Origin of the sequence: Shinella sp. 838 (assembly GCF_029623935.1) — a bacterium.
GTDB lineage: Bacteria > Pseudomonadota > Alphaproteobacteria > Rhizobiales > Rhizobiaceae > Shinella.
On sequence record NZ_JARSBQ010000011.1, the window covers coordinates 1 to 219,965 of the forward strand.

Genomic DNA, 219,965 nt, shown 5'->3' on the forward strand with positions numbered 1-219,965 from the left:
GTCCCATGTGGATCACTCCGTTGCCCCCGTCGCTCTCCGCGTTGGGGGAAGGTTCACATGGCTCAATTCTCAATGGAAATTATGCGCCTAACCGGCTCAGTTCTGCGTGGAAACCAACAGACATTTCCCCTCCTGGCGCGTGCACGCCTCGCGAAGCGGCGTTCAAGCGCTGATCGCCTCTCATCCCCATCAGCACTGAAGCACGAAGCCTACCCAGAGTCGAATCTGGTCGGGAGGTAACGCTATGAACGCCCCTGAATACCTGATCGAAATCGCGGCCTGGGTCGGCGATGCCGAGAAGGTGTTGCGTGTCGCCACCTGCGGCTACAACACCGGCCCTGGCGACAATCCGGCGAATGCGCACTATCTCGACGTGGTAGCGGATCCGGGCAGCTTCGTGCGCCACCTGTTCGGCCCGGCGCGCACGACCGGGCGATCCGAGGTCAGCTATGGCGAGATCCAGCTTTCGAACGCCAATGGCGAGCTTGATGGTTGGATCGACTATGGCTTCGACGGGCGCACCGTACTGGTCAAGCGGCTGTCGTCGCGCCGGGCGCCGTATTCCAGCGCGATCACGGTTCTTCGCGGCACGGTGGAGCGGTTGGACGCCGACAATGCCTGGCTTGGTTTTCGGCTGCGCTTCTATGATCGCCGCCGTTCGATCGACAAGCCGATACAGGAGACCGTCTACGCCGGCACGACGGTTTCGGCCGGGCCGACGGCCGAGGGCAATCTTGACCTGAAAGACAGCGTCAAGCCGCTGTGCTTCGGGCATTGCCTCAATGTGCCGCCGGCTCTCGCCAATGCCTTTGACCTGATCTACCAGGTGCACGACGGAGCGGTGTCGTCGATCGCGGTCTATGACGGCGGCGTGCCGCTCACGCTCGGCGTCAACCATGCCAACATCGCCGCGTTGCAGGCGGCAACGATCCGGTCGGGACGGTTTGATACCTGTCTTGCCCTCGGTCTCTTCCGGCTTGGCGGCTCGCCGGCCTTTGTCGTGACAGCGGATGTACGGGAGGGGGCGACCGCTGCGGCGCGCTATCCGGGCGCCGTCGTGCGGCGGATGTTGGCCAAGATGGGCCTGGCCGGCTCCGGCAATGTCAACGTCGCAAGCTTCACCACACTGGACGCCTCGGCGCAGATGGAGGTCGGGATCTGGCTCGACGCGCAGACGGCCGGGCTTTCCGCCATGGGTGATGTGCTGGCGTCGGTCGGCGGGTGGATCATTCCTGGCGCAGACGGTGCTTTCGAGGCTGGACGTTTGCTGACGCCCGGCGTGCCCGTTGGCGCCATCAGCGACGATGACATGCTGAAGGACAGCCTTGGCATCATCACGTCGACGGATACGGACGGCGGCCTGCCGGCGTGGCGCGTCGTGCTCGAATATGCCCGCAACTGGCAGGTTCAGGATGATGCCCAGCTCGGCGGCTGCGTCGAGATGGCACGGCGGGCGTTTCTCGCTGCCGAGATGCGCGAGGAAAAGATCGAGAACGACGCGGTCCGCGTCAAGCATCTGCTCGCGCCCGAAATGCGGGTCTCCACCTTCATCGTCGACCAGGAGGCGGCAGAGGCGGAGGCGGATCGCTGGCTTGATCTCTACAGCGTGCGGCGGGACATCCTGTCCTTCGCGATGAACCATGCCGATGCGGACGCCTTCCAGCTCGGGAAGACGGTGAAGATCGTCCTGCCGCGATGGGGATACGAGGCGGGCCGCAACATGGTGGTGATCGGCCGCGAGGAGACCTTGCGCGATTACACTGTCACCCTGACGGTCTGGGGCTGAGATGGCGGATAGCGGGATTACCGTTTCCGGGCTGACGGCCACCGGCGGCGTCGGGCAGATTGCTCTTGGCTGGTCGGTGACCGAAGCAAGCTGCTTGCCGTATCTGCGCCTCGATAAGGTGGAGATCTGGGAGGCGACGGCCAACAACCGGGATACGGCGGTTAAGGTTGCCGAGATCTTCGGGGCGCAATATGTGCGCGGCGGGCTCGGCAAGTCGGTCTCCCGGCGCTACTGGATCCGGGCGCGCGATGCCTCGGGCAATCTCGGGGAGTGGTTCCCGGAAAGCCCGACGGCCGGCATTCTCGGCACGACGACCAGCACGACACCGAGTGCGAACGTCCTTTCGGATGTCAGCGCCAACGCAGGCAGCATCACGGCGGGCAGTATCACCGGCGTGACCATCACCGGCTCATTCATCCGCACGGCTGCCTCTGGCGCTCGTGTCGAGATGAATAGCGACCAGAATGCGTTGCTGGTCTACCAAACCGGATCGGTCGCCACAGCGCAAATCCGCGCCATCGCAGACAATACGGTGGCATCGTTCTACGGCAACTATGGCCCCGCGCCGGTCATGAACGTTCAGAATGACGGCAACGGTCCTGCTGCCCGTCTAGCCGGGCGCGGCTTGAACCCGGCCGTCCTCGATGTCGACAACCTCGGCACAGGGTCCGGCCGGGATGGCGCGCGCATCCGCAACTCGGGCAATTCCAGCGGCGGCGTTGCCTTCATCGGCCGAGCCTCAGCGAATGGCGGTTACGCATTTTATGCTCAGAACGGGGGATATGGTCCCTTTACCGGGCAGCACGACGCCATGATCCGGCCGGATGTCGCATTGGTGGAGGGTGACATCGTTGTTGATCTTCGCGTGCTGCTACGCAGAGGCATCGACGACACGCTCACCGAAGTGGAGGTTGCCAATCAGCGCGCGCAGAAGGGCGCTCTTGGCGTTGTCTCCCGCCGTGTTGCGCAGGATCGAAAGTTCGGCGGGTATTTCGCCGTCCTTCCGCGAGACGACGATTTCGGCCTTCCGACGCTGATGGAGCGGCTCATCTGCCACAAGTACGACCGGCTGGTCGTGAACTCGGTAGGGGAGGGCCAGATCAACGTTTGCGGCCGGGGCGGCGACATCGCGGCCGGCGACCTGCTGATCACGTCGTCGATGCGCGGCAAGGCTGAGCGGCAAGACGACGAGATCGTCTATTCCTTCACCGTCGCCAAGGCGCGCGAGGACGTGACCTTTACCCATCCGGACGAGGTTCGCCTTGTCGCATGCACATATCATTGCGGGTGAGCGATGTCTGACGCTGTCTTTCTTTTTCGTCCATCCTCCGACAAGGCGCTTCTCAGCGGCGGGAGCTGGATCGCCGATGGCGATGTCGCCCTCCGCAACGTCCAGAACGACAGATATTCGAGCGTTGCCAGGTCGGCCACGCTGCTTGCGGCGGACGCCCTTATCCGCGTCGATATGCGGCGAGCCGTGGCTGTTCGCGGGTTTGCTCTCGCGCTGCCGAATGCGACGACGACCTGCCGCGTGCGCGTTTCCGCCTATGCGGATGGCGACTATAGCGCACCGCTGTTCCTAACCGAATGGCTCGATGGCGGCGAGGCCGGTGACACATGGCGAGACGACGAGCGGGCGCCGATCCTGTCGGCGGCGTTCGATCAGCCGGTGACGGCGCGCTATTGGCTGGTGGAGATTGACGATCCGCTCAATCCAGCCGGATCGATCGAGGTTTCCCGGCTGTTTCTGGCCGAGGGCCTGTCTCCTTCGTTCAACTATTCCTATGGCGCGACGCTTTCGTTTCGGAACAACACGCTCTCCTCCAGCACGCTATCCGGTAAATCGGTGCAATGGCGGCGCATCAGCCCGCGCCAGTGGCAGTGCGCGTTCGAGTACCTGCCGGACCCGGAAGCGTTCGGCTCGGTCTATGACTTCCTGCGCTACGTCGGCTTCGACCGCGAGGTCTTCATCATACCGGAGCCGGGTGACCGCACGAATGCACAGGCGCGGCGGTTCTTCGCGACCGTCACGCAACTGGACGCGTTTTCCCAGGCGGTGGTCGGGCGTTCCAATTTCGGTTTCGGTGTCGAAGAGCGGGTGGCGGCCGCGGCGGTGGTCGAAGATGCGGTCGTGGTGCCGACCGTCACCTTCCAGTTTGCGGCCTTCGCGCCAGCCGTCGTTGCGGGCTCGGCCATTGATGTTCCAGCCTGCATCTTCACCTTTGCGGCATTCGCGCCTGATGTGGTGACGGGAACCGCGATCGACGTGCCGGCGACCACGTTCCAGTTCGTCACCTATCTGCCGGTGCTGGGCAACCCGACCGAGATCGACGTTCCGGCCGTCGAGTTCACGTTCACGGATTTCGCGGCCGACATCGTCACCGGAGCGGCCATCGATGTTCCGTCCTGCGACTTCGCTCTCGCTCTCTATCCGCCGCAGCCGATGGGCGCGTTCGGCTCCGGCTTCAGTGCCGGTTTCTCCTGATCGGAAAGGATCATCCCATGGCAGTTACCACCCAGCCCTACAATCACACGGCGACGCTCATCAACGGCGGCAACATCAATCTCGCCACGCTCAAGGTGATGCTTCTGAGCGACGGCGCAAGCTTCACGGCCGCCAACACGGAATTGACGCAGGTCACCAATGCCGGGGCCTTCGAGGTCTCGGGCAATGGCTGGACGGCCGGCGGGAGAGCGATTGCCAATGCGACTGTTACGACCGTCGAGACCAGCGGCTCGATGCTCGATGCCGACGATATCGAGGTGACCGCCACCGGTGGCCCGATCGGGCCTGCTTATGGCGCGGTGGTCTACGATGACAGCGACCCCGATGACGCGCCGCTGTTCTTCATCAACTTCGATGGGCCGAAGTCCTCAGACGACGGCATTCCCTTCGTGATCCGCTGGTCGTCAAACGGCATCTGGCGCGTCCTGAAGGTTTGATGGAGGGATCGACATGACCGTACGTACGCGCGCGCAGCTCAAGGCAGACGCGGCGACCGCGCTGCCCGATAATGTTTCCGGCGAGATTTCGCCAGCGGATGTTCGCGGGCGCGTGGAGGATATCGCCGACAGTGCCTTCCTGTCCGAAGACACCGCATCCAACGCGAGCATTCGAGGCGGTGAGGCGGGGAAGGTTCTCACGTCCAGCAATGTGTGGGGTGCGGCTGTCGCCGTCGACCTTGGCAACGTCACCGGCACGGTATTGCTCGACTTCGCGACGTTCCTCGGTCTCGTTTCCGGCATCGCAACAGGCAACATTACGCTCGGCGCGACCAGCAACGTCAAGCCAGGCCAGACAGTCGTGCTCGACATCAAGCAGGATGCGACGGGCGGCCGGACGCTTGCCCTCAATACCACCTATTGGCTGACCCCAGAGGCGGCGGTCCCAGCCTGGGATACCTCGGCGAATGCCCGCAATGTCCTTGTTGGCACTGTGCTGGGCGATGGCAAAGTGTTGCTGGCGCTCGCGGGAAAGAAGGTGTCGTGATGCTTCCGGGATTGAGCGCTGCGGGTGTGATGATGGCTGGCGGCAAGAAGGATCCCGCGTTCAAGAACCTCGCTGCCCTGTTTGCTGGCGGCGCCGACGGCATCATGATCGATCTGACCGACAAGTCGACGCTGTTCAGCGACGCAAATGGCACGTTTCCCGTCGTCAACAACGCCGATTGGGTCGGCTTGGCACTCGACCAGCACAAGTGGGGCGGCAAGACGCTTGCGGAATATCGGGCATCGCAACCCGAGCTGGTCGCAAACGGGAGTTTTGACACCGATGTCAGCGGGTGGAACCTGGCCGGCGCGTCCGGAACCATCACTTGGCAGTCTGGGCGGATGCGCGTAACCGCGACCACGAACAGCACACCCGGCGCAAGCAGGGCGTTTACGTGCGTCGTTGGGCGTTGGTACGAACTGTCGATTGACATTCCAATCGCGCATTCGAACTACACAGGTTACAACATTGGCACTGGCCCTGCGTCGGGCAATACATACACTAGCGGAAACATCGGGAACGCGCCCGGTTCGTACAAGCGGTTTTTCAAAGCTACTTCGACAACGCAATATGTTATTGTGTATGGCCCCGGCGTGGGAGGGCAATATATCGAAGTCGACAATATCAGCATCAAGGAAATCGACGGCAATCATGCGACGCAGACATCAACTGCACGTCCGACGTGGGCGAGCGCGACTAACGACGTATTGTTTGATGGTTCGAATGACTGCCTGAGTCTTGTTGGATTTGACTTCCCCTCGGGAGATTGTTTCTTGTCGTCTTGGGCCAAGCCAACCACCTCCAATCGCCATATCGTGGGTGCCGACAGCCAGTTCCGTATAGGGCAAGATACCGCAAACAGGGTTTTTGCTGTCGCGGGTAGTTCGGTCCTGTACAGTACGTCCACGACGCTGAACGTCTACAAGACGGCGTTGCTCGACAAGCAGACTGCGAAAGCGGAGCTGGCCGTGGACGGGGTTATTGAAGCAACTGCCGCTTCACCTCCCAGCACCGCCACAACGAATGACCCCGCTATCGGTGCCGTAGGTGGGGCAACTCCGAGCGGCTTCTTGCCAGGTAACATAAAGCGCATCGTCGCTGGAAAATTCCGTGTGCAGGACACCATGACCGCCGCCGACTTCCACGCGAACCTGATCGCCGCGTAGCCGGCGCTCCAACTCTTTCGAGGACATCATGACGCTTTATCGCGAAGCGCCTGGGCCGTTTCCGGTCTGGGCTGGAGAACCTATCGATGGCGTGCTCTATCAGCGGGAGATCGAGCAGTTTTGGTCGGCTGCCGATCTGGAGGCTATCGGCCTCTGGCGCGACGACATGATCGCTGCGGCTGTCCCAGTTCCTGATGGAAAGCGGATCGCCTCGACGACCGTCCAGCGTGTTGAGGGCGTGGTCCGTTACGTCAACACGCTGGTTGATGTTCCGCGCCCGACCGAAGATCAGGTGGATGCCGAGCGTGATCGCCGCATCGCCGCGGGCTTCATTTTCGCTGGTGTGATCTATCAGTCCCGGCCGGAAGACCGCGAAAACATCATGGGTGCTGGAACGGCGGCGCTCGGCGCCATGATGCAGGGCGCGTTGCTGGGTGACTATCGGTGGCACGGTGGTGACAGCGATTTTGCATGGATCGCTGCCGACAACAGCCTCAACCCGATGGATGCTCAAACCGTCTACGCCTTCGGCCTCGCAGCCATGGCGCACAAGACGGCGCACATCTTTGCTGCACGCGCGATCAAGGATGCGGACCCGGTTCCGGCGGACTTCGCCGACAACGTATACTGGCCGTAGAGTTGCGAGACCCGGGAACGCCCCCGGGAGCTCAACCGGGTCTCATGCTGGCGGGAAGTGCAGCCAGCCCCTCAATCTTCTGCCCAATGTTGGCGGCTGAACAGCACCAAATTTGGTCGTCCCGATGATGTCCCGCGGTTGAGATCTGCGGTTGAGATCTGTCGCAGAAGCGATAGGCGCCGAGGCCTGGCATGCTCCAGACTACCAGGCCCCGGCTTGCTCTCGACGGGGGGTATCCGCATAAGCGGGCCGAGAGCGTCCAAAATACGCGCTACCGCTCAACTTTGTTCCACCGAACCTGCTGCAGCCCACCAAGACCATCCGCATTCTCGCGACGATGCTGTCCTTCGAGCGAATTGGCCGTCTGCAATCCTGACAACGAAGCCTCTTCATCGTCATGGTGGTGATGGCGAACGAGACGCCGAGGCGCAAACGACATCTATTATCTGACGAAACCGAGCGCGATGCCGATCGTTGCAGTTTCATGGCTCGGGATTTCGGGCAGAACTTCGAAGTGCTCCGGCTTCATGTTTGCGATATGGAGCTGCCAGGATTTGGCACCTTTGACTTCCGACTTATCTCGGAGGCCATCCTTCTTCTCGATCTCGTTCATCTTCTTGACCTTTTTCAAGGTCGCGATGGAATCTGGGTTCTCATTTCCGACAAGCCAGGGAGCATTGGAGAATTTTGGCATCGGATTAAACGTGCCCCAAAACGCTTTTGCGTCCACGCGGAGTCTGATCTGCTGAAAATTCGTCAGCTCGTTCCAATCTATGCAGACGGATGAAAGATGGCGGACAACTTGCGCCAGCGTTTGATTATCCGCTTTTGCTTTCTCATAGGCAGCTCTTATGCCCGATTTGTCATCCAAGAAGGGGTCGACAGGGCTCCACCATGGTGTTGTCCCCCACTTACTCGTTATCTCGTACTGACTTAACTTGAACAGCTTTGTGCCAGCGGGCACGAGAACTACACGCCAGGACCCCGGCGCGAAACCTGCTTGGTGGCTCTTGGGGAGGCTGTAGAAACTAGCATTCGTATAATGCATGTTGAGCATGTCGCACTCGTTTCGATATCGCCTGCGCTGGATGCGCATTGCCCTGATCGATCTAGGAAGCAACGTTTACAAGCAAAATGCAATATTCCTCCTTCAGCACACTCCATGCTGAGCATCCAGTCGCGGGGGGATAGACAGGCTGATCGCTGAGTTTCCGACCTTTGATGCCCGTCACAGCTGATGCCGCCCTTCCTGGGGCTAATTCAGGGCGTAGATTGAAACCCAAAAGGGCAACGTCATGAACCGCAGCGCATTCTATGCGTCGGCGCGCGCTCGCGCGTCCGGCATCTTCGGCAAGCCTATCTCTCAGGCCCAGGTGGAGGGCGTGGAGGCGATCCTGTCGGCGCTCTCGCCCTTGGCGCTCTAGGTAGCAAGCTGGGCAACATGCCGGCCGCAGAACGCCCGCGGGAAACTCTACTCCAGGCGCTATTCAACATGATAACGGGCAGGCCTCAAAGCAGGTACCCGGCCACGCCAGCTGGTGGATACGGCACGGGAAGGGGTGTCAGCTACAACGATCTCAACGAACGGGGCAGGGACACCTACAATGAAAGCGACGACTTCCGTGATGCCATCGATAGGGGCGGGGTCGGGCTCTATTGAGCGATCAGAGTAGGAAGTCGCCAGATTTCATGATCAGTGCTGTGTCGAGCGCTATAGAGAAGTCAGCGTTGCCGTCTCCATCGAGGTCGCCAAAGATAAGCGTGTCGCTGCCCTTCTTCTGGTAGCGCAGCTCGCCGCCTTTCATGTTGAAATCGTCGTCGCCGATGAACTTGAACTTCTGATTACCGGTCTTTGTGCTGTCGGCGTCGATCGCGCGAAGGTCGATCCGATCCGATTGGAACGGGCGGAAGTCCATAATCTTGTCGCGGCCAAAGGATTCAACCGTGGAGTCATCAACAGACTTGAATATGAAGGTGTCAGATCCGGCGCCGCCGTAGAGCTTGTCGGCTCCGATACCACCTGTGATCTTGTCATCGCCTTTATACCCGCGAATGACCTCATCCAGATCTCCACCTTTTATGGTGTCGTTCCCGCCGAACATTTTCTCGACAAGGCGGCGGTCATCCACGGGGCTGACGGTGAGCGCAGCCTTGAAGATTTCCTTCATCGTGAGGCGAATTCCATCCAGTGATAGAACCCGGTCACCATCAAAGGTGAGGGCATACGATCGCACATGCCCCTTTGTCGGCCAGCCGCTCGAATCCGTTCCGAATCCAAAGCCTTTGAAAATTTCGGTAGCTCCATCGGAGTACGACAAGGCAAGCCTGGATGGCGTAAGGAAGTACCCACCTCCCGTGAAAACCTTGGTGTACTGCAGCAACTGCATGTCAATGCGGTAGTCGCTGTGAACGGTAAGTTTGGCCATGTTCCTCTCCTGCGTTGAGTGGATGGAACATCGTTTTCACGCAAAAGTCGAGAGACTAGCAGTAACCCCTCCCACCGTCGTTTTCCATATTTGCGACGGCACCTAGCCGCTAGCCGGCGCTTTTATTCTCCACGAGGACAACACCATGAACCGCAGCGCATTCTATGCGTCGGCGCGCGCTCGCGCGTCCGGCATCTTCGGCACATCGCTTACTCAGGGTCAGGTTGACGGCTGCGAGGCTGTCTTGAACGAGGCGGAGCGGCGAGGGACACCCCTGAGGCACGCCGCCTACATCCTAGCCACCGACTACCACGAGACCGGCGGCCAGATGCAGCCGGTCAAGGAAACGGTCTATGCCAGCAGCAAGGACCGCAATCCATCGGATGATACGGTCATCAGGAGCCTTGATGAGGCATGGAAGGCCGGGAAGCTCGGCAGCGTCAGAACGCCATACTGGCGGAAGGATGCCGATGGCAAATCGTGGTTCGGCCGCGGCCTGGTCCAGATCACGCACAAGGCCAATTACGCCAAGCTCGGCTTGCTGATCGGCGTAGATCTCGTGAAGGACCCGTCGAAGGCGCTGGAGCTGTCCACTGCCGTCCAGATCCTCTTCGTCGGCATGGAACTCGGCAGCTTCACCGGCCGGTCTCTGTCCGACTACATCGCCGATGGTCGGGCTGACTACGTCGGCGCCCGCCGGATCATCAACGGCACGGACAAGGCCGAGAAGATCGCCGGATATGCCGTGGCCTTTGAGCGGGCGCTTGTCGCTGCAGGATACAAATCTGCCACCAAAACGGCTTTGCCCGGCGCTGAACGCACTCCAGCGCGGCATATCCCGGCCGCAGACGCGCCCGCCGCCGGAACGGAGCCGCCCGCCAAGATCGAGCAAGGCCCGGTCCCCTCTGGCAACTGGCTTTCGGCTCTCATCGCCGCCCTCGCCAAGCTCCTGAAAGGAAATTAGCCATGGCCGCCGTCATTGCTCGTATCGCGCTGCGCTATCTCGCTGCAGCTCTCGTCACGGCCGGATACCTCGATGCTGACCTCGGCAACCAGATCGGCGCTGACCCGGATTTGATCATGCTCGTCGGCCTGGCGCTCGGGGCCGGGGTCGAAATGGCCTATGCCGCGGCAAAGCGGCTCGGGTGGGCCACATGAGCCTGATCGCCAAGCTTTTCGGCTGGCTCACCGGCGGCACGCTCGACCGTATCCTCGACACAGTCGACCACAAACTCGACAACGAGACCGAGCGGGAGCGCATCAAGGCGGGCGCCGTCGAGACCTACATTACCGCCCAGGCTGCAGTCCTCGGCGGCCGGGGCTGGTGGTTCCCTCTCTTCTTCATCGCGCCACTCGGCATCTGGTTCGGCTCCGTCTGCGTCTATTCGGTCCTGTGGTGCGCGAAGTGCGCCTATCCGCAGGACTGGACAATTGCCGCATTGCCGGCCCCGCTGAACGACTGGGCCGGGGCAATCATCGGCTCACTCTTCCTTGCTAAGACCGGCGAGCAAATTCTTGCGAAGTGGAAATCGAAATGACGCCACCCGAAATCTTCGACGCGCTCGGCATCAAGATGAGCGTGGTACTCGCCGGCCTGTCTGGTGGCATCCTGCGGGCCCTGTCCCGCCGCTCGTACAAGGTCCGCGAGCTTGTGGCGTCTCCGATATGTGGCGCACTTGCAGCCGGATATCTCACCTCTCCGGTGGTGCACTATCTCGGCGTGGTCAACTGGCCGCTACCGCCCGATGAAATCGCTGCGCAACATGCAGCGGCATTCTTGATCGGGGTTTCGGCGATGTGGATTTCAGACGCTCTCTTCGAGATGGTGGTTCGCCGCATCAAGGGGGAGAATGGGTAGCCGATAAAAACGTTCGTTTCCGGTCGCTAAATTTGTCCCGTTTGGGTTAGCTCTTGTTAAAGCAGGCGGCTGTAGCCTCACGCAAGGTTTTGCGGTGGAGTCTACCATGGGTGTTGTCAATACGAAGCTCGTTCTCTTGAACGGCTTGAAAAAGGGCTTCGACAAATTTTCGAAGGTGAAGTCGGTCGAGGCCGACGCTGATCATCTGACTGTTTTTTCAAGCAAGAAAACCTACATCGAGTTCGGCGGTACGGGCTTGGAATACACGACCGATGAGAAGGGCGTGATAACTGGAGTGACCGCGGGTGAAATCACCTCTGTCAGGGTTGTTCTTCAGGGCAGGCAGGTGATTGAGCTCAGCGATTTTTCAGTATCTGCGACCGATGTTTACGGCGCAATTTTGTCCGGGAATGCTAAATCGGCGCTGGACCTGCTTCTTGCCGAAGGCGGTGCGACGACAGGTACCAAGTTCGCAGAGAAGATTTTCGGCGGAGACGGCGCTGACAAAATCTTTGGCCTGGGCGGCAATGATGTTGTTGACGGTGGCGGTGGGGACGACGTTATTGATGGTGGGAAGGGACGGGACAAACTAACCGGTGGTGATGGAGCCGACGTCTTCTTATTCCGCAAGAGCTCGGGTAGTGATGTCGTCGTTGATTTCGGGAACGGTGAAGATGTCTTGGATCTCACTCGGCTAAAGGGCCTTAAAGGGTTCGAGGACCTTATGAGCAAGCACGTCAAGCAGGTGGACGAAGATGTGCATATCACCCCGGGCAACGGCGTAAAGATTGTGCTTAAGGACTTCGACAAAGCGTCTCTTCTTGATTCCGACTTCCTGTTCTAATTCGAAGCTCGGGCAGGATCCGTGAAAATTCGGCTGCCGAAGCCTTCGCCCCTCTGTCCCTTCGGGGATGGAGGGGCTTTTCTCGTTTCAGGGCCTGACAAACACGTCAGCCTCCGCGGCAGCTTTCATAAATGCTTCTCGGGCAATCTCGGCATCTGCTTTCCCTTGGAGAACCAGCAGGCAAGCGGCTTTCGCCCTCTTCAAAGCCTTGCCCCGATCCAACGGCCAATGCTCGAGCAACACCCGCGCCGCCTCCGCCGTCGACGATATCGTCAGATAAGCTCCAAGCCTCTCGGTTTCGAAGGTGACTGGGAGGCTCCATTCCCCCCTGTCCATGTTTTCCTCCACGCAAAACAAAGGCCCCGCCGGAGCGGGGCAGGTGGAAAAGATAGAGTGAACGCGCTGGGAAACGCAAAGCCGGAGATGTTGTTCCCCTAAAGGGAATTTATAATCGGCGCCGGGCGTCCCGTAAACCTGGAGCTGTTGATGTCTCGGCTGACCCGGTGCATCTGCATTTGGCCGTCGAGGTGGTGCGCCAGGATGCCCTTCAGGTTTTCCTTCGGAGTGGCCGGGTTAAGCCACCCCTCGAAAACCTCCGGGTCAAGGATGACTGGCATCCTGTCGTGGATCTGACTGATGGGCGCTATCGACGGCGCGGTGATGATGGTGCAGCTCGTGACGTCGAGCTTGCTGTTGTGAGCCCACAGGCCGGCGAAGGCGATCGGCCTCTCGCCCGGCATCTGAATAAGCCACGGATCCTTGCCGCCGTCCTCGGCCTTGGTCCACTCATAGAAGCCATCTGCAGGAATGAGGCACCGCCGCGTCTTGAATGCGTCCCGAAATGCCGGCGAGGTATCAACGGTCTCGATCCTCGCGTTGAACATCGCGGCTTTGGGCATCTCCTTGGCCCAATGAGGCACGAGCCACCACCGGCCGTCATCGACAATCTGGTTGCCCTCATCGTCCATCCGGATAAACGGTACGGTTTGTGTGGGGGCGATATTGAACCGCGCCTCGGTGTTTCGGATCAGAAATTTGTCTGTGAGGCGGTAGAGAGCAACGAGCTCGCGCCACGACATCATTTGCGTAAAGCGTCCGCACATCAGCGCATCCTCAACTTGCGAAAAAATACCGGATGAGAGGGGAGAACAGGCCTGCGATGGCGCAGAGGAGGAGAATGCCCAGCCAGAGGTAGCCGAAGAAAAGCCGCATCAGCGTTGCGCCCGTAGGAAGATGCCGCTTGAATCGGCCGCGGATATCCGCCGGTCGGTTTCAGCGTTGGCCAGCAATCCAAGGACATGATGATCAGCAAGCGATGAGATTGCGCTGCAGGCCTCCATCTCGTCCCAGCCGGCATCCATCGCCCTTGCGATCAGGGCTTGCAACTCAGCCTCAATCGCTTGCTCACAGCCGACGAGGCGGTCCGGATAGTCACCGCTGCGCTTTGGACCAGAGATTGCCATAGGCTATCCTCCCAGTAGAGAGGATAGGGCGGTCGCGTTATGCGGGCAAGGCCTGGAACTTCGCGCGTATCTCGTCCGGCCAATACGGATAGTGAGCTGCGCACCACCACCGTGGAGCGGTGTTCGTGCCGGCTGAATAGCCGAGCCCGCCCCAAGCATTGCAGCCGGCGTGCTCGCAATAGTGTTCATCGGGCGTATGGGGTCGGGTGTCGGTACGGTCATCGGCCATGCCGTCGGTGTAGGCGAGTCTCGACATGCCGTCATCTCCTCGCCCGTTTTTTCGCTTCCCTGGCCGCCGCCCGGCCCTTGTACCAGAAGTGCCAGTAGTGCCCGGAACCCTTATCGCGGGGGTCGAACCACTCACCACCGAATCGCTCAAGGAAAGCCTCGGCGTCCTCTCGCTTGGCGAAGCAGTAGACGCGGTGCCATTCACCCTCCCAAACCACGGTATGGCCTCTCGGGCACAGCGAGAGATTGGCGCAAAATGCCGCTATAACGTCGGCTTGTTTCATGGTGCCCAGCGAGGAAAGCCGCGCAATTTGGTGTGGCCAACCCTCATTGATGCCCGCGGTCGTCAGCTCTCCCTTGCGATAGCTCATCGTTCTCTCCTCAAGCGTTTCGGTGGATTTTGGCCAGAACGAAGTCGTTCGCTTCTCGATTTCCGCATCGAGTGCAGCGAAGTTTCGGCTCGAGCGTGATAATCATGCGCTTCCGGCCAAAGCGGCGCGCCAGATCCCATCGATCAAGGTATCCGGCGTGCTTACACCGCGGGCAGCGAGCGCCGAGCTCGTACCATTCCGGAATATCCTGAAGGGCGACAGAGTGCTGGCGGCTGTTTACGTAGACGTTCACGCCGGTTAGCGTGGCGGGGTCCATTGGGTTACCGGCGGAGATATCAATGCCGCGGCGGTGGCGCATGGCTTAGCCGCCGTTACTCCCGCTCGGCGTGAGGGCGCCAACCGCGTGTGAACCCAGCGCCCATCGCTCGGTCGGCAAGCTCCAACTGCCAGCGCAGGTAGGCGCAGTCAGCCAGCAGGGTAGCTATTGCAGCGCGAGCATCACCGTCGTGCCAGGATAGAGCTTCATCGATTTCGTTGGAGGTTTCAGGTTGTTTTTCGAGCGGGCGCACGTCGTCGTTCTCCTGTGTCTTGTGCCACAGCAGGCATCAGATTTGGTTGTCAGATAGCGGCCGCATCGCCGGCTTGTTCTCAATATGTTCCTGCTAGGATTTGAGTCAAGCGGGCTGTGAAGATAATCCTAGAATCATCGGGGCGTGTGGTTTGTCTGGTCGTCGCCCAGCAATATCTTTTGTCCCATCCAACCGAACGCCTGGATGAAGAACTTTGGCGCTGAAGCGTGAAAGCGCTCGAGAGTGGAGAGGCCGGGAAAATTTCGAGAACCTGCTGCCACACCTGATTCTGGTGTGGCGGAACGGTTCAAGCCCATATTGCCACACCGAGAAAATACATTCGTATTTTCAATCCATTACGGTGATGGTTTGAAGGGGGTGGAGGCCTCGCCGAGAATCGAACTCGGGTGCAAGGATTTGCAGTCCTCTGCGTCACCACTCCGCCACGAGGCCATCCGTTTTGCTATAAAGCGTGTGGTGCCGGGCGTTTAGAACGAATTGAGAAAGGGCGCAAGGGGCTTATTCCGAACATGCCGTTTTTTTCATCCTGACGGATGTGTACGAAGCATTTGACGGCGTTTTTGTCGCAGCTTTGCCGGAGGCCGAACAGACGGTGGCCGATGACCGCAGGTCCGGGACGGCGCGCCCGAGGGCGCGCCCCATATTCTATTGCTGCTGCGCCGGGGCGCCGCCTTCAAGGCCGACAAGGGCGATCTTGCCGTATCCCGCCGCGCGCAGGAGGTTCATCACATCCATCACATTGCCATAGTCGACGGCCTTGTCGGCGCGCAGCAGGATGCGGGCATCCTTGTTGCCTTCCGTCACGGCGTCGAGTTCCGGGCCGAAACTGTCGCGGGCGATCTCGCCATTGCCGATCGAGACCGTCAGGTCCTTCTTCAGCGTCATGAAGACCGGCTTGTCCTCGCGCGGCGTCGGCTGTGCGACGGAGGAGGGCAGGTCGACATTGATATCGACGGTGGCGAGCGGCGCGGCCACCATGAAGATGATGAGCAGAACCAGCATGACGTCGATGAACGGCGTCACGTTGATTTCGCTGTTCTCCTCGAGGTCGTCGCCGCCGCCTTCCTTGATCTTGCTCGCCATGGCCTCACCCGATCTTCACGACGGAGCCGGGGCCCCGTTCACTGCGCTGCGCGCCTTGGCGCAGCGAGCGGCGCACGTCGAGGTCGCGGCTGGCCAGCCGCTCGATGGCGGCCGAGGCATCGGCGAGGTTCTGGCGGTAGCCGGTGATCGCGCGGGCGAGGAAATTGTAGATCACAACAGCGGGAATGGCGGCGACGAGGCCGATGGCGGTCGCCAGCAGCGCTTCGGCGATGCCGGGCGCGACGATGGCAAGGTTCGTGGTCTGGGCCTTCGAGATGCCGATGAAGGAGTTCATGATGCCCCAGACGGTGCCGAACAGGCCGACGAAGGGGGCCGTCGAGCCGATGGTGGCCAGGAGGCCCGTTCCCTTGGCGATGCGGCGGCCGGCATGGACTTCCATGCGGGTGAGGCGCGAGGAGATGCGCTCCTTCACGCCGCCATCGGAAACGTGGTCGAGCACGGCCTCCGAGGCTTCCATTTCCTCGCGAGCGGCGCGCGTCATGCGGGCGACGGTGCCGCGGTTGCGGCCGAGCGCCTGCTCGCCGTCCTCAAGGCCACGGGCGACCGTGAGCTGCCGGACGGCGCGGCTGGCCGAGCGCTGGGCCGCGGCCAGCTCGACGAGCTTGGCAAGAAGCACGGCCCAGGTGACGATGGAGGCGAAGGCAAGGCCGATCATCACGCCCTTGACAACGATATCGGCCGCCATGAACATGCCCCAGGGGGAAAGGTCGTGCGGCAGGCCGGCCTGCCGTTCGCCGCCGTCATCGACGATGTCGAGATCGGTCGCCTCTTCGCCGGCGGCTTCCTGGTCTGCATCGGCCGTCACGGCCGGCGTGTTCACGGTGTCGCCTGTCACGGGCCGCGATGTCGTGTCTGTGGTCGTCGTCGCGGCGGTGCCGCCCGTCGCCGCGCCGCCGGATTGTCCGGCTTCCGGCTGGCTGTCCGTCTGCGCAGAAGTACCCTGCGTCTGGCTCTGGGTTTCCTGGGTCTGGGCCAGGGCGGCCGGCGGGGTGGCGAGCGCCATCAGGATGATCGCGAATAGCAGTCGAGACCGTTTCAGCACGGCGTATTCCTCTTGCATGTCTCAATTTATACGGTGCCCGTCCGATAAACGGGCGCGGTGCGGACGCCAGGCGCCGCAAAAACCTGACTGCTCAATACGACATTATGGAGGGGGCAGGCAATAATATGTTGAGTAATTTATTCATGATAAACTGCGGAAAATCCTCGGTGTGGGCGGGACGGAACCGCAACGGCGCGGTTTTTGCGCGCAGACGATCGCCGCCTATGGACACCCGGCCCGAAACCGCTCTAAGAGAATTGCGACGCATCCGGCATCGCAACCGGGCCTTCGTGCCGCGGTCTGCCGCTTACTCACAGGGCTAGAGATGATTGACTACAAAGCAGCGCGCACGAAGATGGTGGACAACCAGATCCGTACGACGGACGTCACGGCGCATGAGGTGCTCGACGCCTTCCTGACCGTCGCGCGCGAAGAATTCGTGCCCGCGGCCGTCAAGCCGCTCGCCTATATCGACGACGATATCCAGATTGCCCCCGGCCGCTACCTGATGGAGCCGTCGCCGCTCGCCAAGCTGATCCAGCTGGCCGAGATCGCCAGCAGCGATGTCGTGCTGGAGGTCGGTTGCGGCACGGGCTACGCCTCGGCCGTGCTCTCGCTTCTCGGCAGCTCCGTCGTGGCGCTGGAAAGCGACGCGGCGCTGGCTGCGAGTGCGACGGAAACGCTCGCCCGCCTCGGTTATGACAATGTCGCCGTCGTCACCGGCGACCTTGAGACCGGTTACGCGCCGGAAGCGCCCTACGAGGTGATCTTCGTGCATGGCGCGGTCGAGTTCGTTCCGGAGGCGCTTTTCGCCCAGCTGCGCGATGGCGGACGCCTCGTCGTCGTCGAGGGTTACGGCAATGCCTCGCAGGCGCGTCTCTATATCAAGGAGGGCGGCCGCGTCTCCGAACGCAACGTCTTCAATACCGCCGTCAAGCCGCTTCCGGGCTTCCGCAAGGCGAAGGAATTCGTCTTCTGAGCCAGCGCGGATATGCGCCGTTTCGACAGGCCCGTTTGTTGCACTTTCGCAACGGGCCTGTCCTATTGTCGTTACCAAATCCTTCCTGAAGGACCTGACGACTGTTCCCGAATGAGCGAAGAGGCATTATCGCGGGCGAGGCGGAGCTGTCCGCGACCGGCCACCGATGCCGGATGAAATGCACCAGGCCTTCGTGTCGGTGAGAAGTGTGTAAAGGCGGCTCCCGCGACGGGCTGGCCAGGATCGGAGTTTCGTACTGTGTCCCTTCTTCGTCGAACTGCCCTTGCGCTCGCGCTCGCCACTGCCGTCAACGCCCTGCCGCAGGCAGCGCTTGCCGAAACACTGGCCGGCGCCATGGCCAAGGCCTACGAGAACAACCCCGACCTCAACGCCGCCCGCGCCGCCCTGCGCGCCATTGACGAGAACGTCACGATTGCCAAGGCCGGCATGCGGCCGCAAGTAAGGGGGGTGGCTGAAGTCGAAGGGACCCGCACGAACCTCGATGTCCGGCCGCCTCGCGGTCTCCTCGGGCAGGCCGGCCGCCAGACGGACTACGTCGCTTCCAGTTACGGTATCACGATCAGCCAGCAGGTTTTCGACGGCTTTCAGACGCTCAACCGTGTCCGGGCAGCGGAGGCGAACGTCCTGGCGAACCGCGAGTCGCTGCGCGCCCAGGAAATCTCCATCCTTCTCGCCGCGGTCGAAGCCTATTCGAACATTGCCCGCGACCAGCAGATCGTGTCGATCCGCAAGCAGAACATCGCCTTTCTCAAGGAGCAGGTCGCTGCCGCGAATGCGCGCCTGAACGTGGGCGAGGGCACGCGCACGGACGTCAGCCTGTCCGAGGCCGAGCTTGCCTCCGCCAAGGCGGAGCTTACCGCCGCCGTCTCCTCGCTCAAGCAGAGCGAAGCGGCCTATGTCCAGATCGTCGGCGAGACGCCAAAAGGCATCAAGCAGCCCTCAGCAGCCAAGAAGGCCATGCCGAACTCGCTGGACAATGCTGTGGCGACGGGCATGCGCGAAAACCCGAACATCATCGCGGCGATGCGCGGCGTCGATGCCGCCGGCTTCAATGTGAAGGAGGCCGAAGGCGCCATGTTGCCCGGCGTCTCCCTGCAGGGCAGCGTCTACAAGTCGGTCAATACGGTGGACGGCCCGGGCGACAGTCTTCAGGGCACTGTATCGGCCCGCCTTACCGTTCCGATCTATCAGGGCGGTGCCGAATACGGCCAGATCCGCCAGGCGAAGGAGCGGCTTGGGGAAAGCCAGCTGCAGGTCGATTCCGCGCGCATGGAGGTCCAGCGCACGATCGCCTCGGCGCATGCGCAATATGAGGCGGCAAATGCCTCCATCACGGCCATCCGGGTGCAGATCGACGCGGCCAACCAGGCATTGAACGGTGTCGTCGAGGAGCGCAATGTCGGCCAGCGCACGACGCTGGACGTGCTGAATGCCCAGCAGAACGTGCTTGAAGCTCAGGAAGACCTTGCCGCCGTGCAGCGCAATGCCGTCGTCGCGAGCTATTCGCTGCTGGCTGCCACGGGCAGCCTGACGGTGCGCAGCCAGGGGCTGGAGGTCGCCGAATACCGCGCCGAGGTGCACTACGAAGCCGTCAAGGACAAGTGGTTCGGCCTGAGAACGGTCGACGGCAAGTAAGTCCTCCCCTTTACGACGAAACGGGCTCTCCTGCGACTGCGCGGGATGCGGTCGCGCGTCTTGCCCTTGGCAGGGCAAACAAATCTGTGCATCACTTGGAACACATGATTCGCGGCGATTTAGTTCGCCATCGAACTCGCCTAGGGTTTTCGTGATGTCCGGCACGTCCCGTAGCGGCTGGCCAGGGACGCCGCAGAGAACGGGGATAGAAATGGCTCAGCCAAATGTCGCGCGTGAACCGTCCATGGATGAAATCCTGGCGTCCATTCGCAAGATCATCGAGAACAACGAAGCCATGCCGGACCTTGCGGCCGATGCCGAGGACGATGGCGGCTTCGACATTACGACCGGGAGCGAGGATCGCGCCTTGCTCGATCATCCTGTTGTGGTCGAGCAGTTCCATGCCGAAGAACGGCATGCCGCCGCTGTTCAGCCGTTGCCGCGTGCCGAGCTGATGCAGGGTGGCCAGCCGGCCCTGTCGCTTGCCGATGTCGCCGCCCGGGTTCGTGCGGCCTCCGAGCGTCATGTTGCCAGCCGTGAGATGCCGGAGCCCGTTTCCGTCGAGCCGGTAGCGGCGCCGGTGCGGGAGGAAAACCCGATCGTGACCACGCGCATGGCCGCCAATGCCGGGCGTGTCGCGCCGGCCTTCGAAGCCGTCGCAAAGGCCGAACCTGTCGCCGATGTGGTGGCGGCGCCTGCGGTCGATTTGGCCGTCGAGGAGCGCGCTGCCGAGCCGGCTGCTGCCGGCCGGGACGTTGCCGCGATCGTTTCGCCCGATGTCGGCGCGCGCGTGGCCCAGTCCTTTGGCGCGCTGGCGCAGGCGCTCGACGCCGGCCCGCGCCGCTCCTTCGACGAGATCGCCGAGGAGATGCTGCGCCCAATGCTGCAGGAATGGCTGGACGACAACCTGCCGACGCTCGTCGAGCGGCTGGTGCGCGAGGAGATCGAACGGGTGGCGCGCGGCCCGCGCCGCTGACCGACGCCACCAAATCTCCAAAAGATTGGTTTAAGCCGCGCCGGAGCCTCCGGGGCGGCTTTTCTTCTGATATTGTTGACTTCGCCCCGGCCATCCGGTTTAGAAAACGCAACCGACAAACAGCAGGCCACGCACGAAAATGCTTGAAAAAAACTATGATTCCGCAGCGGTCGAGCCGCGCATTGCCAAGGCATGGGAAGATGCGGACGCATTCCGCGCCGGCGAGGGCGCAAAGCCCGGCGCCGAGACCTTCACCATCGTGATCCCGCCGCCGAACGTGACGGGCTCGCTGCATATGGGCCACGCGCTCAACAACACCCTGCAGGACATCATGGTCCGCTTCGAGCGCATGCGCGGCAAGGACGTGCTGTGGCAGCCGGGCATGGACCATGCCGGCATCGCGACGCAGATGGTCGTCGAGCGCAAGCTCGCCGCCGAAAAGCTGCCGGGCCGGCGCGAGATGGGCCGCGAGGCCTTCGTCGAGAAGGTCTGGGAGTGGAAGGCGGAATCAGGCGGCCTGATCTTCAATCAGCTGAAGCGCCTCGGCGCCTCCTGCGACTGGTCGCGTGAGCGCTTCACCATGGACGAGGGCCTGTCCGACGCTGTCCTCGAGGTCTTCGTCTCGCTCTACAAGGAAGGCCTGATCTATCGCGGCAAGCGGCTGGTCAACTGGGACCCGAAATTCGAAACGGCGATTTCCGACCTCGAAGTCGAGAACAAGGAAGTCGACGGCCATATGTGGCACTTCAAGTACCCGCTCGCCGGCGGGGAAACCTACACCTATGTCGAGAAGGACGCCGACGGCAACGTCGTCTTCCAGGAAGAGCGCGACTACATTTCCATCGCGACCACGCGCCCGGAAACGATGCTGGGTGATGGCGCTGTCGCCGTGCATCCCTCCGACGAGCGTTATGCGCCGATCGTCGGCAAACTCTGCGAGATTCCGGTCGGCCCGAAGGCGCATCGCCGCCTCATCCCGATCATCACCGACGAATATCCGGAGCCCGATTTCGGTTCCGGCGCGGTCAAGATCACCGGGGCTCATGATTTCAACGACTACCAGGTCGCCCGTCGCAACAACATTCCGCTCTACCGCCTGATGGACACACGCGCCGCCCTGCGCGCCGACGGCGAGCCCTATGCGTTCTACGCCGCGCAGGCGCTCGACATCGCAAAGACCGGCCACGTGCCGAACGAGGCCGAGGTCGACGACATCAACCTCGTTCCCGACGAGTATCGCGGCCTCGATCGTTATGAGGCCCGCAAGCGTATCGTCGATGCGATCAATGCGGAGGGTCTGGCGGTCACCGTCAAGGATGCCGAAGGCAACGACGTGCCCTTCGTCGAGAACAAGAAGGTCATGCAGCCGTTCGGCGACCGCTCCGGCGTCGTCATCGAGCCGATGCTGACCGACCAGTGGTTCGCCGACGCCGCGACGCTGGCCAAACCCGCCATCGCCTCGGTTCGCGAGGGCCGCACCAATTTCGTGCCGAAGAACTGGGAAAAGACCTATTTCGACTGGATGGAAAACATCGAGCCGTGGTGCATCTCGCGCCAGCTCTGGTGGGGCCACCAGATCCCGGCCTGGTACGGTCCGGATGGTCAGGTCTTCGTCGAGAAGACCGAGGAAGAGGCGCTGCACGCCGCCATCCAGCACTACATCGCCCATGAAGGCCCCTGGAAGGCCTGGGTCGAGGAGAAGCTGGAGAATTTTGCGCCGGGCGATATCCTGACGCGCGACGAGGACGTGCTCGACACCTGGTTCTCGTCCGCCCTCTGGCCGTTCTCGACGCTCGGCTGGCCGGAACAGACGCCGGAACTGGCAAAATACTACCAGACCGACGTGCTCGTCACCGGCTTCGACATCATCTTCTTCTGGGTTGCCCGCATGATGATGATGGGCCTGCACCTGATGAAGGACGAATACGGCAACCCCATCGAGCCGTTCCACACCGTCTATGTCCACGCCCTGGTGCGCGACAAGAACGGGCAGAAGATGTCGAAGTCGAAAGGCAACGTCATCGATCCGCTCGAACTGATCGACGAATACGGCGCGGATGCGCTGCGCTTCACGCTGGCCATCATGGCTGCGCAGGGCCGCGACGTGAAGCTCGATCCGGCCCGCATCGCCGGCTACCGCAACTTCGGCACCAAGCTGTGGAACGCCACGCGCTTTGCCGAGATGAACGGCGTCGCGTCCGATCCGAAATTCGTGCCGGAAGCGGCCTCGCTGACGATCAATCGCTGGATCCTGACGGAACTCGCCCGTACGGCGCGGGACGTCACGGAGGCGATCGAGACCTATCGTTTCAATGACGCGGCGAGCACGCTCTACCGCTTCGTCTGGAACCAGTTCTGTGACTGGTATCTGGAGCTTCTGAAGCCGGTGTTCAGCGGCGAGGATGCGGCTGCCAAGGCGGAATCGCAGGCCTGCGCGGCCTATGTCCTGGAGGAGATCTACAAGCTCCTGCACCCGTTCATGCCTTTCATGACGGAAGAGCTCTGGGCGCATACGGCCGGCGAGGGCAAGACCCGCGACACGCTGGTCTGCCACGCCGAGTGGCCGTCGCCGGCCTATGGCGACGAGGCGGCGGCCGACGAGATCAACTGGCTGATCGACCTCGTTTCCGGCATCCGCTCGGTGCGCGCGGAAATGAACGTGCCGCCGAGTGCGACGGCCCCGCTCGTCATGGTCGATGCCAATGCGATGACGAAGAAGCGCCTCGAAACGCACGATTCGGCCATCCGCCGCCTTGCCCGCGTCGAACAGATTCGCCTGGAGGACACGGCGCCCAAGGGGGCCGCGCAGATTGTCGTCGGCGAGGCGACCGCCTGCCTGCCGCTCGGCACGCTGATCGACCTGGCAGCCGAAAAGGCACGACTCGAAAAGGCGATCGAGAAGGCGAAGGCGGAAGCCACGCGCATTCAGGCCAAGCTGTCGAACGAGAAGTTCGTCGCCAATGCCAAGCCTGACGTGGTGGAAGCCGAGCGCGAACGCTTCGCCGAGCTGGAACAACAGCTCGCCAGCCTGGCGGTGGCACTCGCCCGCGTCAGCGAAGCTGGCTGATTCCCCTCAAATTTATCTGGGAACGATGAAAACCGCGCCGGAATCTCCGGCGCGGTTTTCTATTCGCCGGTTATTCCGCAAAATTCCGACTGTCTCCCAAATGTAACAGGTCATTATCGCTATAGAAAAGATAACTCTTTATTAGCGGAAACGTCCCTACTGTTTGAAAAATCATTTCAGGCCGCTCAACTGCTGAGGGGCTTCATGAAAAGCTTACGTAATTTTTTGAATACCCACTGGAAGTTAGGGGCAAAAACTGGGGTTTGCCAATCTCGTGGTCCTCTTCGATAGTCGGGGTGGAGAGGCGGGACGCAGAGGCAGCTGCGATTTGCGCCGGCGTTGCGCAGGGGAGGATTGCATGAACCGGAAGAACATCAGCCTTGGAGGGATGACGGCGCTTGCCCTGCTGGCGGCGACATCCGCACAGGCGGGCGGCCTGGAGCGTGGCGGGTACAATATCGACCTGCTGTTCGATCCCTCGGACTACATCTTCGAATCGGCGGTGACCTTCGTCAATCCGCAGCGCGACATGAACAACGTCCGCGACAACATTCCCCTCGACGGCGACCTGAACGGCCTGCCGAACAACGGCATTCGCGATACGGAAAGCTACTGGGTGCCGCGCATCGGCTTCAAGGCGGCGATCACCGATTCCATCGACTGCATGGCCGATTATTCCCAGCCCTGGGGCGCGCATATCAATCCCGGCCGCAACTGGGCGGGGGCCAACGACAATGTCGAGACCAAGATCGAGAGCCATAACTACGCGGCGACCTGCTCCTACTCCTTCGACATGGGGCCGGGCCAGTTCCGTGTGATCGGCGGCGGCTTCTACCAGGAGGTCTCCGGCTTCAAGGATCGTCTCGTCTTCGCCATGCCCGAGGGCTCGCCGTTGAACGGCATGGGCCGTCTCAAGCTGGAGGGTGAGGGCTGGGGCTGGCGCGCCGGCATCGCCTACGAGATCGAGGAATATGCGCTGCGCACCAGCCTCGTCTACAACAGCGCGGTGAAGCTCGACGACATCACCGGCACCATGGACCTGCGCCAGGTTCCCGGCGCGGTTCTGCCGGGCTTTGCCGGCGTCAACACGCCGGTCTTCGGCTCCGCCGACATGCCCGATTCACTTGAGTTCAAGTTCCAGACAGGCATCGCGCCGGACTGGCTGGCCTTCGGCTCGATCAAGTGGACCGACTGGAGCCAGCTGCAGAGCCTGCCCTTCTGCCCGATCGCCACGCGCGGTGTCGACTGCCGCACGAGCGGCCCGACGGAAGTGACCTCGCTCGATCTGCTCTACCGCGACGGCTGGACCGTTTCGGGCGGCGTCGGCCACAAGTTCAACGACAAGCTCAGCGGCGCCCTGAGCCTGACCTGGGACCGCGGCACGGGCACCGGCATCGGTGCGCATACCGACACCTGGACCGTCGGCACGGGCCTTTCCTACGCGGCAAACGAGAATGTCGAGTTCCGTCTGAGCGGCGCGCTGGGCATCCTGACGAGCGGTTCCTCCGGTCAGGTCGTCAAGGACGGCCGTACCTTCGGCCGCCGCGTCTCCTATGACTTCGACAACGACCTGGTGACGGCGATCTCCACGTCGCTGAAGATCAAGTTCTGATCTGGCGGACCAAAACGATCAGAATCGGGCCCGGTGTCATCACCGGGCCCTTTTTCTTGGTTAACACTTCGTTGCTTCACGGCAGGCTTGATGGGAAGAACACAGCGACGCCTGAAAATATGTGATGGAATCGCAACACTTTTTTTCCCAGAGTTTGCTACACCTTCAGGGAAGCGACGAAATGTCCATTTCCCGCCACAAACGGGGCGCAGCGATACGGACATGTAGACGCGTGGAACCGCGCCCAAGGAAACGATGAGCCAGCCGATGTCATTGCCGCCGGAGTTGCCGGAAAACCGCACGAAAGTCGTGCATTCCCGGTTTGGCGGAAGGAACAAGGTTCGGCGCGGAATTGTAGAAGTGATGCCGAAGTCCGAGTTGATGCCGATGAAAGTAATGGTATTGGGTCTTTGTCTCTCGCTCTCCTTTGGAGCGGCGTCTCAGGCTCTCGCATTCGATCCCCAATCCGGCGTCAGCAAGGAAAGCGGGCCCTTCGATCTCTTCAAGTTCGGTTTCTTCTCCTACAAGGAGGGGCGCAAGAGCGATGCCGTCGAGGCGTACCGCTATGCGGCCGAAAAGGGCCATACCGGCTCGCGCTGGGCGCTCGCCAACATGTATGCCGATGGTGACGGCGTACCGGAAAACGACCTCGAAGCCTTCAAGATGTACAGCGAGATCGCCCAGGCCGGCGTCGAGCCGGGCTCGGAAGACACCGGCTATTTTGCCAATGCGCTGATTGCGCTTGCCAGCTACTATCGTCGTGGCATTCCCGACAGCCCCGTCAAGATCGACATGACGCAGGCCCGCCAGCTCTATTTCCAGGCGGCTTCCGCCTTCGGCATTCCCGAGGCCCAGTTCCAGCTCGGCCGCATGATGCTCTCGGGCGAGGGCGGCAGCGTCAGCGTGCATCAGGCCAAGAAGTGGCTGAACCGCGCCCGCAACAATGGCCATGCCGGCGCCATGGGCCTGTTCGGCAACATCCTTTTCCAGGAAGGCCAGACGGCCCGCGGGCTTGCCTTCATGACCGCCGCGCTCGATCATTGCCCGCCGAAGGACTGCGGCTGGCTGCAGGCCACGCAGGAAGAGGCCTTCTCCGTCGCCAGCGAGGCTGATCGCCGCAAGGGCGTCGCACTGGCGCAAAGCATCCGGTTCAATCCGGAAGAATAGTTTTCAGGAAAATTTGAGGCCGGTTTGCGCCCGCAGGTCTGCGGGCCGGGCGTATCAGGCCGCGTAATCCAGCACGGCCACCACGGGAACGTGGTCGGACGGCTTTTCCCAGTTGCGCACATGCTTCTCGACCGCGGTCGAGACGAGGCGATCGGAGGCTTCGGCCGACAGCATGAGGTGGTCGATGCGGATGCCGAAATTCTTCGGCCAGCAGCCACCCTGGTAATCCCAGAACGTATAATGCGGCACGGCGTCGGTCGAGGCGCGCACGGCATCCAGCAAACCGAGGTTTTCGAGACGCCGGAAGGCCTGGCGGGTGGGCGGCAGGTAGAGCGCGTCCCGCTGCCAGACCTTGACGTCCCAGCAGTCGTGCGGCTCGGGAATGACATTGTAGTCGCCGGCAAGGATCAGCGGTTCCTCCAGCGCCAGCCGGTCCTCGGCAAAGGCGATCAGCCGGTCCATCCAGGAAAGCTTATAGGGGAACTTGACGGGATCGTCCGCCGGGTTGCCGTTCGGCAGGTAGAGTGAGCAGAAACGGATGACGCCGCCTTCGACGGAGAAGACACCCTCGATGAAGCGGGACTGCTCGTCACCGTCACCGCCGGGAAGGCCGCGGTTCACCTCGTCGGGGCGGATCTTCGAGAGCAGGGCGACGCCGTTGAAGCCCTTCTGGCCATGCGTCTCGACGTGATAGCCGAGCGCTTCGATCTCACCGCGTGGAAATCCCTCGTCGACCGTCTTGATTTCCTGGAGCCCGACAATGTCAGGATTGGATTCCTTCAGCCATGCGACGAGATTGTCGATGCGCGCCCGCACGCCGTTGATGTTCCAGGTGGCAATCTTGATCGGCATGCGGGTTCCCGTCTTGGTTTTCTGAAAGGTCAGATCGAGAAGCTGGTGCCGCAGCCGCAGCTGGCGACGGCATTCGGATTCTTGATCTGGAAGGACTGGCCGAGCAGGTTATCGACGAAATCGATCTCGGACCCGTCCATGTAGACGAGGGAGAGCTGGTCGATCAGCACCTTCGCATTGTCGCGCTCGAGCACCATGTCATCGTCCTGCTGGTCCTCGACGAGGTCGAATTTGTAGGAGAAGCCGGAACAGCCGCCGCCTTCCACGGAGACGCGCAGCGCCTGCTTTTCGGGCGACGCTGTGAGGATCGACGCGATGCGCCGGACGGCGGCGTCGGAAATGGTAACGGACTTGTCGGTCATGTCTGCCTCCTGCCGGGGTCAAGATCCGGAGAGAATCGCTATCCTTCGAAGACGGCGCCTTTACCGTCCCTGGCGTCGCCCGCTGCGGGCCGTCTTATACAAATCCTTGAAAAGGCTTGTATTTCAAGCTCGGCTTGCAGCCGGACTTGCCGCTGTGCACACTATAGGTATGAAGGCATTGCGGCCGCGTCAATGGGCGGCGTGAATGCAGGTGAAGAATGACGTTCGACAGACATGCGCTGGGTTTTGGCGCGGGGCAACGCGCCATCTATGCCTCCGACCCCTGGGCGACCCGTGGGCGGCTCCATCCCGAAGCCGAGAGCCCCACACGGTCGGACTTCCAGCGCGACCGTGACCGCATCGTGCACACCACCGCCTTCCGGCGTCTCAAGCACAAGACGCAGGTCTTCATTGCCGCCGATGGCGATCATTATCGCACGCGCCTGACCCACACGATCGAGGTGGCGCAGATCGCCCGCGCGCTCGCCCGCGCCCTGAAGCTCGACGAGGATCTCGCCGAGGGCGTGGCGCTGGTGCATGATTTCGGCCACACGCCCTTCGGCCATACGGGCGAGGACGCCTTGCACGAGGTGCTGAAACCCTTCGGCGGTTTCGATCACAATGCCCAGTCGCTGCGCATCGTCACCAAGCTCGAGCGGCGCTATGCCGAGTTCGACGGGCTGAACCTGACCTGGGAAAGCCTCGAAGGCCTCGTCAAGCACAATGGTCCGCTGATCGGGCCGACCGGCGAGTGCACCCATGGCGAGGAGGTGCCGCGGCCGATCCTCGACTATTGCGCCATACACGACCTGGAGCTCGGCAGCTTCGCCAGCATGGAGGCGCAGGTCGCCGCAATCGCCGACGACATCGCCTACAACACCCACGACATCGACGACGGCCTGCGCTCGGGCTATCTCACGTTCGAGATGCTCGAGGACGTGCCGTTCCTCGCACGGCTGATGCGCGACGTGCGCGAGCGCTATCCGGATCTCGAGGCTTCGCGCTTCACCCACGAGATCATGCGCCGGCAGATCACCGCCATGGTCGAGGACGTGATCGGCTATGCGCAGCAGGCGATCCACGAGGAGCGGCCCGAGAGCGCAGAGGACGTGCGCAAGGCGCGCCGCTGCCTGGCGACCTTCTCCGCGGAGATGGCCGTCACGGACAAGCAGATCAAGAAGCTCCTGTTCTCGCGCATCTACCGGCATCCGGAGGTGATGCGGGTGCGGGCGAACGCCGCTTCCATCCTCACGGACCTCTATCACGCTTACATGGACGACCCGCAGCTGATGCAGGGGCACTATTGGGTGGACCGCATCGCGACCATGCCGGAGACGGCGCGCGCCCGCCATGTCGGCGACTATCTTGCCGGCATGACCGACAACTACGCGGTCAACACCCATCGCCGGCTGTTTGACCATACCCCCGAATTGCGATAGTCAGCCGCCACCTGAACTTCTTCGCAGAAATGGCTCGAAACGGGCCGCTGCGTGCGGATGGATGAGATGAACCTTTTTACAGATTTCGATAGCAGAATCAAAAACGTACTCGAAGGACTTGAGATCGTCCGCGAGAAGCGCGCCGATCTCGACTTCAGTCGTATCGGCGTCGAGCCGCCGCGCGATGCGAGCCACGGCGACGTTGCGACCAATGCTGCGATGGTGCTGGCAAAGCCCCTCGGCCTCAATCCGCGGGCGCTGGCCGACCTCATCGTCGCCGAACTCAAGAAGGACCCGGAAGTCGCCGATGTCAGCGTCGCCGGTCCCGGTTTCATCAATGTGCGCCTCTCCGTACCCTACTGGCAGAAGCTGCTGGCCGCGATCGTCAAGACCGGCACCGACTATGGTCGCGGCTCCCTCGGTGCGGGCCGCAAGGTGAACGTCGAATACGTCTCCGCCAACCCGACGGGACCGATGCATGTCGGTCACTGCCGCGGCGCCGTGGTCGGCGACGCGCTGGCCAATCTGCTCGCTTTTGCCGGCTATGGCGTGACCAAGGAATATTACATCAACGATGCGGGCTCGCAGATCGACGTGCTCGCGCGTTCGGCCTTCCTGCGCTACCGCGAGGCGCTCGGCGAGACGATCGGCGATATTCCGTCGGGCCTCTATCCCGGCGACTATCTGGTTCCGGTCGGCGAAGCGCTGGCCGAGGAATTCGGCACGACGCTGCGCGCCATGCCGGAGCAACAGTGGATGCCCATCGTCAAGGACAAGACGATCGACGCGATGATGGTGATGATCCGCGAAGATCTCGCGGCCCTCAATGTCCGGCACGACGTCTTCTTCTCCGAACGCTCGCTGCATGCCGGCAACGGCGCGCCGATCCGCACGGCGATCAATGACCTGACCTTCAAGGGCCATGTCTACAAGGGCGTGCTGCCGCCGCCGAAGGGCCAATTGCCGGAAGACTGGGAAGATCGCGAGCAGACGCTCTTCCGCTCGACGGAAGTTGGCGACGATATCGATCGCCCGCTGATCAAGTCGGACGGATCCTATACCTATTTCGCCGCCGACGTTGCCTACTTCAAGGACAAGTTCGACCGCGGCTTCGACGAGATGATCTATGTGCTCGGCGCCGACCACGGCGGTTACGTCAAGCGCCTGGAGGCGGTTGCGCGCGCGGTCTCCGAGGGTAAGTCCAAGCTGACCGTGCTGCTCTGCCAGCTGGTCAAGCTGTTCCGCAACGGGGAGCCGGTGAAGATGTCGAAGCGCTCCGGCGACTTCGTGACGCTCCGCGACGTTGTCGACGAGGTCGGTCGCGATCCGGTGCGCTTCATGATGCTCTATCGCAAGAACAGCGAGCCGCTCGACTTCGATTTCGCCAAGGTGACGGAGCAGTCCAAGGACAATCCGGTGTTCTACGTGCAGTATGCCCATGCGCGCTGCATGTCGGTGTTCCGCCAGGCGGCCGAGGCGTTCCCGGATCTCGATGTTGCCGCGCTCGATTTCGCTTCCGCGATCGCGGGCAACATCGCCGATCCGAGCGAGTTGCAGCTTCTGGCGAAGCTCGCAGAATATCCGCGTGTCGTCGAGGGTGCTGCACTCGCGCACGAGCCGCACCGCATCGCGTTTTATCTCTATGATCTTGCCAGTTCATTCCACGCTCACTGGAATAAAGGCAAAGAGCAGCCGGAATTACGGTTTGTTAACGATAAAAATAGAGAATTGAGTATCGCCAGACTTGGGCTGGTGCACGCTGTCGCCTCTGTTCTTAAGTCGGGCCTGTCCATTACAGGCACGGCTGCACCGAACGAAATGCGGTAACGTCACCATTTGCCCACAATAAGCTGGCAAATGCGTATTTGTAGCTTGTGAGTGGGAAGCAGTATGGCAGACAAGAACTTCGCGCGAAGCGGAACCGCTGACACGGATCTCCTGGCGGACGACGATCCGCTGGCTGAGCTTGCCCGTCTCGTCGGCTACGAACCGCGTCCGGTCCAGGACGTCAGCAAGTCTTCCTCCGAGCCCGCCCAGGCGGTCCCGCGGATGGACAATCCCGTGCTCGCCCTCGAGGACGAGCTGATGCGCGCCTTCGAGCAATATGACACGCCGCGCCGCGAGAGCGTCCAGCCGGTCGTTGCCGAGCGCGCTACGCCGCGCCATGTCGAGCCCGTCTTCGACAGGCCGGCACCGGTCGTGGAAGAGCGCGAAGCCATCCTCGACGCGGTGCCGACGCGTGACGTGGCACCGCGCGATGCCGTACATCACGAGCCCTCCTTCGAGGAACAGTTCTTCGGCGCCGAGCCGTCTTTCGACGAGCAGCGTCCGGCCGAGATTGAGCAGCCGGTTGTCGCTGAAAGCGATGCCGGTCATGCGCTTCCGGTTGAAGAGCACGTGGCGGAGCTGCCCCGTGAGGAAGAGATCGTCGCGGATGCGGCGCCCGTGGAGATTGAGCCCGAGCTTGATTTCGATCCGGCCTTGCTGCTCGCCGACGAGCTTGAAACGGCTGTGCATGACGTTCCTGCCGTCGATGTCGAGCCGGTAATGCATGCCGGCCGCCAGTTCGTCGACCGGCTGGAGCCGCGCTTCGAGCCGCCCGTGCGCAGCGAACCGATTGTCGATACCCCGGTCGTTGCCAGCGCCGACGAGCGCCAGCCCGTCGTCCTTGGTTTCCAGCCCCTCGCGCCGGAGGAGAATCCGATCGACGAGATCGGCCTCGATCTCGAGCGCGAACTGGAGCTGTCGATCGGCGATGGTTTTGCCGATGACCTGCTCTCCGACATCCGCGCCGCCGATGTTGCGCAAGCCGGCCATGAGCCGACCCTCCAGGACTGGATGTCCGACGCGGCGAGCCGCCCCGTTTCCGAGCCGTTCCATGCGGAACCGGCCTATGCCCGGGACGAGCCGCATTTTGTTGCCGAAATGCCGTTCGAGACGCGGGAAGACCGTGCCTGCGCCGTGGCCGAAGCAGAGACGCAGTGGCAGGACGCCGAGCCCGCCCGCGATGCGGAACCCGACTACCGGCTGGAAACGGTCGAGCCCGGCCGCAACCACGATGCGGATTCCCTGTTGGCCGAGGTCGAGCGTTACCCTGTGCCGGACAGCCGGCCTTCTCTGGAGGCAGCCACGCTTGCCGCCGCCTCGCTCGCGGCCGTGAGCACGACGCCGCGCAACAGCCTGGCAAACGTTTCCTCGATTTTCGGCCGCGCGACGCCGGTCGCGCAACGCCAGTCGAGTGTGGAGACGGCGCGCACCCCGATGGTCGAAACCGCGCGCGAGCCGGTGTTCGCGCCCGTTCAGAGCCCGGTGGCTGACGCCTATCGTGCGCCGGTTGTCGAAGCGCGCGCCGAGCCGGTTGCAAAGCCGACCCCGGTGGCCGTCGAGCCGGAGCTCGATATCGAGAACCTGGAATTCGATCTCTCCGACATCGACCTCGATCTTTCGGATTTTTCGCTCGACGAGGAGCCGGTGCGGCAGGAGGTCAAGGCGCCGGAGGCGCGGCTTGAAACCCGTCCGCAGGCCCGTGTCGAGGCCGTAAGGCCCGTCGAGATGCAGACGCCGGTGCGCCGCGAGCCTGTCGTGGCGGTCCCCGTCTCGACCTATACTGCGCCGCAGCCCGTCATCTCGGAAATGGCCGATGGTGCGCTGCCCTTCGATCCGACGATGATCACCGAGACGGACGAGGGGGTTTCCCCGGTTACCGAACTCGACGTGCCGCAGCTTCCCGTCATCGAGAAGGAAAAGCCGCCGGCCTATCAGCCGGACTATGATTTCGACATCGACGCGGAAATGGCGCAGCTCTTCACCGAGCCGGCTGCCAAGGCGCGCAGCGAAGACCGCACCGCCGGCATTGCCGCCAGTGCGGTTGCCGCGGCCGTCGCCCAGCCGGCGGCGCAGATCAACGACGTCGACGATTTCGAACGCGCCCTGGAAGAGGACTTCCGTCGCTCGCTGAGCCAGCCCGAGCGCATGGCGATCCCCGTCGATCCCGGCCAGGCCAACACGCACTATGCCGGCGATGGCTACGACGACGAACAGTCCCGCCCGCGTCGCGGTCTGCTGATCGCGGCTTCCGTCGCGGCCCTCCTCATGGTCGGCGGCGGTGGCGTCTATGCCTGGACGGCCTTTACCGGCGGCACGGCCGGTTCGGGCGAGCCGCGCGTGATCCTCGCCGACAAGGAGCCGGTCAAGGTCGTGCCGGAGGAAAAGGGCGGCAAGACCGTGCCGAACCAGGACAAGGCGGTCTATGACCGTGTTGCCGGCGATACGGCCGCGACCCCGCAGCAGGACCAACTCGTCACCTCCACGGAAGAGCCCGTCGATGTCGTGCAGCGCACGCTGACGCCGGAAACCCTGCCGTTCGATGGTCCGGAAGACGGCGTCGAGGCGGTCATTGCCGCGGAAAACGAAAACCGTGTCCTGCCGGGTGTCGATGAACCGGAAACGGCCGCGGCCGAAGGCGGCAACAAGCCGCTCGTCTCGCCGCGCAAGGTCAAGACGATGATCGTCAAGCCGGACGGCACGCTCGTCGCCCGCGAAGAAACGGTCGGCGAGCCCGCAACGGAGGTTGTTGGTCTCGACGCCAAGGCGACCGCGACCACCGGCAGCGCCTCGGGCGAGGCCGCTGCCACGGCCAATGCGACGGTCGACACCAATGCCTCGCTCAGCGCCGAGCAGGCGGCCAGCGAAGGCCAGCCGCGGTCCGTGCTGGCGGAAGTCGCCAATGCCGAAGTCGACGACACGGCGCCGGTGCGCACGGTGAAGACGACGACGATCGGCGCCACGAGCGGTTCGACGGACGGCAATGCGCCGGTTCCGGGCACGCGTCCGATCGACCAGCCGGTCAACGTGGTCGGCACCGTGACCGAAAACGGCAATGTCTCTGGCACCCAGACCGCCGAGGCGACGCAGACGCAGCAGACGGCCGAACAGACGCAGGTCGCAGCCGTCGCCCCCGGCAGCTACGTCATCCAGATCGCCTCGCTGCCCTCGGAAGCGGAAGCGCAGAAGAGCTACAACTCGCTCTCCTCGAAGTTCTCCTCCGTCATCGGTGGGCGCGGCGTGGACATCAAGAAGGCGGAAATCCCGAACAAGGGTACCTACTTCCGCGTCCGTATCCCGGCCGGCTCGCGCGAGGAGGCCAATTCGCTCTGCAGCCGCTATAAGAGCGCCGGCGGCAGCTGCCTCGTCACCCGCTGAGGAGACGCTGATTTTCTGGAGAGGCGCGGGCAGGGTCCGCGCCTCTTCGATTCCGACGGGCTGCTGCCGCAGGAGCCGGCAGGGCACTCCTTCGTTTTCTCCATCGAACCTTTAAGATTGCGGACATGAGCGAATCGAAATCCTTCCTTTCGGGCTGCAAGGGCCTGAGTCTGACCGCCGACGAGAAAGCCTTCTTCCGCAGCGAGCGGCCGTGGGGCTTCATCCTGTTCGGCCGCAACATCGGCGAGCCGGCGCAGGTGGCGGACCTGACCGCCGAGATGCGCGACTGCCTTGGCGGCGACGCGGATATCCCCGTGCTGATCGATCAGGAGGGCGGCCGCGTCCAGCGCATCAAGCCGCCACATGTGCAGCAGTATCCGAATGCCGCCGCGCTCGGTGCGATCTACCGCGCCGATGCGGAGAAGGGGCTGCGCGCCGCCTGGCTGATGTCGCGCCTGCATGCTTTCGATCTCCTCCGCCTCGGCATCAATGTCGATTGCCTGCCGGTGCTCGACGTCGCCGTGCCGGGCGTGCACGACGTCATCGGCAACCGTGCCTATGGACAGGAGCCCGAGATCGTCTCCGTGATGGGCAGGGCGGCTGCCGAAGGTCTCAAGGCCGGCGGCCTGCTGCCGATCATGAAACACATGCCGGGCCATGGCCGGACCATGGTCGATTCGCACCACGATCTGCCGGTCGTGCATGCCAGCCGCGCCGAGCTGGAGGCCTGCGATTTCGTGCCCTTCCGCCGCATGAACGACGAGCTGATGGCGATGTCCGCCCATATCGTCTTTACCGCCATCGATGCCGACAATCCGGCGACCACCTCGGCAAAGGTCGTCAGCGAGATCATCCGCGGCCATATGGGTTTCGACGGGCTTCTGATGTCCGACGACGTGTCGATGAACGCGCTGAAGGGCGATATTGCCGCAAGAAGCCGGGGAATCATTGCTGCCGGCCTCGACATGGTGTTGCATTGCCATGGCATCATGGAGGAAATGATCGCGGTGACCGAGAACGTTCCGCCACTGACCGGCGACAGCCTGCGGCGGGCGAATGCGGTGCGTGCAGGCTTCCCGACGCCGGACGGGGCGGACGAGGCGGCGCTGCGCGAAGAGTTCAACGCCATGATCGCGGTGGCCTGACAGCCGCCGCAAGCGGGCTCCCGCAGGCGCGGGCGCGCGGCACGATAAAGAGGGGCGACGTGCAGGGAACGGGGTCGAAGCCACCGAAGAAAGGGCGCGGCGCGCAAGCGCCGATGGCCGACCTGTGGCAGGACGCCGAGGCGCGGGGCCTTACCGAGGAGAGCCTCGTCGTCGATCTCGCCGGCTTCGAAGGCCCGCTCGACCTTCTGCTGCATCTCGCCCGCACGCAGAAGGTGGATCTTACCCGCATCTCCGTGCTGGCGCTTGCCGAACAATATCTCGTCTTCATCGAGCGGGCGCGCAAGATCCGCATCGAGCTGGCCGCGGACTATCTCGTCATGGCGGCCTGGCTTGCCTATCTCAAGTCGCGCCTGCTCATTCCCAAGCAGGCGAAGGACGATGGCCCCTCCGGCGAGGAGATGGCGGCAAGCCTCGCCTTCCGCCTGAAGCGGCTTGAGGCGATGCGCGATGCGGCGACGCGGCTCATCAACCGCAACCGCCTCGGCCGCGACGTCTTTGCCCGCGGCATGCCGGAGCATATTCCGACCGAGCGGCGCTCGTCCTTCGAGGCTTCGCTCTACGACCTGCTCAACGCCTATTCGTCGCTGCGCCAGCGCCACGCGGTCACGCAGGTCACCATCGAGAAACGCACCGTCTGGTCGCTCTCCGATGCGCGCGAAATTCTGTCGCTGCTCGTCGGCGGCTTTGAGGACGACTGGGCGGCGCTCGACAACTTCATCCTGCGCTACCTGCGCAACCCGACGGAGCGGACCACGGCGATCGCCAGCGCGTTTGCAGCGACGCTGGAGCTGGTGAGGGAAGGGCGCCTGGAATTGCGCCAGGACGGTGCCTTCCAGCCGATCTACCTGCGCCGCGGACCCAAGCCCGAGGGCGACGATGACGGGGGCGACGGACGTGGCTGAGCCGGGGGACGACGCACCGCGCGATGCGGACGCCGGCACGATCGTCGATCCACGTCGACTGCACGAGGCAGCGCGCATTGCCGAGGCGCTGGTTTTCGCCTCCGCCGGACCGGTCTCGCAGGCCTATATCGCCGACAGGCTGCCGCGCGGCGTCGATGTGCTGCATGTCATGCGCGAGCTGAAGGCACTCTATGCAGGCCGCGGCGTCAACCTCGTGCAGCTCGATGACAGCTGGGCCTTCCGCACGGCCCCGGACCTCTCCTTCGTCATCCGGACGGAGGAGACGGAGGTGCGCAAATTGTCGCGCGCCGCGCTCGAGGTTCTGTCGATCATCGCTTACCATCAGCCCGTCACCCGCGCGGAGATCGAGGATATCCGAGGCGTACAGACCTCGAAGGGCACGCTCGACGTGCTGATGGAGGCCGGCTGGGTGCGGTTTCGCGGCCGCCGCCGCTCACCGGGCCGCCCGGTGACGTTCGGCACCACGCGTGATTTCCTCGATCATTTCGGCCTGGAGGACCTGCGCGATCTGCCGGGCCTTGAGGAACTGAAGGGCGCCGGCCTGCTGTCCGGCCGCATTCCGTCCAATTTCCAGGTCCCCATGCCGCTGCGCGAGGACGAGTTTGCGGACGACGAGGATCCGATCACCCAGCTGGATCTCGAAGAACTCGGTCTCTTGACACCGGGCGGAAAAGAAGACGAATAAACGAAGCTTATGACAGGACTGTACCGTCGGCGCCTGTGCCGGCGGCAGGGAAAGACTTCGGCACATGGTTTTGGACCCGTCAGGCTCCAACGGCAACGAGACGAGACGGGCATCGGCGGTCACCTTCGCGGCGCGCCTGTCCTTCGAGGATATCCACCACAGCTACCACAACAAGGAAACGATCCGCGGCATCTCGCTGACGGCGGAGCCCGGCGAGGTCTTGTGCCTGCTCGGTCCGTCCGGTTCCGGCAAGACGACGCTTTTGCGCATTGCCGCAGGCATCGAGGCGCAGACGGCCGGCCGCGTGCTTCTGAACGACCGCGAGGTTGCCGGTCCGACCGTCTTCCTGCCACCCGAGCGGCGCGGCGTGGGGCTGATGTTTCAGGATTTCGCGCTCTTCCCGCATATGTCCGTGCTCGACAATGTGCGCTTCGGCCTGACGGCGCTGCCGCGCGCAGAGGCGGAGGCAGAGGCGCAGGTCGCTCTCGAACGCGTCGGCCTCGCGCACTATGCCCAGAAGTTTCCACATGTTCTTTCGGGCGGCGAGCAGCAGCGCGTGGCGCTCGCCCGGGCGCTTGCGCCGCGCCCTTCGGTGCTTCTGATGGACGAGCCGTTTTCCGGACTTGATTCGCGCCTCAAGGACTCGATCCGCGCCGATACGCTGGCGATCCTGCGCCAGTCGCGTGCCAGCGCCATCGTGGTGACCCATGATGCGGAGGAGGCGATGCGCATGGGCGACCGCATCGCGTTGTTGAAGGATGGTCGGCTCGTGCAGGTGGGCACGGCGGAAGAGCTCTATCTCAATCCGAAAAATATCTTCGCCGCCGCCTTTTTCTCCGAAATCAACGAGTTTCCCGGCCGCGTGCACGGGGGCGTGGTCGAAACGCCGCTCGGCACTGTCGACGGCAAGCGGTTTTCCGACGGCCAGAAGGTCCATGTCGCGGTGCGCCTTTCCGGGCTGCGGGTGATGGAAACGGGCGGTGAAATCCCCGCACGCATATTGTCGCGGCGTTTTCTCGGGGTGGTGGAGCTGCTCGATCTCGCCGTGCCGGGCACAGATCGGCCGATCCGGGCGCGCGTCAGGGCCGATCAGTTGGCTTCCGGATTGCGCGACGTCACGCTTTCGGCTAACCACCGCGACATTCTAGTGTTTGAAAAAGACGGCTGAACGTCTTACATCGGGGTACGAGTTCGAAAGGGAGTCAAGAATATGGGTTCATTCAGCATCTGGCATTGGCTGATCGTTCTGGTGGTGGTGCTGCTGCTGTTCGGCCGCGGCAAGATTCCGGAATTGATGGGCGATGTCGCCAAGGGCATCAAGAACTTCAAGAAGGGCATGTCCGACGAGGAAGCCGCCGCTGCCGACAAGGCCAAGACCGTCGATCACAAGGCTGACGAGGTCAAGTGAGCGGCGTTGAACCTGGATTTGCCGGGTCAATCCGTGCAGCGTGACCTGGCGGCTGCGAGCGGTGGTTCGCAGCCCATGAGGACAGTACCCTATGCTTGATGTCGGCTGGACCGAAATACTCGTCATCGCGATCGTCCTGATCATCGTGGTCGGTCCGAAGGACCTGCCGCAGATGCTGCGCACGTTCGGCCGCATGATGTCGAAGATGCGCGGCATGGCGGGCGATTTCCGCCAGCAGTTCGACGAGGCGCTGCGCGAAGCGGACCTCGAGGACGTCAAGAAGACGATCGGCGAGGCGCAGAAGCTCAATCCGCTGAACACCATCCGCGAGGCGGTCAACCCGCTGCGCCAGATGGGCGACGACATCAAGGCTGATCTTCAGAAGACGACCAGCTCCGTCTCCTCGACGGCCCCTGCCGCAACGCCCACGGAAGGCGTTGCCGGCAGCACGCCGGTCGCCGTGCCGGCCGAGGTGCCGAAGCCGGTTTCCGCCGAACCCGTCGCTGCCGTTCCGTTGAAAGCCGGACCGGTGAAGAAGACGGCGACAAGGAAACCCGCGGACGCGACGGACAAGGCGGCAAAGCCCCGCAAGGCGGCCGCGAAAGCCGAACCCGTCGCCAAGGCGGCTGAAAAGCCGGCCGCAAAGGCCTCCGCCGAAAAGAAGGCGGCGCCTGCCAAGGCCAAGACTGCAAAGACCAAGAAGGGCGACGCATGAGCGGCGATATGGAAGACAAGCCCCAGCCGCTCATGGAGCACCTGATCGAGCTTCGCCAGCGCCTTCTCTGGGCGGTCGGCGCGTTCTTCGTTGCCTTTCTCGTCTGTTTCTATTTTGCCAAGCAGCTGTTCAATCTGCTCGTCCTGCCCTTCAAATGGGCCGTGACATGGGCGGGGCTTTCGCACCGCAATGTCGAGCTGATCTACACGGCGCCGCAGGAATTCTTCTTCACGCAGATCAAGGTCGCCATGTTCGGCGCGCTGGTCATCGCGTTTCCAGTCATCGCCCAGCAGGTCTACAAGTTCGTCGCGCCCGGCCTCTACAAGAACGAGCGCGCCGCCTTCCTGCCGTTCCTGATCGCCTCGCCGATCCTTTTCCTCATCGGTGCGGCGCTCGTCTACTTCTTCTTCACGCCCATGGTCATGTGGTTCTTCCTGGCCATGGAGCAGGGCGGCGGCGAGGGAGAGGTGTCGATCCAGCTCCTGCCGAAGGTGTCGGAATATCTCAGCCTCATCATGTCGCTGATCTTCGCCTTTGGCCTCGTCTTCCAGCTTCCCGTGGTTTCCTCGCTGCTGGTGCGGGCCGGTTTCATCGATTCCCAGACGCTTGCCGACAAGCGCAAATACGCGATCGTCATCGCCTTCGTGGTCGCCGCCGTGCTGACGCCGCCCGATCCGGTTTCCCAGATCGGCCTTGCACTGCCGGCCATCCTTCTCTACGAGATTTCCATCTATACGGCCCGACTCATCGAACGGCAGCGGGCGAGCGCCTCGAACGCGCAGGATGCGGAGAACGAGGTCGTTGCGACGCCGGAAGAGGCCGACAAGGCCTGATCCCCGGCGTCGTCGCACTGTGCTGCCGGGCGCGGGTGGGCCTCAATCCACGGAACGCCTGGAACGACAATGCTTGATATCAAATGGATCCGCGACAACGCCGCCGCTCTCGACGCCGCCCTGGCAAAGCGCGGTGCGAGCCCCCTGGCAAAGGCCCTCATCGATCTCGACGAGAGGCGCCGCAGCGTCATCCAGAAGGCGCAGGACATGCAGTCGCGCCGCAACGCCGCCTCCAAGGAGATCGGCGCGGCCATGGCGGCGAAAAACAGCGAGCTCGCCGAGAAGCTGAAGACCGAAGTCTCGGCCATCAAGGATCAGCTTCCCGCCGCCGAGGAAGAGGAGCGCCAGGTCACTGCCGAGCTCAACGACGCCCTGTCGCGCATCCCGAACATTCCGCTCGACGATGTGCCTGTCGGCACCGACGAGGCCGGCAATGTGGAAAAGCTGAAATGGGGCGCCAAGCCCGGCTGGAACCACAAGGCGCTGGAACACTACGAGATCGGCGAAGCCCTCGGCTACATGGATTTTGAAGCCGCAGCCAAGATCGCCGGCTCGCGCTTCACCGTGCTGAAGGGCCAGCTCGCACGCCTTGAGCGCGCCCTCGGCCAGTTCATGATCGATGTGCACACCGGCGAGCACGGCTATACGGAAGTGCATGCGCCGCTCCTCGTGCGCGACGATGCCATGTTCGGCACCGGCCAGTTGCCGAAGTTCTCCGACGACCTGTTCCGCACCACGGACGGCCGCTGGCTGATCCCGACCGCGGAGGTCTCGCTCACCAACCTCGTGCGTGAGGAGATCGTCGATCAGGAAAAGCTGCCGCTGCGCTTCACCTCGCTGACGCCATGCTTCCGTTCGGAAGCGGGCTCGGCCGGCCGCGACACGCGCGGCATGCTGCGCCAGCATCAGTTCATGAAGTGCGAGCTCGTGTCGATCACCGATGCGGAAAGCTCGATCGACGAGCACGAGCGCATGACGGCCTGCGCAGAAGAAATCCTGAAGCGCCTCGGCCTGCACTACCGCGTCATGACGCTCTGCACCGGTGACATGGGTTTTGGCGCCCGCAAGACCTATGACCTGGAAGTCTGGCTGCCCGGCCAGGATACGTTCCGCGAAATCTCGTCCGTTTCGGTCTGCGGTGATTTCCAGGCGCGGCGCATGAATGCGCGCTATCGCGGCAAGGACGACAAGGCGACGAAGTTCGTGCACACGCTGAACGGCTCGGGTACGGCGGTCGGCCGCGCGCTGATCGCCGTCATGGAAAACTACCTCAACGAGGACGGCTCGGTCACCGTGCCGGACGTGCTGCTGCCCTATATGGGCGGCCTGAAGAAGATCGAGAAGGCCGCCTGAGGCGGAAGGCGGAGATGACATGCGTATTCTTCTGACGAACGACGACGGCATCCATGCCGAGGGCCTTGCTGCCCTCGAGCGGATTGCCCGCGAGCTGACGGATGACGTCTGGATCGTGGCGCCCGAGACGGACCAGAGCGGTCTTGCCCATTCGCTGACGCTTTCCGAGCCGCTGCGCCTGCGCAAGATCGACGAGAAGCGCTACGCGCTGCGCGGCACGCCGACCGACTGCGTGATCATGGGCGTGCGCGAAGTGCTCGACAGGAAGCCGGACCTCGTGCTGTCCGGCGTCAATGTCGGCGCCAACATGGCCGACGACGTCACCTATTCGGGCACGATCGCCGGTGCGATCGAGGGCACGCTGCAGGGCATCAAGTCCATGGCGCTGAGCCAGGCCTACAACCATGCCGGCGGCCGTGTCGTGCCGTGGGAAGTCGCCGAAAGCTTTGCGCCGAAGCTGATCCGCCAGCTGATGGACGTCGAGCTGCCGGACTGGACCTTCTTCAACGTCAATTTCCCGAACTGCGCGCCTGCGGACCTCAAGGGCGTCGAGGTCACCAGCCAGGGCAAGCTCGATTTCGGCCTGACGATCGACGAGCGCATGGACGGCCGCGGCTTCCCCTATTACTGGCTGCGCTTCGGTGAGCGGAAGGGCGATTTCCGCGCCGGAACGGACATTCACGCGGTGAAGAACCACAAGATCTCCGTAACACCGCTGAAGCTCGATCTCACGGACTACACGGTGCTGGATCGCGTGCAGCGCGCGCTCAACGGCGAGGATGCGGATTGAACACGGGACGGGTCATCGAGAAAGAGGGTTTTGCCGCGCTGGCGTTGCGCCTGCGCGGCCAGGGTATCAACAATCTCGACCTGTTGACCGCCGTCGAGCAGACGCCGCGCACGCTTTTCGTGCCGCCGCAGTTTGCCGGCGACGCCTATTCGCGGCGCATCCTGCCGCTCGACTGCGGGTCCTTCATGGAAGGGATCGACCTTTCCGTACGGCTCCTGCACCATCTGAACCTCAAGGCCGGCCAGCGCATCCTCGAGGTCGGCACCGGCTCCGGCTTCACCGCCGCCGTCATGGGGCGTCTGACGGAACGCGTGCTGACCGTCGATCGCTACCGGACGCTTGCCACCAATGCGCAGCAGTCGATCGAGAAGGCCGGCATCCGCAATGTCATCGTGCGCCAGGCCGACGGCAGCAACGGCATGCCGGGTGAGGGGACCTTCGACCGCATCCTCGTCACCGCCGCCTTTCCCGCCCTGCCGCGCTTCTTCGCCGAACAGCTGGTGTCGGGCGGCATGCTGATCGCCCCCGTCACGGTCAGCGAAACCGAGTGTCGCATGCTGAAGCTGGTCAAGACCGGCAGCCGCTTCGATCGCGAGGACCTCTTCGAGGTGCCGTATCTGCCGATCGTTCCCCAGATGGCGCAGGCCCTCTGATCCCTTCCCAAAACCCGCTTTCTTTCGCTCGGCAAGCCGGCGCCGGCTGAGTCTTTCCGCATTTTTGGCGGAAAACCAACGCGCGCGGCGCGCGCGCCTGCGCGTTTCGCGCGAATTCCGAGCGTAAATACAGCGCGTTAACCTTTTGTTAACCAGCGCAAGCTTCGCGCAAGCTTCGGGGCGTAGGCCGGTAGCGAAGCAGAAACTTCCACGCAGGACGCCGGTTTTCCAAGGGTGCGGCCGTTCCGATGGAGAGGGAAATGCACGTCTCGAACAGGATCGCCAGCAGCTCGACCAGCGACAGCCTCGCGTATCTCGCGACCAAGGCTGCAGGCAAGGTCGCCGAAGAAAGCGCCGAGGCCGGCTCGACCGCGCATCTGGCTGGCGGCAGCTATGATCCTTCCGCCCATGTCGGCCTTTCGGTCGATGCGCTTCTGGTCCTCAGCGTCGCCAGGGAAGAGACGGCTTACAGTCAGCCGGCGCTTACCGAGGCCGAGCGCGAGAACCTGGATACGGCGGCGCTGGAGCAGCGCGAACATGCGGCGTTCGGCCACTTCCTGGCGGAAGGCGACCGCAAGGCCTATTACCGTGCCTATATCGAATATTTCGACAGCATGCCCGTCGAGGACCAGCGCAGCGCCCGCTATGCCGGTACGCGCGAGCCTGCCGTCGCCGCGCTTCGCGCCATCGCCTACAATGAAAGCGCCCTCGACATGACGGCGCCCGATGCCGCCCTTGAAAACGTGGTGGCCACCGATGACAGGGCCGCCCGGCGCGCGACCCCCATCTCCGCGATCTTCCAGCCGAGCCAGGCGGATTTCGAGAACGCCGCCCGCGTCGTCACCAGCCGTATCTCCCGCGCCGACACCATGTACGCGACTGGCTTCTGATCCGTTACCGTGGCCCTCTTGCCACGGTGCGGGCGCGCCATGGTTATCAATTCATCAAAAAAACAATGCGGATAGGCCCGCTTTAACCGGGCAGTAACTCTAACGCGCTTTAATCGGTCCACATCAAGTAGCGTACCGATTGGGTAGTCACATGCGTAAGAGTGTATCGCCGAGTTTTGCCAGGACCGCGACCCGCCTCGTGGTTGCCGCCTTGCTGGCCAGCGTCGCGACCGGGTGCAGCTCGGACGTGTCTCGTTTTGGCGGCCTCTTCTCATCCTCCGGCCAGGATAACATGACGACGAGCTCGGTCCCGCGCCGCACGCTCCTCGGCGGCAATCCGGTTCCCCGCGGCAATGTCGGCAACGGCCAGCAGTTCGCGACGGCCGACCAGCTGGGGTCGCGCGAGGAAGCGCTCAATCAGCCGTTCCCCGATCAGGGCGCCGTCTCCTACGATCCGATCAACACCGCGACCACTGGCGGTTCCGGCACGCGGCTGGCGACGACGCCGATGAGCGTCCAGCGCGGCGAGCTTGGCGATCCGACCGCCGGCGCCCGTCAGGCCGCCGAGCGTGAAGTCGCCCTCGGTCAGCAGATTCCGGAGCGCAAGGCGAAGGCGATCGTCGGGGATGCAGACACTCTGACGACGGCAACCGTCAACAAGGGCAAGGCCGGCTGGTCGACGGCGAACGCGCCGGTCGTCATGCTGCGCCAGGGCGAAAGCGTGAAGACGCTCGCCAACCGCTACGGCGTGCCGGAAAAGGAAATCCTCGCGGCCAACAACCTGAAGCGTGCATCCGACGCCGAGCCGGGCCAGAAGATCGTCATCCCGACCTTCAGCACCACGGCAAGCGCCGCCAAGGCCTCGACCGACAGCACGCTCAAGGTCGACAACAAGCTGCCGACGCCGGAGCGCAAGGGCGAGCAGAACGTCGCCATCCTGCCCACCACCTCCAGCCGTGAAAAGCTGAAGTCGGAAAGCGGCCAGACGAATTCGAACGTCGCCGATGCCGGTGAAGGCAAGGGCAACGGGAGCTACGAAGTGAAGCCGGGCGATTCGCTCGCCAAGATCGCGCGCAGCAACGGCGTCTCCGTCGATGCGCTGAAGAAGGCGAACGGGCTCACCACCGCGTCGATCCGCATCGGCCAGAACCTGGCCATCCCGGCCGGCGGCAGCATGGCTGCGGCCGAGACGACGACCGACAAGACCGTGACCGCATCGGTTCCGGTCAAGAAGGAAAAGGCTGTCGAGACGGCGGAGAAGAAGCCGGAAGCCTACAAGGCGCCGGTGAAGACCGTTTCGGTCACCGAAGTGGCGGCGAAGTCCGACGTGACGGACGAAGCGCCTGAATCCACGGGCATCGGCAAGTATCGCTGGCCGGTGCGCGGCGCGGTCATCGCGGGTTACGGCGCGAATGTCGAAGGCAACCGCAACGACGGCATCGACATCTCGGTTCCCGAGGGTACGCCGATCAAGGCTGCCGAAAACGGTGTGGTCATCTATTCGGGTTCCAGCCTGAAGGAGCTCGGCAACGCAGTTCTCGTGCGCCACGACGACGGCACTGTCACGGTCTATGGCCATGCCGGCGAGCTGAACGTCCAGCGCGGCCAGAAGATCCAGCGCGGCCAGACCGTCGCGACCTCGGGCATGAGCGGCAATGCCACCCGCCCGAAGGTGCACTTCGAGGTGCGCAAGAACGCCACCCCGGTCAACCCGATGACCTTCCTCGAATAGGGTCGGGCGAAACGGCACGGCTGAAACATCGAACGGACGGCTCCTTCACGGGCCGTCCGTTTGTCGTTGCGCGGCGCGATTGCCGAAGGCCTCGCGATAGGCGGCGGGCGTCGTCGAAAGATGCAGGCGAAAATGGTGACGCAGCGTACCCGTTGTGCCGAAGCCGGCGAGCGCTGCGATCTCTTCGACCGAGGTGTTGGTTTCCTCCAGGAGGTCGCGCGCCTTGCCGAGGCGTTGGGCGAGCAGCCAGCGGGCTGGCGTCATACCGGTCGCAGCTTCGAAACGGCGGAGGAACGTGCGCTCGCTCATGCCGGTGCGGCGGGCGAGCGTCGCCGCGGAATGATCCGCGCCGAGATTTTCCCTGATGTGGTCGAGCAGCGGGCCAAGCCGGCTTTTCTCGTGGGCGCGCGGCACAGCCTGCCGGATGAATTGGGCCTGGCCGCCGTCGCGATGCGCCGGCACGACCAAGCGTCGCGCCACCAGGTTGGCCGCCTCCGTACCAAAATCCCGACGGATGAGATGGAGGCAGAGATCGAGCCCCGCCGCTGTTCCTGCCGAGGTGAGGACGTCGCCCGCGTCGATGTAGAGCACGTCGGGACTGACGCCGATTTCCGGATGCCGTTCGGTGAGGGCGTCGGTATAGCGCCAATGCGTCGTCGCCGCCTTGCCGTCGAGCAGCCTCGCCGCGGCGAGCACGAAGGCGCCGGAGCAGAAGGAGAGAATGCGCGCACCGCGCTCATGGGCCGCCCGCAGCGCCTCGATCAGCGCCTGCGGCACGGGCGAATCGATCCCGCGCCAGCCGGGTATGACGATCGTCCCGGCCTCCGCCAGCAGGGCCAGCCCGCCATCCACCTGAAAGCGCAGTCCGCCGGTGGCGCGCATCTCGCCTTCATCTACGCCCGCGACGGCAAAACGATACCAGTTCTCGCCCATTTCCGGCCGCGGTAGCGCAAAAATCTCGGTCGCGATGCCGAATTCGAAGGTGCAGAGCCGGTCGTAGGCAAGTGCGACGACAAGGGGATTGGCAATCGGGCGGAGGAAAAGCGTGTTTGGCATGATCTTGATCCTATATGGCGATCCTGCCATCTGCAAGGCGCGCGGAAAACCGGCTAAACATTTCCCATCGCCAGCAAGGAGAGAGACCATGAGCACGGTCACCGATTACGCCGCAGCCCCGTCCACCGTCGCGATCGAGCATTTTTTGAAGCGCCTTTCCGTCGAGACCGATTGTGCCGATGTCGCCGCGGCGCTGAAGTCGGCGGATCAGGATTTCGTGCTGCTGCATGTCGTCGGAACGCCGGAGGCCTATGCGCGGCGGCATGTGCCGGGTGCGCTGCATCTGCCGCACCGGGAGATTTCCGCCGAGCGCATGGCTGAATGGCCTGAGGACACGCTGTTCGTCGCCTATTGCGCCGGTCCTCATTGCAACGGCGCGGATCAGGCGGCGCTGAAACTCGCGCGGCTCGGCCGGCCGGTGAAGATCATGATCGGCGGCATTACCGGCTGGGTCGATGAGGGCCAACCCTTCGCCGCCGGCGCCGAGCCGGGAAGCCTGCTTTCGGTTGCCGCCGAATGAGCGGCGGAGAGATCGTCGTCCGGCCCTTCGAGCCGCAGGATGTCGACGCCGTCTGGCGGCTGATGCGCGACCTTGCGGTCTTCGAGGGCTATGTCGACGCCTTCGCGGTCACGCCTGGGGATCTGCTGGCGCATGGCTTCGGCCCTGCGCCGGCCTTCGGCGTGTTCGTCGCCCTGAAAGGCGAAACGATCGCCGGTATCGCCGTACACTATCGCATCCCCTGGACCTTCGACCTGCGGCCCGTCGTGGTGCTGAAGGAGCTTTACGTTGCGGAGGGTTTTCGCGGCGCGGGCGTCGGACGGGCGCTTTTCGCGCATCTGCGCGCCTATGCGGCCGGGATCGGCGCTTCCACCCTGCGCTGGACGGTGCTGCCGGACAACGAGCCGGCCCGGCGCTTCTATGCTGCCGAGGGCGCAGCGCCGGATGCGGCCTGGGAGCATTGGACCCTCCCGCTACCAGGCCGAATCTGAGAAAGTCCCCGCAAAACACAAAGACCGGAGGCCCTCTTGATCACCTGCTATCTCAGATATGTCATCGATCCGCACAAGTTGGCGGAGTTCGAAGAATATGCCCGTGCCTGGATCCCCATCGTCAACCGCATGGGCGGCACGCATCACGGCTATTTCCTGCCGAGCGAAGGGGCGAACAACATCGCGCTGGCGCTCTTCAGCTTTCCGAGCTTTGCCGCCTACGAGGACTACCGCACGCGTATGCTGACCGATCCCGAATGCGTCGCGGCCTTCGAGATGGACAAGCGCAACCGCAGCATCGTGAGCTACGAGCGAAGCTTCCTGCGCCCGGTGTTTTCCTGAGCAAGGAAAAAGCCGGCTCATTGCTGAGCCGGCTTTTCGTCATTTCGCCAGCGGTTTGCCCAGCCTGCCTGCAAGATCCTGGACATACTGCCAGGCGACGCGGCCGGAGCGCGAGCCGCGGGTGGTCGACCATTCCAGCGCCTCGGCATGCAACTGCTCTGACGGGATGTCGAGGTCGAAATGCCGGGCATAGCCGTCGATCATCTCGAGATATTCGGCCTGGCTGCACTTGTAGAAGCCGAGCCAGAGACCGAAACGGTCCGAGAGCGAAACCTTCTCCTCCACCGCCTCCGACGGATTGATCGCCGTCGACTGCTCGTTCTCCATCATGTCGCGCGGCAGGAGGTGCCGGCGGTTGGACGTGGCGTAGAGCAGCACATTGTCCGGACGCCCCTCGACGCCGCCGTCGAGTGCCGCCTTCAGCGACTTGTAGGACGTGTCGTCATGGTCGAAGGACAGGTCGTCACAGAAGATGATGATCGGGCAGGGCGCTTCCTTGAGAATATCCATCAGCGCTGGCAGCGTAGCGATGTCCTCGCGGTGCACTTCGACCAGCTTCAGCTTGCTGCCGGTTTCCTTTGCGGCAAGCGCATGGACGGATTTCACCAGCGAGGACTTGCCCATGCCGCGCGCGCCCCAGAGCAGCACGTTGTTGGCCGGCAGGCCGCGGGCGAAACGCACCGTGTTGTCGACGAGGATGTCACGCACATGGTCGACGCCGCGGATGAGATCGATCTCGATGCGGTTCGGCCGCTTGACCGGCTGAAGGTGCTGGCGGGCCGGCGACCAGACGAAAACCTCGGCGGCGTTCCAGTCGTTGACGGCGGGGGCGGGGCCGGCGAGGCGTTCCAGCGCGGCGTTGATGCGGCCGATTTCGGCGAGCAAGAGCTTGACGTGATCTTCCTGCAATTTCTCTCTCCTCATGCGTCCCTGCCGGGTAGCATGCGGCGGCGGGTCGCGAAAAGGGGGAAAGCGCTTGAAAACAGGCCACTTCGCAAGGTCGTGTGTTGCATTCAAGGCCCGCTTGCCTATATTCCGGCAACCGAAACGGCCCTGGAGGCCGCACGAATTCAAGATTTCAAGGAGTAGTTGATGTTCATTACCGAGGCCTTCGCGCAGACGGCGGCACCCGGCGGTGCAGGCGGCGCAGACATTCTGATGTCGGTCCTGCCGTTCCTGCTGATCTTCGTGGTGATGTATTTCCTCATCATCCGTCCGCAGCGCGCTGCCATGAAGCGTCGCGATGAGCTTCTGAAGAACATCCGCCGCGGCGACCAGGTCGTTACTGGCGGCGGCATCGTCGGCAAGGTCACCAAGGTCGTCGACGACAACGAACTCGAAGTCGAGATCGCCGAAGGCATCAAGATCCGCGTCGTACGCAGCGGCGTCAGCGAAGTCCGCGTCAAGGGCGAACCCGTCAAGGAATAACTTGGCCTGCCGCCTGGCCGAGCGAATGTGCCCGGCCGGACGGCCCGACTGGTTTTCAGCCGGCGGCGCGCCGGATTAGTCGAGATCGCGATGCAGCAATCCGCCCGCTGGAAGACCTTTTCCCTCTGGCTCGTCCTTGCGGCGAGCCTTCTTGTTCTTCTGCCGAGCCTTTTGCCGGCACGGATGTCGGCCGGCCTTCCCGGCTGGCTGAGCGAGCGTCGCCTCGCCCCCGGCCTCGATCTTACCGGTGGCTCCCGCCTGGTGCTGGAAGTCTCGCGCAGCGACATCGCCGCCGAACGGCTGCGTGCCGGCGTCGAGACGATCGGCAACGCGCTTCGCGCCGCCCGCATTCCCTATAGCGATCTCAATGGCGCCGACGACACGATCGAGGTGACGGTTTCGGCCGCCGATCGCCGTGACGCGGCCCGCGCGGCGCTCGCCGGTCTCGATCTCGGCACGCTCAGCGAGCCGGAGGCCGGCCAGTTCCGCATCGTGCTTTCTGGCGAAGCGGTGGACAGCGCCGTCAGCGCGGCCTCGCTCGGGGCGGTCGATGCCGTGCGCCGCCGCGTCGAAAGCCTTGGCATTCCCTCGCTGCTCGTCGCCCGCGGCGACCGCGACCGGATCACCGTCTCCATGCCGGGCCTCACGGATCCGCAGCGCGTGAAGGACATGCTGGCGCAGGTCGGCCGTCTCTCCGCCCGGCTGGTGGACGACAGTGTGCCGGTCGACCAGGCGATCGAGAACGGCCCTCCGGCCGGATCCGAAGTGCTCTACTCCACCGGCGAGCCGCCGGTCGGCTATCTCGTGCGCCAGGACGATCTTTTCACCGCCGTCGACGTTGCCTCCGCACAGCCGGCAGCCAATGGCGAACCCTTCATCGAATTCGTGCTGAAGGGCGAGGCCGCCGAACGGCTCGCCGCCTTCACCCGCAACAACAGCGGCCGCACCGTCGCCATCCTGCTCGACGGCCAGGTGATCTCCACCTCGCGCATCCAGGGCGCCATCACGGACGGCGTTGGCCGCCTCTCAGGTGATTTCGACGCCGAGGGCGCGGCGAACCTCGCACGCGTCATCGCCAGCGGCCCGCTGCCTGCGCCGCTCACCATCATCGAGGAACGCTCCATCGAGCCGGTGCTTGGCACGACCTCGGGCGACACGGTCGTTGTCGCGCTTCTCGTCGCCGTCGCGGCCGTCGTCGCCTTCATGACCTTCTTCTATGGCGTGCTTGGCGTCATCGCCTCGCTGGCATTGTCCTTCAACGTCATCCTTACCTTCGCCATGCTGGCGCTGATCGGCGCACCGCTGTCGCTTTCCATGATCGCCGGTATCGTGCTCACGGTCGGCATTGCCGTCGATGCCAGCGTGTTGATCTTCGAGCGTATCCGCGAGGAGGTGAAGGGTGGGCGCGAGCTCTCCCGGTCTGTTCTGGTCGGTTTCCGCCGTGCCCGTGCCACGGTGCTCGATGCCGCCGTCACCATGTTCATCGCCATCGCGGTCCTCTTCCTGCTTTCGGCCGCACCGGTGCGCGCCTTCGCGCTTGCCGTCGGTATCGGCCTTTTCGCGACGCTCATCACCACCTTCACGTTGACGCGCCGCCTTGTCACGGTCTGGCTCAACCGCAGCCACGCGACGCACCTGCCGAAGGGCGTGCGCTCAGGCTTCTTCGACAGCCTCAATCTGCGTTTCATGGCGGTGCGCAACGGCGTCTTCCTGCTGACGGCGGTGCTGTCGCTCGCCATCGCGGGCCTCTTGGTCGCCGGCAAGCTCAAGCTCGGCATCGATTTTACCGGCGGTGCGGCGCTGGAGGTGCAGGCGAAGGCCAGCAATGCGGATCTCGACGACATCACGGCCCGCCTGAACGATGCCGGCGTCGACGTGCTGAACGTCACGAAGCAACGCGATGCGCGGCACGCGCTGGTGCGGATGACATCGGCGGGCGAGGGCGAGAACGCCGAGCAGACCTCCGTGCTGATTGCCCGCGGCGAGCTGGAGGACGATTACGATTTTCGCCGTGTCGAGGTGGTCGGCCCGGCGATCTCAGGCGAATTGATCGATACTGCGACCCTCGGCTTCGTCGTCGGTTTGCTCGCGCTCGTCGCCTATATCTGGATCCGCTTCGAATGGCACTTCGCCATCGGTGCGATCATCTCGCTGGCGCATGACGTGTTCTTCACACTCGGTTTCCTCGCGCTCGCCAAGATCGAGTTCAACATCAGCGCCGTCGCGGCACTGTTGACGGTCGCCGGCTATTCGCTGAACGACACGATGGTCGTTTACGACCGTGTTCGCGAGAATCTCCGGCATTTCAAGCAGATGCCGCTGCCGATCCTCATCGACGACGCGATCAACCGCACGCTCTCGCGCACCGTGCTCACCTCGGCGACGACGCTGATCGCGCTCGCCGCGCTTGCGCTGTTCGGCGGTGAGGCAATCGGCACCTTCGCGCTGACGCTGCTCTTCGGGGTGGCGATCGGCACCATATCCTCTATCTATATCGCCGGACCGGTCCTTATCCTGTTCCGCCTCCAGCCGGAGCGCTACCGCCCGGGCAAGGGCGGCAAGGGCCCGGCTCCGGAAGCGACGGGAGCCAATGGCTAAAGGCATCGAAATCCGGGAGGCGCATTTCCCCGGCCGTGCGCCGATCGACGCATATGGCAATGGCGGCTTCCGCTTTGCCGACATGTCGCATCGCGGCTCCATCCTCTGCCTGCCGTCGGGTATCCATGGCTGGGACAAGGAGGAGGGCGCGCCGCTGACCCTGGCGGACCTTCAGCGCGTCCTGGACGAGGCGGGCGAGATCGAGGTGCTGCTCGTCGGCACGGGCAAGGAGATCCGTCCGCTCTCGGCCGAGATCAAGGCAGCGCTGACGGAGCGCAAGGTGCGTTCCGATCCGATGAGCACGGGCGCCGCCGTACGCACCTTCAATGTCATGCTGGCCGAAAGCCGGGCCGTCGCCGCAGCGCTGATCGCGGTGTGAATCTTGCCATGACTGATATGCGGCAAGACCCTTATGCGCACTGTCTGGCGATGCTTCGCGACACCGACCGCGACCGTTACCTCGCCTGCCTGCTGGCCCCGGCGGAAAAGCGCGGCGCGCTTGCCGCGCTCTATGCCTTCAATGCCGAGATCGCCCGCGTGCGCGACGTGGTGCGCGAGGCGTTGCCCGGCGAAATCCGCCTGCAATGGTGGCGTGACGTGCTCGAGGGTACGGCCGAGGGCGATGCCATGGCCAATCCGCTCGCTGCCGGCCTGATGGCCTGCGTGAAGGAACATCGGCTGCCGGTCGCCGTGCTGACGGACATGACAGAGGCGCGCATCTTCGACGTCTACAACGACCCGATGGAAAGCCGCGCGGCATTCGAAGGCTATGCCGGTGAAACCGCCTCGGCGCTGATCCAGCTTGCAAGCCTTATCCTCGATCCGGCAAGGGCGCCCGAATCGGCGGAGGCTGCCGGCCATGCCGGCGTGGCGCAGACCGTCGCCGGCACCCTGCTGATGCTGCCGATCCACCGGCGGCGCGGCCAGGTCTACCTGCCGGCCGATCTTCTTGCCGCCACGGGCCTGACACCGGAAGCCCTGCTTGCCGGCAACGATACGGCCGCGGCGGCGCGGGCGGTGGATGCCTTTGTCGGTCTCGGCCGGGAGCACCTTGCCAAGGCACGGGCCGCTGGCGGCGTTTCGCCGGCCAACCGCCCGGCCTTTCTGCCCGTCGCGCTCGTTCCGCCTGTGCTGGGCGCTGCGGAGAAGGCCGGCGAAGCGGTGCTTGAGCGCTCCCTCCAGCCCGCCCAATGGCGACGGCAATGGTGGATGTGGCGTGCGCTGCGCCGTGGCCCGTTCTAACTCGGCGGGGTTCCCGTTTCTTCGCGTGTCGCGTAAAATTGCGGTGTCCGGTCGGCGCTGCCTCTTGGGCGCCTGACAAGACGCAAAACTGGCGCAAGCCTTGTCCGCTACAGCGGCAGGACGTTTTTCGCGGAGGAATCGCGCCGATGCTCTGGACCATCACCATCGCCTGCCTGCTTTTGGCCGGCCTCGTCTTCCGTCAGGTGTTTCGCCGGGATGAGGAGCAGGAGATGGCCGGCGAGGATGCGGGGCTTGCGATCCTTGAATTCGGCCGCGCCTTTCCCGACGAGGCGATCCGCGAGGTCATCACCACCGCGGACAGCCGCACGGTGTTCCTGCGCCTGCATGACGGCAAGGCCGGATGCATGCATGCCCATGGTCACCACTATTCCTGCCACAGGATCGAGCCCGGCACCGTGCGCGTCGAAAGCGCCGGCCCGAAGCGCCTCGCCGTGAAATTTGCCAATGCCGCCTTCGAGGGCGGCGTCTTCGAATTCCGCGACGAACGGGAGGCCGCGGAGGTCTCGCTCTGGCTGCTCGGCAGCTTCATGCCGGCCGTGGCCGGGCGCGGGGCCGAGACCGCAGGCCAACAAAACTAAAAGGTCGGGGCCAACCGCCCGTGGCGCGACGTTGTGTCCTTTTCCTTCTCCTCAACGGGGAGAAGGGGCAGGAGGCGTGCTCCCGGCCTCCTGTGCTATCCTGCATTTTGACGATGCGGCCGAGGGGTAGCCGCCCGGAGAATCAGCGACCGAGCCAGCGGGCACAGTCTTCGAGCGCCCGTGCGGCCGTCGCCTGCTTCTTGGCGAGGGCCTTGTCTTTTCCACGGAACCGCTTGACGCCCTCCGGCTTCGTCACCGTGCCCGGCTCCAGCGGCGGGAACAGGCCGAAGTTGACGTTCATCGGCTGGAAGGAACGTTTGCCCGGCTCGTCGTCCGAGACGATATGGCCGCCGGTGATATGGCCGAGCAGCGAACCGAAGGCCGTGGTTTCCGGCGGCAGGGACGGCGTTTCGCCCCGCCGTTCGGCAACCGCGAACCGGCCGGCGAGCAGGCCGATGCTGGCGCTCTCCACATAACCCTCGCAGCCGGTGATCTGGCCGGCAAAGCGCAGGCCCGGGCGACCCTTCAGCGTCAGCGAGCGGTCGAGCAGCGTCGGCGAATTGATGTACGTGTTGCGGTGGAGGCCGCCGAGGCGAGCGAATTCCGCATTCTGGAGGCCGGGAATCAGGCGAAAGATCTCGGCCTGGGCGCCGTATTTCAGCTTCGTCTGGAAGCCGACCATGTTGTAGAGCGTGCCGAGCGCATTGTCCTGCCGCAGCTGCACGACGGCGTAGGGCTTGACCGTCGGGTTGTGCGCATTGGTGAGGCCCATCGGCTTCATCGGCCCGTGGCGCGGCGTTTCGCGGCCGCGCTCCGCCATCACCTCGATCGGCAGGCAGCCGTCGAAATAGGGCGTGCCCTCCCATTCCTTGAAGCCTGTCGTATCACCGGCAATCATCGCGTCGATGAAGGCGTTGTACTGCGCTTCGTCCATCGGGCAGTTGATATAGTCCTTGCCCGTGCCGCCGGGGCCGACCTTGTCGTAGCGCGACTGGAACCAGCAGATGTCCATGTCGATGCTGGCCGTGTGCACGATCGGCGCGATGGCGTCGAAGAAGGCGAGCGAATCGGCGCCGGTGCGGGCCTGGATCGCTTCGGCGAGCGACGGGGCGGTGAGCGGCCCGGTGGCGATGATCGCCTGGTCCCAAGCCTCCGGTGGCAGGCCGGTGACCTCCTCGCGTATGATGGAAATCAACGGGTGGCCTTCGAGTGCGGCGGTGACGGCGGCGGAAAAGCCGTCGCGATCGACGGCGAGGGCACCGCCGGCCGGCACCTGGCTGCCATCGGCCGCGCGCATGATCAGCGAGCCGGCGAGCCGCATTTCGGCGTGCAGCACGCCAACGGCATTGCTCGTCGCGTCGTCCGAGCGGAAGGAGTTGGAGCAGACGAGTTCGGCAAGGCCGTCCGTCTTGTGGGCATCCGTGCCGCGCACCCCGCGCATTTCATGCAGGATGACGGGTACGCCGCTGGTCGCGATCTGCCAGGCGGCTTCCGAGCCGGCAAGGCCGCCGCCGATGACGTGGATGGGAGCGAGGGAAGAGGTCTGTGTCATGGGCGGTTCGTTACCATGCCCGCGGGCTGCTTTCCATCACGGAGATTCAAAAGCCCGAATCAAAAACGGCACCAGATGGTGCCGTTTGAAGCGTTCCTCGCGCGTCGCCGTTTCCGGCCGCAGCGGTGGAAACCGGCTATGTCTTAGCGGAAGGAACGGGCTGCGATGTCGCGGATGTCGTAACGGGTCAGGCCGATGTCGGACAGCGTGTGGTTCGACAGGTTGCCGAGTTCGTTCATCGTGCGGCGGTAGGAAATCCAGTTCTTTGCAATGCGGATCGGGTTCATCGTCTTCTCCTCGAAGGGTTGGCCGGGAGGTCTGTCTCACCGGTGTGTGAGCTCTATATAGGCGATACCCTTATTAATGTGCAGTGCAAAGAAAATGCAGCTGCTATGCATTTGTGCAATAAGACGACCACCAATCGGGCAGGTGATTTTGCTGCGGGCATAGCACGCAGAAAATGCCGCTATTCCAGGCAGATAGAAAGCTTCATCGTACTGGGTGGCTTCTCTGCGGAATGTCGCATGGGGAAAATTGCGACATTGTGCGGCGCAAAAAGACAGGCAAACAAAAACGCCCCCAGGCGGGAAGCCTGAGGGCGTTCGAAACAGGACCGCTAACGGTCGTTCGGCTTAGTTGGCAGCCTTGCGAGCGATGTACGGAATATCGCTGCGGCCGATGCCGAGGTCGCGGAGTTCCCGGTCCGACATGCGGCCGAGTTCGTTGACGGTCTGACGGTACTTGCGCCAGTTGTTGAAAGAGCGTGCCAGGTTCATGTTCTTATCCCTTTCTTGGGCTTCCTACTGGGCGGCCGCTCGTCCTTGGCGCCGCCCCGATCTGATGAATTGGAATATACGCTGCGCCGCCGAAAAGAACAGCGCTGTTACAGCACGGCACCTATGCGTTTTGAGCATGTCAAGCGGAAATTTCGGCAAAATTCTGGCCAAATTTCCGGCTTTTGGCCACAAAGGTTAAGATCGCTATGCGTCAGAGGTTGGGTGCGGTGCAAAAAAAACAAAACCCGCCGGGGGAGGAGATCCGGCGGGCTTTGCTGATATCGATTGGCAGCCTGGGAGGAGGAGGGAGGGCCGCCAATCCTGTCGGGGACGTTGGGAGGAGGAGATCGCCGCCCGACCGATGGGAATGATATAGACCGTTCGAGCCCTACGTTGAAGCGCAGGATGGGAATGGCACCAATGCATGTGGTGCATGCCTGCGATCGTGCAGCAGGATTTTCTGCCCGAATTTTGAGCGGAGTGGTCGATCGTGTCGAGGTGTTTGGCCGCTTTGGCGCGGCTGCGCATGCGTCTGGCGCAAACAATAACGCCCGCTGGGGGAGGAGGTCCAGCGGGCGTCACTATGAGTGATTGGCAACTGGGAGGAGGAGTGTTGCCAATCGTATCGAAACGACACTGGGAGGAGGAGTGCGTCGTTCCGAATTCTATGTCGATCCCTGTTTCCAGGGCTCGGGTCGGTCGGCATCATGCCGGGCGTTCGACCAGTCCGCCTTTCCCGTTCCTCTGTCGCCCTACGTTACGCGGCGCCTTGATTTGCGGGCCGGATCGCTTCTGATCCGATGTCTGAACTATAGCCTCGACCGTTGATTTTGTGCAGTGCAATATGAGCATGGATGATATGCGCCAACTGCATGTCCGAAACCACCGGTCCAATCGACCTGTTGAGGCTAGTTTTATCAGGCCTTTCTTTATTTCCCGTTAATCTTGGTGGTGCCGAGCCCGTCTTCAAGGGCGGAAGTGTCGAATAAATGCTCTTTTTTCGGATTTTTGCTCCGATTGCGAATTTCCGGCGGCCCTGTATCGTTCCTGTTGACAGCGCCGGAATCGGCGCGAACCGCAGGCATTTTCGAACGGAGCAGGAACGGATGTACAGGGGCAGGTTGGAGCGCGACCTCAAACACTGGACGGCACAGGGCTTCCTCGATGCCCCGACGGCCGGGCGCCTGCTGCAGGAATACGATTCCCGCCCCAGTTCCTTCAGCCTCGGCCGGGTTTTGATGATCATCGCGACGCTGCTCGTTTCGGCCGCGGTGCTGCTGCTCGTCGCGGCCAACTGGGAGGCGATCCCGCGGCTCGTCCGGCTCGTCGGCATCGTCGGGCTGATCTGGGGTGCCTATATTGCCGGCGCGGTGCTGATCACCCGCGGCGCGGAGCGGCTGGCTTCCGCCTTCCTCGTCTTCGGCACGCTCGCCTTCGGCGGCGCGATCGCGCTCGTCGGCCAGATGTATCATCTTTCCGGCGATACGTTCCAGGCGATGCTCGTCTGGTTCTCAGGGGCGGTCGTGGCTGCCGCGCTCTTCCGCTCGGGCGCCGTCACGGCCATTGCCGGTGTCCTTGCCTTCGTCGTTTCCGGCGCCGACTGGACGTCGTCCTACAATGTCGACGAGACGGTGCTGCTCTGGCTGATGCCGTTGATGGCGGTCATCGTCATCCTCTTGGTGCGCTATACCGGCGCGGCGCGGGTGCGGCATCTCGCCTATCTGCTGCTCGTCGCCTGGCTTGCCTTCATCTATAGCGAATACGAGACGCCCGAGACCGCCATCGCGATCGCCGGCTTCGGCGCGATCGCCTATCTCCTCGCCGCCGTGCCGCAATCGCCGCTGCATGCGTTTGCCCGCAGCGCCGGTGCTGCACCCGCCTTCTATTCCTATCTGGTGCTGGTGGTCGGCCTTCTCGTGCTGCATGCCGAATTTGACAATATGGCGAACCGCCTGTTCCTCGGCATCATCACGCTCGCGGCCGCCATTGCCGGCATTGCGCTGTCCGGCAAGGAGAACGGCGCGGTGCGCTACCTCGGCTATGCGACCTTTGCCGCCGAGACGCTCTATCTGGCCTCCGAAACGATCGGCTCGATCATCGGCACATCCGGCTTCTTCCTGGTGTCCGGCCTCGTGGTGGCGCTGATCGCCTGGGCGGTGATCGCGCTGGAGCGGCGCTTTTCCAAGGCTGAAACGAAGGCGGAGGCCTGACCCATGACCCTTTCCCGTTTTTTCCGCGTGCCGCCGCTCGTCGCCGGTATCCTTGCCGCCGCGCTGCAGACGGCCGTGCTCGGCTACATGGTCGAAAGCCGCGCGTCGATCCTGCGCAGCGGCGCCGATATCAAGCTGAAGACGCTGCCGGTCGATCCGCGTGATCTCCTGCGCGGCGACTATGTCATCCTGTCCTACCCGATCTCGACCATCCCCAAGGCGATCGTCACCGGCGATGTGCCGAAGACGAGCGGCCGTGTACGCCTCGCCGTGCGCTTGAAACCCGGCGCGGACGGCCTGTGGACGGCGAGCGAGGCGCGCTTCGGTGATCTTGCGCCGGAAGAGGGCAGCGTCGTCCTGCGCACGCTGCCCTTCGATTACTATTCCGCCGGCGACGGCAGCCTGCCCGACACCCTCTTCGTGAGCTATGGCCTTGAGCGCTATTATGTGCCGGAGGGCGAGGGCAGGGTGCTGGAGGATGCCCGCAACCAGGAGGAGCTGGAGGTGGAGGCCCGCGTCTCCGCGGACGGCACGCCGCAGATCGCCCGGCTGATCCTTCGCGGTGAGCCAATCTATGACGAACCGCTCTATTGATGGGAGCGCCCGGAAGCTCCCGCATTTTTCCTTTGATCCTCCGGAAACGGGTGATATAGAGACGCCGCGCTCGGAAGGCGCCACGGTGCGCAGCTGCGCTGCCCGTGGCAAAGCGGTTTCTGAGACGCGGGTATGGTGAAATTGGTAGACACGCCAGATTTAGGTTCTGGTGCCGCAAGGCGTGGGAGTTCAAGTCTCTCTACCCGCACCAGAGCCACCAAACGCGGAGACAGGAGGTTTCCGCGTGACGTGGAGCACAGCGACACAATTCCTTAAATCGGCGGCGATTTAAGGAATTGTGTCGTAGATTCTAGAGTGCGACAGCGTCCTTTGCGCGCCGTAAATGGCGCGCGGCGCTGTCGAGAGCGCCATTTTGCTTGCCAAAAGGCCACCGAATTCAGTAAAGCCACTGCCGGCAAATGGACCGGCGGGGTGCTCGCCATAACCGGCAGGCCGGTTTGAGCATCGCCAACTCGAAATGAAGGTTTGAACATGCAGGTTATCGAAACGCTCGCTGAAGGGCTGAAGCGCGAAATCAAGGTCGTCATCCCGGCCAAGGACATGGAAGCTCAGATGAACGAGCGTCTTGAAGACGCCAAGGGCCGTGTCCGCATCAACGGCTTCCGTCCGGGCAAGGTGCCCTTCGCGCATCTCAAGAAGATGTACGGCAAGTCCATCATGGCCGAACTCGTCAACGAGATCGTCCGCGACCGTCCGTCGGCCATCCTTTCCGAGCGCGGCGAAAAGTCTGCGACGCAGCCGGAAATCGCGATGACCGAAGACCAGGCTGAAGCGGAGAAGATCCTCGCCGGTCAGGCCGATTTCGAATTCACGCTGTCCTATGAAGTGATCCCGGCCATCGCCCTGAAGGACAATTCCGGCATCGCCGTTACGCGCGAAGTCGTCGAGGTCGACGCGTCCGAGGTTGACGAGCAGATCCTCAAGATCGCCGAAAGCGCCCGCACCTACGAGACCAAGAAGGGCAAGGCCGCCAATGGCGACCGCGTCACGATCGACTATCTCGGCAAGGTCGACGGCGAAGCCTTCGACGGCGGCAAGGACGAGGACGCAGAACTCGTTCTCGGCTCCAACCGCTTCATCCCCGGCTTCGAAGAGCAGCTCGTCGGCCTGAAGGCTGGCGAAGAGAAGGTCATCACGGTTACCTTCCCGGCCGACTACCCGGCCGCAAACCTCGCCGGCAAGGAAGCCACCTTCGACATCAAGGTCAAGGATGTCGCCGCTCCCGCCGACGTCGAGATCAACGACGACCTCGCTAAGACGCTCGGCCTCGAATCGGCCGACAAGCTGCGCGAAATCGTTCGCGGCCAGATCGAAAGCCAATACGGCTCGGTCACCCGCCAGAAGGTCAAGCGTCAGATCCTCGACCAGCTCGACGAGATGTACAAGTTCGATACGCCGGAACGTCTGGTCGAAGCCGAATTTGAAAACATCTGGCGCCAGATCAACACGGACCTCCAGCAGTCCGGCAAGACCTTCGCTGACGAAGACACGACGGAAGAGGCTGCCCGCGAAGAATACCGCAAGCTTGCCGAACGCCGCGTCCGCCTCGGCCTCGTTCTCTCGGAAATCGGTGAAAAGGCCGGCGTCCAGGTCAGCGACGAGGAAATGCAGCAGTCGCTCTACCAGCAGCTCCGCCAGTTCCCGGGCCAGGAAAAGCAGATCCTCGAATACTTCCAGAAGACCCCGGGCGCCGCCGCTTCGCTGCGCGCGCCGATCTTCGAAGAGAAGGTCGTCGATCACCTGCTCGGCGAGATCAAGGTGACGGACAAGACCGTCTCCAAGGACGAGCTGATGGCAGACGACGAAGAGGGGTCCGAAAAGGAAACCAAGAAGGCTGCGCCGAAGAAGAAGGCTGCTGCGAAGGCCGACGCTGCGGAAGGCGAAGACGCCGCTCCGAAGAAGAAGGCCCCGGCCAAGAAGAAGGCCGCTGAAGGCGACGCCGAATAATTTGGGATAGGGCCACGACGGCCTGATCTGACACTGTTCGTCGCCCGCGGCTCTGGCCGCGGGCGATTTTTTATGCGTTCTCGATGGATGCGAGCAGCGGCCAGCCGGAAAGAACCGCAGAAGCGGGCATATCGATGAAGCCCGACCGCACCTGATCGGGATCTCGCTCATGGCAAAGCCGTGCCAGCCGGTAGCCGAGGGTGTAGCCGGCCCAGCGTGGCACCGCACCGGCCCCGAAGAACCATTCGGCATGGTCATAATAGGGATTTTCGAGTTCCGTGTTCGCCTGGGCGAGGGTGCCGGGAAGCTGCTCATGATCGAGCGCCGCGGTCCAGGGCGGTGGAGCAAGGCCGGTCAGCATCTCGGCAAAGGCATCCGCCAATCCTTCCGACGCGATCGCCTCGCCGAGTGTTTCCCCATAGCCGCAGGCGTTCCAGCGCATGGCGTGGTGCAGCTCATGCGCCAGCATCTGCTGGAAAACCCCGCCAGCGACATGCGCTTCGAAGGCTGGGTTGTCCGGTGCAAGACTGATCGTCACGAGGCCACGCCGGAAGCAGGACCCACCCATCGCCATTTCCGGGACCGTGCCCTCGGGAAAGTTCTGTACGAGAATATCCACCGGATGGCGGCAGAGATCGGCGGGCACGCGGGCGGCTATCCGTCTGCCGATGTCGATCGTCTTTAAGCGAAGCGTATCGCGCCAGGCGGAAAGAGAGCCCTCCGCCTCCAGCAAATGAAGTGTCAGGTTCATGCCGTCTCCCCACTCATGCCGTGCGGTGCAATGTTTGCAGAAGGAAGGGGACGCGGAAAGAGAAAACTGTCAGTGGCGCGGCGCTCGTTCCGCGTGCGTGGAGGACGCGCCCTGGCCGAGCGTCAGAAGCAGTGCCCGGTGATCCGACACTTCCGGTGATTCGACGACGGCAAATCCGTCGACTGGCACCGTCGCATTCACCAGCATGTAGTCGGCGTAGCGGCCGGGTTTCGTGTAGTGCGAGGTCCGCGTGTCCGTGAAGCCACGGGTCGTGACGAGATCGGTCAGACCGAGATGGGAGAGCGCCCCGAACGTCCTGCTCTCCGGCAGAAGGTTGAGGTCGCCGCAGAGGACGAGGCCTTCGTCCGGGCGGTGCAAACGCTGGACAAGGGCGGTCAGGGCGTCGGCCTGCGCGTCACGCTCCGGCGTGTCGCCCTTGCCGTCGACGGTCCGCAGGCCGTGGAGCTGCACAACGGTGAGCGCGCGGTCCGCGGCATAGTCGTAGAGGCGCAAGGCGTGGGCATTGCGGGGACGTGGATGCGGGCCGAAAGCGTGCGGGGAGAACGCGCCGTGCACGAAATCGAGCGCCTGGCCGATCACGGAGACATCTTGCCGGACGAAGGTGGCGAGGCCGAATTCCTGCCAGCAGGGATGGGCACCGTCCATCAGCTCGCCGCGCATGGCCGGCGCGAAGAAACCGTCATGGCCGGGCAGGGCGGCGGCGATGTCGCGGTAGAGATTGGCGCGCTGCTGGAGCTCCACCGCGCCGTCGCGATAGGTCAGAAAGGCCGAGCGCGCGGCGATGGCGCGCGGTACCTCCTGCAGGCAATAGACGTCGGCATCGACATCCGCGAGATAGGCAAGGAGCGGCGCATGCAGCATGCCGCCCCAGACGTTCAGCGACAGGATCTTCATGCGCGCTGCTCCTCCCGCGTGTTTTGCGATTCTGGGCGCAACAGGCCGGTCTGCTCGGTGGTCAGACCTGCCTTGTTAGCCGGCGAAAGATCAGCCAGCCTGCGACAGGTCGCCCATGCGGTTCCAGGCGTCGAGGCCGGCGATCTTGTAGGCTTCGGCGAGGGTCGGATAGTTGAAGGTGTTCTCAACGAAATATTCGACGGTGCCTTTCAGGTTGAGCACAGCCTGGCCGATATGGACGAGCTCCGTCGCGCCTTCGCCGACGATGTGAACGCCGAGCAGGCGGCGCGTCTTCAGCGAGAAGATCATCTTCAAGAGACCGGAATTGAGGCCCATGATATGGCCGCGCGAGGTCTCGCGGAAACGGGCCATGCCGCATTCATAGGGAATGCCGCGCTCCTTCACCTCTTCCTCGGTGAGGCCGCAGGTGGAGATTTCCGGCACGGCATAGATCCCGTAGGGGAAATATTTCGGCGGCTCCTTGGCGATGGCGCCGACGGCGACACGGGCGGCGATGCGGCCCTGTTCCATGGAGGTCGAGGCGAGCGATGGGAAGCCGACGACGTCGCCGGCGGCGTAGATATGCGGCACGTCGGTCTGGAAGGTTTCCGGGTTCACGCTGAGGCGGCCGCGCGAATCGGCCGTCAGGCCGGCAGCCGGCAGGTTGAGGCTGTCGGTCGCGCCGACGCGTCCGGCGGCATAGAGCACCATGTCGCAGGTGACGCGGCGGCCGTTGTCCAGCGTGATCTCGCACTTGCCGTTGTCGAGCTTTTCCACCTTGTCGGCCTTCTGGCCGAGGATGAGCTTCATGTTGCGGTCGCGCAGATCGTGGATGAACTCTTCGACGATTTCCCTGTCGATGAAATCGAGGATCGTCGGCTTCGGGTCGATGACGGTGACCTGCGTGTCGAGCGCGGAGAAGATCGTGGCATATTCGATGCCGATGACGCCCGCGCCGATGACGGCCATGGAGCGCGGCAGTTCCTTGATGTCGAGCAATTCGTCGCTGTCGAGAACGCTGACGCCGTCGAAGGGGATGCTCTCGGGGCGGTACGGCTTCGTGCCGACGGCCAGCATGATGCTCTTGGCCTGGACGTGGATGGTCTCGCCGTCGTCCTTGGCGATCTCCATCGTATCCGCCGTCACGAACTTCGCCTTGCCGCGGATGTGCTGCACGCGGTTGCGGGCAAACTGGTGTTCCAGAACCTCCACCTCATGATCAAGCGTGATCAGCAGGCGGCGGCGCAGGTCGTCCGCGCTGATCTCCTGCTTGACGCGGTAGGCGCGGCCGTAGAAGCCGCGCTCGCGCCAGCCGGAGAGGTTCAGCGCCGTCTCGCGCAGCGTCTTGGAGGGAATCGTGCCGGTGTGCACCGAAACGCCGCCGACACGTTTTCCCTGTTCGATGACAAGGACCTTGCGTCCGAGCTTGGCTGCCTGGATGGCGCCGCGGCGGCCTGCGGGGCCGCTGCCCACGACGACGAGATCATATTCCTGCATGTGAGATGGCCCCAGCCTTTTGCGGGAAGAATCATATTGCGACGCAGCAATTGTCTTCGCCGTGCAAGTTTTCGTCAATCGAATGTGGCAGCAAACCGTTTCAATCGGATGAAGGAACGCTCACCCGATTTCGTTGTTTTGTAACGCGATTCGGCGGTTCCCCGCAGGGTGCGCCCCTTGATTTCAGATCAGCCTCAGCCCCTTCAGGCTGGCATGCCCGTCCTTGCCGATGATGATGTGGTCATGCACCGTGATACCAAGCGGCCGGGCGGTCTCCACGATCGTCTTCGTCATATCGATGTCCGCCCGCGACGGCGTCGGGTCGCCGGACGGGTGGTTGTGCACGAGGATGATCGCCGTGGACGACAGTTCCAGTGCACGCCGCACCACCTCGCGCGGATAGACCGGCGTGTGGTCCACCGTGCCGTGGCCCTGCACCTCGTCGGCGATCAGCGTGTTGCGCTTGTCGAGGAAGAGGATGCGGAACTGCTCGCGCGGCTCGTGCGCCATGGCGGCGTGGCAATATTGGATGACCGAAGACCAGGAGGCGAGCACGGTCTTGTTGCGGATCTCGCTCTTCAGCGTGCGCTGGGCGACGGCGGAGACGAGTTTCAGATCCAGCGCCACCGCCTCGCCGATGCCCTTCACCTCCTGCAGCAGCGCCGGTGTGGCGCCGAAGACGCCGGCAAGCGTGCCGAACCGCTCGAGCAGGGCTTTTGCCACCGGTTTGGTGTCGCGCCGGGGGATGAGGCGAAAGAGGAGGAGTTCGAGGATCTCGTAATCGGCCAGCGCGCCGTCGCCGCTGTCGCGGAAGCGCAGGCGAAGCCGCTCGCGATGGCCGTGGTAGTGCTTGTCTTCGGCGGGGGGAATCGCCTTGGCGGGCGTCGTGCGGGCGGGGCGCTCGAAGAAGTGGCCCCGCTCGTCGAGGGTGTCGAAAAGATCGTCGTCGGTCGTCGGATCGTTGCCCGTCTCGGCGGGGGAGGTCTTGTCCGTTCGGCCGCGCGATCCTGTCATGGCGGCCTTAGGCGGAAAGGCCGGGGCGGTCGAGGCCGCCGGGCGAAAGCGTGAAGATCTCGCAGCCGTCGGCCGTGACGCCCACCGTGTGTTCGTACTGGGCGGAGAGCGAGCGGTCGCGTGTCACCGCCGTCCAGCCGTCGGACAGCACCTTCACATGCGGCCGGCCGAGATTGATCATCGGCTCGATGGTGAAGATCATGCCTTCCCGCATTTCCGGCCCCTCGTTGGCGCGGCCGTAATGCAGGATGTTCGGTGCATCGTGGAAGAGGCGGCCGACGCCGTGGCCGCAGAAATCGCGCACCACCGAGCAGCGCTCGGCCTCCGCATGGGCCTGGATCGCCTCGCCGATGGCGCCGGTGCGCGCCCCGGGCCTGACGGCGGCGATGCCGCGCATCAGGCATTCATGCGTCACTTCAAGCAGGCGCTCGGCGGCGCGCTTGATCTCGCCGACCGGATACATGCGGCTCGAATCGCCATGCCAGCCATCGAGGATGAAGGTGACGTCGATATTGACGACGTCACCCTCACGCAGCGGCTTGTCGTTCGGAATGCCGTGACAGACAACGTGGTTGATCGAGGTGCAGCTCGACTTGGTGTAGCCGCGGTAGTTCAGCGTCGCGGGCAGGGCGCCGTGGTCCATGCCGAATTCGAACACGAAGCGGTCGATGGCGTCGGTCGCGACGCCGGGCTTGACCAGCGGATAGAGTGCATCGAGGCAGCGCGCCGTCAGCTGGCAGGCCTTGCGCATGCCGGCAAAGGCTTCTGCATCGTAAAGGCGGATCACGCCCGTGTTCTTCAGCGGCGCGGAGGACGCGTCGATATAGGTCACCATGGTCGAACTTTCGCTAGTCTTTCCGCATGTTCATAAAACAGCCATACCGGGTTCGTCCATGGTGATCGATGTCACAGGCCGGATTTGCTGGGATGTAACGGCGCATTTGACCGCATAGGCCTCGACGCCGCGAGAAATCGCCCGGCGGAACCTGGCCGCATAGGCGGGGTCGAGATCGGCGCAGATGCGGAACCGCGAACAATCCTCCCGCTGGATGAGATAAAGCATGACCGCGCGGCAGCCGGCCTCGGCCATGTCGCCGAGTTCTTCGAGATGTTTTGCGCCGCGTTCGGTCACCGTGTCGGGGAATTCGGCAAGGCCGGCGGTGCGACGGAAATGCACGTTCTTCACCTCGACATAGGCAAGCGGCCGGTCCGGCCCGGAGAGCAGGATGTCGATGCGTGAGTTGCGGCCGTATTTCTTCTCCCGTTCAAGAACGGGATAGCTGCCGAGATCGGAAACGAGACCGGCGTGGATCGCTTCCTCCGCCAGCCGGTTCGGCAGGCCTGTATTGATGCCGACGACGGTGTCGTCGGCCTCCACCAGTTCCAGCCGGTGGCGGTGCTTGCGCGTCGGGCTGTCGCTCTCCGACATCCAGATGCGCGAACCGGGCGCCGTCAGGCCGCGCATCGAGCCGGTGTTGGGGCAGGAGCCTGTTATCGCCGATCCATCGTCGAGGATGGCGTCGAACAGGAAGCGCTTGTAGCGCTGCACGAGAGTGCCGGAAACGAGCGGCGGATCGAATTTCATGGCGGTTCGGCGATCAGGCGCGCACGCGCACATAGGAGCCGGGGGCTTCCTCGATCGAGTTCATGGTGCCGCCGGTCTTGCGTGCCGGCACCATGCGATCGTCCTCCGCCTTGATCCAGTCGTGCCAGTGCGGCCACCAGGAGCCCGGCGCCTCCTTCGCCTTTTCCACCCAGTCCTCGAACTCGCCCTTTACCGGCCCGCCTGTCCAGTACTGGTATTTCATCTTGTCCGGCGGGTTGACGACGCCGGCGATGTGGCCGGAGCCGGCCATCACATAGGTCACCTTGCCGCCGAAGAACTTGCTGCCGACGAAGACGGATTTCGCCGGCGCGATATGGTCCTCCTTGGTGGCGAGGTTGTAGATCGGGATCTTGACGTCCTTCAGCGACAGCTTTTTGCCGGCGAGCTGCATCTCGCCCTTGCTGAGGGTGTTGTTGAGATAACAATTCCTCAGATAAAACGAATGGTTGGCGGCGGGCATTCGCGTGGAATCTGAATTCCAGTATAGCAAGTCGAAGGGCATCGGATCCTGGCCCTTCAGGTAGTTGTTGACGAAGTACGGCCAGATCAGCTCGGAGGCACGCAGCATGTTGAAGGCGGTCGCCATCTTCGAGCCGTCGAGATAGCCGGTCGCCTTCATACCGCGCTCGATGAGGTCGATCTGCTCCTCGTCGGCGAAGACCTTCAGGTCGCCGGCATGGGTGAAGTCGACCTGCGTGGTGAAGAGCGTCGCCGTGCGGATGCGTTTGTCGCCTTCCTGGCCGTGCAGGGCGAGCGTCGCCGCGAGCAGCGTGCCGCCGACGCAATAGCCGATGGCGTTTACCTCGTCCTCGCCGGTCGCCTGCTTGATCGTGTCGAGCGCGAAGCCGACGCCCTCACGGGCGTAGGATTCCCAGTCCTTGGCCGCATGCCGTTCATCCGGGTTCACCCAGGAGATGACGAAGACCGTGTGACCCTGGTCCACGGCCCACTTGATGAAGGATTTTGCCGGGTTGAGGTCGAGGATGTAGAACTTGTTGATCCAGGGCGGGCAGATGAGAAGCGGGCGCTTCAGCACCCTGTCCGTCGTTGCGTCGTACTGGATGACCTGGCAGACGTCGCTCTGCGCCAGCACCTTGCCCGGCGTCAGCGCCATGTTCTGGCCGATAGCGAACTTGCTCGTGTCGGTCTGGCGCAGCTTCAGGTCGCCGCGGCCGGCGGCGATGTCTTCGGCCAGCATCTTCATGCCGCGCACAAGGTTCGCGCCGTTCGAGGCGACCGTCTCGCGGTAGAGTTGCGGATTGGTGGTGACGAAGTTCGTCGGCGAGATCGCGCTGGCGATCTGTCTCACATAGAAGCCCGCCTTGTGGCGCGTGTGCTCGTCGAGGCCTTCGGCATCGGCGACGAGCTTCTCCGCCCAGTCGGAGGTCACGAAATAGGCCTGGCGCAGAAAATCGAAAAACGGGTTCTTCACCCAGTCCTCATCGGCAAAGCGTTTGTCCTTGCCGTGCGGATCGGGTGCCGCATCCTGCTCTTCGCCGGAAAGGCGCCCCAGCGTGCGCGACCAGATGTTGAAATAGCTGCCGAGCAGCAGCGTCTGCGCCTCCAGCGTGCGGCGCGGGTCCGTCAGCCAGTATTCGGAGACTTTGGAGAGGGTTTTCACCATGTCGACCATCGGCTCGGAAACCGTGTCGACCTTCTCGCCGCTTTCGCGCGGGGCGAGCCAGGCGGAGGCGGCCTTGCCGAGCTGTTCGACGGTGCGCGCGAAGTTGACCGTCAGCGCCTCGGGATCCTTGACGATGTAGGGCTCGATCGTCGCGGGGTCGAAGGGCTGGAAACCGGGCTTGTTTCCGGCCGCATCGCGTTCATTCGCCTTGCGTTCATCGGCCATGGTTCCCTCCCGATTTTATTGTTACTTTTGTATTTTTACATTCTCTACGAAACAGATTACAAGGGCCTGACAGCCGCATACGGCATTATCGGGAACCGGTCGTTTCGACAGGAGCATACAGCCACATGGCGTTCGAAATCAGGCGCTTGCGCGCCGCTCTCCTCATGGCTGCCGCCACGGTGGCGCTCGCTTCCTGTGCCTCGAGCGAGACCGGATCGACCGCGACGGTAAATGCCGGCGCGAACCGGGCCGATGTCTACCCCGATATCACGGCGATCGTCAGCGCCGAGACGCAGCAGATGAGCGACGAGGAAGCCGCCAGCTACAGCGCACGCCTGACGGCACTCTCCAGCCGTCGCCGTTCGGGCGCGATTTCGGAAGCCGAATACCGCCGCAAGCTTGCCGAGTTGCAGGCGCTGCGCGACGGTCACGGCAAGGCGACGCTTTCCGAAATCGAGAAGACGAATTAGCGCTTGCGTTTCTTGCCGTTTGGCAGCAAAGCGGATGACGGCCAGTTGGTCGTCGGCCGGGCGGAGTGCCTTCATTTCGAACGCTTTCGTCCGTATCCGATTTCTTGATTCGCACGGAGTTTTACGCCGTCCGGCAAAGCCGCCGGAGGGGCTCCGTGCCTAACGGGGTTAAAGATGGAAGAGTTTCACAAGGTCCGGCGTCTGCCGCCGTATGTTTTCGAACAGGTCAACCGTTTGAAAGCAAGCGCGCGAGCGGGTGGCGCCGATATCATCGACCTTGGCATGGGAAACCCCGATCTGCCGACGCCCAAGGCGATCGTCGACAAGCTCTGCGAAGTGGTTCAGGACCCGCGCACCCATCGCTATTCTTCGTCCAAGGGCATTCCCGGCCTGCGCCGTGCCCAGGCCGCCTATTACGCCCGTCGCTTCGGCGTGAAGCTGAATCCGGAAACGCAGGTCGTCGCGACCCTCGGCTCCAAGGAAGGCTTTGCCAACATGGCGCAGGCGATCACCGCGCCCGGCGACGTCATCCTCTGCCCGAATCCGACCTATCCGATCCATGCCTTCGGCTTCCTGATGGCCGGCGGCGTGATCCGGTCCATGTCGGTCGAGCCGGACGAAAGTTTCTTCCCGCCGCTTGAGCGCGCCGTGCGCCACTCGATCCCCAAGCCGCTCGCTCTCATCATCAACTATCCGTCGAACCCGACGGCGCATGTCGCCACGCTCGATTTCTACAAGGACGTCATCGCATTCGCGAAGAAGCACGACATCATCGTGCTCTCCGACCTTGCCTATTCGGAAATCTACTTCGACGACAACGCGCCGCCGCCGTCCGTTCTGGAAGTGCCCGGCGCGATCGACGTGACGGTGGAGTTCACCTCCATGTCGAAGACCTTCTCCATGCCCGGCTGGCGCATGGGCTTTGCCGTCGGCAACGAGCGGCTGATCGCTGCGCTGACCCGCGTCAAGTCCTACCTAGACTACGGTGCCTTCACGCCGATCCAGGTCGCTGCGACCCATGCGCTGAACGGCGACGGCGCCGACATTGCGGAAGTGCGCAACGTCTACAAGCGCCGCCGCGACGTGATGGTCGATACCTTCGGCAAGGCCGGCTTCGACGTGCCGCCGCCGGCGGCCACCATGTTCGCCTGGGCGAAGATCCCGGAAAAGTTCCGCCACCTCGGCTCGCTGGAATTCTCCAAGCTGCTCGTCGAGAAGGCGGACGTCGCCGTCGCGCCGGGCATCGGCTTCGGCGAGCAGGGCGACGATTACGTCCGCCTCGCGCTGGTCGAGAACGAGCACCGCATCCGCCAGGCGGCGCGCAACATCAAGAAGTTCCTCTCCACGGCGGACGAGACGATGCACAACGTCATCTCGCTGAACGCCCATCGCTGAAAAATCCGCCCTCCGCGCATCTGCGGAGGGCCTTCTTCCAAAACGTTAGGACATGACCATGGCTGATGCCCTGAAGATCGGCATTGCGGGCTTGGGGACCGTTGGTGCCTCGCTCGCGAAGATTCTCGTCGAACGCAGGGACATGCTCACGACAACGTGCGGCCGGCCGATCGAGATCGTCGCCGTGACCGCCCGCTCGAAGGGCCGCGACCGCGGCGTCGATCTTTCGGCAGCCGAATGGTTCGACGATCCGGTCGCGCTCGCCCGCGAGGCCAGGATCGACGTCTTCGTGGAACTGATGGGCGGCTCCGGCGATCCGGCCCGTGCCGCCGTCAAGGCGGCGCTTTCGCGCGGCGTGCATGTCGTGACGGCCAACAAGGCGCTGCTCGCCGCCCATGGCGTGGAGCTCGCAGGCATCGCGGAAAAGAACGGTGCCATCCTCAACTACGAGGCGGCTGTCGCCGGCGGCATCCCTGTTATCAAGGCGCTGCGTGAATCCCTGACGGGCAACACGATCTCGCGCGTCTACGGCATCATGAACGGCACCTGCAACTACATCCTGACCAAGATGGAGAAGGAAGGCCTTTCCTTCGAGGCGTGCCTCAAGGAAGCCCAGCGTCTCGGCTATGCCGAAGCCGATCCCGCCTTCGACATCGAGGGCAACGACACGGCGCACAAGCTGTCGATCCTCACGACGCTCGCCTTCGGCACGAAGATTGCGGCCGACGACATCTATCTCGAAGGCATCACCAACATCTCCATCGACGACATCCGTGCCGCGGCCGACCTCGGCTACCGCATCAAGCTGCTCGGCGTCGCACAGAAGACGGATACGGGCGTCGAACAGCGCGTGCACCCGACCATGGTGCCGCTCGACAGCGTCATCGCGCAGGTGGACGGCGTGACGAATGCCGTTGCGATCGAATCGGACATTCTCGGCGAACTGCTGATGGTCGGCCCCGGCGCCGGCGGCAACGCGACGGCCTCGGCCGTGCTCGGCGATATCGCCGACATCGCCAAGAGCCGCCCGGGTGCGCAGACCGTGCCGGCGCTCGGCCGCCCGGCCGCCTCTCTCTCCCCCTACAAGCGTGCGCAGATCCGCAAGCACCACGGCGGCTATTTCATCCGCCTTTCGGTGGAAGACCGCACCGGCGTCTTCGCCAGCATCGCCAAGCACATGGCGGAGAACGGCATCTCGCTGGAATCCATTGTGCAGCGCGCCCAGGCGAGCGCCGAGACCACTGACCCGAAGACGATCATCCTCGTCACCCATGCGACGATGGAGGATTCCGTCCGCAAGGCGGTCGCCTCCATCAAGGGCGAGGGGTACCTTGTCGGCGAACCGCAGGTGATCCGCATCGAGCGGCCGAAGACGACCTGATCTTTTCGTTTCTTCGGCGTGGCGTGGTATCAAGGGATCGATGAACCTCGCCACACCCACCTTCGTCATCCTCGGCCCTGGGCCGAGGGTCTATGCGTCACCCGCGACGGCGAATCCTCGGGGTAAGCCCGAGGATGAAGAACGAGAGGCGTTCGAGGGAGAGGTCTTCGCGACTTTGTCTGCAGTGTAGAGCATTTCCAGCAAAAGTGCGAAGCGGTTTTGCGTCCGGAAATGCGGCAAAACAAGGAGATAGAGCGTTTTCGCGATTCGGGGAAAAGCGGAAAAGCTCTCGTTGCCGGAGCCGCCATGAGCATGCTGGAAAACGCCGATCCCGTCAGCCGGGCCTTCCTGAATGTCGAACGCTCGGTGACCGGCCAGCGCTGGGTGGCGCGGCTTGACCAGGCGGGCGAGAACCGGGCGCTGGCGATGAGCCAGAGCCACGGCCTGCCGGATCTCATCGCGCGCGTTCTGGCGGGGCGGGGCGTGTCCTTCGAAGGTGCCCTGGAATTCCTCGACCCGACGCTGCGCCGCCTGATGCCCGAACCCTACAGCCTGATGGACTGCGAGGCGGCCACCGAACGGCTGGCGCGCGCCATCGAAAAGCGTCAGCGCGTCGCGATCTTCGGCGACTACGACGTCGACGGCGCGTCATCCTCGGCGCTCCTCTATCGTTTCCTCGCGCATTTCGGCGTGCAGGCGGAAATCTACATTCCCGACCGCATCTTCGAAGGTTACGGCCCCAACCCCAATGCCATCGCCCAGCTTATCGAGCGTGGCGCAGAGCTTATCGTCACGGTCGACTGCGGCTCGACCAGCCACGAGTCGCTGGCTGTCGCGAAGGAGCGCGGCATCGACGTGGTCGTCATCGACCACCACCAGGTGGGCGAGGCGCTGCCGCCGGCCCATGCATTGGTCAATCCGAACCGCGAGGACGATTTGTCGGGGCAGGGGCATCTGTCGGCCGCCGGCGTGGTCTTTCTCGTCCTGGTCGCCCTGCAGCGCGTCCTGCGGGAAAGGGGCGACGGGCGGGCGAAAACCTTCGATCTGCTCGCCATGCTCGATCTCGTGGCGCTCTCCACCGTCTGTGACGTGGTGCCGCTGAAGGGGCTCAACCGCGCCTATGTGGTCAAGGGCCTCGTCGCGGCACGCCATCTCGGCAATGCCGGCCTGACGGCGCTCCTGAAGCAGGCGGGCATCGGCGGGCCGGTGACGCCGTACCATCTCGGCTTCCTCGTCGGCCCGCGCATCAATGCCGGCGGGCGTATCGGCGATGCAGCGCTCGGCAGCCGCCTCCTGACGATCGACGAACCGGGTGAGGCGGAGCGAATCGCCAAGCAGCTCGACGACCTCAACCGCGAGCGCCAGGCCATGGAGGCCGTCATGCTGGCCGAGGCGGAGGCCGAGGCACAGGCGGAATACGGCACCGGTGAAGGCGCCTCCGTCATCCTGACGGCCCGCGAGGGCTGGCATCCGGGCGTCGTCGGCCTGCTCGCCTCGCGCCTCAAGGATCGCTTCCGCCGACCCGCCTTCGCCATCGCCTTCGATCCCTCGGGTAAAGGCACCGGCTCCGGCCGCTCGATCAGCGGCTTCGATCTCGGCCGCATGGTGCGCGCCGCCGTCGACGAGGGCCTTCTCGTCAAGGGGGGCGGCCATGCCATGGCGGCGGGGCTGACGGTGGAGCGGTCGAATCTCGGCCGCCTGCGCGGCTTCTTCGAGGAGCGCGCCGAGCGCACCGTGCGCGATCTGGTGGCCGTGGAAACGCTGAAGATCGACGGTGCGTTGAGCGCAAGCGGTGCGACGCTGGCGCTTGCCGACCAGCTGGAGCAGGCCGGCCCGTTCGGTTCGGGGCATCCGCAGCCGATCTTCGCGCTGCCTGCGCACCGCGTACGCGACATCAGGCCCGTCGGCGTCAATCACCTGCGTCTCGAACTCGAAGGCCCCGATGGTGGCCGCCTCGGCGCCATGGCCTTCCGCGCGGCGGAAGCTGATCTCGGTCTTTTCCTGATGAAGCAGCGCGGCCAGGCGGTGCATCTCGCCGGCACGCTTTCCGCCGACAGCTGGCAGGGCAGCCGGCGCATGCAGTTCCGTGTTCTCGATGCCGCAAAGGCATTCTGAAACTACGTTATTCCGGAAAATGAAGGAGAGAGTGGCACGCCCTAGGGGAGTCGAACCCCTCTTTTCAGAATGAAAATCTGACGTCCTAACCGATAGACGAAGGGCGCGTGCGGTGGGCGTTATCTAGTCGGGACCGCTGATTTGCGCAAGCCCTAAATGCAGGAATTTTCAGTTTTTTCCGTTTGATGTTTCCGCTTTTCTGCAGGCTGCGAAAACGCCAAAGGCTTCCACCCCGCCGCAAACCGGGAACATTCCTCTTCAATTGTTCGCCGGGAATGGCGACCCCTGCAGGACTCGAACCTGCGACATTCTGCTTAGAAGGCAGATGCTCTATCCAGCTGAGCTAAGGGGCCGGGGCTGGCAGGGCCAGCGAAACCTCAATGGGTCCAGGGCTGCATGCGGTTGAAGCGGAAATTGTCCGGATAGGCGACGCGCTTGCGGGTCGATTCCTTCGGCTCGATCACGCGGTAGTCGATGCCCTTGCGTTCCGCATAGGCGACCGCCTCTTCGCTGGTTTCGAAGGTGAGCTTGACCTGCTGGTACATGTCGCCGGAGCTGGTATAGCCCATGATCGGGTCGATCGTCCGCGGCTTCTCGGCATCGAATTCCAGAACCCAGAGATTGGTCTTGGCCTTGCCGGATTGCATGGCGGTCTTGGTGGGACGATAGATCTTCGCGGTCATCGAAGCGGCTCCAGAATTCTCGCATAAAGGCGCACCGTTCCGCCGGCGCGCGTTCGAGAATGCATAACCCGGATTCCGTAAAGGGGGAATGACCGAACGCGCATTTGGCATCGAAACGCCCGCCGGACTGGTCGGAGTGGAGAGATTCGAACTCCCGACCCTCTGGTCCCAAACCAGATGCGCTACCAGACTGCGCTACACTCCGTCCGTCCCGGCGATGGGGAGATACACGCATCCGCCCCCCGCCGCAACAGCAAATGGGCGTTTTCAAGCGCTTGTCGCAGGAAATGCAGGCTTACTTCGCCTTGCGCAGCGAATCCATCAATTCGCTCTCGACGCGGTTGCCCGCGCGGATGCCGAGGCGCTTGGCCGTGCCGCCGTTGAGCTCCAGCACATAGTCGATCGGCCCTTGCGAATCGATGATCGATTCGGAGTGCGGCTCGGCGTTTTCCTTGATGGCGCGCACCTTGCCGTCCTTGGCGATGAACAGCATGTCGAGCGGCAGGTACGTGTTCTTCATCCACATGAAGACCTGCCGCGTCTCACCGAACGCGAAGAGCATGCCGCGGTCCTGCGCCATCTCGCGGCGGTGCATCAGCCCCTGTTCGCGCTGGCGCGGCGTAATGGCGAGCTCCACCGTGAAGGCATGGCTCTTGCCGTCCTTCGTGACGATCGTCAGCGGCTGTGTGTCGAATGTTTCCGCCGCGAAGGCCGAAAGGGAAAAACAGAAGAAAAGCGCCAGGGCGGCGCTAGCAAGGCGCGCGAAACCGGCCGCCCGCGCGAAAAGGCCCATCAGTGGGGCCTGTTGCCGGGAACCGGCATGTCCGGGTGGATTTCCGCTGCCATCAGGCCCTTCTCGCCGTCGCCGAAGCGGACCAGCACGACTTGACCGGGACGCAGTTCCGCCAGGCCGAAGCGGCGCAGCGTCTCCATGTGGATGAAGATGTCTTCCGTGCCTTCGCCGCGCGTCAGGAAGCCGAAGCCCTTCGTGCGGTTGAACCACTTGACCAGAACGCGCTCCAGTCCGCTCGACGGCGTGACCTGCACATGGGTCTTCACCGGAGGCATCTGCGAGGGATGAACGGCCGTGGTCTGGTCCATGGAAAGGATGCGGAAGGCCTGGTAGCCGCGGTCGCGTTTCTGGATCAGCGCGACGACGCGCGTGCCCTCCAGAACCGTCTGGTAGCCGTCTCGGCGAAGGCAGGTGACGTGCAGCAGCACATCCTGCATGCCGTTGTCGGGTACGATGAAGCCGAAACCCTTGGCGACGTCGAACCACTTGATGACCCCGGTGATCTCGACGAGATCGACGGCGTCGTTGCTCTGGTCATCACGATCAGTGATTTCCTTTGAAGACACCCTATCCGCCATGACCTGCCAGCCCCTCGTTTACGCGTCACATGAGTTACGGTTAACTGATTCTTGATGACCAGAATAACATTGTCCCGATGCGAATGCGCAAGCCCCTTTGAAAGTTTTGCCGGTCCCATTGGTAGGCTGCAAGGCTTGCCTGAGGCTGACAAAACCCTACTCTTCCGGACGATTCCACATTCAGAGGATATTCCAATGCGTTATCTCCACACGATGGTCCGCGTCAAAGACGTCGACCAGTCCCTGCATTTCTATTCGACGCTGTTCGGCCTCACGGAAGTCCGCCGCTACGAGAACGAAAAGGGCCGATTCACGCTGATCTTCCTCGCCGCGCCCGACGATGTCGAAGCTGCGCGGGCGAATGCCGCCCCTTGCCTCGAGCTCACCTACAACTGGGACACCGAGGATTATGCCGGCGGGCGCAATTTCGGCCATCTCGCCTACGAGGTCGACGACATCTACGCATTCTGCCAGAGGCTGATGGACAATGGCGTCACCATCAACCGCCCGCCGCGCGACGGCCACATGGCCTTCGTGCGTTCGCCGGACGGCATTTCCATCGAAATCCTGCAGAAGGGCGAGCGTCTGCCGGCGGCCGAACCCTGGGTTTCCATGGGCAACACCGGCGCCTGGTAGGCAAATGCCGGACGCAAGCTCCAGGCAAAGCTTGCATCCTATAGATCCGTGCAACAATCATCGTTCCGCCGTATTTGACCGGAAATCTCTTGCCCATCCGGTCGATCGCCAGCGAGAGGGTGCTTTGGCCGATTTGGGCCGGATAGCCTCCCGTTCTGCGTTTCACGGCTTCACGCGCTTCGGCCTTTACACCACCGGCCGAAACGCTAACATCGCGGCAACCGCAGCCTGGCCCTATGGCTTTTCTCGATTGCGGTTGCGACTGTTTGAAGAAATGGCCCTATCGGCGGCAAGACCGAGGGTGTGAACGTCGAAAGCGGGGGAAAGCCTTTGCAGGACATGCAGGGAAAGTGGCCAGGCCTGAAGGCGCTGCGGTATGGATTGCTGCTGGCCGTGTCGGTCGCCACGCTCTCGGGCTGCGTTTCCGCAGTCTCCACGGATATGCGCGCGGATAACAAGGCTGCGCAGGAAAGCGAAGACACGGTCGCCGAAGGCAGCACGGACGAGACCACCACGCCCGTGGTGAGCGCGGGTGCTGCGAACGCAGATTCTTCCGCCGCCCTCGATATCGCGGCCGCCGCCACGGCGGACCAGCAGGTCGCGGGCGAGGCAACCGGTGACCGGGCCGGTCTCGTGATGCAGCCGACGACGCTGAATGCCGGCAAAGCCAGCATATACGGCAACGGCAGCCAGGCCGTCGCGACCGGCAATGCCTATGCGACGCAGACCGTCGGCGCCAATGCCTCCGTCAACAGCCTCTATGCCAATACCGGTGCCGCGCAGACGACAGACCAGTCCGGCCGTCTGCCGGTCGAGGACATGCCGCCGGTCGGGGCAACCGGCCAGCAGCCCCTCGCCACGCTCGGCGACGAGCAGGCGGAAATCACGCTGCCGGAAAACGGGCCGATCCCCAAGACCGCGCGAACGGCTCTTGCGGCGGAGGCCGCAACCGGCAATGCGGCCGAACTTGCGCTTGCGACGCCGGCGGACGATGGCGCTGCGGCCGTGCTGCCCGGCACCACGGATCAGATGAGCGCGACCGGCATCAAGAAGGACGAGCCGAGAAAGACCGTGACGCTCGCCTCGCTCTTCGCGGGCAAGCGCGAGGCCAAGCAGCAGTTCGATGGCGACCGTTTTGCCGAGCAACCGCGCCGCGTGCTCAACCGGGAAAGCGCAAACACCACCCGCAAGGCCTCGCTCGGCACGCTGCCGGGCGTCTCGATGGCGAGCGCCATGTTCTCGACGGATCACTCCGAGGCCGACGAGGTCGAGGATGACGGCCCGCAGTTCAAGGAAGTCGCCTCGCTTGCCGGCCTTGCCCGCCTTGCACCGAACGGCCTGTGGCTGCAGACGGACAAGGTGCGCACCGGCTGTTTCAAGCCGGAGCTGCTGCAGGTGCTGAAGACGATCGAGACCCACTATGACAAGCCGATCATCGTCACCTCGGGCCTGCGCGACCTGAAGGTCAACCGGACGAAGCAGTCGCTGCACACGCGCTGCGAAGCGGCCGACATCCAGATTTCCGGCGTCAGCAAATGGGAGCTGGCGGAGTATCTGCGCACCATGCCGGGCCGCGGCGGCGTCGGCACCTATTGCCATACCGAATCCGTGCATATCGACGTCGGTCCTGAACGCGACTGGAACTGGCGCTGCCGCCGACGCAAGTAGGCGGTGTCTCTAACCCTCTGTGATCGATACCTTTTCGCGTGAAAAGCCGCCCTCGGGGCGGCTCTTCATTTTTTTGTCACAACAGCTTTTTCCGGCTTGCAGAAGGCAGGATGCCCTTCTATAAGACGCCCACCGCACGCGCCCTTCGTCTATCGGTTAGGACGTCAGATTTTCATTCTGAAAAGAGGGGTTCGACTCCCCTAGGGCGTGCCACTCTCTCCTGTACTTACTGTAAAAAAACAACCGATGCCGTGCTTTGGTGTGTCGTTTCCGCACGCCTTTCGGAACGAAGCATGGCTCAGAACGTTTAACCGTCACGGCTGCCATCTTACGCGGTCGGGCGAGAGGCCCCGTCGAGCTTGGCCCAGCGCTCCGGGGTCTCGAACCGCTTGGGTCGCGCCGCCCGCCCGGCCCAGCTTGCCGGACGAGCGGCTGCGTGTTGCCGACGGGGCAACGAAGCCGAGCCAACGGGCGACGCCGGGAGGGTCAACGGCGGCAACCTCAGGTCCTCAGCAGAAGAGATATGGGAAGGCCGATGCAGAATTGCCAGTGGTCAAATCTGGCTGGGCGGCAAGGCGTGGCTCGGGCGTCCGGCAGGCGGAGCGCCCTCGAAATGCGCTGGCTCCTATCCTTCACTCCCGCCTGTGAAAAACTTCGCGCCGACGCGATTTTTCGTCTTGCGAATCCATGCGGTCCCGACTAGATAACGCCCACCGCACGCGCCCTTCGTCTATCGGTTAGGACGTCAGATTTTCATTCTGAAAAGAGGGGTTCGACTCCCCTAGGGCGTGCCACTCTCTCCTTCCATTTCGTGTTTGAAATCCTGCAGGATTCACGGCTTGCAGTACGCCGTGCCGCTTTGCCGTACAACAAGCTTGTCGCCCGGTCGCGGCTGTCCCGCCGCTTGTCAGCCGGGAGAACGTCGACGATCTTGCGCTCACCGAAATAAGCAGGAAAATCAATGGCGTCGACAGTCCGCAACCTCGGCTTCTCGGCCATTGTCGCCTTAGCCGTCGGGGGGTGGCGAAATGCGGCGGATGTTGTCCGGCGACATCCGTATGTCAGATCGACGTCAGCCGCACCCGCTGCTCCAGCTTGGCGGCGTCCTCCTTCCGCTCGCTGTAGCGATCGGTGAGGTAGGAAGAGGCGTCACGGGTCAGAAGCGTGAATTTCACCAGCTCCTCGCAGACGTCGACGACGCGGTCGTAGTAGGATGAAGGCTTCATTCGCCCCTCCGCGTCGAATTCCTGATAGGCCTTGGCAACCGACGACTGGTTGGGAATGGTGATCATCCGCATCCAGCGGCCAAGGATACGAAGCTGGTTCACGGCATTGAAGGACTGGCTGCCGCCGGAAACCTGCATGACGGCAAGCGTCTTGCCCTGGGTCGGGCGGACCGAGCCGACGGACAGCGGTATCCAGTCGATTTGCGCCTTCATGATCCCGGTCATCGCGCCGTGGCGCTCCGGACTGATCCAGACCTGCCCTTCGGACCATGCCGACAGTTCACGCAGCTCCCGGACCTTCGGGTGAGCGGCCGGTGCCTCGTCCGGCAACGGCAGGCCTCTCGGATCAAACAACCGGACGTCACAACCATGATGCTCCAGCAAGCGCTGCGCTTCAAAGGCGAGGAGCCGGCTGTAGGATATGTCGCGCAGAGAGCCGTAGAGGATCAGGATGCGGGGGCGGTGCGTCGAAAACGGCGGCCGGAGAGCAGCCGGATCGGGCTTGCGCAGATGGTCCGGCGAGGCCGCTGGCAATGGCTCAGACAAGGCGCTGCCCCTTTTCATCGAGAACCTGTTCGCCGTCTTCCTTCGCGAAGGAGCCCCGGTGCGTGTCGGGAAGGATATCGAGAACGGTTTCGGACGGGCGGGCAAGGCGCGTCCCCATGGGTGAAACGACAAAGGGGCGGTTGATCAGGATGGGGTCTCGCAGCATGGCATCGAGCAGCTCGTCGTCCGTGAGCGCCGGATTGTCGAGCCCGAGCTCCGCATAGCGCGGTTCCTTCTCGCGGACAGCAGCTCGGACGGTGAGACCGGCGCCGGCGATCATCCCGGCAAGCTGCGCGCGTGTCGGAGGCGTCTTCAGGTACTCGACCACCCTGGGTTCGATCCCGGCATTGCGGATCATGGCCAAGGCGTTCCGGGATGTGCCGCATGCGGGATTGTGATAGATGGTAACGTCCATGGTCATGCGCTTTCCGTTGATATGTTTCGGGAGACGGCGGGTGAGGCCTCGTACCAGCCCTTCGACCTGTTCACGATCCAGACGACCGACAGCATCACCGGGACTTCGATGAGGACGCCGACGACGGTGGCCAGCGCGGCCCCGGATTGAAATCCGAACAGGCTGATGGCGGCGGCGACCGCCAGTTCGAAGAAATTGCTGGCGCCGATCAGGGCGGACGGCCCGGCGACACAGTGTTGCTCGCCGGATAGGCGATTCAGCACATAGGCAAGGCCGGAATTCAGGTAGACCTGAATGAGGATCGGCACGGCGAGCAGGCCGATGACCGCGGGTTGCGCGATGATCTGCTCCCCCTGGAGGCCGAACAGCAGGACGAGGGTCGCCAGCAGCGAGACGAGGGAGACCGGTTGCAGCGTCTCCAGCAGGCCGCTCAACCGCGACGAATTGCCATCCGCGGTCAGCCTGTTCCTCAGAAGCTGAGCGATGACGACCGGTATGGCGATGTACAGGACGACGGAGATCGCAAGCGTGTCCCAGGGAACGGAGATCGCCGACAGGCCCAACAGCAGGCCCACGACGGGCGCGAAGGCCACGATCATGATCGCGTCGTTGAGGGCGACCTGCGACAGGGTGAACAATGGCTCGCCGCGGGTGAGGTTGCTCCAGACGAAGACCATTGCGGTGCAGGGGGCCGCAGCGAGGATGATCAGGCCGGCGATGTAGGAATCGACCTGGTCCGCAGGCAGATACGGTCGAAACAGCCAGCCGATGAAGAGCCATGCCAGGATCGCCATCGAGAATGGTTTGATCGCCCAGTTGACGAGCAGCGTCACCCCGATGCCACGCCAGAATGCCCCGACTTTTGTCATGGATCGAAAATTGATCCTGATCAGCATCGGAATGATCATCAGCCAGATGAGGACCGCGACGGGAATGTTGACCTTCGCGATTTCGATGGAGGCGATGGCCTGAAACACGTCAGGCGCCCCATGCCCGAGAGCAACACCGACGATGATGCAGAGAAGGACCCAGACGGTCAGATATCGTTCAAAGGTAGACATCCGTTTTCCCTTGCAGGAGCAGCTTCCGTGCCATCCATTTTGCCGATTTCACGCGACACCGGCTCAAGCGCCGATTTATCGGTAAAGGTGAAGGGTGAGAAGGGCAGTGTGGGGTTGTCCGCGCGCATAAGGGCGCGGAGGAGATTCTGTCGGCCATGGCTGAATCCGTCGCCTAGATCTCAGACTCAGGTTTTGCCGAAAGGCGCTTGAGCGCCGGATTCCTTTCGGAGATCGGGTTCGTGGTCATGTGGGTCGCTCTTGCGGTTTGCAGCACGGCGTAAGTTCCGCGATCAACGGGGCGCAAAGCGCAGTGGAGCCGCCGCAGCAGTCTTTGAGAAGGAAGAGCATCAGTTCGCGAAGGCCATCCAGATTGGCTCTGTATATGATCGAGCGGCTTTGTCGCTCGCTTTTGACGAGGCCCGCTCTCGACAGGGTGGCAAGATGCGCGGACATCGTGTTCTGGGGAACGTCGAGCAATCGAGCGAGCTCGCCCGCCGGCACTCCTGCAGGTTCGTGCCGAACGAGAAGCCTGAAGGTTTCAAGGCGCGTTGTCTGGGCCAGCCCTGCAAGGGTGTTTACGACTGAAGAATTTTCCATATATCCAGAATAATGGATGTGTTTCCTTTGTCAATGCAGGCCGGATTGACCCTTCCGCTGCCGGCGCCTGTTCGCGGTCCATGCAAAAAGGGGCAGCCAGATGGCCGCCCCTTGTTTTGCCTGTTGTGCGTTCGTTACGAGTAAGGCGAGACGCACTGCTGGCGCGGGCCGTTGTAAGGCTGGAACGTGTTGTCATAGGCGCGGTATGACCGATAGCGGTTGGCGCACCAGCTCTGGTGCGATCCGCCACCCGCCTGCGGCTGATTGGCGATGGCACCGCCGATTGCAGCACCGAGGCCGAAAGCGGCGAGGGGATACCACCAGCCGTCCGAATGGCGGCGATAGCCCGGGCGATAGTCCCGATAGCCGCGGTGGCCGTGCCAGCGCCTGTCTGCGCGCCGCTCATACCGGTCCCGGCGATCGCGGCGCTCGTAGCGATATTGCACCTTCTCCACGGCAGAAGCTTCCGGCACGGGCACCCTTGCGAAGGTCACGGCCTGGGCGGGGATGACGGAGGTCAGCGCGAGCGCGAGGGAAAGCGCCCCTGCGGCAAGACCAGTCTTCAAATTCAACATGGCAAAAACCTTTCCTGCTTCTTCGGAAGAAGAACGCGGCAAGGGCGGTGTGGTTCCGAAAGCCTGGCAAAAGCCATGATTCCGTAAGGAAAAACGTCAAAAAAAACGGGTTGGTCCGCCTTGTCGGCTCGCCAACCCGTTCCGGTAAAATGCGGATCAGGGTGTTCGGGGTACAGGGGTTCTCACCACAATCCGGCTGCATCTCCAGATCTCCTGTGTGAGCGATCATGCCCGAATGCGATTTTGCCGATTGACAGAATGCGCATCTTTTTTGACAATTTCCACATGAGCAAACAAGCGCCGCGGCAGGGGCCGCTCGACATCACGATCGTGCTTCTGCCCGAGTCGTCGATCATGTCGCTCGCCTCGGCGCTCGATCCGATGCGCGCGGCAAATCGTGTCGTGCCGGAGCCGGTCTTCCGCTGGACGATCCTGTCGCCTTTGGGCAAGCCGGTGCTTCTGACCTGCGGTGTGGAAATCCGCGTGGACGGCGCCTTTGCCGATGTCACGAGCGGCGATGCGCTGCTCGTCATCGCCGGTTTCAACCAGGAGCGCCATGCCGACCGGACCTTCGTGTCGCGGCTGAAGAAGGTGGCGCGGCGGTTCGACGTGGTGGCCGGCATCGAATCGGGCTGCTGGCTGCTGGCGCGCTCCGGCCTGCTCGATGGGCGCGATGCGACGGCGCATTGGGAGGAGCTGGAGGATTTTGCGGCGGCCTTTCCGGCGCTCAATGTCCGGGCCGACCGCTTCGTCACAGACGGGCCGCTCTGGACCTCCGGTGGCGCTTCGCCGACCTTCGACATGATGCTGCATCTGGTGCGCGAGCGATTCGGTTCGGCAGTGGCGCTCGATGTGGCGAGCGTCTTCGTCTATGACGAGGTGCATGCCGCGACGGATGCGCAGCCGCTCGTCTCGCTCGGCCGGCTGGGAGAACATCAGCCGGACCTCGCCGCAGCGATCCGCCTCATGGAACGCACGATCGACAGGCCGCTGACCATTGCCGCGCTCGCAAGGCGTCTCGGTTTTTCCACGCGCAAGCTGGAGACGCTGTTTGCCACGGGCCTCGGCATCGGGCCGGGAAAATATTATTTGCGCCTGCGGCTGACGGCAGCACAGCGGCTGGTGCGCGACACGTCGCTTTCAATCCAGGATGTGGCGCTGCGCAGTGGCTTCGACAGCCTTTCCGCCTTTTCGCGCGCCTTCCGCAATCACTTCGGCGCCAGCCCGCTCAAGCTCCGGGCCGAGCAGCGGGCCAAATAGAGCGCGGCCGGTTCCGGGACAGCAGAACCGGCCGCAGGGCCATGGTCGGGGACGGGGATTGGGGGACTGACCGGGCCCTTTCTCGCGCCCGGCGGGGTCGCCGGGCAGTCTCGTCATACGGCGCCTTGCGGCGACCGATGTTACTTGACGCTACCGACGGCGTCGGCACGACCGTCCTGAAGCTTGACCCACTTGCCGGCATTGGCCGAGGACTGGCGCTTCAGGTAGCGGTATTCGGTCTGCGACCAGAGCAGGACCTTGTTGCGCATGTTGTCGAGCACGAAGTCGCCGCGGTCGGTGCGCACGGTCAGCACGGCATGGCCTTCGCCGTTCGGCTGCAGCACGACGGTGATGAGGAGGTTCGACGGCGAGATGCCGGCTTCCATCAGGCGCTTGCGCTTGATCAGCACGTAGTCCTCGCAGTCCGCCGCGCCGTTGGGATAGGTCCACTGTTCCTCGACGCCGTAGATTTCCATGTCTGTCAGCGGTGCGAACTCGGTGTTGGCCGAAAAATTGACGTTGAGGATCGTCTTCCAGTTTTCCTGCGTCAGCGTGAGCGGGCCGGCATCCTTGCCGTTCGAGCCGCACTCGTCGCTGTACTGCTTGCAGAATTCATAATGCCCGATGGGCTGGTTGGTCGCGCCGGCCAGCGGAATGTTCGCGGGCAGCGCCATCGCGGCACCGGCGGCGGCGAGAGAGAAGAGGAATGCAAACGTCCCTGTCTTGATCGTTTTTGTCATTGTGTTCGTCCCCGTTTGATGAGGTCACAATGACAGCTATGTTTTGAGCTTACGCGAAAAGCCGAAGTATAACTTAGTTCAAATCAAGATCGCATAAGCATAAAATAATAATAGAATTTGAGTTTGTTTTGATCTGTATTTGAGATGTATTTGATTAAAATTTGAACGAATTTCCACCTGCTCCGGGGGCGCTGCTTGTGGCGTAATTAGCTGGTTTAAAAGGATATTTTTCGACTCCTACTCGATTTAACGGAAGGTTGTTTTCCGGCTGAGCGTGCCGGCGGAGGGGATGGGGAGCCACATCCGGTGCCGAGCGGGTGCGCGAAAAGTCAGGGGAAACACTGCTAGCGTCAGAAAAACGCTTTTGACGGACAAAATTTTTTTGAATTTATTTTTGCGCAGATTGATCTGTTTCGTCCTGAAACAGCAAAGGGCCCCGCGGGGCCCTTGTGGAACAGGTCGGTGTCATGCCGTCCTGAAATGTTACAGGAAAGCGGTCAAGGCTTCCTTCGACTGGACGGAGGAGAACTCGATGGCGACGCCCTCCTGGAAGTGGCGCACGACGCGGCCCTTCATGTTGCCGAGCTGGATGGGGGTGCCCAGGGCCGGGCGCACGTCGATATCGACGGCGGCGCCGGAGAGCGACAGGTCGATGATGCGGCAGGGATAGCGCCGGCCGTCGTCGAGCGACAGCTCGGTGCGGGTGTTGCGCGGCGTCAGGCGGTTGTGGCGGCGGTCTTCCGGCAGGCCCAGTTCATGCTTGTTGGCGATCCAGGTTAGCTGTGCGGCGAGTTTTTCGCGCTTGCGGTCCGTGGCGGTAAGGAGAATGGCAAAGCCATTGTCGTTGAGGGCGGCGACGCTGCCCTCGATGCGGCCGAGATGATCGACATAGGCGATGATGCGCTCGCCCATGCGCGGGCGGGCGGCACAGATGAAGTTGGCGTCGCCGGGCGACATGTCGAGCACCGTGCACTCGTATTCATCGTGATTGGGCAGCATCAGCCGGCCGGGCAGGGTCACCGAGACGCGCTGAAAGCTGCGCTGCTCGGGCTGCGGCTTGCGGGCGGCGGGCGATGCTTGCTGGAATGAGTACATGTGCGCGCGGGCCTGATGATCCTATCTCTTTCCAACTCTTAATCTTTCGGGGTTAACAGAAGGTTCGCTGCGCCGTGGAAAAGTCGTCACACACGCATCCGTCAACAACTATGAAGCGCCCTCGATTGTAGTTGTGCCGCCAACCTCACGTATCGTCAGTCTGGCGGCCGCCTTCGAAGATGCGAAGATGCAGCACGCGGTTCACCGTTTGGCCAAGCCCCACCGGCCGCATGGCCATGATGGAGGTGGGCATGGGAACGGCGGGCCGGTTGCCCTCGAGGGTGCGCGCGCGGCTCGGGTCGATGACCGAAAGCGCGCCGAGTGTCGCATAGCGGAAGGCGCTCAGCGGCTGGCGCTGGCCGGGCAGGGGGGAGAAGGCGCCGATGATGCGATCGGCCACTTTGCCGTTGCTGGCGAGCGGCAGCAGCACGATCTCGGCCTCGGTGGTCTCCAGCCGGCCATCGACGAGTGCGACCTGCAGGACCGCGGGTGCCGCATGCGCCATCACATTCTCGGTGATCCGCGCGATGCGGGTGCGCTGGTCGGGCGCAAAGAGCGTGTCGAAGCCGGTCGCCTTCAGTTCCCGGCCGAACTGCGCACAGAGGCGCGTGCCCGCCAGGCGAAAACGCGGATCGTGCAGCCGGTCGTGTTCCAGGATGAAGACATCCGGGAGGATCGGCGCGATGTCGGCGGGCTCGATGGCGCTTCGCAGCGGAACGCGGCGATCGCCACGCTGGCGCGTCCAGTAATCGTAAAGGGCCGTGATGGCCTTCGTCTGCATGCTCATTTCCAATCGGTTCTGTTCCGTTCCGGCACGAAAGGCCGGGCATATGGTGGTCATGCCAGGGAAGGAGCGAGTTTCGTGCCAGCGCGCCGTTAAGGTTAACGATTGGTTTCGATTGCGCTTGCGGCCGGCATGGGAGAACATCCGGGCATCCCTCCACGAGGGAATGGTTTACTGCACATCGATTTCAGCCCCGGGGATTGGGGGCGCCGGCCGTCAGCGAAAGCTGCACGGCCTTTCTTTTCTCTGTATAAGCGCGATTCGTATTTTATAAGTTTGGTGGATCGGTCATGAGCAACGACGGCGTTGACGCGCGGGATGGCAGTGCGGATATCCGCAAGCGAGAGCCGGCCTTCAACCTGCCGGGCAGCCTCGTCGCGGTCCTGGCACTCCTGACCGCAATCCATGTGATCCGCACCTATCTTCTCTCGGCCTCTGCGGACGAGTACGTGCTCCTGCATTTCGCCTTCATTCCCGGGCGCTATGCCATACCCTTCGCCGAGCAGGATCTCGGCTGGCTCTGGGGGCCTGTCACCTATTCGCTGCTGCATGGCAGCTGGGAACACCTGATCTTCAACGCCTTCTGGATGGTCGCCTTCGGGGCGCCGGTGGTGCGCCGCATCGGTGTCACGCGCTTCTTCCTGTTCTGGTGCCTTTCGGCCGTCGCGGCCGTTGCCTTTCATACGGCCCTGCACTGGGGCGCGATGATCCTCGTCGTCGGCGCCTCCGGCGTCGTGTCGGGCCTGATGGGGGCAGCGGCCCGCTTCGTCTTCTCGCCGAGCGGTCGCATCAGCCGGCAGTTCGCCCATCTCAACCGCCGCCTGACGATCGCAGAGGCGCTGTCCAACCGGTCCGTGCTGGTCTTTTCCGGCATCTGGTTCCTGACGAACTTCCTGATCGGATTCGGCCAGATCTTCGGCTCGGATGCCGGCGGGGCCATCGCCTGGGAAGCCCATATCGGCGGCTTCCTGTTCGGCTTCCTGTTCTTCCCGCTGTTCGATGTGGCAACGTCGGAAAGCCGCCGGGATTAACGATAGTCCATTAGCGGTCTTGCAATCGCCTCCTTCGTGGCGCACCATGGTTGTGTTCCGGTTCGCACATGCACACCGGAACGGGGCGACACCGTGCAGGAGGAAGCGGGTGTCGCCGGTACTGGCAGGGCATCCCTGCGCGGGTGTCCCGCCTCTCTGCGTTCATGATGCACACGGGAGGTACGCATGTATGTAAAGACGATACTGGACGAAAAAGGCCGCAACGTCGTCACCGGCGGCCCGCAGCTCACCGTCAGGCAAGCTGCCGTCTATCTGCATGAAAATCACATCGGCGCCATCGTCATCCTCGACCGCAACGACCGCATCGCCGGCATTGCGACCGAACGCGATATCGTTGCCGCCGTGGCCCGCAACGGGGCCGAATGCCTGGACAAACCCATTTCCTCCATCATGTGGGGCAATGTCCATCGTTGCGGCGAGAACCAGACCGTCGATGAACTCATGGAAATGATGAGCACGCTGCGCGCCCGCCATATCCCGGTGGAGAAGGACGGCAGGCTCGTCGGTATCATCTCGATCGGTGACGTGGTGAAATCCCATATCCGGGCGATCCAGCACGAAGCGGATGCCATCAAGGCCTATATCGCCGGCTGATTGCAGGTCTCCCGAACGGTTTCGGGCGGAGCGATGTGTCGCTCCGCCCGCTCCGGTGTTTATACAAGCCAGCTTCTCTCAGCGCATCAGCACGACTTCCTGCATGCGCTTGATCTCGGTTATGCGGGCCTTTGCCTCCAGGTAACCGCGGTCGATCGCTTCGCCGGCGCGGTGGAACTCCGACAGGCCGATATCCGAAAGTTTGGGGTGCAGCGCGAGATCCGGCGGGTCGCCGGCAAGGCGCGCGCGTGAAATGCGGTCCTGGATAATGTTGAAGGACTGTACCATGACGCTCGTCAGGCCGAGGCGCGCAGCGCTGTCCTCCTGCTTGTGCTCATCGATCTTCTGTTCGCTGGCGCTGTGCTTGATCACTGCCGAGCGGCCATAAAGGTCGTAATTGAGGTTGACGGCAACGACCAGCGGCTCCTCGTGGGCGCGGCAGACCGACACCGGAACCGGATTGACCAGCGCCCCATCGACCAGCGTGCGGTTGTTGCACTTGATCGGCTCGAAGATGCCGGGCAGGGCATAGGAGGCACGGATGGCGGTGATCAGCGCGCCGCTGTTGATCCAGACCTCGTGGCCGCTGTTGACCTCGGTGGCGACGGCGACGAAGGGGCGGTCGAGGCTCTCGATCGAGAGATTCTCCAGATGCTCCTGCATGCGTCTGGTCAGCCGCATGCCGCCGAAGAGGCCGGAACCGCGAATGGTGAAATCGAGAAGGCTGGCGATGCGCCGCATGGTGAGCGAGCGGGCGAAGGCCTCCAGTTCGTCCAGCTTGCCGGCGAGATAACAGCCGCCGACGAGAGCGCCGATCGAGGTGCCGGCGATCATCGAGACCTCGATGCCTTCCTCGTCCAGCGCCCGGAGCACGCCGATATGGGCCCAGCCGCGGGCAGCACCGCCGCCCAGCGCCAGCGCGATCTTGGATTTGCGCGGCGTGGCCGGCGCGGGAATATGGGACATGTCGTTCATGGAAGGGCCGCCGGGGTCGGATGCATCCGCCGTTACGAGACTACGATTGAAACTCCAGTTCAACATTCCGGACCTCCATTACCAAGAGGAATTCGCAGCGAGGCAATCCGTTCCGGTGCCTCGGCACCCTCGGCAACACAATAGATGACAGGATAGAAGCACTCTGTGACGCGGGGAACTTTGCCGAAGATAATCTCCCGGCGGGTTGTCCCGTGTGCGTCCGGTCGCAGCTGGAGGAGGGCCTTCGCCCGCAGGATCGGCACCCCGGTGAGGGTGGCCTTGGAAACCGGTCGTGACGCACGAGAGCGATGGGGTTCCATGTCCTGATCCAATGGCGGGGGTAGAGGCCGCCATGGGGGGCATTAGGCGTCGGCACCGGTTGCCAATTGATGAATCCGTGCCGAAACCGGACGGATTTCGCCGGGATGCTTAATTTTTCCCGTAGACCGACGCCGGATCGAATTGTGGCGTGCCGCCGGTGATCGTCAGCAGGGCACCGTCCGGGCCGCTTGAGACGGTGCGGTAGAAGCAGGAGCGGCGGCCTGTGTGGCAGGTCGCGTCGTGGCCGGCGACCGAGACCTTCAGCCACACGGCGTCCTGGTCGCAATCCGTGCGCAGCTCCACCACGGTCTGCAGGTTGCCCGACGTCTCGCCCTTCTTCCACAGCGCCTTGCGCGAGCGGCTCCAGTAATGCGCGATGCCCGTCTCGACGGTCAGCGCCAGCGCCTCGGCGTTCATGTGGGCGACCATCAGCAGTTCGCCGTCCTTCGCATCCGTCACCACGGCCGTCACCAGGCCGTGCTCGTCGAAACGCGGCGTGAAGGCCGGGCCCGTTTCGAGCTCGGCCTTGTCCTTGGAGGGGCTTTGGAAGGTGATCGGCATGGCGGTCGGCTCCGTCGAAAGGGAGCCGGCCTCGCCTAGCTCCGGATCATCGTCATGAACCGGACCTGCTCGGTCGGTTCGGTCTTGAAGGCACCGGTAAAGGTGGTGGTGAGCGTTGTCGAGCCCTGTTTCTGGATGCCGCGCATCGCCATGCACATATGCTCGGCCTCGATCATCACGGCGACGCCGCGCGGGTTCAGCGTCTCGTCGATCGACCTGGCGATCTGCGCCGTCATCGTCTCCTGCGTCTGCAGGCGACGACCGTAGATCTCGACCACGCGGGCGATCTTGGAGAGGCCCAGCACCCGGCCGTTCGGCAGGTAGGCGACATGCGCCTTGCCGATGATCGGCACCATGTGGTGCTCGCAATGCGAGAAGAACGGGATGTCCTTCACCAGCACCATGTCGTCATAGCCGGCGACCTCTTCGAAGGTGCGGCCGAGCACGTCTTCGGCGGCGAGGTCATAACCGGAGAACAGTTCGCGATAGGCTTTTGCGACACGCTTGGGCGTATCGAGCAGTCCTTCACGCTCCGGATCGTCGCCCGCCCAGCGAAGCAGGACGCGAACGGCATCCTCCGCCTCTTTTTGCGAAGGACGGCCCGACGGATCGTCGACACGCGGAAAATTGGTGACTATGGCGTCCATGGACCCATTGACCTTTCTGCAGGTTACCTGACGTGTTTATCGGACTCGCCACTGGCCATTCGCCTAACCCTGCAGGCTTGGGTTCCGTTGGCGGGCTCCGGGGCTTTCGGGTCTTCGCTTCTCAGTGCGTATGACCGTCCGGCACGGTTTCCCAAACAACAGGTGAACGATCTGCTTTTTGCTTCTTGCAATTCCGGACGGAAAACCGCTTCACGCTTTCCCTGGAATTGCCCGCTTCTTGCAAAACGCTCACCCCAATACGAGTTATCATATAGTATCGAGCGAGGCCTGCGAAAGAGGCTTGAGACGACACGCGGTGCTTTTTTACCGACGAGGCCGGAATAATCTCCTCGGATCATTGAAGATTCCGCAAAAAATGCGGAAAACGGGGCCATGATGGACGATATCTACAACAGCCGTATCCTCGAATTCGCCGGCAACATTCCACGCATCGGCACGCTTGCCGATGCCGATGGCGAGGCGGGCGCCCATTCCAAGTTGTGCGGCTCGCGCGTCAAGGTCTACCTGAAGCTCGAGGGCGACCGCGTCATGGATTTTGCCCATGAGGTAAAGGCCTGCGCGCTCGGCCAGGCCTCCTCCTCGATCATGGCGCGCCACGTCATCGGCGCGACGGCGGCGGAAATCCGGGATGCGCGCGAAAAGATGCTCGCCATGCTGAAGGCCGACGGCGAGGGGCCGGACGGTCGCTTCGAGGACATGCGGTTCCTGAAACCCGTCAAGGACTACAAGGCCCGCCATGCCTCCACCATGCTGACATTCGACGCCGTGGTGGACGCCATCGGCCAGATCGAGGCGAAGCGGCTGGAAAAGGCCGGGTGACAGGCGATGTGCGATGCGCCCGACTGCCGGCATGCCGGCGCGCGGCCCGTCCATCGGGGCCGCAACTGGCAGGGGCCGTTCCGCCGGACGCCGGGCCGCCTCGTCGGCATGGGCTTCATCCGCCTCTACCAGCTGACGCTTTCCGGCTTCATCGGCAATGCCTGCCGCCACCTGCCGACCTGCTCGGAATACGGCTATGAGGCCGTCGCCCGCCATGGCCTGTGGCGGGGTGGCTTCCTGGCGCTGTTCCGCGTTGCCCGCTGCGGCCCCGGCGGCACCCATGGTTTCGATCCCGTACCGGAGGTGCTGGAGCCGCGTTTGCGCTGGTGGGCGCCGTGGCGGCTGTGGCGCATATCGGCCGGGAGAGGGTGACGCCATGTCGGTTCGGATGGAATACCGCCAGGCCTCGCGCGATTTCGACGCCGTTTTCGTCGATCCCCATGTGATCGACTGCCCGCCACATGCCGTACGGGAGTTCTGGCACGTATGACGGTCTATGTCGCTCTCCTGCATTCCATCGTGCTCGGCCCGGACCGACGGCTTGTCATGGCCGATCTCAGGGCCATGGCGGAAGGCCTCGGTTTTCGCAACACGCGCACGCTGGTTGCTACCGGCAACCTGATCTTCGAGGGCGACGATGCGCCGCTTTCCGCCATCGAGGAGCAGCTGGAAACGGCGTTCCATGCGCGCTTCGGAAAACATGTCGACATCATCCTGCGCAGCGCGGAGGACTGGCGGCGCGTCGCGGCCGGCAATCCTTTTGCCGACGGCAACGGAGCGGATGTCGGCATCCGCGTCATGCGCAAGCCGCTGGGGCTGGAGATCTTGCCGAAACTCGAAGGCATTGCAGCGCCCGGCATCCGCCTCGCCATCGTCGACGGCGATCTCTGGATCGACTTTTCGCAAAAGCCGAGCGAGACGAGGCTCCTGTCGCATCTGACGACGAAGAAGCTCGGTATCGGCACCCTGCGCAATGCCAACACGGTCAACGGCCTTGCGGCCATGCTCGCCTGACCTCACAGCCACCGGGGGACACGCTGCCGGTAGGCGCGATAGGCCGCGCCGAGATCCTGGGCCAGCACATCCTCCTCCACCCGCACCTGGAGCCGGACGGCGAGCACCAGCACGGCCGTGAGCGCGAGCTGGACCGCATCGGGCCGGGTGATGGCGAAGCCCGCAAGGAGCATCACCTGCCCGACGAAGACCGGATTGCGCGACAGGCGAAACGGCCCCGTATCGACGATGGCGCCGGAATGGCCCGCCGCTGAGCCGATGCGCCAGGACGTGCCCATATGGTGCTGGGCATGGACGGCGAAGGCGCCGCCGCCGAGCGCCAGCAGCAGGCCGGCGAGGCGGACCGGCAAGGACGGATCGACAAGCGCCGGCGCCGGCGGCAGGCCTGCGGCCAGAAGCGCGGGATAGACAAGAGCGCCGGCAAAACTCAGGCGGAAGAGCAAGGCGGGCAGGCCCTGGCGCCCGCCGAGGCCGAACAGCCAGGCCGGCCGCTCCGCTGCCCGCGCCGAACGCGCCGTCAGGGCGAGGAAGGCGGCGAGATAGACGCCCATGAGGGTCGCGGAAAGAAGGGGCAGGGACGGCATGTCGGATCTCCGGGCTTGGCCTCGACCAGTCTGCAACCTCCAGTGACTGGAGAGTCAAGGCCGGCGCCCCGCGCCCAGTATGCGGCCAACTGGCGGTGCGGGGAAAACAGCCGTCGCCGCGCTCAGCGCCGGACGAGCCGCCTGAGGCCCTTCACCTCCGCCTCCGTCAGCGCGCGCACGGCGCCCTTTTCCAGATCGCCGAGCGCCAGGTCGCCGATGGCGACGCGCACGAGGCGCAGGCACGCGATGCCCTGCGCTTCCAGCATGCGGCGGATCTGGCGGTTGCGGCCCTCGTCGAGCATGATTTCCAGCCAGGCGTTCCGTTCGCCCTCCCGGAGCCTGCGCACGGCCTTCGCGCGCAAAAACTCGCCGTCGTGGTGGACGCCCGCGATGAGCGCGTCGAGCATCGGCTGGTCGGCGAGGCGGTCGATCTGGACGTGATAGGTCTTGGCGACATGCGTCTTCGGGTCGAGCAGGGCGTTGGCGAAGTCCGTGTCGTTGGAGAAGAGCAGAAGGCCCTCGCTCGCCTTGTCGAGCCGGCCGACGGGGGAGAGATGCGCGGGATCGAGATGTTTCAGGCAGTCGAACACCGTCGGCCGCCCCTCGGGATCGCTGCGCGTGGTGACGAGACCGCGCGGCTTGTTGAGCATGAGATAGACCGGCTTTTCCGCAAGGACCGCCGTCCCGTCCACCGTGATGCGCGCGTCGGCAAGGTCGATCCAGGTTTCGGGATCGGTGACGACATGGCCGGCGACGGCGACGCGGCCGGCTGAAATCAGCGCTTCCGCCTCCGTGCGCGAACAGAAGCCGAGCTTGGAAAGCGCGCGGGGCAGGGTGGCACGCTTGCCGGCGGGCGGGGCGGCGGGTCGCGCGGGCGCGCGCGCCATCGGGGCGGCCGCTGCCTTGCGGGCGGGCGCCGGTTTCTGCCCTTTGCCTCTGTCTTTCGCCATGCTGCGTGCAAAACCCCTGATCGTCGCGGTTGACCGGCCTGCCCATGCCATTCTAAAGCCGGGTTCGTCCAGAGCCTTTCCGCTCGCCCGCGGCTGGCGGAAGGCCCTGTTCGTTTCCTGCGCAAGTCCAAAGACAAGACCGTTGCACGTTTTTGCCGGAATTGCGCCCGCCAACAGGATATCCGAAGCGAGGCCGCCGTTGACCCAGGACGACATCACATCCGAACTCGTCACGCTGCGCGACTACTGGCGCTACGCGATCTCCCGCTTCAATGCGGCCGAGCTCAGCTACGGCCACGGCACGACGACGGCCGGCGACGACGCGGCCTTCCTGCTGCTCGATACGCTCGACCTGCCGATCGACGCGCTCGATCCCTTCCTCGACGCCCGCCTGCTGCCGGCCGAGCGAAAGCTGCTCGCGTCCCGCATCGAGGCCCGCGTTGCGACGCGCAAGCCCTCGGCGTACCTCACCGGCCGGTCCTATATTCAGGGCGTGCGCTTTTTTGTCGACGAGCGGGTGATCGTGCCGCGCTCGCATATCGGCGAAATCCTGTTTTCCGAATATCTCGGCGAACACGGCTCGTCCTTCCTGCCCGATCCGATGCTGGTGGAAAGCGCCGTCGACATCTGCACGGGCTCGGGCTGCCTTGCGGTGCTCGCGGCAAAGTTCTTCCCGCAGGCAAGCGTCGATGCGGTGGACCTGTCGGCCGATGCACTGGAGGTCGCCAAGCTGAACCTTGCCGAACACGACGTCGAGGACCAGGTGACGCTCTTCAAGGGCGATCTCTTCGCCCCGCTTTCCGGCCGCACCTACGACCTCATCATCACCAATCCGCCCTATGTCGATCATGACGCGCTCGCGGGCTACCCGCCGGAATTCCGCGCCGAGCCCGTCATCGCGCATGACGGCGGCGAAGACGGCCTCGACCTCGTGCGCAAAATCCTTGCCAGGGCGGCCGATCACCTCAATCCCGGCGGCGGCATGATCTGCGAGATCGGCTCGGGCCGCGAGATCCTGGAAGAGGAATTCCCGCATCTGGAGTTCGTCTGGCTGGAAACGGAGCAATCGCAGGACGCGGTGTTCTGGATTTCCGCCGAAGCGCTCGGCGTTTCCTGATCAGGCCTCACGCGACGGCGTTGCGCGGCGGCGGGCAGAGGGGATCCTCCGGCCAGTCGTCGTCCTCCTCCAGGGCGCGGTTTCGCTCTTCGCCGAGCCGGTCCAGCGCCTCCGGCGTATGGCCGGCGGCGAGCATTGCCTGTTCGTAGCGCTCGCAGAGCACTTCCCAGCCGGCAGGCAGGCTCGCCTGCGTGGCGTCGTCGCGCACGCAGGGCGGAAAGGTCTTGAAGAAGGTCGTGGCGATCTCGTCGGCGGGATAGCAGCCGGTGCAACGCTTGGCCCGCCGGCATTTCGGCAGGCGGCAGGTGCGGTGGTGGCCGGCTTCCGTCGCCGCTGCGCGAAGCTCCGGCTGGACGCGCCGGATGTGCCGGCGCTCCAGCGCGCTCATCGTGGTCGCTACGTCCTTCAGCTCGTCCATCGCTCCTGCCTTTCATGTCGCGGCCGTTCCGGCCTTGCCTGCGGGCGTGCGAAAACGCCCCGCAGGCGCTCCCTCGGGTTTGCTCATGTCCGGAGAACCGCGCGAAAGCGTTGCCTCAGGGATATGGGATGTGTGGCATCGCTTTCGCGCGGCCCAAGGCGTTCTTCGGAGACGGTCCGGTCTCCTTCAGGCGCAAAACGGCTTCGCTGCGCAGTGTGTTGGCGCTTTTCCGAAAACCGCGTTCCGCGATTTTCGGGGACATGCGCCGCCATCCTGCTTGCATGGCGGACCCAAACCGACCCCGCAAGACCCGGGGAAGGGGGAAGCCTGTCACGACGGAAATTCGCATTCCCGCAGCGTTTCGCGCCTCTTCCGCCCCTGCCGTACGTTTCGGCCGAAAACGAAAGCGCCTCCTCCCGCCCGCATCGACACGTTACGCGATCCGTCCAGCGGCGGAAGGAGGTTTAGGATATGCGGGGTTTTGGGGGTGGGGAAAATCGAAGCGGATTTCGAGCGTTAAATTCCCGGTTTTCTCGGAAGTAGACCAAAAGGGCATCTCTTATTTCAATCTCAAAGCCGACTGATGGTATCTATTGACGATACGCCCTCGTAGTATATTATTCAATCTAGGCGTGCTTAATAAAGGGGGGGAGGCGTGAGCGGCAGGCAACGATCAGTTGTGACAATTTTTTTTATTATCATCTCTTTGTGCGCTGCGCTCATCATTGTCGGCGATTTTCTTGGACCGAACGCGAGCGTCCATCTGGTCGGTGCTGCAACTGAGGGCTTTAAAATAGGTGTTGCAGCTTTGGTTGGTGCACTTTCGGCAATACTGGGTGGAGGTACAACAAATGCTAAGTAGCCGAAGGATTTTGATAGTGCTCACAGTCGCCTTGTCTCCTAATAAAATTATAGCTGCGCCAAGTACAGCGGACTTTATGAACGCGATGACGGTATGTGGAGCTGGTTCCTCTGTGCAAATCGACGCAAATCTCAAAGGCTCCCTAAAATCATTATATGAAGGTGAAGCGACACAAGGAAAAGCTGTTCAGGATATAATTCCCAGCATAGCGAAGTATCTTCCGGATGGTGATAATTACAAACAGTATCTAGGCTGTATAAGTAATTTATTGGCAAGTTGATCGATGCGCTGGCTTATCCTCGCTCTTACTTTTATAATTCCATCCTTGATGGTAGTGCGGCAGGTGTCAGCTCAGATGCCTGATACAGAAGTTTTTATGGGCATGCTGACTGCATGTGCCAGCGGCGCATCCACCGAGTTTGACGCTGACCTCGTAGGCTCAATAAAAGGGCTCTATCAAGGGCAGCAAAGTAAAGGTTTCGCAAAACTTAAGACGCAAACCGGGTTTATGGAGCTTCTACCCGAGAAGGATAAACTCGAAGGCTACCGTCTATACACCGAATGCATTAAATCGATCGTCTCAAATCCCAGTGAAGGGCAAGCTGAAATCCAAAGAAATTTTCTTGATAGGTTTGATTTCACTACAACTATTGAGAAGGTAAGGGAGGTCTTTGGTGCCCCTGCAAAATTCATAGATGACGTTTATTGGTTTGAAGGAAAAGAGGTTGATTTTTTTGTAAGCCAAGGAAAGTCGGGGGAAATATCTTGGGTGGCGGTTTACGCAAGCGAGAAGCTCGACAAAGCACGAGTCCCGATGCTGAACATGGGGAGGGAGATTCGTGGGAATTATGAGTATTTTTACAATCTTGGTGATATAAAATTCCAAGATATGCCGGATCTTTGCGGTTCGGAAACTATCGGTGAGGGGCATGCTAGGTATGCTTTTAAGGTATCTGAGCCATGTTATTTTGGCAGGCCTGGAGGATACATGAATTATGTATTTGTCTTTCAGCCTGATTACTCTGAAGATGGTTGTGATGACAATTTTTTGGAATATAAAAAATACGATCAGTTTAAGTGCGATACTTCAAAGGCGCTATCACCAGTCTTGGTTTTGGTCTACTCGGATGATGATAAGGGTGCGCCCGACCAAGCTAATGCCCTTATGGAGTGGATTTACGGCTTTTGAAACTACGCTGAAAATCCTTGGATGTGATGTTTCCAAATTCATTCTTTACGCAAAAAAATATCAATAATTACTTACATTGTTCGAGCGCCCGCCGCAGTTTGAAAAAAACAGGATTCACTGCGAAAAGCGAGATTGATAATGATGACCTGAAGATTTTGCTTGAAGGTACAGTTGTTTTTCTGGCTTTGAGGAATGCACAATTAGCTAATTTGCAATAGTCCAAGCTCGGTTTGGGCCACCCCACTCCCTTTATTTCGTGCCCCTTCCAATCCCCAAAAAATCCCCGTATACCGCCCTCCGCAACGCGCCGGCGCATCCGGCCACTTACCCTCGCATACCACCCGCATTCGTTGGCGGGACTGGATAGGAGATTTTTGATGTCTGCACCCGTTTCCCTCACTTTCCCTGATGGTTCCGTCCGCGACTATCCCGCGGGCTCGACGGGCCGTGATGTGGCCGAGGCGATTTCCAAGTCGCTGGCCAAGAAGGCGATCGCCATTGCGCTCGATGGCGAGCTGCGCGATCTCTCCGAGACCGTTTCGAACGGCCGGATCGAGATCGTCACCCGCGAGGACGACCGCGCGCTGGAGCTGATCCGTCACGACGCCGCCCATGTGATGGCCGAGGCCGTGCAGGAGCTTTGGCCGGGCACGCAGGTGACCATCGGCCCGGTCATCGACAACGGCTTCTATTACGACTTTGCCAAGGACGAGCCCTTTACGCCCGACGATCTGCCGAAGATCGAAAAGCGCATGAAGGAGATCATCCAGCGCAACAAGCCCTTCACCCGGGAAGTGTGGTCGCGCGACAAGGCGAAGGAGGTTTTTGCTTCCAAGGGCGAAAAGTACAAGGTCGAGCTGGTCGATGCGATCCCCGAGGGGCAGGACCTGAAAATCTATTACCAGGGCGACTGGTTCGACCTGTGTCGCGGGCCGCACATGGCCGCGACCGGCCAGATCGGCACGGCCTTTAAGCTGATGAAGGTCGCGGGCGCCTATTGGCGCGGCGACAGCAACAATCCGATGCTGACGCGCATCTACGGCACCGCCTGGCGCACGCAGGAGGAGCTCGACACCTATCTCAACATCCTCGCCGAGGCCGAAAAGCGCGACCATCGCCGGCTCGGCCGCGAAATGGACCTGTTCCATTTCCAGGAGGAGGGACCGGGCGTCGTGTTCTGGCACGGCAAGGGCTGGCGCATGTTCCAGACGCTCGTCGCCTATATGCGCCGCCGGCTTGCCGGCACCTATGAAGAGGTGAACGCGCCGCAGGTGCTCGACAAGTCGCTGTGGGAAACCTCCGGCCACTGGGGCTGGTATCGCGACAACATGTTCAAGGTGACCGTTGCCGGCGACGAGACCGACGACGAGCGCGTCTTCGCGCTGAAGCCGATGAACTGCCCGGGGCATGTGCAGATCTTCAAGCATGGCTTGAAGTCCTATCGCGAACTGCCTGTGCGGCTTGCGGAATTCGGCAATGTGCATCGCTATGAACCCTCGGGTGCGCTGCACGGGCTGATGCGCGTGCGCGGCTTCACGCAGGACGATGCGCACGTTTTCTGCACCGACGAGCAGATGGCGGCGGAATGCCTGCGCATCAACGACCTCATCCTCTCGGTCTACAAGGATTTCGGGTTCGACGAGGTGGTCGTGAAGCTTTCGACCCGGCCGGAAAAGCGCGTCGGTTCCGATGCTTTGTGGGACCGGGCGGAAAGCGTCATGATGGACGTGCTGAAGGAGATCGAGGCGCAGTCCGGCGGGCGCATCAAGACCGGCATCCTGCCGGGTGAGGGCGCGTTCTACGGGCCGAAATTCGAATATACGCTGAAGGACGCCATCGGCCGCGAATGGCAGTGCGGCACCACGCAGGTCGACTTCAACCTGCCGGAACGCTTTGGCGCCTTCTATATCGACCAGAACTCCGACAAGACGCAGCCGGTGATGATCCACCGCGCCATCTGCGGCTCGATGGAGCGTTTCCTCGGCATTCTCATCGAGAACTTTGCCGGGCACATGCCGCTGTGGATCGCGCCGATGCAGGTGGTGGTGGCGACCATCACCTCGGAGGCGGACGACTATGGCCGCGAGGTGGCCGAAAAGCTGCGGGATGCCGGCCTGGTCGTCGAGACCGACTTCCGCAACGAGAAGATCAACTACAAGGTCCGCGAGCATTCGGTGACCAAGGTGCCGGTCATCGTCGTCTGCGGCAAGCGCGAGGCGGAGGAACGCTCCGTCAACATCCGCCGCCTCGGTTCGCAGAACCAGACGGCAATGTCGCTCGACGAGGCGATCGCGATGCTGTCGCTGGAGGCGACCCCACCGGACGTCAAGCGCAAGCTCGGCAAGGCGTGAGCCTTCCCGGCGATTGTCGGAAAACTGCAATAATCCCGTGCTATCAGGTGCGGGATTATCTTTTTGGGGACTGCCGTGCGGTTCAAGGAACTGTCCTACGCCAACGAAAACGATCCGCGCCTCAAACGATGGTTCATCCGCTCCATGGAAGGTCTTGCCGGTCGTAACCGCTACGCCCGGCTCTACGACATCTGGCGCAGCTCCATCGTCGGGCAGAGCGCGCGGGTGTTCGGCGACATGCTCGACCTCATCGATGTCGGGCTGCGCGTCGAGGGCTCCTGGCCGCCGCCGGACCTGCCCGAGGGGCCGGTCGTCATCGTCGCCAACCATCCCTTCGGCATCGGCGACGGCATCGCCGTCCTGGCGCTTGCCGAACAGCTCGGCCGGCCGTTCAAGGTGATGATCCACAACGACCTCCTGAAAGTGCCGGAAATGCAGCCCTATGCGCTGCCGGTCTCCTTCGAGGAGACGAAGGAGGCGCTGGCGCTCAACATGAAGACGCGTGCGGAGGCGGTGCGGCTCCTGAAGGAGGGCACGACGGTCATCGTGTTCCCGGCGGGGGGCGTTGCGACGGCAAAGAAGGTGTTCGGGCGGGCGGAGGACCTGCCGTGGAAGATGTTTCCGGCCAAGCTGATCCAGTCGGCCAAGGCGAATGTCATTCCCGTCTATTTCGAGGGGCAGAACGGGCGGCTCTTCCACCTCGTCAGCAAGGTCTCGCTGACGCTGCGCCTGTCGCTGCTGATCCGCGAGTTCCGCAAGCTTTCGGGCTCGACGATCGCTGCGCGCATCGGCGGCGTCATTGCCTGGGCGGAGCTGGATGCGGGCGACCGGAAGAACATTACCGCGCGGCTCTATGAGGCCGTGTTCGCGATGGCGCCGCGGCAGAAGCCGTTCTTGCGGCGCGCTGGTTAGTCCACGACGTCTTCCGCCGCCGCCTTCTGCTCGTTGGCGTTCTCGTCGAGCAGCACTTCCACATCCGTGTTGACGCCGGCCTTCACCGCGAAATCGCGCTGGTAGATGCGGTTCTTGTTGCGCGCGACGGCGATGTAGCTGCCTTCGGCCAGCACCAGCGTCGGAAACGCGCCGACGCTTTCGCTGACCGTGTCGCCCGAGGAGGTCAGGATCGACCAGGCCGTATCGGCGATCGCCTCGCCGCCGGGCTCGGAGACGAGTTTCAGCGTAAGCTTGGCGGCGCGGTGCTGGATGGTGGCGCGCGTCAGCTTGCCGGCCTCGACCTGGATGTCGGCGCGGATGACGGCGTTGACCGTGCCGTAGTCGGAAACGACGTGATAGGTGCCGGCATTGAGGCGCACGACGGAATTCGGCTTCACCTCGGCAACGACGAGGTTGCGCTCGCCGTCCTCGCGCACCTCGGCGGCGAAGATCGAGAAGCTGAGCTCCTTCGGCGGAATGCGCACGTCCGAACCGGAAACGGCGTTCAGCATGATGCCGCCGGCATCGAGCACCATGACCTGCTTGTCGACATCGCCCGTATCGGGAACGACCAGCTTCTTGGTGGCGCCGGCGCGGCCGAAGGCGACGTTGACGAAATATTCGCCCGGCACCAGCTGGAAGGCGGCCGAGCCGCCCTCGGAGGTGGCGAGCAGCGGCAGTTTGCCGTCGGCGCCGGGGATCGGCGAGAAGACGCGCCAGGTCAGCCCGTGCTGCATGGGGCTGCCGTCCCGGGTCAGAAGCGCCTCGCAGGTTACGTCCCGAAGGTTCGCCGGCGTCGCCTCGCCCGTCACGATCGGGTTGAACGAGGTGAGCTTGCCGCCCTTCATGGGCGTGGTGACCTGCGAAAAGCTGTCCAGCGCCTCCTGCGCGCGGGCCGGGGCGAGCGACAGGACAAGGCCGGCCACGGCAAGGCTCGCGACAAGGGCGGGAGGGAGGGGCATGCGCATGGGGACGGTTGACTTCCTGACTGTAAGGCTCCACTTGGAGACCCGGCTAATGGCATTTTCAAGGCCGCGTCGCGCGCCAAGGTATTGGAACTCCCTCCCGATGAAAACCGAAATCAAGCTGATCGATTATCTTTCGACCCGCCGGTCTATCCCCGCCTTCCAGATGAGCGAGCCGGGCCCCTCGAAGGGGGAGCTGGAGGCGATGCTGACGCTCGCCTCGCGCGTTCCGGATCACGGAAAGCTCGCCCCCTGGCGCTTCATCGTCTATCGCGGCGCGGAGCGCTGGCGCATCAGCGAGGCGCTTGCCAGGATCGCGATGGAGGACAAGCCGGACCTTTCCGAGGAGATGGTCAAGGTGGAGAACACGCGGCTCAGCCGCGCGCCGGTGGTGGTCGCCGTCGTCAGCCGCGCCGCGCCGCATTTCAAGATCCCGGAATGGGAGCAGGTGATGTCGGCCGGCGCCGTCTGCCTCAACCTCGTCATGGCGGCGAATGCCTACGGCTTTGCCTCCAACTGGCTGACCGAGTGGTACGCCTTCGACGAACGCGCCTATCCGATCCTCGGCGTTGCCGAGGGTGAGAAGGTCGCCGGCTTCATCCATATCGGCACGCCCACCGTGCCGCCGACCGAGCGGCCGCGGCCGGAGCTCGCCGAGATCGTCACATGGGTCGGCGATGACGCCTGACGCGCTGTTCTACGAGACGGCGGAAAACGCCCACGGCCTGAAACACGATCCGTTCAAGGCGATCGTCGCGCCACGCCCGATCGGCTGGATCGGCACCAAGGCGGCGGACGGGCGGCGCAACCTGGCGCCCTATTCGTTCTTCAACGCGGTGAGCGACAGGCCGAAGCTGGTGATGTTCTCCTCGAGCGGCCACAAGGACAGCGTGCGCAACATCGAGGAAACCGGCGTCTTCACCTGCTCGCTGGCCGGCCGGCATCTCGCCGAAGCGATGAATGCCAGCTCTGCGGCCGTGCCGCGAGGCGTCGACGAATTCGCGCTCGCCGGCCTTACGCCCGTCACCGGCCGCCTTGTCGATGCGCCCTATGTCGGCGAGGCCCATGCAGCGCTGGAATGCCGGATGACGCAGTCCTTCCGCCCTGTCGATACCGATGGGCGGGAGACGGACAACTGGGTGGTGTTCGGCCAGGTGGTCGGCATCCATATCAGCCCGGAAATCCTGCGCGACGGCATGATCGACATGGCCGCCGCGCGCCCGCTCGCCCGCATGGGCTATATGGATTATAGCGACGGCGGAGCGGATGTCTTTGCCATGATGCGGCCCAAGGTGGGGTGAGGCCTGAGCCTCAGCGGCTGCGGCCGTAAATCGTCCCGATCGGCGCAACTTGTGCCGTATCGACCGCGAAACCACCGAAGAAGCCCTCGTCTCGTGAGTGTTCGCAGGCCCGTTCCAGTGCTGCTCCCGTCAGAACCGGAAACGAATCAAAGGCAGGAACGCCGGCGACAGCGGCGGTGAGAAGGGTTGCGGCGCGGGCTGCGGCGAAGGGGGCGATCCATTCGTCTGATGCGGTGAGGGCACAGGTTGCGCCGAGGGTGCGCTTCAGCGCGCGCTGGTCCCAAACCAGGGCGGCAAGCCGCATGGTTTTGCCCGCAACGCCCTCGCGCGAGACGGGGGCGGGCAGAATGCCGTCGGTGATCGCCAGGACGGGGGTGGTGCCGTCCCCCCGGCCTTCCTCGGCTTCTGCGACGGACAGGAGGGCGGCGAGGCGCTGGAGGTCGGCGCCGGTTCGCCAGCCGGCGAGGGCGATGGCGGCAGCGCCGCTACCGATGATGTAGCGGAGGGTTGCGAGATCGATCGTCGTATCGACGATGACGATGTTGCCTTTTGTCTGTGAGTCGCCGGCGCGCACCAGTACGCCGCACCCTTTGGGAGGGGGGAAGGGCGTTTCGGTCGCTTCGAAAAGGGCGTGGGGCAGCGGTACCATGTCTTTTCATAGGGCTTCGCGCCTGGGAATGGCAATGACGAACCGGTTAACGGGTATGGTGAACCAATCTTAAACACTTTGGCGCTAGCGTGTTTCCAGTAGCGTTTTGCAGGCGTTTGGGGCGTCCATTGATCGTTCATGCTTTTCTCCGTTGGGTCGAGACCGCACGGGCAGCCGACCGGGCCAAGGCGGCCAGCGTGTTGGCGCGGGCTTACGCACGGGCGCGCATTTCGGCGGATGACCGCCACGGCGCGGAGATGGCCATGATCTTCCTGCTTGACGATCCGGCGCCGAAGGTACGGCTGGCCCTCGCGGAAGCGCTTGCCGACTGCGAGGAGGCGCCGCGCGCCGTCATCCTGCCGCTGGCGGAAGACCAGCCGGAAATCGCCGCCCATATCATCCTGCGTTCGTCGGTGCTGACGGATGCCGACCTTGTCGATCTCGCTGCCAAGGGCAGCGCGACGACGCGTATGCTGATCGCCCATCGTGCTTTTGTCTCGCGCGCCGTTTCGGCGGCGCTGGCGGAAATCGGCGATGGGGCCGACGTGCTGGCGCTGCTGGAGAACGAGGGCGCCGTGCTCTCCCGGCGCAGCCTGACGCGCATCGTGGACCGCCTCGGCGACGATGCGGAAATCCGTGCCTTGCTGCTCGACCGCGACGACCTGCCGAGCGATGCGCGCCATGCGCTGGTGGAGAAGATCGGCACGGCGCTGGCCGGTTTCGGACTCATCCAGGCGGCGGTCGGCACGAGCCGTGTCGAGCGCATCACGCGCGAGGCCTGCGATGTCGCGACGATCGGTATGGCCGGCGAGGTCCCGGCTGCCGAGATGCCAGCACTTGTCGAGCACCTGCGCCTGACCGGCCGGCTGACGCCGGTCTTCCTGATGCACGCGCTCTGCACGGGGCGAGTCGAGTTCTTTGCGGCCGCCATCACCGATCTCTCCGGCCAGGCGGAGCGGCGCGTCCGCTCCATTCTTTCCGACGGCCGCGAGGCGGCAGTGCGTGCCCTCTACGAGACCGCCGGCCTCGGCCGGGACGTCAGCGCACTCTTTGCAGAGGCGACGATGCTCTGGCGGCGCGAGGCGAAGGGCGAGGACGACGGGCCGTCGGTTTCCGAACGCCTGCTCTCCCGAGCCCGCGCGGCGGACGATGCCGCCTGCCAGTCCATGCTGGAACTCGTCGAGCGGCTGGCCATCGCCGAGCAGCGCCAGACGGCGCGCAGCTACGCCCTCATCGCCGCACGCGAAGCGGCTTAGGCCAGGGCGGTATTCGAAAAATCCCCGGCGTATTTCCGCAGTTCCCTGAACTGGGAATTGTTATAACCAATTGTTTTTACGCAGTTAATGACGAAAATTCGCCTGAAATTTTTGCTGGAATCGCTCTAATCGGCGAAGCGCTTGACCACCCAGGAATAACCATCCTCGGCGTAACGCACCGGGGTGGTGACGGCGGTCTTCAGGGCGGCCTTGTCGGGAATGGCCTGCTTCACGAAGTTCAGGGCGCGGGTAGCAAGGCCCTGCTTGGCCTCGGCGGTCTGGGCGGGCACAGGAACCTCGGCCGTGGTCGCGGCAGGCATCTCGTCGGGTGACGGTTCGGCAGCATCGGCGGTGATCCGATCGCCGGAACTTTCGCAAACCGCCACGATGACCGGATAGTTCTTGTCCTGGTGGCGGTTGATAAAGGTTTCGGCCTGCGCATCACACAGCGCCACGGTCTGCCAGCTCTTGCCGACCGTGTCGATATAGTGGCACTGGGTCGCGCTGTCGTCGCAGCCCATGATCGTCATGACGATGAGCGCAGCTTTCATGGCCGTCCTTTCCGGGTTTGTTCCTGACGGTTAGAGGAACGCATTGCCGCGAAAATATGGCGCCGCAACCTCAGATGTCGAGATTGTCGGCGAAGACGGCCCGTTCCTGGATGAAGCGGAAGCGGGCTTCCGGCTTGGTGCCCATCAGGTCGTCCACGGCGGTGCGGGTGCCCTCGAAATCGACGTCGTCGATCGCCACTTTCAAAAGCGTGCGCTTCGACGGATCCATCGTGGTTTCCTTGAGCTGCGCCGGCAGCATCTCGCCGAGGCCCTTGAAGCGGCCGATCTCCACCTTGCCGCGGCCGTTGAACACGGTGCGCATCAGTTCCTCGCGATGCGGGTCGTCGCGGGCATAGAGCGTCTTGCCGCCCTGGCTGAGGCGGTAAAGCGGCGGCACGGCGAGATAGAGATGGCCGCCACGGATGAGGTCGGGCATTTCCTGATAGAAGAAGGTGATGAGCAGCGAGGCGATGTGCGCACCGTCGACGTCGGCGTCGGTCATCACGATGACGCGCTCATAGCGCAGGTCGTCCTCGCGGTATTTCGAACGCGTGCCGCAGCCGAGCGCCTGCACCAGGTCGGAGATCTGCTGGTTGGCGCCGAGTTTTTCGCGGCCGGCGCTGGCGACGTTGAGGATCTTGCCGCGGAGCGGGAGGATCGCCTGGTTGGCGCGGTTGCGCGCCTGCTTGGCCGAGCCGCCGGCCGAATCGCCTTCGACGATGAAGAGTTCGGCGCCTTCGGCGGAATTCTGCGAGCAGTCGGCCAGCTTTCCCGGCAGGCGCAGCTTGCGCACGGCGGTCTTGCGGCTGACTTCCTTTTCCTTGCGGCGGCGCAGGCGCTCTTCGGCACGCTCGATCACCCAGTCGAGCAGCTTTGCGGCTTCGCCCGGATTGTCGGCGAGATAGTGGTCGAAGGGGTCGCGCAGCGCGTTCTCGACGATGCGCTGGGCTTCGACGCTGGCAAGCTTGTCCTTCGTCTGGCCGACGAATTCCGGCTCGCGGATGAAGACGGAGAGCATGCCGACGGCCGAGATCATCACGTCGTCGGTGGTGATGGCGGCGGCACGCTTGTTCTGCGTCAGCTCGGCATAATTCTTCAGGCCCTTGGTGAGCGCGATGCGCAGGCCCGCCTCGTGCGTGCCGCCGTCGGCCGTCGGAATCGTGTTGCAGTAGGAGTGGATCAGCGAATCGCCGCCGTACCAGGTGACGGCCCATTCCAGCGAGCCGTGGCCGCCCGATTTCTCGCTCTTGCCCGCAAAGATCTCGCGGGTGACGGTGTAGTCCTTGCCGAGCGTCGCCTGGAGATAGTCCTTGAGGCCTCCGGGGAAGTGGAAGACCGCCTTTTCCGGCGTTTCCGAACCCTCGGGCAGCAGCGACGGGTCGCAGCTCCAGCGGATCTCGACGCCGCCGAAGAGATAGGCCTTGGACCGGGCCATGCGGAAGACGCGGGCCGGATCGAAATGGGCGTGTGCGCCAAAAATTTCCGGGTCTGGATGGAAGCGCACCTTGGTGCCGCGGCGGTTGTGCACGTCGCCGAGCTCCTCCAGGCCGCCGACCGGCTTGCCGCGCGAAAAGCGCTGGCGGTAGAGCTTCTTGTTGCGGGCGACCTCGACCTCGAGATGGTCGGAGAGGGCGTTGACGACCGAGACGCCGACGCCGTGCAGGCCGCCCGAGGTCTCGTAGGCCTTGCCGTCGAACTTGCCACCGGCATGCAGGACCGTGAGGATGACCTCCAGCGTCGACTTGCCCGGCATCTGGGGATGGTTCTCGACCGGGATGCCGCGGCCGTTGTCGGTGACGGACAGGTAGCCTTCGGCATCGAGATTGACCTCGATGAAATTGGCGTGGCCGGCGACGGCCTCGTCCATCGAGTTGTCGATGACTTCGGCGAAGAGGTGGTGCAGCGCCTTCTCGTCCGTGCCGCCGATATACATGCCGGGGCGCATGCGGACCGGTTCGAGACCTTCCAGCACGCGGATCGCCGAGGCGTCGTAGCCGCCGGTGCCTTCGCTCGGCGGGGCAGGGCGCGCCTCGCGGGCAGGGGCGGCCGCCGCAGCGGGCTTTTCGACCGGCGGCGTGGCTGGCTGGGAGGGCATGTTGGCGAAGAGGTCGTTGCTGTCGTCTTGCATGGGCCGTTCAGATTTTGTTCCGTTTGCCAGTTTCGCCGCCGGTCCGTGACGGACCGGGGTCTGGCGCAAAAAATGTCGTTTAGCGAATCACTTGCGACTCTGCCAGATTCCGTGGGCTTTCGCGATGCCGGCACGGCGTGCCGCCCCGTCCGTCTTCGGCCGCATTCGTGCGATGCCGGATGGTCTGACCGGCCTCAAGGATGCGCCAAGCCGCGCCAACCGCTGGCGGAGGATTGCGTTGCGGGCGGGCGGATGGCAAGTATCGCAGCCTCCAGGGAGCCACAGTTCATGCGTCAGTCCACAGTTCATTGCCTTTCCCGGCTGTTTTTGGCCGCGGCCCTTGCCTGCTCGATGACCGGCGAGGCGGCGGCGCTGAGCCTGAAGCCCTGGAAAGACGACCTGTTCGGCTACGGCACCGTTGTGGAGACGAGCGACGACGGGGCGCTCACGGTCGTCGACTACCAGGAACTGCGCGACATCAACGGTCGTGACCAGGTGCCGGAGCGCCGGGTGAAGGCGGCCTATGTCTCGACCGCGGTGAAGAAGGCGCAGAAGAATGTGACGATCGACACGCCGGCCGGGCCGATCGACGTCGCGATGACCGGCAAGGGGGAGGGCGCGGCCTTCACGGTCATCTTCATCCACGGCCGCGGCGGCGACCGGCGGCTCGGCAACAACGACTGGAATTTCGGCGGCAATTTCAACCGGCTGAAGAACCTCGCCCTGCAGAATGGCGGGGTCTATTACGCCCCGAGCGTTCCCTCCTTCGACGACAAGGGCGCCGCGCGCATCTCCGGCCTCATCCTGACGGCCAAGGCGCTGTCGCCGGATGCCCCGGTCATCCTCGCCTGCGCGTCGATGGGCAGCTTCATCTGCGCCCGCGTGGCGCGCGATCCGGCGGCGGTGAAAAGCCTTGCCGGCATGGTGCTGATGGGCGGGGCGGCGGACGGCGACTACGGCAAGACGCCGGCCTTCAAGGCGAAGCTGCCGGTGTTCTTCACCCATGGCGACAGCGACAGCGTCTATGCCGCAAACGACCAGATCGCGGTGTTCCGCCGGCTGCGCAAGGCCGGTGTGCCGGCGCGCTTCGTGCTGTTCCAGACCGGCGGCCACGGCACGCCCGTGCGCATGACCGACTGGCGCGAGACGCTCAACTGGTTGTTTGCGCAATAGGCGCCGATTTGCTACGCCGCAAACCACGCGAATTTCAAGGACAGGGAGGTCTCATGACACCGGATGTAACCCCGCTCGTTGCCGGGAACTGGAAGATGAACGGCACGCGCGCATCGCTCGACCAGATCAAGGCGATGGCCGAAGGCGTGAAGGGGCCGCTTTCCGACAAGGTCGAGACGCTGATCTGCCCGCCGGCGACGCTGCTCTATGTCGCGACGGCGCTCTGCGACGACAGTCCGCTGATGATCGGCGCGCAGGACTGCCACGAAAAGGCCTCCGGCGCCCATACCGGCGACGTCTCGGCGGAAATGATCGCCGACTGCTTCGGCACCCATGTCATCGTCGGCCATTCCGAGCGCCGCACCGACCACAAGGAAAGCGACGCTTTGGTGCGGGCCAAGGCGGAGATCGCCTATGCGAACGACCTCGTCGCGATCATCTGCATCGGCGAGACCGGCGACGAGCGCAAGGCGGGCAAGACGCTCGACGTGCTGAAGACGCAGCTTGCAGCCTCCGTGCCGGATGGCGCAACGGCAGAAAACACCGTGATCGCCTATGAGCCCGTCTGGGCGATCGGCACCGGCCTGACGCCGACGGCCGGTGACGTCGAGGAAGCGCACGCCTTCATGCGCGCGGAGCTGGCTGGCCGTTTTGCCGGCGAGGGCACCAAGATGCGCATCCTCTATGGCGGCTCGGTGAAGCCGGGCAATGCACAGGAACTGATGGGCGTCGCCAATGTCGACGGCGCGCTGATCGGCGGGGCGAGCTTGAAATCCGACGATTTCCTCGCCATCTACCGCGCATACGAAGCGCTGACCGCCTGATCCCTTCCGTCGGCCCGAAAAGGGCAGACGGATCGACACCTAGGGCTTGGAATGGTGCGCGGCTTGGTATATTGAGCCGCAAACCTGACATTTGGGCCATCTGGCCGGGATACCGAAAACATGCAGACCATCTTGCTCGTCATCTATCTCATGGTCGTCGTCGCGCTGATCGGCGTCGTGCTGATCCAGCGGTCTGAAGGCGGCGGCCTCGGCATCGGTGGCGGCTCCGGCTTCATGTCGGCGCGCGGCACGGCCAATGCCCTGACGCGCACCACGGCGATCCTTGCCACGCTGTTCTTCGTCCTGGCGCTCGGCATGGGCATCCTCGCCCGCTACGAGACGCAGCCGACGGACATTCTCGACCGTATCCCCGGCACCACGGGCACGGGCGGCGTTCTCGACGCGCTCGGCGGCGCATCGCAGGGCGAGGGCACCCAGAACAACAACACGACCAACCAGACGCCCGCGACGACCGGCACCGATGCCGTTCCGACCGAAGGCGGCGCAGCAACCGGCACCGGCAACACGTCCACGACGGGCACCGGCACGGGCGCTGCAACGGGCACGGAGCAGAACTCCGGCGTCCCGAGCGGCCAGTAAGCCGCAAGGACTGAAAACAAACCGGCCGGTTGGCGAAATCCAACCGGCCTTCTTCTTGTGTAAAACGCCGATTGCGCCTTCCGAAATCACACCCAAGGTGATTTTTCGGTGGCGGAATCGATTTTGAAAAGGTATCCGGTGACTCCCATGGCGCGATATGTATTCATCACAGGCGGCGTGGTTTCCTCCCTCGGAAAAGGCATTGCCGCCGCTGCACTCGGAGCTCTCCTGCAGGCCCGCGGTTACCGCGTTCGCCTGCGCAAGCTCGACCCCTATCTCAACGTTGACCCGGGCACGATGAGCCCGACCCAGCACGGCGAGGTGTTCGTCACCGACGACGGCGCGGAAACCGACCTCGACCTCGGCCACTACGAGCGCTTTACCGGTCGCTCGGCCACCAAGACCGACAACATCACCACCGGTCGCATCTACAAGAACATCATCGACAAGGAACGCCGCGGCGATTATCTCGGCGCGACCGTGCAGGTCATTCCGCACGTGACCAACGAGATCAAGAACTTCGTCACCGAAGGCAATGACGACTACGACTTCGTGATCTGCGAGATCGGCGGCACGGTGGGCGACATCGAGGCCATGCCCTTCATGGAGGCGATCCGCCAGCTCGGCAACGACCTGCCGCGCGGCACGGCCGTCTATGTCCACCTGACGCTGATGCCCTATATTCCGGCAGCCGGCGAGCTCAAGACCAAGCCGACGCAGCACTCCGTCAAGGAATTGCAGGCGATGGGCATCCATCCGGATATCCTTCTGGTGCGTGCCGACCGCGAAATCCCGGAAGCCGAGCGCAAGAAGCTCTCGCTGTTCTGCAACGTTCGTGCGACTGCCGTCATCCAGGCGCTCGACGTCGCGTCGATTTACGACGTGCCGCTTGCCTACCACAAGGAAGGCCTGGACGACGAAGTGCTTGCCGCCTTCGGCATCGAGCCGGCGCCCAAGCCGCGGCTTGAAGCCTGGCAGAACGTCTCCGATCGCATCAAGACGCCCGAGGGCGAGGTGACGATCGCCATCGTCGGCAAGTATACCGGCCTCAAGGACGCCTACAAGTCGCTGATCGAGGCGCTGTATCACGGCGGCATCGCCAACCACGTCAAGGTGAAGCTTGAATGGATCGAGTCGGAAGTCTTCGAGAAGGAGGATCCGGCGCCGTATCTCGAGAAGGTGCACGGCATCCTCGTTCCCGGCGGTTTCGGCGAGCGCGGATCGGAAGGCAAGATCAATGCGGCGCGTTTTGCCCGCGAGCGCAAGGTGCCCTATTTCGGCATCTGCTTCGGCATGCAGATGGCGGTCGTGGAAGCGGCACGCAATCTTGCCGGTCTCGAAAAGGCCTCGTCCACGGAATTCGGCAAGACGGCTGAACCCGTCGTCGGCCTGATGACGGAATGGGTGAAGGGCAACGAGCTGGAGAAGCGGTCGGCTTCCGGCGATCTCGGCGGCACGATGCGCCTCGGCGCCTATCGCGCGGCGCTGAAGGGCGGCACGAAGATCGCCGATATCTACGGTTCGACGGAGATTTCCGAGCGCCACCGCCACCGCTACGAGGTGAATGTCGACTACAAGGACCGGCTCGAAGGCTGCGGCCTTGTCTTCTCCGGCATGTCGCCGGATGGCGTGCTGCCGGAGACGGTGGAGTATCCCGACCATCCGTGGTTCATCGGTGTGCAGTACCATCCGGAGCTGAAGAGCCGGCCGCTCGATCCGCATCCGCTCTTCGCAAGCTTCGTGGAAGCAGCCCTGGAGCAGAGCCGCCTCGTCTAGGCAGCATGCAAGCCTCTCCTTCCCGGTCGGCTCAAGTCCGAGGGTGCCGACGGGAGAGGCAGGCTTCCAACATTATGAAAAAAGCCCGGCATTTCTGCCGGGCTTTTTGTCATTCGGCCGCCTGGACGAGGGCGTCGATCCCGTCGTCGGGATCCTCGCCGGCGAGGATCCGCTGGCCGATCCCGACGGTGATTGCCGCACTGACGCTGGCGGCGACGGAGACCCAGAAGCCGTTCTGGGCACCGAAATTGTCCACCGCCCAGCCGGCGACGAACGCGCCCAGCGCCATGCCGATGCCGATGCCGGTCGTGACCCAGGTGATGCCCTCCGTCAGCATGGCGGCCGGCACGCGACGCTCGATGAGGCCGAAGGCGGTGATGAAGGTGGGCGAGATGGCGACACCGCTGACGAAGACAGCCAAGGCGAGCAGCGGCACCGTATCGGCGAAGGGCAGCGGCAAGGCTGTGAGCGCCAGCACGGCGACGGCGATCATCAGCTGCTTCTGCAGCGCCATCTTCGGGTTCAGGGCACCGAGCACGAGGCCGACGACGAAGGAGCCGATGGCATAGACGCCGATGACGAGGCTGGCGGCATTCGGCTGGCCGAGTTCCTTGGTGATGGCGACGGCGCTGACCTCGGCGGTCGCGAAGGTCGAGCCGACGAAGACGAGGGCGAGCGTGATGACCTGGACGGCGCGCAGGCGGATCGCCGATTTTTGCGGGGGGCTGCCGGCGACATGGCGTATGGCGGGCTCGGTGGCGCGCTGCAGGACGAAGGCGAGCGTGCCGACGGCGAGGAAGGCGGTGCTGATCAGCATGCCGGCCTCGGGGAAGAGGGCGACGGCAAGGCCGACGGAGAGCGACGCGCCGGCGATGTAGACCAGCTCGTCGGCCGCCGATTCGAAGGCGAAGGCGGTGTTGAGCTCGGGCCTGTCGCGAAAGATCTCGGTCCAGCGGGCGCGCAGCATGGCCGGCATGCTGGGCATGGTGGCGGCGAGGAAGGCGGAGGCAAAGAGCGTCCAGACCGGCCAGCCCTGGTGCGTGGCGGCTATCAGCGCGAGAAAGGCGAGGACGGAGACGATGGTCGCGGGCGTCAGCACCGCGGCCTGGCCGAAGCGGTCGACGAGGCGGGAGACCTGCGGCGCGATGAGCGCGTTGGTGAGCGCGAAGGTGGCGGAGACGGCGCCGGCAAGCCAGTATTCGCCATGGGTCTGCGAGAGCATGGCGACGATGCCGATCGGCGCCATGGCGATGGGAAGGCGGGCGAGGAAGCCGGCGGCGGAGAACGTCTTGGTTCCCGGCACGCTGAAAATTTCTTTGTAGGGGTTGGACATGGCCTGCTCCTGGGAATGGGCGGTTCCGATATTTACATACGCGGCGTATGTTGAAGAGATAGTTGCATACGACGCGTATGTCAAATAAAATACGCGGCGTATGTGAATGAGGAGGCGCCATGCGCAAGCCGCGTGAGGAAATGATCGCCGAAACAAGGGCAAAGCTGATCGCCGCCGGCCGCCAGGCGTTCGGCACGGTGGGCTACGCCGCTGCGTCGATGGACGACTTCACCGCGGGGGCGGGGCTGACACGCGGCGCACTCTACCACCATTTCGGTGACAAGAAGGGACTTCTGCAGGCAGTGGTCCAGCAGGTCGATGCGGAAATGTCGGTCCGGCTCAACCGGATCTCGGCCGAGGCGCCGAACCGCTGGCAGGGCTTCGTCGAGGAATGCGTCGCCTATATCGAGATGGCGCTGGAGCCGGAAATCCAGCGCATCATGTTCCGCGACGGACCGGCGGTGCTCGGCGACATCTCGCAATGGCCGACCAACAACGGCTGCATCGCCGCCCTCAGCCGCAGCATCGAGCGACTGAAGGCCGACAGGGTGATGGCGGACATAGACACGGAGGCCGCCGCCCGGCTGATCAACGGGGCGAGCAGCCATGCCGCGCTGTGGATCGCCAAGTCGGACGATCCGGAGGAAACCTCGAAGCGCGCGGTCAAGGGGTTCCGGACGCTGCTCGAGGGGCTGCGGATCAAGGGCTGAGGGTCGCTCACGGCCCCGCCGGCGCTTCCTTCAGCTCGCAGGCCGTCGTGCCGATCGTCATCGTGTTGCCGCGCCAGTCGATGGCGCCGCCGATCCAGGCGCGCAGCCAGATGGCCGACATCATGACGTCGCGCACCATCATCGCCGGCACGGACCAGCGTGACAGCCGCCAGCCCTTGGAACGCGCAAGGGCAGCCTCCGGCAGATAGAGGCCGGCGAGCACAAGCGACATGGCGGGCAGCAGCGGCGCGCCGCCGACGAGCACCGCGGCAAGCGCGAGAAGCAGCGGCGGGACGGCGCCGAGCAGGATTTCCGGGCTGAAGAAGGCGGGGAAGGTGACCCGGCGCAGGCGCGACCAGCGGCACTGGCGCGACCAGACCTCCTGTCCGCTGCGCCGCCCCAGCGGCTGCTCGAAGGGCGAGGAGACGAGGTGCACCTTGAGGCCAAGCCGGCTGACGAGCTTGGTCGAGGCGGCGTCCTCGGCGATCTCGGCGTTCAGCGCCTGGATGCCGCCATTGGCATCGAGCATCGGCTTGTACCACAGCATGCTCTTGCCCTGCGCAAAGCCGAGGCCGAGCGCCTCGCCGGCATATTGCCAGCGCGCCTGCTGGGTGTTGAGGAACATGCATTCCACCTCGGCCCAGAACCCTTCCGGCCGCGAGCCGAGCGGCGTCGAGCAGACGAGGCCCGAATCGCTGCGCCAGCCGCCCATCAGGTGCTGGATGTAGTCGGGCGGCATCAGGACGTTCGAATCGGCGAGCACCACCCAGTCGTGCCGCGCCGCCTGCCAGCCCTTGACGCAGTTGTTGAGTTTTGGATTGGCGCTGACGCGATCGTCGCCGACGAGGACGCGCGCGGCGACATGCGGATAGGCCGCGGCGGCGGCCTCTATCAGCGGCACGACGGGATCGCTGCCATGGGCGACGCAGAACAGCAGCTCGTAGTCCGGCCAGGTGAGGCGGAAGGCGCGGTCCAGCGTCTCCGTGGAGAAGTTCTCGATCCCGCGCACGGGAACGACGATGGAGACGGGCGGTTTTTCGTCGATCTCGGGCGGCAGTTCGCCTGTCGGTTTCAGCCGCTTGCCGGCGATGAGGATGCTGAAGAGGTTGGTGGCGACGAGGGCGCCCGAGGCAAGGGCCAGGGCCTGAGCCGTATCCATTCACGCGTACTCCGCTGGGCGCCGGATCAGGATGCGGCCGCCGGGGTGCATTCACGCGCGAAGAGACACCATCGTCACATGACAGGGGAATGACGGGCGGTGCGATGGCTCCAGCGGCGCCGTGCCCGCCGCTCCGCAGACCGCCCCGGCCTGGGCCGGACCGTATGCGGCATTGTCATTCTTCCCTTCTCCCCCGTGGGGAGAAGGGAGATGTGGCAACGGCTTCCTTCCCTGTGCGACAACCTTCTTGCCCGGGACGAGGACGGCGGTTGCCGGGGGTTACGACAGGAAATCGGCGGTCGTGGTGACCTTGCCGTAGCCGAACTCCAGCGCCGACATGATGGTGGCATGCACCAGGGGAGCCGGGACGACCGAATCACCGAAGGCCTTGTCGCGCGTGGCGCAGGCGTCGTGCACGACGGTGAGGTTGTAGCCGAGATCGGCGGCGGCGCGCGCCGTCGCGTCGATGCAGACGTCGCTCATCGCGCCGACGACCACCACATCCTCGATGCCGCCGTCCCGCAGGGTCTGGTGCAGCGCCGTCTCCCGGAAGGAGTTCGGATAGTTCTTGACGATGACCGTGTCGTCCTGCCGCGGCGCGACGGCCGGGATCGGCTGGATGCCGTCCGTGCCCGGGGCGAAGAGCGGCGAGGCGGCGTCCTTCGCGATGTGGTGGACATGGATGATCCGGTCACCCTTGCCGCGCCCCGCCTCGACGACGCGCGCGGCATTGGCGGCGGCGGCATCGATGCCCGTCAGCGCGAAGCTGCCGGAGGAAAGATAGTCCTTCTGTAGATCGACGATGATGATGGCGCGTTTGCTCATGGCGGTTCCTTTTTGCAGGCGATGGATGATGTGGACATTCTGCCCCCGGCCTGCCATCTCTCGCCATTGGCGGGACCGACATAATCCGGGGTGAAAGTGACATGGTGCGTGACGCCGAGATCGGACTGGTTCTCTATCCCGGCGTGCAGATGGCCGCCGTGCTCGGCATGACCGACCTCTTCCAGTCGGCGATGGAGCTCGGCCGCAAGAAGGGACGGGCAGGGCCCGCGCTCACCGTCAGCCATTGGCGGCTGGAAGACGGCAAGCCGGTGCGGGTGGACGCGCAGGCAGGGAGCGGCGACGGGTCGCGCCCCTGTGTCCTCGTGCTTCCCCCGGCGCTCGGCGATCCGATCCGGCGCGAGGAGGCGGCGCCCTTTGCCGCCTGGCTGCGCGAATGCCATGCAGGCGGCATCCAGCTCGCCTCGATCTGCGCGGGCGCCTTCCTTCTGGGCGAGACGGGGCTTCTCGCCGGCAGGACGATCACCACCAACTGGGTGATCGCCGAGACGTTCGAACGGCGGTTTCCCGACGTCACCGTCGATACCGACCGACTGCTCGCCGACGACGGCGACATCGTCACGGCCGGCGGCGTGATGGCCTGGGTCGATCTCGGGCTGAAACTCATCGACCGTTTCCTCGGGCCGACGGTCATGCTGGAGATCGCCCGGCAGTTCGTCATCGATCCGCCGGGCCGCGAGCAGCGCTACTACAGCACCTTCTCGCCGCGCCTGCTGCATGGTGATGCGGCGATCCTGAAGGTGCAGCATTTCCTGCAGGCAAGCGAGGCGCGCGAGATCGGCCTCGACCTGCTCGCCGCGCAGGCCGGGCTGGAGGAGCGCACCTTCCTGCGGCGCTTCCGAAGAGCGACAGGGCTGACGACGACGGATTATTGCCAGCGCCTGAGAGTGGCGAAGGCGCAGGAGCACCTGCAATTCACCACGCGCTCCGTCGACCGCGTGGCGCTCGACGTCGGCTACAACGATCCCGGCGCCTTCCGGAAAGTCTTCGCCCGCATCGTCGGGCTGACGCCGGGTGAGTACCGCAAGCGGTTCCGCTCCTGACCTATCGGGGACGGGCACGGTTGCGCACGACGGTGACGGTGCAGGGGGCGTGGGCGGCGACTTCGCCGGACACGCTGCCGAGCATGGAGCGCATGGCCGATTCGGCGCGCGCGCCCATCACGATGTGATCGACGTGGTTTTCGCGGGCATAGTCGAGGATGGCGTCGGCCGGCGAGACGGCCTCCAGCACGTGGAAGGTGATGCCGCCGCCGGGAACGGCAAGGCCCGTCGACCAGGTGCGCAATGCGACGAGACGCATCACGTGCTTGTTGCGGCCCTCCTCGTCGAGGGACGTGTCGATGGCGATTCGGTTGATCTTCAGGACGTTGATGCAGGCAATGCGGGCGTCCGGCGTGTTCTCGATGATGCGGGCGACGGTCCTGTGCATGGCGTCGGCAAGATCGGGCGTGCCGGCGGCAAGGTCGATCGCCACCGCGACGATCGGCGCATTGGCGAGCTGCGCCTCGGCGGTCTGCGGCCTGACGGTTTCTATGGGCACCGGATTGAAGCGGCGGCGCAACACCATCCCGAACGGGTCGCGCGTCATCTTCTCAGCCCGGGCCGTCAGCTTGACGGCGGACAGGTCCTGCAGGTCGAGCGCGAGCTGGGCGGCGCTCGGATAGCGCCAGGCGGGGTTGACCTCCAGGCAACGCAGGATGACCTCCTGCAAGGCCGGCGGGATGGCGGCATTGCGGGCGCGCGGCGGCAGCGGGTCGCGCCAGAGGCGGCGCTTCAGGCCCTTCAGGCGCTGCGGATCGCCGAAGGGACGCTCGCCGGTCGCAAAGAAGTAGAGAAGGACGCCGAGCGCGAAGAGGTCGCTGCGAAAATCGCTGCGGGTGCCGAGTACCTGTTCGGGCGCCATATAGGGCGCGGTGCCGTAGGGCAGGCGGAACTGCTCGTCCATCAGGTCGGGCAGGTGGATGTGGCGGGCAAGGCCGTAGTCGATCAGCACCGCCTCGCCGGTTTCGCGGAACATGACGTTGGAAGGTTTCAGGTCGAGATGCACGATGTGCTGGCGGTGCAGCGAATCGAGTGCGACGGCGATCTTCGCGCCAAGCGCGGCAACCTCCTCCGGCGGCAGCGGCAGGCGCTCCAGCAGCGGATAGAGCGAGGCGCCGGGCAGGCGCTCCATGACGATGTAGGGCAGTGTCGAAAAATCGCCATTGGCGACGAAGCGTGGCACATGCGGGCCGGACAGGCGCGGCAGGATCATCTGCTCCATCTCGAAGCCGACAATGGCCGCCGGGTCGTCGCCTTCGCCGATGACCGGCACCTTCATGAGGATCGGGAAGTCGATATCGGGCCGCGACACCTGCCAGATGCGCGCCATGCCGCCATTGTGCGCGATGTCCTCGATCAGGAAACCGTCGATGACATCGCCGGGTTTCAGCCGCGCCTTGACCATCAGCGCCCCCGCAAGAGCCGGTCGGCGAGCGAGGCCGGCAACCCGGCCGCCCGGATCTTCTCCGCCGCCCGTTCCACGTCATAGGCGGCGCGCTGGAAGCGAAGCTCGGCACGTTGCGTGTCGTAGAGCGCGTAGGCGGCCGCGGCATCGCCGTCGCGCGGCTGGCCGACGGAACCCATCACCGCGAGCCAGCGGCGTTGCATCAGCAACGGCACGGGCGTGGCGGCGACGGGGCGAAAATGCGTGACCTTGCCACCCGGCGCCGTGGAATAGAGCGCCGGCTTGTGCACATGGCCGCAGAAGCTGACACGCGCGGCACAGGCGGAAAGGTGCTGGCCGGCATCGCTGGCATCGAGCACATAGTTCCAGTCGGACGGCGCGCTGGCATCGGCATGGACGAAGAGACAGTCGCCCTCGCGCGCCTCGAAGGGCAGGGCGGCGAGGAAGGCGCGGGTGTCGCTACCGAGCTGGCGGCGCGTCCATTCGAGGGCGAGGGTGGCGGTCGGATTCATCGACACGGCGGGATTGCCGACGGCCTCGTCATGGTTGCCGCGCAGCACGATGGCGCCGCCTGCGGCAAGCATCATCGCCTGTTCCGCGCACCATTCCGGATCCGCGCCGTAGCCGACGATGTCGCCGAGCAGCACGAGCCGGTCGGCCCCCGCGCCCTCGACGGCGGCGAGCACAGCTTCGAAGGCTTCGCGGTTGGCGTGGATATCGGAGAGGATGGCAAGCAGCATGGCAGTCCGGTTTCATCAATGTCCGGCGAGCATAACCCGCCTTTCCGTCTCCAGCCATTCAACGGAAGGGGAATATCGGCCGGCCGGACTGGCTCTTCGTCAAGTCCGGCGGCCTGGGAAGGCGAAGAGGTCGGCATCCGCATCGGCATGGCCGGCGATCGCGGACGAGACGATCTCGGCGGCGATCTGGCTGAACGTGATGCCGTTGCCGCCAAAGCCCATGACGGCGAAGACATTTTTCAAGCCCGGCACGCGGCCGATCAGCGGCAGGCCGGTGCGGGTGGTGCCAAAGGGGGCCGCCCAGACGTGGTCGGGCTCCGGCAGGGCGAGGCCGAGCAGGCTTTCCGCCTTGCGGCGGATGGTTTTTGCCTTCTGTCGCAGCTTCTTTGTTGAAGCATAGGCCTCGGCGCTGCCCTCGTCCTCGCCGCCGACGATCAGCCGTCCGTCGCGCGTGCGGCGGAGGTAGAGATAGGGGTTGGCGCCCTCCCAGACGATGCAGGTCTTCAGCCAGTCCGGCAGCGTGGTGCCCGGCGGCGTGGCGAGCGCCCAGGTGGAGACGATGGCGTGGTTCTCGTCGGCGACGGCCTTCAGAAATTCGTAGCCGGAGCAGAAGACGGCATGGCGGGCGGAGACGATCCGCCCCTCGGCCGTCGCCAGAAAGGCTGCGTCCGCCGTGCTGCGCAGATCGGTGATTTCCAGCGGGCTGACGAGTTCGACGCCGCGCGTCATCGCTGCACGCAGGATGCCGGCGGCCAGCTGCGCCGGGTTTGCTGCAGCGGAGACGTTGCTGAGGATGGCGCCGGTGCGCGCAATCGAAAAGCGTTCGGCAAGGGTGGTGGCGTCGAGATAGTCGGCCGCAATGCCGGCCGCGCGGCGCGCCTCGGCCTCTTCCTGCAGGGCCCGGCGGCCATAAGCCTTGCCGGCGAGGAACAGGGTCTGCTTGCGCGCGAAACCGCAGGAGAGGCCGAGATCGGCGACGATTTCAGACAGGCTTTCGACGGCACGGGCGGAGCGCTGCCAGGCACGCCGGGCCTTCGGCGCGCCGATCATGTCCGAGAGCCTGGAGAGCGGGAGGTCGATCTCGTGCTGGATCATCGCGGTGCTGGCGAGCGTGCTGCCCTGCACGGGGGGGCGCCGGTCGACGACGAGGATGGCGCGCCGGCTATCCGCCAGTGCATGGGCCATCAGCGCCCCGGAAATCCCGGCGCCGACGATGACGACGTCGTAGTCGGCGCGTGACGGCCTTTGCCGCGTGCGCAGCGCAAGGCGCGGCGAACAGGCCCAGAGAGGGCGGGCTTCATGCAGGTCGCGCTGGCGGGTGATGTTGCGGGATCTCGGAATGGGCGGGCTCCTGTGCGAGGGGCACATCTGCAATGGCCGGGCGGCGGAAAAGTTCCCGCAAGGCGCGGCGGGCCGTGCTGGCGCTTGCATTGCGCGCCGAAAGCGGGCAAAGCACGGGGCGCCTGAAACACGCCGGATTTTTCGCCATGACCGTGAGTTCGAGAACGCCCCGCCCGATCGACCATCTGGTGCTGCCGGTGTCCGACCTCGGGGTGGCCCGCGAGCGCCTGACCGCGCTCGGCTTCACCGTCGCCAGGGACGCCCGCCACCCTTTCGGCACGGAAAACTGTTGCGTCTTCCTTGCCGACGGCGCCTATCTGGAGCCGCTCGGCATCGCCAACCGCGAGGAATGCGAGGAAGCGGCGCGTGGTGGCAACGTCTTCGTCGCGCGCGACCAGGCCTTCCGCTTCCGCCGCGGCCTTGAGGGCTTTTCCGGCATTGCCATGGCGAGCGGCGATGCCTGGGAGGACGACCAGCGCTACACCCAGGCCGGCCTTTCCGGCGGCGAGGTGCTGGAATTTTCCCGCGACATGCTGCTGCCCGACGGGACCAGCGCCACCGGCAGCTTCCGCCTTGCCTTTGCCGCCGACCTGCGCAGCCCCGATTTCTTCTTCTTCGCCTCGCAGCGCATCCTGCCGCTGCCGGCCGACCGCAAGGCGCTGGAAGCCCACGAGAACGGCGTAATCGCCCTGTCCGAGGTCGTCCTGTCGGAGCAGAATCCGACGGATTTTCAGTATCTGGTGCAGGAGGCGGCCGACGAGCGCGAGGTCGAGGCCCTGTCGTTCGGCATGTCCGTCGATACGCCGCGCGGGCGCATCACCGTGCTCAACGATGCCGGCCTTGCGGGATTTTACGGGATCGCGCCGATTGCCGGCACGGATCGCGGCCTGAAAGGGCGCGCGGTCGTCTTCAAGGTTGAAAATACAGCGGAATGCGAGCGTCTCCTGACGGAGCGCGGCATCGCCTTCCAGAAACGGGACAACCGTCTCCTCGTGCCGCCGGCACCGGGGCAGGGCGTCCTCTTTGTCTTCGGAGAATGAGATGAACACCAATTCCACCGTCGTCGTCGGCGAAGGCGCCAAGAAGGTCACCTTCGCGCAGGACAAGCGCTTCTCGCTGATCGCCGGCCCCTGCCAGATGGAGAGCCGCGACCACGCCTACATGATGGCCGAGGCACTGGTAAAGATGACCGACAAGCTCGGCATCGGCCTCGTCTACAAGTCCTCCTTCGACAAGGCGAACCGCACCTCGCTCTCCGGCAAGCGCGGCATCGGCCTTGAAAAGGCGCTGGAAATCTTCGCCGACCTCAAGAAGGATTTCGGCTTCCCGGTCGTCACCGACATCCACACGGAAGAGCAGTGCGCCGTCGTCGCCGAGACGGTCGATATCCTGCAGATCCCGGCCTTCCTGTCGCGCCAGACGGACCTGCTCGTCGCCGCCGCCAAGACCGGCCGTACGATCAACGTCAAGAAGGGCCAGTTCCTGGCGCCCTGGGACATGAAGAACGTGCTGGCGAAGTTCACCGAGAGCGGCAACCCCAACGTCATGCTGTGCGAGCGCGGCGCCTCCTTCGGCTACAACACGCTCGTCTCCGACATGCGCTCGCTGCCGATCATGGCCTCGCTCGGCGCGCCGGTCGTCTTCGACGCCACGCACTCGGTGCAGCAGCCGGGTGGGCAGGGCGGCTCGACGGGCGGCGATCGCCGGTTCGTCGAGACCCTGGCGCGCGCGGCCATCGCCGTCGGTATTGCCGGCCTCTTCGTCGAGACCCACGAGGACCCCGACAACGCGCCCTCCGACGGCCCGAACATGGTGCATCTGAAGGACATGCCGCGCCTTCTGGAAAAGCTCGTCGCCTTCGACGACATCGCCAAGGCCTGACGTTTCAAACGGATGACATGGAGACATGGCATCCGTTTTCCCGACGGCGCCCGACACCATTGTAATTTCTGCATCGTCGATTAAAAGTGGATTTTAATCGATTTATAAACCCCGGAACAGGACGATATCCATGACTGCAATCATCGACATCATCGGCCGCGAGATTCTCGACAGCCGCGGCAATCCCACCGTTGAAGTGGACGTGCATCTCGAAGATGGCAGCTTCGGCCGTGCGGCCGTTCCGTCGGGCGCCTCCACGGGCGCGCATGAAGCCGTCGAGCTGCGCGACGGCGGCAAGCGTTACCTCGGCAAGGGCGTCGAAAACGCCGTCGCCGCCGTCAACGGCGAGATTTTCGAAGCGATCGGCGGCCTCGATGCCGAGGACCAGATCGAGATTGACCAGACGATGATCGAACTCGACGGCACGCCAAACAAGGCCCGCCTCGGCGCCAACGCCATCCTCGGCGTCTCGCTCGCCGTCGCCAAGGCCGCCGCGGAAGCCGCCAACCTGCCGCTCTACCGCTATGTCGGCGGCCCGAACGCCCGCATCCTGCCCGTGCCGATGATGAACATCATCAATGGCGGCGCCCATGCCGACAACCCGATCGACTTCCAGGAATTCATGATCGTCCCGGTCGGCGCCGACAATATCCGCGACGCCGTGCGCATGGGCTCGGAAGTGTTCCACACGCTGAAGAAGCAGCTTGCTGCCGACGGCCACAACACCAATGTCGGTGACGAAGGCGGCTTTGCGCCGGGCCTTGCCTCCGCGCCCGCCGCCCTCGACTTCATCATGAAGTCGATCGAGAAGGCCGGCTACCGCCCGGGCGAGGACATGTTCATCGCGCTCGACTGCGCCTCGACGGAGTTCTTCAAGGACGGCAAGTATGTGCTGGAGGGCGAAGGCCGCACGCTGGAGCCGGGCGCCATGGCCGACTACCTCGCCGAGCTTGCCGGCAAATACCCGATCTTCTCGATCGAGGACGGCATGGCGGAAGACGACTGGGACGGCTGGAAGGCGCTGACCGACAAGATCGGCAAGAAGGTGCAGCTCGTCGGCGACGACCTGTTCGTGACGAACTCGGCGCGCCTTCGTGACGGCATCAAGATGGGCGTCGGCAACTCGATCCTCGTCAAGGTCAACCAGATCGGCTCGCTCTCCGAGACGCTCGACGCCGTGGAGACCGCGCACAAGGCGAGCTACACCGCCGTCATGTCGCACCGCTCGGGCGAGACCGAGGATTCGACGATCGCCGACCTTGCCGTCGCCACCAACTGCGGCCAGATCAAGACCGGCTCGCTCGCCCGCTCCGACCGCACCGCCAAGTACAACCAGCTGATCCGCATCGAGGAACAGCTCGGCGCCCAGGCGAAATACGCCGGTCGCGGCATCCTGCGCGGCTGATCAGCCACGACGCATCTTTCGGCGGCAGCGCGAGAAAACGCGCTGCCGCCGTTTTCGTTTCTATGAGGGGCGGGGCTGCCCGCCCCTCTCCGACGGCAAGCAATCGCATCTGGAATTCGACATTGCCGCATTACCCTTTTCCATGAGGGGAGAAGGAGAATGCGGCGCCGCTTTCATTCCAGACGCGGGGGCCTTGTCGTTGGGGGAGGTGTCCGGCTGACCGGAAGGAGCAGGGCAGGCCGTGCGGCTGCCCCGCAGGGCGGCTTAGTCCGCCAGCGCCACGGCGATTTCCGCCGCGAGGCGCGCATTGTTCTCGACGAGCGCGATATTGGTCTTGAGGCTGCGGCCGTCCGTCAGGCGGAACAGGCTGTCGAGCAGATAGGGCGTCACGGCCTTGCCGGCGATCTCGTCGCGTTCGGCATTGTCGAGCGCGCGGGCGATGTAGATCTCCATCTCCTCGCGTTCGATCTCGTCGGCCTCCGGCACCGGATTGGCGATCAGCATGCCGCCGTCGACGCCGAGCTGGTCGCGCACCTTCTGGAAATTGGCGATGGCCGCCGGGCTGTTCAGCGTCAGCGGGCTTTTGAGCCCCGAATCGCGCGACCAGAAGGCCGGGAAGATGGGGCTGTCGTAGGTGACGACGGGCACGCCGCGCGTCTCCAGCACTTCAAGGGTCTTCGGAATGTCGAGGATCGCCTTGGCGCCCGCGCAGACGACGATGACGCCGGTGCGCGACAGTTCGTCTAGGTCGGCGGAGATGTCGAAGGTTTCTTCCGCCTTGCGATGCACGCCGCCGATGCCGCCGGTCGCAAAGACCTTGATGCCGGCGCGGGCGGCGCCGATCATCGTCGCCGCAACGGTCGTCGCGCCCGTGCGGCGCTCGGCGATCGCGAAGGCGAGGTCGGCGCGCGACAGCTTCATCGCGCCCTCGGTCTGCGCCAGCGTTTCCAGCGTCGCATCGTCGAGGCCGATATGCAGGATGCCGTCGATGACGGCGATCGTCGCCGGCACGGCGCCTTCTTCGCGGATGATGCGCTCGACGCTGCGGGCCATGTTCAGGTTGCCCGGATAGGGCATGCCGTGGGTGATGATCGTCGATTCGAGCGCGACGATCGGCGCGCCGCGGCTCTTGGCGGCGGCGACTTCGTCCGAATACTGCATCGGCAGGAGGGTGGAAACGGGTCTGGTCATGCGAGGTCCTTGCAGGAATTTCGGCAAAAAAGTCTCATGCCATTCCTTCGGCCTCCGGCACAAGGGAAAGTGCGGCCTGAAGCGCCGCCTGCGACATTTCTTCGGCGACGGCGAGCGGCGAGCGCACGGTGATCGCCGCGGCGGCAACCCCGTGGCGCAGCGCCTCGCCGATCTCGTGGCCGCTGATCCAGGCGTCGAGGAAGCCGGAGGCGAGCGAATCGCCCGCGCCGGTGACGTCGCCGAGCGCGGGGGCTTCCGGCGGCGCAACGCATGCGGCGCGCTTTGCATCGAAGGCGACGACGCCGCGGCCGCCGCGCGTCACGACACCGGCGGAAAGGCCGGCTGCGCGCAGCGCCTTCGGCCAGTCGGCCGGATTGTCCGGTGCTGCGCCCGTCAGTGTGCGCGCCTCCGCCTCGTTCATGAACAGGAAGGCGAGGGCGGGAAGGCTAGCGGCGAACCGCGGGACCTTGGCCGGTGAAATGGCGATTCCGGCGATCGGCACACCTGCGGCGCACGCCGCCGTCGTCATGGCCGCCAGCGTTTCGGCCGGCAGGTTGGCATCGGTGAGGATCAGCCCAGCCGCGGCGACCGCATCGCGCATCGCCCGCTGCTGCAGGCGGCGCGGCGAGAAGAGGCGGTAGAGTTCCATGTCCGCCAGGGCGATGACGAGGTTGCCGTCCCGCTCGATGATCGCCGTATAACTTGGCGTCGCCCGGTCGAGGAAGGTGAAGGGTGTGTCCTCGACCCCCGCCGCTTCCGCTGCCGCCGCGACGATGTCGCCATCCGCATCGCCGCCGCGCGGCGAGACGAGCCGCACCGTCCGGCCGAGCCGGGCGAGGTTGCGCGCCGCATTGAACGCGCCGCCACCCGCTTCCACGAACCAGGCACCGGGATTGCTCGCCCCCGGCGCCGTCTCGCCGGCAATGCGCCCGCGCCTGTCCACATGGGCGCCGCCCATCACCAGTATCGTCTTTCCCGTCATCGTCTTCCTTCATTCCCGCGGCACGATTCGCCTGCAACCGTGCAGACCCTGCGCGGGTACATCCTTGTTCCGCCACGGCTTTCAACAGCCCTAAACGAAAAGAGAACACACGCTCGATTCACGAAATAATTCAAATGGATGAATGGATCTTGCAAAAAGAGAACAAAATGTGTACATAGCTTTCATCGACGGCTTCGTTGCCTGTCTTGCTTCAATAACCTAAAGGTGGACGAAATGGCACAGAACACTTTGCGGCTCGTAGAGGATAAAGCAGTGGATAAAAGCAAGGCACTCGAAGCGGCACTCTCCCAGATCGAGCGCTCCTTCGGCAAGGGCTCCATCATGAAGCTCGGTGGCAAGGACAGCGTCATCGAGATCGAGACGGTGTCGACGGGCTCGCTCAGCCTCGACGTCGCACTCGGGATCGGCGGCCTGCCCAAGGGCCGTATCATCGAGATTTACGGCCCGGAAAGCTCGGGCAAGACGACGCTTGCGCTGCAGACCATCGCCGAATCCCAGAAGAAGGGCGGCATCTGCGCCTTCGTCGACGCCGAACACGCGCTCGATCCGGTCTATGCCCGCAAGCTCGGCGTCGACCTTGAAAACCTTCTCATCTCGCAGCCCGACACCGGCGAGCAGGCGCTCGAGATCACCGACACGCTGGTGCGCTCCGGCGCCGTCGATGTGCTGGTTGTCGATTCGGTCGCCGCGCTCACGCCGCGCGCCGAAATCGAGGGCGAGATGGGCGAGAGCCTGCCGGGTCTCCAGGCGCGCCTGATGAGCCAGGCGCTGCGCAAGCTCACCGCCTCGATCTCCAAGTCGAACACGATGGTGATCTTCATCAACCAGATCCGTATGAAGATCGGTGTCGTCTACGGTTCGCCGGAAGTGACGACGGGCGGCAACGCGCTGAAGTTCTATGCCTCCGTCCGCCTCGACATCCGCCGCATCGGCGCCGTCAAGGAGCGCGACGAGGTGATCGGCAACCAGACGCGCGTCAAGGTCGTCAAGAACAAGATGGCACCGCCCTTCAAGCAGGTCGAGTTCGACATCATGTATGGCGAGGGCGTTTCCAAGACCGGCGAGCTCATCGACCTCGGCGTCAAGGCGGGCATCGTGGAAAAGTCCGGCGCCTGGTTCTCCTACAACAGCCAGCGTCTCGGCCAGGGCCGCGAGAACGCCAAGACGTTCCTGCGCGACAATCCGGATCTCGCCCGCGAGATCGAGACGGCGTTGCGCCAGAATGCCGGCCTGATCGCCGACCGCTTCCTGGAGAACGGCGGACCGGATCCGAACGACGCGGACGACGCGGCCGGCATGTAATCGCCGCGCAACGGTTTCGCAAAAACATCGAAGACCGGCCTCTTCTTCGCGAAAGGCCGGTTTTTTGGTGTCTGGACAGGGGCCGAGGCGGGCGATAAAAGCCTTCAGTTCTCGCGCGCGCCAAGGTTTTCGACCTTCCGCCTCCTCTAAGCGGCAGGCGCGGGCGGTTTCGACGGAATTCGCGGATGGGTGACCTTGACGGGTCTTCCGGGCGGGCACTCCGGCCGGCGAGGCGGTTTCGCCATCGTTGCAGTGAATTGGGTGGGTGATGCGCCGGTTTTCCGGCGCAAAAGGGCAGAGATGAAGGACGCGATATGAGCGGCGTGAATGAGATCCGGTCGACTTTCCTCGACTATTTCCGAAAGAACGGCCACGAGATCGTGTCGTCCAGCCCGCTCGTGCCGCGCAACGACCCGACGCTGATGTTCACCAATGCCGGCATGGTGCAGTTCAAGAACGTCTTCACCGGCCTGGAATCGCGTCCCTATTCCACAGCGACGACAGCCCAGAAGGTCGTGCGTGCCGGCGGCAAGCACAACGACCTCGACAATGTCGGCTATACCGCGCGGCACCTGACCTTCTTCGAGATGCTCGGCAACTTCTCGTTCGGCGACTATTTCAAGGAGCGCGCCATCGAGCTTGCCTGGACGCTGGTGACGAAGGGGTTCGATCTGCCGAAGAACCGGCTGCTCGTGACCGTCTATTCCGAGGACGAGGAAGCGGCCATCCTCTGGAAGAAGATCGCCGGCCTTTCCGACGACCGGATCATCCGTATCCCGACCTCGGACAACTTCTGGCAGATGGGTGACACCGGTCCCTGCGGCCCCTGTTCGGAAATCTTCATCGACCAGGGCGAGCATGTCTGGGGCGGCCCGCCCGGCTCGCCGGAGGAGGATGGCGACCGGTTCCTCGAATTCTGGAACCTCGTCTTCATGCAGTTCGACCAGACGGCGCCCGGCGAGCGCAGTCTGCTGCCGCGCCCGTCGATCGACACCGGCATGGGCCTCGAGCGCATGGCCTGCATCCTGCAGGGCGTGCAGAGCGTTTTCGAGACCGATCTTTTCCGCACGCTGATCTCGGCCGTCGAGGAGGCCGTCGGCACGAAGGCCGAGGGCGAAGCGGCAGCGAGCTGCCGGGTCATCGCCGATCACCTGCGCTCCTCCGCCTTCCTGATCGCCGACGGCGTCCTGCCGTCGAACGAGGGCCGCGGCTACGTCCTGCGCCGCATCATGCGCCGCGCCATGCGCCACATGCAGCTGCTCGGCGCCCGCGAACCTTTGATGTGGTCGCTGCTTCCCGCGCTCGTCGGCGAAATGGGCCGCGCCTATCCCGAACTCGTGCGGGCCGAGGCGCTGATCTCCGAGACGCTGAAGCTCGAGGAAACCCGTTTCCGCAAGACGCTGGAGCGCGGCCTGTCGCTGCTCTCGGATGCCACCGTGACGCTCAAGACGGGCGACATGCTGGATGGCGAGACCGCGTTCAAGCTGTACGATACCTATGGCTTCCCGCTCGACCTGACCCAGGACGCGCTGCGCGCCCGGGACATCCATGTCGACCTTTCCGGCTTCAACGATGCGATGCAGCGCCAGAAGGCGGAAGCGCGCGCGAACTGGTCCGGCTCCGGCGACAAGGCGACGGAAGCCGTTTGGTTCGAGCTGAAGGAAAAGCACGGCGCGAGCGAATTCCTCGGATATGACACGGAGACGGCCGAGGGCGTCGTCCAGGCGATCGTCCGGGACGGCAAGACGATCGACGGCGCCACTGCCGGCGACAGCGTCCAGATCGTCGTCAACCAGACGCCGTTCTACGGCGAATCGGGCGGCCAGATGGGCGATACGGGCGTGATCGTCAGCGATCATGCGCGCCTTGCGGTGACCGATACGCAGAAGAAGGGCGAGGGCGTCTTCGTCCACAGTGCCGTCGTCGAGAGCGGCAAGCTTGCCGTCGGTGACGCTGTCGCCCTGACGGTGGATCATGCCCGCCGTTCGCGGCTGCGCGCCAACCACTCCGCCACCCACCTGCTGCACGAGGCGCTGCGCGAGGTGCTCGGCACCCACGTCGCCCAGAAGGGCTCGCTGGTCGCGCCCGAGCGCCTGCGCTTCGACGTCTCCCATCCCAAGCCCATGTCGGCGGAGGAGCTGCGCGTCATCGAGGACATGGCGAACGAGATCATCGTGCAGAACGCCCCGGTCACCACCCGCCTGATGACGGTGGACGACGCGATCGCGGAGGGCGCCATGGCGCTCTTCGGCGAAAAATACGGCGACGAGGTGCGTGTGGTTTCCATGGGCACCGGCCTGCACGGCGCCAAGGCCAACCGGCCCTATTCCGTTGAGCTTTGCGGCGGCACGCACGTGTCGGCGACCGGCGAGATCGGTCTCGTGCGCATCCTTTCGGAAAGCGCGGTCGGCTCGGGCGTGCGCCGCCTCGAGGCGCTGACGGGCGAGGCGGCCCGGGCCTACCTTGCCGAACAGGACGAGCGCGTCAAATCGCTCGCCACCACGCTGAAGGCGCAGCCGGGCGAGGTGCTTTCCCGCGTCGAGGCGCTGGTCGAGGAGCGCCGCAAGCTGGAACGCGAACTGACCGAGGCGAAGAAGAAACTGGCGCTGTCGGGCGGCACTGCCGGCGGCGACGACGGCGTGCGCGAGGTCGCGGGCGTGAAATATCTCGGCAAGGTCGTCACAGGCGTCGAGCCGAAGGACCTGAAGAGCCTTGCCGACGACGGCAAGAAGAGCCTCGGCTCCGGCATCGTCACCTTCGTCGGCGTTTCGGCCGACGGTAAGGCGAGCGCCGTTGTCGCCGTCACCGAAGACCTTACCGGCCGGTTCAGCGCTGTCGACCTCGTGCGCCGCGCCTCCGAAGCGCTTGGCGGCAAGGGTGGCGGCGGGCGTGCGGACATGGCGCAGGCCGGTGGCCCGGATGGTGCCAAGGCGGGCGACGCGATCGAGGCGGTCGCCGGCGCGATCGCCGGCTGATCGGCCGGGCCGGAATGCAAATGGATCATGGCGGCGGGCTTCGGCCCGCCGCTTTTGTTTGCGAAGTCTTCAAGGTTTATCCCTAGCATCCTGCGCGTGCGGAGTGGGTGTTTTGATTGAAGACGTCATCAGTATTTCAACCTTGATGATCTGTACGTTCCTGTCGACCACCATCGTCGGGATTTTCATGCTGCAGCTCTGGCTGACGGACCGGCGGCACAGGGCAGCCGGCTACTGGTGCCTGTCCATGTGGGTCGGCTCGCTTTGCACGCTGCTCTTCGCCCTTCGTGCCGTGGGCCCGCCGCTCCTCACCGTTGGCCTCGGCAATCTGCTCGCCGCCTTCGGCTACGCCTTCATGTGGGCCGGTTTTCGCGTCTTCGACCGCCGCCGCGCGCATCTTGCGGTCATCCTTTCCGGCCCGCTCTTCTGGGCCCTTGCCTATCTCTTCGTGCCGCAGGTGACGGCGGACGTGAACAACCGCATCATCGTCACCTCGGTCATCATCGCGGCCTATTCGCTGTGGATCGGCGCCGATATCTGGCGCGGGCGCCGCGCCGAGCCGCTGCCGACCCGCACGCTTGCTGCCGCCTTCTTCGTCAGCCACGGCGTCATCTACGGTCTGCGCATCCCCATGGCGATCATGCTGCCCGCGGCCTTCGGCCATGGCACCGCCTATTCCGCCTGGTTTGCGCTCTTCTCGCTGGAACTCTTCGCCCACACGATCCTGGCCGCCGTCGCCATGCTGGTGCTGATCAAGGAGCGCGGCGAGGCGCTCTACCGCCAGGCCTCGCGCACCGATGCGCTGACCGGCATCGCCAATCGCGGCTCCTTCCTGGACGACATGCAGAAGCGGCTTGCCGACCGGCCGCAGGGCACGCTGATGATTTTCGACCTTGATCGGTTCAAGGCGATCAACGACACCTACGGCCATGTCGCGGGCGATCTCGTGCTGAAGCGGTTTTCCGCGCTGGTCGCCGCGCGTCTCGAAACGGGCATGCTGTTCTGCCGCTTCGGCGGCGAGGAGTTCGCGCTCTTTGCGCCCGGGCGCGACATGGCCTGTGCCGAACCCTTCGCCGAGGGGCTGCGGCACACGGTGGCCGCGTTGCCGATCCCCACGGAAGAGCATGAGATCGCCGTGTCGGTCAGCATCGGCCTTGCCGATGTCGCGACCTTCGGGGCGGATTTCGACCGCCTGCATTCGGCGGCCGACGGCGCGCTCTATGCGGCCAAGGAGGCGGGCCGCAACCAGGTGAAGCGTGCGGCGCCTTCGCTGGGCCTTCCCGGTCTCGCCGAGCGCATGAAGTCGCCTGTCACGGCGGATGTTGCCCGCACCGGCTGAGGCCTTTCAGAGATCCTCTTTACGCGCCCGCCCGAATGGCTTCAGCGCGATGGTGGGAATGTCGCGATCTCCTCCAGCGCGCTTTCCAGCGTCGCGGTGAAGGTGACGCGCGGGGCGTGCAGCTCGTGGGCTTCCAGCAGGCGGCGCATGTCGGGCTTCAGCCCGGTGATGAAGACGCGCACGCCGGCCCGCTCTGCCTTGCGCACCAGGCCTTCGATGACGCTGGCGGCGGTCGAATCGAGCAGCGGCACGTCGGCGCAGTCGAGCACGAAGTTGCGCCGCTGGTCGGCGATGCGGTCGAGCACCGAGCCGACGCTGGCGGCTGCGCCGAAGAAGAAGACGCCGCTGATGCGGTAGATCACGGTGTCCGGATCGTTGGCGACGACCGGCCGCTCTGGCAGGCCGCTGTCCTCCCCGGCATTCTCGATGGCGCGCACGACGCGCGGCACGGTCTCCTCACGGATGGCGACGGCCTTGCCCATGCGATCGATGAACAGCACCGCGCCGATGAGGAAGCCGACTACGATGCCCTCCGTCAGGTCGCGGAAGACGACGAGCAGGAAGGTGACGACGAGCACTGCCGCATCGCCGCGCGAAGAGCGGAAGAGGGCGGCGATGGCCGGGCGCTCCACCATGTTGAACGCGACGACCGCGAGCACGCCTGCAAGCGCGGCGAGCGGGATGTAGCTGGCGAGCGGCGCGGCCACGAGCATGAAGAGCAGCAGGAAGAGTGCATGCAGCATGCCCGAGACCGGGCTGGTGGCGCCGGAGCGCACATTCGTTGCGGTGCGGGCGATGGTGCCCGTCACGCAGATGCCGCCGAACAGCGCCGAACCGACATTGGCGAATCCCTGGGCGACCAGTTCCATGCTGGAGCGGTGCCTGCGCCCCGTCATGCCATCGGCGACGACGGCCGAGAGCAGCGATTCGATGGCGCCGAGCAGGGCGAAGGCGACGGCATCCGGCAGCACGGCGATGACGAGTTCCGGCGAGAAGGACGGTAGCGCCGGCAAGGGCAGGCCACGCGGAATGCCGTTGAACCGGCTGCCGATCGTATCTGCCGGCAGCGAGAGGAGCGCGGTGGCGAACGAGGCGACGGTGACGGCGATGAGGAGGTTCGGCCAGCTCGGGCGGAAGCGGCGCAGGAGGAGGATGACGGCGACGGTAAGCCCGGCGACGCCGAAGGCGGCCGGGTTGAAGCTCGGCCGGGCGATCCATAGTGCTTCGAGCTTGTCGAGGATCGGCCCCGGCTCGCGCCCGTCCAGCTTCAGGCCGAACAGCTCGCCGATCTGGCTGGCGAAGATGATGACGGCGATGCCGGCCGTGAAGCCGACCGTCACGGGATAGGGAATGAACTTGATGTATTTGCCGAGCCTGAGATAGCCAGCAAGCGCAAGCAGGATGCCGGAAAGCAGGGTGGCGAGCAGCAGGCCCTCGACGCCGTGGCGGGCGACCGTCGCCGAGACCAGCACGATGAAGGCGCCTGCCGGCCCGCCCACCTGAAACCGGCTGCCGCCGAGGGCGGAAACCAGGAAACCGCCGATGATGGCGGTGTAGAGACCGCGATCCGGCGTGACGCCCGAGGCGATGGCGATCGCCATGGACAGTGGCAGCGCGACGATCGCCACCGTGAGGCCGGACAGCGCATCGGCCTTGAAACGCGCGGGGCCGTAGCCCTCCGCGAAAACGCTGGCGAGCTTCGGCATCAGGGTATCGGTCATGGGTGCCTCGAAAGGCCGGAGGATGGAGAAAGGGGCCGGCGCGGGCATCTCACGCCGAGTCGCCCGTTTTTGCAATGACACAAGGCAAGGCTATGCGAAATTTGCAGAGCAAGAAGAAGCGCAGGATTTGTGAAATCGCGCCATGCTTGATTGAATGCGTTCCGGCGAGAGGAAAACGGCATGAGTGAAAACGAGATCTGGACAGCCTATGAAAAGCGCCTGCTCAGGGTTTCCGCCTATATCTACGAGCATCTGGAAGAGGATCTCGACCTCGACCGGCTGTCGGAGATCGCCTGCCTTTCCGCCTATCACTGGCACCGCGTCTACCGCGCCGTACACAACGAGACGCTGGCGGGTACCGTCCGCCGGTTGCGTCTGCACCGTGCGGCGGGCGATCTGGTGCGCAGCGACCGCTCCGTCCGGGACATCGCCGCGCGATGGGGGTACCCCAACCTCCAGTCCTTCAACCGTACCTTTGCGGCAGTCTACGGCCTGCCGCCGGCACGCTACCGCAAGGAGGGCTCCCATCGTGCCTATGAACCCGAAAACGACAAGGAGTCTTCCCGCATGTTCGACGTGACCATTCGCACCATGCCCGAGCAGACGCTGCTCGCGGTTCCCCATTCCGGCTCCTATATGGGCATCGGAAAGGCCTTCGAGGCGCTTTACGGCGCGCTCTTTTCCCGCAACATCTTCCGGCCGGACATGCGCATGATCGGCATCTTTCTTGATGATCCCGATCTCGTGCCGGAGGCGAAGCTGCGCTCCTTCGCCTGCGTGACGGCGGGCACGGAGGCTCCCGCTGAGGCGCCGCTCGTGCGCCGCACGCTCGCAGAAGGCGACTACGCTGTGCTGCGCCACCAGGGGCCCTATGCGAATATGGGCGCGGCCTATCGCTGGCTCTACGCCACATGGCTTCCCGCCTCGGGGCGCTCGATCCGCGACGAGGTGATGTTCGAGACCTATCTCAACAATCCGCGCGAGGTTCCGCCGAACGAGCTCCTGACGGAAATCTGCCTGCCGCTCCAGCGGGCGGCGGCGGTGGCCTGAGGCCGGCAGCACGGCGCGGAGAGTTGCAGCAGGTGATTGTTCCGACCTGTCGCTTTCAGGCTCGGCCCGAGGATCCCCATTACTGGGTGCTGGGCGTTCGGGTGGTCGGGCCGAACCCGACCACCACGAAAGAAAGAGAAGCGGCAAAGACAGCCAGCCCTAGCTCTTCTTCATCGCTTCGAGCTGCCGATGCATCTCCTCGTCATCGATCGCCTTGGCCTTCAGATAGGCCGGGCGATCCTTCAGACGGTCCCAGTAGGCCTGATATTCCTGCCGTGTTTCCAGCGAGCCGAACTGCAAGCCCCAGCTGATATGCGAGCCGACATAGACGTCGGCGGCGGTGAAGGCGTCGCCGGCAATATAGGGCGTGCGGGTGACGGCGAAGGAGAGGGCGTCCAGCACCGATTGATAGCTGCCGCAGCCGATGCTGCGTTCGCGTTCCTTCGGCACGCTGAGTCCGAAGGCCTTGAGCGAGACCGCCATTTCAACCGGACCCGCCGCGAAGAACATCCAGCGATAATAGTCCCCGCGCAGGTTTGCCGGCGGGGCAAGGCCGGCTTCGGGAAAGGCGTCGGCCATGTAGGCGCAGATGGCGGCGGCTTCCGTCACCACGGTCTTGCCATGGCGGATGGCGGGCACCTTGCCCATGGGATTGACCGCAAGGTATTCCGGCGCCTTCATCGAGCCTTCGAAGGTCAGCCATTCGCTGCGGTAGGGCGCGCCGACCTCCTCCAGCATCCAGCGGGCGATGCGCCCGCGCGACATCGGGTTGCTATAGAAAACAAGCTCTTCGGCCATGGTATCCTCCTCCTATGGCGAGGGGAGAATAGGGCGCGGGCCGGGCTGCGCAAGGGCATGCAAAAGAAAAGCCCGGCGCTGGGCCGGGCTTTGCGAAGTCTCGTTTCAGGCTCAGGCCGCCATGGCCTTCTTGAGGTTCTCGTCGATCTTGTCGAGGAAGCCGGTGGTGGAGAGCCACGGCTGGTCGGGGCCGATGAGGAGCGCGAGGTCCTTGGTCATGAAGCCCGATTCGACGGTTTCGACGCAGACGCGTTCCAGCGTTTCGGAGAACTTGGCCAGCTCCGCATTGCCGTCCAGCTTGGCGCGGTGGGCAAGGCCACGCGTCCAGGCGAAGATCGAGGCGATCGAGTTGGTCGAGGTTTCCTCGCCCTTCTGGTGCTGGCGGTAGTGGCGCGTCACCGTGCCGTGGGCGGCTTCGGCTTCGACCGTCTTGCCGTCCGGCGTCATCAGAACCGAGGTCATCAGGCCGAGCGAGCCGAAACCCTGCGCGACGATGTCGGACTGCACGTCGCCGTCATAGTTCTTGCAGGCCCAGACATAGCCGCCGGACCACTTGAGCGCCGAGGCGACCATGTCGTCGATCAGGCGGTGTTCGTACCAGATCTTGGCTTCCTTGAACTTGTCGGCGAATTCGGCGTCGAAGACCTGCTGGAAGATGTCCTTGAAGCGGCCGTCATAGACCTTGAGAATGGTGTTCTTGGTCGAGAGATAGACCGGCACCTTGCGCTGCAGGCCGTAGTTGAACGACGCGCGGGCGAATTCGGTGATCGAATCGTCGAGGTTGTACATGCCCATTGCGACGCCGGCGGACGGGGCGTCGAACACGTCGTATTCGATTTCCTTGCCGTCCTCGCCGACGAACTTCATCGTCAGCTTGCCCTTGCCGGGGAACTTGAAGTCGGTGGCGCGGTACTGGTCGCCGAAGGCGTGGCGGCCGACGATGATCGGCTTGGTCCAGCCCGGAACGAGACGCGGCACGTTCTTGCAGATGATCGGCTCGCGGAAGATGACGCCGCCGAGGATGTTGCGGATCGTGCCGTTCGGCGACTTCCACATCTTCTTCAGCTTGAATTCTTCGACGCGGGCTTCATCCGGCGTGATGGTGGCGCACTTGACGCCGACGCCATGCTTCTTGATGGCGTTCGCCGCGTCGATCGTCACCTGGTCGTCGGTGGCGTCGCGGTTTTCCATGCCGAGGTCGTAATAGTGGAGGTCGATATCCAGGTAAGGATGGATCAGCTTTTCCTTGATGAACTGCCAGATGATGCGCGTCATCTCATCGCCGTCGAGTTCGACGACGGGGTTGGCGACCTTGATCTTTGCCATGGAGAGCCTCGTGTTTTGTCGGGGCCTAGCGCCCCGGATCGTGGACTTGAAAGGAACGCTTGGCCCTATAGCACTCGCGGCCGGGAAGGCAAAGACAACCAATTACCGAGACGGTTTATTTTCGCCGGGGTTGAGAATAAGTTTCGCCAAAATTCCGTTTCAGGAAGGCTCTCGGGCGGCCGCTCCGGTCCGCCGTCATCCAATGGAGAATATGATGTCGCGTTTCGGTTTCGTGGCGCTCGCCCTTCTGCTTCCCGTTTCCGTCGAGGCTGCCGATTTCAAGGCGCCCGTCGCGGAGGTCATGGCGGCCGCCACGGCCAACTGGCAGGACATGGGCACGGATACCGATACGCCGCCGCCCTATACCGACTACTTCTCCGAGGATTTCCTGAAGCGTCTCTACAGCAAGGATTTCGTCGCGAAATACAAGGAGGCGGCGAAGTTCCCGGCCTATGACGACGGCGGCTCGCCCTTCGACTACGATCCGATCATCGGCGGACAGGACGGCTGCGCGCTGAAGGACGTGGCGACCGCCGAGGGGCAGCCGGCAAACGGCGCGGAAGACGTGACCGTGACCTTCGACAACAGCCATTGCTTCGGCGAGCGGGCCAGCGACTGGCAGCCGGAAAAGCTGGTCTTCAAGGTGATCGAGGAGGACGGAAGGGCGGTCATCGACGATATCGAGCGTCCCAGCTTCGAGGATGGCGCCTCCCTGAAGAAGGAAATGCTGGAGATCGCCGAGGCTGGCGCCAACGGTGGTAGCGGCAGCGCCGCCGAATCCCCGGAATAGGCGGCTGGCGCTTTTCATTTCCGGCGTATTGTGCCAGTGAGGCCCATCTTTCCAAAGCGCGCGCGCCGCGGTCCTTCGGATTCGCTTCCGGCGCCTTGGATTTTTGATTTTCGCATGTCGGTAGCGCAAAACCGCGGCACACTTTTGCGTGACATGCTTTAGGGACATATGGGCATGGCAGGCACGAACAGCGAACGCACGCTGATCGCCGAAGGACCGGCGATCATTCTCGTTCATCCGCAACTCGGCGAGAATATCGGCATGGTGGCGCGCGCCATGGCGAATTTCGGCCTTGCCGAGCTGCGCCTGGTCAACCCGCGCGACGGCTGGCCGAGCGAGAAGGCGATTTCCGCGGCCAGCAAGGCGGATCACGTCATCGAGGCGGCGAAGGTCTATCCATCCCTGGAAGCGGCCGTCGCCGATCTCGAATTCGTCTATGCGACGACGGCACGCGACCGCTATGGCTACAAGGAAGTTCGCTCGCCCGTGGTTGCCGCCGACGACCTGCGCACGCGCTTCCGCGCTGGCGAAAAGACCGGCATCCTCTTCGGCCGCGAGCGCACGGGCCTCACCAACGAGGAGATCGCGCTCGCCGACGAACTGGTGACCTTTCCGGTCAATCCCGCCTTCGCCTCGCTCAACCTCGCCCAGGCCGTGCTCCTCATGAGCTACGAATGGATGAAGAGCGGCCTTGCCTCCGTCGAGGATACGCCCTTCGACGCGCTGCCACAGCGCCCGGCCAAGAAGGAGGAGCTGCAGGGGCTCTTCGATCATGTGGAGGAGACGCTGGACGCGCGCGGCTACTTCCGGCCTGCCGAAAAAAAGCCAAAACTGGTGGAGAACCTGCGCGCCATCCTGACGCGCCCTTCCTTCACCGGCACGGAGATCCAGGTCATGCGCGGCATCATCTCCTGCCTCGATCGTTTCACCCGCGAATCGCCGCGCGGCGCGAGCAATCCGAACCGCACCCGCAATCGTCGGCCGAAGGTGCCCCGTGACGACGAATAGGCCCTTTCCCGAAAAGTCGGCGGCCGGTTCCTTACTCGGCAAGGCTCCGGAACAGACGGCAAAGCCCATCCTGATGTTCGACAGCGGCATCGGTGGCCTGACCGTTCTGCGTGAGGCGCGCGTGCTGATGCCCGAGCGGCATTTCACCTATGTGGCCGACGATGCCGGTTTTCCCTACGGCGGCTGGGAAGAGCCGACGCTGAAGACGCATGTCATCGATCTCTTCGAAGGACTGCTTGCCGAGCACGATCCGGAAATCAGCGTCATCGCCTGCAACACGGCCTTCACGCTGGTGGGAGCGGACCTGCGCGCCGCATTCCCGCACATGCCCTTCGTCGGCACCGTGCCTGCCATCAAACCCGCCGCCGAGCGCACCCGTTCCGGCCTCGTCTCGGTGCTCGCGACGCCCGGCACGGTGAAGCGCGCCTACACGCGCGACCTCATCCAGTCCTTCGCCAGCCAGTGCGACGTGCGCCTCGTCGGCTCGGAAAACCTCGCCCGCATGGCGGAAGCCTATATCCGCGGCGAGACCTTTTCCGACGATGCCGTGCGCGCCGAGATCGCGCCCTGTTTCGTCGACGAGGACGGCCGCAAGACGGATATCGTCGTGCTCGCCTGCACGCACTACCCGTTCATGGCCAATCTCTTCCGCAAGCTCGCCCCCTGGCCGGTCGACTGGCTCGACCCGGCCGAGGCCATCGCCCGCCAGGCGCGCCGTCTCGTGCCGCCGCTAGAAACCCTCGCCCCCGGCGAGGACATTGCTGTCTTCACCTCGGGCAAACCGGATTTTTCGACACGCCGGCTGATGCAGGGGTTCGGGCTCCGGGTCGTCTGAAGCTTGTATCGCGTATCGATACGCGATACATTTTGCCATGATCGTCAGTTTCCGACACAAAGGCCTGGAACTCTTCCACACGTCGGGATCGACGAAGGGGATCCAGGCATCTCACGCCGCCAAGTTAGGGCGTATCCTCGGCTTGCTGGACGTTGCGAGCGCGCCTGCCGACGTCAATCTGCCAGGCTTCAAGCTTCACCCTCTCAAGGGAAACATGAAGGGGCATTGGTCGGTCTGGGTGAACGGCAACTGGCGGGTGACCTTCCGCTTCATCGGAGCCGATGTCGAACTGGTCGATTACCAGGATTATCATTGAGAGGATTGTAGCGATGATGAAACTTCCTCCCCATCCCGGCGAATTGCTCCGTGAGGACGTGCTTCGGCCGCTCGGTTTGTCTGTAACGGATGCGGCCGGCCGACTCGGCATGTCCCGAGTCGCGCTTTCGCGTGTTTTGCACGGCCGCGCCGCCGTCAGCCCTGATCTTGCCCTGCGCCTTGAACGGGCGGGGGCCAGCACCGCGCGCGCTTGGCTTGCCATGCAGGTCAATTTCGATCTGGCTCAGGCGATGCAGCGTGAGCAACCCGATGTCCAGCCGCTTGATGAGAAGGCCGCTTGAGCACAAAAGCGGTGAGAACCTTGTGGATTCTTTCAAGAAGCCGGGCGTGACGGCTGCGTGTTTCGTGTTAGGGCATGCCTGATATCCGGTGGCGGCCGGCGAATCAGGAATTTTTAGACGAGGAACGGGATGAAGGTCGGCATCGACATGGGGACGGTGCAGGGCGGCGCACCGGCCAGGCTCGATATCGAGGAGCTGCTGGCGACGCGTCTCCTGGTGCAGGGAAATTCGGGCTCGGGAAAGTCGCATCTCCTGCGGCGCCTGCTCGAACAATCCGCCCAATGGGTTCAGCAGGTCATCATCGATCCCGAGGGTGATTTCGTCACGCTGTCCGACCGGTTCGGCCATGTCGTGGTCGATGGCCAGCGCACGGAGGCCGAGCTTGTCGGCATCGCCAACCGTATCCGCCAGCATCGGGTCTCCTGCGTGCTTTCGCTGGAAGGGCTGGAGGCCGACGAGCAGATGCGTGCGGCCGGAATCTTCCTCAATGCGATGTTCGATGCGGACCGGGATTTCTGGTATCCGGTGCTCGTCGTCGTCGACGAGGCGCAGCTTTTCGCGCCCGCCGTCAGCGGTGAAGTCTCCGAAGAGGCGCGCAAACTCTCGCTCGGCGCGATGACCAATCTGATGTGCCGTGGCCGCAAGCGCGGCCTTGCCGGCGTCATCGCCACGCAGCGCCTCGCAAAACTTGCCAAGAACGTCGCGGCCGAGGCCTCCAACTTCCTGATGGGCCGTACCTTTCTCGATATCGACATGGCGCGTGCCGCCGACCTGCTCGGCCTCGACCGTCGGCAGGCGGAAATGTTCCGCGACCTGCCGCGCGGCTCCTTCGTCGCGCTCGGCCCGGCGCTGTCGCGCCGTCCTTTGCCGGTGACGATCGGTACGGTGGAGACCTCCGCACGCTCGACCAGCCCCAAGCTGATGCCGTTGCCGGATGCCCTGCCGGATGTCGAGGATTTGATCTTCACGCCCGATCCGGACGAGTTTTCCCGTCCGCTCGTCCGCCGTGCACCGCCTGCGCCGCGCCCGACGACGGACATTCTCGCCGAACTGTCCCGCGTTCGGCCGGAACCGGTGCAGGCGGAAACGAAGGCGCCGGCGCCGGAAATCTCCGCAGAGGAGCGCGAGGGCCTGCTCGACCAGGCGCTTGCCGAAATCCTCGGCAATCCCGAGGCGGCCTTCCGGGCCGATGCAGAGCTTTTTCAGGATTTCCTCGTGCGTTGCCGCATCCGCCGCGTGCCGGGCGCGCCGCTTTCGCTGCCGGCCTTCCGCCGCAAGATGGCGGTCGCGCGCTCCGGGGTCGATGCCGAGACCGCGGCGACCGAAATCTGGGGCCGGGCGCTCGATCTTTCCCGCAGCGTCACCGAGGATCTGCAGGGTGTGTTCCTGCTGGTGGCGCAGGCTGCCGTGCGCGGGCTTGCCTGCCCCTCCGATGCGCGGATCGCGCGCGCCTACGGAACCCATTCCGCCCGCCGCGCGCGCCGCCTTCTCGGTTACTTCGAGGAGCAGGGGCTGGTGGTCGTGCACAGCGATCTTGCCGGCCACCGTATCGTCGCTTTCCCGGATCTTGGCTGCGAGACCCAGCCGGGCGACGCGAATGGGCCCGATCTGACGGACACCCATCCCGCCGCCGCGGAGTGAGGTTTACGCGTCTTCGGCAATCGCCTTCTCACCGTCCTTGCGGGTCGCCCAGAGCGAGCCGAAGATGCCGGCTGCAAGGATGGTGACCGTCACGCCGAGCGAAACCATCGGCGGGATTTTCGCAAGGCCCAGCATGTCGGCGACGAAGATCTTCGAGCCGATGAAGATGAGCACCGTCGCCAGCGCATACTTCAGATAGGCGAAGCGGTGGATCAGGGCCGAAAGGGCGAAATACAGCGCGCGCAGGCCGAGGATCGCGAAGATGTTCGACGTGTAGACGATGAACGGATCCGTCGTGATGGCGAAGATCGCCGGGATCGAATCGACCGCGAAGACGAGGTCGGCGAATTCGACGAGCACCAGGGCGAGCAGCAGCGGCGTCACGTAGGTGCGCAGGCGCCCGGTCTTCGGATCGGGCTGGCGGACGAGGAAGCGGTCGCCGTGCAGCGTGTCGGTCACCGGCAGGCGGCGGCGCAGCAGTTTCAGGAGCGGGTTTGAAGCGACATCATAGGCTTCGTCCGACGAGAACAGCATCTTGATGCCGGTGAAGACGAGGAAGGCGGCGAAGATGTAGAGCACCCAGCCGTAGTTCTCGATGACGGCGGCACCCGCGGCGATCATGATGCCGCGCAGGACGATCACGCCGAGGATACCCCAGAGCAGCACGCGGTGCTGATATTGCCGGGGGACGGCGAAATAGCCGAAGATCATCGCGATGACGAAGATGTTGTCCATCGCAAGGCTCTTTTCGACGACGAAACCCGTCAGGTATTCGACGCCGGCCTGTGCGCCGGACTGGAACCAGACAAAGCCGCCGAAGGCGAGGCCAAGACCGATATAGAAGGTGGAAAGAAGAAGGCTCTCCTTGATGCCGATTTCCTTGTTCTCCTTGTGGAGAACGCCGAGATCGAGCGCGAGGAGGGCGAGAACGATTGCGATGAACGACAGCCACATCCAGACGGCAGTGCCCTGGAAGTCAAGCCACAGAAAATCCATGACAGTTTCCCTTGCCGGATATGTTGGTGATACAGCCTCGACATCACGAGGTCCGGCAAGGCACAAGTCAGAGGGGCCCGGGGCTGTTACTGCCGGGGAAGATAGGCAAGGCGAATTCCTCCTGCAAGATGCGTTGACAAATTTTTGAAAACTGCCTAATGACCCCGTCAACGCCGGGCAGAAATGTCCGGTGTTTCATTTGACATGTCCCGTGGATTCTCCGGTCGCGATCGTGAGAAGCCTGTCGGAACCTCGGAAAAGGTTCAGAGGAGGGCGTGTTTCCTTCAGCCGGTCCGGCAACGGGCAGGCGATAACAAGACCAAGAGGAAATGCGATGAGCAAGCGCGCTGCATCCAAGTACAAAATCGACCGCCGCATGGGCGAAAACATCTGGGGCCGTCCGAAGTCCCCGGTCAACCGCCGCGAGTACGGCCCGGGCCAGCACGGCCAGCGCCGCAAGTCCAAGCTTTCGGACTTCGGTGTTCAGCTCCGCGCCAAGCAGAAGCTGAAGGGCTACTACGGCGACATCCGCGAGAAGCAGTTCCGTGCGATCTTCGCCGAAGCTGAGCGCCGCAAGGGCGACACCCCGGAAAACCTGATCGGTCTGCTCGAATCGCGCCTCGACGCGATCGTCTACCGCGCCAAGTTCGTTCCGACGGTCTTTGCTGCCCGTCAGTTCGTCAACCACGGCCACGTCAAGGTCAACGGCGTCCGCGTCAACATCGGTTCCTACCGTTGCAAGCCGGGCGACGTCATCGAAGTCAAGGAAAAGTCCAAGCAGCTCGTCACGGTTCTCGAATCCGTTGGCCTGGCTGAACGCGACGTTCCGGACTACATCGAAGCCGACCACAACAAGATGACCGCGACCTTCGTTCGCATCCCGGTTCTCTCCGACGTGCCCTACGCCGTCGTCATGGAACCGCACCTGGTCGTCGAATTCTACTCGCGTTAATCGCTGAAGACACCTTGCGCAATCTGGAAAAGCCGCCAAGAGATTGGCGGCTTTTTCGTTTCGGGGGAACGGGATGACGGACTTGCAGGGTATCGTCGAGGAGATCCACGCGGCGCTGTCGCCACGGCGCGGCGAGGGCAGGGTGGCGGACTACATTCCGCAGCTTGCCCATGTGGATCCGGAAAAATTCGGCATCGCCGTGGTCACCACAGACGGTGCGGTGCACCTTGCCGGCGATGCGGAAGAAGCCTTCTCCATCCAGAGCATTTCCAAGGTCTTCACCCTTACGCTGGCCCTTGGCAAACACGGTGAGGCGATCTGGAAGCGTGTCGGGCGCGAGCCGTCCGGCTCGGCTTTCAATTCTATCGTCCAGCTCGAGCATGAGGGCGGCATCCCGCGCAATCCCTTCATCAATGCCGGGGCGATCGCCATCACCGACCTCGTGCTGGCCGGACATACACCGAAGGAAGCGATCGGCGAGGTCGTGCGGTTCCTGCGTTATCTCGCGGATGAGGACGATATCATCATCGACCAGGACGTCGCGCGCTCGGAGCAGGCGACGGGCTTCCGCAATTTCGCGCTCGCCAATTTCATGCGCTCCTTCGGCAAGCTCGACCATGCGGCCGAACTGGTGCTCGGTGTCTATTTCCATCAGTGCGCGCTGGCAATGAGCTGCCGGCAGCTCGCCAGGGCAGGGCTGTTCCTCGCCAACAGCGGCACCAATCCGCTGACCGGCCACCGGGTCGTCTCGCACCTTCGGGCGCGGCGTATCAACGCACTCATGCTGACCTGTGGCCACTACGACGGCTCGGGCGACTTCGCCTATCGCGTCGGCCTGCCGGGCAAGAGCGGTGTCGGCGGCGGAATCCTGGCCGTCGCGCCCGGAAAGGCGTCGGTCGCCGTCTGGTCGCCGGGGCTCAACGAGAACGGCAATTCGCTTCTCGGCTCGCTGGCGCTCGAAATGCTGGCGGCGCGCACGGGCTGGTCGGTGTTCGGGGCTTGATTGTGCGGCCGGTTCGGGGCATTGCAGGCCCATGACGGCATCAACGACCCTGGCCTTTGCTGACACCGACGACGACGCACCGGAGACCGGCCGCCATCCGCTCTTTGCGGATGCGCCCTCCAGCGTCTCCTTCAACAAGCTGCGCAAGCGCCTGCTCCGGCAGGTGCGGCAGGCGATGGATGATTTTTCCATGCTGAAGGGCCAGAAACGCTGGCTCGTCGGCCTATCCGGCGGCAAGGACAGTTATGGCCTGCTTGCCCTGCTGATGGACCTGCAATGGCGCGGCCTCCTGCCGGTCGAGCTGATCGCCTGCAATCTCGACCAGGGCCAGCCGAATTTTCCGAAGCATATCCTGCCGGACTATCTTGCCTCGATCGGCGTCAAACACCGGATCGAGTACCGGGACACCTATTCCATCGTGAAGGAGAAGGTGCCGTCGGGGGCGACCTATTGTTCGCTGTGCTCGCGCCTCAGGCGCGGCAATCTCTATCGCGTCGCCCGGGAGGAGGGCTGCGATGCGCTGGTGCTCGGTCACCATCGCGAGGATATTCTCGAAACCTTTTTCATGAATTTCTTCCACGGCGGGCGGCTCGCCGCCATGCCGCCGAAGCTTTTGAACGATGAAGGCGACCTCATGGTGCTGCGTCCGCTCGCCTATGCGGCGGAGGACGATCTCGCCAAGTTCGCCGCCGCCATGCAGTTCCCGATCATTCCCTGCGATCTCTGCGGCTCGCAGGACGGGCTGCAGCGCAATGCGATGAAGGCGATGCTGGCGGACATCGAAACGCGCATGCCGGGCCGCAAGGACGCCATGCTGCGTGCGCTCGGCCACACCAATCCGTCCCATCTTCTCGACCCGAAACTTTTCGATTTCTCCTCCCTCGAAACGGTAAGGCCCCATGACGACGATTGATATCAATGCCCTCGCTCTCGTGCTTGCACAGGCGGCCGAGGCGGAAATCCGCCCGCGCTTCCGTGCGCTTGCCAAGGGTGATATCCGCACCAAGGCGGATGCCAACGACCTGGTGACGGAAGCCGACGAGGCGGCCGAACGCTTCATCAAGCGCGAGGTGACGGCGCAGTTTCCGGGCGTGCTGTTCGTCGGCGAGGAATCGGTCGCGGCCGACCCGGCCCTTCTGCCCAAGCTCAAGGATGCGGATGTCGCGATCGTCGTCGACCCGATCGACGGCACTTTCAATTTCGCCTCGGGCGTACCGCTCTTCGGCGTCATGGCGGCGATCGTCTCCGGCGGCGAAACGGTCGGCGGCATCATCTATGACCCGATGGGCGACGATTTCGTCATGGCGGAAAAGGGCGGCGGCGCCTGGCAGACCGGCGATCACCGGCCGGCCGTGCGGCTGAAGACGCGCGGCGGTGCGCCGCTGGAAGCGATGACCGGCATGGCCTCGACGAGTTTTCTTGACCGGGAGCGCCGGGCGCGTATCCTGTCGAACCTCGCAAAGGTCGCCTTCGTTTCCAACTATCGTTGCGCCGCGCACGAGTACCGCACCTTTGCCGGCGGCCACCTGCACTACCTCATGTACAACAAGCTGATGCCCTGGGATCACCTTGCCGGCACGCTCATCGCCCAGGAGGCGGGTGCCTATGCCGCCCGCTTCGACGGCTCGGCCTACAAGCCGCACCATGTCGAGGGCGGCCTGCTGGTCGCGCCCGACAAGGACAGCTGGGAGATGTTGCGCCGCGAAGTCTTCGTCGACTGAGGTATATTTCATTCCAGCAAAAAGGCCCGGTTGCGTCCGCAGCCGGGCCTTTTCTTTATCTCCGTCCTTTCTCCCTTGTCATCCTTGGGGCGAGCCCGACGATGGCGGAAGGAAGCAGGGTGTTCCCTGTCAAACCGGCTTGTTGTGCGGCTGGAACAGCTTTCCGTGCTCGGCGATCAAGACGAAGATCAGGCCGATGATCGACAGCACGAAGAAGCCCATGACCAGCGGCAGGGCCGTGCCATTGAAGGCCTGGCCGATGATGGCGCCCAAAATCGTGCCGCCGGCGGTGCCCATGAAGCCGAGCACCGAGGAGGCCGTGCCGGCGACATGGCCGAGGGGTTCCATGGCGAGCGAGTTGAAGTTGGAGCCGATCCAGCCGAACTGGAACATCGACAGTGCGAAGAGCACGATGAAGATGGCGAACGGCAGGTGCGGCGTCCAGACGAGCGTCAGGAGCAGCCACAGCGTGTTGACGCCGAGGAAGCCCACCAGCGCACCATGCGACAGGCGCCGCATGCCGAACTTGCCGACGAGCTGCGCATTGACGAAGGACGACAGCGCCATGAAGGCGGCGACGCCGGCAAAGGCGACCGGGAACCAGACGCCGAGCCCGTAGATGCCGACATAGATCTGTTGCGCCGAGTTGATGAAGCCGAACAGGGCGCCGAAGATGAAGGTACTTGCGAGCGTGTAGCAGAGGGCGACGCGGTTCGTCAGAACGATGCGGAAACCGTCGAGGACCGAACGCACCGTGAAGGGACGCACATCTTCGGGATGCAGGGTTTCCGGCAGGCGGAAATACATCCATGCCCAGATGACGGCCGCCATGACCGCCATGAAGACGAAGATGAGGTGCCATTCGCCGAACAGCATGACGACCTGGCCGGTGCCCGGCGCCAGTACCGGAACGACCATGAACACCATCATGATCAGCGACATGACCTCCGCCATCGCGCGCCCGCCGAAAATGTCGCGGACGATCGAGATGGTGATGACGCGCATGGCGGCCGAACCGATGCCCTGGATGACGCGCAGCGCCAGAAGCGCGGCAAAGCTCGGTACGAGAATCGCGGCGAGCGACGAGACGATGTAGATGGCCAGACCGATGAACATGGGAATGCGCCGGCCGAACCGGTCGGAGATCGGCCCGTAGACCAGCTGCGCGAAGGCGAAGCCGATCAGGTAGGCGGAAATGACATATTGCCGGTGGTTCTCATTCTCTACGCCGAGGCTGGCGCCGATCTCCTGCAGACCGGGCAGCATGATGTCGATGGCGAGCGCGTTGAGCGCCATGAGAAGCGCCATGAGCGCAATGAATTCTATCTTGCCCATGCCATTCAGGCGCTGGGAAGCTTCGGGGGAAAGTCCAGACATAATCACATTAATCCATGAAAGAGATAAGGCGCCGCTGGGGTGCGGCGCCTTTGAAAAGCTCGGGGTCTTCGGAAAGACCGTAAAGCGTCAGGCAGCGCCCTTGATCGAAATACCCTGTTCCTGAAGGTGAGACTGCAGCTCGCCCGACTGGAACATTTCGCGCACGATGTCGCAACCGCCGATGAACTCACCCTTCACATAGAGCTGCGGGATGGTCGGCCAGTTGGAATAGTCCTTGATGCCCTGGCGGATGTCGGCGTCGGCAAGCACGTTGATGCCCTTGTAGCCCACGCCCACGTAGTCGAGGATCTGCACGACCTGACCGGAGAACCCACACTGCGGGAATTCCGGCGTGCCCTTCAGGAACAGGACGACGTCGTTCGTCTTCACTTCGTTTTCGATGAAATCGTGGATGCCACTCATAGCCGTATTCCCTAGCAAATCGGCTTCAAGGGCCGATGCGATGAACCATTCGCCCTAGATAACAATCTCGTGTGACAAATGCCAGAAGCCCCGCCACAAAAAACGTGCGGGGCTCCCTTAGCATTTCTACGGTGTTGCGCGTTCGCCGCGCCCGGTCGTCCGGTCAGCGGCTGCGCTGGCGGCTGCGGCTTGCCGCCGTGCGACGGCGGCTCACCTGTTTGCGCGGGCGCCTGGCCGGCTTCTTTTCCGGTTTCAGCGCGGCTTCGATGATGTCACCGAGGAGCCCGCCGGACGCCTTCTTGCGCGTCGTCGTCTTGCGGCGCGTGCGCCGGGTCGAGGCCTTGCGCACGCCGGTCTTCTTCAGCACCTCCTTGAGGGCTGCATCGACCACGCCGCTGACGAGTTCCTTGATGAGATCGGCCATGGGCGGATTTTACTCCGGGATCGAGGTCTGGAGGGCGAGGGCGTGCAGGATGCCGCCCATATTGCCCTTCAGCGCATCGTAGACCATCTGGTGCTGCTGCACGCGGGTCTTGCCGCGGAAGGCTTCCGCGACGACTTCGGCGGCGTAGTGATCGCCGTCGCCAGCAAGATCGCGGATGACCACCTTTGCTCCGGGAATGCCGGATTTGATCATGTCTTCGATATCGCCGGGTGACATAGGCATGTGCGCTTCCCCTTACTGTTATTCTGCGGCGGCAGCGGCGTTGCCGTTGCCATCCATGAAGTCAGGGAACCACGATTCATGGGTGTCGCGCAATTGCTCAATCGGCAGCGACAGGAGACCGTCCACCACGAGGGCATCGCCACCGACCGTGCCGAGGCGACGGAACGGTATGCCGGCACCTTCCGCATTGGCGCACAGGAAGCCCGCAAGATCGGCCGGGACGGCGAGCACGTAGCGTGCCTGGTCTTCGCCGAAGAGCAGGGCATGGGCCGGGCCGTTCGCCGCGGAAAGATCGACCGTTGCGCCCTTGCCGGAGGCCATCGCCATCTCTGCAAGCGCGACAGCGAGGCCGCCGGAGGAGATGTCGTGGCAGGCGGTGACCTGGCCGTTGCGGATGGCCGAGCGCACGAAATCGCCGTTGCGGCGTTCGGCGTGGAGATCGACTTCCGGTGCCGGGCCGTCGACGAGGCCGGCTACGTCGCGCAGATAGACGGACTGGCCGAGATGGCTGCCGTCGACACCGATCAGAACGAGCTGGTCGCCGTCCTTCGCGCCACCGATCTTGGCCATGACCGACCAGTCGGGCAGGAGGCCGACGCCGGCGATGGTCGGGGTCGGCAGGATCGCGACGCCGTTCGTCTCGTTGTAGAGCGAGACGTTGCCGGAGACGATCGGGAAGTCCAGCGCCCGGCAGGCTTCACCGATGCCCTGGATGGCCTTGACGAACTGGCCCATGATCTCGGGCTTTTCCGGATTGCCGAAGTTCAGGTTGTCGGTCGAGGCGAGCGGCTCGGCGCCGGTCGCCGTGATGTTGCGCCAGCATTCCGCTACGGCCTGCTTGCCACCCTCGAACGGGTCGGCCTCGACATAGCGCGGCGTGACGTCGGAGGAGAAGGCGAGGGCCTTGCTGGCATGGCCTTCCACGCGCACGACGCCGGCATCGCCGCCGGGGATCTGCAGCGAATTGCCCTGGATCAGCGTATCGTACTGCTCGTAGACCCAGCGGCGGCTCGACTGGTTCGGCGAGCCGACGAGCTTCAATACCGCCTCGCCATAGTTGGCGGGCTCGGCGACAAGGTTCGCCGGCAGCGGTGCGGGCTTGCCTGGTTCGCGCCAGGGCCGGTCGTATTCCGGGGCCTGGTCGCCGAGATCCTTGATCGGCAGGTTGGCGACTTCCTCGCCCTGGTGCAGGATGCGGAAGCGCAGGTCGTCCGTCGTGTAGCCGACGATGGCGAAGTCGAGGCCCCACTTGACGAAGATCGCCTTGGCGACCTCCTCCTTGGCGGGCTCCAGAACCATGAGCATGCGCTCCTGGCTTTCCGACAGCATCATCTCGTAGGCGGTCATCTGTTCTTCGCGCACCGGCACGAGATCGAGGTTCAGCTCGATGCCGAGGTCGCCCTTTGCGCCCATTTCGACGGCCGAGCAGGTGAGGCCGGCCGCACCCATGTCCTGGATGGCGATGACGGCGCCGGTCTGCATCAGTTCGAGGCAGGCCTCCAGCAGGCACTTTTCGGTGAAGGGGTCACCGACCTGCACGGTCGGGCGCTTCTCTTCGATCGACTCGTCGAACTCGGCCGAGGCCATGGTCGCGCCGCCGACGCCGTCACGGCCGGTTTTCGCGCCGAGATAGACGACCGGCAGGCCGACGCCCTTGGCTTCCGAAAGGAAGATCGCGTTGGACTTGGCAAGACCGGCGGCAAAAGCGTTGACGAGGATGTTGCCGTTGTAGCGCGGGTCGAACTCCACTTCGCCGCCGACGGTCGGCACGCCGAAGGAATTGCCGTAGCCGCCGACACCGGCGACGACGCCGGAAACGAGGTGGCGGGTCTTCGGATGATCCGGCGCGCCGAAGCGCAGCGCGTTCATCGCCGCGACCGGCCGCGCGCCCATGGTGAAGACGTCGCGCAAAATGCCGCCGACGCCCGTCGCCGCGCCCTGGTAGGGCTCGATATAGGACGGGTGGTTGTGGCTCTCCATCTTGAAGACGACGCAGTCGCCGTCGTCGATATCGACCACGCCGGCATTTTCGCCCGGACCCTGGATGACGCGTGGCCCCTTGGTCGGCAGCGTGCGCAGCCAGCGCTTGGAGGACTTGTACGAGCAGTGCTCGTTCCACATGGCCGAGAAGATGCCGAGTTCGGTGAAGGTCGGCTCGCGGCCGATCAGCGAGAGGATTCGGTCGTATTCATCGGGCTTCAGCCCGTGGGCGGCAATCAGCTCCGGGGTGATCGGGCGGGTGTTCGAAATGGTCATCGTCGCTCGTCTTGTCGTGGAGGGCAGGATTGCGGTCTCTTTAACCTATGCTGCCCTGCAGCGCGACAGGAAAATGACCCCGATCACAGCCGAAACGGCGCGTTTTCAGGCCGGACTGTCATAGCCCGTCGGGCCATGGGCGATGAGCCGGCGCAGCCGCTGGAGGCCGGCAACGACATCCGCGCGGCTGTCCGGCGAGGAGAGGCCGATGCGTACCCGGTAGAACGTCCTCTCCGAGCGGCCGGCCTTGAACTCGTCCTCGTCGTCGATGAGGATGTCCTCGGCGAATGCCGCCTGGCGGAACGTGCCCGACAGCCACGGGTCCGGCAGCTTCAGCCAGAGGAAGGGAACGCGCGGATGCGAATTGAAATCGAGCCCCGCGAAGATTTCTCGCGCATGCGCCTCTCGGGCCTCGACCTCAGCGGAAACCTTCGTGCGGATGGCATCCGCCATGCCTGAAAGCACCAGACGGGCGCCGAGTTCGGCAAGCAGGTAGGGCAGGCCGCCGCTGACCATCTTGTGGGCGATGCGCACGCGCTGGGCAAGGTGCGGCGGGCAGGCGATCCAGCCGCCGCGCACCCCGGCCGCAACGCTCTTCGACAGGCCGCCGACGAGGAAGGTCCGGTCGGGGGCAATTTCCGCCAGAAGCGGAATGCCGGCGTCGACCGTGCCGCCATAAAGATTGTCCTCGATGAGGAAGACATTGTGCCGACGGGCGATGGCGGCGATGGCGCGGCGGCGCTCCTCCGGCATGATGCTCAGCGTCGGGTTCTGGCCGGATGTCATGAGGAAGGCGAGTTTCGGGTGCTGCTGCACACAGACCCGCTCGAAATCCTCCGGGATCACGCCATGGGCATCCGATTCGACCAGCACCGTCTGGCGGCCGATGAGGGCGGTGCCGCGGCTCACCTGCGAATAGGTGACGTGCTCGAAGACGATGCGGTCTCCGGGGGCGGTGATGACCGAGACGGCGGCGATGACGGCGGCGTGGGCGCCGAGCGTCGGCACGATGCTCTCGATTGCCGGCTGCCAGTCGTCCCGCTTCAGCCAGCGCCTCCCGGCCTCCAGCCATTGCACAGGAAAATTGCGGGTGTAGCTGGCGATCTCGTTCGGTTGTTCCCGGCAGATGTCCGTGAGCATGTCGGTGACGACGCCAGACTGGCCGACATCGGTGGCAGCCGTCGTGTCGAAGCGCAGCTTGCCGGGCGGTGCATTCGCCGCGCGGGTGCCCACCAGCTTCGCGCTGACCGGATCGACGGCGGCCGGGTCGTTGTCCTGCGCCGAGCCCAGCACATAGGTGCCGCGCCCGACCTCGCCGCTGACGAGGCCGCGCTCGCGCACCATGGTATAGGCGCGGCTGACGGTGCCGATGGTGACGCCGATGTCATAGGCGAGGTTGCGCTGCGGCGGCAGCTTGCTGCCGGAGGCGAGCATGCCGGTGCTTATCGCCTGCTCGATCTGATCGGCAATGCGCACATAGAGCGGGCCATCGGAGGCCTGCAGGTCGGGAAGCCAATTTGTCATGGTGCCAATTCTTAGATTGCACCGCGTGGAGAGTCAATTATTTCCTGAATGCACCGCTTGCTGTGAAGGCTTGTGAAGCCTCAGGAGAAATGATTATGGCAATTGATACAATCTTCGTCGAGGAGGCGTGCAATCGACCCGCCGGCCTGCGCGCATTGCTGCATCACGCCTGGTGCGCTTGCCATGCCTGGAGCATCACGCGGCGCACGCGCCACGCGCTGGTCGAGATGACGGACGAACAGCTTCGCGACATCGGCGTCAGCCGTGCCGAAGCAACGCGGGAAATCCGCAAGTCGATCTATTGGGATTGAAGGGAGGCTGCGGTCAGCAGCCCTTGCCGCCGCCGGCCCAGCGCTTGACGTCGGTGGCGATGCGGGCGCCGGCAGCCTCGCCCATCAGCGGGCCGAAAGCGTCGAGCTTCGCCGGATTGCCTTCCGCCTGCACGACGAGCAGCGGGCGCGCTTCCGGCGAATTGCGATGGACGACGAGGATGCGCGGGCGACCGGAAAAGGAGTTCAGCTCCGGCGCAAGGCGATAGGCCTTGAAGGCGGGGTCGCCCGACTTGAACCAGCAGCTGTTGGCGCCGAGCGCGACACGCTCCATGGTCGGCAAGGCCGCGCCGTTGACCTTCGGTGCGGGTGCCTTCGCCTGGCAGGCCACAAGACCTGCGGCGGCGAGAAGCGGCAGGAGGAACTTTGCGGCGAGGAGAGAGCGCATGGAAGGCCTTTCGGGGATGGACACGCGCCCTTGATAGCAACAGGGCGTTAAGAGAGCCTGACGAAACGGTCGGAAGCACCGGGAACGCGTCATCCGAGCCAATCCCTGGAATCGGCATGAACCCGCGGGCCGGCAGATCGCAATCACTCCCGGCCCAAAGGTTTTTCGAGGCGTCTCAAGCCGCGATGACGTCGAGCACCGAGGCGAAGAGGCCGCGGCCGTCGGAACCGCCATGGGCGGCTTCGATGAGGTTTTCCGGGTGCGGCATCAGGCCGAGCACGTTGCCCTTCGCGTTCATCACGCCGGCAATGTCGTTGATCGAGCCGTTCGGATTGGTGCCTTCCGCATAGCGGAACACGACCTGGCCATTGCCTTCGACGGCGGCCAGCGTCTCGGCGTCGGCGAAATAGTTGCCGTCGTGATGGGCGACCGGGCAGCGGATGACCTGACCCTTGTCGTAGGCGCGGGTGAAGTCGGTCTCGGCGTTCACCACTTCCAGCTTCACTTCGCGGCAGACGAATTTCAGCGAGGCATTGCGCATCAGCGCGCCGGGCAGCAGGCCGGATTCGAGCAGGATCTGGAAGCCGTTGCAGACGCCCAGCACCTTCACGCCGGCCTCGGCCTTGGCCTTGATCGCCTGCATGACCGGCATGCGGGCGGCAATCGCGCCGCAACGCAGATAGTCGCCGTAGGAGAAGCCCCCCGGGATGACGATCAGGTCGACATCCGGCAGTTCCGTTTCCGTCTGCCAGACGGTGACCGGCGCCTGGCCGGAGATCTTGGTCAGCGCCGCGATCATGTCGCGGTCACGATTGAGGCCGGGAAGTTGGACGACGGCGGACTTCATGGGTGTGGTTCAAACCTTGCCTGGGCCTCGGCGAGTTCACGCAGTTCGAGGCGGTTTTCGATACGGTCGAGGCGTGTCAATACCTGTGCCATGCTGCCGTGCAGGTTGTTGATGTCCCCTTGCATGACATGCATGTGATTTCGCAGACTTACGATATCCTGCCGCATATCTCTCTGGCCGTCCTTAAGCGTGACAAGGTCGGACTGGATACGCTTCATAAGCTCTTACATCAGTCCCTGAGAGATATCCGTCACCATCGTCTCCTTCAACCGTCAGGCGAGGGCGATAGTATAGTTCTCGATTACCGTGTTGGCCAGCAGCTTGTCGCACATGGCCTTGAGGTCGGCCTCGGCCTTGGCGCGGTCGGCGGTCGCGAGCTCCAGGTCGAAGACCTTGCCCTGGCGGACCTGGCCGACGCCGTCGAAGCCGAGGCTGCCGAGGGCGCCTTCGATCGCCTTGCCCTGCGGGTCCAAAACACCATTCTTGAGCGTAACCGTTACGCGTGCCTTGATCATGTCTGTCTGTCCATCCTTGGGAGGCGTGTTACTTCACCAGAACCGGGCCGGTGCCGCGCACGGGCTCGTTCTCGTTGATGATGCCGAGGCGGCGGGCCACTTCCTGATAGGCTTCGACCAGGCCGCCCATGTCGCGGCGGAAGCGGTCCTTGTCCATCTTCTCCTGGGTGGCGATGTCCCAGAGGCGGCAGCTGTCGGGCGAGATCTCGTCGGCGATGATGATGCGCATCATGTCGCCTTCATAGAGACGGCCGCACTCGATCTTGAAATCGACGAGCTGGATGCCGACACCGAGGAAGAGGCCGGAGAGGAAGTCGTTGACGCGAATGGCGAGCGCCATGATGTCGTCGAGTTCCTGGGGGCTTGCCCAGCCGAAAGCGGTGATGTGCTCCTCGGAGACCATCGGGTCTTCGAGCGCATCGGCCTTGAAATAGAACTCGATGATCGAGCGCGGCAGCACGGTGCCTTCTTCGATGCCGAGGCGCTTGGACAGCGAGCCGGCGGCGACGTTGCGCACGACCACTTCAAGCGGGATGATCTCGACTTCCTTGATCAGCTGCTCGCGCATGTTGAGCCGGCGGATGAAGTGCGTCGGGATGCCCATCTTGTTGAGCTGGGTGAAGATGTACTCGGAAATCCGGTTGTTCAGTACACCCTTTCCGTCGATGATATCGTGCTTCTTCTTGTTGAAGGCGGTCGCATCATCCTTGAAGAACTGGATCAGCGTGCCCGGCTCGGGACCCTCGTACAGGATCTTGGCCTTGCCCTCGTAGATACGGCGGCGACGGTTCATGGATTTTGTCTCTGTTGTTGGCGCGTTTGGGCCCGCGCAGGTGTCGTTCGTTTGCGCTCCCATAAACGAAATGCCGCACTTTAACAATCGCTGTCGCTGTCGATCCCCCGTTTTCCGGCCTTTGCGGGAAGCCGGCGCGGTCACGAAAGTTCGCATTGCACTTTTGCCGTCGTTTTGATTTATGGGCGGGAGCCTAACGGGTTAAAGAATCTACGGGAGTCATCGATGACGAACATGCAGGATCGGGAAAAGGCCTTCGAGGCCAAGTTCGCGCTGGACGAGGAGCTACGCTTCAGGGCCGAAGCACGCCGCAACAAGCTGGTCGGCCTGTGGGCCGCGGGCCTGCTTGGCAAGACCGACGGCGAGGCGGACGCCTATGCCAAGGAAGTCGTTGCCGCCGATTTCGAGGAAGTCGGCCACGAGGACGTCGTGCGCAAGGTCAAGGCCGATTTCGATGCTGCCGGCATTGCCCGCAGCGAAGACGAAATCCGCGTCCAGATGATCGAGCTCCTGGCCGTCGCCATCGCGCAGCTCGAAGTGGGCTGATCGGCGCTCTGCCGCGATACCATGTTTCGAAAAGCCGTCCGGTACTGCCGGGCGGCTTTTTTCGATTCTAGCGGGTGACGGCCCTGCGGACCTCGCTCTGGAGGTCGCGTACGGTGCCGCCCTGGTGGCGCCATTCCTGGCGGCGCACGAAATCGGGAATGGCCGCGGCCGGCATGGGTCTGGCGAGCGCATAGCCCTGCAGGATGTCGCAGCCGAGATCGCGCATAATGGCGACATGGGCCGGCGTCTCCACGCCTTCGGCGACGACTTCGATGTTCAGCGAGCGGCCGATCTCGACGATGGTGCCGACGAGCTTGCGCTGGCCGGGGGAGCGGCTGACCGGCTTGACGAGCTGCCGGTCGATCTTCAGCCGGCGCGGCGAGAGCTTCATCAGGCTGATGATCGAGGCGTGGCCGGTGCCGAAATCGTCGATCTCGATGTCGATGCCGAGTTTGCGCATCTCGGCGAGGTTTTCCAGCACGGTGCGGTCGCAATCGTCGAGGAAGATCGATTCCAGGAGTTCGAAGGAAAGGGACTTCGGACGGATGGCGAGCGTATGCAGCGAGCGTGCGAGTTCCGGGTCGTGCAGGCGCTTGGAGGAGACGTTGACCGAGATCTTTTCGATGCCGAGGTCGAGCGCTTGCCAGTCGGCATAGTCGCCAAGCGACTTTTCCAGCACGATCCGGTCGATCATCGCCACGCAGTCGAGATCCTCGGCGATCTTCAGGAAGGTGTCGGGTGCGAGGATGCCGCGGGTCGGGTGGTCCCAGCGCGCCAGCGTCTCGACACCGACGACGTCGAGCGTACGGGCGCAGAACTGCGGCTGGTAATAGGGCAGGAAACGCTGCTGCTCGATGCCGGTGAGAATTTCGTCGGCCGTCTGCTTGTTGACGATGATCTGAGCCTGGAAGTCGCTGGTGAAGAACTCGTGCCGGCTGCGTCCGCGGTTCTTGGCGCGATAGAGCGCAAGGTCGGCATTGACGAGAAGCTGTTTGGCGTCGATGCCGGCGCCCGACTGGCTGGCGATGCCGACGCTGGCACCGAAGCGGCAGATGTGGCCGTTGAAGGTGACGGGCTTGCGCATCGCCGCGACAATCGCCTCGGCGAGCATGGCAAGGTTGCGCCCGGCAGAGCCAGCGGACAGGAAGACGAACTCGTCGCCGCCGATGCGGGCGACGAAGTCATCGGGACCTTTCAGTTCATTCAGCACGCCGGCGGCGTGCACGAGCATCTGGTCGCCGGCAAGGTGCCCCAGCGTATCGTTGATTTCCTTGAAGCGGTCGAGATCGATATGCAGCACGGCAAGGCGGCTGCCGGTCTGCTGTGCCTGCCGCGCGGCAGCCTCGATGGTGGTATCGAGATAGCGGCGGTTCGGCAGGCCGGTCAGGTGATCGTGCAGGGCGGTGTATTCGATGCGTGCCCGGGCGGCTTCCAGTTCCGCGTTGCGCGCCTCTGCCAGGTCCTTGGCATGTTGCAGCTCCTCCTGCAGCCGCATGTCGTCCGTGACGTCCCAGTTCACGCCGATGAGGCGTGGTGCGCCGGCGATGTCGACATAGGGGGCCGCACGGCTGCGGATGTGACGGATTTCGCCGTCGCCGCGGATGATGCGGAACTCGTTGGCGAAATCCTGGCTGCGGGTAAGATTGTCGTTGACCTTTGCCTTTGCTTTCGACTGATCCTGCGGATGAAGCGTCCGTTCCCACGTGCCGGCGTCCGGCTTTTCCGTAACGCCGTACATCTCGATCATGCGGTCGTCCCAGCGGACCTCGCCGGTCTGCAGGTTGACGTCGAAGACGCCAATGCGCGAGACGCCGAGCGCCAGCTCCAGGCGCCGCGACATCTGGGCGAGGCGTTCTTCGGCTTCCTTGCGCTCGGTTATGTCCGTGTCCGTGCCGGCGATGCGGGTCGGCTTGCCGTCAGCCCCGTAGTCGACGACGGCGCCGCGGCTCTCGATCCAGACCCAATGGCCGTTCTTGTGGCGCTCGCGATAGGAGAACATGTTGAACGGCGTCTCGCCGGTCTCCTGCTTGTGGATTTCCTCCAGGACATGCGCCCGGTCGTCGGGATGCACGCACTGGAGCCATCCCTCCAGCGAGGCATCGATGGGTTCATCCGGCCGGAGGCCACGGATCGCCCGCCATTGGCGGGAATAGAAGAGGTCGCCGCGGGCGAAATCGTGGTCCCAGACGCCCTGACCAGCGGATTCGAGCGCATGGTTCCAGCGGCTTTCGCGCTCCGCCAACTCGAGCGCATTGCGCTTGCGCTCGTCGATATCAGTGGTCTGGACGATGAGGGCGGGCGCCAGCGGCTCGCCGGGCAGAACAGGCGCTTCGACGAAGGACGCGAGGACCCAGAATTCGGCGCCATCCGGCCGCTGCAACCGGATCTCCCACGGTGTCTGCTCGGCAAGGCTCGGGCGCATCGCAAAGGTGATGACGGCGCGGTCCCTTGGCGAGACGCAGTCGGGGAAGGGCGGTAGCCGGGAGGGAGAAGAGACGCCGAAGGCTCGCAAGAACGTCCCGTTTGCGTCGAGGATGCGTCCTTCGGAATCGAGAGCGGCAAAGCCGAATCCGGACCGTGCGAAAAGCCGGCGATAAAACGGCTCACGCTCCGTTTCATGCACGGCAATGGAGGTCGAACCGGATGGTTTGGCCATGAAACGCGGCGCCTGCTTGGAACTCAACAGGATCAGCGTGCCGGATTTCTATGAAATTCCTCTTAATGGTGTACCGGAGGCACACACCACGCGGGGGTGTACGCCACTTGGGCGCTTATTAGTCGGGCGCCTTGAGGCGGCTCAGGAACTGGGCGAACACCATCGTGCCTTCCGGCCAGGGGCCATGCCCGGACTCCGTGTTGATATGCCCGGCCTCGCCCGCATCGAGCAGCATCGAGCCCCAGGCGGCAGCGATGTCGTCGGCATGCTCGTAGGTGCCGAAGGGATCGTTCCGGCTCGCCACGACGAGCGAGGGGAAGACGAGCGGCTCGCGTGGATAGGGGCCGAAGGTCATCAGGTGTTTCGGCCGGATACCGTCGTTGGCGACATCGGGCGGCGCCACGAGAAAGGCGCCGGCGACCTTGTTGCCAAGATGCGGAGCGGCATGGATCGCCGCCGCGACGCCCAGCGAATGGGCGACGAGCACGACGGGCTTGCTGGCGGCCGCGACCTCGTCGATCACGCGCTGCACCCAGTCCTCGCGCACGGGCTTGGACCATTCGGCCTGCTCGACGCGCCGCGCCGAGCCGAGCTTGGACTGCCAGCGGCTCTGCCAGTGCTCGGGTCCGGAATTGGTGTATCCGGGGACGATGAGGATTTCTGCTTCTGAGGCTTTCATGCGCCGGCATGTGCGTTCACGAAGTGCTGAAGTCAAGGGGGAGGGACAAATCATCGCTGCGGGTGTATGATTCCACCCCTTCAATGCCAATCACGGCCCGTCGTGCTGGCGGACGATTGCCCTCCACGCGCGTGCCGAGACGGTCTCGAACCGGCAAGGAGGAATTGTCATGACGACATTTCATGTGATGGCAGGCCACGACGCGATGGTGGCGCACCCGGCGATCCGGCGGATCGGCATGTCCGATGTGATGGATGCGCTTCGCCTCGGCTTCGACGATTTTCGCGCCAAGCCGTCCCACTACGTCTTTCTCAGCCTCATCTATCCGATCGCGGGCGTGGTGCTCGTCACCTGGAGCTCCGGCGCCAACATGCTGCCGCTGATCTTTCCGCTGGTGGCCGGTTTCGCACTGCTCGGCCCGTTCTTCGCCATCGGCCTCTATGAGATCAGCCGGCGGCGCGAGCGGGGCATGGACACCTCCTGGCGCCATGCGCTGGAGGTGCGCAACTCGCCGGCCCTGCCATCCATCCTCGCCGTCGGCGCCATGCTGATGTCGCTGTTCATCGCCTGGCTGGTCTTTGCGCAGGTGCTCTATACCAGCCTGTTCGGGCCGGAACCGCCGCAGTCGCTGGCCCTGTTCCTTGCCTCGGTCTTCGGCTCGGAGAACGGGTTGCTGCTGATGCTCGCCGGCAATGCCATCGGTTTCTGCTTCGCGCTCGTGGTGCTGGCGACGACCGTGATCGCCTTTCCCATGCTGCTCGACCGGGACGTCGGCGCCGTGGCAGCGATCGAGACCTCGCTGCGCGCCACATTGGTGAACCCGGTGCCGATCGCCTGCTGGGGCCTGATCGTTGCCGCGCTGCTGATCGTCGGCTCCATCCCGGTCTTCGTCGGCCTCGCCGTGATCATGCCGATCCTCGGCCATGCCACCTGGCATCTCTATCGCAAGATCGTCGTCGACGAGCGACGCTGACGCGGTTTTTTGCGGGCGGCACGCGCCGGGAGGAGAGTGCAAGGCCGCCCGTCAGAGGGGAGCGATGGCGCCATTGGCGCCATCGCTGTTTCCGGCGGTCATTTGGTCAGCGGATAGCATTTGTCGGTGGAAAACGCGCCGTCCTTGAAGCCGATCTGGCAAATGACGACGGTGTCGTCCTTCTCCAGAAAGACCGCATAGCTTTCGGCGATCGGCGATACGTTGATGATGTCGTAGCCGGCGGTCAGAAGGTCGATGACGGATTGCGGTGTTTGTGCTTGCGCCGTTCCGGCAAACAAGGCCGTGGCGAGAAGCGCGGCAGCAGGAAACCTCATGTTCAGCCCCCAGGATGGCGTGCGTCATTGCACGCAAGGGAAGTCTAATACAGAGGGACCGGCCGGCGAAGAGGCTTCGCCGGCCGGCTTCGGCAAGACGGTTACACGGTGCCGAAAACGCGGCGGAAGATCGTGTCGACGTGCTTCGTGTGGTAGCCGAGATCGAATTTTTCGCGGATCTGCTCCTCCGAGAGCGCGGCGCGCACCTCGGCATCGGCCAGAAGCTCTTCCAGGAAATCCTTGCCCTGTTCCCAGACCTTCATCGCATTGCGCTGCACGAGGCGATAGGAATCCTCGCGCGAAACGCCGGCTTGCGTAAGGGCAAGCAGAACGCGCTGCGAGTGAACGAGACCACGGAACTTGTTGAGATTCTTCAGCATGTTGTCCGGGTAGATCACCAGCTTCTCGATGACGCCGGCAAGCCGGTTCAGCGCGAAGTCGAGGGTGATCGTCGTATCGGGGCCGATGCCGCGCTCGACGCTGGAGTGGGAAATGTCCCGCTCGTGCCAGAGCGCCACATTCTCCATGGCGGGGGTGACGGCCATGCGCACGAGACGGGCAAGGCCCGTCAGGTTTTCCGTCAGCACCGGGTTGCGCTTGTGCGGCATGGCGGACGAGCCCTTCTGGCCCGGCGAGAAGAACTCTTCCGCCTCCAGCACTTCCGTGCGCTGCATGTGGCGGATCTCGATGGCGACGTTCTCGATGGACGAGGCGATGACGCCGAGCGTGGCGAAGAACATGGCGTGGCGGTCGCGCGGGATGACCTGCGTGGAGACCGGCTCCGGCGTCAGGCCCAGCTTGGCGCAGACATGCTCCTCGACGCGCGGATCGATGTTGGCGAAGGTGCCGACGGCACCGGAGATCGCACCGGTAGCGATTTCCGCGCGGGCGGCAACGAGGCGGGCGCGGTTGCGGTCCATCTCGGCATAGAAGCGCGCGAGTGTCAGGCCCATCGTCGTCGGCTCGGCGTGGATGCCATGGCTGCGGCCGATGCGGATCGTATCCTTGTGTTCGAAGGCGCGCGTCTTCAGCGCCGCAAGAACACGGTCCATGTCGGCGAGAAGGATGTCGGCGGCGCGCACGAGCTGGATGTTGAAGGTCGTGTCGAGCACGTCGGAGGAGGTCATGCCCTGGTGCACGAAGCGGCTGTCCGGGCCGACGAACTCGGCAAGGTGCGTCAGGAAGGCGATGACGTCATGCTTGGTGACGGCCTCGATCTCGTCGATGCGGGCGACGTCGAATTCGGCCTTTCCGCCCTTTTCCCAGATCGTTTCGGCCGCCGATTTCGGGATGACGCCGAGCTCGGCGAGCGCATCGCAGGCATAGGCTTCGATTTCGAACCAGATGCGGAACTTCGTTTCGGGCGACCAGATGGCGACCATGTCCGGTCGGGAATAGCGAGGGATCATCGGCTCTAGGCTTTCCTTGGGAGGGTGGGAATTGCCGCCGCTTTAGCAAAGATGGCCGGCAAGCTCAACGTTTGGATCGGGAGAGCCACAGGCTGGCGCCCGCAACAACCGGCAATCCGACCGGCAGATAGAGGCTGAGGCCCATGACGAGAAACTGGTAGACCGCCCCGGCTATGGTGAAGACGAACTGGTAGAGCCAGATGCGCGTGCCGGGCGGGTGGTGCCATTGCGCGTAGAACAGCCGGTAGTCCAGGGCGAAGAAAAAGGCCGTCACGGCGATGGTGCCGAGGCTGAGCAGTGCGAAATGGGCGGCAAAACGGGTTTCGAACGGCCGGTGGCGGGTGAGGACACGGGCCACCGGCAGGGCGATGGGCCAAGCGGCAAGGCCTCCCGCGAAATAGATCGCGAGGATGCGCAGAAGCTGGAAGTTTTCCGCGCGGCCCTGCAGCGTCAGCGAGACAACGGCACAGGCCGCCATCAGCGCGCCCCAGCCAAGGGCGCCGCCAAGAAGGACCGGCAACGGCGGGAAGATCGGCGCGGACGGTTTCAGCCTCGCAGCGCCCGTGTCATCCCGTGCCGCCGCGGCCAGCTCCACGATCAGGGCCGGAAGGGCACGGCGATCCAGCGGCCGTCAGCGCCCTCGAAACCGAAGCTGCGCACCAGAACGAGCGCGACGTGGACCGGGTCGCCATCGAGCGGATTGAAGGTGAGCGCGCCGGAAACCTGGTAGGAGAGCGGGCAGGCGCGGCTGTCGGGTATCCGCGTATCCTCGTGCACAACCGTGTCGGCCGTCTCGCCATCACGCTTGACGAGCTTCAGGCGAAACCCCTTGCCGCCGTCCGGCGTGATGTCGCGGCATTTGTCGGAAAGCGCCAGCGGGATTTCCTCCAGCGCAAGGGCGAAACTGCCGCCCGGCGTCGGTTCGACCGCATATTGCAGATATTCGATACGGTTGCGGTCGGCGCCGACTTCCCCCATCGGGTTGAAGGCGGCCAGAACGCCGGGATTGGAGAGCACCTTGTGCGTCTCGATCAGTGCCTTGGCCTTGTCGCGGCTTTGCGCGCGCACCGTGGCGATGTCGGCCGCCTCGTCGTCGATGCGCACGCGGATCGGTGTGCCCGAGAGATAGGCGTCCTTCGCCGTGTCGATGAAATAGACGTTGGAATAGGGAAAGCCGGAGCCGTCCTGGACGCCGAATTCCTCGGAGGCGTAGACCTTGCCGTCAGGCGAAAAGCCGAGCGACTGGAAGGTCGAGAAGTCGCCGGCGGTGGCCGCCGTCGCTGCCAGCAGGCAGGCTGCAAGCGCGCCTGCCGCTTTCCGGAAAATCGTCACGCCCGCGCTCCCTCCGCATTGCCGCGCAAAGTGTCGATGGTTTTGCGATAGGCGTCAACATGACCGCCGCTGAAGATGGCCGAGCCCGCGACGAAGACATTGGCGCCGGCAGCGGCCGGCATTGCGATCGTATCGACCGCAATGCCGCCGTCGACCTGGATGTCGATCGGCCGGTCGCCAACCATTTTCCGCACGCGGCGCAGCTTTTCCTGCATGGCGGGAATGAACTTCTGGCCGCCGAATCCGGGATTGACCGTCATGACGAGGATGAGGTCGATTTTGTCGAGCAGGTAGTCCAGCACGCTTTCCGAGGTGGCCGGATTGATCGAAACGCCCGCACGCTTGCCGAGCGCGCGGATCGCCTGCAGCGAGCGGTCGAGATGGGGACCGGCCTCGGCATGCACGGTGATGCCGTCGCAGCCGGCCTTCGCGAAGGCTTCCAGATAGGGGTCGGCGGGTGCGATCATCAGGTGGCAGTCGAAGAAGGCGTCGGTGTGCGGGCGCAGCGCCTTGATGACGTCGGGGCCGAAGGAGATGTTCGGCACGAAATGGCCGTCCATGATGTCGAGGTGGATCCAGTCCGCCCCGGCCGCAACGACGTCGCGCACTTCCTGGCCGAGTTTCGCATAGTCGGCGGCGAGGATGGAGGGCGCGATCCGGATGGGAAGGGTCATGTCAGGCTCCGTGAGCAAGGAATTTTGGCGTCGCCATACCACTCCCGGCAGGGGCGAACAACGGTTGAATTACCGCAGGGCCCAGCTTGGCAGCGCGTCGCCGGGCATCGGCGTCGCATCGTGCACGCCGCGGGCGATGGCGCGCGCCATGGTGGCGGCAGCGGCGGCGCAGAGCGTGATGAAGTCCTCCGGCGCCGGCCGGCGGCCGCTCCCGCCGGTCGCAAGCGCGAAGACGAGGTCGCCGTCGAGCGGCGTATGGGCCGGCCAGAGGGCGCGGGCAAAACCGTCATGCGCGGCAATCGCCAGCCGCTTCGCCTCGGCCTTGGTAAGGACCGCATCGGTGGCGATGACGGCGATCGTCGTGTTCTCGGTGCCGGTCGGCCGCCGGGACAGCTTCGTGCGCGGCGTGCTGGCTTCGGGCGGGAAGGGGAAGGGCAGGCCGAGACCGCCGAATTCGTTCGCCTCCTCGAAGGGCGCTGCCCAGAAATGCCGCGTATCGCCGACGGTGGCGGAGCCGAGCGCATTGACCGCCACGAGCGCGCCGATCGTGAAGCCGCCCTCGACCACACTGGAGGCGGTGCCGAGCCCGCCCTTGTAGGTTGCCGTCAGCGCGCCGGTGCCGGCACCGACGCTACCGGTGGCAAAATCCGCTCCCGCCCCGGCAAGCGCCGCATAACCGAGTTCGCGATAGGGCGGGTAGCGCCCCCAGTCCTTGTCGCTGCCGTTCATCAGGTCGAAGAGGATGGCGGCCGGGACGATCGGCACGCGGTGGGGGCCGACGGCAAAGCCGCGCCCCATTTCGCGAAGGCCGGCCTGAACACCCGATGCCGCATCGAGCCCGAAGGCCGAGCCGCCGGACAGGACCAGCGCGTCGACGGTCTCGACGGTGTTGTGCGGCTCGAGAAGATCCGTCTCGCGCGTGCCCGGCGCGCCGCCCAGCACCTGCACGGCAGCCGTCGCCGGTTCGGTGCAGAGGACGACGGTGACGCCGGAACGAAGGCGATGATCCGTGGCGTTGCCGACCGCGAGCCCGGCGACGTCCGTCAAACGGTTGTTCGGGCCGGGCCGCATCATTCGCTCTCCGGCGCCGCCTCGGCCGGCACGAAGGCGCCGGCGCGCCAGACGAGCAGGCGATAGGGATTTTCGCGCAGTTCATGGTCGGCGCCGAAGGCGACCGTGCCGAGCGCCGTGGGGAAAGGCTCGCCGGAAAGCGCCGTTGCCAGATCGCCCCCCCGGCTCGCTGCCATCGCAAGGACGGTGACGGCGGCATGGGCCGGCAGCACGTAGCCTTCTGCAAAAATGTTCTTTTCCTTCATCGCCGCCGCGATGGTTTCGCCTTCCGGCAAGGCTTGGTAATCCGGCAGCGCGATCGCCTCGACGCCATCGGTCATCGGCACGAGCGGATCGGCGCCCAGAAGGGCTTCGCCGCCGATAAGTGTCAGCGCCACCTTTTCCGCCTTGGCATCACGCGCGATCACCGCGATATCCGTCCGGTCGCCGCCGACGAAGACGCGGGTGACCCCCGTCTGGGCGAGGCGACGAACGAGGGTGAGCTGCTGTTCCTGTGCCGGGCGGTAGGTATCGACGAAGGCGGCCTTCATGCCGACCTCCTCCAGCCGCAGCCGGATCGTCTCGACCAGTTCGCGGGCATGGATCGTGCCGTCGTCGATCAGCGCGAACGGCTCGGCCTTCCAATCCCTGACGATGACCTCCACCGCCTTGTCGGCCTCCGCCTTCGGCCCCGGGGCGAGGCGGAAGAGCGGCCATTTCTTCTTCAGCGCATCCTCCATGAGGATGCCCGAGCGCACGGAAAGCGTGATTGCCGGCACCTTCGCCTCGGCAAGGGCGGGCAGGGCGGCTGCAAGCCCCTCCGTGCAAAGAAAGCCGACAGCGGCGACAGCGTCTGCCGCAAGGATCGCCTTGCCGATCGCCGCGCCGTCGCTCTCGTCGCAGGCCTCGGGAATATCCACCACCGTGTCGCCGTTCGCCTGTGCGGCGAAGCGGGCGCCGTCGCGCACCTGCTGGCCGAGAATGGCGAGCGGTCCTTCCGTCGGCGCGACCACGGCAAAGGTGAGGCCTGCCGCTGCCGCGGGAGAGGCGGCAAGCACCGAGGCGCCGAGCAGGCAGGCAAGGAAAGCGGCTCTCATTCTCAATCCATCGATCACGATGATGCTCTTTGTAAGGAACGGGCCGGCAGCGTCAAAGAGAAATATCGATGCAGGGAGCGGCCTTGTCTCTGACGGGACAGGAAAATTCGAGAACGGGGCTTACATTTTTCTTCACTTTCGCCATGTATCACCTGTGGTGAAGGAGAATGCCGTGTTGGACAGATTGATGCTGGACCCGTCGCTCTACCGTGATGCGATGAGCCGCTATGCCGGCCATGTGCAGATCGTGACGACGGCACATGCGGGCGAAAAGCGCGGGGTGACGATCACCGCCGCCTGCTCGGTGTCGGACAGTCCGGCCATGGTGCTCGCCTGCGTCAACGCGTCCAATCCGAAGAACGCGATCTTTTCGAAGAGCGGCAATTTTGCGCTCAACACGCTCTCGGCCGGTCAGGTCGATCTTGCCAACGCTTTTTCCGGTCGGGATCCGTCGCTGACATCCGAGCAGCGCTTTGCCATGGGCAACTGGCAGGACCTGGTGACCGGTGCGCCGGTTCTGAAGGATGCGCTGGCCGCCTTCGATTGCCGGCTCGTCGAGCTCAAGGTCATGGCGACGCATATGGTGCTGATCGGCGAGGTGATGGGCGTCTCCTTCGGGGAGCCCGGACAGGCCCTTCTCTATATGGACCGGGGCTACCACACGCTATAAGTTCGTTCTTCCAGACGGAGGAATGGCGTGGCCTATCAGCGCGGAAACATACCGCAATCCATCGACGAAACCCTGGACATGCTGGCGGCGGGCAACTATCTCGCCGGCCGGTCGCTGGCAACCGTGCTGTTTCTCGCGCTGCGCATGAAGCGCCCGCTCTTCCTGGAGGGCGAGGCCGGCGTCGGCAAGACCGAGATCGCCAAGGTGCTCGCGGCCGCGCTCGACCGCCCGCTGATCCGCCTGCAATGCTACGAGGGCCTCGACATTTCCTCGGCGGTCTACGAGTGGAACTATCCGGCGCAGATGCTGGAGATCCGCCTTGCCGAAGCCGCCGGCACCACGGATCGCGGCCGCATCGAGGCCGATATCTTCTCCGGGCGCTATCTCATCCGCCGGCCCGTCCTGCAGGCGCTGTCCGCGCCGGATGGCCGGGCGCCGGTCTTCCTGATCGATGAGCTGGACCGCACAGACGAGGCCTTCGAGGCCTTCCTCCTTGAAGTGCTTTCCGATTTTCAGGTGACGGTGCCCGAGCTCGGCACCATCCGTGCCGCAGAGCCGCCCATCGTCATCATAACGACGAACCGCACCCGCGAGGTGCACGACGCGCTGAAGCGCCGCTGTCTCTACCACTGGGTCGACTATCCCGCCGCCGTGCAGGAGCTGGAGATCATCCGTCGCAAGGTGCCGGGCTGCAACGCGGCGCTTTCGCGGGAGGTCGTCGCCTATGTGCAGAAGCTGCGCGGGCTCGATCTCTTCAAGAATCCGGGCGTCGCCGAAACGATCGACTGGGCGACGGCGCTTACCGAGCTCGACCGTGTCGCGCTCGACCCGGAAACCGTGTCCGACACGCTCGGGACCCTGCTCAAATACCAGGACGATATCGCCCGCATCGAGGGTGCGGAGGGGCGCAGGCTGCTGGACGGCGTGAAGGCCGATCTGGCGGCGGCGAACTGAGCGATGGTGGCGGCGGACAACAGCCTGCCGGGCAACGCCTTCGATGGGCGGCTTGCCGACAATATCGTGTTCTTCGCCCGTGTTCTGCGCAAGGCGGGCCTGCGCATCGGGCCGGCGGCGGTGACGGATGCCATCGAGGCGGTGCAGGCGATCGGCATCGGCGAGCGCGAGGAATTCTATACGGCGCTGCACGCGACGCTGGTCAAGCGGCATGAGGACGACGCGGTGTTCGACGAGGCGTTCCGGCTTTTCTGGCGCTCGCGCGATCTCGTCGGCAAGATGATCGCGCTGATGTCGCCGGTGGTGCGGCGCGATGAAGAGCGCGAAAAACGCAAGGCGGGCGAGACGCGCGTCTCCGATGCGCTGTTCGGTGGCCGGCAGGACGAGCGGCGCCTGCGCGACGAACCGGATATCGAGATCGACGCCCGGTTCACGGCCTCCGGCAGCGAGGTGCTGCGCAAGACGGATTTCGCGCAGATGTCCGCGGTGGAGCTTGCCGCCGCCAAGCGTGCCATCGCGAACCTCGTGCTGCCTCTCGACGAGGTGCGCACGCGCCGTTTCCGCCGGTCTACCCGGCCGGTGGCGATCGATGCGCGCGCCACGATGCGCCACGCCATGCGCACCGGCGGCGCGCTGATCCTGCCGCGCCACCGGAAGCCGAAGACGGTGCATCCGCCGCTCGTGGTGCTGGCCGACATTTCCGGCTCAATGAGCCAGTACACACGCATCTTCCTGCATTTCCTTCATGCGCTGAGCGAGCACCGCCACCGCTTGCATGCCTTCCTGTTCGGCACGCGGCTCAGCAATGTCACGCGCCAGATGCGGCACCGCGATCCCGATGTCGCGGTGGAGGCGTGCAGCCAGTCGGTCAGCGACTGGTCCGGCGGCACGCGCATCGGCGAGACGCTGAAGGAATTCAACCGGCTCTGGTCGCGCCGCGTGCTGGGGCAGGGCGCGGTCGTGTTGCTTATCACCGACGGGCTGGAGCGTGAGGGCATCGACCTCCTGGAAAGGGAGATGGACCGGCTGCACCGCTCCTGCCGGCGGCTCGTCTGGCTCAATCCGCTCCTGCGCTTCGAAGGGTTCGAGGCGCGGGCGCGCGGGGTGCGGGCGATGCTGCCGCATGTCGACGAATTGCGGCCGGTGCACAATCTGGAGGCCATGGCCGACCTGGTGGCGGCGCTTTCCGGCGAGGCGCCGCGCGGCACCGGCGATCCGCGGCGTTTCCTGCCGGCGGCATGAGGAGGGGAAAATGGAGACCAACGACGTGCTCGATCCACTGGCCATCGCGGAACGCTGGATGGACGACGGGCGCATGGTGGCCCTCGCCACCGTCATCGAGACCTGGGGTTCGGCGCCGCGCCCGGTCGGCAGCCATCTGGTGATCGACGGCGAGGGCAATTTTCACGGCTCGGTCTCCGGCGGCTGTGTCGAGGGCGCTGTCATCGGCGAGGCGATGGAGGTGATCGCCGATGGCGAGCCGCGTCTTCTGGAATTCGGCGTCGCCGACGAGACCGCCTGGCGCGTCGGCCTGTCCTGCGGCGGGCGTATCCGGGTCTATGTGGAGCGCGTCGGCTGATGGACCCCTATCTCCTGCGCAAGCTGAACACGGAACGTGCCGCCCGTCGCGCCGTCATCCACCTCACCGATCTCGGCGACGGCCGCGACCGGGTGATTCGCGAGGGCGATCCGGTCGCCGGTCCGCTCGGCGAGGCGGTCACGGGTGCTTTCCGTTCCGGCCGGTCCGTTTTGGCGGAGGTCGAGGACCGAAAATTCTTTCTCAACGTCCATCTGCCGCCCGCCCGCATCGTCGCCATCGGCGCGGTCCATATCAGCCAGGCGCTGGCGCAGATGGCCGGTGTCGCCGGTTTCGACATCACCATCATCGACCCGCGCACCGCGTTTGCGACGGAGGCGCGTTTTGCCGGCATCGACCTTGTCGCCGATTGGCCCGAGGATGTTTTGGCGGCCCGTCCGCTGGATGCCTACACTGCCCTTGTCGCCGTCACGCACGATCCGAAGATCGATGACTTCCCGCTGTCGCAGGCGCTGTCCACCGGCTGTTTCTATGTCGGCGCGCTCGGCAGCCGGAAGACCCATGCCAAGCGCGTGGAGCGCCTGACGGCGCTGGGGCATGGCGAGGCGGAGATCGCCCGCATCTCGGCGCCTATCGGCCTCGACATCGGCGCCGCCAGCCCGGCGGAGATCGCCGTCGCCATCCTGGCCGACATCGTGGCACACCTGCGCCGCCGGCCGCTCGCCGAGGCTCGCCCATGATCTTCGGGGAGGTTCCGGTTTCCGAGGCCGTGGGTGCGCGGCTGGCGCATGGCGTGCGCGTCGAGGGCCTGTCGCTGCACAAGGGGCATGGGATGACGCAGGCGGACTGCGACGGGCTGCTGGCCGCTGGCGTCGCGACCGTCATCGCCGTGCGCCTCGAAGCCGGCGACCTCGACGAGGACGCGGCGGCCGCGCTGGTCGCCGGGGCGATCTCGCCGGATCACCTGACTTTCAGCCCGCCCACAACCGGGCGCATCAACCTCCATGCCACGGCCAACGGGCTCTTTGTCGCCGACCGGGCTGCCATTGACCGGTTCAACCGGGTCGATCCGGCCATCACCATCGCCACGCTGCCGGACCATGCCAGCGTGGCGGCCGGCGACATGGTGGCGACGATCAAGATCATTCCGCTGGCGGTGGCCGGCGACCTTGCGCGAAAGGCGGCGGCGGTGATGGCCTCCAGCCGGGCGCTGGAGGTCAAGCCGTTCGCACCCCGCCGCGTCGCCCTGGTCGCGACGGAATTGCCGACGCTGAAGCCCTCCGTGATGGACAAGACGCGCCGGCTGCTCGAACAGCGCCTCCATCCCTCCGGCAGCCGCCTGACCGGCGAGGCGCGGGTGCCGCACAAGGCGGCCGGCGTCGCCGAGGCGATCCGCATGGCTGCGGCAGACAACGACCTCGTGCTGGTCTTCGGCGCTTCTGCCGTCACCGACGGCAATGACGTCATCCCCGCGGCCATTCGGGCTGCCGGCGGCGTGGTCGAGCATGTCGGCATGCCGGTCGATCCCGGCAACCTTCTGGTCCTCGGCCGCTTGGGCGCGGTGCCGGTCATCGGCGCACCCGGCTGCGCGCGCAGCCCCAAGGAAAACGGTTTCGACTGGATCCTCGCCCGCATCCTCGCTGGCGAGACGCCCGGTCCCATGGAGATCACCGGCATGGGCGTCGGCGGCCTGCTCGCCGAAATTCCGAGCCGGCCGCAGCCGCGCGATGTCCGCACAGCGGAGCGGCCGCTCTGCGTTGCAGCACTGGTGCTCGCCGCCGGCCGCGCCAGCCGCATGAACGGTAGCCACAAGCTGCTCGCCGCCTTCGACGGCAAGGCGCTCGTCCGCCGCTCGACGGAGGCGGCGCTGGCCGCGCGGCCGGCGCGCGTGCTGGTGGTGACGGGGCACCGGGCGGAGGAGGTGGAGGCGGAGCTATCCGGCCTTAAGGTCGATCTCGTGCGCAATCCCGACCACGCGCAGGGCATGTCGACATCGCTTCGCGCGGGTGTCGCCGCCCTCGGCCCGGGCTGCGACGGCGTCGCCGTCATGCTGGCGGACATGCCGCATGTCACCGGTGAGGACGTGCGACGGCTGCTCGACGCCTTTGCCGCGGCCGGCGGCCATGCCGTCGTGCGGGCGGTCTCCGGCGGAAAGCGCGGCAATCCCGTTGTGCTGCCGCGTACCACCTTTGCCGCAATGCTGCAGCTTGAAGGCGATGTCGGCGCGCGCCATATCGTCGAGAGCGCCGGGCTCGATGTCATCGATGTGGAAATCGGCGCGGCGGCACATATCGATGTCGACACGCCGGAGGCGGTGCTGGCCGCCGGCGGGGTCCTGAAGGGGTAGGGCATGGATCGGGACGCAATCGAGGAAATGTTCCAGGCGCTGGGACCGGTGACGATCAAGCGCATGTTCGGTGGCAAGGGCATCTACCACCAGGGCCGCATCCTGGCGCTGGAGGTCTACGACGAGATCCTGCTCAAGGCCGACGAAATCAGTGCGCCGGATTTCGCGGCGGCCGGCTGCCGCCAATGGTTCTACGACGGCAAGAGCGGCAAGCCGGTAAAGATGCCTTACTGGTCCGTTCCCGACGAGGCCTTCGACGATCCCGACCTCATGGCGCTCTGGGTTCGCCGGGCCTATGAGGCGGCACTGCGCGCGAAATAACGGCAGGCCGGGAAACGCGGCATTCAAACTTGACTTATATTGTCATGTTGTCCATTACCGGTCTGTCCGCGCGTCAAAATTGCGCGGGCAGTGTGCGGTGAGGTCTCCATGAAAAAGGTTCGTTTCCACGCGTCGGCGCTTCTTGCGGGCACGGCCATGGCGCTTGCGCTGCTGGCAGCCGCCAATCCCGCAGCCGCGCAGGACGCGACCGCGACGGACCTCGAGCAGATCAATGTGGAAGGCGACAATGACGGCGACGGCATCGTCGATGTTCCGGCCGGTGTCTCGACCGCCGACCGCGAGAAGATCCAGGATCGTTATGCCGGCGACGTGATGCAGGTCCTGCGCTCGGCACCGGGAACGTTCACGCGCGAACCGGCGGACCAGCCGGGCATCACCGTCAACATCCGCGGCATGCAGGGCATGGGCCGTGTCAACAGCATGATCGACGGCGTGCCGCAGACCTTCAGCAACCTCTCCGGTCACGGCGGTACCTTCGATAGCCTGCTCTATGTCGAACAGAACATGCTGGTCGGCGTCGACGTGACGCGCGGCGCGGTCTCGGGCGCCGAGGGCATGGGTACGCTGGCGGGCGCCGCCAATTTCCGCACGCTCGACGTCGACGACGTGCTGCTGCCCGGCAAGGACTATGGTGTGATGACTTCGGTGCGCGCCGGCACCAACGGCTTCGATTATTCGCGCCTTGTCAGCGGTGCCGTACGCACCGGGATGGGCGAGGGCGAAATCGGTATCGTCGGTGCGCTCAGCGACACGAAGAAGAGCCTTTACGAGAACGGCTCGGGCATCCTCTACCCGAATGCCGGCGACCAGCATCCGAAGTCGGGCCTCTTCAAGGTCAACCTGTCGCCGAATTCCGATCACACGCTGTCGCTCGGCGGCGTCTGGTACGGCAACGAGTTCCTGCCGGGCAGCTCCGGCTACAACTGGATTGTCGAGAACCAGACCTATACGGCGAAATACCGCTACCAGCCCGGCAGCGACCTGATCGACCTCTCGATCAACGCCTATCTCAACATCACCGATCTCGAATTCGACGGCACCAACGGCAATGTCAGCACCTTCGACGGCCGCAAGGGCACCAACACGACGACCGGCTTCGACATCTCCAACCGCATGCGCTTCGACCTTGGCGAGGAAACGGAGCTGAAGCTCACCTATGGCGGCGCCTACAGCCGCGACCGCTACGAGGGCAACGCCAAGCGCGGCGCCAATCCGGACGGAACGCTGGTGAAGGCGGGCGTTTTCAGCGAGGCGACGATCTCCCACGGTATCTTCGACCTGACCGGAGGCTTGCGCTACGATTACTGGTCTCTTGAAGGCATCAGCGGCTACGACGCGCCGGGCACGAACGGCTGCGCTGCCGGCGGCGATCCGTGCCCGATGGACACGCTGTCGCGCGATGGCGGCGACCTCAACCCGAAGATCACCCTTTCGGCCCGTCCGCTCGAATGGCTGCAGCCCTATGTGACCTATGCCCACACCGCCCGCCCGCCGACGGCGGCCGAGATGTTCTATCCCGGTGGCCACAGCTTCGACGGCTCTTCCGACCCGGTCAACAACAACCCGAACCTCCTGCCCGAAAAGAGCAGAGGCTGGGAGCTCGGCGTCAACATGACGACGGATGACCTTCTGACACCCGGCGATTCCGCCTGGCTGAAGGTCGGCTATTTCCACAACCGCGTCCGCGACTACATCACCTATGCCATCGATACGGATGGCGCGGCGCGCTGGGTCAATGTGGATGGCACGACCGTGATGAAAGGGCTGGAAGTGGAGGGCGGCTACGATACCGGCCGCTACTATGCCGGTTTCTCGTTGACGCTTGCTGACACCAACCAGCCGGAAGGCTCCGCCGCCGGCGTCGGCAGCGATACGGGACAACTGCCGGACGATTTCCTGACGATCGATGCCGGCATGCGCTTCCTGGAGGAAACGCTCACGGTCGGCGGCCGGATGCGCTATGTCGGCAAGAGCAGCCAGGCCTATATCAATCAGGACAGGGCTTTCGACGTCGACGCCTATACGCTGTTCGACGCGCACGCTTCCTGGCAGATCAACGAGAATGCAAAAGTCTTCTTCAATGTCGAGAACGTCTTCGACACGACCTATATGAAGGCGAATTCCGGCCTGATGGACAATTATGGCGGCGTCAAGAACGGCCGCGGCCGCACCTTCATCATCGGCGCGACGGCCCGGTTCTGATCCGGGCCGGTCTCCGGCAGGCAAAACCCGTTAGCGGCGGAGCGCGGCCACCGCATCTCTGGCGAAGCGCGACAGCGGCTCGGGCAGGGCGTCGAGAGCGAACCAGCCGAATTCCGGCAGCTTTTCCGGCTCCATGACGCGCGGCTCGCCGGAAAAGTCCTCGGTCACATAGATAAGCGACAGCCAGTGCTGGCGTTCCTCGACGATGATCTGTTCGGAAACACAGAGAAAATCGACGGCGCCGATCGTCAGCCCCGATTCCTCCTCCGCCTCGCGGCGGGCGGAATCGAGCGCGCGTTCCATGTGATCGACCTTGCCGCCGACGATGTTCCACGCGCCGGCTTCCGGCGCACGCAGGCGCCGGTAGAGCAGGAGCTTGCCCTCACGCAAAATGGCCAGGCCGCAACCGAGGCCTGGCACATCGATGCCTGGAATGGACATTCTGGAAGATCAGGCCTTGCCGGCGATCAGCATGAAGGCCGGAACCTCGTCGCCGAAGCCGAGCGGCGTCGGGCCATCATCCTCGTCGCGACGGTAGCGGTTGCGGCGATCGCGGCTGTCGTCATTGGCCGGACGCGGCGCACTATGGTTTGCGGCACGCGGATTGCGAGCGGGATTCTGCGGCCGCCCTTCCGCCTTGCGTTCAGCTTTCACGGCTTCCACCTTCTCTTCAGTCTCGCTGGTCTCGATACGGGGCTCGGCCGAACGGGTTTCCCCCTTGCGGCCACGGGAGCGGTCGCGATCACGACCGCCGCGTTCACGGCCGTTGCGAGGACGTTCCTCGCTTTCGACCTGTTGCGGCAGCTCTTCCAGATTGCCGCTCAGCCACTCGACCTTCTGGTCGATCAGCTTTTCGATGGCGTCGACGAACTTGGTGTCGCGCCTTGAGACCAAAGTGAAGGCGGCGCCCGAGCGGCCGGCACGGCCGGTGCGGCCGATGCGATGGACATAGTCCTCGGCATGGATCGGAACGTCGAAGTTGAAGACGTGGCTCACGTCCGGAATATCGAGGCCGCGCGCGGCGACATCGGAGGCGACGAGCAGCTTGATGTTGCCGTCCTTGAAATTCGCAAGCATGGTCATGCGCGAACGCTGGTCCATATCGCCATGCAGCGCGCCGACGGAGAAGCCGTGGCGATCGAGCGAACGGAAGAGATCCGCCACATCGACCTTGCGGTTGCAGAAGATGATCGCGTTCTTGAGATCCTGCTGGGCGCGGATGAGATCGCGCAACGTCGCGCGCTTCTCATAGTCCTTGCTGTGGGTGGCAACGAGCCGCTGCGTCACGGTCTTGGCCGTGGAAGACGGTGGGGCCACCTCGACACGCTCCGGGTTCTGCAGGAAGCGGTCGGCCAATTTCTGGATTTCCGGCGGCATGGTGGCCGAGAAGAACAGCGTCTGGCGGGTGAAGGGGATCAGCTTGGCGATGCGCTCGATGTCGGGGATGAAGCCCATGTCGAGCATGCGGTCGGCTTCGTCGATGACGAGGATCTCGACGCCGGTCATCAGCAGCTTGCCGCGCTCGCAATGGTCGAGCAGGCGGCCGGGGGTGCAGATCAGCACGTCGGCGCCACGCTCCAGCTTGCGATCCTGCTCGTCGAAGGAAACACCGCCGATGAGGAGAGCGACATTCAGCTTGTGGTTCTTGCCGTATTTCTCGAAGTTCTCTGCAACCTGGGCGGCAAGCTCGCGTGTCGGCTCCAGGATGAGCGTGCGCGGCATGCGGGCGCGGGCGCGGCCTTTTTCCAGGAGCGTCAGCATCGGCAGAACGAAGGAGGCGGTCTTGCCGGTGCCCGTCTGGGCAATGCCGAGAATGTCGCGCCGCGCGAGGGCCGGCGGAATGGCGCCAGCCTGGATCGGGGTCGGGATCGTGTACCCGGCATCGGTGACGGCGGACAGGACTTTCGGGCTCAGGCCAAGATCAGCAAAAGTGGTCAAAGGGAAAACAGTTTCCGTTCCGGTTCTTGCGAACGCAATGGGTTCAGCGGCCCTATCGCCGCGAGGATGCAGCGCAGATATGCCGAAAGTGCCGGAAAGTCAAGGAATTCAGCGAATTTGGTAAATCGGCGAGCGATTTGAAGCCCATGGCCGATATTTTTGCCATGCGGAGCCGCTTCGTCTCGCGTAACGTCAATCCATATAAGTCGTCAGCTTCATGCCGGCAGTGAGGAAACGCATCGGGTCGAGCGCCTTGCCGTCGCGGCGCACCTCGTAGTGCAGATGCGGGCCGGTGGAGCGGCCAGTCGAGCCGGAAAGCCCGATGGGCGCGGAGGCTTCAACGTGGTCGCCGATCTTGACAAGAACGCGGGACAGGTGGGCGTAGCGCGTCTTCAGGCCGTTGCCGTGATCGATTTCAACCATGTTGCCATAACCACCGTTGCGCCCGGCGACAACGACCGTGCCCGCGCCGGTTGCGCCGATTTCCGTGCCCGTGCCGGCGCGAAAATCGATGCCGGCATGCAGCGCGAGACGGCCGAGGAACGGGTCGGTGCGGTTGCCGAAACGGCTTGTGATGCTGCTGGCGGGCGAGGGGTTGCCGAAAGGCAATTTCCGCACGCTACGGCGCGCGGTATCGAGGCGATCCAGCGCCGTGTCGAGATCGTTGATCGAGGCCTCGAACGGATCGGTGACGTCCACCGGCTCGACGAACGGGCCGCCGATCGCCGTTTCCGAATCGCCCCCGGCTGCCTCCTCGGTGACATCCAGGCCGGTGCGGCGCACGATGGTCTGGATGGCATCCGCAGTCTGCGAGGCGCCTGTCGTCAAAGACTGGATGCGGCTGATCTGGTCATGTTCGAGGTCCTTCAGCGAAAGCGTGACCTTCGAGAAGAGCCGGTCGGCACGGTCGGCCACTGATTCGCCGGTCGCCGCATAGGCGAGCTGCGTCGTCTTCTGCGATGCGCCGGTCATGCCCATGATGGCGTTGATGGCGCCTGCCGCATCGGCCCGCCGCCCGTCCACGACCGGCGTCTCGCCGGTGAGGGGGGCGGTGTCGGTTGCCGCCGTACCGGCATTGTCTGTGCGGTTCAGGAGTGCGTCGAGCTTGCCGTGACGCGTGGAGAGAGCGAGCTGCTGCTGCATCAGCTTCTCGACCTTTTCCTCGACGACCTGCTGATCGAGCAGCTGGCGGCTGGTGACGCGATCGACCTGGGCGCGCAGCGCAGAGATGCGGTCCTCGTAGTCGTGCTGCATGCGGGCCTGGCGCGCCATGGTGGCGCCGATCAGGTCGTCGCGCAGCACGAGATAGGACGTGGCGGCGAGATAGCCGACGGTGAACATGCCGGCAAAGCAGAAGGTGACAGCGGCCATCCAGGGGCGGATGGTCATGTGGCGGATCCGGTCGCCGCTCGCAAGGATCACGACATGCTGCTGCGCGCGTTTTCCGAAGATGCGGTTTTCAGGACGCTCCGCCACCATTTTCTCCCCGACCGATTCTTTAAGGTCTCGTGCGGGGAATTACACATTGTTAGGGTTAACAAAGGCTTTCCCGGAGGTGGCGTGCCCCCGGAATATCAGCTTTGACTGACGGAAACGAGCGCGCGATAGAAGGAGGGTGTCAGCCCTGCCTCGGCGCGGGCCACATCGTTGAACGGTGGCTTCAGCGGCCCGCGAAAATTCGTCCGCACCAGTTCCTTGAAGGTGGCCGACGGATCCTTCTTCTCGCGGGCGCAGAGAAAGCGGAACCATTTGGCGCCCACCGCGACGTGGCCTTTCTCGTCATTGTAGATGATGTCGAGGATATCGGCGCTGGCATCGTCGCCGGTCTCGCGCATCTTGGCCTGCAGCGTCGGGGTCACATCGAGCCCGCGCGCTTCCAGGATAAGCGGCACGACGGCAAGGCGCGCGGTCAAGTCGTTGCGCGTGTCGTGTGCGGCCTGCCAGAGGCCGTCATGGGCCGGCAGGTCGCCATAGTCGGCGCCGAGATCACGCAGGCGGTCACGGATGAGGCGGAAGTGCTTGGCCTCCTCGAAGGCCACCTGCATCCAGCCGTCGAAGAAGGAATGCGGCACGCGCTCCGTGGTGAAGCGCGCAACGATGTCGAGCGCGAGGTCGATGGCGTTGAGCTCGATATGGGCGAGGGCATGGAGAAGCGCGATGCGGCCCTTCAACGTGTGCAACGAACGCTTTTCCATGTGTTTCGGTGGAATGAGTTCCGGCTTTTCCGGTCGGCCCGGCCGCACCGGCAGGGCCGGGTCAAGCGGCGAGCGCATCGAAAGCGTGCGGGCGAACCAGCGGCGCGCCGTCTCCTGCGCCAGCGCCGTCTTCAGGTCGAGGTCGGCGGCCGCGATGGCCGCCGTGGTGCCGCCCCGAAGGCTTTCAATATGGGGAAGTTCGGTCATTTCAAACTGTTGCCTTGAAAATCTAAAGCTTTTTAGCGGCTTCCAGTACGGCCTCGACATGGCCCTTGACCTTCACCTTGTGCCAGATCTCGGCGATCACGCCTTCGGCGTCAACGAGTATGGTCGTGCGCTCCACGCCCATATAGGTGCGTCCATACATGCTCTTTTCCTTCCAGACCCCATAGGCTTCCAGCGTCTGGAGGCTCTCGTCCGAGGCGAGCGGAACGCCGAGTTCATGCTTCTTGACGAACTTGTCGTGCTTCTTCACGGGATCGGGCGAAAGGCCGACGAGGGCGACGCCGGCCGCCTCGAAATCCGCCCTTGCGGCGGTAAAATCCTTCGCTTCCGTCGTGCAGGCTTCCGTGTCATCCTTCGGGTAGAAGAACAGGACGACGGGCCGGCCGCGCATCGCTGAGAGGGAAATGCTTCCACCGCCATCGCGCGGAAGGGTGAAGTCCGGGGCAACGGCGCCCGGGGCCAGTTCTGCCATGGGATTTCCTTTCTTTGGCCGGCTTTTTGAGTCAGGGAGCCGGCCTCCCGCATATATAGTGGCAGGCAGAATCGTCCAGCGGCGAGCGGACGGCAGGCAGCGATTCCATGGGATAACGCTGCGCAAAGGGCAAAGGAAACCAGCGCGCGATGGCAGAACTCCGCGACGAGAAGGTCGTGTTCCGCAGGAAGGACATCGTTCCGCTGCACGAACTGCCGTCCGCGCAGGCGCACGAGCCCATCGTCCTGCACGCGGTCGAGGCGAGCCGCACCGGTATCGCCTGCCGTATCGTTGCCGCAACGATCGCGCTCGTCCTGTTTCTCGGCGCCGTCATCATCGGCCTGGTGGAGACCGGTCTTTTCGACAACACGCTGAATGCACGCGCCGTCGCCGCGCTCAACCAGGCGCTCGGCGCGCGGTACCGTGTCTCTGTCGACCACACCGTGCTGCGGCTTGCCGGGTTCAGCGGCTTTGCGCTGAAGGCGGAGAATGTCCGCATCGTCGAGATCGAATCCGGCAAGGAACTGGCGACGACCGAATCGATCGGCATCGTGCTCGATCCGCTCGGGCTTGCCTCAGGCCGTATCGCCGTCTCGCGGCTCGACGTGGACGGGGCGATGTTCAATGCCGCGCTTCTGCCCAAGAGCAAGCCGCTCGACCTGGCGGCGCTGCGCATTTCCGACGTGCCGGACTATCTCGAAACGACCTTCGAACGCCTCGACGGCGTCAGCCGCCTCATCGACACGAACGGCATGGAGACCGTCAAGATTTCCGACCTCGGCGCGACCTTCCAGGGGCCGGGCGGCAAGCCGGTGACGCTGGCCATCGCCAGCCTGCAGTTCACCCGCGATGACGACGGCACCATGTCGATCGACGGGCATTTCACGATGGACGGGGCCGAGGGGGAGATCGACCTGACCGCCTCGGGCGGCGCGGGATCGGTGCGCACGCTGGACGGCTCGATCCGCAACGTGGCGCTCGGAAAATTCCTGCTCGGCAACGACGTCAACGGCAATGTGCATGCTGGGGTCGACACGTCGGCGGACGTCTCGGTCCATGCGGTGCGTGAGACCGACAATACGAAGCCGGTGCTCGGCCTCGACGTCGCGCTTGCCGCAGGCTCGGTCTACGGCGATGGCGTTGCCGCGGAGCTGCGCCCGTCCACGCTCAAGGTCGGCTACAATTTCGACAAGGGGTCGATCGAGCTCGCCTCGCAGGATGCCGGCGTCGGCCAGTCGCGGTTTCCGTTCACCGGCGGACTGATCGACCTTGATCGGGTCTCCGACCGGCCGGACAAGGGCTTTGCCATCGACCTCGTCTTCAGCAATGCGGTAAGCCGTCCCGTCGATTCCAGCGAGGCGCCGATCCATTTCGATGCCAAGGTCAACGGCTACTATCTCCCGAAGACGAAGAACCTGCTGTTCGAGGAAATGGCCGTCTCCAGCGAGAAAGGCAATGTTGCCGGCTCGCTCGCCATGCGGTTCGGCGACCGGGAGCCGGAGGTCAGCTTCGTCATGATCGCCAGCGAGCTGGAATCGGCGGCCGTCAAGCAGTTCTGGCCGTTCTGGATGGCCAAGACGGCGCGCAGCTGGGTGATCAAGAACATTTTCGGCGGCACGGTCACCAACGGCCGGATCGAATTCTATCTTGCCGAAGGCCGCGAGCGTCTGCCGGGCGTGCCGATGCATCTCGGCCCCGAGGAGCTGAAGATCGACTTCGACATCGAGGGTGCGCGCATGAATGTCGCCGGCGAAATCCCGCCGCTGCGCGACACGTCGGGAAAATTCCGCCTCCGTGGCCCGCGCACGGAGATCACAATCAACGGCGGTACAGCCTACTTCCCGTCCGGCCGTTCCGTCGCGCTGACCGGCGGCACCTTCGTGCTGCCGGACAATTATACCAAGCCGCTGATGGCGGACATGGACATCGATGTCGCCGGCAATGCCGACGCGATTGCCGAACTTGTGACCTACCGGCCAATCCGCGCCCTGCCGGCGACGGGCTTTGCGCCCGACGATTTCAGCGGCCAGGTGAAGGCGAAGGTGAAGGCGCATTTCGGCGTCATCTCCGCCCACAATCCGCCGCCGCCGCAGTGGACGGCCGCCCTGACGCTCGACAATGTCGACGTGGCCAAGCCGATTGCAGGGCGCGCTGTCACCGGCCTGCGCGGCCTCCTCGCCATCGATCCGCAGAAGGCCGACCTCAAGGCCAAGGGGGATATCGACGGCGTGACGCTCGACATCGAACTGGTCGAGCCCGTGGGCAAGGCGGCGAGCTTCAAGCGCAAGACGGTGCTGTCGGGCACGCTCGACAACAGGGACCGTCGCAAGCTGCTGCCGGGCCTCGACGACGTGGTGGAAGGCCCGGTCGGGGTGCGGCTGGAACAGGATGGTGACGGTCCTATGGCGGCGGAGGCGGATGTCGGTGCGGCCGCGGTCTCCATTCCATGGATCGGCTGGACCAAGGGCGCGGGCATCGGCGGCAAGATCACGTTGACGGCCGACAAGAAGGAGGGCGTCACCCGCGTCTCCGATTTCCGCTTTGCCGGCGACGGTTTCAGCGTGGCGGGCAATCTCACCTTCCGGGGTGCGCGGCTCGATGCGGCAAACTTCTCCACCGTCCGGCTTTCGGCGGACGACCGCTTTCGCGTGAAGGTGGAGCGCGGAAAGTCCGGCTATACGATCGTGGCAGACGGCGAGGCGGCCGATGTGCGCGCCGTGCTGGCGCGTCTCAAGAACCCGACCGGCGGTGGCGGCGAAAAACAGAGCGTTACCATCCGGGCCGATCTCGCGCGGGCTGTCGGCTTCAATGGCGAAACGCTCTCCAATGTCAGCTTCCGCTACAGCACGGCAGGCAGCCGCATTTCCGGCGTGGATCTTTCGGCGGTGACGAAGAGCGGTGCGCCGGTCGTGGCGCAGCTTGCCAGCAATGGCGCCTCGGATGCCATTCAGCTCACCAGCGGCGATGCCGGTGCCGTCGCGCGCTTTGCCGATATCTATGGCCACATGCGCGGCGGCCTCCTGAATGTCCGCCTGCGCGAGACGGCGGGCAGCATCTGGCGCGGATCCGTCGATGTCAGAAACTTCGCGCTTGTCGGCGAGGAGCGGCTGCGCTCGCTGGTCTCGACGCCGGCCGGAGAAAGCGGGCGCAGCCTCAACGATGCGGTGCGCCGCGAGATCGACGTCAGCGCCGTGAAATTCTCCCGCGGCTTTGCCCAGGTGCGCACCGGTGGCGGTGCGCTAAGCCTCGAAAACGGCGTGGTGCGCGGCGAAACCGTCGGCGCCACCTTCCAGGGCACGGTGCGCGATGCCAACGGCCGGACGGACATGACCGGCACCTTCATGCCGGCCTATGGCCTCAACCGGCTGTTCGCCGAGCTGCCGCTGATCGGCATCATCCTCGGCAACGGCAACGATCGTGGCCTGATCGGCATCACCTTCAAGCTCTCCGGCCCCTTCGACAAGCCGAAGCTGACGATCAACCCGCTGTCGATCATCGCCCCCGGCGTCTTCCGCAACATTTTCGAATTCCAATGAAAAAGGCCGCCCGGAGGCGGCCTTGATCTCGGTTTCGTTTGCCCGCTCTCAGGCCGGGCGGACGAGGATGTGCTTCTTCTTGCCCAGCGACAGCTTGATGACGCCATCGGCGGAAACGTCCGCGGTGCCGATGACGCGGCGCTCGTCGGAAACCGCGGTGTCGTTGATGCGCACCGCGCCGCCCTGCACGTGGCGGCGGGCTTCGCCGTTCGAGGCGGCAAGGCCGGCCTTGACGACGAGGCTGAGGAGGCCGATACCGGCTTCGAGCTCACCGGTGGAAACGTCGATCGACGGCAGGTTTTCGGCGATCGCGCCTTCCTCGAACGTCTTGCGGGCGGTCTCGGCGGCCTGTTCGGCCGCCTCGCGGCCGTGCAGCATCGCCGTCACCTCGGTGGCGAGGATCTTCTTCACCTCGTTGATCTCGGCGCCGCCGAGCGCGGAAAGCCGGGCGATTTCGTCCATCGGCAGCGTCGTGTAGAGCTTCAGGAAGCGCGAGACGTCCGCATCCTCTGTGTTGCGCCAGTACTGCCAGAAATCATAGGCCGACAGCATGTCCGGGTTCAGCCAGACGGCACCGGAGAGCGATTTGCCCATCTTGGCGCCCGACGCGGTCGTCAGAAGCGGCGAGGTCATGGCGTAGAGCTGCGGCGTGCCCATGCGGTGGCCGAGGTCGATGCCGTTGATGATGTTGCCCCACTGGTCCGAGCCGCCCATCTGCAGGCGCACGTCGTAGCGCTTGTTGAGCTCGACGAAGTCGTAGGCCTGGAGGATCATGTAGTTGAATTCGAGGAAGGACAGCGACTGCTCGCGCTCAAGCCGCATCTTCACGCTGTCGAAGGACAGCATGCGGTTGACCGAGAAATGGCGGCCGACGTCGCGCAGGAACTCGAGGTAGTTGATGCCGAGCAGCCAGTCGGCATTGTTGATCATCAGCGCATCCTTCGGGCCTTCGCCATAGGCGAGATAGCTCGAAAAGACCTTCTTGATGCTGGCGATGTTGCCGTCGATCGTCTCCGGCGTCATCAGCTGGCGTGCCTCATCCTTGAAGGACGGGTCGCCGACCATGCCGGTGCCGCCGCCCATCAGCGAGATCGGCCGGTGGCCGGTCTTCTGGAACCAGTGCAGCAGCATGATCTGGATGAGGCCGCCGGCATGCAGGCTCGGCGCGGTCGGATCAAAGCCGATATAGGCCGTCACGGTTTCCTTGGCGAGAAGATCGTCGAGGCCGGTTTCATCGGAGATCTGATGGATGAAACCGCGCTCTTTCAGCGTGCGGAGGAAATCGGATTTGAATTCGGACATGGCCTGTCTCTCTTGCCGGAATGCTTTGGGCGGGATGGGGCGGCCGGAGATAATTTTCCGGCGGACCGCCGGGCGTTTAGCACTGTTTCGCCGCATAATCACTTCAAAAGTGATTCTGGAGCGGATGCATGACGGGACTGCAAACGGCGATCGGTCTGATGAGTGGCACGAGCCTCGACGGCATCGATGTCGCGCTGCTGCGCACGGACGGCGAGGCCGTCGTCGAGCGCGGCCCCTGTCTCGCGCGACCCTACGACGCCGCCTTCCGCCGCCGTCTGCAGGGCGCGCTGGAGGCCGCCAAGGCGATCGACGTTCGCAGCCAGCGGCCGGGCGAGCTCGCCGAGATCGAACGGGAGCTGACGTTGCGCCACGCCGAGGCCGTGCGCGCCTTCCTGGATGGGAACGGCCTGACGGCATCCGACATCGACGTCATCGGCTTCCATGGCCAGACCGTGCTGCACCGGCCGAATGCCGGCCTGACGGTGCAGCTTGGCGACGGCGGGCTGCTCGCCCGTGAAACCGGCATCGATGTGGTCTATGACATGCGGGCGAACGATATGGTGCATGGCGGGCAGGGGGCGCCGCTCATTCCCGCCTATCACGCCGCGCTCGCCGCCGGCCTTTCCGGCGCCACCGGCAAGGCGGTCGTCTTCGTCAATATCGGCGGTATCTCCAACATCACCTTCATCGGCGCCGGCGGGGCGATCGTCGCCTTTGACAGCGGTCCCGGCAACACGCTGATCGACCAGTGGGTCGAGGCCCATGCCGGCATTCCCTACGACCAGGGCGGCATGATCGCCTCTGAGGGCCGCGTCGATCCCGGCCTTGCGGAGCGTTATCTCAACCATGCCTTCTTCACCGATCCGGTGCGCCGCTCGCTCGACCGCAACGATTTCCGCCCGCCCGAGGGGCCGGACGCAAGTCTTGAGGACGGTGCGCGCACGCTCGCCCATGTCACCGCCGCCGCCATCCTGCGCTCCGCCCGCCACCTGCCGGAGAGGCCGAAACTTTATGTCGTGTGTGGCGGCGGCCGGCTCAACCGGGTGATCATGGGGGATCTGGCGGCGCTTGCCGAGACGGAAGCGGCTGAGGTGGTGACGGCCGAGGCGGTCGATCTCGACGGCGACAGCATGGAGGCGGAGGCCTGGGCCTATCTTGCCGTCCGCTCGCTGCGTGGCCTGCCGCTCACCTTCCCAGGCACGACGGGCGTGAAGACGCCTGTTTCCGGCGGCGTACTCCAGAAACACGCAACCGGCGATTAACGCTTTCTTCGCGGGCGCCTTCTAGGATTCGTTCGGATCGCTCCGGGGCGCTTTTGCACGGAGCGGCCTTTTTGTCTTGCGTAAGGTGGCCAATGAGTGGCGCGGGCTTCCTGCTGGCGGTGAACTTTCTCATCGCGCAGTGTTTCTGCATGTTTTTCCTCGCGGTGTCCGCCCGGAGCCGCAATCGCGTCGCAGCCCGCTGGTTTGCCGGCACCTATGCCGTCGCCTCGCTTTCCACCCTTTTCGAATTCCTCGTCGCCTATGCGACGCCGGCAAGGCTCTGGGCGATCCTTGCCTTTGCCGCCATGCTCGGCGGCATGCTGATGCTGCGCATCGGTGTCGGCCATCTCTACGGCCTCCGTACGAACCGCTGGGTCCTTGCCGCCATCTTCGTCGCCTTCGTCGCGCTCGATTATGTCATCTACGACCTGCCGCGCGGTACGCTCGCCCATGCGTTGCCTTACCAGACCCCCTTCGCGGTGGCGCTCGGGATGAGCGCCTTCGCGGTCTGGCGCGCCCGCCCGGCAAGCTTCGTCGACCGGGCGCTCATCGTGCTTCTTGCGCTGACCAGCGTGCATTTCCTGGCAAAGGCCTATGCCGCCGTGCTCGCCGGGGCAGGCAACACGGCAAAGGACTATCTCGCCAGCCAGTTTGCGCTCGTCTCGCAGAGCATGGGCGCAGTGCTGATCGTCACCGTCGGCCTGATGCTGCTCTGTGTGCTCGTGCTGGAGATCGTCGCGGAGGAGAAGGGCAATGCGGAGGTCGATCCGCTCTCCGGTCTCCTCAACCGCCGTGGTTTCGACAACCGCATCGATGCGCTGCTTGCGGGCGCGGGTCCGCATGGCCTCATCCTGTGCGATATCGATCACTTCAAGTCGGTCAACGACACCCATGGCCACCAGGGCGGCGACAACGCCATCCGCGCCTTCGGCGAGGCACTGCGTGTCGCGGCGCCGGTGGGCGCGCTGGTCGCGCGCATCGGCGGCGAGGAATTCGCGCTCTTCCTGCCGAACACCGGCAAGGAGGCGACGCTGCTTTTCGCGCAGACCCTGCGCGCAACCCGCGCCGTCGCGCCCATTCCCGGCCTGCCGCCGGCCGTGCGCATCACCGCCAGCTTCGGCGTTGCCGAGGTGACGCGCGGCGAGCCGCTGCGGTTTGCTATGCGCCGGGCGGACGACGCGCTCTATGCCGCCAAGAACGCCGGACGTGACTGCGTGCGCCAGGCGGAGCCGCCCGCTGTGGTGCTCGAGGTCGTCAAGCGCGCGAATTGATCAGGCGAACATATGGCAAAGAAAAAGCCCGGCGAGATGTCGCCGGGCTTTTTCCTTTGTCTCTCTCCGCCGGTCAGCGAATGCGCTTGGCGGCCGGCTCCGGGGTCAGTTCGCCGGCAAGGCGGCGGTCGAGGTAGTCTTCGCACTCGGCCATCAGCGTTTCCGTCTGGCCGTTGAAGAAGTGGTTGGCGCCCGGCACCGTGCGGTGCGTGATCAGGATGCCCTTCTGCGTCTTCAGCTTCTCGACGAGGCCGTTGACGTCCTTCTCCGGTGCCACCTTGTCGGAATCACCGTTGATGATGAGACCCGACGACGGGCAGGGGGCGAGGAACGAGAAGTCGTAGATGTTCGGCTGCGGGGCGATGGACATGAAGCCCTCGATCTCCGGGCGGCGCATCAGCAGCTGCATGCCGATCCAGGCGCCGAAGGAATAGCCGGCGACCCAGCAGCTCTTCGAATCGGGATGCAGGCTCTGCACCCAGTCGAGTGCGGAGGCCGCATCCGACAATTCGCCTGCGCCGTGGTCGAATTCGCCCTGGCTGCGGCCGATGCCACGGAAATTGAAGCGCAGCGTCGTGAAACCGCGCTTCTGGAACATGTAGAACAGCTGGTAGACGATCTGGTTGTTCATCGTGCCGCCGAACTGCGGGTGCGGATGCAGCACGATGGCGATCGGGGCGTTCTTCTGCTTGGACGGCTGGTAACGGCCCTCAAGGCGACCGGCGGGTCCGTTGAAGATGATTTCGGGCATTCTTACTCCGGCAAGTTCGCGTTCTGGAACGGATTCTTGTCAACTGAAGTCTTGACGAAACCAGTCAGCTTTTTTAGAACCTAGTTTAGAACCATTCGAAACTGTATAGGCGCCCACGGGACGCCGTGAGCTTGGTGTCATAAGGCAAGCCCGACGGAAAATTCAAGGAAAATGCACGCCGTATCGAATGTATCGTGCGCGCATGGGTGAGAAATGACGAAGACGGAGCGCACTTATCTGGACTGGAACGCCACGGCACCCCTGCTGCCGGCGGCGCGCGAGGCCGTTCTTGCTGCGCTCGACAGCGTCGGCAACCCGTCGTCCGTGCATGGCGAGGGCCGGGCGCTGCGCATGCTGGTGGAGGCCGCGCGCCGCGACGTCGCCGCGCTGCTCAATGCGGCGCCGGCCCATGTGATCTTCACGAGCGGCGCCACCGAGGCGGCGAACCTCGCCCTGACGCCCGACTACCGCATGGGCCGCACGCCGCTTGCCATCGGCCGTCTCTATGTTTCCGAGATCGAGCATCCGGCGATCCGCGAGGGCGGGCGTTTTGCGCGCGATGCCGTGACGACGATCCCCGTCACCCGCGCCGGCCTCGTCGATCTCGAGGCCCTGACAACGCTTCTTGCGGGCCATGACAAGGCGAAGGGCCTGCCGATGGTGGCGGTCATGCTCGCCAACAACGAGACGGGCATCGTGCAGCCCGTAAAGAGCGTCGCCGAGGTCGTGCACCGTCACGGTGGTCTTCTCGTCGTCGACGCGGTGCAGGCCGCCGGCCGCGTGTCCATCGACATTGCGGCACTCGACGCCGATTTCCTCATCGTCTCCTCGCACAAGCTGGGCGGCCCGAAGGGCGCCGGCGCGCTGATCTCGCGCGGCGAGGTTCTGATGCCCGCACCGCTGATCCGCGGCGGTGGCCAGGAAAAAGGCCATCGCTCCGGCACGGAGAACCCGGCGGCGCTTGCCGGCTTTGCCGCAGCCGCCCGCGCGGCGGTGGCGGATCTTGCCGGGCGCAACGCACGGATCGGCGCGCTGCGCGACGCACTGGAGAGCGGCATGCGGGCGGCGGCGAACGACGTCGTCATCCATGGTGCGGACGTCGAGCGCATCGCCAACACCTCGTTCTTCAGCCTGCCCGGCCTGAAATCGGAGACCGGGCAGATCGCCTTCGATCTCGAGGGTATCGCGCTTTCGGCCGGCTCGGCCTGCTCCTCGGGCAAGGTCGGGCAGAGCCACGTTCTGACCGCCATGGGATTCGACACGGCGCTCGGCGGGCTTCGCGTGTCGCTCGGTCCGGCCTCGACAGAGGCGGATGTCGCGCGTTTTCTGGCTGCCTTTTCGCGCGTCATGGCGCGGCGACGGGCGGCCTGACGGGAATCTTGCGGGAACGCAAGTTTTCGCTTGCCAAAAGGTGGGAAAAACCGCCTTTGGCGCTTACATAAGCGGCGGGAGGCCCCGCCAGACGTTGACAAACTGCCGGACCTTGGATCCGGCGAGATTGGAGAACGATATGCCTGCGGTGCAGGAAACGATCGATCAGGTCCGTCAGATTGACGTCGACCAGTACAAATACGGCTTCGAGACGAACATCGAGGTGGAGAAGGCTCCGAAGGGGCTTTCCGAGGACATCATCCGTTTCATCTCGGCCAAGAAGAGCGAGCCCGACTGGATGCTCGAATGGCGCCTCGACGCCTATCGCCGCTGGCTGACGCTTGAAGAGCCCACCTGGGCGCGCGTCGACTATCCGAAGATCGACTTCAACGATCTCTACTACTATGCCGCGCCGAAGAACCAGACCGGCCCGAAGTCGATCGACGAGGTCGATCCCGAGCTTCTGAAGATGTACGAGAAGCTCGGTATTCCCCTGCGCGAGCAGGAAATCCTTGCCGGCGTGCAGACGTCGAAGATCGCCGTCGACGCCGTGTTCGATTCGGTCTCCGTCGTCACCACCTTCAAGGAAGAGCTGAAGAAGGCCGGCGTGATCTTCATGTCGATCTCGGAAGCCATCCGCGAGCATCCCGAGCTTGTGAAGAAGTATCTCGGCACCGTTGTGCCGACGACCGACAATTTCTACGCGACGCTGAACTCCGCGGTCTTTACCGACGGCTCTTTCGTGTTCGTGCCGAAGGGCGTTCGGTGCCCGATGGAGCTGTCGACCTACTTCCGCATCAACGAGAAGAACACCGGCCAGTTCGAGCGCACGCTGATCATCGCGGAAGAGGGCGCCTACGTCTCCTATCTCGAAGGCTGCACCGCGCCCCAGCGCGACGAGAACCAGCTTCACGCTGCCGTCGTCGAGCTGGTCGCGCTCGACGATGCCGAGATCAAGTATTCCACCGTCCAGAACTGGTATCCGGGCGACAAGGAAGGCAAGGGCGGCATCTACAACTTCGTGACGAAGCGCGGCGATTGCCGGGGCAAGAACTCCAAGATCTCGTGGACGCAGGTCGAGACCGGCTCCGCCATCACCTGGAAGTACCCGTCCTGCATCCTGCGCGGCGATGGTTCGCGCGGCGAGTTCTATTCGATCGCCGTCTCGAACGGCCACCAGCAGATCGACAGCGGCACCAAGATGATCCATCTCGGCAAAAACACGTCGAGCCGCATCGTCTCCAAGGGCATTTCCGCGGGCTTCTCCAACAACACCTATCGCGGCCAGGTCTCGGCCCACCGCAAGGCGGAGAACGCGCGCAACTTCACCCAGTGCGACTCGCTGCTGATCGGCGACAAGTGCGGTGCGCACACCGTGCCCTATATCGAGGCGAAGAACGCGACGGCCCATTTCGAGCACGAGGCGACCACCTCGAAGATCTCGGAAGACCAGCTGTTCTACTGCCTCCAGCGCGGCATCCCGACCGAGGCGGCGATCGCGCTGATCGTCAACGGCTTCGTCAAGGAAGTCATCCAGGAACTGCCGATGGAGTTCGCCGTCGAGGCGCAGAAGCTGATCGGCATCTCGCTGGAAGGCTCGGTCGGCTGATCGGGTGAAGGAATGTCCCGGCGGCTTCCGCCGGGGGGACCGGACAGGTCCTTCGATGAAGTTTCCGTGTGATCCGTTATATTAGCGGGATGCGGTTCTCATCGGGAGACACGACATGGATCCGGTCAATCTGACGTATTACGCCGTGGTATGCGGTGGACTGGCAGCGTATGCGCCCAACGTTCGGAACGTGGCGATACGCACGGTTTTGGGGCTCGGCCTTGGCGGGTTGTCCGCCGCGATGCTCCCGTTGGTCCACTTCTTCCTCGGCTTCTGAAACCAAGACGGGAGCGTTTGACCGCTCCGAACGCAGGACCGAGAAACCATGCTTGAAATCAAGAATCTGCACGCCCGCATCGCCGAAGACGGCACCGAGATCATCCGCGGCCTGAATCTCACCGTGAAGGCCGGCGAAGTCGCCGCCATCATGGGCCCGAACGGCTCGGGCAAGTCGACGCTCTCCTACATCCTCTCCGGCCGCGAGGACTACGAAGTCACCGACGGCGACATCCTTTACAACGGCGAGAGCATTCTGGAACTCGACCCGGCCGAGCGCGCCGCCAAGGGCATCTTCCTCGCCTTCCAGTACCCGGTCGAAATCCCCGGCGTTGCCACCATGCAGTTCCTGAAGGTTGCGATGAACGAACAGCGCAAGGCGCGCGGCGAGGCGGAACTGACGACGCCGGACTTCATGCGTCGCGTCAAGGAAGCTGCCGCCGAGCTGAAGATCGCCCCGGAAATGCTGCGCCGTCCGCTCAATGTCGGCTTTTCCGGCGGTGAGAAGAAGCGCGCTGAAATCCTGCAGATGTCGCTGCTCGAGCCGAAGCTGTGCGTCCTCGACGAGACCGACAGCGGCCTCGACATCGACGCGCTGAAGATCGTCGCCGACGGCGTCAACGCGCTTCGCTCGCCCGACCGCGCCGTCATCGTCATCACGCACTACCAGCGCCTGCTCGACTACATCGTGCCCGATACGGTGCACGTTCTCTACAAGGGCCAGGTCATCAAGTCCGGCGACAAGACGCTGGCGCACGAGCTGGAAGCAAACGGTTACGCCGACATCATCGGCGCCGCCGCCTGACGGCTTGGCGAAGGAGTGATCTCATGAACATGCAGACAGGCATGAAGCTCTCCGTCGCCGAGACGGCGCTTTGCGAAGCCTACGACCACGCGCTCGGCGAACTGCCGGGTGACGGTGCCGTGCTCGCTGCCCGCGACGTCCTCATCAGCGACTTCAAGGATGCCGGCCTTCCGACGCGCCGCATCGAGGCCTGGCACTATACGGACCTCAAGGCGCTGCTGCGCGCCGTTCCGGCCTTCGATCCCGCAGCCTCCGCCGCGCGGATCGGGCCGCTGGTCGAGGGGGCGACGGTGCTGTCCGTCGTCAACGGCCTTGCGGAGGCCCGCGGCTCGGTCGAGGGCGTGACGCTGCGCACCTTTGCCGATGCGCTGGCCGACGGCACGGCCGCGGCCGGCCTTGCTGCCCGTGACCGCGACGACGCGATCGGCCGTATCAACGGCGCTTTCGTTCGGGACGGTTTCGTGCTCGATTTCCCCGCGGGCACCGAGCTGGCAGCACCGCTCGAAATCCAGACGGTCCAGAATGCGGGCCAGGCCCATACGCGCTTCCCGGTCAGCTTCGGCGCGAATACCAAGGCGACCGTCATCGAGCGCCATGCGGCGGTCGGCGACACCGCGGCCTTCGTCACGACGGTCAGCGACCTGTCGCTTGCCGACGGTGCCGATATCACCTGGGTTATTTTGCAGGGGCAGGGTGCAGCGGACACCCATCTCGGCCAGATCCGCATCACGCTCGGCACGGACGCAAAGCTCCGCCTTTACGTGATCAATGCCGGCGGTAAGCTCGTGCGGCAGGAAATCCATGTCGTGGTGGCGGGCGAAGGCTCCGACCTCATCCTGCGCGGCATCAACCTGCTCGGCGGCGAGACGCACAACGACGTGACCTTCACGGTCGGTCACGATGTGCCGAACACGACCTCGACGGAAGTGATCCGCAACGTGATCTTCGATCGCGCGCGCGGCGTCTTCCAGGGCCAGATCCGCGTTGCGCCGGATGCCCAGAAGACCGACGCCAAGATGTCGTGCAACACGCTGCTGCTTTCGGACGAAGCGGATTTCTCGGCCAAGCCGGAGCTCGAAATCTTCGCCGACGACGTGCAGTGCGGCCACGGTGCGACCGTGATCGACATCGACCACACGCAGCTCTTCTACCTGATGGCCCGTGGCATCCCGGAAAACAAGGCGCGCGCCATGCTGGTCAACGCCTTCGTCGCCGAGATCGTCGAGGAGCTGGAAGACGAGCCGCTGGTCGAGGCGCTGGAAGGCGTCATCGCCGACTGGCTCGACAAGCACGCCTGATCAGGCGCTATCCCGGGCTGGACCGCAGGACGGTCGGCCCGGGGTTGCGCAAACAAGAAAAGGGGCGCTCGCGGTTCGAAGGAACGGGAACGCTCCAGGGCACGCCTGACATAGGACGAACGAGATGGAACACGCCCCTGCACTGGCCTATGACGTCGAGGCGATCCGCAAGGATTTCCCGATCCTGTCGAAGACGGTCTACGGCAAGCCGCTGGTCTATCTCGACAACGGCGCGTCGGCGCAGAAGCCGCAGTCGGTGATCGACGCGATTGCCCACGCCTATTCCAACGAATATGCCAACGTGCATCGTGGCCTGCACTTCCTGTCGAATGCCGCCACCGATGCCTACGAGGCGGCACGCGAAAAGGTGCGCCGTTTCCTCAACGCCTCCTCGGTCGACGAGATCATCTTCACCAAATCCTCGACCGAGGCGATCAACACCGTCGCCTACGGCTACGGCATGCCCAAGATCGGCGCGGGCGACGAGATCGTTCTGTCGATCATGGAGCATCATTCCAACATCGTGCCGTGGCATTTCATCCGCGAGCGGCAGGGCGCGAAGCTCGTCTGGGCCCCGGTGGACGATGCGGGTGCCTTCCACATCGAAGAGTTCGAAAAGTGCCTGACGGAGCGCACCAAGCTCATCGCCATCACGCATATGTCGAATGCGCTCGGCACCATCGTGCCCGTCAAGGAAATCTGCCGCATCGCCCGTGAACGCGACATTCCGGTGCTGGTCGATGGTTCGCAGGGCGCCGTGCATATGCCGGTCGACGTGCGCGACATCGATTGCGACTGGTACGTGATGACCGGCCACAAGCTCTACGGCCCCTCCGGCATCGGCGTGCTCTATGGCAAGATGGATCGCCTTAGAGAGATGCGCCCCTTCCAGGGCGGCGGCGAGATGATCGTCGACGTCACCGAGGACATCGTCACCTACAACGACCCGCCGCACCGCTTCGAGGCGGGCACGCCGCCGATCGTGCAGGCGATCGGTCTCGGCTATGCGCTCGACTACATGGAAAAGATCGGCCGCGCGGCGATCGCCACCCACGAGGCGGAGCTGCGCGACTATGCCCATGAGCGGCTGTCGTCGATCAACTCGCTGAAAATCTTCGGAACGGCACCGGGCAAGGGCTCGATCTTCTCCTTCGAGCTGGAAGGCATCCACGCCCATGACGTCTCGATGGTCATCGACCGGGCAGGGGTGGCGGTGCGCGCCGGCACCCATTGCGCCCAGCCGCTCTTGAAACGCTTCGGCGTCACCTCCACATGCCGGGCATCGTTCGGCCTCTACAACACGCGTGCCGAAGTCGATGTCCTGGCCGACGCGCTCGACCATGCCCGCAAGTTTTTCGCCTGAGGAGTAGGCCCATGTCCCTCGACGCAACGGAAGACAAGATCGACGTCCGCGACGGTATCGTCCATTCGGCGATCCCGGACGACGAACTGGCGCGCCTTTCCGACGACATCATCTCCGCGCTGAAGACGGTCTACGATCCGGAAATCCCGGCCGATATCTTCGAGCTCGGCCTGATCTACAAGATCGACATCGAAGACGACCGCATGGTCAAGATCGACATGACCCTGACGGCACCCGGTTGCCCCGTGGCCGGCGAGATGCCGGGCTGGGTCGAGAATGCGGTCAGTGCGGTCGAAGGCGTATCCGGCGTCGAGGTCAAGATGACCTTCGATCCGCCATGGACGCCGGACCGCATGTCGGAAGAGGCGCAGGTCGCCGTCGGCTGGTACTGATTTCGGCAACGCAGCCGGATAGGGCAAGGCACTTGTGCTTTCCGTGACTTGATCCGTTAACCCGTCGTCACTAGATTCGGAATCACAGACCGCCGGGCCTTGAACCCGGTCGGCGAAGGAGAAACGGCCCATGGCCTTTGCAGTGATGACACTCACCGATGCGGCGGCAGACCGCGTCAAGGCGATCGTCGACAATGCCGGCAGCGATGCCAAGGGCATTCGCGTCGGCATCAAGAAGGGCGGTTGCGCCGGCATGGAATATGCCATCGACCTCGTCACCGAACCCAATGCCAAGGACGACCTGATCGAGCACAATGGTGCAAAGGTCTGGGTTGCGCCGGAGGCGGTGCTCTACCTTCTCGGCACGCAGATGGATTTCGAGGTGACGACGCTGCGCTCCGGCTTCACCTTCCACAACCCGAACCAGACGTCGGCCTGCGGCTGCGGCGAATCGGTCGAGCTGAAGCCTGCCGATCTTGCGGTCCTTGCCGCTTCCGGCCAGCCGACCGTACGGGCGGGCTGAACTGCCGGCAGGCCGGCGCGGACTGCCAATCCTTGCGGCTTTTCTTCTCCGGCAGTTTTGCCTAGTCTCCCACGCGCGGCGCGCGAATCCGGTGCCGGCGTGATTGCCAGCGGGAGGGGCGCGAGCGATGGACGGCTTTACCGCGACACTGTACCAGAACCTGCCCTTTCCTGTGGTCATCGTCGACGCCGAGGCGCGCCTCGTCTCCCACAACGACGCGGCCGCCCGCACATTCGGCTGGAATCGCGACGACAGGCGGCCTGCGGGCACGGTTGTTCTCGCCGGGGAGGTCGCGGCGGCGCTTCTTGCCGGCCAGGCCGCGGCTGGCCGTGAAAACACCCATGCCCTCGGTTTTCGCCACGACAACGGCAACATCTTCGAAGCGTCAGCCCATGTGATCGCGCTGCCGGATGAGGCAGCCGGCCCGTCCTATGCGCTTCTCCTGCGCAGTCTTTTGAGCGGGGGCAGCCATGGCGAGCAGATCCTGCTTGGCCAGCGCATCGCCGCGGCGCTCGACACCATGACGGAGGGTTTTGCGATCTTCGACCGGGAGGAGCGCCTCGTCCTGTTCAACCGTTCCTACAAGGAGCGTTGCGGCCTTGCCCGTGATGCCGTGCGTGTCGGCGTGACGCTGGAAAGCATCGCGCGTGCCAACATCCGCGTCGGCATGTTTCCCGGCATTCGCGAGGGCACGCCGGAGGCCGAGGCGATGGTGCGCGAGCGTCTCGAAAGCCATCGCAACACCGGCAGCGGCGGCGCCATCTTCGAGTTCGGCAAGGACCGGTGGATTCGCGGTGAGAGCCATGTGTCGGAGACCGGCGACATCGTCGCGCTGCGTGTCGACATATCGGAGCTGAAGCGCACCGAAGCGGCGCTGGAGGCGAAACGCCGCGAATATCTTTCGCTGCTGCAGATCCTGCCCGACATGATCCTGCGTTTCGACCGGAACCTGACGATCCGTTTTGCGAACGACAAATACGCCCATTTCGTCGGCTCGACGACGGACGAGCTGATCGGGCGGTACCTGCCGGACGTGTCCTGCGCGCCGGAGCATACGGCGGTGCTGATGGACATCGGCAGCTACACGCGCGCCGAGCCGATGAAGACGCTGGAAGTCTGCATGGAGGGGCGCGGCGGGCAGGAGACATGGCTTCTGTGGACGACCGTCGCGATCTTCGACGAGGACGGCGCCTGCGAGATTGTCTGCGTCGGCCGCGACATTACCGAGGCCAAGCGCCAGCAGCAGCAGGTGGAGGCCCAGACGAACGAGCTGCGCCGCAAGAACGAGGCGCTGGACCAGTTCACCGCCACCGTCTCGCATGACCTGAAGGCGCCGCTGCGCCATCTGTCCATGTTTGCCGAGATGATCTCGGAAGACCTGCATCGCGGCGACATGACCGAATTGCCGCACTATGCCGACCACGTCCGCAAGAGTGCCGCGCGCATGCGCCGGATCATCGACAGCCTGCTGGAATATTCGCAGATCGCCTACCGGATCTCGGCGCCGAAGCCCGTTTCGCTCTCCGACGTGGTGCGTGAGGCGTTGGCGCTCCTGGAAAGCCATGTGCGGGAGGCCGATGGACATGTCGAGACCGCACCGATGCCCGAGGTGATGGGCGATCCCGAGCTCTTGAAGCGGCTGGCGCAAAACCTCATCGGCAATGCGCTGAAATATCGCCGGCCGGGCGAGGCGCCCGTCGTGCGGGTCTATTGCCGCGAGGGGGCTGACGGCACTGAATTCGTCGTCGAGGATGACGGTATCGGCATCGATCCGCAGCATGTCGGGCGGATATTCGAGGTGTTCCAGCGCCTTCACCGCGATGAGACGGTGTATCAGGGCACCGGCGTCGGACTTGCCCTGGCGCGCCGGATCGTCGAGAGCCACAACGGTGTGATAGCGCTTGACACGCAGTATGGTCCGGGGGCACGCTTCGTCGTGACGTTTCCGCAACCCATAAAGTCAAAGGGGAACGATCGTGGGAGGCTCGGCTAGAAAGCTGATCGTCGTGGACGACGACCCGGTGGACGTGCGCTTCGTCATGCGTGCCTTCAGCGATACCGGCAGTGCGCTCGAAATCACCCATGTCGCCGATGCGGAACTGGCGAGCGACCGGCTTGACCGCGAGGCCTTCGATTATATCCTTCTCGACATCAACATGCCCGGCACCAGCGGCATGGAGCTGCTCAAGCGGCTGCGCGGACGCGCCCGCACGGCGGTGACGCCCGTCATCATGTTGTCCTCGTCGTCCAGCGCCACCGACGTCAACCGCGCCTATGAAAACGGTGCCAATGCCTATGCGGTCAAGCCTTCCACGCTGAGCGGCTACCGTGATTTTGCAGAAGGCTTTACCCGCTTCTGGGTGGACGTTGCAGTCTCCCCGTAAGGGCTCGCCCCACCGCCAATCTTTCCCTGCCCGCAATGAAAAAGCCCCGGCCGATAGGATCGGCCGGGGCTCAAAGTCTTGCAATGCTTACTCGGCGGCTTCCGCGTAGTCCTCGAGCGGCGGGCAGGAGCAGACGAGGTTGCGGTCGCCGTAGACGTTGTCGACGCGGTTGACCGGCGACCAGTACTTGTCCACCCGGAAGGCGCCCGGCGGGTAGCAGGCCTGTTCGCGCGAATAGGGGCGGTCCCATTCGCCGACGAGGTCTTCCACCGTGTGCGGGGCGTTCTTCAGCGGGTTGTTGACCTTGTCCATCGTGCCGTTCTCGATGGCGCGGGCTTCCTCGCGGATCGCCAGCATCGCCTCGCAGAAACGATCGATCTCGGCCTTGGTCTCCGATTCGGTCGGCTCGATCATCAGCGTGCCGGCCACCGGCCAGCTCATGGTCGGGGCGTGGAAGCCACAGTCGATCAGCCGCTTGGCGACGTCGTCGACGGTAACGCCGGCGCTTTCGGCAAGCGGGCGCGTGTCGATGATGCACTCGTGCGCCACGCGGCCCCTGGAGGACGTGTAGAGCACGTCATAGGCGCCCTTGAGACGGGCGGCGATGTAGTTGGCGTTAAGGATCGCCACCTTCGTCGCCTGCGTCAGGCCAGCACCGCCCATCATCAGGCAGTAGCTCCACGAGATCGGCAGGATCGAGGCAGAGCCGAAGGGCGCTGCCGAGACCGCACCGGTGCCGCCGAGACCCGGAATATCGGGATGACCCGGCAGGTATGGCGCAAGGTGCGCCTTGACGCCGATCGGGCCCATGCCGGGACCGCCGCCGCCATGCGGGATGCAGAAGGTCTTGTGCAGGTTGAGGTGGCTGACGTCGCCGCCGATATCGCCGGGGCGGGCAAGGCCCACCATGGCGTTCATGTTGGCGCCGTCGATATAGACCTGGCCGCCGTGCTTGTGGACGATCTCGCAGATCTCGCGCACGTTCTCCTCAAAGACGCCGTGCGTGGAGGGGTACGTGATCATGCAGCACGAGAGGTTTTCCGCGTACTGCTCTGCTTTCGCACGGAAATCGTCCATGTCGATGTCGCCGTTGTCAGACACCTTCACGACGACGACCTTCATGCCGACCATCTGGGCGGAGGCCGGATTGGTGCCGTGCGCGGAGGTCGGGATGAGGCAGACGTCGCGGTGCGTGTTGCCGTTGGCGAGGTGGTAGGCGCGGATGGTCAGCAGGCCGGCATATTCGCCCTGTGCGCCGGAGTTCGGCTGCATGGAAACGGCGTCGTAGCCGGTGATGTCGCAGAGTTTCTGCGACAGGTCCTCGATGAGGTAGCGATAACCCTGCGCCTGGTCGGCCGGAACGAAGGGATGGATTTCTGCAAATTCCGGCCAGGTGATCGGCAGCATTTCCGCTGTCGCATTGAGTTTCATCGTGCAGGAACCGAGCGGAATCATCGCGCGGTCGAGCGCGAGGTCGCGGTCGGAGAGGCGGCGGATGTAGCGCACCATCTCGCTTTCCGCGCGGTTCATGTGGAAGATCGGATGCGTCAGGTATTCGCTGGTGCGCAGCAGGTCTTCCGGCAGACGGTAGTCCGGCTCGAATTCGGCCACCTCGAAATCGCCGCCGAAGGCGCGCCAGACGGCTTCCAGCGTGACGGGGCGCGAGCGCTCGTCGAGACTGATGCCGATGCGGTCGTCACCGATCTTGCGAAGGTTGACCTCTTCCGCGACAGCGGTCTTCAGGATGATGCCCTGCAACTTGCCGACATGCACGGTGATCGTGTCGAAGAAGACCTCGGGCTCGACCGTGTAACCCAGCTTCTCGAGGCCCTTGGCGAGGCGCACGGTCTTCTGGTGCACGCTCTGCGCGATCGCCTTCAGGCCCTGCGGGCCGTGGAATACGGCATACATGGAGGCCATGACGGCGAGCAGCACCTGCGCGGTGCAGATGTTCGACGTCGCCTTCTCGCGACGGATGTGCTGTTCGCGGGTCTGCAGCGACAGGCGGTAGGCGCGGTTGCCGCGCGCGTCGATGGAAACGCCGACGAGGCGACCGGGCATGGAGCGCTTGTAGGCGTCCTTGACCGCCATATAGGCCGCATGCGGCCCGCCGTAACCGACCGGCACGCCGAAACGCTGGGTGCAGCCGATGGCGATATCCGCATCCATGTCGCCGGGCGATTTCAGGAGGGCGAGGGCCAGCGGATCGGCCGCGACGACGGCGATGGCACCGGTCTGGTGCAGACGCGAGATGAGGCCCGAGAAGTCACGCACATGACCGTAGGTGCCGGGATACTGGAAGATCGCGCCGAACACGTCGACGGGGTCGAGATCGGTGAAGGGGTCGCCGACGATGACGCTCCAGCCAAGTGGCTCGGAACGGGTCTTCAGGAGCGCGATGGTCTGCGGGTGGCAGTTCTCGTCGACGAAGAAGGCCTTTGCCTTCGACTTCGAGACGCGCTCGGCCATGGCCATGGCTTCGGCGGCGGCCGTCGCTTCATCGAGCAGCGAGGCGTTGGCGACATCGAGGCCGGTCAGGTCGCAGACCATGGTCTGATAGTTGAGCAGCGCTTCAAGACGGCCCTGGCTGATTTCCGGCTGGTAGGGCGTATAGGCCGTGTACCAGGCGGGGTTCTCCAGGATGTTGCGCTGGACGACCGGCGGGGTGATCGTGCCGTAGTAGCCCTGGCCGATCAGCGAGACGAGCTTCTTGTTGCGGTTGGCGGTCTCGCGCAGCTTGTCGAGCGCTTCGCGCTCGGTCATCGCCGCGCCCCATTCGAGCGGCTTTTCCTGCCGGATCGATTTCGGCACGGTGTCGTCGATCAGCGCGTCGAGGCTGTCATAGCCGATCACCTTCAGCATCGCTTCCATCTCCTTCGGCGAGGGGCCGATATGGCGACGGTTGGCGAAATCGTAGGGCTGGTAATCGGTAAAGGCGAAATCCTTGGGGAGAGACATCAGCCGACAAGCTCCTTGTAGGCGGCTTCGTCGAGCAGCGCGTCCGCATCGGACGGGTTGGCGAGCTTCAGCTTGAAGAACCAGCCGGCGCCCTGCGGGTCGCTGTTGACGAGAGAGGGATCGGCGGTGATCGCTTCGTTGACCTCGACGATCTCGCCGTCAAGCGGACAATAGACGTCGGAGGCGGCCTTGACGCTTTCGACGGTCGCGGCATCGCCACCCTTGTCGAAGGTCGCGCCGACCTCGGGCAGTTCCACGAAGACGAGATCGCCGAGCTGTTCGGCTGCGTGCTGCGTGATGCCGACGGTCGCGACGCCGCCCTCGATCTTCAGCCACTCGTGTTCTTCGGTGAATTTCAGCATGTTCGTTCCTCTCCTGGGAAAATCTGTTCGCTGGTCAGCGTTTGAAGGTGTTCTTGACGAAGGGCATCGCCGCGACGGTGACGGGTAGGAATTTTCCGCGCACGCCGGCATAGAGCTGGGTGCCGGGCGCGATCGCGGACTTGGTGACGTAACCCATGGCCACCGGGCCGTCGGCATTCGGGCCGAAGCCGCCAGAGGTGACGGTGCCGACGACATCCTCGCCCTCGGCGTCGGTGGCAAGCACCGCACCGCCGCGCACCGGCGCCCGGCCTTCCGCCCTCAGGCCGACACGACGGCGCGAGGCACCGTTCTCAAGCTGGTCGAGGATAACAGCGGCGCCCGGAAAACCGCCGGCGCGCTCGCCACCCGTGCGGCGCACCTTCTGGATCGCCCATTCGAGACCGGCTTCCACCGGCGTCGTCGTCGTGTCGATGTCGTTGCCGTAGAGGCAGAGGCCGGCTTCAAGACGCAGCGAATCGCGCGCGCCAAGGCCGATCGGCAACACGTCCGGATGGTCGAGCAGGCGGCGACAGACCGCTTCGGCGAGGCTGGCGGGGATGGAAATCTCGAAACCGTCCTCACCCGTATAGCCCGAGCGCGAGACGATGCAGTCGGCATCGTGCAGGTCGCAGGCGCGCACGTCCATGAAGCGCATCGAGGAGACGTCCGCCCAGAGTTCGGCAAGCACGGCCTCGGCATGCGGGCCCTGCAGGGCGATGAGGGCGCGGTCGTCATGTAATGTCAGTTCGCAGACATCGCCGATCTTCGCCTGCATATGGGCGAAATCCGCGTCCTTGCAGGCAGCATTGACGACGACGTAGAAATGGTCGCCGCGGTTGGCGATCATCAGGTCGTCCTGGATGCCGCCTTCGTCATTGGTGAAAAGGGCATAGCGCTGGCGGCCTTCGCCGAGGCCGAGCACGTCGACCGGCACCAGCGTCTCCAGCGCGCGAGCGGCGTCGGCATTGTCGCCGGAGCGGGCGCGCACAGTCACCTGGCCCATGTGGGACACGTCAAAGAGGCCGGCGGCCCCGCGGGTGTGCAGATGCTCCTTCATCACGCCGGCAGCGTATTGCACCGGCATCTCATAGCCGGCGAACGGCACCATGCGTCCGCCGAGCGAAACGTTCAGCGCATGAAGCGGGGTTTTCTTGAGTTCAGACGTTTCGTCCAAAAGGCGCCCTCCAGTCTTGTGGCGCCCACGATCTAACGGGCACCGGCTCACAATCCCGGCGCTCTCGCGCCGCTCTCCTGAGCCCCCTCTGTCCCTTCGCCTGAGATTGTTATCCCTTCGGCGAGCGCTCGAAAAACGCTTCTCTCCAGAGTTACGACGGCACCTTGCTGGTCCTTTTGCCTGAGAGTTTCCGGGGCGGTTGCTCCTTCGGCACTGGCCATGCCCGTGGTCGGACGGCCAGCTTCTCCCAGCGAGGTTGTCTCCAGATAACGGCGTTGCCTGCGCTTTGGCAAGAGCGTTGCGTCGCTCCCAAGCGAATTTTTGTCGTAGCGGGAAAGGGCCGGGAGAGGGCTGCAAAGAAAAGGCCCCCGAGGGGGCCAGAGGTCGGAGGACGGCTGTTTCTGTGGGGAGGATCAGGCGGATTCCGGGAGGGCGGGCAGTTCGTTCTCGTCATAGAGGCGTTGTGCCTCGGCGACCGTTACCTGCGGCGTGCCTCCGGGCGCCGTGATCAGCGCGAGCGCGAGGGCCGGCGGCTGGATGACATTGAGCGCGGCGATCGCGCGGGCGTCACCCCGAACCTTGGCGTCCTGGCTCCAGGCGTGGATGCGTTCCTCGAAAAGCGTGTTCGCGCGCGTCTGCAGCCGCATCCCTTGTGATGCATAAGCGGCCGTTGCCGGCGAAACTGTCACGATCTGTGTCATGGCGTTCTACGGTGTTGGTTACGTTCTCGCAATTTAACAGTTGCGCCTTTCCGAGACATGAACCGCAAGGGTTGCATTTTCATCGAATTTTAACGGTCTGTGCGAATTTCGGCCGGCCTTGCCTTTGCCGGCGGAATTCCGTCATAAGAAGCACTGTAGGCCGCCGGAATCGGGCGGCAACAAGCATGCCGCCGATGGCGCGGGAGGACCGATGAAGCCGATTTTCGTGCAATTGCAATGCGCTCCGGGCAAAACCTACGAAGTTGCCGATGCGCTTTACGCTACGGAACTCATTTCGGAGCTCTATTCGACGAGTGGCGACTACGATCTGCTCCTGAAAATCTATGTCGACAGCGAGGAGGATATCGGCAAGTTCATCAACGATCACGTCGCCTCCATTCCGGGCATCGTGCGCTCGCTGACGACGCTGACCTTCCGCGCATTCTAGACGGTTCCCCTCAGCCGGTTCTTGCGCTAAAGCACGGCGCAACGAAAGAAGGCTGACATGGCAGGCATCGAACACAAGCAGGTGGAGAACGACGAGGCGGGCATGCGGCTCGACCGGTGGTTCAAGATCCACTATCCGGGCCTCGGCTTCGGCCCGCTCCAGAAATTGCTGCGCTCCGGCCAGGTGCGCATCGATGGCGGCCGCGTCAAGAGCGATACCCGCGTACAGCCGGGACAGATGATCCGCATCCCCCCGATGGAGGTCGATGCCAAGGCTGCGAAGGGCGGACCCATAGCCGGTCGCGATCTAAAGCATTCCTCCGATCACGAACTGCTCTCTCGCATGTTGCTGCATGAGGACGACAAGGTCATCGTGCTCAACAAGCCGGCCGGCATCGCCGTGCAGGGTGGTTCCGGCGTCAATCGCCATATCGACCAGATGCTCGAGGCCTGGACCAACCAGAAGGGTGAAAAGCCGCGCCTCGTGCACCGGCTCGACCGCGACACGTCGGGCGTGCTCGTCATAGCCCGCACGCGCGGTGCGGCGCAGAAGCTGACGGCCGCCTTCCGCGAGCGCGATACCAAGAAGACCTATTGGTCGCTGGTGATGGGCGTGCCGAAGAAGCATGAGGACAAGATCTCGACCTGGCTCGTCAAGGAGCAAACGCCGGATGGCGACCGGATGCGCATCGCCAAACACGGCGAGGACGGCGCCGATCATGCCGTGTCCTTCTACCGGGTCATCGAGCAGGCCGCCCAGAATTTTGCCTGGCTTGAAATGGAGCCCTATACCGGCCGTACGCACCAGCTGCGCGTCCACGCTGCCCATATCGGCCACCCGATCCTCGGCGATCCCAAATATTTCGAGGCCGACGTCAACTGGAATTTCCCCGGCGGCGTACAGAACCGCCTGCACCTCCATGCCCGCCGCATCGACATTCCGCACCCCAATGGCGGGCGCCTGCGCGTCACCGCGCCGCTGCCGCCGCACATGGTGCAGACCTGGAACCTCTTCGGCTTCGACCAGAACGCGGCGGACGAGGAAGACTGATGCGGCTCGTTCTCTTTGATTGCGACGGCACGCTGGTCGACAGCGTCAACCTGATCCATGAGGTCATGGCGCGCACCTTCGTCGATTTCGGCCATGCGCGGCCGGATATTTCCGAGACCAAGGCGATCATCGGCCTGACGCTCGACATCGCCATTGCCCGCATGCAGGGCAAGCCGCATGTCGACGACGAGGCGCTGGCGATGACCGCACACTACAAGGCGGCCTATTCCGGCGTGCGCGCCGAACCCGGTTTCCAGGAGCCGCTCTTTCCCGGCATCGCCGCCATGATGGCGCGCCTCGAACGGCAAGACGACCTGATCCTTGGTGCCGTCACCGGCAAATCCCGCCGCGGCCTCGACCTCATCCGCGCCGCGCACGGCTTCGACAAGACCTTCTTCGTCTCGCGCACGGCGGACGACTGCCCCTCCAAGCCGCACCCGGCCATGGTGACCGAATGCTGCAGCGAGGCGGGCATCGATGCGACCCGCACGGTTGTCATCGGCGACGCGATTTACGATATGCAGATGGCGAAAGCGGCGGGCGCGAAGGCGATCGGCGTTTCCTGGGGCTATGCCAGTGTGCCCGAACTGGTCGAGGCTGGCGCGGACCATATCCTGCGCACGCCCGCCGACCTCCTCGAATGGCTGGAGATTTCCGATGCGTGACATTCTGAGCGACCTTTCCGATGCGATGAGCGATCCCGATCCGGTGCGCCGCGCGCAGATCCAGATGAAGCGCCCTTTGCCGAAGCGCTTCTACAAGGAGGTCTCGACCGACAAGGTGGAGGAGGGCCATCGCATCCTGCTCGACGGCCGCCCGGTGCGTACGCCCGGTAAGAAACTCCTTGCCGTGCCGACACAACCGATCGCTACGCGTCTCGTCGCCGAATGGGACGGGCAGGGCGAGGAGATCGATCCGGCGAAGATGCCGGTGACCCGCCTCGTCAACACGGCCGTCGACGGTGTCGCGGAGAACTTCGACGCGGTCTTCGACGAGATCGTGCGCTTTGCCGGCACGGACATGCTCTGCTATCGCGCGGATTCACCGGCCGGGCTCGTCGAACGGCAGCGCGAGGGCTGGGATCCGATCCTCCGCTGGGCGGCCGATAACCGGGGCGCGCGCTTCATTCTCATCGAAGGCGTGATGCATCAGGAACAGCCGGCGCCGGCGATCGAGGCCTTTTCCGAGGCGCTTTCCAGCTTCCGCGATCCATTGGCGCTTGCCTGCCTGCACACCGTGACGACGCTTACCGGTTCGGCGCTTCTGGCGCTGGCGCTTGCGGAGGGTGTCATCGACGCCGACAGGGCCTGGGCGCTCGCCCATGTCGACGAGGACTGGCAGATCGAACATTGGGGCACGGACGAGGAAGCCTTCCGCCGCCGTGAACTGCGCCGGGCGGAAATGGACGTCGCCGCCGCCGTTCTTGCGGAAATTCCGCGCTGAAAAGACTTTGTTAAGAGGTCCGCACCATTTTGGCACGCGGCCGAAATCCGACATCGCATACCGGTATTTTCATGCAGTTCCTCGTTCGCACGCTTCTTTCCGCAAGCCTTCTCCTTTCCATGCCCCTTGCCGCAAGCGCCGATGAGGCTTTTCCGGTCCGCGATATCCGCAAGGTCGTCGTCAGTGGTGACGACAGTGCGTCCGCCACGGTGCTGAAGCGCACCGGCGAGCACCTGAAACGGGCCGCAAGGGCTACGCGCCGCGCTGTCGCGATCGACCGCGCGACGATGGATGTGCGGGTTTCCGGCGTCAGGCAGGGCCGCGACGGAGAGAGCACGGCGCGTGTCACGGTCACGCTGAGCGGGCCCGGGGCTGCAGCGAGCCGGACGCTGACGATCAACAGCTTCATGCCGGAACGCAAGGGCCGCGAGGCGGCGCTGGGCGATGCGATCGCCAAACGCGTGGCGCTGGCCTATCACCTCGCACCCGTCGCAAACGCCAAGGCGCCGCATGGCAAGCGTCCCGGCAAGGGCCGCAAAAATGCCGGCGGCAAGCGGCGCACGGCGGCGACGACCTCCGTCCAGGCCTATTCGGGTGGACAGAAGCGACCGCTCGTCATTCCCACCGAAGCGGCGCTCAGCGTGCGCTCGCGCGCTTTGCCGGAGGGCTCCACGAAGAAGATCGCGCCCTGCGTCGTCACGCAGGCGATCAGCTGCGACTGATCCCAAGGCAAAAGGTCCATCCGCCAGGCGAAACCACGGACAAAGCATGCTAGCCTCCCTCTCTCGGAAAAATGGAGAGGGGTGAACCGCATGCTCGACGGACTATCCGCCTACCGGCCGCAAGCGCTGGCGGCGCTGCGCATCATGACGGCGCTGCTCTTCATCGAGCACGGCACGCAGAAATTCTTCAATTTTCCGCCAGCCGAACAGCCTTTCGGCGACCTCATGAACCTGATCGGCGCGGCCGGCGCATTGGAGATCGTCGGCGGGGTTCTCATCCTTCTCGGCCTCTTCACGCGGCCGGTGGCTTTCGTGCTCTGCGGCTTCATGGCGGTCGCCTATTTCATGGCGCATGCGCCGCAGGACTTCTTCCCCGTCAACAATCGCGGCGATGCCGCGATCCTGTTCTGCTTCGTCTTCCTGTATCTGACAGCCGCGGGGCCAGGCGCCTTCGCCCTCGACAACCGTCGCTAGGCCGCAAATTTCAGGCCGAGGATGCCGGTGACGATGAGGGCGATGCAGCCCATGCGAACGGCGGTTACCGGCTCGGCGAAGAGGATGATGCCGAGCATTACGGTGCCGACCGTGCCGATGCCGGTCCAGATCGCATAGGCGGTGCCGATCGGCAGTGTCTTCACGGCAAGGCCGAGCAGCACGATGGAGATGATCATCGAGCCGGCGGTGAGCGCGGTGGGCAGCGGTTTGGTGAAGCCGTCGGTGTATTTGAGGCCGATCGCCCAGCCGATTTCGAAAAGGCCGGCGAGCATGAGATAGATCCAGGGCATTGCCCACTCCATGAAGGGAGCGAGGCCGTCCCCGCAGTCGTGACCGGATGTGCTCCAGCGGCAGCCGTCTACCGGTCCGGACTATACGCGGGGGACGGCGAAGGGCAAGGTCGGGGGCGGCATGCCAGCCATGCGCGCCCGCCATGACACCGGCTCAGCCGAGGCGTTCGGCATGCCACTTCAGATGGTCGTCCATGAAGGTCGAGATGAAGTAATAGGAATGGTCGTAGCGCTCGTGCATGCGCAGCGTCAGCCCGATGTCCGTATCCTTGACCGCATCCTCGAACAGCCAGGGACGCAGGCCGTTTTCCAGAAAACCGTCCGCCTTGCCCTGGTCGATGAGGAATTCCGGGAAGCGGGCACCATCGGCGACAAGGGCGCAGGCATCGTATTCCCGCCATGCCGCCTTGTCGGCGCCGAGATACTTTTCGAAGGCCGGGACCGACCAGTCGGCGGTGGAAGGCTCGACGATCGGCGCGAAGGCCGAGCAGCTCCTGAAGCGGTCCGGGTTCTTGAGCGCGATCGTCATGGCGCCATGGCCACCCATCGAATGGCCGATAATGCCCTGGCGTGTCATGTCCATGCGGAAATGCTGGCTGACGAAGTTCGGCAGTTCCTCCGTCACGTAGCTGTACATCCGGTAGTGCTCTGCCCAGGGCGCTTCGGTGGCGTCGAGATAGAAGCCGGCGCCCTTGCCCATCTGCCAGTTGGTGATCTCGTCCGGCACGTCATTGCCGCGCGGGCTGGTGTCCGGGCACACGACGATGAGGCCGAGTTCGGCGGCCATGCGCCGGTATTCGCCCTTTTCCATGACATTGGCGTGGCTGCAGGTCAGGCCGGACAGATACCAGAGCACCGGACGCGGCTCCCGGATCGCCTGCGGCGGCACGAAGACGGCAAAGGTCATCTCGCATTTGCAGGCCTCCGAATCATGGGCGAACACACCCTGCATGCCGCCGAAGGCCGTGTTCTGGGAAAGCACTTTCATCTGGAAACTCCGTATGGTTCAGGACGCGAGCGACACCGCCGCATTGACTGCGGCGGCGACCAGCACCGTATTGAAGAAGAAGGAAACGACCGCGTGCAGCAGGTTGACCTTGCGCATCGCCGTGGAGGTGATCGCGACATCCGAGGTCTGTGCCGTCATGCCGATGACGAAGGCGAAATAGAGGAAGTCGTAGGCGCCGGGCTCGGCCTTGCCGGGAAAATCGAGGCCGTTCCCTTCGTCAAGATTGCCGGGACGCCAGTAGAGATGGGCATAGTGCATGGCCGCCATGGTGTGGATGGTCAGCCAGCCGAGCGCGACGGAGGCGAAGGCGAGTGCGAACTCCCCGAGTGAGGCGGCCGGTCGGTTGAGCACCACGAAGAGCGAGCCCGTGGAAACGGCGACGGCTGCGACGGTGACGGCGAAGATGACCGCGATCGGCTCGTCGGTGTCCGTCGCATAATGTTCGAGATGGGCGGCGGTCAGGCGCGGCACGCGCCATGCGGTCAGGAGGAGATAGCAGAGGAAGAAGACGACAGCCGCGATGTCGATCGAAAAATCCGGCTTGAACCAGAGTGCGACGAGAAGGCTGACAGCGGCTGCGCCGGCGCCGACATAGAAGGGCAGGTGCCTGCCATAGATCCTCGGCCCCGGCGAACGTGTCATGGGGAGGGCCCAGCCTGCGCGCTCTTCGCCCGGCGGCAAAGCCGGTCGAGCATTTCGAGGAAGGCGGACCGGTCGCGCGGGGAGAAGGCGGCGTTATAGCCCTTGCTCTCGCCGGTTTCGCGCAGGTGCGCGCCGAGATCGCGCATCGCGCTCGCCATGCCGATATTCGTCTTGTCGAAGAGCCGGCCGGTGGGGCCGGTGACATGCGCGCCCTTCTCGACGCAGCGCACGGCAAGCGGCACGTCGGCCGTCACGACGATGTCGTCTGCACTAACGTGATCGGCGATCCAGTTGTCCGCGGCGTCGAAGGCGCCGGAGACGATGATGTTGCGCACCATCGGGTCGCGCGAGGGGCGCAGGCCCGAATTGGCGACGAAGGTCACCTCCATGCCATGGCGTTCCGCCACCTTGAGGATTTCGGCCTTTACCGGGCACGCATCCGCGTCAACGTAGATCATGGCGCCGCAATTTCCTGTATTTCGGTGGCTCTGCGCAGGTTCAAGAATGGCCGGCGGGACGCTGCATGTCGATATGGGCAATGCCGTCCTCGACATATTCTCCCGATGTCGGCACGAAACCGAAGGACCGGTAGAAGCGTTCCAGATGGCTTTGCGCGGACAGGGCGATCGGTTGCCCGGGGAAATGCGCCTCGCAGGCCGATATCGCTTCGCGCATCAGGGCCTCGCCGAGGCCCCTGCCGCGATGCTTAGGCGAAACGAGGACGCGGCCGATGCGCGGTGCCCCGTTCTCCGGTTGCCACAGGCGGGCATAGGCGGCCGTCTCGCCGTCGATCAGCAGCCGCAGATGCCGGGCATCTTCGTCCTTGCCGTCGAGTTCGGGATAGACGCAGGCCTGCTCGACGACGAAGACGTCGACACGCAGTTTCAGGAGGGCATAAAGCTCGACGGCGGAGAATGCTGCCATCCTCCGCACGTCGATCAGATAGGGTGCCATGCCCGTCAATAGACGACGACGCCGCGGATGGACGTACCGGCATGCATGAGGTCGAAGCCAGTGTTGATCTCGTCGAGCGGCATGGTGTGGGTGATCATCGGGTCGATCTGGATCTTGCCGTCCATGTACCAGTCGACGATCTTCGGAACGTCGGTACGCCCGCGCGCGCCGCCGAAGGCCGTGCCCATCCACTGGCGGCCGGTGACGAGCTGGAACGGACGCGTCGAGATCTCCTGTCCCGCGCCGGCAACGCCGATGATGACCGACTTGCCCCAGCCGCGATGGGCCGATTCCAGCGCCTGGCGCATCACCTTCGTGTTGCCCGTGCAGTCGAACGTATAGTCCGCCCCGCCGATCAGGTCGCCGTTCCGCTTCGTCAGGTTGACGAGATAGGGCACGATGTCGCCCTCGACCTCCTTCGGATTGACGAAATGCGTCATGCCGAATTTTTCGCCCCATGCCTTGCGGTCGGGATTGATGTCGACGCCGACGATCATGTCCGCGCCGGCAAGGCGCAGGCCCTGCAGCACGTTGAGGCCGATGCCGCCGAGGCCGAAGACGATGGCCGTCGAGCCGATCTCGACCTTGGCCGTGTTGATGACGGCGCCGATGCCGGTGGTCACGCCGCAGCCGATGTAGCAGATCTTGTCGAAGGGCGCGTCCGGATTGACCTTGGCCAGCGCGATCTCCGGCAGGACCGTGTAATTGGCGAAGGTGGAGCAGCCCATATAGTGGTGGATCTTGTCCTTGCCGATGGAGAAGCGCGAGGTGCCGTCGGGCATCAGGCCCTGACCCTGGGTCGAACGGATGGCCGTGCACAGGTTCGTCTTGCGCGACAGGCAGGAGTAACATTCGCGGCATTCGGGCGTGTAGAGCGGGATGACATGGTCGCCCTTCTTCACGGAGGTGACGCCCGGGCCGACATCGACGACCACGCCGGCACCCTCATGGCCGAGGATGGCCGGGAAGAGGCCTTCCGGATCGGCGCCCGACAGGGTGAAGTCGTCCGTATGGCAGATGCCCGTCGCCTTCACCTCGACCAGAACCTCACCGGCACGCGGGCCTTCGAGCTGTACGGTCATGATCTCAAGTGGTTTTCCAGCCTGAACGGCAACGGCGGCGCGTACGTCCATCTTCGTCTCCCTATGCGGATTCTGTGTCGGGCCGACCATTGCAGAGCGGGTTCGGCCTCTCAAGTGCGGTAAATGGAAAAATGTCAGCCTTGATCTTTTTTGATCAATTTTGCGACCTCGGTTTTGAGCGCGGCGATCGCCTTGCCCGTCTGGTCGTGCAGCTGGTGGATTTCCTGCAGCTGGCGCAGCAGCGGATGCAGGTGCTCCTCGCCGGAAGGGTCCGCCGGCGCCTCGCCGATGCCGGCGATCAGCCAGGAGGGCGAGACCGAGAGAACGCCGGCCAGCATGAACAGCGCCTTCGTCTCGGGCTCGGCATGGTCGCGTTCCCAGCCGCTCACCGTGCCCTCCGGCAGACCGAGGCGGGAGGCGAGGTCTTCAAGGCTGAGCCCCAGCGCATCACGCGCCCGCCAGATGCGCCCACCGAGCGTATCGCCGTCGGCGCGGCCCGAAGGGAAGGGGATGGTGTTGCTCTCGCCGGGAAAGGTCATCGCGGCCTCCATTGTCATTGCCGCCAGTCTACAGGCAAGGCGCGCCGGCAGGCTGCCCCAAATGCGCCGCGCCGATGACGCGATTTCCGGCATTGCCAGCGTGCGGAAAAGGAATATGCAAAGACAAACGAAGGAGACGCGGATGAACACCACGACCAGCACCAACGACCAGCCCGGCGCCGGCACGATGCAGGGCGTGGCACTGATGGCCGTCGCCATGCTGTTGCTCCCCTGCATGGACGCCATCGCCAAATACATGGCGACCTTCGCGGGCATGTCGCCGGGCCAGGTGACGTTCTACCGCTTCTTCTTCCAGGTGGTCTGCACGATCCCGCTGATCTTCACGGTCGCCGGCGGCGCCATGCTGCGGCCGAAACGGCCCTGGCTCAACCTGTTGCGCGGCGCGATCCACGGGGCGGCAAGCCTCCTGTTCTTCGCGGCGGTGAAATACATGCCGCTTGCCGACGTCTTCGCGATCTACTTCGTCGAGCCCTTCATCCTGACCGCCATGTCCGCGGCCTTCCTCGGCGACAAGGTCGGCTGGCGGCGCTGGCTCGCCATCGTCGTCGGCTTTGGCGGTGCGCTGATCGTCATCCAGCCGAGCTTCGTGCTGTTCGGCTGGACGGCGCTGCTGCCGGTCGCCTGCGCCTTCCTCTACTCCATCTATCTTTTCATGAACCGGGCGATCGGCGATGCCGATTCGCCCTTGACCATGCAGACCATCGCCGGCTTCGGCGGCACGATCTTCATGGGCGCGGCGTTGTTCCTCGGCAATTCCGCCGGCATCGCCGATTTCGAGCTCTCGCTGCCGGGGTCGCTCTTCGCCCTTATCCTGCTCGTCATCCTCGGTGCGCTCTCCGGCTATGCCCATATGCTGGTCGTGCGCGCTTTCCGCATGGCACCGCTCTCGCTGCTCGCCCCGTTCCAGTATTTCGAGATCATCTCGGCCACCGTGCTCGGCTACGCCATTTTCGGCGACTTCCCGACGCCGTCGAAATGGCTCGGCATCGCGATCATCGTCGCCTCCGGCCTCTTCATCATCTGGCGCGAGCACAGGAGCCGCAAGCTCAAGGCCGACATCGCCTTCGAGTGATGGGTTTGCCGTTCAAGTTTTGGCTCCTTGCCAAAGTCCTGTATACTCGCCGGAAACCATGGAGGGTTGCGGCGTGCAATACGAAGTCACAGGTTGGCAAGCTGGGTCTACCTACAAGCAAAAGTGCGCGGGTCTTGCGGCTGCCCAGACCTATTGCGACGATGCCAAGGAGAAGGGCTTTTTCAGCATCAAGGTGATTGGCGAGAACGGCTCTCAGCTCACGCCGGAGCAAGTGGATGCGCTGTGCGCCAAGGGTGCATGCTGATACCGGGAGAGCGATTCTTAATATTTGTTAGGATATTGCCACTAGCCTGATCCTGCCTGCCATGACGGCCGGGGAGGACGGCATGTCGACATCGGTTTCGGTCATCCTGCTTCTTGCGATCAACCTCGGCCTGATCTGGCTGCTGATCGCGGCGCCAATCGGTCGCCGGACGCTGCAGATCACCCGCACCTTCAAGGCTTCCCCGCCGCGGATCGCCGCGCTCGTCAGTCCGCTCGGCAGAGAGGCGGACTGGCATCCCTCGATCCTCTCCAGCGAGCGGCTGTCGGCCGAACGGGTCCGGCAGACCTTCTCCCATCCCGACCGCCGCGGAAACCCGATCACCCGCATGCTGGCGGTGAACGAGGCGGCGGAGGCGGAAACCATCGCTTGCGAAACACGGGTGATCGAGGACAGTGCGCTCGACGCCGCCTTCTGGCACCATTTTGTGGAGCGGCGCACGCTACGTCCGGTGGCGGGCGGTACGGCCCTGACCGTCGAGCAGACCGACCGCTATCGCGGTGTCGCCTTCCTGCTTTACCGCTACATCCAGCTCAGCCGGGAGATGAAGGCACTCGAACAGTGGCTGGAGACGGGGAGCGGCGAGGTGCGCGGCGTGCTGGAGCGACCGGTGACGCAGGCGGGGCTTGCGGTGCTTTCCACACTGCTGCTCTGGCCGTTCTTCGGGCTGAATGCCCGTGGCCTCCTGCTATCGACCCTCTTGACGGTGGTGATCGTGCTCCACGAGCTTGGCCACATGGCCGCCTACCGCGCCTTCGGGCACCAGCGGGTGCGCATGATCTTCGTACCGCTGCTCGGCGGCATCGCCGTCGGCGGGCGGCCGTACAATTCGCGCTTCGAGGTCGCGGTGTGCGCCCTGATGGGCGCCGGCATGCCGGCCTTTCTCGTACCGCCGCTCATTGCGCTGCACGATGCGGCGGGTCGCCCCACGGGCGCGATACTGTTGATCTTCCTGTTGATTCTCGGAGCCTTCAATCTCCTGAACCTCCTGCCCATGCACCGTTTCGACGGTGGACAGGTGCTGCGGCAGGTCTTTTCGACCCGGCGCAGCCTTCTGGCCGCGAGTTTCCTGGTGACGCTCGCGATTGTCTGGGTGGGCTGGCGGATCGGGTTGCCGGTCGGCCTGCTGATGGCCGGCCTTGCGGTCTTCACGGCCTTGAGCCTCATCGGCGCAGGCGGAGTGAAGCCCAAGGCGGCGCTCGACCCGATGACTGCGCCGCAGCGCCTGCTCGCCGGATTCGGCCTCTACGCCGCCATCGTCCTGCACGGCTATGCGATCGTCTATGCCTGCGACAGGCTGCTCGGCTGACAGTGCGCATCCGAAACGGTGGGTCCGAACACGTGCTCGAAGGAATCGCGGATGCGCACATCCACATCGCTCATCATGACGGGCAGGCCGAGATCGACGAGGCTGGTCACCCCGTAACCACGGATACCACAGGGCACGATGCCGGAAAAATGGTCGAGATCCGGATCGACATTGAGCGAGAAGCCGTGAAAGCTCACCCAGCGTCGCAGGCGGATGCCGATGGCCGCCACCTTGTCCTCCGCCGGTGAACCGTCCGGCAGCGGCGGACGGTTCGGTCGGCGCACCCACACGCCGACCCGGTCCTCGCGCCGCTCGCCGCGCACGTTCATCGAGGACAGCGTATCGATGACGACCTCTTCAAGTGCCGCCACGAAGGCGCGCACGTCCTGGCGCCGCCGCTTGAGATCCAGCATGACATAGACGACCCGCTGGCCGGGGCCGTGATAGGTGTATTCGCCGCCGCGGCCTGTGGAAAACACCGGGAAGCGATCCGGCGTCATGAGGTCGGCTGCATCCGCGCTGGTACCGGCCGTGTAGAGCGGGGGATGTTCGACCAGCCAGACAAGCTCGTCTGCCTCGCCGTTGGCGATCGCCGTGGCCTCTTTTTCCATGGTTTCGACGGCTTCATCGTAGCCGACGAGGTCCTGTGCAACGCGCCAGCGCACCGGCGGCGAGCCGGGGAGGGCATGAAGAGAGGTGGAAATGTCCTGACGCTGCATGAGGGCCGTCCTTTTCGTTCCGTTGTGCCAGATATAGGCGCGATCCTGCAAGGATTTCAGGGGTTTCAGTGTGTTTGCACAGGCGCTGTTGAAATAGTTCGCTTTTCGTCATTTTTCTTTCGCAACGGCCTTGTGCACCCAAAATCCTTTTGCTACATGACCCCCGTCGCCGCAAGACGACACCTACCACGATGCGGTCGTGGCGGAATTGGTAGACGCGCAGCGTTGAGGTCGCTGTGGGGCAACCCGTGGAAGTTCGAGTCTTCTCGACCGCACCAAAAAAACCCGGCTGAAAAGCCGGGTTTTTTGTTTTCAGGCATTGAGCGTTTCGAGCCACTCCACGTTCAGACCAAACGTTGGGCTGTTTGCGTTCATCTCGTAACCTTGTCTGACGCCGAAGATCGTTTCAGATCCGGACGAGCGCTAGGAGCGTTTAACGATAGCTGGTCCCGGCCGCTTGATATCCCCTTGTTGCAGTTGAATGCGAAACAACTTTTGGGTTAGTTCTGCGGTAGACAACTACCCAAAGACAGGGGGATGTGATGCCGCTTAAAACATTGCCGACGCAAACCGGAAATTCGTGTGCCGCACACTGCACCGCGATCACGATCATGGAGCTGACAGGCTCGACGATCACTCAAAAGGACGCGGAGAGCACCATTTGGAACAAGATCCTTTTCAAGGATGACGGAAGCAAGGCTATCAAAGCACTTGTGGCAAAGAAGAATTCGGACCCACGAAGAATCCTGAAATATGTCGAGAAAAACTACGCGACAAACCTGTCCGCCGTCATCAAATTCGACGATACCGAGAAGGCGAACGCGCTGGCCTACCTTCCGGACAACGACGTTAAACGGGGACTGGAGGGGCTCTACAACCTCATAAAAGGACAGAGCCAGACCGAAACGCTTCTTCCTGCCGACGACGTCTACTACAACTGCAGCTATATGATGATGGATGGTGGCGATCCCTCCAGTTCCGGTCTGGACGGGCTTCACAATATCCTCGTCACCAGCAGCGGCGGCCAAGTCTACTATTACAATTCGAACGAAACCAAGCCGGTGTGGACGATGAACAATCACGGCTGGAAGCGCCTGGACAAGGCAAATTCAGGCAAGCACAGCTACGTGTTCACGGGCCTGTGCGTTGCCGTCCGCAAAAAATAGGCGATTCCGCTTCGCGCAGAAGAGCTTGCGCGGTTCAGGCCTTGCTCTTGTTGTACTTCTTGACGATGCGCTCGCGCTTCAGCCGCGAAAGGCGGTCGATCCAGAAGATGCCGTCGAGCTGATCGATCTCGTGCTGCAGGCAGACCGAAAGCAGCCCGTCGGCCTCTTCGGTCTTCCGGGCGCCGGAAAGATCCTGGTAGGTGAGGCGGATACGGGCAGGGCGCTCCACCTCGTCGGTCACGCCCGGCATGGAGACGCTGCCTTCGGCGTGGCGCTGCCCTTCCGGCGAAAACCATTCGATATGCGGGTTCACAAAGACCCTCAGCGACCCCGGCCCGTCGAGCTCGATCACCGTCAACCGCTCGAGGATACCGACATGGGCGGCGGTAATGCCGATGCCTGGGGCGGCCCGCATCGTGGTGGCGAGATCCTCGGCGAGCTTGGCAAGCCGCGTATCGAAGACTTCGACCGCCCGGCAAGGCTGGCGCAGGCGCGGATCGGGGTAGCTGATAATGGGAAGGATCGCCATGGGGCCTCCGGGTGCCGGTTGTGCGTCCTTCCTAGCCTGTTTGCGGCAGGGGGAAAATGCCGGACCCGTCCGGGATATCGCGAATCGCGTGATTATCGTGATGTTGCAACAGCTTGCGAATTTTTTGCATCCGGCCGGCTTTTGCCGCGTTCGGCGATGGACCGGCTGCGCTCTTTGCGTTAGCACGAGGTAAGACAACGCGCCCCCAGAGGGGGCGTTGCGCCCGAATCCTCTACGCAATCCCTGCCGTCCCAGCGCCGCCGACATGCCGGGCGGGACGAGCCCGATACAAGGAGCGGCCCGATGGACAACACCGGCGACGATGACCGTATCCATCAGGGGCAGACAGACCACAGTACCTTCGATGGCGAGGACATCTATGCCGAGGACGGTTCGATCCGCTCGGACTTCCTCATGCATGTCGGCGCGGCGATCGCCGATCGCGACCTCCTGTTCCTGCGCAGGCATGTGGCGCGGCTGCATGAATCGGAAATGGGCGACCTGCTGGAGGCGATCCAGCCGGAGCAGCGCCGCCAGCTCGTCTCCCTGCTCGGCGACGATTTCGACCTTGCGGCGCTGACCGAGGTCGACGAGGCGATCCGTCTCGACATCGTCGAGCACATGCCGAACGAGCAGATCGCCGCCGCACTCGGCGAGATGGATTCGGACGACGCCGTCTACATCCTTGAGGACCTCGACCAGGAAGACCAGGAAGAGATCCTTTCCAAGCTGCCGTTCACCGAACGGATCCGCCTGCGCCGCTCGCTGGATTATCCCGAAAGTACGGCCGGGCGCCGCATGCAGACAGAGTTCGTCGCCGTGCCGCCGTTCTGGACGGTGGGCCAGACGATCGACTACCTGCGGGAGGACGCGGACCTGCCGGAGAGCTTTTCGCAGATTTTCGTCATCGACCCGACCTTCCGCCTGCTTGGCGCCATCGATCTTGACCGCGTGCTGCGCGCCAAGCGCGGCGAGAAGATCGAAGCGATCATGCGCGAGACGAACCATCCGATCCCGGCCGAGATGGACCAGGAAGAGGCCGCCCAGCTCTTCGAGCAGTACGACCTTCTTTCCGCGGCCGTCGTCGACGAGAACGGCCGCCTCGTCGGCGTCCTGACCATCGACGACGTGGTCGACGTCATCCAGGAAGAGGCCGAGGAGGACCTGATGCGCCTCGGCGGCGTCGGCGACGAAGAACTCTCCGACACGACCATCGAGACGGTGCGCTCGCGCGCGCCCTGGCTGCTCGTCAATCTCCTGACGGCCTTTATCGCCGCCTCGGTCATCTCGCTCTTCGAGGCGACGATCGAGGAGATCGTCGCGCTCGCCGTGCTGATGCCGATCGTCGCCGGCATGGGCGGCAATGCGGGATCGCAGACGATGACCGTCACCGTGCGGGCGCTCGCCACGCGCAACCTCGACATCCACAATGCCTGGCGTGTCGTGCGGCGCGAGGCGGGTGTCGGCCTGCTGCACGGCCTCGCCTTCGGCCTGATGATCGGCCTCGTGGCGGGTATCTGGTTCCATGATGCCAATATCGGCGGCGTCATCGCGGCGGCCATGCTGATCAACATGAGTGCGGCGGCGCTGGCCGGCATCGCCATTCCGCTCTTCCTCGACAAGGCGGGGGCGGACCCGGCCGTCTCCTCCGCGGTCTTCGTGACCGCGGTCACCGATATTGTCGGCTTCTTCGCATTCCTTGGCCTTGCGACCTGGTGGTTCGCCATCCGCTGAGGTTTTTGCGGGGAACGAACGGGGCGGTTGTCCGTTCGAGAAGAGAGCGGGAAAGAGCAAAAATTGACTTATACGTAAAAGTCAATAAAATGTCCGCCCAGACGAGATCGGAGCAGGCGTGGACAAGTTTTATACCATAACCGAGCTGACGCGCGAATTCGGGGTTTCCACCCGCACACTGCGCTTCTACGAGGACGAGGGGCTGATCAACCCCGAGCGCCGTGGTCGCACGCGCCTCTTCCGCCCGGCCGACCGCCGTCTCATCCAGGAAATCCTGCGTGGCCGGCGTATCGGCTTCACCATCGCCGAGATCCGCGACATCATCCGCGTCTACAAGGACCCGCCGGGCGAGGTGGGGCAGCTGGAACTGCTGATGGCGAAGGTCAGCGAAAAACGTGACGAGCTGCGCCAGAAGCGACGCGACATCGAGGAGACCCTGGCCGAGCTCGACAATGTCGAGGAAGCCTGCCTGACGCGCCTTGCCGAAATCGGCGTCGGCACCTGAGCGGCCGTCAGATCCAGCGCGTCGTCCCGTTGCAATAGCGTTCGAAATCGATGCCGAAGCGCGAGAGCAGGTGCAGCTCCTCGCGCTTGATGGCGACGATGCTCGTCAACACGGCGGCGATCATGGCCGTCACGATGCACCAGGGATTGAGCATCACAAGGCCGATGCCGGCGGTCGCCAGCGTATAGCCGAGATAGATCGGGTTGCGGGTGAAGCGGTAGGGGCCGGATGTCACGAGATGGGTCGAGCAGCGGTTCGGCAGGATCGTCGTGTGGCAGTCGAGCAGCGTGCGCATGGCCCAGACATCCAGCACGATGGCCATGAGGATCAGGATGCCGCCGGCGGTGCGGGCGATCCAGATGTTCGTCTCGGCCGCCGCGAGCGGAAAATACGCCTGGAGCAGGAAGGCCGCCGCGAGCGCCGCGCCGTAGATCAGCGGGGGCCAGGGAAAGGCGAGTGGCTTCATGCGATAGGCGTTCATGATCCTACTCCTTCAGGTCGGTCTTCGTTTCCGCATCGGCCGTGCATTGCGACGAGATCGCGGCAACGCGCTCGTCCTTCGTGACATCGATCGCACCGCGCACAAGGTCGGTGAACAGGTTCTCCTCCGTCAGCCGGTCCAGCGTGCAGCCGCAGAAACTCTGGCAGAACCCGTCGCCGCGCTCGCTTTCGCAGGCGCGCATGCAGCTCTTCGTATAGCCAACGACCGGATCGGCTGCAGGCGCGGGAACCACGAGGGAAAAGCCGTAGACCAGTGCGATCAGCACGGGCTGATGGATAAGGTAGATGGCGAGACTGTGGCGGCCGGCTTTTTCCAAGAGGCTTTTCCACCAGACTTTCGTCTGACCTCCAAAACCCGCCAGCCGCTCGGGAAGAGGGCTTGCGATGAAGAGCTTGCCGAGCACGATGCCGAGCAACACCGGCGCGAGCCAGGGGAGCAGCGGCACATAGTCGTTCGAGCGCGGGACATCGACCGAAAGCCCGACCCACCAGAGGGCCGGATGATCGAAGAGCGGGGCGCGCAGATAAAGCGGCGCCACAATGGCGGCGGCGGCGGCAAGCAGCGTCACGACGATCGGCAGGCGCAGGAAGAGAAGGCCGATGACGCTCGCCGCGGCAATGGCATGCAGGATGCCGAAGAAGATGAATGTTTCCGGGAAGGCGAACCAGGTTGCGATGGTAATCGCGGCTGCCGCCAGTCCGATCTTGCCGAGGCGGATGACGAACGGCCTTGCGCGAAAACCATTGATATGACCGAGCACAAGGCTGAAGCCGGTGAGAAACAGGAAGGAGCCGGCGATCACTCGCGCGAAAATCTTCCAGCCGCCGGTCGTTGCCGTGTCCGGTTCGATGTAGCCGAAAAAACCGAGGTCCCAGGTGAAGTGGTAGATCGCCATCGCGATCAGCGCGAGCGCGCGCAGCTGGTCGATCAGCGGGATACGCGGAAGGCGGCGCGGTGCTGCACCTTCTCCTGCCACATTGCCGTCAATCACCGTCGTCGTCATGGTTCGGGGTCGCCGCATTGCTTTGGTCCATGGGAGAGTGTCACGCCAAGCTTGCGCCGGGCGGATGGCCGAAAGGTGGCCGTCGGAAGGGATGTCAGTCGAGGCGTTCGAGAACGGCGAGGCGCGCCTGCGAATAGAATTGCCGGCGCACAAGCACGACGATGATGC

Annotated in this window: 224 protein-coding genes, 8 tRNA genes and 1 riboswitch (1 of these 233 running past the window's edge); of the genes, 129 read left to right on the plus strand and 103 right to left on the minus strand. The window is 64.1% G+C overall.

What is annotated here, in order from left to right; genetic code table 11:
- Positions 1-244 precede the first annotated feature (244 nt).
- The 7 genes from P9A16_RS25505 to P9A16_RS25535 are packed head-to-tail and all read left to right on the plus strand — an operon-like array spanning position 245 to position 7,079.
- Positions 245-1,786, plus strand: coding sequence for a hypothetical protein (locus P9A16_RS25505; protein ID WP_278026021.1), 1,542 nt, complete (start codon positions 245-247; stop codon positions 1,784-1,786).
- 1 nt (position 1,787) lies between these two features.
- Positions 1,788-3,077, plus strand: coding sequence for a hypothetical protein (locus P9A16_RS25510; protein WP_278026022.1), 1,290 nt, complete (start codon positions 1,788-1,790; stop codon positions 3,075-3,077).
- 3 nt (positions 3,078-3,080) lie between these two features.
- On the plus strand, positions 3,081-4,271 hold the full coding sequence (locus P9A16_RS25515; protein WP_278026023.1) for a hypothetical protein: 1,191 nt from the start codon (positions 3,081-3,083) through the stop codon (positions 4,269-4,271).
- A 17-nt stretch (positions 4,272-4,288) separates the two neighbouring features.
- Complete coding sequence (locus P9A16_RS25520; RefSeq protein ID WP_050742969.1) at positions 4,289-4,729, plus strand: hypothetical protein; 441 nt, start codon at positions 4,289-4,291, stop codon at positions 4,727-4,729.
- Between the two features lie 13 nt (positions 4,730-4,742).
- Positions 4,743-5,276 carry a hypothetical protein gene (locus P9A16_RS25525; protein WP_278026024.1) on the plus strand — a complete coding sequence of 178 codons (534 nt, stop codon included), beginning with the start codon at positions 4,743-4,745 and terminating at the stop codon, positions 5,274-5,276.
- Positions 5,276-6,442: a hypothetical protein gene (locus P9A16_RS25530; protein WP_278026025.1), complete on the plus strand. Its 1,167-nt coding sequence runs from the start codon at positions 5,276-5,278 to the stop codon at positions 6,440-6,442. Before P9A16_RS25525 ends, P9A16_RS25530 begins: the two co-directional genes overlap by 1 nt.
- Positions 6,443-6,470: 28 nt before the next feature.
- Positions 6,471-7,079: a DUF4376 domain-containing protein gene (locus P9A16_RS25535; RefSeq protein WP_278026026.1), complete on the plus strand. Its 609-nt coding sequence runs from the start codon at positions 6,471-6,473 to the stop codon at positions 7,077-7,079.
- 442 nt (positions 7,080-7,521) lie between these two features.
- On the opposite strand, the gene P9A16_RS25540 is transcribed toward P9A16_RS25535, so the two are convergent.
- Positions 7,522-8,136, minus strand: a complete 615-nt coding sequence (locus P9A16_RS25540) for a hypothetical protein (RefSeq protein ID WP_272789296.1) — start codon at positions 8,134-8,136, stop codon at positions 7,522-7,524.
- Between the two features lie 238 nt (positions 8,137-8,374).
- Here P9A16_RS25540 and P9A16_RS25545 point away from each other — a divergent pair, with 238 nt between their 5' ends.
- Positions 8,375-8,503, plus strand: coding sequence for a hypothetical protein (locus P9A16_RS25545; protein ID WP_278026027.1), 129 nt, complete (start codon positions 8,375-8,377; stop codon positions 8,501-8,503).
- Positions 8,504-8,743: 240 nt separating this feature from the next.
- On the opposite strand, the gene P9A16_RS25550 is transcribed toward P9A16_RS25545, so the two are convergent.
- Positions 8,744-9,505: a M10 family metallopeptidase C-terminal domain-containing protein gene (locus P9A16_RS25550; protein WP_278026028.1), complete on the minus strand. Its 762-nt coding sequence runs from the start codon at positions 9,503-9,505 to the stop codon at positions 8,744-8,746.
- A gap of 145 nt (positions 9,506-9,650) precedes the next feature.
- Between P9A16_RS25550 and P9A16_RS25555 the strand changes: the two genes are divergently transcribed.
- The 5 genes from P9A16_RS25555 to P9A16_RS25575 all read left to right on the plus strand — a co-directional run bounded on the left by P9A16_RS25555 (position 9,651) and on the right by P9A16_RS25575 (position 12,207).
- Positions 9,651-10,469 carry a glycoside hydrolase family 19 protein gene (locus P9A16_RS25555; RefSeq protein ID WP_278026029.1) on the plus strand — a complete coding sequence of 273 codons (819 nt, stop codon included), beginning with the start codon at positions 9,651-9,653 and terminating at the stop codon, positions 10,467-10,469.
- Between the two features lie 2 nt (positions 10,470-10,471).
- Positions 10,472-10,663 carry a hypothetical protein gene (locus tag P9A16_RS25560; protein ID WP_272789298.1) on the plus strand — a complete coding sequence of 64 codons (192 nt, stop codon included), beginning with the start codon at positions 10,472-10,474 and terminating at the stop codon, positions 10,661-10,663.
- On the plus strand, positions 10,660-11,043 hold the full coding sequence (locus P9A16_RS25565; RefSeq protein WP_278026030.1) for a hypothetical protein: 384 nt from the start codon (positions 10,660-10,662) through the stop codon (positions 11,041-11,043). The genes P9A16_RS25560 and P9A16_RS25565 overlap by 4 nt, the downstream gene beginning before the upstream one ends.
- A complete protein-coding gene (locus tag P9A16_RS25570) occupies positions 11,040-11,363 on the plus strand; it encodes a hypothetical protein (protein WP_130516240.1) in 324 nt (107 codons plus the stop codon). The genes P9A16_RS25565 and P9A16_RS25570 overlap by 4 nt, the downstream gene beginning before the upstream one ends.
- Before the next feature lie 106 nt (positions 11,364-11,469).
- Positions 11,470-12,207: a hypothetical protein gene (locus tag P9A16_RS25575; protein WP_278026031.1), complete on the plus strand. Its 738-nt coding sequence runs from the start codon at positions 11,470-11,472 to the stop codon at positions 12,205-12,207.
- Positions 12,208-12,294: 87 nt separating this feature from the next.
- On the opposite strand, the gene P9A16_RS25580 is transcribed toward P9A16_RS25575, so the two are convergent.
- The 8 genes from P9A16_RS25580 to exbB form a co-directional block, all read right to left on the minus strand.
- Positions 12,295-12,543, minus strand: a complete 249-nt coding sequence (locus P9A16_RS25580) for a DUF982 domain-containing protein (RefSeq protein ID WP_130516192.1) — start codon at positions 12,541-12,543, stop codon at positions 12,295-12,297.
- Positions 12,544-12,641: 98 nt separating this feature from the next.
- Entirely contained in the window at positions 12,642-13,310 is a 669-nt protein-coding gene (locus P9A16_RS25585) for an SOS response-associated peptidase (protein WP_130516189.1), read from the minus strand.
- 108 nt (positions 13,311-13,418) lie between these two features.
- Complete coding sequence (locus P9A16_RS25590) at positions 13,419-13,670, minus strand: hypothetical protein (protein WP_050747042.1); 252 nt, start codon at positions 13,668-13,670, stop codon at positions 13,419-13,421.
- 37 nt (positions 13,671-13,707) lie between these two features.
- Entirely contained in the window at positions 13,708-13,926 is a 219-nt protein-coding gene (locus P9A16_RS25595) for a hypothetical protein (RefSeq protein ID WP_024270650.1), read from the minus strand.
- Between the two features lie 4 nt (positions 13,927-13,930).
- Complete coding sequence (locus P9A16_RS25600; RefSeq protein WP_278026032.1) at positions 13,931-14,269, minus strand: hypothetical protein; 339 nt, start codon at positions 14,267-14,269, stop codon at positions 13,931-13,933.
- A gap of 909 nt (positions 14,270-15,178) precedes the next feature.
- Positions 15,179-15,252, minus strand: a tRNA-Cys gene (locus P9A16_RS25610).
- Between the two features lie 213 nt (positions 15,253-15,465).
- The gene (exbD, locus tag P9A16_RS25615) at positions 15,466-15,903 is read right to left on the minus strand and encodes a TonB system transport protein ExbD (protein ID WP_024270455.1); all 438 of its coding nucleotides are present in this window, start codon (positions 15,901-15,903) and stop codon (positions 15,466-15,468) included.
- Positions 15,904-15,907: 4 nt separating this feature from the next.
- Positions 15,908-16,984, minus strand: a complete 1,077-nt coding sequence (exbB, locus tag P9A16_RS25620; RefSeq protein WP_051758630.1) for a tonB-system energizer ExbB — start codon at positions 16,982-16,984, stop codon at positions 15,908-15,910.
- 310 nt (positions 16,985-17,294) lie between these two features.
- Between exbB and P9A16_RS25625 the strand changes: the two genes are divergently transcribed.
- The 6 genes from P9A16_RS25625 (at position 17,295) to exoR (ending at position 26,423) form a co-directional block, all read left to right on the plus strand.
- Positions 17,295-17,945, plus strand: a complete 651-nt coding sequence (locus tag P9A16_RS25625; RefSeq protein WP_156031955.1) for a protein-L-isoaspartate O-methyltransferase family protein — start codon at positions 17,295-17,297, stop codon at positions 17,943-17,945.
- 258 nt (positions 17,946-18,203) lie between these two features.
- Complete coding sequence (locus P9A16_RS25630; protein WP_023514824.1) at positions 18,204-19,601, plus strand: TolC family outer membrane protein; 1,398 nt, start codon at positions 18,204-18,206, stop codon at positions 19,599-19,601.
- A 211-nt stretch (positions 19,602-19,812) separates the two neighbouring features.
- On the plus strand, positions 19,813-20,577 hold the full coding sequence (locus tag P9A16_RS25635) for a PopZ family protein (protein WP_024270457.1): 765 nt from the start codon (positions 19,813-19,815) through the stop codon (positions 20,575-20,577).
- 139 nt (positions 20,578-20,716) lie between these two features.
- Positions 20,717-23,644 carry a valine--tRNA ligase gene (locus P9A16_RS25640; protein WP_023515115.1) on the plus strand — a complete coding sequence of 976 codons (2,928 nt, stop codon included), beginning with the start codon at positions 20,717-20,719 and terminating at the stop codon, positions 23,642-23,644.
- 358 nt (positions 23,645-24,002) lie between these two features.
- Positions 24,003-25,256, plus strand: coding sequence for an OmpP1/FadL family transporter (locus tag P9A16_RS25645; protein ID WP_023512144.1), 1,254 nt, complete (start codon positions 24,003-24,005; stop codon positions 25,254-25,256).
- A 363-nt stretch (positions 25,257-25,619) separates the two neighbouring features.
- Positions 25,620-26,423, plus strand: coding sequence for an exopolysaccharide production regulator ExoR (gene exoR / locus P9A16_RS25650; protein WP_037406752.1), 804 nt, complete (start codon positions 25,620-25,622; stop codon positions 26,421-26,423).
- A gap of 54 nt (positions 26,424-26,477) precedes the next feature.
- Here exoR and xth read toward each other — a convergent pair whose 3' ends face one another.
- Positions 26,478-27,269 carry an exodeoxyribonuclease III gene (xth, locus tag P9A16_RS25655; RefSeq protein WP_037406760.1) on the minus strand — a complete coding sequence of 264 codons (792 nt, stop codon included), beginning with the start codon at positions 27,267-27,269 and terminating at the stop codon, positions 26,478-26,480.
- Positions 27,270-27,304: 35 nt separating this feature from the next.
- Positions 27,305-27,637 carry an iron-sulfur cluster insertion protein ErpA gene (gene erpA / locus P9A16_RS25660; protein WP_023513989.1) on the minus strand — a complete coding sequence of 111 codons (333 nt, stop codon included), beginning with the start codon at positions 27,635-27,637 and terminating at the stop codon, positions 27,305-27,307.
- 218 nt (positions 27,638-27,855) lie between these two features.
- Between erpA and P9A16_RS25665 the strand changes: the two genes are divergently transcribed.
- The 15 genes from P9A16_RS25665 (at position 27,856) to P9A16_RS25735 (ending at position 45,426) form a co-directional block, all read left to right on the plus strand.
- Entirely contained in the window at positions 27,856-29,076 is a 1,221-nt protein-coding gene (locus P9A16_RS25665) for a deoxyguanosinetriphosphate triphosphohydrolase (RefSeq protein ID WP_023513988.1), read from the plus strand.
- 66 nt (positions 29,077-29,142) lie between these two features.
- Positions 29,143-30,903: an arginine--tRNA ligase gene (gene argS, locus P9A16_RS25670; RefSeq protein ID WP_024270459.1), complete on the plus strand. Its 1,761-nt coding sequence runs from the start codon at positions 29,143-29,145 to the stop codon at positions 30,901-30,903.
- A gap of 63 nt (positions 30,904-30,966) precedes the next feature.
- Positions 30,967-34,278 (plus strand): SPOR domain-containing protein, encoded by a 3,312-nt coding sequence (locus P9A16_RS25675; RefSeq protein ID WP_023511859.1) that lies wholly within the window; start codon positions 30,967-30,969, stop codon positions 34,276-34,278.
- Between the two features lie 125 nt (positions 34,279-34,403).
- The gene (nagZ, locus tag P9A16_RS25680) at positions 34,404-35,423 is read left to right on the plus strand and encodes a beta-N-acetylhexosaminidase (RefSeq protein WP_023511860.1); all 1,020 of its coding nucleotides are present in this window, start codon (positions 34,404-34,406) and stop codon (positions 35,421-35,423) included.
- A 113-nt stretch (positions 35,424-35,536) separates the two neighbouring features.
- Positions 35,537-36,346, plus strand: coding sequence for a segregation and condensation protein A (locus P9A16_RS25685; protein WP_051758631.1), 810 nt, complete (start codon positions 35,537-35,539; stop codon positions 36,344-36,346).
- On the plus strand, positions 36,321-37,052 hold the full coding sequence (gene scpB / locus P9A16_RS25690; RefSeq protein WP_023511862.1) for an SMC-Scp complex subunit ScpB: 732 nt from the start codon (positions 36,321-36,323) through the stop codon (positions 37,050-37,052). Before P9A16_RS25685 ends, scpB begins: the two co-directional genes overlap by 26 nt.
- Before the next feature lie 64 nt (positions 37,053-37,116).
- Positions 37,117-38,220 carry an ABC transporter ATP-binding protein gene (locus P9A16_RS25695; protein WP_023511863.1) on the plus strand — a complete coding sequence of 368 codons (1,104 nt, stop codon included), beginning with the start codon at positions 37,117-37,119 and terminating at the stop codon, positions 38,218-38,220.
- A gap of 42 nt (positions 38,221-38,262) precedes the next feature.
- A complete protein-coding gene (locus P9A16_RS25700; RefSeq protein WP_023511864.1) occupies positions 38,263-38,460 on the plus strand; it encodes a twin-arginine translocase TatA/TatE family subunit in 198 nt (65 codons plus the stop codon).
- Positions 38,461-38,551: 91 nt separating this feature from the next.
- Complete coding sequence (gene tatB / locus P9A16_RS25705; protein ID WP_023511865.1) at positions 38,552-39,175, plus strand: Sec-independent protein translocase protein TatB; 624 nt, start codon at positions 38,552-38,554, stop codon at positions 39,173-39,175.
- Entirely contained in the window at positions 39,172-40,008 is an 837-nt protein-coding gene (gene tatC / locus P9A16_RS25710) for a twin-arginine translocase subunit TatC (RefSeq protein WP_023511866.1), read from the plus strand. Before tatB ends, tatC begins: the two co-directional genes overlap by 4 nt.
- A gap of 69 nt (positions 40,009-40,077) precedes the next feature.
- Positions 40,078-41,361, plus strand: a complete 1,284-nt coding sequence (gene serS / locus P9A16_RS25715) for a serine--tRNA ligase (RefSeq protein ID WP_278026033.1) — start codon at positions 40,078-40,080, stop codon at positions 41,359-41,361.
- A 19-nt stretch (positions 41,362-41,380) separates the two neighbouring features.
- Positions 41,381-42,151 carry a 5'/3'-nucleotidase SurE gene (gene surE / locus P9A16_RS25720; RefSeq protein WP_023511868.1) on the plus strand — a complete coding sequence of 257 codons (771 nt, stop codon included), beginning with the start codon at positions 41,381-41,383 and terminating at the stop codon, positions 42,149-42,151.
- On the plus strand, positions 42,148-42,804 hold the full coding sequence (locus tag P9A16_RS25725; RefSeq protein ID WP_023511869.1) for a protein-L-isoaspartate(D-aspartate) O-methyltransferase: 657 nt from the start codon (positions 42,148-42,150) through the stop codon (positions 42,802-42,804). Before surE ends, P9A16_RS25725 begins: the two co-directional genes overlap by 4 nt.
- 260 nt (positions 42,805-43,064) lie before the next feature.
- Complete coding sequence (locus tag P9A16_RS25730; protein ID WP_023511870.1) at positions 43,065-43,694, plus strand: hypothetical protein; 630 nt, start codon at positions 43,065-43,067, stop codon at positions 43,692-43,694.
- A gap of 151 nt (positions 43,695-43,845) precedes the next feature.
- Positions 43,846-45,426: a peptidoglycan DD-metalloendopeptidase family protein gene (locus tag P9A16_RS25735; protein ID WP_278026034.1), complete on the plus strand. Its 1,581-nt coding sequence runs from the start codon at positions 43,846-43,848 to the stop codon at positions 45,424-45,426.
- Between the two features lie 45 nt (positions 45,427-45,471).
- Here P9A16_RS25735 and ftrA read toward each other — a convergent pair whose 3' ends face one another.
- Positions 45,472-46,482 carry a transcriptional regulator FtrA gene (gene ftrA / locus P9A16_RS25740; RefSeq protein WP_023511872.1) on the minus strand — a complete coding sequence of 337 codons (1,011 nt, stop codon included), beginning with the start codon at positions 46,480-46,482 and terminating at the stop codon, positions 45,472-45,474.
- An 88-nt stretch (positions 46,483-46,570) separates the two neighbouring features.
- Here ftrA and P9A16_RS25745 point away from each other — a divergent pair, with 88 nt between their 5' ends.
- The 3 genes from P9A16_RS25745 to P9A16_RS25755 are packed head-to-tail and all read left to right on the plus strand — an operon-like array spanning position 46,571 to position 47,814.
- The gene (locus P9A16_RS25745) at positions 46,571-47,002 is read left to right on the plus strand and encodes a rhodanese-like domain-containing protein (RefSeq protein ID WP_023511873.1); all 432 of its coding nucleotides are present in this window, start codon (positions 46,571-46,573) and stop codon (positions 47,000-47,002) included.
- The gene (locus P9A16_RS25750; protein WP_023511874.1) at positions 46,999-47,472 is read left to right on the plus strand and encodes a GNAT family N-acetyltransferase; all 474 of its coding nucleotides are present in this window, start codon (positions 46,999-47,001) and stop codon (positions 47,470-47,472) included. The genes P9A16_RS25745 and P9A16_RS25750 overlap by 4 nt, the downstream gene beginning before the upstream one ends.
- A 36-nt stretch (positions 47,473-47,508) precedes the next feature.
- A complete protein-coding gene (locus P9A16_RS25755; RefSeq protein ID WP_023511875.1) occupies positions 47,509-47,814 on the plus strand; it encodes an NIPSNAP family protein in 306 nt (101 codons plus the stop codon).
- A gap of 39 nt (positions 47,815-47,853) precedes the next feature.
- On the opposite strand, the gene P9A16_RS25760 is transcribed toward P9A16_RS25755, so the two are convergent.
- A complete protein-coding gene (locus tag P9A16_RS25760) occupies positions 47,854-48,723 on the minus strand; it encodes an ATP-binding protein (protein WP_037406753.1) in 870 nt (289 codons plus the stop codon).
- A gap of 183 nt (positions 48,724-48,906) precedes the next feature.
- On the opposite strand from P9A16_RS25760, the gene yajC reads away from it, so the two are divergent.
- The 5 genes from yajC (at position 48,907) to P9A16_RS25785 (ending at position 53,681) form a co-directional block, all read left to right on the plus strand.
- Entirely contained in the window at positions 48,907-49,242 is a 336-nt protein-coding gene (yajC, locus tag P9A16_RS25765; RefSeq protein WP_023511877.1) for a preprotein translocase subunit YajC, read from the plus strand.
- 90 nt (positions 49,243-49,332) lie between these two features.
- Positions 49,333-51,840 (plus strand): protein translocase subunit SecDF, encoded by a 2,508-nt coding sequence (locus P9A16_RS25770; protein ID WP_023511878.1) that lies wholly within the window; start codon positions 49,333-49,335, stop codon positions 51,838-51,840.
- Positions 51,833-52,219: an Mth938-like domain-containing protein gene (locus tag P9A16_RS25775; protein WP_023511879.1), complete on the plus strand. Its 387-nt coding sequence runs from the start codon at positions 51,833-51,835 to the stop codon at positions 52,217-52,219. The genes P9A16_RS25770 and P9A16_RS25775 overlap by 8 nt, the downstream gene beginning before the upstream one ends.
- 8 nt (positions 52,220-52,227) lie before the next feature.
- On the plus strand, positions 52,228-53,082 hold the full coding sequence (locus P9A16_RS25780; protein WP_050744029.1) for a phytoene/squalene synthase family protein: 855 nt from the start codon (positions 52,228-52,230) through the stop codon (positions 53,080-53,082).
- Between the two features lie 146 nt (positions 53,083-53,228).
- A complete protein-coding gene (locus P9A16_RS25785) occupies positions 53,229-53,681 on the plus strand; it encodes a hypothetical protein (protein ID WP_023511881.1) in 453 nt (150 codons plus the stop codon).
- 142 nt (positions 53,682-53,823) lie between these two features.
- Here the strand turns inward: P9A16_RS25785 and trmFO are convergent, their stop codons facing one another.
- The 3 genes from trmFO to P9A16_RS25805 all read right to left on the minus strand — a co-directional run bounded on the left by trmFO (position 53,824) and on the right by P9A16_RS25805 (position 56,009).
- A complete protein-coding gene (gene trmFO, locus P9A16_RS25790) occupies positions 53,824-55,233 on the minus strand; it encodes a methylenetetrahydrofolate--tRNA-(uracil(54)-C(5))-methyltransferase (FADH(2)-oxidizing) TrmFO (protein WP_023511882.1) in 1,410 nt (469 codons plus the stop codon).
- A gap of 143 nt (positions 55,234-55,376) precedes the next feature.
- Entirely contained in the window at positions 55,377-55,520 is a 144-nt protein-coding gene (locus tag P9A16_RS25795; RefSeq protein ID WP_023511883.1) for a DUF1127 domain-containing protein, read from the minus strand.
- Between the two features lie 345 nt (positions 55,521-55,865).
- A complete protein-coding gene (locus P9A16_RS25805) occupies positions 55,866-56,009 on the minus strand; it encodes a DUF1127 domain-containing protein (RefSeq protein ID WP_024270460.1) in 144 nt (47 codons plus the stop codon).
- A 1,106-nt stretch (positions 56,010-57,115) separates the two neighbouring features.
- On the opposite strand from P9A16_RS25805, the gene P9A16_RS25810 reads away from it, so the two are divergent.
- From P9A16_RS25810 to tig, 4 genes are all read left to right on the plus strand, one after another.
- Positions 57,116-58,219 (plus strand): DUF2157 domain-containing protein, encoded by a 1,104-nt coding sequence (locus P9A16_RS25810; RefSeq protein WP_023516069.1) that lies wholly within the window; start codon positions 57,116-57,118, stop codon positions 58,217-58,219.
- A gap of 3 nt (positions 58,220-58,222) precedes the next feature.
- Positions 58,223-58,813: a GDYXXLXY domain-containing protein gene (locus P9A16_RS25815; RefSeq protein ID WP_023516068.1), complete on the plus strand. Its 591-nt coding sequence runs from the start codon at positions 58,223-58,225 to the stop codon at positions 58,811-58,813.
- A 126-nt stretch (positions 58,814-58,939) separates the two neighbouring features.
- A tRNA-Leu gene (locus P9A16_RS25820) sits at positions 58,940-59,024 on the plus strand.
- A 281-nt stretch (positions 59,025-59,305) separates the two neighbouring features.
- Positions 59,306-60,781: a trigger factor gene (gene tig / locus P9A16_RS25825; protein ID WP_023516067.1), complete on the plus strand. Its 1,476-nt coding sequence runs from the start codon at positions 59,306-59,308 to the stop codon at positions 60,779-60,781.
- 70 nt (positions 60,782-60,851) lie between these two features.
- Here the strand turns inward: tig and P9A16_RS25830 are convergent, their stop codons facing one another.
- From P9A16_RS25830 to P9A16_RS25860, 7 genes are all read right to left on the minus strand, one after another.
- Positions 60,852-61,532 carry a DUF2268 domain-containing putative Zn-dependent protease gene (locus P9A16_RS25830; RefSeq protein ID WP_023511923.1) on the minus strand — a complete coding sequence of 227 codons (681 nt, stop codon included), beginning with the start codon at positions 61,530-61,532 and terminating at the stop codon, positions 60,852-60,854.
- 69 nt (positions 61,533-61,601) lie between these two features.
- The gene (locus tag P9A16_RS25835; RefSeq protein WP_023511922.1) at positions 61,602-62,447 is read right to left on the minus strand and encodes an endonuclease/exonuclease/phosphatase family protein; all 846 of its coding nucleotides are present in this window, start codon (positions 62,445-62,447) and stop codon (positions 61,602-61,604) included.
- A 90-nt stretch (positions 62,448-62,537) separates the two neighbouring features.
- Entirely contained in the window at positions 62,538-63,944 is a 1,407-nt protein-coding gene (sthA, locus tag P9A16_RS25840; RefSeq protein ID WP_023511921.1) for a Si-specific NAD(P)(+) transhydrogenase, read from the minus strand.
- Between the two features lie 183 nt (positions 63,945-64,127).
- A complete protein-coding gene (radC, locus tag P9A16_RS25845) occupies positions 64,128-64,958 on the minus strand; it encodes a RadC family protein (RefSeq protein ID WP_023511920.1) in 831 nt (276 codons plus the stop codon).
- Between the two features lie 7 nt (positions 64,959-64,965).
- Positions 64,966-65,793, minus strand: a complete 828-nt coding sequence (gene map, locus P9A16_RS25850) for a type I methionyl aminopeptidase (RefSeq protein ID WP_023511919.1) — start codon at positions 65,791-65,793, stop codon at positions 64,966-64,968.
- A gap of 30 nt (positions 65,794-65,823) precedes the next feature.
- A complete protein-coding gene (sfsA, locus tag P9A16_RS25855; protein WP_023511918.1) occupies positions 65,824-66,543 on the minus strand; it encodes a DNA/RNA nuclease SfsA in 720 nt (239 codons plus the stop codon).
- Between the two features lie 13 nt (positions 66,544-66,556).
- Positions 66,557-68,413 (minus strand): PHA/PHB synthase family protein, encoded by a 1,857-nt coding sequence (locus P9A16_RS25860; RefSeq protein ID WP_023511917.1) that lies wholly within the window; start codon positions 68,411-68,413, stop codon positions 66,557-66,559.
- A gap of 125 nt (positions 68,414-68,538) precedes the next feature.
- On the opposite strand from P9A16_RS25860, the gene P9A16_RS25865 reads away from it, so the two are divergent.
- The 4 genes from P9A16_RS25865 to recJ all read left to right on the plus strand — a co-directional run bounded on the left by P9A16_RS25865 (position 68,539) and on the right by recJ (position 73,774).
- The gene (locus tag P9A16_RS25865) at positions 68,539-68,883 is read left to right on the plus strand and encodes an SHOCT domain-containing protein (RefSeq protein ID WP_023511916.1); all 345 of its coding nucleotides are present in this window, start codon (positions 68,539-68,541) and stop codon (positions 68,881-68,883) included.
- 174 nt (positions 68,884-69,057) lie between these two features.
- On the plus strand, positions 69,058-70,278 hold the full coding sequence (locus P9A16_RS25870) for an LL-diaminopimelate aminotransferase (protein ID WP_023511915.1): 1,221 nt from the start codon (positions 69,058-69,060) through the stop codon (positions 70,276-70,278).
- Positions 70,279-70,336: 58 nt separating this feature from the next.
- Positions 70,337-71,659: a homoserine dehydrogenase gene (locus P9A16_RS25875; protein WP_023511914.1), complete on the plus strand. Its 1,323-nt coding sequence runs from the start codon at positions 70,337-70,339 to the stop codon at positions 71,657-71,659.
- Between the two features lie 312 nt (positions 71,660-71,971).
- A complete protein-coding gene (gene recJ / locus P9A16_RS25880) occupies positions 71,972-73,774 on the plus strand; it encodes a single-stranded-DNA-specific exonuclease RecJ (RefSeq protein WP_037406776.1) in 1,803 nt (600 codons plus the stop codon).
- Positions 73,775-73,806: 32 nt separating this feature from the next.
- Here the strand turns inward: recJ and P9A16_RS25885 are convergent.
- The 6 genes from P9A16_RS25885 to P9A16_RS25910 all read right to left on the minus strand — a co-directional run bounded on the left by P9A16_RS25885 (position 73,807) and on the right by P9A16_RS25910 (position 75,828).
- A tRNA-Glu gene (locus P9A16_RS25885) sits at positions 73,807-73,881 on the minus strand.
- Positions 73,882-74,050: 169 nt separating this feature from the next.
- Positions 74,051-74,127: transfer RNA gene (locus P9A16_RS25890), tRNA-Arg, on the minus strand.
- Positions 74,128-74,151: 24 nt separating this feature from the next.
- Positions 74,152-74,457, minus strand: a complete 306-nt coding sequence (locus P9A16_RS25895; RefSeq protein ID WP_023517362.1) for an ETC complex I subunit — start codon at positions 74,455-74,457, stop codon at positions 74,152-74,154.
- A 128-nt stretch (positions 74,458-74,585) separates the two neighbouring features.
- Positions 74,586-74,662 (minus strand) — tRNA-Pro (locus tag P9A16_RS25900).
- A gap of 90 nt (positions 74,663-74,752) precedes the next feature.
- On the minus strand, positions 74,753-75,250 hold the full coding sequence (locus P9A16_RS25905; protein ID WP_023517361.1) for a DUF192 domain-containing protein: 498 nt from the start codon (positions 75,248-75,250) through the stop codon (positions 74,753-74,755).
- The gene (locus P9A16_RS25910; protein ID WP_024270461.1) at positions 75,250-75,828 is read right to left on the minus strand and encodes a cold-shock protein; all 579 of its coding nucleotides are present in this window, start codon (positions 75,826-75,828) and stop codon (positions 75,250-75,252) included. Before P9A16_RS25910 ends, P9A16_RS25905 begins: the two co-directional genes overlap by 1 nt.
- Positions 75,829-76,023: 195 nt before the next feature.
- Here P9A16_RS25910 and gloA point away from each other — a divergent pair, with 195 nt between their 5' ends.
- The 4 genes from gloA (at position 76,024) to P9A16_RS25930 (ending at position 78,926) form a co-directional block, all read left to right on the plus strand.
- A complete protein-coding gene (gloA, locus tag P9A16_RS25915) occupies positions 76,024-76,464 on the plus strand; it encodes a lactoylglutathione lyase (protein WP_023516788.1) in 441 nt (146 codons plus the stop codon).
- Between the two features lie 339 nt (positions 76,465-76,803).
- Positions 76,804-78,132 carry a YcbK family protein gene (locus P9A16_RS25920; protein ID WP_023516787.1) on the plus strand — a complete coding sequence of 443 codons (1,329 nt, stop codon included), beginning with the start codon at positions 76,804-76,806 and terminating at the stop codon, positions 78,130-78,132.
- 138 nt (positions 78,133-78,270) lie between these two features.
- Positions 78,271-78,345 (plus strand) — tRNA-Glu (locus tag P9A16_RS25925).
- Between the two features lie 506 nt (positions 78,346-78,851).
- A tRNA-Glu gene (locus tag P9A16_RS25930) sits at positions 78,852-78,926 on the plus strand.
- A 267-nt stretch (positions 78,927-79,193) separates the two neighbouring features.
- Here the strand turns inward: P9A16_RS25930 and arsH are convergent.
- The 5 genes from arsH to P9A16_RS25955 form a co-directional block, all read right to left on the minus strand.
- Positions 79,194-79,922, minus strand: a complete 729-nt coding sequence (arsH, locus tag P9A16_RS25935) for an arsenical resistance protein ArsH (RefSeq protein ID WP_023517264.1) — start codon at positions 79,920-79,922, stop codon at positions 79,194-79,196.
- Positions 79,897-80,319, minus strand: a complete 423-nt coding sequence (arsC, locus tag P9A16_RS25940; RefSeq protein ID WP_037407886.1) for an arsenate reductase (glutaredoxin) — start codon at positions 80,317-80,319, stop codon at positions 79,897-79,899. The genes arsH and arsC overlap by 26 nt, the downstream gene beginning before the upstream one ends.
- Before the next feature lie 2 nt (positions 80,320-80,321).
- Entirely contained in the window at positions 80,322-81,380 is a 1,059-nt protein-coding gene (gene arsB / locus P9A16_RS25945; protein WP_024270815.1) for an ACR3 family arsenite efflux transporter, read from the minus strand.
- Between the two features lie 243 nt (positions 81,381-81,623).
- Entirely contained in the window at positions 81,624-81,977 is a 354-nt protein-coding gene (locus P9A16_RS25950; protein WP_081870640.1) for an ArsR/SmtB family transcription factor, read from the minus strand.
- A 134-nt stretch (positions 81,978-82,111) separates the two neighbouring features.
- Entirely contained in the window at positions 82,112-82,552 is a 441-nt protein-coding gene (locus tag P9A16_RS25955) for a BA14K family protein (RefSeq protein WP_023516325.1), read from the minus strand.
- A 285-nt stretch (positions 82,553-82,837) separates the two neighbouring features.
- Between P9A16_RS25955 and P9A16_RS25960 the strand changes: the two genes are divergently transcribed.
- Complete coding sequence (locus P9A16_RS25960; RefSeq protein ID WP_037407892.1) at positions 82,838-83,812, plus strand: GlxA family transcriptional regulator; 975 nt, start codon at positions 82,838-82,840, stop codon at positions 83,810-83,812.
- Positions 83,813-83,952: 140 nt separating this feature from the next.
- On the opposite strand, the gene P9A16_RS25965 is transcribed toward P9A16_RS25960, so the two are convergent.
- The 3 genes from P9A16_RS25965 to P9A16_RS25975 form a co-directional block, all read right to left on the minus strand.
- A complete protein-coding gene (locus P9A16_RS25965) occupies positions 83,953-84,552 on the minus strand; it encodes a transglutaminase-like cysteine peptidase (RefSeq protein ID WP_023516323.1) in 600 nt (199 codons plus the stop codon).
- A 483-nt stretch (positions 84,553-85,035) separates the two neighbouring features.
- Entirely contained in the window at positions 85,036-85,647 is a 612-nt protein-coding gene (locus P9A16_RS25970; protein ID WP_023516765.1) for a PilZ domain-containing protein, read from the minus strand.
- Positions 85,648-85,792: 145 nt separating this feature from the next.
- The gene (locus P9A16_RS25975; protein ID WP_051758714.1) at positions 85,793-86,428 is read right to left on the minus strand and encodes a PAS domain-containing protein; all 636 of its coding nucleotides are present in this window, start codon (positions 86,426-86,428) and stop codon (positions 85,793-85,795) included.
- A 293-nt stretch (positions 86,429-86,721) separates the two neighbouring features.
- Here P9A16_RS25975 and P9A16_RS25980 point away from each other — a divergent pair, with 293 nt between their 5' ends.
- Both P9A16_RS25980 and P9A16_RS25985 read left to right on the plus strand, forming a co-directional pair.
- Positions 86,722-87,462, plus strand: a complete 741-nt coding sequence (locus tag P9A16_RS25980) for a rhomboid family intramembrane serine protease (protein ID WP_023516763.1) — start codon at positions 86,722-86,724, stop codon at positions 87,460-87,462.
- Positions 87,463-87,648: 186 nt separating this feature from the next.
- Entirely contained in the window at positions 87,649-88,077 is a 429-nt protein-coding gene (locus tag P9A16_RS25985) for a CBS domain-containing protein (RefSeq protein ID WP_023516762.1), read from the plus strand.
- Between the two features lie 78 nt (positions 88,078-88,155).
- On the opposite strand, the gene P9A16_RS25990 is transcribed toward P9A16_RS25985, so the two are convergent.
- From P9A16_RS25990 to folE, 3 genes are all read right to left on the minus strand, one after another.
- On the minus strand, positions 88,156-89,118 hold the full coding sequence (locus P9A16_RS25990; RefSeq protein ID WP_023516451.1) for a patatin-like phospholipase family protein: 963 nt from the start codon (positions 89,116-89,118) through the stop codon (positions 88,156-88,158).
- A 363-nt stretch (positions 89,119-89,481) separates the two neighbouring features.
- On the minus strand, positions 89,482-89,934 hold the full coding sequence (hisI, locus tag P9A16_RS25995; RefSeq protein WP_023516452.1) for a phosphoribosyl-AMP cyclohydrolase: 453 nt from the start codon (positions 89,932-89,934) through the stop codon (positions 89,482-89,484).
- Positions 89,935-89,969: 35 nt separating this feature from the next.
- Positions 89,970-90,581, minus strand: coding sequence for a GTP cyclohydrolase I FolE (gene folE / locus P9A16_RS26000; RefSeq protein ID WP_024270818.1), 612 nt, complete (start codon positions 90,579-90,581; stop codon positions 89,970-89,972).
- A gap of 393 nt (positions 90,582-90,974) precedes the next feature.
- On the opposite strand from folE, the gene P9A16_RS26005 reads away from it, so the two are divergent.
- From P9A16_RS26005 to P9A16_RS26015, 3 genes are all read left to right on the plus strand, one after another.
- On the plus strand, positions 90,975-91,421 hold the full coding sequence (locus tag P9A16_RS26005) for an iron-sulfur cluster assembly scaffold protein (RefSeq protein WP_023517156.1): 447 nt from the start codon (positions 90,975-90,977) through the stop codon (positions 91,419-91,421).
- Between the two features lie 6 nt (positions 91,422-91,427).
- Complete coding sequence (gene yidD / locus P9A16_RS26010; RefSeq protein WP_023517155.1) at positions 91,428-91,793, plus strand: membrane protein insertion efficiency factor YidD; 366 nt, start codon at positions 91,428-91,430, stop codon at positions 91,791-91,793.
- Between the two features lie 114 nt (positions 91,794-91,907).
- Positions 91,908-92,435 (plus strand): DUF1697 domain-containing protein, encoded by a 528-nt coding sequence (locus P9A16_RS26015; protein ID WP_023517153.1) that lies wholly within the window; start codon positions 91,908-91,910, stop codon positions 92,433-92,435.
- A gap of 2 nt (positions 92,436-92,437) precedes the next feature.
- On the opposite strand, the gene P9A16_RS26020 is transcribed toward P9A16_RS26015, so the two are convergent.
- Both P9A16_RS26020 and P9A16_RS26025 read right to left on the minus strand, forming a co-directional pair.
- Complete coding sequence (locus tag P9A16_RS26020; RefSeq protein ID WP_023517152.1) at positions 92,438-93,019, minus strand: methyltransferase family protein; 582 nt, start codon at positions 93,017-93,019, stop codon at positions 92,438-92,440.
- 122 nt (positions 93,020-93,141) lie between these two features.
- Entirely contained in the window at positions 93,142-93,906 is a 765-nt protein-coding gene (locus P9A16_RS26025) for a pseudouridine synthase (RefSeq protein ID WP_272790458.1), read from the minus strand.
- Positions 93,907-94,168: 262 nt separating this feature from the next.
- Here P9A16_RS26025 and prmB point away from each other — a divergent pair, with 262 nt between their 5' ends.
- Positions 94,169-95,086 (plus strand): 50S ribosomal protein L3 N(5)-glutamine methyltransferase, encoded by a 918-nt coding sequence (gene prmB / locus P9A16_RS26030; RefSeq protein WP_037406810.1) that lies wholly within the window; start codon positions 94,169-94,171, stop codon positions 95,084-95,086.
- Between the two features lie 7 nt (positions 95,087-95,093).
- On the opposite strand, the gene P9A16_RS26035 is transcribed toward prmB, so the two are convergent.
- Positions 95,094-95,504, minus strand: a complete 411-nt coding sequence (locus tag P9A16_RS26035; protein WP_023516887.1) for a hypothetical protein — start codon at positions 95,502-95,504, stop codon at positions 95,094-95,096.
- Between the two features lie 655 nt (positions 95,505-96,159).
- Here P9A16_RS26035 and P9A16_RS26040 point away from each other — a divergent pair.
- The 5 genes from P9A16_RS26040 (at position 96,160) to P9A16_RS26060 (ending at position 100,818) form a co-directional block, all read left to right on the plus strand.
- Positions 96,160-96,366, plus strand: coding sequence for a hypothetical protein (locus P9A16_RS26040; RefSeq protein ID WP_156031960.1), 207 nt, complete (start codon positions 96,160-96,162; stop codon positions 96,364-96,366).
- 16 nt (positions 96,367-96,382) lie between these two features.
- Positions 96,383-96,646 carry a hypothetical protein gene (locus P9A16_RS26045; RefSeq protein WP_156031962.1) on the plus strand — a complete coding sequence of 88 codons (264 nt, stop codon included), beginning with the start codon at positions 96,383-96,385 and terminating at the stop codon, positions 96,644-96,646.
- Between the two features lie 3 nt (positions 96,647-96,649).
- Positions 96,650-97,555, plus strand: coding sequence for a hypothetical protein (locus tag P9A16_RS26050; RefSeq protein ID WP_023517615.1), 906 nt, complete (start codon positions 96,650-96,652; stop codon positions 97,553-97,555).
- Positions 97,556-97,932: 377 nt separating this feature from the next.
- Entirely contained in the window at positions 97,933-99,906 is a 1,974-nt protein-coding gene (gene thrS, locus P9A16_RS26055) for a threonine--tRNA ligase (RefSeq protein ID WP_023515098.1), read from the plus strand.
- A gap of 75 nt (positions 99,907-99,981) precedes the next feature.
- Positions 99,982-100,818, plus strand: coding sequence for a lysophospholipid acyltransferase family protein (locus tag P9A16_RS26060; RefSeq protein WP_023515097.1), 837 nt, complete (start codon positions 99,982-99,984; stop codon positions 100,816-100,818).
- Here the strand turns inward: P9A16_RS26060 and P9A16_RS26065 are convergent.
- Positions 100,815-101,807, minus strand: a complete 993-nt coding sequence (locus P9A16_RS26065; protein ID WP_050743896.1) for a hypothetical protein — start codon at positions 101,805-101,807, stop codon at positions 100,815-100,817. The genes P9A16_RS26060 and P9A16_RS26065 overlap by 4 nt on opposite strands.
- Positions 101,808-101,907: 100 nt before the next feature.
- Here P9A16_RS26065 and P9A16_RS26070 point away from each other — a divergent pair, with 100 nt between their 5' ends.
- Positions 101,908-102,492 carry a nitroreductase family protein gene (locus P9A16_RS26070; protein ID WP_024270689.1) on the plus strand — a complete coding sequence of 195 codons (585 nt, stop codon included), beginning with the start codon at positions 101,908-101,910 and terminating at the stop codon, positions 102,490-102,492.
- 4 nt (positions 102,493-102,496) lie between these two features.
- Positions 102,497-103,105: a flavin reductase family protein gene (locus P9A16_RS26075; protein WP_037407666.1), complete on the plus strand. Its 609-nt coding sequence runs from the start codon at positions 102,497-102,499 to the stop codon at positions 103,103-103,105.
- Between the two features lie 10 nt (positions 103,106-103,115).
- Here P9A16_RS26075 and P9A16_RS26080 read toward each other — a convergent pair whose 3' ends face one another.
- Complete coding sequence (locus P9A16_RS26080; protein WP_023515153.1) at positions 103,116-103,754, minus strand: hypothetical protein; 639 nt, start codon at positions 103,752-103,754, stop codon at positions 103,116-103,118.
- A gap of 128 nt (positions 103,755-103,882) precedes the next feature.
- Here P9A16_RS26080 and P9A16_RS26085 point away from each other — a divergent pair, with 128 nt between their 5' ends.
- Complete coding sequence (locus P9A16_RS26085; RefSeq protein ID WP_037407658.1) at positions 103,883-105,010, plus strand: DUF2336 domain-containing protein; 1,128 nt, start codon at positions 103,883-103,885, stop codon at positions 105,008-105,010.
- Positions 105,011-105,135: 125 nt separating this feature from the next.
- Here P9A16_RS26085 and P9A16_RS26090 read toward each other — a convergent pair whose 3' ends face one another.
- Positions 105,136-105,561: a hypothetical protein gene (locus P9A16_RS26090; protein WP_023515155.1), complete on the minus strand. Its 426-nt coding sequence runs from the start codon at positions 105,559-105,561 to the stop codon at positions 105,136-105,138.
- 70 nt (positions 105,562-105,631) lie between these two features.
- On the minus strand, positions 105,632-107,689 hold the full coding sequence (gene parE / locus P9A16_RS26095) for a DNA topoisomerase IV subunit B (protein ID WP_024270690.1): 2,058 nt from the start codon (positions 107,687-107,689) through the stop codon (positions 105,632-105,634).
- 288 nt (positions 107,690-107,977) lie between these two features.
- Here parE and P9A16_RS26100 point away from each other — a divergent pair, with 288 nt between their 5' ends.
- The 4 genes from P9A16_RS26100 to P9A16_RS26115 all read left to right on the plus strand — a co-directional run bounded on the left by P9A16_RS26100 (position 107,978) and on the right by P9A16_RS26115 (position 112,062).
- A complete protein-coding gene (locus P9A16_RS26100) occupies positions 107,978-108,862 on the plus strand; it encodes an alpha/beta hydrolase (RefSeq protein WP_023514371.1) in 885 nt (294 codons plus the stop codon).
- A gap of 53 nt (positions 108,863-108,915) precedes the next feature.
- Positions 108,916-109,686: a triose-phosphate isomerase gene (gene tpiA, locus P9A16_RS26105; RefSeq protein ID WP_023514370.1), complete on the plus strand. Its 771-nt coding sequence runs from the start codon at positions 108,916-108,918 to the stop codon at positions 109,684-109,686.
- 120 nt (positions 109,687-109,806) lie between these two features.
- Positions 109,807-110,286, plus strand: coding sequence for a preprotein translocase subunit SecG (secG, locus tag P9A16_RS26110; protein WP_023514369.1), 480 nt, complete (start codon positions 109,807-109,809; stop codon positions 110,284-110,286).
- Between the two features lie 147 nt (positions 110,287-110,433).
- A complete protein-coding gene (locus P9A16_RS26115; protein WP_037407662.1) occupies positions 110,434-112,062 on the plus strand; it encodes a CTP synthase in 1,629 nt (542 codons plus the stop codon).
- Positions 112,063-112,171: 109 nt separating this feature from the next.
- On the opposite strand, the gene P9A16_RS26120 is transcribed toward P9A16_RS26115, so the two are convergent.
- A complete protein-coding gene (locus P9A16_RS26120; protein WP_023514367.1) occupies positions 112,172-113,395 on the minus strand; it encodes an MFS transporter in 1,224 nt (407 codons plus the stop codon).
- A 119-nt stretch (positions 113,396-113,514) separates the two neighbouring features.
- Here P9A16_RS26120 and P9A16_RS26125 point away from each other — a divergent pair, with 119 nt between their 5' ends.
- On the plus strand, positions 113,515-114,105 hold the full coding sequence (locus P9A16_RS26125; protein WP_023514366.1) for a TetR/AcrR family transcriptional regulator: 591 nt from the start codon (positions 113,515-113,517) through the stop codon (positions 114,103-114,105).
- A gap of 7 nt (positions 114,106-114,112) precedes the next feature.
- On the opposite strand, the gene P9A16_RS26130 is transcribed toward P9A16_RS26125, so the two are convergent.
- A complete protein-coding gene (locus tag P9A16_RS26130; RefSeq protein WP_278026035.1) occupies positions 114,113-115,264 on the minus strand; it encodes a ceramide glucosyltransferase in 1,152 nt (383 codons plus the stop codon).
- 279 nt (positions 115,265-115,543) lie between these two features.
- Positions 115,544-116,089, minus strand: a complete 546-nt coding sequence (locus tag P9A16_RS26135; RefSeq protein ID WP_023514364.1) for a cysteine hydrolase family protein — start codon at positions 116,087-116,089, stop codon at positions 115,544-115,546.
- Positions 116,090-116,190: 101 nt separating this feature from the next.
- Between P9A16_RS26135 and P9A16_RS26140 the strand changes: the two genes are divergently transcribed.
- Entirely contained in the window at positions 116,191-117,150 is a 960-nt protein-coding gene (locus P9A16_RS26140; RefSeq protein ID WP_023514363.1) for a GlxA family transcriptional regulator, read from the plus strand.
- A gap of 1 nt (position 117,151) precedes the next feature.
- Here the strand turns inward: P9A16_RS26140 and P9A16_RS26145 are convergent, their stop codons facing one another.
- The 3 genes from P9A16_RS26145 to P9A16_RS26155 all read right to left on the minus strand — a co-directional run bounded on the left by P9A16_RS26145 (position 117,152) and on the right by P9A16_RS26155 (position 120,663).
- Entirely contained in the window at positions 117,152-118,555 is a 1,404-nt protein-coding gene (locus tag P9A16_RS26145) for a serine/threonine protein kinase (protein WP_023514362.1), read from the minus strand.
- The gene (locus tag P9A16_RS26150; protein WP_024270691.1) at positions 118,555-119,295 is read right to left on the minus strand and encodes a metallophosphoesterase family protein; all 741 of its coding nucleotides are present in this window, start codon (positions 119,293-119,295) and stop codon (positions 118,555-118,557) included. The genes P9A16_RS26145 and P9A16_RS26150 overlap by 1 nt, the downstream gene beginning before the upstream one ends.
- Positions 119,296-119,394: 99 nt before the next feature.
- Positions 119,395-120,663, minus strand: a complete 1,269-nt coding sequence (locus tag P9A16_RS26155; RefSeq protein WP_024270692.1) for an NAD(P)/FAD-dependent oxidoreductase — start codon at positions 120,661-120,663, stop codon at positions 119,395-119,397.
- A gap of 119 nt (positions 120,664-120,782) precedes the next feature.
- Here P9A16_RS26155 and P9A16_RS26160 point away from each other — a divergent pair, with 119 nt between their 5' ends.
- From P9A16_RS26160 to eno, 3 genes are all read left to right on the plus strand, one after another.
- Complete coding sequence (locus P9A16_RS26160) at positions 120,783-121,676, plus strand: VOC family protein (protein ID WP_037407670.1); 894 nt, start codon at positions 120,783-120,785, stop codon at positions 121,674-121,676.
- Position 121,677: 1 nt separating this feature from the next.
- Positions 121,678-122,517 carry a 3-deoxy-8-phosphooctulonate synthase gene (kdsA, locus tag P9A16_RS26165; protein ID WP_023517439.1) on the plus strand — a complete coding sequence of 280 codons (840 nt, stop codon included), beginning with the start codon at positions 121,678-121,680 and terminating at the stop codon, positions 122,515-122,517.
- 130 nt (positions 122,518-122,647) lie between these two features.
- Positions 122,648-123,922, plus strand: a complete 1,275-nt coding sequence (gene eno, locus P9A16_RS26170; RefSeq protein ID WP_023517438.1) for a phosphopyruvate hydratase — start codon at positions 122,648-122,650, stop codon at positions 123,920-123,922.
- A gap of 264 nt (positions 123,923-124,186) precedes the next feature.
- Here eno and P9A16_RS26175 read toward each other — a convergent pair whose 3' ends face one another.
- Both P9A16_RS26175 and P9A16_RS26180 read right to left on the minus strand, forming a co-directional pair.
- Positions 124,187-125,113: a pseudouridine-5'-phosphate glycosidase gene (locus tag P9A16_RS26175; protein ID WP_023516800.1), complete on the minus strand. Its 927-nt coding sequence runs from the start codon at positions 125,111-125,113 to the stop codon at positions 124,187-124,189.
- Between the two features lie 34 nt (positions 125,114-125,147).
- Positions 125,148-126,095 carry a carbohydrate kinase family protein gene (locus P9A16_RS26180; protein ID WP_023516799.1) on the minus strand — a complete coding sequence of 316 codons (948 nt, stop codon included), beginning with the start codon at positions 126,093-126,095 and terminating at the stop codon, positions 125,148-125,150.
- Positions 126,096-126,329: 234 nt separating this feature from the next.
- Between P9A16_RS26180 and recA the strand changes: the two genes are divergently transcribed.
- From recA to P9A16_RS26195, 3 genes are all read left to right on the plus strand, one after another.
- Positions 126,330-127,418: a recombinase RecA gene (gene recA / locus P9A16_RS26185; protein ID WP_023516798.1), complete on the plus strand. Its 1,089-nt coding sequence runs from the start codon at positions 126,330-126,332 to the stop codon at positions 127,416-127,418.
- A 314-nt stretch (positions 127,419-127,732) separates the two neighbouring features.
- Entirely contained in the window at positions 127,733-130,393 is a 2,661-nt protein-coding gene (gene alaS / locus P9A16_RS26190) for an alanine--tRNA ligase (protein ID WP_023516797.1), read from the plus strand.
- A 112-nt stretch (positions 130,394-130,505) separates the two neighbouring features.
- Complete coding sequence (locus P9A16_RS26195) at positions 130,506-131,732, plus strand: GGDEF domain-containing protein (protein WP_024271233.1); 1,227 nt, start codon at positions 130,506-130,508, stop codon at positions 131,730-131,732.
- Between the two features lie 41 nt (positions 131,733-131,773).
- Here the strand turns inward: P9A16_RS26195 and P9A16_RS26200 are convergent, their stop codons facing one another.
- Entirely contained in the window at positions 131,774-133,453 is a 1,680-nt protein-coding gene (locus tag P9A16_RS26200) for a SulP family inorganic anion transporter (RefSeq protein WP_023516795.1), read from the minus strand.
- A gap of 180 nt (positions 133,454-133,633) precedes the next feature.
- Between P9A16_RS26200 and P9A16_RS26205 the strand changes: the two genes are divergently transcribed.
- The gene (locus tag P9A16_RS26205) at positions 133,634-134,503 is read left to right on the plus strand and encodes an AraC family transcriptional regulator (RefSeq protein WP_023514526.1); all 870 of its coding nucleotides are present in this window, start codon (positions 133,634-133,636) and stop codon (positions 134,501-134,503) included.
- Positions 134,504-134,662: 159 nt separating this feature from the next.
- Here the strand turns inward: P9A16_RS26205 and P9A16_RS26210 are convergent, their stop codons facing one another.
- A complete protein-coding gene (locus P9A16_RS26210; protein WP_023514527.1) occupies positions 134,663-135,301 on the minus strand; it encodes a glutathione S-transferase family protein in 639 nt (212 codons plus the stop codon).
- A gap of 111 nt (positions 135,302-135,412) precedes the next feature.
- Positions 135,413-136,627: an NADP-dependent isocitrate dehydrogenase gene (locus tag P9A16_RS26215; protein WP_023514528.1), complete on the minus strand. Its 1,215-nt coding sequence runs from the start codon at positions 136,625-136,627 to the stop codon at positions 135,413-135,415.
- A gap of 214 nt (positions 136,628-136,841) precedes the next feature.
- Between P9A16_RS26215 and P9A16_RS26220 the strand changes: the two genes are divergently transcribed.
- From P9A16_RS26220 to P9A16_RS26245, 6 genes are all read left to right on the plus strand, one after another.
- Positions 136,842-137,417 carry a hypothetical protein gene (locus P9A16_RS26220; RefSeq protein WP_023514529.1) on the plus strand — a complete coding sequence of 192 codons (576 nt, stop codon included), beginning with the start codon at positions 136,842-136,844 and terminating at the stop codon, positions 137,415-137,417.
- A gap of 174 nt (positions 137,418-137,591) precedes the next feature.
- The gene (locus tag P9A16_RS26225) at positions 137,592-138,425 is read left to right on the plus strand and encodes an RNA methyltransferase (protein ID WP_037408709.1); all 834 of its coding nucleotides are present in this window, start codon (positions 137,592-137,594) and stop codon (positions 138,423-138,425) included.
- 73 nt (positions 138,426-138,498) lie between these two features.
- Positions 138,499-139,260, plus strand: a complete 762-nt coding sequence (murI, locus tag P9A16_RS26230; protein ID WP_037408711.1) for a glutamate racemase — start codon at positions 138,499-138,501, stop codon at positions 139,258-139,260.
- Between the two features lie 37 nt (positions 139,261-139,297).
- Complete coding sequence (locus tag P9A16_RS26235) at positions 139,298-139,576, plus strand: type II toxin-antitoxin system RelE/ParE family toxin (protein ID WP_023514532.1); 279 nt, start codon at positions 139,298-139,300, stop codon at positions 139,574-139,576.
- A 13-nt stretch (positions 139,577-139,589) separates the two neighbouring features.
- Positions 139,590-139,877 (plus strand): HigA family addiction module antitoxin, encoded by a 288-nt coding sequence (locus P9A16_RS26240; RefSeq protein ID WP_023514533.1) that lies wholly within the window; start codon positions 139,590-139,592, stop codon positions 139,875-139,877.
- Positions 139,878-140,006: 129 nt separating this feature from the next.
- Positions 140,007-141,518, plus strand: a complete 1,512-nt coding sequence (locus P9A16_RS26245; RefSeq protein WP_278026036.1) for an ATP-binding protein — start codon at positions 140,007-140,009, stop codon at positions 141,516-141,518.
- 3 nt (positions 141,519-141,521) lie between these two features.
- Here P9A16_RS26245 and P9A16_RS26250 read toward each other — a convergent pair whose 3' ends face one another.
- A complete protein-coding gene (locus P9A16_RS26250) occupies positions 141,522-142,514 on the minus strand; it encodes a TerC family protein (RefSeq protein WP_023514535.1) in 993 nt (330 codons plus the stop codon).
- Between the two features lie 334 nt (positions 142,515-142,848).
- Here P9A16_RS26250 and rpsD point away from each other — a divergent pair, with 334 nt between their 5' ends.
- From rpsD to P9A16_RS26270, 4 genes are all read left to right on the plus strand, one after another.
- Complete coding sequence (rpsD, locus tag P9A16_RS26255) at positions 142,849-143,466, plus strand: 30S ribosomal protein S4 (RefSeq protein WP_023516778.1); 618 nt, start codon at positions 142,849-142,851, stop codon at positions 143,464-143,466.
- A gap of 73 nt (positions 143,467-143,539) precedes the next feature.
- On the plus strand, positions 143,540-144,469 hold the full coding sequence (locus P9A16_RS26260; RefSeq protein WP_023516779.1) for a glutaminase: 930 nt from the start codon (positions 143,540-143,542) through the stop codon (positions 144,467-144,469).
- Positions 144,470-144,500: 31 nt separating this feature from the next.
- Positions 144,501-145,382: a tRNA 2-thiocytidine(32) synthetase TtcA gene (gene ttcA / locus P9A16_RS26265; RefSeq protein WP_023516780.1), complete on the plus strand. Its 882-nt coding sequence runs from the start codon at positions 144,501-144,503 to the stop codon at positions 145,380-145,382.
- Positions 145,369-146,190, plus strand: coding sequence for an inositol monophosphatase family protein (locus P9A16_RS26270; RefSeq protein WP_023516781.1), 822 nt, complete (start codon positions 145,369-145,371; stop codon positions 146,188-146,190). Before ttcA ends, P9A16_RS26270 begins: the two co-directional genes overlap by 14 nt.
- A gap of 129 nt (positions 146,191-146,319) precedes the next feature.
- Here P9A16_RS26270 and P9A16_RS26275 read toward each other — a convergent pair whose 3' ends face one another.
- From P9A16_RS26275 to P9A16_RS26300, 6 genes are all read right to left on the minus strand, one after another.
- The gene (locus P9A16_RS26275; RefSeq protein ID WP_037408706.1) at positions 146,320-147,525 is read right to left on the minus strand and encodes a multidrug effflux MFS transporter; all 1,206 of its coding nucleotides are present in this window, start codon (positions 147,523-147,525) and stop codon (positions 146,320-146,322) included.
- Positions 147,526-147,654: 129 nt separating this feature from the next.
- Positions 147,655-147,990, minus strand: a complete 336-nt coding sequence (gene grxD / locus P9A16_RS26280) for a Grx4 family monothiol glutaredoxin (RefSeq protein ID WP_023516233.1) — start codon at positions 147,988-147,990, stop codon at positions 147,655-147,657.
- Between the two features lie 163 nt (positions 147,991-148,153).
- Positions 148,154-148,414 carry a hypothetical protein gene (locus P9A16_RS26285; protein ID WP_023516234.1) on the minus strand — a complete coding sequence of 87 codons (261 nt, stop codon included), beginning with the start codon at positions 148,412-148,414 and terminating at the stop codon, positions 148,154-148,156.
- A gap of 9 nt (positions 148,415-148,423) precedes the next feature.
- Entirely contained in the window at positions 148,424-148,657 is a 234-nt protein-coding gene (locus P9A16_RS26290) for a BolA/IbaG family iron-sulfur metabolism protein (RefSeq protein WP_023516235.1), read from the minus strand.
- Between the two features lie 18 nt (positions 148,658-148,675).
- Complete coding sequence (gene purL / locus P9A16_RS26295; RefSeq protein WP_023516236.1) at positions 148,676-150,913, minus strand: phosphoribosylformylglycinamidine synthase subunit PurL; 2,238 nt, start codon at positions 150,911-150,913, stop codon at positions 148,676-148,678.
- A gap of 105 nt (positions 150,914-151,018) precedes the next feature.
- Positions 151,019-152,437, minus strand: a complete 1,419-nt coding sequence (locus P9A16_RS26300) for an aminotransferase-like domain-containing protein (RefSeq protein ID WP_023516237.1) — start codon at positions 152,435-152,437, stop codon at positions 151,019-151,021.
- A 95-nt stretch (positions 152,438-152,532) separates the two neighbouring features.
- Between P9A16_RS26300 and P9A16_RS26305 the strand changes: the two genes are divergently transcribed.
- Positions 152,533-152,748 (plus strand): DUF1127 domain-containing protein, encoded by a 216-nt coding sequence (locus P9A16_RS26305; RefSeq protein WP_023516238.1) that lies wholly within the window; start codon positions 152,533-152,535, stop codon positions 152,746-152,748.
- Between the two features lie 13 nt (positions 152,749-152,761).
- Here the strand turns inward: P9A16_RS26305 and P9A16_RS26310 are convergent, their stop codons facing one another.
- The 5 genes from P9A16_RS26310 to purC form a co-directional block, all read right to left on the minus strand.
- Positions 152,762-153,154 carry a hypothetical protein gene (locus P9A16_RS26310; protein WP_023516239.1) on the minus strand — a complete coding sequence of 131 codons (393 nt, stop codon included), beginning with the start codon at positions 153,152-153,154 and terminating at the stop codon, positions 152,762-152,764.
- 175 nt (positions 153,155-153,329) lie between these two features.
- Positions 153,330-154,001, minus strand: a complete 672-nt coding sequence (gene purQ / locus P9A16_RS26315; RefSeq protein WP_023516240.1) for a phosphoribosylformylglycinamidine synthase subunit PurQ — start codon at positions 153,999-154,001, stop codon at positions 153,330-153,332.
- Positions 153,998-154,219, minus strand: a complete 222-nt coding sequence (locus tag P9A16_RS26320) for a hypothetical protein (protein WP_246200445.1) — start codon at positions 154,217-154,219, stop codon at positions 153,998-154,000. The genes purQ and P9A16_RS26320 overlap by 4 nt, the downstream gene beginning before the upstream one ends.
- Positions 154,220-154,273: 54 nt before the next feature.
- The gene (gene purS / locus P9A16_RS26325) at positions 154,274-154,516 is read right to left on the minus strand and encodes a phosphoribosylformylglycinamidine synthase subunit PurS (protein WP_023517061.1); all 243 of its coding nucleotides are present in this window, start codon (positions 154,514-154,516) and stop codon (positions 154,274-154,276) included.
- 28 nt (positions 154,517-154,544) lie between these two features.
- Entirely contained in the window at positions 154,545-155,309 is a 765-nt protein-coding gene (purC, locus tag P9A16_RS26330) for a phosphoribosylaminoimidazolesuccinocarboxamide synthase (protein ID WP_024271230.1), read from the minus strand.
- A gap of 225 nt (positions 155,310-155,534) precedes the next feature.
- Between purC and P9A16_RS26335 the strand changes: the two genes are divergently transcribed.
- Positions 155,535-155,855, plus strand: coding sequence for a DUF1476 domain-containing protein (locus P9A16_RS26335; protein WP_023516477.1), 321 nt, complete (start codon positions 155,535-155,537; stop codon positions 155,853-155,855).
- Positions 155,856-155,922: 67 nt separating this feature from the next.
- Here the strand turns inward: P9A16_RS26335 and P9A16_RS26340 are convergent, their stop codons facing one another.
- Together P9A16_RS26340 and P9A16_RS26345 are read right to left on the minus strand one after the other, a co-directional pair.
- Entirely contained in the window at positions 155,923-158,511 is a 2,589-nt protein-coding gene (locus P9A16_RS26340) for a sensor domain-containing protein (protein ID WP_023516478.1), read from the minus strand.
- Between the two features lie 118 nt (positions 158,512-158,629).
- Positions 158,630-159,190, minus strand: a complete 561-nt coding sequence (locus tag P9A16_RS26345; RefSeq protein WP_023516479.1) for an RBBP9/YdeN family alpha/beta hydrolase — start codon at positions 159,188-159,190, stop codon at positions 158,630-158,632.
- 169 nt (positions 159,191-159,359) lie between these two features.
- Here P9A16_RS26345 and P9A16_RS26350 point away from each other — a divergent pair, with 169 nt between their 5' ends.
- A complete protein-coding gene (locus P9A16_RS26350) occupies positions 159,360-160,163 on the plus strand; it encodes a DUF2189 domain-containing protein (RefSeq protein WP_023516480.1) in 804 nt (267 codons plus the stop codon).
- A gap of 98 nt (positions 160,164-160,261) precedes the next feature.
- Here P9A16_RS26350 and P9A16_RS26355 read toward each other — a convergent pair whose 3' ends face one another.
- The 7 genes from P9A16_RS26355 to P9A16_RS26385 all read right to left on the minus strand — a co-directional run bounded on the left by P9A16_RS26355 (position 160,262) and on the right by P9A16_RS26385 (position 166,060).
- Positions 160,262-160,498 carry a hypothetical protein gene (locus P9A16_RS26355; protein ID WP_023516394.1) on the minus strand — a complete coding sequence of 79 codons (237 nt, stop codon included), beginning with the start codon at positions 160,496-160,498 and terminating at the stop codon, positions 160,262-160,264.
- Between the two features lie 101 nt (positions 160,499-160,599).
- Complete coding sequence (gene purB, locus P9A16_RS26360; protein WP_023516395.1) at positions 160,600-161,907, minus strand: adenylosuccinate lyase; 1,308 nt, start codon at positions 161,905-161,907, stop codon at positions 160,600-160,602.
- Between the two features lie 64 nt (positions 161,908-161,971).
- Complete coding sequence (locus P9A16_RS26365; RefSeq protein WP_023516396.1) at positions 161,972-162,502, minus strand: hypothetical protein; 531 nt, start codon at positions 162,500-162,502, stop codon at positions 161,972-161,974.
- A 2-nt stretch (positions 162,503-162,504) separates the two neighbouring features.
- Entirely contained in the window at positions 162,505-163,239 is a 735-nt protein-coding gene (locus P9A16_RS26370) for a DUF2259 domain-containing protein (RefSeq protein WP_023516397.1), read from the minus strand.
- A complete protein-coding gene (rpe, locus tag P9A16_RS26375; RefSeq protein WP_023516398.1) occupies positions 163,236-163,913 on the minus strand; it encodes a ribulose-phosphate 3-epimerase in 678 nt (225 codons plus the stop codon). Before rpe ends, P9A16_RS26370 begins: the two co-directional genes overlap by 4 nt.
- 69 nt (positions 163,914-163,982) lie before the next feature.
- The gene (locus tag P9A16_RS26380; RefSeq protein ID WP_278026037.1) at positions 163,983-164,987 is read right to left on the minus strand and encodes a P1 family peptidase; all 1,005 of its coding nucleotides are present in this window, start codon (positions 164,985-164,987) and stop codon (positions 163,983-163,985) included.
- Positions 164,984-166,060 (minus strand): ABC transporter substrate-binding protein, encoded by a 1,077-nt coding sequence (locus tag P9A16_RS26385; protein ID WP_024271047.1) that lies wholly within the window; start codon positions 166,058-166,060, stop codon positions 164,984-164,986. Before P9A16_RS26385 ends, P9A16_RS26380 begins: the two co-directional genes overlap by 4 nt.
- A 187-nt stretch (positions 166,061-166,247) precedes the next feature.
- Here P9A16_RS26385 and P9A16_RS26390 point away from each other — a divergent pair, with 187 nt between their 5' ends.
- From P9A16_RS26390 to P9A16_RS26425, 8 genes are all read left to right on the plus strand, one after another.
- Entirely contained in the window at positions 166,248-166,730 is a 483-nt protein-coding gene (locus P9A16_RS26390) for a flavin reductase family protein (RefSeq protein WP_081870678.1), read from the plus strand.
- A gap of 78 nt (positions 166,731-166,808) precedes the next feature.
- Complete coding sequence (locus tag P9A16_RS26395) at positions 166,809-167,684, plus strand: AAA family ATPase (protein ID WP_051758743.1); 876 nt, start codon at positions 166,809-166,811, stop codon at positions 167,682-167,684.
- A gap of 3 nt (positions 167,685-167,687) precedes the next feature.
- Positions 167,688-168,926 (plus strand): vWA domain-containing protein, encoded by a 1,239-nt coding sequence (locus tag P9A16_RS26400; protein ID WP_023516915.1) that lies wholly within the window; start codon positions 167,688-167,690, stop codon positions 168,924-168,926.
- Between the two features lie 10 nt (positions 168,927-168,936).
- The gene (locus tag P9A16_RS26405) at positions 168,937-169,263 is read left to right on the plus strand and encodes an XdhC family protein (protein ID WP_023516916.1); all 327 of its coding nucleotides are present in this window, start codon (positions 168,937-168,939) and stop codon (positions 169,261-169,263) included.
- On the plus strand, positions 169,263-169,961 hold the full coding sequence (locus tag P9A16_RS26410; protein ID WP_023516917.1) for an XdhC family protein: 699 nt from the start codon (positions 169,263-169,265) through the stop codon (positions 169,959-169,961). Before P9A16_RS26405 ends, P9A16_RS26410 begins: the two co-directional genes overlap by 1 nt.
- Positions 169,958-171,568: an NTP transferase domain-containing protein gene (locus P9A16_RS26415; protein WP_024271048.1), complete on the plus strand. Its 1,611-nt coding sequence runs from the start codon at positions 169,958-169,960 to the stop codon at positions 171,566-171,568. Before P9A16_RS26410 ends, P9A16_RS26415 begins: the two co-directional genes overlap by 4 nt.
- 3 nt (positions 171,569-171,571) lie before the next feature.
- Positions 171,572-171,889: a TfoX/Sxy family protein gene (locus tag P9A16_RS26420; protein ID WP_023514215.1), complete on the plus strand. Its 318-nt coding sequence runs from the start codon at positions 171,572-171,574 to the stop codon at positions 171,887-171,889.
- A gap of 108 nt (positions 171,890-171,997) precedes the next feature.
- Positions 171,998-174,112, plus strand: coding sequence for a TonB-dependent receptor domain-containing protein (locus P9A16_RS26425; RefSeq protein WP_023514216.1), 2,115 nt, complete (start codon positions 171,998-172,000; stop codon positions 174,110-174,112).
- 30 nt (positions 174,113-174,142) lie between these two features.
- Here P9A16_RS26425 and P9A16_RS26430 read toward each other — a convergent pair whose 3' ends face one another.
- From P9A16_RS26430 to P9A16_RS26450, 5 genes are all read right to left on the minus strand, one after another.
- A complete protein-coding gene (locus P9A16_RS26430; protein ID WP_023514217.1) occupies positions 174,143-174,553 on the minus strand; it encodes an NUDIX hydrolase in 411 nt (136 codons plus the stop codon).
- A 9-nt stretch (positions 174,554-174,562) separates the two neighbouring features.
- Positions 174,563-176,050, minus strand: a complete 1,488-nt coding sequence (locus tag P9A16_RS26435) for a DEAD/DEAH box helicase (RefSeq protein WP_023514218.1) — start codon at positions 176,048-176,050, stop codon at positions 174,563-174,565.
- Between the two features lie 192 nt (positions 176,051-176,242).
- Complete coding sequence (locus tag P9A16_RS26440; protein WP_037408360.1) at positions 176,243-177,529, minus strand: peptidoglycan DD-metalloendopeptidase family protein; 1,287 nt, start codon at positions 177,527-177,529, stop codon at positions 176,243-176,245.
- Positions 177,530-177,624: 95 nt separating this feature from the next.
- Positions 177,625-178,452, minus strand: a complete 828-nt coding sequence (locus tag P9A16_RS26445; protein ID WP_024271049.1) for a ferritin-like domain-containing protein — start codon at positions 178,450-178,452, stop codon at positions 177,625-177,627.
- A 22-nt stretch (positions 178,453-178,474) separates the two neighbouring features.
- Entirely contained in the window at positions 178,475-178,942 is a 468-nt protein-coding gene (locus tag P9A16_RS26450) for a peroxiredoxin (protein WP_024271050.1), read from the minus strand.
- A 149-nt stretch (positions 178,943-179,091) separates the two neighbouring features.
- On the opposite strand from P9A16_RS26450, the gene P9A16_RS26455 reads away from it, so the two are divergent.
- Positions 179,092-182,478, plus strand: coding sequence for a YhdP family protein (locus tag P9A16_RS26455; RefSeq protein ID WP_023516512.1), 3,387 nt, complete (start codon positions 179,092-179,094; stop codon positions 182,476-182,478).
- 48 nt (positions 182,479-182,526) lie between these two features.
- Here the strand turns inward: P9A16_RS26455 and tyrS are convergent, their stop codons facing one another.
- Positions 182,527-183,780 (minus strand): tyrosine--tRNA ligase, encoded by a 1,254-nt coding sequence (tyrS, locus tag P9A16_RS26460; RefSeq protein WP_023516511.1) that lies wholly within the window; start codon positions 183,778-183,780, stop codon positions 182,527-182,529.
- A gap of 128 nt (positions 183,781-183,908) precedes the next feature.
- On the opposite strand from tyrS, the gene P9A16_RS26465 reads away from it, so the two are divergent.
- Both P9A16_RS26465 and P9A16_RS26470 read left to right on the plus strand, forming a co-directional pair.
- Positions 183,909-185,042: an anhydro-N-acetylmuramic acid kinase gene (locus P9A16_RS26465; protein ID WP_023516510.1), complete on the plus strand. Its 1,134-nt coding sequence runs from the start codon at positions 183,909-183,911 to the stop codon at positions 185,040-185,042.
- 149 nt (positions 185,043-185,191) lie between these two features.
- The gene (locus tag P9A16_RS26470) at positions 185,192-186,313 is read left to right on the plus strand and encodes a GGDEF domain-containing protein (RefSeq protein WP_245290413.1); all 1,122 of its coding nucleotides are present in this window, start codon (positions 185,192-185,194) and stop codon (positions 186,311-186,313) included.
- Between the two features lie 73 nt (positions 186,314-186,386).
- Here the strand turns inward: P9A16_RS26470 and P9A16_RS26475 are convergent, their stop codons facing one another.
- Entirely contained in the window at positions 186,387-187,064 is a 678-nt protein-coding gene (locus P9A16_RS26475; protein WP_023516508.1) for an alpha/beta hydrolase, read from the minus strand.
- A gap of 213 nt (positions 187,065-187,277) precedes the next feature.
- Here P9A16_RS26475 and P9A16_RS26480 point away from each other — a divergent pair, with 213 nt between their 5' ends.
- The 10 genes from P9A16_RS26480 (at position 187,278) to P9A16_RS26525 (ending at position 197,085) form a co-directional block, all read left to right on the plus strand.
- Positions 187,278-188,435, plus strand: coding sequence for a cysteine desulfurase family protein (locus P9A16_RS26480; RefSeq protein WP_024271051.1), 1,158 nt, complete (start codon positions 187,278-187,280; stop codon positions 188,433-188,435).
- A gap of 139 nt (positions 188,436-188,574) precedes the next feature.
- A complete protein-coding gene (sufB, locus tag P9A16_RS26485) occupies positions 188,575-190,044 on the plus strand; it encodes a Fe-S cluster assembly protein SufB (protein ID WP_023513112.1) in 1,470 nt (489 codons plus the stop codon).
- Positions 190,045-190,159: 115 nt separating this feature from the next.
- Entirely contained in the window at positions 190,160-190,321 is a 162-nt protein-coding gene (locus P9A16_RS26490) for a hypothetical protein (RefSeq protein WP_023513111.1), read from the plus strand.
- Positions 190,322-190,369: 48 nt separating this feature from the next.
- On the plus strand, positions 190,370-191,125 hold the full coding sequence (gene sufC, locus P9A16_RS26495; protein ID WP_023513110.1) for a Fe-S cluster assembly ATPase SufC: 756 nt from the start codon (positions 190,370-190,372) through the stop codon (positions 191,123-191,125).
- A gap of 23 nt (positions 191,126-191,148) precedes the next feature.
- Complete coding sequence (sufD, locus tag P9A16_RS26500) at positions 191,149-192,423, plus strand: Fe-S cluster assembly protein SufD (RefSeq protein WP_023513109.1); 1,275 nt, start codon at positions 191,149-191,151, stop codon at positions 192,421-192,423.
- 124 nt (positions 192,424-192,547) lie between these two features.
- Entirely contained in the window at positions 192,548-193,786 is a 1,239-nt protein-coding gene (locus P9A16_RS26505) for a cysteine desulfurase (protein ID WP_023513108.1), read from the plus strand.
- Between the two features lie 11 nt (positions 193,787-193,797).
- Positions 193,798-194,178 carry an SUF system Fe-S cluster assembly protein gene (locus P9A16_RS26510; RefSeq protein ID WP_023513107.1) on the plus strand — a complete coding sequence of 127 codons (381 nt, stop codon included), beginning with the start codon at positions 193,798-193,800 and terminating at the stop codon, positions 194,176-194,178.
- A 130-nt stretch (positions 194,179-194,308) separates the two neighbouring features.
- Entirely contained in the window at positions 194,309-194,701 is a 393-nt protein-coding gene (gene sufA / locus P9A16_RS26515) for a Fe-S cluster assembly scaffold SufA (protein WP_023513106.1), read from the plus strand.
- Positions 194,702-194,828: 127 nt separating this feature from the next.
- Positions 194,829-196,694 carry an ATP-binding protein gene (locus P9A16_RS26520; RefSeq protein ID WP_023513105.1) on the plus strand — a complete coding sequence of 622 codons (1,866 nt, stop codon included), beginning with the start codon at positions 194,829-194,831 and terminating at the stop codon, positions 196,692-196,694.
- The gene (locus P9A16_RS26525; RefSeq protein ID WP_023513104.1) at positions 196,678-197,085 is read left to right on the plus strand and encodes a response regulator; all 408 of its coding nucleotides are present in this window, start codon (positions 196,678-196,680) and stop codon (positions 197,083-197,085) included. The genes P9A16_RS26520 and P9A16_RS26525 overlap by 17 nt, the downstream gene beginning before the upstream one ends.
- An 87-nt stretch (positions 197,086-197,172) precedes the next feature.
- On the opposite strand, the gene gcvP is transcribed toward P9A16_RS26525, so the two are convergent.
- From gcvP to P9A16_RS26545, 4 genes are all read right to left on the minus strand, one after another.
- Positions 197,173-200,043: an aminomethyl-transferring glycine dehydrogenase gene (gene gcvP, locus P9A16_RS26530; protein ID WP_024271052.1), complete on the minus strand. Its 2,871-nt coding sequence runs from the start codon at positions 200,041-200,043 to the stop codon at positions 197,173-197,175.
- Positions 200,043-200,405: a glycine cleavage system protein GcvH gene (gcvH, locus tag P9A16_RS26535; protein ID WP_023516892.1), complete on the minus strand. Its 363-nt coding sequence runs from the start codon at positions 200,403-200,405 to the stop codon at positions 200,043-200,045. The genes gcvP and gcvH overlap by 1 nt, the downstream gene beginning before the upstream one ends.
- A gap of 34 nt (positions 200,406-200,439) precedes the next feature.
- Complete coding sequence (gcvT, locus tag P9A16_RS26540; RefSeq protein ID WP_023516893.1) at positions 200,440-201,579, minus strand: glycine cleavage system aminomethyltransferase GcvT; 1,140 nt, start codon at positions 201,577-201,579, stop codon at positions 200,440-200,442.
- A 158-nt stretch (positions 201,580-201,737) separates the two neighbouring features.
- Positions 201,738-201,839: riboswitch (glycine riboswitch) on the minus strand.
- Between the two features lie 153 nt (positions 201,840-201,992).
- Entirely contained in the window at positions 201,993-202,280 is a 288-nt protein-coding gene (locus P9A16_RS26545; RefSeq protein ID WP_023516894.1) for a hypothetical protein, read from the minus strand.
- A 211-nt stretch (positions 202,281-202,491) separates the two neighbouring features.
- Here P9A16_RS26545 and P9A16_RS26550 point away from each other — a divergent pair, with 211 nt between their 5' ends.
- From P9A16_RS26550 to P9A16_RS26575, 6 genes are all read left to right on the plus strand, one after another.
- Entirely contained in the window at positions 202,492-202,728 is a 237-nt protein-coding gene (locus P9A16_RS26550; protein WP_024271053.1) for an Lrp/AsnC ligand binding domain-containing protein, read from the plus strand.
- A 57-nt stretch (positions 202,729-202,785) separates the two neighbouring features.
- Complete coding sequence (locus tag P9A16_RS26555; protein WP_023515299.1) at positions 202,786-203,778, plus strand: RluA family pseudouridine synthase; 993 nt, start codon at positions 202,786-202,788, stop codon at positions 203,776-203,778.
- Positions 203,778-204,443 (plus strand): HAD-IA family hydrolase, encoded by a 666-nt coding sequence (locus P9A16_RS26560; protein WP_023515300.1) that lies wholly within the window; start codon positions 203,778-203,780, stop codon positions 204,441-204,443. The genes P9A16_RS26555 and P9A16_RS26560 overlap by 1 nt, the downstream gene beginning before the upstream one ends.
- Positions 204,436-205,221 (plus strand): ATP12 family chaperone protein, encoded by a 786-nt coding sequence (locus tag P9A16_RS26565; protein ID WP_023515301.1) that lies wholly within the window; start codon positions 204,436-204,438, stop codon positions 205,219-205,221. The genes P9A16_RS26560 and P9A16_RS26565 overlap by 8 nt, the downstream gene beginning before the upstream one ends.
- 71 nt (positions 205,222-205,292) lie before the next feature.
- Positions 205,293-205,943, plus strand: a complete 651-nt coding sequence (locus P9A16_RS26570; protein WP_023515302.1) for a hypothetical protein — start codon at positions 205,293-205,295, stop codon at positions 205,941-205,943.
- Between the two features lie 90 nt (positions 205,944-206,033).
- Positions 206,034-206,417 (plus strand): DoxX family protein, encoded by a 384-nt coding sequence (locus P9A16_RS26575; RefSeq protein ID WP_023515303.1) that lies wholly within the window; start codon positions 206,034-206,036, stop codon positions 206,415-206,417.
- Here the strand turns inward: P9A16_RS26575 and P9A16_RS26580 are convergent.
- The 7 genes from P9A16_RS26580 to P9A16_RS26610 form a co-directional block, all read right to left on the minus strand.
- Entirely contained in the window at positions 206,414-206,728 is a 315-nt protein-coding gene (locus P9A16_RS26580; protein ID WP_023515304.1) for a DMT family transporter, read from the minus strand. The two genes, P9A16_RS26575 and P9A16_RS26580, sit on opposite strands and share 4 nt — an antisense overlap.
- Before the next feature lie 154 nt (positions 206,729-206,882).
- A complete protein-coding gene (fghA, locus tag P9A16_RS26585) occupies positions 206,883-207,716 on the minus strand; it encodes an S-formylglutathione hydrolase (protein ID WP_023515305.1) in 834 nt (277 codons plus the stop codon).
- Between the two features lie 18 nt (positions 207,717-207,734).
- Positions 207,735-208,379: a DUF1345 domain-containing protein gene (locus P9A16_RS26590; RefSeq protein WP_023515306.1), complete on the minus strand. Its 645-nt coding sequence runs from the start codon at positions 208,377-208,379 to the stop codon at positions 207,735-207,737.
- On the minus strand, positions 208,376-208,837 hold the full coding sequence (locus P9A16_RS26595) for a YaiI/YqxD family protein (RefSeq protein WP_023515307.1): 462 nt from the start codon (positions 208,835-208,837) through the stop codon (positions 208,376-208,378). Before P9A16_RS26595 ends, P9A16_RS26590 begins: the two co-directional genes overlap by 4 nt.
- Before the next feature lie 40 nt (positions 208,838-208,877).
- Positions 208,878-209,303: a GNAT family N-acetyltransferase gene (locus P9A16_RS26600; RefSeq protein ID WP_245290414.1), complete on the minus strand. Its 426-nt coding sequence runs from the start codon at positions 209,301-209,303 to the stop codon at positions 208,878-208,880.
- Positions 209,304-209,338: 35 nt separating this feature from the next.
- Positions 209,339-210,466, minus strand: a complete 1,128-nt coding sequence (locus tag P9A16_RS26605; RefSeq protein ID WP_023515309.1) for an S-(hydroxymethyl)glutathione dehydrogenase/class III alcohol dehydrogenase — start codon at positions 210,464-210,466, stop codon at positions 209,339-209,341.
- A gap of 83 nt (positions 210,467-210,549) precedes the next feature.
- The gene (locus P9A16_RS26610; protein ID WP_336620625.1) at positions 210,550-210,954 is read right to left on the minus strand and encodes a helix-turn-helix domain-containing protein; all 405 of its coding nucleotides are present in this window, start codon (positions 210,952-210,954) and stop codon (positions 210,550-210,552) included.
- Positions 210,955-211,096: 142 nt separating this feature from the next.
- Here P9A16_RS26610 and P9A16_RS26615 point away from each other — a divergent pair, with 142 nt between their 5' ends.
- The 3 genes from P9A16_RS26615 (at position 211,097) to P9A16_RS26625 (ending at position 213,639) form a co-directional block, all read left to right on the plus strand.
- Positions 211,097-212,047: a DMT family transporter gene (locus P9A16_RS26615; protein WP_023515311.1), complete on the plus strand. Its 951-nt coding sequence runs from the start codon at positions 211,097-211,099 to the stop codon at positions 212,045-212,047.
- A gap of 73 nt (positions 212,048-212,120) precedes the next feature.
- The gene (locus P9A16_RS26620) at positions 212,121-212,312 is read left to right on the plus strand and encodes a hypothetical protein (protein WP_023515312.1); all 192 of its coding nucleotides are present in this window, start codon (positions 212,121-212,123) and stop codon (positions 212,310-212,312) included.
- Positions 212,313-212,394: 82 nt separating this feature from the next.
- A complete protein-coding gene (locus P9A16_RS26625; protein WP_023515313.1) occupies positions 212,395-213,639 on the plus strand; it encodes a hypothetical protein in 1,245 nt (414 codons plus the stop codon).
- Here P9A16_RS26625 and lipB read toward each other — a convergent pair.
- Positions 213,612-214,358 carry a lipoyl(octanoyl) transferase LipB gene (gene lipB / locus P9A16_RS26630; RefSeq protein WP_023515314.1) on the minus strand — a complete coding sequence of 249 codons (747 nt, stop codon included), beginning with the start codon at positions 214,356-214,358 and terminating at the stop codon, positions 213,612-213,614. The genes P9A16_RS26625 and lipB overlap by 28 nt on opposite strands.
- Positions 214,359-214,551: 193 nt before the next feature.
- On the opposite strand from lipB, the gene P9A16_RS26635 reads away from it, so the two are divergent.
- Positions 214,552-214,636, plus strand: a tRNA-Leu gene (locus tag P9A16_RS26635).
- Between the two features lie 264 nt (positions 214,637-214,900).
- On the plus strand, positions 214,901-215,524 hold the full coding sequence (locus tag P9A16_RS26640) for a hypothetical protein (protein ID WP_024271054.1): 624 nt from the start codon (positions 214,901-214,903) through the stop codon (positions 215,522-215,524).
- Between the two features lie 34 nt (positions 215,525-215,558).
- Here P9A16_RS26640 and P9A16_RS26645 read toward each other — a convergent pair whose 3' ends face one another.
- Positions 215,559-216,053, minus strand: a complete 495-nt coding sequence (locus P9A16_RS26645) for a peptide deformylase (RefSeq protein WP_023514264.1) — start codon at positions 216,051-216,053, stop codon at positions 215,559-215,561.
- Between the two features lie 303 nt (positions 216,054-216,356).
- Between P9A16_RS26645 and mgtE the strand changes: the two genes are divergently transcribed.
- Both mgtE and P9A16_RS26655 read left to right on the plus strand, forming a co-directional pair.
- A complete protein-coding gene (mgtE, locus tag P9A16_RS26650; RefSeq protein WP_023514263.1) occupies positions 216,357-217,787 on the plus strand; it encodes a magnesium transporter in 1,431 nt (476 codons plus the stop codon).
- Between the two features lie 118 nt (positions 217,788-217,905).
- Positions 217,906-218,292, plus strand: coding sequence for a MerR family transcriptional regulator (locus tag P9A16_RS26655; protein ID WP_023514262.1), 387 nt, complete (start codon positions 217,906-217,908; stop codon positions 218,290-218,292).
- Between the two features lie 7 nt (positions 218,293-218,299).
- On the opposite strand, the gene P9A16_RS26660 is transcribed toward P9A16_RS26655, so the two are convergent.
- The 3 genes from P9A16_RS26660 to P9A16_RS26670 form a co-directional block, all read right to left on the minus strand.
- On the minus strand, positions 218,300-218,773 hold the full coding sequence (locus tag P9A16_RS26660) for a methyltransferase family protein (protein ID WP_023514261.1): 474 nt from the start codon (positions 218,771-218,773) through the stop codon (positions 218,300-218,302).
- A gap of 4 nt (positions 218,774-218,777) precedes the next feature.
- Positions 218,778-219,815, minus strand: coding sequence for a DUF1624 domain-containing protein (locus P9A16_RS26665; protein WP_024271055.1), 1,038 nt, complete (start codon positions 219,813-219,815; stop codon positions 218,778-218,780).
- Positions 219,816-219,891: 76 nt separating this feature from the next.
- Positions 219,892-219,965, minus strand: partial view of a DUF599 domain-containing protein gene (locus P9A16_RS26670; RefSeq protein WP_023514259.1) — the 3' portion only. The gene runs 616 nt beyond the window's last position; the window shows 74 of its 690 coding nt (coding positions 617-690); its start codon lies off the right edge, out of view — the gene reads right to left on this strand; it ends in the stop codon at positions 219,892-219,894.

What these genes read in the sequence shown, in the direction of transcription:
- argS (WP_024270459.1), top strand. Translation starts at nt 29,143, where the DNA reads ATGAACCTTTTTACAGATTTCGATAGCAGAATCAAAAACGTACTCGAA.
- P9A16_RS25910 (WP_024270461.1), bottom strand. Translation starts at nt 75,828, where the DNA reads ATGGCGGATAGGGTGTCTTCAAAGGAAATCACTGATCGTGATGACCAG.
- arsH (WP_023517264.1), bottom strand. Translation starts at nt 79,922, where the DNA reads ATGAAAAGGGGCAGCGCCTTGTCTGAGCCATTGCCAGCGGCCTCGCCG.
- P9A16_RS26100 (WP_023514371.1), top strand. Translation starts at nt 107,978, where the DNA reads ATGCGTCAGTCCACAGTTCATTGCCTTTCCCGGCTGTTTTTGGCCGCG.
- P9A16_RS26175 (WP_023516800.1), bottom strand. Translation starts at nt 125,113, where the DNA reads ATGACCAGACCCGTTTCCACCCTCCTGCCGATGCAGTATTCGGACGAA.
- P9A16_RS26555 (WP_023515299.1), top strand. Translation starts at nt 202,786, where the DNA reads ATGGCAGGCATCGAACACAAGCAGGTGGAGAACGACGAGGCGGGCATG.
- P9A16_RS25750 (WP_023511874.1), top strand. Translation starts at nt 46,999, where the DNA reads ATGAGCGGCGGAGAGATCGTCGTCCGGCCCTTCGAGCCGCAGGATGTC.
- P9A16_RS26245 (WP_278026036.1), top strand. Translation starts at nt 140,007, where the DNA reads ATGAAGGTCGGCATCGACATGGGGACGGTGCAGGGCGGCGCACCGGCC.
- P9A16_RS25960 (WP_037407892.1), top strand. Translation starts at nt 82,838, where the DNA reads ATGAGCAAACAAGCGCCGCGGCAGGGGCCGCTCGACATCACGATCGTG.
- P9A16_RS26340 (WP_023516478.1), bottom strand. Translation starts at nt 158,511, where the DNA reads ATGGCCAAACCATCCGGTTCGACCTCCATTGCCGTGCATGAAACGGAG.
- alaS (WP_023516797.1), top strand. Translation starts at nt 127,733, where the DNA reads ATGAGCGGCGTGAATGAGATCCGGTCGACTTTCCTCGACTATTTCCGA.
- P9A16_RS26270 (WP_023516781.1), top strand. Translation starts at nt 145,369, where the DNA reads ATGACGACGATTGATATCAATGCCCTCGCTCTCGTGCTTGCACAGGCG.
- P9A16_RS25550 (WP_278026028.1), bottom strand. Translation starts at nt 9,505, where the DNA reads ATGGCCAAACTTACCGTTCACAGCGACTACCGCATTGACATGCAGTTG.
- P9A16_RS25515 (WP_278026023.1), top strand. Translation starts at nt 3,081, where the DNA reads ATGTCTGACGCTGTCTTTCTTTTTCGTCCATCCTCCGACAAGGCGCTT.
- P9A16_RS25955 (WP_023516325.1), bottom strand. Translation starts at nt 82,552, where the DNA reads ATGTTGAATTTGAAGACTGGTCTTGCCGCAGGGGCGCTTTCCCTCGCG.
- exbD (WP_024270455.1), bottom strand. Translation starts at nt 15,903, where the DNA reads ATGGCGAGCAAGATCAAGGAAGGCGGCGGCGACGACCTCGAGGAGAAC.
- tpiA (WP_023514370.1), top strand. Translation starts at nt 108,916, where the DNA reads ATGACACCGGATGTAACCCCGCTCGTTGCCGGGAACTGGAAGATGAAC.
- P9A16_RS26590 (WP_023515306.1), bottom strand. Translation starts at nt 208,379, where the DNA reads ATGACACGTTCGCCGGGGCCGAGGATCTATGGCAGGCACCTGCCCTTC.
- P9A16_RS26475 (WP_023516508.1), bottom strand. Translation starts at nt 187,064, where the DNA reads ATGCCCGAAATCATCTTCAACGGACCCGCCGGTCGCCTTGAGGGCCGT.
- P9A16_RS26215 (WP_023514528.1), bottom strand. Translation starts at nt 136,627, where the DNA reads ATGGCAAAGATCAAGGTCGCCAACCCCGTCGTCGAACTCGACGGCGAT.
- sufC (WP_023513110.1), top strand. Translation starts at nt 190,370, where the DNA reads ATGCTTGAAATCAAGAATCTGCACGCCCGCATCGCCGAAGACGGCACC.
- P9A16_RS25875 (WP_023511914.1), top strand. Translation starts at nt 70,337, where the DNA reads ATGGCTGATGCCCTGAAGATCGGCATTGCGGGCTTGGGGACCGTTGGT.
- sufB (WP_023513112.1), top strand. Translation starts at nt 188,575, where the DNA reads ATGCCTGCGGTGCAGGAAACGATCGATCAGGTCCGTCAGATTGACGTC.
- P9A16_RS26490 (WP_023513111.1), top strand. Translation starts at nt 190,160, where the DNA reads ATGGATCCGGTCAATCTGACGTATTACGCCGTGGTATGCGGTGGACTG.
- P9A16_RS26455 (WP_023516512.1), top strand. Translation starts at nt 179,092, where the DNA reads ATGGCAGAACTCCGCGACGAGAAGGTCGTGTTCCGCAGGAAGGACATC.
- P9A16_RS26575 (WP_023515303.1), top strand. Translation starts at nt 206,034, where the DNA reads ATGCTCGACGGACTATCCGCCTACCGGCCGCAAGCGCTGGCGGCGCTG.
- P9A16_RS25600 (WP_278026032.1), bottom strand. Translation starts at nt 14,269, where the DNA reads ATGAGCTATCGCAAGGGAGAGCTGACGACCGCGGGCATCAATGAGGGT.
- P9A16_RS26570 (WP_023515302.1), top strand. Translation starts at nt 205,293, where the DNA reads ATGCAGTTCCTCGTTCGCACGCTTCTTTCCGCAAGCCTTCTCCTTTCC.
- P9A16_RS26015 (WP_023517153.1), top strand. Translation starts at nt 91,908, where the DNA reads ATGACGGTCTATGTCGCTCTCCTGCATTCCATCGTGCTCGGCCCGGAC.
- P9A16_RS26465 (WP_023516510.1), top strand. Translation starts at nt 183,909, where the DNA reads ATGACGGGACTGCAAACGGCGATCGGTCTGATGAGTGGCACGAGCCTC.
- P9A16_RS26005 (WP_023517156.1), top strand. Translation starts at nt 90,975, where the DNA reads ATGATGGACGATATCTACAACAGCCGTATCCTCGAATTCGCCGGCAAC.
- P9A16_RS25665 (WP_023513988.1), top strand. Translation starts at nt 27,856, where the DNA reads ATGACGTTCGACAGACATGCGCTGGGTTTTGGCGCGGGGCAACGCGCC.
- gcvH (WP_023516892.1), bottom strand. Translation starts at nt 200,405, where the DNA reads ATGCTGAAATTCACCGAAGAACACGAGTGGCTGAAGATCGAGGGCGGC.
- P9A16_RS25640 (WP_023515115.1), top strand. Translation starts at nt 20,717, where the DNA reads ATGCTTGAAAAAAACTATGATTCCGCAGCGGTCGAGCCGCGCATTGCC.
- ftrA (WP_023511872.1), bottom strand. Translation starts at nt 46,482, where the DNA reads ATGCCAAACACGCTTTTCCTCCGCCCGATTGCCAATCCCCTTGTCGTC.
- P9A16_RS26180 (WP_023516799.1), bottom strand. Translation starts at nt 126,095, where the DNA reads ATGACGGGAAAGACGATACTGGTGATGGGCGGCGCCCATGTGGACAGG.
- P9A16_RS26390 (WP_081870678.1), top strand. Translation starts at nt 166,248, where the DNA reads ATGCTGGACCCGTCGCTCTACCGTGATGCGATGAGCCGCTATGCCGGC.
- P9A16_RS26645 (WP_023514264.1), bottom strand. Translation starts at nt 216,053, where the DNA reads ATGGCGATCCTTCCCATTATCAGCTACCCCGATCCGCGCCTGCGCCAG.
- kdsA (WP_023517439.1), top strand. Translation starts at nt 121,678, where the DNA reads ATGAACACCAATTCCACCGTCGTCGTCGGCGAAGGCGCCAAGAAGGTC.
- purB (WP_023516395.1), bottom strand. Translation starts at nt 161,907, where the DNA reads ATGATCCCTCGCTATTCCCGACCGGACATGGTCGCCATCTGGTCGCCC.
- recJ (WP_037406776.1), top strand. Translation starts at nt 71,972, where the DNA reads ATGCTGGAAAACGCCGATCCCGTCAGCCGGGCCTTCCTGAATGTCGAA.
- P9A16_RS25545 (WP_278026027.1), top strand. Translation starts at nt 8,375, where the DNA reads ATGAACCGCAGCGCATTCTATGCGTCGGCGCGCGCTCGCGCGTCCGGC.
- P9A16_RS25785 (WP_023511881.1), top strand. Translation starts at nt 53,229, where the DNA reads ATGCTCTGGACCATCACCATCGCCTGCCTGCTTTTGGCCGGCCTCGTC.
- P9A16_RS25745 (WP_023511873.1), top strand. Translation starts at nt 46,571, where the DNA reads ATGAGCACGGTCACCGATTACGCCGCAGCCCCGTCCACCGTCGCGATC.
- P9A16_RS26350 (WP_023516480.1), top strand. Translation starts at nt 159,360, where the DNA reads ATGACGACATTTCATGTGATGGCAGGCCACGACGCGATGGTGGCGCAC.
- P9A16_RS26560 (WP_023515300.1), top strand. Translation starts at nt 203,778, where the DNA reads ATGCGGCTCGTTCTCTTTGATTGCGACGGCACGCTGGTCGACAGCGTC.
- P9A16_RS26220 (WP_023514529.1), top strand. Translation starts at nt 136,842, where the DNA reads ATGTCGCGTTTCGGTTTCGTGGCGCTCGCCCTTCTGCTTCCCGTTTCC.
- P9A16_RS26160 (WP_037407670.1), top strand. Translation starts at nt 120,783, where the DNA reads ATGACCGTGAGTTCGAGAACGCCCCGCCCGATCGACCATCTGGTGCTG.
- P9A16_RS26400 (WP_023516915.1), top strand. Translation starts at nt 167,688, where the DNA reads ATGGTGGCGGCGGACAACAGCCTGCCGGGCAACGCCTTCGATGGGCGG.
- recA (WP_023516798.1), top strand. Translation starts at nt 126,330, where the DNA reads ATGGCACAGAACACTTTGCGGCTCGTAGAGGATAAAGCAGTGGATAAA.
- thrS (WP_023515098.1), top strand. Translation starts at nt 97,933, where the DNA reads ATGTCTGCACCCGTTTCCCTCACTTTCCCTGATGGTTCCGTCCGCGAC.
- P9A16_RS26145 (WP_023514362.1), bottom strand. Translation starts at nt 118,555, where the DNA reads ATGGTCAAGGCGCGGCTGAAACCCGGCGATGTCATCGACGGTTTCCTG.
- P9A16_RS26035 (WP_023516887.1), bottom strand. Translation starts at nt 95,504, where the DNA reads ATGGACGAGCTGAAGGACGTAGCGACCACGATGAGCGCGCTGGAGCGC.
- P9A16_RS26385 (WP_024271047.1), bottom strand. Translation starts at nt 166,060, where the DNA reads ATGAGAGCCGCTTTCCTTGCCTGCCTGCTCGGCGCCTCGGTGCTTGCC.
- P9A16_RS25795 (WP_023511883.1), bottom strand. Translation starts at nt 55,520, where the DNA reads ATGAACCCGATCCGCATTGCAAAGAACTGGATTTCCTACCGCCGCACG.
- P9A16_RS26210 (WP_023514527.1), bottom strand. Translation starts at nt 135,301, where the DNA reads ATGGCCGAAGAGCTTGTTTTCTATAGCAACCCGATGTCGCGCGGGCGC.
- P9A16_RS25780 (WP_050744029.1), top strand. Translation starts at nt 52,228, where the DNA reads ATGACTGATATGCGGCAAGACCCTTATGCGCACTGTCTGGCGATGCTT.
- P9A16_RS26420 (WP_023514215.1), top strand. Translation starts at nt 171,572, where the DNA reads ATGGATCGGGACGCAATCGAGGAAATGTTCCAGGCGCTGGGACCGGTG.
- P9A16_RS26480 (WP_024271051.1), top strand. Translation starts at nt 187,278, where the DNA reads ATGACGAAGACGGAGCGCACTTATCTGGACTGGAACGCCACGGCACCC.
- P9A16_RS26260 (WP_023516779.1), top strand. Translation starts at nt 143,540, where the DNA reads ATGACGGACTTGCAGGGTATCGTCGAGGAGATCCACGCGGCGCTGTCG.
- surE (WP_023511868.1), top strand. Translation starts at nt 41,381, where the DNA reads ATGCGTATTCTTCTGACGAACGACGACGGCATCCATGCCGAGGGCCTT.
- P9A16_RS26320 (WP_246200445.1), bottom strand. Translation starts at nt 154,219, where the DNA reads ATGAAGCGTATCCAGTCCGACCTTGTCACGCTTAAGGACGGCCAGAGA.
- P9A16_RS26205 (WP_023514526.1), top strand. Translation starts at nt 133,634, where the DNA reads ATGAGTGAAAACGAGATCTGGACAGCCTATGAAAAGCGCCTGCTCAGG.
- P9A16_RS25645 (WP_023512144.1), top strand. Translation starts at nt 24,003, where the DNA reads ATGAACCGGAAGAACATCAGCCTTGGAGGGATGACGGCGCTTGCCCTG.
- P9A16_RS25570 (WP_130516240.1), top strand. Translation starts at nt 11,040, where the DNA reads ATGACGCCACCCGAAATCTTCGACGCGCTCGGCATCAAGATGAGCGTG.
- P9A16_RS26310 (WP_023516239.1), bottom strand. Translation starts at nt 153,154, where the DNA reads ATGCGCTCTCTCCTCGCCGCAAAGTTCCTCCTGCCGCTTCTCGCCGCC.
- nagZ (WP_023511860.1), top strand. Translation starts at nt 34,404, where the DNA reads ATGAGCGAATCGAAATCCTTCCTTTCGGGCTGCAAGGGCCTGAGTCTG.
- P9A16_RS26545 (WP_023516894.1), bottom strand. Translation starts at nt 202,280, where the DNA reads ATGACACAGATCGTGACAGTTTCGCCGGCAACGGCCGCTTATGCATCA.
- tatC (WP_023511866.1), top strand. Translation starts at nt 39,172, where the DNA reads ATGAGCGGCGATATGGAAGACAAGCCCCAGCCGCTCATGGAGCACCTG.
- P9A16_RS26020 (WP_023517152.1), bottom strand. Translation starts at nt 93,019, where the DNA reads ATGCCGTCCCTGCCCCTTCTTTCCGCGACCCTCATGGGCGTCTATCTC.
- P9A16_RS25870 (WP_023511915.1), top strand. Translation starts at nt 69,058, where the DNA reads ATGGAAGAGTTTCACAAGGTCCGGCGTCTGCCGCCGTATGTTTTCGAA.
- P9A16_RS26240 (WP_023514533.1), top strand. Translation starts at nt 139,590, where the DNA reads ATGATGAAACTTCCTCCCCATCCCGGCGAATTGCTCCGTGAGGACGTG.
- sufA (WP_023513106.1), top strand. Translation starts at nt 194,309, where the DNA reads ATGGCCTTTGCAGTGATGACACTCACCGATGCGGCGGCAGACCGCGTC.
- erpA (WP_023513989.1), bottom strand. Translation starts at nt 27,637, where the DNA reads ATGACCGACAAGTCCGTTACCATTTCCGACGCCGCCGTCCGGCGCATC.
- P9A16_RS25525 (WP_278026024.1), top strand. Translation starts at nt 4,743, where the DNA reads ATGACCGTACGTACGCGCGCGCAGCTCAAGGCAGACGCGGCGACCGCG.
- P9A16_RS25530 (WP_278026025.1), top strand. Translation starts at nt 5,276, where the DNA reads ATGCTTCCGGGATTGAGCGCTGCGGGTGTGATGATGGCTGGCGGCAAG.
- P9A16_RS26090 (WP_023515155.1), bottom strand. Translation starts at nt 105,561, where the DNA reads ATGAAAGCTGCGCTCATCGTCATGACGATCATGGGCTGCGACGACAGC.
- mgtE (WP_023514263.1), top strand. Translation starts at nt 216,357, where the DNA reads ATGGACAACACCGGCGACGATGACCGTATCCATCAGGGGCAGACAGAC.
- folE (WP_024270818.1), bottom strand. Translation starts at nt 90,581, where the DNA reads ATGGACGCCATAGTCACCAATTTTCCGCGTGTCGACGATCCGTCGGGC.
- P9A16_RS25775 (WP_023511879.1), top strand. Translation starts at nt 51,833, where the DNA reads ATGGCTAAAGGCATCGAAATCCGGGAGGCGCATTTCCCCGGCCGTGCG.
- tyrS (WP_023516511.1), bottom strand. Translation starts at nt 183,780, where the DNA reads ATGTCCGAATTCAAATCCGATTTCCTCCGCACGCTGAAAGAGCGCGGT.
- P9A16_RS26625 (WP_023515313.1), top strand. Translation starts at nt 212,395, where the DNA reads ATGTCGACATCGGTTTCGGTCATCCTGCTTCTTGCGATCAACCTCGGC.
- P9A16_RS25540 (WP_272789296.1), bottom strand. Translation starts at nt 8,136, where the DNA reads ATGCTCAACATGCATTATACGAATGCTAGTTTCTACAGCCTCCCCAAG.
- P9A16_RS26300 (WP_023516237.1), bottom strand. Translation starts at nt 152,437, where the DNA reads ATGACAAATTGGCTTCCCGACCTGCAGGCCTCCGATGGCCCGCTCTAT.
- exbB (WP_051758630.1), bottom strand. Translation starts at nt 16,984, where the DNA reads ATGCAAGAGGAATACGCCGTGCTGAAACGGTCTCGACTGCTATTCGCG.
- P9A16_RS26615 (WP_023515311.1), top strand. Translation starts at nt 211,097, where the DNA reads ATGAACACCACGACCAGCACCAACGACCAGCCCGGCGCCGGCACGATG.
- P9A16_RS26610 (WP_336620625.1), bottom strand. Translation starts at nt 210,954, where the DNA reads ATGACCTTTCCCGGCGAGAGCAACACCATCCCCTTCCCTTCGGGCCGC.
- arsC (WP_037407886.1), bottom strand. Translation starts at nt 80,319, where the DNA reads ATGGACGTTACCATCTATCACAATCCCGCATGCGGCACATCCCGGAAC.
- P9A16_RS25990 (WP_023516451.1), bottom strand. Translation starts at nt 89,118, where the DNA reads ATGTTGAACTGGAGTTTCAATCGTAGTCTCGTAACGGCGGATGCATCC.
- P9A16_RS26050 (WP_023517615.1), top strand. Translation starts at nt 96,650, where the DNA reads ATGCGCTGGCTTATCCTCGCTCTTACTTTTATAATTCCATCCTTGATG.
- trmFO (WP_023511882.1), bottom strand. Translation starts at nt 55,233, where the DNA reads ATGACACAGACCTCTTCCCTCGCTCCCATCCACGTCATCGGCGGCGGC.
- purL (WP_023516236.1), bottom strand. Translation starts at nt 150,913, where the DNA reads ATGACCATTTCGAACACCCGCCCGATCACCCCGGAGCTGATTGCCGCC.
- P9A16_RS26305 (WP_023516238.1), top strand. Translation starts at nt 152,533, where the DNA reads ATGGCAATTGATACAATCTTCGTCGAGGAGGCGTGCAATCGACCCGCC.
- P9A16_RS25735 (WP_278026034.1), top strand. Translation starts at nt 43,846, where the DNA reads ATGCGTAAGAGTGTATCGCCGAGTTTTGCCAGGACCGCGACCCGCCTC.
- P9A16_RS25815 (WP_023516068.1), top strand. Translation starts at nt 58,223, where the DNA reads ATGACCCTTTCCCGTTTTTTCCGCGTGCCGCCGCTCGTCGCCGGTATC.
- yajC (WP_023511877.1), top strand. Translation starts at nt 48,907, where the DNA reads ATGTTCATTACCGAGGCCTTCGCGCAGACGGCGGCACCCGGCGGTGCA.
- P9A16_RS25805 (WP_024270460.1), bottom strand. Translation starts at nt 56,009, where the DNA reads ATGAACCTGGCACGCTCTTTCAACAACTGGCGCAAGTACCGTCAGACC.
- P9A16_RS26605 (WP_023515309.1), bottom strand. Translation starts at nt 210,466, where the DNA reads ATGGACGTACGCGCCGCCGTTGCCGTTCAGGCTGGAAAACCACTTGAG.
- P9A16_RS25565 (WP_278026030.1), top strand. Translation starts at nt 10,660, where the DNA reads ATGAGCCTGATCGCCAAGCTTTTCGGCTGGCTCACCGGCGGCACGCTC.
- P9A16_RS25575 (WP_278026031.1), top strand. Translation starts at nt 11,470, where the DNA reads ATGGGTGTTGTCAATACGAAGCTCGTTCTCTTGAACGGCTTGAAAAAG.
- fghA (WP_023515305.1), bottom strand. Translation starts at nt 207,716, where the DNA reads ATGAAAGTGCTTTCCCAGAACACGGCCTTCGGCGGCATGCAGGGTGTG.
- P9A16_RS25510 (WP_278026022.1), top strand. Translation starts at nt 1,788, where the DNA reads ATGGCGGATAGCGGGATTACCGTTTCCGGGCTGACGGCCACCGGCGGC.
- rpe (WP_023516398.1), bottom strand. Translation starts at nt 163,913, where the DNA reads ATGACCCTTCCCATCCGGATCGCGCCCTCCATCCTCGCCGCCGACTAT.
- arsB (WP_024270815.1), bottom strand. Translation starts at nt 81,380, where the DNA reads ATGTCTACCTTTGAACGATATCTGACCGTCTGGGTCCTTCTCTGCATC.
- purC (WP_024271230.1), bottom strand. Translation starts at nt 155,309, where the DNA reads ATGAACCGTCGCCGCCGTATCTACGAGGGCAAGGCCAAGATCCTGTAC.
- P9A16_RS25505 (WP_278026021.1), top strand. Translation starts at nt 245, where the DNA reads ATGAACGCCCCTGAATACCTGATCGAAATCGCGGCCTGGGTCGGCGAT.
- P9A16_RS25555 (WP_278026029.1), top strand. Translation starts at nt 9,651, where the DNA reads ATGAACCGCAGCGCATTCTATGCGTCGGCGCGCGCTCGCGCGTCCGGC.
- P9A16_RS26425 (WP_023514216.1), top strand. Translation starts at nt 171,998, where the DNA reads ATGAAAAAGGTTCGTTTCCACGCGTCGGCGCTTCTTGCGGGCACGGCC.
- P9A16_RS25700 (WP_023511864.1), top strand. Translation starts at nt 38,263, where the DNA reads ATGGGTTCATTCAGCATCTGGCATTGGCTGATCGTTCTGGTGGTGGTG.
- P9A16_RS26345 (WP_023516479.1), bottom strand. Translation starts at nt 159,190, where the DNA reads ATGAAAGCCTCAGAAGCAGAAATCCTCATCGTCCCCGGATACACCAAT.
- P9A16_RS25985 (WP_023516762.1), top strand. Translation starts at nt 87,649, where the DNA reads ATGTATGTAAAGACGATACTGGACGAAAAAGGCCGCAACGTCGTCACC.
- P9A16_RS26640 (WP_024271054.1), top strand. Translation starts at nt 214,901, where the DNA reads ATGCCGCTTAAAACATTGCCGACGCAAACCGGAAATTCGTGTGCCGCA.
- P9A16_RS25560 (WP_272789298.1), top strand. Translation starts at nt 10,472, where the DNA reads ATGGCCGCCGTCATTGCTCGTATCGCGCTGCGCTATCTCGCTGCAGCT.
- P9A16_RS26430 (WP_023514217.1), bottom strand. Translation starts at nt 174,553, where the DNA reads ATGTCCATTCCAGGCATCGATGTGCCAGGCCTCGGTTGCGGCCTGGCC.
- P9A16_RS25905 (WP_023517361.1), bottom strand. Translation starts at nt 75,250, where the DNA reads ATGGGCCTTTTCGCGCGGGCGGCCGGTTTCGCGCGCCTTGCTAGCGCC.
- P9A16_RS26595 (WP_023515307.1), bottom strand. Translation starts at nt 208,837, where the DNA reads ATGATCTACGTTGACGCGGATGCGTGCCCGGTAAAGGCCGAAATCCTC.
- P9A16_RS25835 (WP_023511922.1), bottom strand. Translation starts at nt 62,447, where the DNA reads ATGAAGATCCTGTCGCTGAACGTCTGGGGCGGCATGCTGCATGCGCCG.
- sthA (WP_023511921.1), bottom strand. Translation starts at nt 63,944, where the DNA reads ATGCAGGAATATGATCTCGTCGTCGTGGGCAGCGGCCCCGCAGGCCGC.
- P9A16_RS26235 (WP_023514532.1), top strand. Translation starts at nt 139,298, where the DNA reads ATGATCGTCAGTTTCCGACACAAAGGCCTGGAACTCTTCCACACGTCG.
- P9A16_RS25865 (WP_023511916.1), top strand. Translation starts at nt 68,539, where the DNA reads ATGGCGTTCGAAATCAGGCGCTTGCGCGCCGCTCTCCTCATGGCTGCC.
- P9A16_RS26450 (WP_024271050.1), bottom strand. Translation starts at nt 178,942, where the DNA reads ATGGCAGAACTGGCCCCGGGCGCCGTTGCCCCGGACTTCACCCTTCCG.
- P9A16_RS26660 (WP_023514261.1), bottom strand. Translation starts at nt 218,773, where the DNA reads ATGAACGCCTATCGCATGAAGCCACTCGCCTTTCCCTGGCCCCCGCTG.
- tig (WP_023516067.1), top strand. Translation starts at nt 59,306, where the DNA reads ATGCAGGTTATCGAAACGCTCGCTGAAGGGCTGAAGCGCGAAATCAAG.
- P9A16_RS25980 (WP_023516763.1), top strand. Translation starts at nt 86,722, where the DNA reads ATGAGCAACGACGGCGTTGACGCGCGGGATGGCAGTGCGGATATCCGC.
- P9A16_RS25810 (WP_023516069.1), top strand. Translation starts at nt 57,116, where the DNA reads ATGTACAGGGGCAGGTTGGAGCGCGACCTCAAACACTGGACGGCACAG.
- P9A16_RS25590 (WP_050747042.1), bottom strand. Translation starts at nt 13,670, where the DNA reads ATGGCAATCTCTGGTCCAAAGCGCAGCGGTGACTATCCGGACCGCCTC.
- P9A16_RS26470 (WP_245290413.1), top strand. Translation starts at nt 185,192, where the DNA reads ATGTTTTTCCTCGCGGTGTCCGCCCGGAGCCGCAATCGCGTCGCAGCC.
- P9A16_RS25970 (WP_023516765.1), bottom strand. Translation starts at nt 85,647, where the DNA reads ATGTACTCATTCCAGCAAGCATCGCCCGCCGCCCGCAAGCCGCAGCCC.
- P9A16_RS26250 (WP_023514535.1), bottom strand. Translation starts at nt 142,514, where the DNA reads ATGGATTTTCTGTGGCTTGACTTCCAGGGCACTGCCGTCTGGATGTGG.
- scpB (WP_023511862.1), top strand. Translation starts at nt 36,321, where the DNA reads ATGACGGGGGCGACGGACGTGGCTGAGCCGGGGGACGACGCACCGCGC.
- P9A16_RS26275 (WP_037408706.1), bottom strand. Translation starts at nt 147,525, where the DNA reads ATGGGCAAGATAGAATTCATTGCGCTCATGGCGCTTCTCATGGCGCTC.
- P9A16_RS26285 (WP_023516234.1), bottom strand. Translation starts at nt 148,414, where the DNA reads ATGGCCGATCTCATCAAGGAACTCGTCAGCGGCGTGGTCGATGCAGCC.
- P9A16_RS26505 (WP_023513108.1), top strand. Translation starts at nt 192,548, where the DNA reads ATGGAACACGCCCCTGCACTGGCCTATGACGTCGAGGCGATCCGCAAG.
- grxD (WP_023516233.1), bottom strand. Translation starts at nt 147,990, where the DNA reads ATGAGTGGCATCCACGATTTCATCGAAAACGAAGTGAAGACGAACGAC.
- P9A16_RS26415 (WP_024271048.1), top strand. Translation starts at nt 169,958, where the DNA reads ATGATCTTCGGGGAGGTTCCGGTTTCCGAGGCCGTGGGTGCGCGGCTG.
- radC (WP_023511920.1), bottom strand. Translation starts at nt 64,958, where the DNA reads ATGACAGGATCGCGCGGCCGAACGGACAAGACCTCCCCCGCCGAGACG.
- parE (WP_024270690.1), bottom strand. Translation starts at nt 107,689, where the DNA reads ATGCAAGACGACAGCAACGACCTCTTCGCCAACATGCCCTCCCAGCCA.
- P9A16_RS25950 (WP_081870640.1), bottom strand. Translation starts at nt 81,977, where the DNA reads ATGGAAAATTCTTCAGTCGTAAACACCCTTGCAGGGCTGGCCCAGACA.
- P9A16_RS26080 (WP_023515153.1), bottom strand. Translation starts at nt 103,754, where the DNA reads ATGGTACCGCTGCCCCACGCCCTTTTCGAAGCGACCGAAACGCCCTTC.
- P9A16_RS26120 (WP_023514367.1), bottom strand. Translation starts at nt 113,395, where the DNA reads ATGTCCAACCCCTACAAAGAAATTTTCAGCGTGCCGGGAACCAAGACG.
- yidD (WP_023517155.1), top strand. Translation starts at nt 91,428, where the DNA reads ATGTGCGATGCGCCCGACTGCCGGCATGCCGGCGCGCGGCCCGTCCAT.
- P9A16_RS26225 (WP_037408709.1), top strand. Translation starts at nt 137,592, where the DNA reads ATGGCAGGCACGAACAGCGAACGCACGCTGATCGCCGAAGGACCGGCG.
- P9A16_RS25860 (WP_023511917.1), bottom strand. Translation starts at nt 68,413, where the DNA reads ATGGCCGATGAACGCAAGGCGAATGAACGCGATGCGGCCGGAAACAAG.
- P9A16_RS26580 (WP_023515304.1), bottom strand. Translation starts at nt 206,728, where the DNA reads ATGCCCTGGATCTATCTCATGCTCGCCGGCCTTTTCGAAATCGGCTGG.
- P9A16_RS26600 (WP_245290414.1), bottom strand. Translation starts at nt 209,303, where the DNA reads ATGGCAGCATTCTCCGCCGTCGAGCTTTATGCCCTCCTGAAACTGCGT.
- P9A16_RS25975 (WP_051758714.1), bottom strand. Translation starts at nt 86,428, where the DNA reads ATGCAGACGAAGGCCATCACGGCCCTTTACGATTACTGGACGCGCCAG.
- P9A16_RS25520 (WP_050742969.1), top strand. Translation starts at nt 4,289, where the DNA reads ATGGCAGTTACCACCCAGCCCTACAATCACACGGCGACGCTCATCAAC.
- P9A16_RS25685 (WP_051758631.1), top strand. Translation starts at nt 35,537, where the DNA reads ATGGCCGACCTGTGGCAGGACGCCGAGGCGCGGGGCCTTACCGAGGAG.
- P9A16_RS25830 (WP_023511923.1), bottom strand. Translation starts at nt 61,532, where the DNA reads ATGAACCTGACACTTCATTTGCTGGAGGCGGAGGGCTCTCTTTCCGCC.
- P9A16_RS25730 (WP_023511870.1), top strand. Translation starts at nt 43,065, where the DNA reads ATGCACGTCTCGAACAGGATCGCCAGCAGCTCGACCAGCGACAGCCTC.
- P9A16_RS26665 (WP_024271055.1), bottom strand. Translation starts at nt 219,815, where the DNA reads ATGCGGCGACCCCGAACCATGACGACGACGGTGATTGACGGCAATGTG.
- P9A16_RS25635 (WP_024270457.1), top strand. Translation starts at nt 19,813, where the DNA reads ATGGCTCAGCCAAATGTCGCGCGTGAACCGTCCATGGATGAAATCCTG.
- P9A16_RS25695 (WP_023511863.1), top strand. Translation starts at nt 37,117, where the DNA reads ATGGTTTTGGACCCGTCAGGCTCCAACGGCAACGAGACGAGACGGGCA.
- P9A16_RS26520 (WP_023513105.1), top strand. Translation starts at nt 194,829, where the DNA reads ATGGACGGCTTTACCGCGACACTGTACCAGAACCTGCCCTTTCCTGTG.
- P9A16_RS26440 (WP_037408360.1), bottom strand. Translation starts at nt 177,529, where the DNA reads ATGGTGGCGGAGCGTCCTGAAAACCGCATCTTCGGAAAACGCGCGCAG.
- rpsD (WP_023516778.1), top strand. Translation starts at nt 142,849, where the DNA reads ATGAGCAAGCGCGCTGCATCCAAGTACAAAATCGACCGCCGCATGGGC.
- P9A16_RS25675 (WP_023511859.1), top strand. Translation starts at nt 30,967, where the DNA reads ATGGCAGACAAGAACTTCGCGCGAAGCGGAACCGCTGACACGGATCTC.
- P9A16_RS25585 (WP_130516189.1), bottom strand. Translation starts at nt 13,310, where the DNA reads ATGTGCGGACGCTTTACGCAAATGATGTCGTGGCGCGAGCTCGTTGCT.
- purQ (WP_023516240.1), bottom strand. Translation starts at nt 154,001, where the DNA reads ATGAAGTCCGCCGTCGTCCAACTTCCCGGCCTCAATCGTGACCGCGAC.
- P9A16_RS26150 (WP_024270691.1), bottom strand. Translation starts at nt 119,295, where the DNA reads ATGCTGCTTGCCATCCTCTCCGATATCCACGCCAACCGCGAAGCCTTC.
- P9A16_RS25965 (WP_023516323.1), bottom strand. Translation starts at nt 84,552, where the DNA reads ATGACAAAAACGATCAAGACAGGGACGTTTGCATTCCTCTTCTCTCTC.
- secG (WP_023514369.1), top strand. Translation starts at nt 109,807, where the DNA reads ATGCAGACCATCTTGCTCGTCATCTATCTCATGGTCGTCGTCGCGCTG.
- gloA (WP_023516788.1), top strand. Translation starts at nt 76,024, where the DNA reads ATGCGTTATCTCCACACGATGGTCCGCGTCAAAGACGTCGACCAGTCC.
- P9A16_RS26335 (WP_023516477.1), top strand. Translation starts at nt 155,535, where the DNA reads ATGACGAACATGCAGGATCGGGAAAAGGCCTTCGAGGCCAAGTTCGCG.
- gcvP (WP_024271052.1), bottom strand. Translation starts at nt 200,043, where the DNA reads ATGTCTCTCCCCAAGGATTTCGCCTTTACCGATTACCAGCCCTACGAT.
- P9A16_RS25595 (WP_024270650.1), bottom strand. Translation starts at nt 13,926, where the DNA reads ATGTCGAGACTCGCCTACACCGACGGCATGGCCGATGACCGTACCGAC.
- P9A16_RS25920 (WP_023516787.1), top strand. Translation starts at nt 76,804, where the DNA reads ATGCAGGGAAAGTGGCCAGGCCTGAAGGCGCTGCGGTATGGATTGCTG.
- serS (WP_278026033.1), top strand. Translation starts at nt 40,078, where the DNA reads ATGCTTGATATCAAATGGATCCGCGACAACGCCGCCGCTCTCGACGCC.
- eno (WP_023517438.1), top strand. Translation starts at nt 122,648, where the DNA reads ATGACTGCAATCATCGACATCATCGGCCGCGAGATTCTCGACAGCCGC.
- P9A16_RS25770 (WP_023511878.1), top strand. Translation starts at nt 49,333, where the DNA reads ATGCAGCAATCCGCCCGCTGGAAGACCTTTTCCCTCTGGCTCGTCCTT.
- P9A16_RS26395 (WP_051758743.1), top strand. Translation starts at nt 166,809, where the DNA reads ATGCTGGCGGCGGGCAACTATCTCGCCGGCCGGTCGCTGGCAACCGTG.
- purS (WP_023517061.1), bottom strand. Translation starts at nt 154,516, where the DNA reads ATGATCAAGGCACGCGTAACGGTTACGCTCAAGAATGGTGTTTTGGAC.
- P9A16_RS26510 (WP_023513107.1), top strand. Translation starts at nt 193,798, where the DNA reads ATGTCCCTCGACGCAACGGAAGACAAGATCGACGTCCGCGACGGTATC.
- P9A16_RS26065 (WP_050743896.1), bottom strand. Translation starts at nt 101,807, where the DNA reads ATGCGCATGCCCCTCCCTCCCGCCCTTGTCGCGAGCCTTGCCGTGGCC.
- P9A16_RS26130 (WP_278026035.1), bottom strand. Translation starts at nt 115,264, where the DNA reads ATGGATACGGCTCAGGCCCTGGCCCTTGCCTCGGGCGCCCTCGTCGCC.
- murI (WP_037408711.1), top strand. Translation starts at nt 138,499, where the DNA reads ATGTTCGACAGCGGCATCGGTGGCCTGACCGTTCTGCGTGAGGCGCGC.
- P9A16_RS26200 (WP_023516795.1), bottom strand. Translation starts at nt 133,453, where the DNA reads ATGACCGATACCCTGATGCCGAAGCTCGCCAGCGTTTTCGCGGAGGGC.
- P9A16_RS26565 (WP_023515301.1), top strand. Translation starts at nt 204,436, where the DNA reads ATGCGTGACATTCTGAGCGACCTTTCCGATGCGATGAGCGATCCCGAT.
- P9A16_RS26355 (WP_023516394.1), bottom strand. Translation starts at nt 160,498, where the DNA reads ATGAGGTTTCCTGCTGCCGCGCTTCTCGCCACGGCCTTGTTTGCCGGA.
- tatB (WP_023511865.1), top strand. Translation starts at nt 38,552, where the DNA reads ATGCTTGATGTCGGCTGGACCGAAATACTCGTCATCGCGATCGTCCTG.
- P9A16_RS26445 (WP_024271049.1), bottom strand. Translation starts at nt 178,452, where the DNA reads ATGACCGAACTTCCCCATATTGAAAGCCTTCGGGGCGGCACCACGGCG.
- P9A16_RS26070 (WP_024270689.1), top strand. Translation starts at nt 101,908, where the DNA reads ATGAAAACCGAAATCAAGCTGATCGATTATCTTTCGACCCGCCGGTCT.
- exoR (WP_037406752.1), top strand. Translation starts at nt 25,620, where the DNA reads ATGCCGAAGTCCGAGTTGATGCCGATGAAAGTAATGGTATTGGGTCTT.
- P9A16_RS25535 (WP_278026026.1), top strand. Translation starts at nt 6,471, where the DNA reads ATGACGCTTTATCGCGAAGCGCCTGGGCCGTTTCCGGTCTGGGCTGGA.
- P9A16_RS26405 (WP_023516916.1), top strand. Translation starts at nt 168,937, where the DNA reads ATGGAGACCAACGACGTGCTCGATCCACTGGCCATCGCGGAACGCTGG.
- P9A16_RS25895 (WP_023517362.1), bottom strand. Translation starts at nt 74,457, where the DNA reads ATGACCGCGAAGATCTATCGTCCCACCAAGACCGCCATGCAATCCGGC.
- P9A16_RS26290 (WP_023516235.1), bottom strand. Translation starts at nt 148,657, where the DNA reads ATGCCTATGTCACCCGGCGATATCGAAGACATGATCAAATCCGGCATT.
- P9A16_RS26140 (WP_023514363.1), top strand. Translation starts at nt 116,191, where the DNA reads ATGGTGCGTGACGCCGAGATCGGACTGGTTCTCTATCCCGGCGTGCAG.
- sfsA (WP_023511918.1), bottom strand. Translation starts at nt 66,543, where the DNA reads ATGAAATTCGATCCGCCGCTCGTTTCCGGCACTCTCGTGCAGCGCTAC.
- hisI (WP_023516452.1), bottom strand. Translation starts at nt 89,934, where the DNA reads ATGCCGATCACCTTCCAAAGCCCCTCCAAGGACAAGGCCGAGCTCGAA.
- ttcA (WP_023516780.1), top strand. Translation starts at nt 144,501, where the DNA reads ATGACGGCATCAACGACCCTGGCCTTTGCTGACACCGACGACGACGCA.
- P9A16_RS26380 (WP_278026037.1), bottom strand. Translation starts at nt 164,987, where the DNA reads ATGATGCGGCCCGGCCCGAACAACCGTTTGACGGACGTCGCCGGGCTC.
- P9A16_RS26125 (WP_023514366.1), top strand. Translation starts at nt 113,515, where the DNA reads ATGCGCAAGCCGCGTGAGGAAATGATCGCCGAAACAAGGGCAAAGCTG.
- P9A16_RS25580 (WP_130516192.1), bottom strand. Translation starts at nt 12,543, where the DNA reads ATGGACAGGGGGGAATGGAGCCTCCCAGTCACCTTCGAAACCGAGAGG.
- P9A16_RS26115 (WP_037407662.1), top strand. Translation starts at nt 110,434, where the DNA reads ATGGCGCGATATGTATTCATCACAGGCGGCGTGGTTTCCTCCCTCGGA.
- sufD (WP_023513109.1), top strand. Translation starts at nt 191,149, where the DNA reads ATGAACATGCAGACAGGCATGAAGCTCTCCGTCGCCGAGACGGCGCTT.
- P9A16_RS26410 (WP_023516917.1), top strand. Translation starts at nt 169,263, where the DNA reads ATGGACCCCTATCTCCTGCGCAAGCTGAACACGGAACGTGCCGCCCGT.
- P9A16_RS26550 (WP_024271053.1), top strand. Translation starts at nt 202,492, where the DNA reads ATGAAGCCGATTTTCGTGCAATTGCAATGCGCTCCGGGCAAAACCTAC.
- P9A16_RS26155 (WP_024270692.1), bottom strand. Translation starts at nt 120,663, where the DNA reads ATGTGCCCCTCGCACAGGAGCCCGCCCATTCCGAGATCCCGCAACATC.
- map (WP_023511919.1), bottom strand. Translation starts at nt 65,793, where the DNA reads ATGGTGACCTATATCGACGCGTCCTCCGCGCCGCTGAAGAACACGGGC.
- P9A16_RS26025 (WP_272790458.1), bottom strand. Translation starts at nt 93,906, where the DNA reads ATGGCGCGCGCGCCCGCGCGACCCGCCGCCCCGCCCGCCGGCAAGCGT.
- P9A16_RS26135 (WP_023514364.1), bottom strand. Translation starts at nt 116,089, where the DNA reads ATGAGCAAACGCGCCATCATCATCGTCGATCTACAGAAGGACTATCTT.
- lipB (WP_023515314.1), bottom strand. Translation starts at nt 214,358, where the DNA reads ATGCAGCGTCAGGACATTTCCACCTCTCTTCATGCCCTCCCCGGCTCG.